This window comes from Burkholderia diffusa (assembly GCF_001718315.1).
Classification (GTDB): Bacteria; Pseudomonadota; Gammaproteobacteria; order Burkholderiales; family Burkholderiaceae; genus Burkholderia; species Burkholderia diffusa_B.
Genome location: NZ_CP013364.1, coordinates 627,484 through 858,169 on the forward strand (window position 1 = coordinate 627,484; position 230,686 = coordinate 858,169).

Annotated in this window: 188 protein-coding genes, 2 tRNA genes, 3 rRNA genes and 3 pseudogenes; 107 read left to right on the forward strand and 89 right to left on the reverse strand. The window is 65.0% G+C overall.

The window, feature by feature from the left end:
- Window positions 1–99: 99 nt before the first annotated feature.
- The 8 genes from WI26_RS29460 to WI26_RS29490 form a co-directional block, all read right to left on the reverse strand.
- The gene (locus tag WI26_RS29460) at window positions 100–1,176 is read right to left on the reverse strand and encodes a sugar transferase (protein ID WP_059510579.1); all 1,077 of its coding nucleotides are present in this window, start codon (window positions 1,174–1,176) and stop codon (window positions 100–102) included.
- Window positions 1,177–2,019: 843 nt separating this feature from the next.
- Window positions 2,020–3,087: a helix-turn-helix domain-containing protein gene (locus WI26_RS29465; RefSeq protein ID WP_236849369.1), complete on the reverse strand. Its 1,068-nt coding sequence runs from the start codon at window positions 3,085–3,087 to the stop codon at window positions 2,020–2,022.
- Window positions 3,088–4,127: 1,040 nt separating this feature from the next.
- Window positions 4,128–5,246 carry a pyrroloquinoline quinone biosynthesis protein PqqE gene (pqqE, locus tag WI26_RS29470; RefSeq protein WP_059510669.1) on the reverse strand — a complete coding sequence of 373 codons (1,119 nt, stop codon included), beginning with the start codon at window positions 5,244–5,246 and terminating at the stop codon, window positions 4,128–4,130.
- Window positions 5,247–5,253: 7 nt separating this feature from the next.
- Window positions 5,254–5,535, reverse strand: a complete 282-nt coding sequence (gene pqqD / locus WI26_RS29475) for a pyrroloquinoline quinone biosynthesis peptide chaperone PqqD (protein WP_069228178.1) — start codon at window positions 5,533–5,535, stop codon at window positions 5,254–5,256.
- Entirely contained in the window at window positions 5,532–6,251 is a 720-nt protein-coding gene (pqqC, locus tag WI26_RS29480) for a pyrroloquinoline-quinone synthase PqqC (protein WP_069228179.1), read from the reverse strand. Before pqqC ends, pqqD begins: the two co-directional genes overlap by 4 nt.
- A 2-nt stretch (window positions 6,252–6,253) precedes the next feature.
- The gene (gene pqqB, locus WI26_RS29485) at window positions 6,254–7,177 is read right to left on the reverse strand and encodes a pyrroloquinoline quinone biosynthesis protein PqqB (protein ID WP_069228180.1); all 924 of its coding nucleotides are present in this window, start codon (window positions 7,175–7,177) and stop codon (window positions 6,254–6,256) included.
- Between the two features lie 64 nt (window positions 7,178–7,241).
- Window positions 7,242–7,316, reverse strand: coding sequence for a pyrroloquinoline quinone precursor peptide PqqA (pqqA, locus tag WI26_RS31990; protein WP_006410019.1), 75 nt, complete (start codon window positions 7,314–7,316; stop codon window positions 7,242–7,244).
- Between the two features lie 291 nt (window positions 7,317–7,607).
- Entirely contained in the window at window positions 7,608–9,608 is a 2,001-nt protein-coding gene (locus WI26_RS29490; RefSeq protein ID WP_069228181.1) for a sigma-54-dependent Fis family transcriptional regulator, read from the reverse strand.
- Window positions 9,609–9,946: 338 nt separating this feature from the next.
- Between WI26_RS29490 and WI26_RS29495 the strand changes: the two genes are divergently transcribed.
- Window positions 9,947–10,942, forward strand: coding sequence for an alpha/beta fold hydrolase (locus WI26_RS29495; protein WP_069228182.1), 996 nt, complete (start codon window positions 9,947–9,949; stop codon window positions 10,940–10,942).
- Here WI26_RS29495 and WI26_RS29500 read toward each other — a convergent pair.
- The 4 genes from WI26_RS29500 to WI26_RS33215 form a co-directional block, all read right to left on the reverse strand.
- The gene (locus WI26_RS29500; RefSeq protein ID WP_069228183.1) at window positions 10,927–13,224 is read right to left on the reverse strand and encodes a TonB-dependent receptor; all 2,298 of its coding nucleotides are present in this window, start codon (window positions 13,222–13,224) and stop codon (window positions 10,927–10,929) included. The genes WI26_RS29495 and WI26_RS29500 overlap by 16 nt on opposite strands.
- 89 nt (window positions 13,225–13,313) lie before the next feature.
- Window positions 13,314–13,742: an ExbD/TolR family protein gene (locus WI26_RS29505; protein ID WP_069228184.1), complete on the reverse strand. Its 429-nt coding sequence runs from the start codon at window positions 13,740–13,742 to the stop codon at window positions 13,314–13,316.
- Entirely contained in the window at window positions 13,739–14,458 is a 720-nt protein-coding gene (locus WI26_RS29510; RefSeq protein ID WP_167359279.1) for a MotA/TolQ/ExbB proton channel family protein, read from the reverse strand. Before WI26_RS29510 ends, WI26_RS29505 begins: the two co-directional genes overlap by 4 nt.
- Before the next feature lie 10 nt (window positions 14,459–14,468).
- Complete coding sequence (locus WI26_RS33215) at window positions 14,469–14,804, reverse strand: energy transducer TonB (RefSeq protein WP_236849370.1); 336 nt, start codon at window positions 14,802–14,804, stop codon at window positions 14,469–14,471.
- A gap of 129 nt (window positions 14,805–14,933) precedes the next feature.
- On the opposite strand from WI26_RS33215, the gene WI26_RS33220 reads away from it, so the two are divergent.
- The 8 genes from WI26_RS33220 to proP all read left to right on the forward strand — a co-directional run bounded on the left by WI26_RS33220 (window position 14,934) and on the right by proP (window position 26,630).
- Window positions 14,934–15,335, forward strand: a complete 402-nt coding sequence (locus WI26_RS33220; protein ID WP_236849371.1) for a hypothetical protein — start codon at window positions 14,934–14,936, stop codon at window positions 15,333–15,335.
- A gap of 451 nt (window positions 15,336–15,786) precedes the next feature.
- A complete protein-coding gene (locus WI26_RS29525; protein WP_059510568.1) occupies window positions 15,787–17,514 on the forward strand; it encodes a methanol/ethanol family PQQ-dependent dehydrogenase in 1,728 nt (575 codons plus the stop codon).
- Between the two features lie 82 nt (window positions 17,515–17,596).
- A complete protein-coding gene (locus WI26_RS29530; RefSeq protein WP_059543113.1) occupies window positions 17,597–18,856 on the forward strand; it encodes a c-type cytochrome in 1,260 nt (419 codons plus the stop codon).
- A 75-nt stretch (window positions 18,857–18,931) separates the two neighbouring features.
- Window positions 18,932–19,249 (forward strand): high-potential iron-sulfur protein, encoded by a 318-nt coding sequence (locus WI26_RS29535; RefSeq protein WP_059510566.1) that lies wholly within the window; start codon window positions 18,932–18,934, stop codon window positions 19,247–19,249.
- Window positions 19,233–21,119, forward strand: a complete 1,887-nt coding sequence (locus WI26_RS29540; RefSeq protein WP_208604163.1) for a sigma-70 family RNA polymerase sigma factor — start codon at window positions 19,233–19,235, stop codon at window positions 21,117–21,119. The genes WI26_RS29535 and WI26_RS29540 overlap by 17 nt, the downstream gene beginning before the upstream one ends.
- Before the next feature lie 263 nt (window positions 21,120–21,382).
- Window positions 21,383–23,377, forward strand: coding sequence for an acetate--CoA ligase (gene acs, locus WI26_RS29545; RefSeq protein ID WP_069228188.1), 1,995 nt, complete (start codon window positions 21,383–21,385; stop codon window positions 23,375–23,377).
- A gap of 226 nt (window positions 23,378–23,603) precedes the next feature.
- Window positions 23,604–24,671 carry a porin gene (locus WI26_RS29550; protein WP_059509212.1) on the forward strand — a complete coding sequence of 356 codons (1,068 nt, stop codon included), beginning with the start codon at window positions 23,604–23,606 and terminating at the stop codon, window positions 24,669–24,671.
- Between the two features lie 489 nt (window positions 24,672–25,160).
- Window positions 25,161–26,630 (forward strand): glycine betaine/L-proline transporter ProP, encoded by a 1,470-nt coding sequence (gene proP / locus WI26_RS29555; protein WP_060189240.1) that lies wholly within the window; start codon window positions 25,161–25,163, stop codon window positions 26,628–26,630.
- Window positions 26,631–26,717: 87 nt separating this feature from the next.
- Here proP and WI26_RS29560 read toward each other — a convergent pair whose 3' ends face one another.
- The 4 genes from WI26_RS29560 to WI26_RS29575 form a co-directional block, all read right to left on the reverse strand.
- Window positions 26,718–27,542: an alpha/beta fold hydrolase gene (locus WI26_RS29560; protein WP_059540304.1), complete on the reverse strand. Its 825-nt coding sequence runs from the start codon at window positions 27,540–27,542 to the stop codon at window positions 26,718–26,720.
- A gap of 358 nt (window positions 27,543–27,900) precedes the next feature.
- Complete coding sequence (locus tag WI26_RS29565) at window positions 27,901–29,253, reverse strand: TRAP transporter large permease (RefSeq protein WP_069228189.1); 1,353 nt, start codon at window positions 29,251–29,253, stop codon at window positions 27,901–27,903.
- A gap of 4 nt (window positions 29,254–29,257) precedes the next feature.
- The gene (locus tag WI26_RS29570) at window positions 29,258–29,836 is read right to left on the reverse strand and encodes a TRAP transporter small permease (protein WP_069228190.1); all 579 of its coding nucleotides are present in this window, start codon (window positions 29,834–29,836) and stop codon (window positions 29,258–29,260) included.
- Complete coding sequence (locus WI26_RS29575) at window positions 29,833–30,819, reverse strand: TRAP transporter substrate-binding protein (RefSeq protein ID WP_059509217.1); 987 nt, start codon at window positions 30,817–30,819, stop codon at window positions 29,833–29,835. The genes WI26_RS29570 and WI26_RS29575 overlap by 4 nt, the downstream gene beginning before the upstream one ends.
- 581 nt (window positions 30,820–31,400) lie before the next feature.
- Here WI26_RS29575 and WI26_RS29580 point away from each other — a divergent pair.
- The gene (locus WI26_RS29580) at window positions 31,401–33,551 is read left to right on the forward strand and encodes a glycoside hydrolase family 28 protein (RefSeq protein WP_069228191.1); all 2,151 of its coding nucleotides are present in this window, start codon (window positions 31,401–31,403) and stop codon (window positions 33,549–33,551) included.
- Between the two features lie 177 nt (window positions 33,552–33,728).
- Window positions 33,729–33,923, forward strand: coding sequence for a hypothetical protein (locus tag WI26_RS29585; protein WP_069228192.1), 195 nt, complete (start codon window positions 33,729–33,731; stop codon window positions 33,921–33,923).
- Between the two features lie 124 nt (window positions 33,924–34,047).
- Here the strand turns inward: WI26_RS29585 and WI26_RS29590 are convergent, their stop codons facing one another.
- Window positions 34,048–34,728 carry a GntR family transcriptional regulator gene (locus tag WI26_RS29590; RefSeq protein ID WP_059509219.1) on the reverse strand — a complete coding sequence of 227 codons (681 nt, stop codon included), beginning with the start codon at window positions 34,726–34,728 and terminating at the stop codon, window positions 34,048–34,050.
- Between the two features lie 290 nt (window positions 34,729–35,018).
- Complete coding sequence (locus tag WI26_RS29595; RefSeq protein WP_060189243.1) at window positions 35,019–35,402, reverse strand: hypothetical protein; 384 nt, start codon at window positions 35,400–35,402, stop codon at window positions 35,019–35,021.
- Window positions 35,403–35,715: 313 nt separating this feature from the next.
- Here WI26_RS29595 and WI26_RS29600 point away from each other — a divergent pair, with 313 nt between their 5' ends.
- Window positions 35,716–36,639: a recombination-associated protein RdgC gene (locus WI26_RS29600; RefSeq protein ID WP_059509221.1), complete on the forward strand. Its 924-nt coding sequence runs from the start codon at window positions 35,716–35,718 to the stop codon at window positions 36,637–36,639.
- Between the two features lie 45 nt (window positions 36,640–36,684).
- Window positions 36,685–36,864, forward strand: a complete 180-nt coding sequence (locus tag WI26_RS32535; protein ID WP_155768852.1) for a hypothetical protein — start codon at window positions 36,685–36,687, stop codon at window positions 36,862–36,864.
- A 164-nt stretch (window positions 36,865–37,028) separates the two neighbouring features.
- Here the strand turns inward: WI26_RS32535 and abaF are convergent, their stop codons facing one another.
- Window positions 37,029–38,408, reverse strand: a complete 1,380-nt coding sequence (gene abaF / locus WI26_RS29605) for a fosfomycin efflux MFS transporter AbaF (RefSeq protein WP_069228193.1) — start codon at window positions 38,406–38,408, stop codon at window positions 37,029–37,031.
- Window positions 38,409–38,997: 589 nt separating this feature from the next.
- On the opposite strand from abaF, the gene WI26_RS29610 reads away from it, so the two are divergent.
- Window positions 38,998–39,939, forward strand: coding sequence for a dihydrodipicolinate synthase family protein (locus WI26_RS29610; protein ID WP_059509223.1), 942 nt, complete (start codon window positions 38,998–39,000; stop codon window positions 39,937–39,939).
- Between the two features lie 179 nt (window positions 39,940–40,118).
- Here the strand turns inward: WI26_RS29610 and WI26_RS29615 are convergent, their stop codons facing one another.
- Window positions 40,119–40,373, reverse strand: a complete 255-nt coding sequence (locus WI26_RS29615; RefSeq protein ID WP_059540300.1) for a hypothetical protein — start codon at window positions 40,371–40,373, stop codon at window positions 40,119–40,121.
- 454 nt (window positions 40,374–40,827) lie between these two features.
- The gene (locus WI26_RS29620) at window positions 40,828–41,526 is read right to left on the reverse strand and encodes a TetR/AcrR family transcriptional regulator (protein WP_069228194.1); all 699 of its coding nucleotides are present in this window, start codon (window positions 41,524–41,526) and stop codon (window positions 40,828–40,830) included.
- A gap of 52 nt (window positions 41,527–41,578) precedes the next feature.
- Here WI26_RS29620 and shc point away from each other — a divergent pair, with 52 nt between their 5' ends.
- Window positions 41,579–43,633, forward strand: a complete 2,055-nt coding sequence (shc, locus tag WI26_RS29625; RefSeq protein WP_069228195.1) for a squalene--hopene cyclase — start codon at window positions 41,579–41,581, stop codon at window positions 43,631–43,633.
- A 174-nt stretch (window positions 43,634–43,807) separates the two neighbouring features.
- Here shc and ampC read toward each other — a convergent pair whose 3' ends face one another.
- The 3 genes from ampC to WI26_RS29640 form a co-directional block, all read right to left on the reverse strand.
- Window positions 43,808–44,977 (reverse strand): class C beta-lactamase, encoded by a 1,170-nt coding sequence (ampC, locus tag WI26_RS29630; protein WP_069228196.1) that lies wholly within the window; start codon window positions 44,975–44,977, stop codon window positions 43,808–43,810.
- A gap of 183 nt (window positions 44,978–45,160) precedes the next feature.
- Entirely contained in the window at window positions 45,161–45,973 is an 813-nt protein-coding gene (locus WI26_RS29635; protein ID WP_069228197.1) for an alpha/beta fold hydrolase, read from the reverse strand.
- A gap of 105 nt (window positions 45,974–46,078) precedes the next feature.
- Window positions 46,079–46,513, reverse strand: a complete 435-nt coding sequence (locus tag WI26_RS29640; protein WP_069228198.1) for a hypothetical protein — start codon at window positions 46,511–46,513, stop codon at window positions 46,079–46,081.
- 399 nt (window positions 46,514–46,912) lie between these two features.
- Here WI26_RS29640 and WI26_RS33285 point away from each other — a divergent pair, with 399 nt between their 5' ends.
- From WI26_RS33285 to WI26_RS29660, 4 genes are all read left to right on the forward strand, one after another.
- A complete protein-coding gene (locus WI26_RS33285; RefSeq protein ID WP_006750603.1) occupies window positions 46,913–47,047 on the forward strand; it encodes a hypothetical protein in 135 nt (44 codons plus the stop codon).
- Window positions 47,048–47,139: 92 nt separating this feature from the next.
- Complete coding sequence (locus WI26_RS29650; RefSeq protein ID WP_069228200.1) at window positions 47,140–47,832, forward strand: pentapeptide repeat-containing protein; 693 nt, start codon at window positions 47,140–47,142, stop codon at window positions 47,830–47,832.
- Window positions 47,833–48,229: 397 nt separating this feature from the next.
- Entirely contained in the window at window positions 48,230–48,451 is a 222-nt protein-coding gene (locus WI26_RS29655; RefSeq protein WP_081053219.1) for a hypothetical protein, read from the forward strand.
- A gap of 233 nt (window positions 48,452–48,684) precedes the next feature.
- Window positions 48,685–49,803: a polyamine ABC transporter substrate-binding protein gene (locus tag WI26_RS29660; protein ID WP_059540293.1), complete on the forward strand. Its 1,119-nt coding sequence runs from the start codon at window positions 48,685–48,687 to the stop codon at window positions 49,801–49,803.
- Window positions 49,804–49,977: 174 nt separating this feature from the next.
- Here the strand turns inward: WI26_RS29660 and WI26_RS29665 are convergent, their stop codons facing one another.
- The 8 genes from WI26_RS29665 to WI26_RS29700 form a co-directional block, all read right to left on the reverse strand.
- Window positions 49,978–51,195, reverse strand: a complete 1,218-nt coding sequence (locus WI26_RS29665) for a porin (RefSeq protein WP_069228201.1) — start codon at window positions 51,193–51,195, stop codon at window positions 49,978–49,980.
- Between the two features lie 70 nt (window positions 51,196–51,265).
- Window positions 51,266–53,074 (reverse strand): tannase/feruloyl esterase family alpha/beta hydrolase, encoded by a 1,809-nt coding sequence (locus tag WI26_RS29670; RefSeq protein ID WP_155768853.1) that lies wholly within the window; start codon window positions 53,072–53,074, stop codon window positions 51,266–51,268.
- Window positions 53,075–53,271: 197 nt separating this feature from the next.
- The gene (locus tag WI26_RS29675; RefSeq protein ID WP_069228369.1) at window positions 53,272–53,979 is read right to left on the reverse strand and encodes a substrate-binding domain-containing protein; all 708 of its coding nucleotides are present in this window, start codon (window positions 53,977–53,979) and stop codon (window positions 53,272–53,274) included.
- 14 nt (window positions 53,980–53,993) lie between these two features.
- Window positions 53,994–54,677: a 4-carboxy-4-hydroxy-2-oxoadipate aldolase/oxaloacetate decarboxylase gene (ligK, locus tag WI26_RS29680; RefSeq protein ID WP_069228203.1), complete on the reverse strand. Its 684-nt coding sequence runs from the start codon at window positions 54,675–54,677 to the stop codon at window positions 53,994–53,996.
- A 2-nt stretch (window positions 54,678–54,679) separates the two neighbouring features.
- Window positions 54,680–55,705 (reverse strand): amidohydrolase family protein, encoded by a 1,026-nt coding sequence (locus WI26_RS29685; RefSeq protein WP_069228204.1) that lies wholly within the window; start codon window positions 55,703–55,705, stop codon window positions 54,680–54,682.
- 73 nt (window positions 55,706–55,778) lie between these two features.
- Window positions 55,779–57,128, reverse strand: coding sequence for an MFS transporter (locus WI26_RS29690; RefSeq protein ID WP_069228370.1), 1,350 nt, complete (start codon window positions 57,126–57,128; stop codon window positions 55,779–55,781).
- A 124-nt stretch (window positions 57,129–57,252) separates the two neighbouring features.
- Complete coding sequence (locus WI26_RS29695) at window positions 57,253–58,557, reverse strand: gallate dioxygenase (protein ID WP_069228205.1); 1,305 nt, start codon at window positions 58,555–58,557, stop codon at window positions 57,253–57,255.
- A gap of 74 nt (window positions 58,558–58,631) precedes the next feature.
- Window positions 58,632–59,174, reverse strand: coding sequence for a hypothetical protein (locus tag WI26_RS29700; RefSeq protein ID WP_155623993.1), 543 nt, complete (start codon window positions 59,172–59,174; stop codon window positions 58,632–58,634).
- Window positions 59,175–59,647: 473 nt separating this feature from the next.
- Between WI26_RS29700 and WI26_RS29705 the strand changes: the two genes are divergently transcribed.
- Both WI26_RS29705 and WI26_RS29710 read left to right on the forward strand, forming a co-directional pair.
- A complete protein-coding gene (locus WI26_RS29705; protein ID WP_069228206.1) occupies window positions 59,648–60,907 on the forward strand; it encodes a LysR family transcriptional regulator in 1,260 nt (419 codons plus the stop codon).
- A gap of 158 nt (window positions 60,908–61,065) precedes the next feature.
- Complete coding sequence (locus tag WI26_RS29710) at window positions 61,066–61,983, forward strand: NAD(P)-dependent oxidoreductase (protein WP_069228207.1); 918 nt, start codon at window positions 61,066–61,068, stop codon at window positions 61,981–61,983.
- 18 nt (window positions 61,984–62,001) lie between these two features.
- Here the strand turns inward: WI26_RS29710 and WI26_RS29715 are convergent, their stop codons facing one another.
- The 8 genes from WI26_RS29715 to WI26_RS29745 form a co-directional block, all read right to left on the reverse strand.
- Entirely contained in the window at window positions 62,002–62,568 is a 567-nt protein-coding gene (locus WI26_RS29715) for a DNA-binding protein (protein WP_069228208.1), read from the reverse strand.
- Window positions 62,569–62,646: 78 nt separating this feature from the next.
- Window positions 62,647–63,894, reverse strand: coding sequence for an MFS transporter (locus WI26_RS29720; RefSeq protein WP_059509240.1), 1,248 nt, complete (start codon window positions 63,892–63,894; stop codon window positions 62,647–62,649).
- Window positions 63,895–64,163: 269 nt separating this feature from the next.
- A complete protein-coding gene (locus WI26_RS29725; protein WP_059509241.1) occupies window positions 64,164–64,493 on the reverse strand; it encodes an H-NS family nucleoid-associated regulatory protein in 330 nt (109 codons plus the stop codon).
- A 363-nt stretch (window positions 64,494–64,856) separates the two neighbouring features.
- Window positions 64,857–65,018, reverse strand: a complete 162-nt coding sequence (locus WI26_RS32545) for a hypothetical protein (RefSeq protein ID WP_155768854.1) — start codon at window positions 65,016–65,018, stop codon at window positions 64,857–64,859.
- A gap of 78 nt (window positions 65,019–65,096) precedes the next feature.
- Window positions 65,097–66,041 (reverse strand): dTDP-4-dehydrorhamnose reductase family protein, encoded by a 945-nt coding sequence (locus WI26_RS29730; RefSeq protein WP_069228209.1) that lies wholly within the window; start codon window positions 66,039–66,041, stop codon window positions 65,097–65,099.
- 162 nt (window positions 66,042–66,203) lie between these two features.
- Window positions 66,204–66,617, reverse strand: coding sequence for a DoxX family protein (locus WI26_RS29735; protein WP_059509244.1), 414 nt, complete (start codon window positions 66,615–66,617; stop codon window positions 66,204–66,206).
- A gap of 316 nt (window positions 66,618–66,933) precedes the next feature.
- Window positions 66,934–67,905 (reverse strand): lysozyme inhibitor LprI family protein, encoded by a 972-nt coding sequence (locus tag WI26_RS29740; protein WP_420480796.1) that lies wholly within the window; start codon window positions 67,903–67,905, stop codon window positions 66,934–66,936.
- 469 nt (window positions 67,906–68,374) lie between these two features.
- Entirely contained in the window at window positions 68,375–69,259 is an 885-nt protein-coding gene (locus WI26_RS29745; RefSeq protein WP_059540284.1) for a LysR family transcriptional regulator, read from the reverse strand.
- Between the two features lie 127 nt (window positions 69,260–69,386).
- On the opposite strand from WI26_RS29745, the gene WI26_RS29750 reads away from it, so the two are divergent.
- Both WI26_RS29750 and wrbA read left to right on the forward strand, forming a co-directional pair.
- Window positions 69,387–70,112, forward strand: a complete 726-nt coding sequence (locus tag WI26_RS29750) for a pirin family protein (RefSeq protein ID WP_069228210.1) — start codon at window positions 69,387–69,389, stop codon at window positions 70,110–70,112.
- A gap of 61 nt (window positions 70,113–70,173) precedes the next feature.
- Entirely contained in the window at window positions 70,174–70,776 is a 603-nt protein-coding gene (gene wrbA / locus WI26_RS29755; RefSeq protein WP_069228211.1) for an NAD(P)H:quinone oxidoreductase, read from the forward strand.
- Window positions 70,777–70,858: 82 nt separating this feature from the next.
- Here the strand turns inward: wrbA and WI26_RS29760 are convergent, their stop codons facing one another.
- From WI26_RS29760 to WI26_RS29770, 3 genes are all read right to left on the reverse strand, one after another.
- Window positions 70,859–71,176 carry a hypothetical protein gene (locus WI26_RS29760; protein ID WP_059509248.1) on the reverse strand — a complete coding sequence of 106 codons (318 nt, stop codon included), beginning with the start codon at window positions 71,174–71,176 and terminating at the stop codon, window positions 70,859–70,861.
- A gap of 243 nt (window positions 71,177–71,419) precedes the next feature.
- A complete protein-coding gene (locus tag WI26_RS29765; protein ID WP_069228212.1) occupies window positions 71,420–72,154 on the reverse strand; it encodes an LrgB family protein in 735 nt (244 codons plus the stop codon).
- Entirely contained in the window at window positions 72,151–72,522 is a 372-nt protein-coding gene (locus WI26_RS29770; RefSeq protein ID WP_069228372.1) for a CidA/LrgA family protein, read from the reverse strand. The genes WI26_RS29765 and WI26_RS29770 overlap by 4 nt, the downstream gene beginning before the upstream one ends.
- 354 nt (window positions 72,523–72,876) lie before the next feature.
- On the opposite strand from WI26_RS29770, the gene WI26_RS29775 reads away from it, so the two are divergent.
- Window positions 72,877–74,730: an ABC transporter ATP-binding protein gene (locus WI26_RS29775; RefSeq protein WP_069228213.1), complete on the forward strand. Its 1,854-nt coding sequence runs from the start codon at window positions 72,877–72,879 to the stop codon at window positions 74,728–74,730.
- A 199-nt stretch (window positions 74,731–74,929) separates the two neighbouring features.
- A complete protein-coding gene (locus WI26_RS29780) occupies window positions 74,930–76,102 on the forward strand; it encodes a porin (protein WP_060189257.1) in 1,173 nt (390 codons plus the stop codon).
- A gap of 73 nt (window positions 76,103–76,175) precedes the next feature.
- Here the strand turns inward: WI26_RS29780 and WI26_RS29785 are convergent, their stop codons facing one another.
- The 4 genes from WI26_RS29785 to WI26_RS29800 form a co-directional block, all read right to left on the reverse strand.
- Window positions 76,176–76,649: a hypothetical protein gene (locus WI26_RS29785; RefSeq protein ID WP_069228373.1), complete on the reverse strand. Its 474-nt coding sequence runs from the start codon at window positions 76,647–76,649 to the stop codon at window positions 76,176–76,178.
- Window positions 76,650–76,802: 153 nt separating this feature from the next.
- Window positions 76,803–77,270: a hypothetical protein gene (locus WI26_RS29790; RefSeq protein WP_059915641.1), complete on the reverse strand. Its 468-nt coding sequence runs from the start codon at window positions 77,268–77,270 to the stop codon at window positions 76,803–76,805.
- A 36-nt stretch (window positions 77,271–77,306) separates the two neighbouring features.
- Window positions 77,307–77,966: a hypothetical protein gene (locus WI26_RS29795; RefSeq protein WP_060189259.1), complete on the reverse strand. Its 660-nt coding sequence runs from the start codon at window positions 77,964–77,966 to the stop codon at window positions 77,307–77,309.
- A 166-nt stretch (window positions 77,967–78,132) separates the two neighbouring features.
- Window positions 78,133–79,089 (reverse strand): LysR substrate-binding domain-containing protein, encoded by a 957-nt coding sequence (locus WI26_RS29800; protein WP_069228214.1) that lies wholly within the window; start codon window positions 79,087–79,089, stop codon window positions 78,133–78,135.
- Between the two features lie 57 nt (window positions 79,090–79,146).
- Between WI26_RS29800 and WI26_RS29805 the strand changes: the two genes are divergently transcribed.
- From WI26_RS29805 to WI26_RS29815, 3 genes are all read left to right on the forward strand, one after another.
- On the forward strand, window positions 79,147–80,049 hold the full coding sequence (locus WI26_RS29805) for a DMT family transporter (RefSeq protein ID WP_059915640.1): 903 nt from the start codon (window positions 79,147–79,149) through the stop codon (window positions 80,047–80,049).
- 599 nt (window positions 80,050–80,648) lie between these two features.
- Window positions 80,649–81,803: a branched-chain amino acid ABC transporter substrate-binding protein gene (locus WI26_RS29810; RefSeq protein WP_059536583.1), complete on the forward strand. Its 1,155-nt coding sequence runs from the start codon at window positions 80,649–80,651 to the stop codon at window positions 81,801–81,803.
- An 88-nt stretch (window positions 81,804–81,891) separates the two neighbouring features.
- Window positions 81,892–82,194 (forward strand): hypothetical protein, encoded by a 303-nt coding sequence (locus tag WI26_RS29815; protein ID WP_059509270.1) that lies wholly within the window; start codon window positions 81,892–81,894, stop codon window positions 82,192–82,194.
- A 99-nt stretch (window positions 82,195–82,293) separates the two neighbouring features.
- Here the strand turns inward: WI26_RS29815 and WI26_RS29820 are convergent, their stop codons facing one another.
- A complete protein-coding gene (locus tag WI26_RS29820) occupies window positions 82,294–85,347 on the reverse strand; it encodes an FAD-binding and (Fe-S)-binding domain-containing protein (protein ID WP_069228215.1) in 3,054 nt (1,017 codons plus the stop codon).
- A gap of 153 nt (window positions 85,348–85,500) precedes the next feature.
- Here WI26_RS29820 and WI26_RS29825 point away from each other — a divergent pair, with 153 nt between their 5' ends.
- Entirely contained in the window at window positions 85,501–86,391 is an 891-nt protein-coding gene (locus WI26_RS29825; RefSeq protein WP_059509274.1) for a LysR substrate-binding domain-containing protein, read from the forward strand.
- 24 nt (window positions 86,392–86,415) lie between these two features.
- Here the strand turns inward: WI26_RS29825 and WI26_RS29830 are convergent, their stop codons facing one another.
- A complete protein-coding gene (locus tag WI26_RS29830) occupies window positions 86,416–87,264 on the reverse strand; it encodes a LysR substrate-binding domain-containing protein (protein WP_069228216.1) in 849 nt (282 codons plus the stop codon).
- A gap of 106 nt (window positions 87,265–87,370) precedes the next feature.
- Here WI26_RS29830 and WI26_RS29835 point away from each other — a divergent pair, with 106 nt between their 5' ends.
- Window positions 87,371–88,018: a LysE family translocator gene (locus WI26_RS29835; RefSeq protein WP_059595674.1), complete on the forward strand. Its 648-nt coding sequence runs from the start codon at window positions 87,371–87,373 to the stop codon at window positions 88,016–88,018.
- Window positions 88,019–88,179: 161 nt separating this feature from the next.
- Here the strand turns inward: WI26_RS29835 and sfnG are convergent, their stop codons facing one another.
- The gene (gene sfnG, locus WI26_RS29840) at window positions 88,180–89,283 is read right to left on the reverse strand and encodes a dimethylsulfone monooxygenase SfnG (RefSeq protein WP_059536574.1); all 1,104 of its coding nucleotides are present in this window, start codon (window positions 89,281–89,283) and stop codon (window positions 88,180–88,182) included.
- A 36-nt stretch (window positions 89,284–89,319) separates the two neighbouring features.
- Window positions 89,320–89,472 (reverse strand): annotated as a pseudogene (locus tag WI26_RS33370) (FMN reductase); the annotation flags it as partial.
- Window positions 89,473–90,036: 564 nt separating this feature from the next.
- Here WI26_RS33370 and WI26_RS29850 point away from each other — a divergent pair.
- Complete coding sequence (locus WI26_RS29850) at window positions 90,037–91,167, forward strand: sigma-54 interaction domain-containing protein (protein WP_069228218.1); 1,131 nt, start codon at window positions 90,037–90,039, stop codon at window positions 91,165–91,167.
- A gap of 168 nt (window positions 91,168–91,335) precedes the next feature.
- Here WI26_RS29850 and WI26_RS29855 read toward each other — a convergent pair whose 3' ends face one another.
- Window positions 91,336–92,532, reverse strand: coding sequence for a collagen-like triple helix repeat-containing protein (locus WI26_RS29855; RefSeq protein WP_069228219.1), 1,197 nt, complete (start codon window positions 92,530–92,532; stop codon window positions 91,336–91,338).
- A gap of 338 nt (window positions 92,533–92,870) precedes the next feature.
- Between WI26_RS29855 and WI26_RS29860 the strand changes: the two genes are divergently transcribed.
- Window positions 92,871–94,580, forward strand: a complete 1,710-nt coding sequence (locus WI26_RS29860) for a dihydroxyacetone kinase family protein (RefSeq protein ID WP_060189267.1) — start codon at window positions 92,871–92,873, stop codon at window positions 94,578–94,580.
- A 9-nt stretch (window positions 94,581–94,589) separates the two neighbouring features.
- Here WI26_RS29860 and WI26_RS29865 read toward each other — a convergent pair whose 3' ends face one another.
- Entirely contained in the window at window positions 94,590–94,877 is a 288-nt protein-coding gene (locus tag WI26_RS29865; protein ID WP_069228220.1) for a DUF1330 domain-containing protein, read from the reverse strand.
- 263 nt (window positions 94,878–95,140) lie between these two features.
- Between WI26_RS29865 and WI26_RS29870 the strand changes: the two genes are divergently transcribed.
- The gene (locus WI26_RS29870; protein WP_069228221.1) at window positions 95,141–96,526 is read left to right on the forward strand and encodes an MFS transporter; all 1,386 of its coding nucleotides are present in this window, start codon (window positions 95,141–95,143) and stop codon (window positions 96,524–96,526) included.
- A gap of 297 nt (window positions 96,527–96,823) precedes the next feature.
- The gene (locus WI26_RS29875) at window positions 96,824–97,756 is read left to right on the forward strand and encodes an MBL fold metallo-hydrolase (RefSeq protein WP_069228222.1); all 933 of its coding nucleotides are present in this window, start codon (window positions 96,824–96,826) and stop codon (window positions 97,754–97,756) included.
- Between the two features lie 204 nt (window positions 97,757–97,960).
- Here the strand turns inward: WI26_RS29875 and WI26_RS29880 are convergent, their stop codons facing one another.
- From WI26_RS29880 to WI26_RS29915, 8 genes are all read right to left on the reverse strand, one after another.
- Window positions 97,961–99,355, reverse strand: a complete 1,395-nt coding sequence (locus WI26_RS29880; RefSeq protein ID WP_069228223.1) for an aspartate aminotransferase family protein — start codon at window positions 99,353–99,355, stop codon at window positions 97,961–97,963.
- A 19-nt stretch (window positions 99,356–99,374) separates the two neighbouring features.
- A complete protein-coding gene (locus WI26_RS29885) occupies window positions 99,375–100,853 on the reverse strand; it encodes an NAD-dependent succinate-semialdehyde dehydrogenase (RefSeq protein WP_069228224.1) in 1,479 nt (492 codons plus the stop codon).
- Between the two features lie 123 nt (window positions 100,854–100,976).
- Window positions 100,977–101,447 (reverse strand): Lrp/AsnC family transcriptional regulator, encoded by a 471-nt coding sequence (locus WI26_RS29890; protein WP_069228225.1) that lies wholly within the window; start codon window positions 101,445–101,447, stop codon window positions 100,977–100,979.
- A gap of 14 nt (window positions 101,448–101,461) precedes the next feature.
- Window positions 101,462–102,487: a N(2)-acetyl-L-2,4-diaminobutanoate deacetylase DoeB gene (gene doeB / locus WI26_RS29895; protein WP_059536555.1), complete on the reverse strand. Its 1,026-nt coding sequence runs from the start codon at window positions 102,485–102,487 to the stop codon at window positions 101,462–101,464.
- 4 nt (window positions 102,488–102,491) lie between these two features.
- Entirely contained in the window at window positions 102,492–103,700 is a 1,209-nt protein-coding gene (doeA, locus tag WI26_RS29900) for an ectoine hydrolase DoeA (protein ID WP_069228226.1), read from the reverse strand.
- A 10-nt stretch (window positions 103,701–103,710) separates the two neighbouring features.
- Entirely contained in the window at window positions 103,711–104,715 is a 1,005-nt protein-coding gene (locus WI26_RS29905; protein WP_069228227.1) for a cyclodeaminase, read from the reverse strand.
- A gap of 1 nt (window position 104,716) precedes the next feature.
- Window positions 104,717–105,688, reverse strand: a complete 972-nt coding sequence (gene eutB, locus WI26_RS29910; protein ID WP_069228228.1) for a hydroxyectoine utilization dehydratase EutB — start codon at window positions 105,686–105,688, stop codon at window positions 104,717–104,719.
- A 108-nt stretch (window positions 105,689–105,796) separates the two neighbouring features.
- Complete coding sequence (locus tag WI26_RS29915) at window positions 105,797–107,209, reverse strand: PLP-dependent aminotransferase family protein (RefSeq protein ID WP_069228229.1); 1,413 nt, start codon at window positions 107,207–107,209, stop codon at window positions 105,797–105,799.
- Window positions 107,210–107,610: 401 nt separating this feature from the next.
- Here WI26_RS29915 and WI26_RS29920 point away from each other — a divergent pair, with 401 nt between their 5' ends.
- The 8 genes from WI26_RS29920 to WI26_RS29955 all read left to right on the forward strand — a co-directional run bounded on the left by WI26_RS29920 (window position 107,611) and on the right by WI26_RS29955 (window position 114,723).
- A complete protein-coding gene (locus WI26_RS29920; protein ID WP_059509306.1) occupies window positions 107,611–108,090 on the forward strand; it encodes a MarR family winged helix-turn-helix transcriptional regulator in 480 nt (159 codons plus the stop codon).
- A complete protein-coding gene (locus WI26_RS29925; RefSeq protein WP_069228230.1) occupies window positions 108,087–110,237 on the forward strand; it encodes an FUSC family protein in 2,151 nt (716 codons plus the stop codon). Before WI26_RS29920 ends, WI26_RS29925 begins: the two co-directional genes overlap by 4 nt.
- Window positions 110,238–110,271: 34 nt before the next feature.
- Window positions 110,272–110,484: a DUF1656 domain-containing protein gene (locus tag WI26_RS29930; protein WP_069228231.1), complete on the forward strand. Its 213-nt coding sequence runs from the start codon at window positions 110,272–110,274 to the stop codon at window positions 110,482–110,484.
- A 2-nt stretch (window positions 110,485–110,486) separates the two neighbouring features.
- Window positions 110,487–111,458, forward strand: coding sequence for an HlyD family secretion protein (locus WI26_RS29935; protein WP_060323116.1), 972 nt, complete (start codon window positions 110,487–110,489; stop codon window positions 111,456–111,458).
- The gene (locus tag WI26_RS29940; protein ID WP_069228232.1) at window positions 111,455–112,954 is read left to right on the forward strand and encodes an efflux transporter outer membrane subunit; all 1,500 of its coding nucleotides are present in this window, start codon (window positions 111,455–111,457) and stop codon (window positions 112,952–112,954) included. The genes WI26_RS29935 and WI26_RS29940 overlap by 4 nt, the downstream gene beginning before the upstream one ends.
- A 181-nt stretch (window positions 112,955–113,135) precedes the next feature.
- Complete coding sequence (locus WI26_RS29945) at window positions 113,136–113,561, forward strand: TOBE domain-containing protein (protein ID WP_060323122.1); 426 nt, start codon at window positions 113,136–113,138, stop codon at window positions 113,559–113,561.
- 87 nt (window positions 113,562–113,648) lie between these two features.
- Window positions 113,649–114,242 carry a nitrogen fixation protein NifQ gene (locus WI26_RS29950; RefSeq protein WP_069228374.1) on the forward strand — a complete coding sequence of 198 codons (594 nt, stop codon included), beginning with the start codon at window positions 113,649–113,651 and terminating at the stop codon, window positions 114,240–114,242.
- 115 nt (window positions 114,243–114,357) lie between these two features.
- A complete protein-coding gene (locus WI26_RS29955; protein ID WP_069228233.1) occupies window positions 114,358–114,723 on the forward strand; it encodes a bleomycin resistance protein in 366 nt (121 codons plus the stop codon).
- An 88-nt stretch (window positions 114,724–114,811) separates the two neighbouring features.
- Here the strand turns inward: WI26_RS29955 and WI26_RS29960 are convergent, their stop codons facing one another.
- From WI26_RS29960 to WI26_RS29975, 4 genes are all read right to left on the reverse strand, one after another.
- Window positions 114,812–115,873 (reverse strand): DMT family transporter, encoded by a 1,062-nt coding sequence (locus WI26_RS29960; protein ID WP_069228234.1) that lies wholly within the window; start codon window positions 115,871–115,873, stop codon window positions 114,812–114,814.
- Between the two features lie 690 nt (window positions 115,874–116,563).
- Entirely contained in the window at window positions 116,564–117,223 is a 660-nt protein-coding gene (locus WI26_RS29965; protein WP_069228235.1) for a ProQ/FinO family protein, read from the reverse strand.
- Between the two features lie 730 nt (window positions 117,224–117,953).
- A complete protein-coding gene (locus WI26_RS29970; protein WP_059536526.1) occupies window positions 117,954–118,445 on the reverse strand; it encodes a flavodoxin family protein in 492 nt (163 codons plus the stop codon).
- Window positions 118,446–118,638: 193 nt separating this feature from the next.
- Entirely contained in the window at window positions 118,639–119,292 is a 654-nt protein-coding gene (locus tag WI26_RS29975) for a TetR/AcrR family transcriptional regulator (RefSeq protein WP_059536523.1), read from the reverse strand.
- An 83-nt stretch (window positions 119,293–119,375) separates the two neighbouring features.
- On the opposite strand from WI26_RS29975, the gene WI26_RS29980 reads away from it, so the two are divergent.
- From WI26_RS29980 to WI26_RS29990, 3 genes are all read left to right on the forward strand, one after another.
- Complete coding sequence (locus tag WI26_RS29980; RefSeq protein ID WP_069228236.1) at window positions 119,376–120,503, forward strand: MBL fold metallo-hydrolase; 1,128 nt, start codon at window positions 119,376–119,378, stop codon at window positions 120,501–120,503.
- Between the two features lie 1,784 nt (window positions 120,504–122,287).
- Complete coding sequence (locus WI26_RS29985) at window positions 122,288–122,983, forward strand: ParA family protein (protein WP_006759638.1); 696 nt, start codon at window positions 122,288–122,290, stop codon at window positions 122,981–122,983.
- Window positions 122,976–124,004 carry a ParB/RepB/Spo0J family partition protein gene (locus tag WI26_RS29990; RefSeq protein ID WP_069228237.1) on the forward strand — a complete coding sequence of 343 codons (1,029 nt, stop codon included), beginning with the start codon at window positions 122,976–122,978 and terminating at the stop codon, window positions 124,002–124,004. The genes WI26_RS29985 and WI26_RS29990 overlap by 8 nt, the downstream gene beginning before the upstream one ends.
- 94 nt (window positions 124,005–124,098) lie before the next feature.
- Here WI26_RS29990 and WI26_RS29995 read toward each other — a convergent pair whose 3' ends face one another.
- A complete protein-coding gene (locus WI26_RS29995) occupies window positions 124,099–125,415 on the reverse strand; it encodes a replication initiation protein (protein ID WP_059536518.1) in 1,317 nt (438 codons plus the stop codon).
- 2,554 nt (window positions 125,416–127,969) lie between these two features.
- Between WI26_RS29995 and WI26_RS30005 the strand changes: the two genes are divergently transcribed.
- Complete coding sequence (locus WI26_RS30005; RefSeq protein WP_059509331.1) at window positions 127,970–128,296, forward strand: hypothetical protein; 327 nt, start codon at window positions 127,970–127,972, stop codon at window positions 128,294–128,296.
- A gap of 365 nt (window positions 128,297–128,661) precedes the next feature.
- On the opposite strand, the gene gcvA is transcribed toward WI26_RS30005, so the two are convergent.
- Window positions 128,662–129,564 (reverse strand): transcriptional regulator GcvA, encoded by a 903-nt coding sequence (gene gcvA, locus WI26_RS30010; protein WP_069228239.1) that lies wholly within the window; start codon window positions 129,562–129,564, stop codon window positions 128,662–128,664.
- Between the two features lie 140 nt (window positions 129,565–129,704).
- Between gcvA and WI26_RS30015 the strand changes: the two genes are divergently transcribed.
- Together WI26_RS30015 and WI26_RS30020 are read left to right on the forward strand one after the other, a co-directional pair.
- Window positions 129,705–130,994, forward strand: a complete 1,290-nt coding sequence (locus WI26_RS30015; RefSeq protein WP_069228240.1) for an adenylosuccinate synthase — start codon at window positions 129,705–129,707, stop codon at window positions 130,992–130,994.
- Between the two features lie 223 nt (window positions 130,995–131,217).
- Entirely contained in the window at window positions 131,218–132,159 is a 942-nt protein-coding gene (locus WI26_RS30020) for a LysR family transcriptional regulator (protein WP_059509373.1), read from the forward strand.
- 317 nt (window positions 132,160–132,476) lie between these two features.
- Here the strand turns inward: WI26_RS30020 and WI26_RS30025 are convergent, their stop codons facing one another.
- A complete protein-coding gene (locus WI26_RS30025) occupies window positions 132,477–133,190 on the reverse strand; it encodes a dienelactone hydrolase family protein (protein WP_069228241.1) in 714 nt (237 codons plus the stop codon).
- A gap of 307 nt (window positions 133,191–133,497) precedes the next feature.
- Window positions 133,498–133,809, reverse strand: a complete 312-nt coding sequence (locus WI26_RS30030; protein ID WP_069228242.1) for a DUF4148 domain-containing protein — start codon at window positions 133,807–133,809, stop codon at window positions 133,498–133,500.
- 378 nt (window positions 133,810–134,187) lie between these two features.
- Here WI26_RS30030 and parS point away from each other — a divergent pair, with 378 nt between their 5' ends.
- The 9 genes from parS (at window position 134,188) to WI26_RS30075 (ending at window position 145,454) form a co-directional block, all read left to right on the forward strand.
- On the forward strand, window positions 134,188–134,643 hold the full coding sequence (parS, locus tag WI26_RS30035; RefSeq protein ID WP_059509341.1) for an antitoxin Xre/MbcA/ParS toxin-binding domain-containing protein: 456 nt from the start codon (window positions 134,188–134,190) through the stop codon (window positions 134,641–134,643).
- The gene (locus tag WI26_RS30040; protein ID WP_060323144.1) at window positions 134,640–135,119 is read left to right on the forward strand and encodes an RES family NAD+ phosphorylase; all 480 of its coding nucleotides are present in this window, start codon (window positions 134,640–134,642) and stop codon (window positions 135,117–135,119) included. Before parS ends, WI26_RS30040 begins: the two co-directional genes overlap by 4 nt.
- 393 nt (window positions 135,120–135,512) lie before the next feature.
- Window positions 135,513–137,504, forward strand: coding sequence for a gamma-glutamyltransferase family protein (locus WI26_RS30045; RefSeq protein WP_069228243.1), 1,992 nt, complete (start codon window positions 135,513–135,515; stop codon window positions 137,502–137,504).
- Window positions 137,505–137,675: 171 nt separating this feature from the next.
- Entirely contained in the window at window positions 137,676–138,020 is a 345-nt protein-coding gene (locus WI26_RS30050) for a hypothetical protein (RefSeq protein WP_059595702.1), read from the forward strand.
- Between the two features lie 247 nt (window positions 138,021–138,267).
- A complete protein-coding gene (locus WI26_RS30055) occupies window positions 138,268–138,807 on the forward strand; it encodes a hypothetical protein (RefSeq protein ID WP_069228244.1) in 540 nt (179 codons plus the stop codon).
- Between the two features lie 562 nt (window positions 138,808–139,369).
- Window positions 139,370–140,620: a metallophosphoesterase family protein gene (locus tag WI26_RS30060; protein ID WP_059536505.1), complete on the forward strand. Its 1,251-nt coding sequence runs from the start codon at window positions 139,370–139,372 to the stop codon at window positions 140,618–140,620.
- 3 nt (window positions 140,621–140,623) lie between these two features.
- A complete protein-coding gene (locus WI26_RS30065) occupies window positions 140,624–144,094 on the forward strand; it encodes an ATP-binding protein (protein WP_069228245.1) in 3,471 nt (1,156 codons plus the stop codon).
- A 121-nt stretch (window positions 144,095–144,215) separates the two neighbouring features.
- Window positions 144,216–144,740: an HD domain-containing protein gene (locus WI26_RS30070; RefSeq protein ID WP_059505901.1), complete on the forward strand. Its 525-nt coding sequence runs from the start codon at window positions 144,216–144,218 to the stop codon at window positions 144,738–144,740.
- Window positions 144,741–144,749: 9 nt separating this feature from the next.
- Window positions 144,750–145,454 (forward strand): DUF429 domain-containing protein, encoded by a 705-nt coding sequence (locus WI26_RS30075; protein WP_059536500.1) that lies wholly within the window; start codon window positions 144,750–144,752, stop codon window positions 145,452–145,454.
- A gap of 159 nt (window positions 145,455–145,613) precedes the next feature.
- Here the strand turns inward: WI26_RS30075 and WI26_RS30080 are convergent, their stop codons facing one another.
- Window positions 145,614–146,051, reverse strand: a complete 438-nt coding sequence (locus WI26_RS30080; RefSeq protein ID WP_059536497.1) for a hypothetical protein — start codon at window positions 146,049–146,051, stop codon at window positions 145,614–145,616.
- A gap of 708 nt (window positions 146,052–146,759) precedes the next feature.
- Between WI26_RS30080 and WI26_RS30085 the strand changes: the two genes are divergently transcribed.
- The 5 genes from WI26_RS30085 (at window position 146,760) to rrf (ending at window position 151,991) form a co-directional block, all read left to right on the forward strand.
- A 16S ribosomal RNA gene (locus tag WI26_RS30085) occupies window positions 146,760–148,292 on the forward strand.
- 62 nt (window positions 148,293–148,354) lie between these two features.
- Window positions 148,355–148,431, forward strand: a tRNA-Ile gene (locus WI26_RS30090).
- 38 nt (window positions 148,432–148,469) lie between these two features.
- A tRNA-Ala gene (locus WI26_RS30095) sits at window positions 148,470–148,545 on the forward strand.
- Window positions 148,546–148,839: 294 nt separating this feature from the next.
- A 23S ribosomal RNA gene (locus WI26_RS30100) occupies window positions 148,840–151,721 on the forward strand.
- A 157-nt stretch (window positions 151,722–151,878) separates the two neighbouring features.
- Window positions 151,879–151,991: ribosomal RNA gene (gene rrf, locus WI26_RS30105) — 5S ribosomal RNA — on the forward strand.
- Together the 16S, 23S and 5S rRNA genes with 2 tRNA genes alongside form the textbook arrangement of a ribosomal RNA operon.
- A gap of 286 nt (window positions 151,992–152,277) precedes the next feature.
- Here the strand turns inward: rrf and WI26_RS30110 are convergent.
- From WI26_RS30110 to WI26_RS30120, 3 genes are all read right to left on the reverse strand, one after another.
- On the reverse strand, window positions 152,278–152,649 hold the full coding sequence (locus WI26_RS30110; protein ID WP_069228246.1) for a nuclear transport factor 2 family protein: 372 nt from the start codon (window positions 152,647–152,649) through the stop codon (window positions 152,278–152,280).
- A gap of 100 nt (window positions 152,650–152,749) precedes the next feature.
- Window positions 152,750–153,349, reverse strand: a complete 600-nt coding sequence (locus WI26_RS30115; RefSeq protein WP_069228247.1) for a hypothetical protein — start codon at window positions 153,347–153,349, stop codon at window positions 152,750–152,752.
- A 347-nt stretch (window positions 153,350–153,696) separates the two neighbouring features.
- Window positions 153,697–154,701 carry an AraC family transcriptional regulator gene (locus WI26_RS30120; RefSeq protein ID WP_069228248.1) on the reverse strand — a complete coding sequence of 335 codons (1,005 nt, stop codon included), beginning with the start codon at window positions 154,699–154,701 and terminating at the stop codon, window positions 153,697–153,699.
- A gap of 135 nt (window positions 154,702–154,836) precedes the next feature.
- On the opposite strand from WI26_RS30120, the gene WI26_RS30125 reads away from it, so the two are divergent.
- Genes WI26_RS30125 through WI26_RS30135 form a run of 3 tightly spaced genes read left to right on the forward strand, consistent with a single transcriptional unit; the run spans window position 154,837 to window position 158,507 of the window.
- On the forward strand, window positions 154,837–156,510 hold the full coding sequence (locus WI26_RS30125) for an acyl-CoA synthetase (protein WP_069228249.1): 1,674 nt from the start codon (window positions 154,837–154,839) through the stop codon (window positions 156,508–156,510).
- Between the two features lie 20 nt (window positions 156,511–156,530).
- Window positions 156,531–157,298, forward strand: coding sequence for a 3-hydroxyacyl-CoA dehydrogenase (locus tag WI26_RS30130; protein WP_069228250.1), 768 nt, complete (start codon window positions 156,531–156,533; stop codon window positions 157,296–157,298).
- Between the two features lie 18 nt (window positions 157,299–157,316).
- The gene (locus tag WI26_RS30135) at window positions 157,317–158,507 is read left to right on the forward strand and encodes an acetyl-CoA C-acetyltransferase (protein WP_069228251.1); all 1,191 of its coding nucleotides are present in this window, start codon (window positions 157,317–157,319) and stop codon (window positions 158,505–158,507) included.
- 114 nt (window positions 158,508–158,621) lie between these two features.
- On the opposite strand, the gene WI26_RS30140 is transcribed toward WI26_RS30135, so the two are convergent.
- A complete protein-coding gene (locus WI26_RS30140) occupies window positions 158,622–159,314 on the reverse strand; it encodes a TetR/AcrR family transcriptional regulator (protein WP_069228252.1) in 693 nt (230 codons plus the stop codon).
- Between the two features lie 362 nt (window positions 159,315–159,676).
- Between WI26_RS30140 and WI26_RS30145 the strand changes: the two genes are divergently transcribed.
- The 8 genes from WI26_RS30145 to WI26_RS30180 all read left to right on the forward strand — a co-directional run bounded on the left by WI26_RS30145 (window position 159,677) and on the right by WI26_RS30180 (window position 170,409).
- A complete protein-coding gene (locus WI26_RS30145) occupies window positions 159,677–160,957 on the forward strand; it encodes a Zn-dependent hydrolase (protein ID WP_069228253.1) in 1,281 nt (426 codons plus the stop codon).
- 130 nt (window positions 160,958–161,087) lie between these two features.
- Window positions 161,088–162,425 carry an NAD(P)-dependent oxidoreductase gene (locus tag WI26_RS30150; RefSeq protein ID WP_069228254.1) on the forward strand — a complete coding sequence of 446 codons (1,338 nt, stop codon included), beginning with the start codon at window positions 161,088–161,090 and terminating at the stop codon, window positions 162,423–162,425.
- A gap of 90 nt (window positions 162,426–162,515) precedes the next feature.
- Window positions 162,516–163,823, forward strand: coding sequence for an NAD-dependent dihydropyrimidine dehydrogenase subunit PreA (gene preA / locus WI26_RS30155; protein ID WP_069228375.1), 1,308 nt, complete (start codon window positions 162,516–162,518; stop codon window positions 163,821–163,823).
- A gap of 99 nt (window positions 163,824–163,922) precedes the next feature.
- On the forward strand, window positions 163,923–165,431 hold the full coding sequence (locus WI26_RS30160) for an NCS1 family nucleobase:cation symporter-1 (protein WP_069228255.1): 1,509 nt from the start codon (window positions 163,923–163,925) through the stop codon (window positions 165,429–165,431).
- A gap of 46 nt (window positions 165,432–165,477) precedes the next feature.
- Entirely contained in the window at window positions 165,478–166,935 is a 1,458-nt protein-coding gene (gene hydA / locus WI26_RS30165; protein WP_069228256.1) for a dihydropyrimidinase, read from the forward strand.
- Between the two features lie 345 nt (window positions 166,936–167,280).
- Window positions 167,281–168,555: a NupC/NupG family nucleoside CNT transporter gene (locus tag WI26_RS30170; protein ID WP_069228257.1), complete on the forward strand. Its 1,275-nt coding sequence runs from the start codon at window positions 167,281–167,283 to the stop codon at window positions 168,553–168,555.
- A gap of 20 nt (window positions 168,556–168,575) precedes the next feature.
- Window positions 168,576–169,892 (forward strand): thymidine phosphorylase, encoded by a 1,317-nt coding sequence (deoA, locus tag WI26_RS30175; RefSeq protein ID WP_069228258.1) that lies wholly within the window; start codon window positions 168,576–168,578, stop codon window positions 169,890–169,892.
- 127 nt (window positions 169,893–170,019) lie between these two features.
- A complete protein-coding gene (locus WI26_RS30180; protein WP_059450114.1) occupies window positions 170,020–170,409 on the forward strand; it encodes a cytidine deaminase in 390 nt (129 codons plus the stop codon).
- A 27-nt stretch (window positions 170,410–170,436) separates the two neighbouring features.
- On the opposite strand, the gene WI26_RS30185 is transcribed toward WI26_RS30180, so the two are convergent.
- The 4 genes from WI26_RS30185 to msrB all read right to left on the reverse strand — a co-directional run bounded on the left by WI26_RS30185 (window position 170,437) and on the right by msrB (window position 175,047).
- Window positions 170,437–171,552 (reverse strand): aromatic ring-hydroxylating oxygenase subunit alpha, encoded by a 1,116-nt coding sequence (locus WI26_RS30185; protein ID WP_069228259.1) that lies wholly within the window; start codon window positions 171,550–171,552, stop codon window positions 170,437–170,439.
- 242 nt (window positions 171,553–171,794) lie between these two features.
- A complete protein-coding gene (msrA, locus tag WI26_RS30195; protein WP_069228261.1) occupies window positions 171,795–172,538 on the reverse strand; it encodes a peptide-methionine (S)-S-oxide reductase MsrA in 744 nt (247 codons plus the stop codon).
- A 60-nt stretch (window positions 172,539–172,598) separates the two neighbouring features.
- A complete protein-coding gene (locus WI26_RS30200; protein WP_069228262.1) occupies window positions 172,599–174,479 on the reverse strand; it encodes a cytochrome c biogenesis protein DipZ in 1,881 nt (626 codons plus the stop codon).
- 34 nt (window positions 174,480–174,513) lie between these two features.
- Entirely contained in the window at window positions 174,514–175,047 is a 534-nt protein-coding gene (gene msrB, locus WI26_RS30205; RefSeq protein WP_069228376.1) for a peptide-methionine (R)-S-oxide reductase MsrB, read from the reverse strand.
- Window positions 175,048–175,547: 500 nt separating this feature from the next.
- Between msrB and WI26_RS30210 the strand changes: the two are divergent.
- Together WI26_RS30210 and WI26_RS33230 are read left to right on the forward strand one after the other, a co-directional pair.
- Window positions 175,548–176,579 (forward strand): annotated as a pseudogene (locus WI26_RS30210) (PDDEXK nuclease domain-containing protein).
- A gap of 352 nt (window positions 176,580–176,931) precedes the next feature.
- Window positions 176,932–177,048: an FRG domain-containing protein gene (locus WI26_RS33230; protein WP_236849373.1), complete on the forward strand. Its 117-nt coding sequence runs from the start codon at window positions 176,932–176,934 to the stop codon at window positions 177,046–177,048.
- Between the two features lie 58 nt (window positions 177,049–177,106).
- Here WI26_RS33230 and WI26_RS30215 read toward each other — a convergent pair whose 3' ends face one another.
- Complete coding sequence (locus tag WI26_RS30215; protein WP_069228264.1) at window positions 177,107–177,904, reverse strand: DNA-binding transcriptional regulator; 798 nt, start codon at window positions 177,902–177,904, stop codon at window positions 177,107–177,109.
- A gap of 244 nt (window positions 177,905–178,148) precedes the next feature.
- Between WI26_RS30215 and WI26_RS30220 the strand changes: the two genes are divergently transcribed.
- From WI26_RS30220 to WI26_RS30250, 7 genes are all read left to right on the forward strand, one after another.
- Complete coding sequence (locus WI26_RS30220) at window positions 178,149–179,990, forward strand: bifunctional 3-(3-hydroxy-phenyl)propionate/3-hydroxycinnamic acid hydroxylase (protein WP_069228265.1); 1,842 nt, start codon at window positions 178,149–178,151, stop codon at window positions 179,988–179,990.
- Between the two features lies 1 nt (window position 179,991).
- A complete protein-coding gene (locus WI26_RS30225) occupies window positions 179,992–180,972 on the forward strand; it encodes a 3-carboxyethylcatechol 2,3-dioxygenase (RefSeq protein ID WP_069228266.1) in 981 nt (326 codons plus the stop codon).
- A 4-nt stretch (window positions 180,973–180,976) separates the two neighbouring features.
- Complete coding sequence (locus WI26_RS30230) at window positions 180,977–181,756, forward strand: fumarylacetoacetate hydrolase family protein (RefSeq protein WP_069228267.1); 780 nt, start codon at window positions 180,977–180,979, stop codon at window positions 181,754–181,756.
- Window positions 181,757–181,764: 8 nt separating this feature from the next.
- Window positions 181,765–182,712 carry an acetaldehyde dehydrogenase (acetylating) gene (locus WI26_RS30235; RefSeq protein ID WP_069228268.1) on the forward strand — a complete coding sequence of 316 codons (948 nt, stop codon included), beginning with the start codon at window positions 181,765–181,767 and terminating at the stop codon, window positions 182,710–182,712.
- Between the two features lie 12 nt (window positions 182,713–182,724).
- Complete coding sequence (gene dmpG, locus WI26_RS30240) at window positions 182,725–183,738, forward strand: 4-hydroxy-2-oxovalerate aldolase (RefSeq protein WP_069228269.1); 1,014 nt, start codon at window positions 182,725–182,727, stop codon at window positions 183,736–183,738.
- Window positions 183,739–183,845: 107 nt separating this feature from the next.
- On the forward strand, window positions 183,846–185,072 hold the full coding sequence (gene mhpT / locus WI26_RS30245; RefSeq protein WP_069228270.1) for a 3-(3-hydroxy-phenyl)propionate transporter MhpT: 1,227 nt from the start codon (window positions 183,846–183,848) through the stop codon (window positions 185,070–185,072).
- A 106-nt stretch (window positions 185,073–185,178) separates the two neighbouring features.
- Window positions 185,179–186,048 carry an alpha/beta fold hydrolase gene (locus WI26_RS30250; protein WP_069228271.1) on the forward strand — a complete coding sequence of 290 codons (870 nt, stop codon included), beginning with the start codon at window positions 185,179–185,181 and terminating at the stop codon, window positions 186,046–186,048.
- 102 nt (window positions 186,049–186,150) lie between these two features.
- Here the strand turns inward: WI26_RS30250 and hcaR are convergent, their stop codons facing one another.
- Window positions 186,151–187,044: a DNA-binding transcriptional regulator HcaR gene (gene hcaR / locus WI26_RS30255; RefSeq protein ID WP_069228272.1), complete on the reverse strand. Its 894-nt coding sequence runs from the start codon at window positions 187,042–187,044 to the stop codon at window positions 186,151–186,153.
- Between the two features lie 124 nt (window positions 187,045–187,168).
- Here hcaR and hcaE point away from each other — a divergent pair, with 124 nt between their 5' ends.
- The 8 genes from hcaE (at window position 187,169) to WI26_RS30295 (ending at window position 195,838) form a co-directional block, all read left to right on the forward strand.
- Entirely contained in the window at window positions 187,169–188,524 is a 1,356-nt protein-coding gene (hcaE, locus tag WI26_RS30260; RefSeq protein WP_069228273.1) for a 3-phenylpropionate/cinnamic acid dioxygenase subunit alpha, read from the forward strand.
- Complete coding sequence (gene hcaF / locus WI26_RS30265; protein ID WP_208604153.1) at window positions 188,521–189,063, forward strand: 3-phenylpropionate/cinnamic acid dioxygenase subunit beta; 543 nt, start codon at window positions 188,521–188,523, stop codon at window positions 189,061–189,063. The genes hcaE and hcaF overlap by 4 nt, the downstream gene beginning before the upstream one ends.
- Before the next feature lie 2 nt (window positions 189,064–189,065).
- Window positions 189,066–189,386: a 3-phenylpropionate/cinnamic acid dioxygenase ferredoxin subunit gene (gene hcaC / locus WI26_RS30270; protein ID WP_069228275.1), complete on the forward strand. Its 321-nt coding sequence runs from the start codon at window positions 189,066–189,068 to the stop codon at window positions 189,384–189,386.
- On the forward strand, window positions 189,383–190,192 hold the full coding sequence (hcaB, locus tag WI26_RS30275) for a 3-phenylpropionate-dihydrodiol/cinnamic acid-dihydrodiol dehydrogenase (RefSeq protein WP_069228276.1): 810 nt from the start codon (window positions 189,383–189,385) through the stop codon (window positions 190,190–190,192). Before hcaC ends, hcaB begins: the two co-directional genes overlap by 4 nt.
- On the forward strand, window positions 190,189–191,424 hold the full coding sequence (gene hcaD, locus WI26_RS30280) for a 3-phenylpropionate/cinnamic acid dioxygenase ferredoxin--NAD(+) reductase subunit (RefSeq protein WP_069228277.1): 1,236 nt from the start codon (window positions 190,189–190,191) through the stop codon (window positions 191,422–191,424). Before hcaB ends, hcaD begins: the two co-directional genes overlap by 4 nt.
- A 685-nt stretch (window positions 191,425–192,109) precedes the next feature.
- On the forward strand, window positions 192,110–193,549 hold the full coding sequence (locus WI26_RS30285; RefSeq protein ID WP_069228278.1) for an APC family permease: 1,440 nt from the start codon (window positions 192,110–192,112) through the stop codon (window positions 193,547–193,549).
- Between the two features lie 23 nt (window positions 193,550–193,572).
- A complete protein-coding gene (locus tag WI26_RS30290) occupies window positions 193,573–194,274 on the forward strand; it encodes a helix-turn-helix transcriptional regulator (protein ID WP_167359280.1) in 702 nt (233 codons plus the stop codon).
- A 331-nt stretch (window positions 194,275–194,605) separates the two neighbouring features.
- A complete protein-coding gene (locus WI26_RS30295; RefSeq protein ID WP_069228280.1) occupies window positions 194,606–195,838 on the forward strand; it encodes a porin in 1,233 nt (410 codons plus the stop codon).
- Between the two features lie 69 nt (window positions 195,839–195,907).
- On the opposite strand, the gene WI26_RS30300 is transcribed toward WI26_RS30295, so the two are convergent.
- The 5 genes from WI26_RS30300 to WI26_RS30320 form a co-directional block, all read right to left on the reverse strand.
- Complete coding sequence (locus tag WI26_RS30300) at window positions 195,908–197,395, reverse strand: aldehyde dehydrogenase family protein (RefSeq protein WP_069228281.1); 1,488 nt, start codon at window positions 197,393–197,395, stop codon at window positions 195,908–195,910.
- A gap of 53 nt (window positions 197,396–197,448) precedes the next feature.
- A complete protein-coding gene (locus WI26_RS30305) occupies window positions 197,449–197,817 on the reverse strand; it encodes a cupin domain-containing protein (RefSeq protein WP_069228282.1) in 369 nt (122 codons plus the stop codon).
- A gap of 34 nt (window positions 197,818–197,851) precedes the next feature.
- On the reverse strand, window positions 197,852–199,153 hold the full coding sequence (locus WI26_RS30310; protein ID WP_069228283.1) for an NAD(P)/FAD-dependent oxidoreductase: 1,302 nt from the start codon (window positions 199,151–199,153) through the stop codon (window positions 197,852–197,854).
- A gap of 79 nt (window positions 199,154–199,232) precedes the next feature.
- A complete protein-coding gene (locus tag WI26_RS30315) occupies window positions 199,233–200,051 on the reverse strand; it encodes a molybdenum cofactor biosynthesis F family protein (RefSeq protein ID WP_069228284.1) in 819 nt (272 codons plus the stop codon).
- 872 nt (window positions 200,052–200,923) lie between these two features.
- Window positions 200,924–202,050, reverse strand: a protein-coding gene (locus WI26_RS30320; RefSeq protein ID WP_155768721.1) for an IS3 family transposase whose coding sequence is annotated in 2 segments (ribosomal slippage) — window positions 200,924–201,810 and window positions 201,810–202,050 — 1,128 coding nt in all. Because the reading frame shifts where the segments join, the coding sequence is not laid out codon by codon here.
- A 349-nt stretch (window positions 202,051–202,399) separates the two neighbouring features.
- Here WI26_RS30320 and WI26_RS30330 point away from each other — a divergent pair.
- From WI26_RS30330 to WI26_RS30350, 5 genes are all read left to right on the forward strand, one after another.
- On the forward strand, window positions 202,400–205,090 hold the full coding sequence (locus tag WI26_RS30330) for a type VI secretion system Vgr family protein (protein WP_069228285.1): 2,691 nt from the start codon (window positions 202,400–202,402) through the stop codon (window positions 205,088–205,090).
- 33 nt (window positions 205,091–205,123) lie between these two features.
- Window positions 205,124–205,417 carry a hypothetical protein gene (locus WI26_RS30335; protein WP_069228286.1) on the forward strand — a complete coding sequence of 98 codons (294 nt, stop codon included), beginning with the start codon at window positions 205,124–205,126 and terminating at the stop codon, window positions 205,415–205,417.
- A gap of 33 nt (window positions 205,418–205,450) precedes the next feature.
- Window positions 205,451–207,397 (forward strand): esterase/lipase family protein, encoded by a 1,947-nt coding sequence (locus WI26_RS30340; RefSeq protein WP_069228287.1) that lies wholly within the window; start codon window positions 205,451–205,453, stop codon window positions 207,395–207,397.
- A 77-nt stretch (window positions 207,398–207,474) separates the two neighbouring features.
- Window positions 207,475–208,434 carry a T6SS immunity protein Tli4 family protein gene (locus WI26_RS30345; RefSeq protein WP_208604154.1) on the forward strand — a complete coding sequence of 320 codons (960 nt, stop codon included), beginning with the start codon at window positions 207,475–207,477 and terminating at the stop codon, window positions 208,432–208,434.
- A gap of 12 nt (window positions 208,435–208,446) precedes the next feature.
- Window positions 208,447–208,734, forward strand: coding sequence for a PAAR domain-containing protein (locus WI26_RS30350; protein ID WP_069228289.1), 288 nt, complete (start codon window positions 208,447–208,449; stop codon window positions 208,732–208,734).
- A gap of 204 nt (window positions 208,735–208,938) precedes the next feature.
- On the opposite strand, the pseudogene WI26_RS32020 reads toward WI26_RS30350, so the two are convergent.
- Window positions 208,939–209,052, reverse strand: a pseudogene (locus WI26_RS32020) (DUF4400 domain-containing protein); the annotation flags it as partial.
- A gap of 134 nt (window positions 209,053–209,186) precedes the next feature.
- Here WI26_RS32020 and WI26_RS30355 point away from each other — a divergent pair.
- Both WI26_RS30355 and WI26_RS30365 read left to right on the forward strand, forming a co-directional pair.
- The gene (locus tag WI26_RS30355; protein WP_069228290.1) at window positions 209,187–209,567 is read left to right on the forward strand and encodes a hypothetical protein; all 381 of its coding nucleotides are present in this window, start codon (window positions 209,187–209,189) and stop codon (window positions 209,565–209,567) included.
- A 617-nt stretch (window positions 209,568–210,184) separates the two neighbouring features.
- A complete protein-coding gene (locus WI26_RS30365) occupies window positions 210,185–210,406 on the forward strand; it encodes a hypothetical protein (RefSeq protein WP_069228292.1) in 222 nt (73 codons plus the stop codon).
- Window positions 210,407–210,774: 368 nt separating this feature from the next.
- Here WI26_RS30365 and WI26_RS33490 read toward each other — a convergent pair whose 3' ends face one another.
- Both WI26_RS33490 and WI26_RS30370 read right to left on the reverse strand, forming a co-directional pair.
- Window positions 210,775–211,536, reverse strand: a complete 762-nt coding sequence (locus WI26_RS33490; protein ID WP_081334408.1) for a DUF3592 domain-containing protein — start codon at window positions 211,534–211,536, stop codon at window positions 210,775–210,777.
- 1,071 nt (window positions 211,537–212,607) lie between these two features.
- Entirely contained in the window at window positions 212,608–213,348 is a 741-nt protein-coding gene (locus tag WI26_RS30370; RefSeq protein WP_059539122.1) for a FadR/GntR family transcriptional regulator, read from the reverse strand.
- Window positions 213,349–213,581: 233 nt separating this feature from the next.
- Between WI26_RS30370 and WI26_RS30375 the strand changes: the two genes are divergently transcribed.
- The 9 genes from WI26_RS30375 (at window position 213,582) to thrS (ending at window position 225,002) form a co-directional block, all read left to right on the forward strand.
- Window positions 213,582–215,126, forward strand: a complete 1,545-nt coding sequence (locus WI26_RS30375; protein ID WP_069228293.1) for a sugar ABC transporter ATP-binding protein — start codon at window positions 213,582–213,584, stop codon at window positions 215,124–215,126.
- Window positions 215,119–216,150 carry an ABC transporter permease gene (locus WI26_RS30380; RefSeq protein WP_069228294.1) on the forward strand — a complete coding sequence of 344 codons (1,032 nt, stop codon included), beginning with the start codon at window positions 215,119–215,121 and terminating at the stop codon, window positions 216,148–216,150. The genes WI26_RS30375 and WI26_RS30380 overlap by 8 nt, the downstream gene beginning before the upstream one ends.
- Window positions 216,151–216,192: 42 nt before the next feature.
- Window positions 216,193–217,140, forward strand: coding sequence for an ABC transporter substrate-binding protein (locus WI26_RS30385; protein WP_059539125.1), 948 nt, complete (start codon window positions 216,193–216,195; stop codon window positions 217,138–217,140).
- 36 nt (window positions 217,141–217,176) lie between these two features.
- Window positions 217,177–218,193: an aldo/keto reductase gene (locus WI26_RS30390; protein ID WP_069228295.1), complete on the forward strand. Its 1,017-nt coding sequence runs from the start codon at window positions 217,177–217,179 to the stop codon at window positions 218,191–218,193.
- Complete coding sequence (locus tag WI26_RS30395; protein WP_069228296.1) at window positions 218,190–219,065, forward strand: amidohydrolase family protein; 876 nt, start codon at window positions 218,190–218,192, stop codon at window positions 219,063–219,065. The genes WI26_RS30390 and WI26_RS30395 overlap by 4 nt, the downstream gene beginning before the upstream one ends.
- 22 nt (window positions 219,066–219,087) lie before the next feature.
- Complete coding sequence (locus tag WI26_RS30400) at window positions 219,088–220,098, forward strand: zinc-binding alcohol dehydrogenase family protein (RefSeq protein ID WP_069228297.1); 1,011 nt, start codon at window positions 219,088–219,090, stop codon at window positions 220,096–220,098.
- Window positions 220,099–220,129: 31 nt separating this feature from the next.
- A complete protein-coding gene (locus WI26_RS30405; RefSeq protein ID WP_069228298.1) occupies window positions 220,130–221,293 on the forward strand; it encodes a D-mannonate oxidoreductase in 1,164 nt (387 codons plus the stop codon).
- The gene (locus tag WI26_RS30410) at window positions 221,290–222,813 is read left to right on the forward strand and encodes a UxaA family hydrolase (protein ID WP_069228299.1); all 1,524 of its coding nucleotides are present in this window, start codon (window positions 221,290–221,292) and stop codon (window positions 222,811–222,813) included. The genes WI26_RS30405 and WI26_RS30410 overlap by 4 nt, the downstream gene beginning before the upstream one ends.
- A 980-nt stretch (window positions 222,814–223,793) precedes the next feature.
- Complete coding sequence (gene thrS / locus WI26_RS30420) at window positions 223,794–225,002, forward strand: threonine--tRNA ligase (RefSeq protein WP_081334409.1); 1,209 nt, start codon at window positions 223,794–223,796, stop codon at window positions 225,000–225,002.
- Window positions 225,003–226,133: 1,131 nt separating this feature from the next.
- Here the strand turns inward: thrS and WI26_RS30425 are convergent.
- The gene (locus WI26_RS30425; protein WP_069228302.1) at window positions 226,134–229,121 is read right to left on the reverse strand and encodes a M48 family metallopeptidase; all 2,988 of its coding nucleotides are present in this window, start codon (window positions 229,119–229,121) and stop codon (window positions 226,134–226,136) included.
- Window positions 229,122–229,485: 364 nt separating this feature from the next.
- Here WI26_RS30425 and WI26_RS30430 point away from each other — a divergent pair, with 364 nt between their 5' ends.
- Window positions 229,486–230,205, forward strand: a complete 720-nt coding sequence (locus WI26_RS30430) for a hypothetical protein (RefSeq protein WP_155768856.1) — start codon at window positions 229,486–229,488, stop codon at window positions 230,203–230,205.
- Window positions 230,206–230,686 lie beyond the last annotated feature (481 nt).

Genomic DNA, 230,686 nt, shown 5'->3' on the forward strand with positions numbered 1-230,686 from the left:
GTACAGCACCCCTGTCGAGACCGGACATGCCTTCCACCACTGCTTGCTGCCGAACTCCCACGCGCACGTCCGTTGCGACGGATGTGCGCGCGGCAGCGGCTAATACGCACCCGACCCGCGCACCACCACGTTGATCGTGCGGAACAAGATGCCGATGTCGCGGCGCAGCGACCATTCGCGCACGTAGGACACGTCGAGCGACACACGCGTCGAATAGTCGGTGTCGTTGCGGCCGCTGACTTGCCAGAGGCCGGTCATGCCGGGTTTCGCCATCAGGTAGTAGCGCACGTCGTCGCCGTAGCGTTCGAGCTCGGCCTCGACGATCGGGCGCGGCCCGACCAGGCTCATGTCGCCCTTCAGCACGTTCAGCAGCTGCGGCAGTTCGTCGAGACTCGTCTTGCGAAGCAGACGGCCGATCGGCGTGATGCGAACGTCGTTCTTCAGCTTGAATTCGCGATCCCATTCCGCGCGCGCGTCGGCGTCGCGTTCCAGCAGCGCCTTGAGCACCGCGTCGGCATTCGTCACCATTGAGCGGAACTTCAGGCACTTGAACCGGCGGCCGTTGCGGCCGACGCGCTCGTGCCCGAAGATCGCCGGGCCGCCATCGCGCCGCACCGTCCATGCAATGCCCAGCAATACCGGCGCCAGCATGACGAGCAGCAGCGACGCGCCAACCAGGTCGAAGCCGCGCTTGACCATCCGCTTGATGCGCCCGACCGTCCGGAGGCCGATCTCGCGCTGGCCGCGCAGGTCCGCATGCGTGATGGCTGCCGCACGGACCTGCTCGCCCGCGCGCTCGATCATTCCGAAGATCGCGAGCGTCAGCGCGCGGAACGCGATCAGGCCGATTCCGCTCGCGAGCGTCCAGTACACGAACCACTCGCTCGACAGCACGTGCGCACGGTGCAGCACGTAAAGCAGCGCAGTGCTCATGCCTTGCACGACGATCCATGCGAGCACCGTGCGGCCGAGCACATGCAGCGCCGATCGCGTGCGCGCGGCCTCATAGATGCCGCAGGCGGGAAACACCGACAACGCCAGCGCGGCGGCGAAGGCGACGAGCGCACCGTCGAACAGGGTCCCGCGCGCACCGCCGGTGGCGCCGATCAGCGCGGGAATGAACGCGCCCAGCACGATCAGCCCGATATCGGTCGCTCGATTGATCAACGAATTCATTGATATGAACTCCTAATTCATCATCCAACATCCGTTCGCGGTGCAGTGGTGCATCACGCCTGCCACGCATGTCGTCCGGGGCGTATGCCCGCTCTCGCCGGTGGGCATGCCGCGACTCCGGCGCATCACGATCCGGCCTGATGCGATGCGCTCGTCACGCGGCACGCTCGTTGCGATACCGTTGCTTCAACGTTTCCGCAGCGCATCATATTCGTCGCGGTTCGCGCTTTTATCGCTTGCGTCCGAATTCGCCTTGTTGATGGCGGAACAAATCAAGGCCGATTAACAGAGCGAATTATTCGACGCATTTCACGAATTAAACGATGCATTTTCCATGCACGAATAACCGGCATGCGCGACGGTTCATGTTCGAATTTCAATCACGCGAGTGACTGTTCGATTCATGTCGATTTTCCATTCACCGCATCGGCCATTTCCGCCGCACCGGATAGCGAAATGCATTGCCAGGCGCCACCGCAACCTGAAAGAAAGCACTGCCCGCTTGAGGCCGGACAGTGCTCGCTCGACGAATAAAAAGGCCTGCACGGTGCGCTCGCGCGACACGGCAGGCAAAATTCCGAGGAGTGCCGGGGTGCCGCCTCCTCGAAAGGCCAGTCGATAACTTAATCAGTCGAAATACGTTTTGATCGGCCCGTGTCGGACGGCGCCACGATTGTGGCCGAATCCGCCTTCGCAGCATGGAGACCGGTTTATATCCAGTATTTTTCGCACACGAATAACGTCACTGTCATTCGGGCGAAACATGAATATCCGGAAATTGATTGGAATTCCCCAATGCAATCCCACCGGTTGACGGCATACGGTGAAATGCGATCGCCCGGACTAGGACGGCGCGCCGCTCATCCAGTCGCCGAGATCCGATGCATAGAGCATGTCCGTCGACGCATCGCCGCCTTTTCGTGCGGCCGCCCGATATTCGGTCGGCGAAGTCTGCAAGTGCTGGCGAAACAGTTTCGCCATCCGGTCGCCGCTGCCCAGGCCGGTGCGTCTCGCAACCTTGTCGGCCGGAAGATCGGTTTCGATCAACATGCGACATGCCTTCTCGAGGCGAATTCTCAACACGAACTCGGTGGGCGTGACGCCGATTTCGTTCTTGAAACGCCGCAGGAAATTGCGCTCGCTCATCGCGGCCGCCTGCGCCGCGTCGGCAATCGAAATCCGGTTCTCGCTGTTCACGCGTAAATGATGCGCGGCCATCCGGATCAGCGTGCTGGCGCGCGCGACCCGCGCGCCGAACAGCACGTCGGTCAGCTTGCGGTTCGCGCCGGACACCATGCACATCACGATCTCCTGCGCGATTTCGTAGCCCAGGTCCACACGGACGATCGACAACGCCTCGGAGAACGGTCCGTCGTCCTCGTCGTCGGCTGGCTCGCTGTCTTCGCGTCCGGCCGACGACGCGCCGCCGCCGTCCACCGCCTGCGCGGCGTTCTCCACGTCCTTCTGCGGAAGATGAATCTGCGTCAGCAATTTGCGGCCGCCATGGCTGCCGCGAACGACGCGTGCGCGCTGGTGCGCATGCCTGAGCCAGGCGATCAATTGCTCGTCCAGCGCGTTGATCCCGCCTTGACCGCTCAACACGAACATCGCGTGCACCGTGCTGGCTTCGAGCGTGCGGGCCGCCTCCGTCCAGATGCCGACGCCCGACGACGAGCGAACCGCGCCGCCATGCACGGAATACAGCCGCAATTCGTAACGATCGACGAATGCGCCATCGCCACGTCCGAGTTGATTTGCGAGTTCGAAAACGGCGGCGAGCTTGCCCATCTGCATGATGGAGAAACCCTCGAGCAACAGTACGATTACGCTTGCTCGTTGATGCCCGTCGCCGGCGCTTCTACCACGATTCACGCTTAACCCCGTCGATGAATGATCCGACACTGTTTGCATCTTTTCGGCCCTTTGACAATTTCTTACATTTCTTCTTTTCTGCGCCGCATCATAGCGGGCGACCTTCGCCCGCCGATTTGTCAATGTCTGTTTTCGCCGTGTTGTTGTCGGAATCAATCAAGCCAGTGGTATGGCACCATTTATTGAGGTTCGTCATATCCGACACGAATACATTCAGACAATTCCGTGGGTAATTGACGTGCGTCAACATTCCGGAATTGGAATCGGGATAATGCGAACGGACTATCCCCAATGAATAAGGAGAGCCGGAACAGACGGCGGGGCAGTATCGCGACGACAATGTGCGGACACTGTTCGGATTCGTTTCAATCGTGCATGTTCAGATGCCGCTCGGGTTCGAGTGAAGCCGGCCGGTCGACGGAGCGCGCGGCAACACGCGCGGGCGTATCGCCGGGCCCGGGATCCGGGCCACCACTCCGATCAATCGTTTATTCCGACGGAATGTTTTGCGTCCGAAGCCGGAACCACCGGCTTTAAACGCCAAGCGTGCGGCAGTCGGACGAATTGCGCGAGGTCGGGCCGAAGATCACTGAATGAGTGATCGGTCATGCCGCGTTGGCATCGTACACGCTTCGATTTCTCGCAAACGGCCAATACGGGAATTTCATCGAACGTTAATGAAAATCCGGCCGATGTGTCGTGTCGCGTCGACATTGAAATACCGATGTCATCGTTCGAACCTTCCGATACATCGGCGCGCAAACGTTGTCAGCGAAACGGATTTACCCATGAATAATACATGGGATTACTTAAATTACCTGAAATTACTCGAGACTCGTATGCAAGCCGAATTCATCGTCATTTATCGAACTCGCCGGCACGCATTCGTCGCGGGAGATCGAGTCCGGCATGCGCCGAGCAGATGCGCATCCGGAACGAGTCGTTTTCATGACCGTGGTGTTTCGGTCGAACGGAGAAAGCGGCGTTTGGGCAGTCGCGCGCGGCGCGGCGCCCGATTCACCGCGCACGCATGAAACGGTCGTTTTAATCGAGGGTTTCAATACCGTGACATGTGCGGCTCAACGCGCGATCGAATTCGCGGCACTGCGAAAGACCAGCGGACGCTCATCCCGCCGCTCCGCCCGTCGCGCGAACTGCACGGCCTGCTCGACCTGGCCGTGATGCGCGGACTTCGCGCAGACCGGGTCGGCCTGCGCCGGATCGCCGGTCAGCATGTATGCCTGGCAGCGGCACCCGCCATGATCCGCATGGCGCTCGTCACAGGTGCGGCACGGGTCGCGCATCCAGCCGTCACCGCGAAACGCGTTGAACGCGTCGCTTTCGTACCAGATGTCCTTCAACGACCGGTCGCGCACATTCGGCAGATCGAGGCCGGGCAACCCGCGCGCGGCATGGCACGGCAGCGCGGTGCCGTCCGGTGCGACACCGAGGAACACCGAGCCCCACCCGTTCATGCAGGCCTTCGGCCGCTGCTCGAAGTAGTCGGGCACGACGAACAGGATCTTGCACCGTTCGCCGACGAGCTTGCGGTAGCGGTTGACCGTTTCCTCCGCTTCGCGCAGCTGTTCGACAGTCGGCATCAGCTGGTCCCGATTCAGCATCGCCCAGCCGTAATACTGCGTGTTGGCGAGTTCGAGAAAATCCGCGCCAAGGTCGAGCGCCATCTCGATGATCTGTCCGACGTGCGGCAGGTTGTACCGATGCAGCACGCAATTCAGCACCATCGGATAGCCGTGCGACTTGATCAGCCGCCCGACGCCGCGCTTGAGATCGAAGGTGCGCGTGCTGGTCAGGAAGTCGTTCAGCTCACGCGTCGAATCCTGCAGCGACAGCTGAATATGATCAAGCCCGGCCGCCTTGAGCCGGTCGATGCGTGCGGCATTCAGCCCCACGCCCGACGTGATCAGGTTGGTGTAGAAGCCCAGCGACCGCGCATGCTCGACCAGCATCTCCAGGTCGTCTCGCTGCAGCGGTTCGCCGCCTGAAAAGCCGATTTGCGCGGCGCCAAGCGCGCGCGCGTCGCTGATCACCGTGCGCCATGCGTCGGTATCGAGCTCCGCGCCGTGCGTCGCGAAATCGACCGGGTTGTAGCAGAACGCGCAGTGCAGCGGGCAGCGGTATGTGAGCTCGGCGAGCAGCCACAGCGGCGTGGACGGCCGGTTCGGAGGAGGGGTCATGTCCATGTCAGTCGAGCCAGCCGCGCAGTCGCGCATGATCGAGGAAGCGATAGACGTCCGACGCGAGGTCCGACGTCCTGAACAGCCGCTCGAGTTCGTCGATGATGTCGTCGAGCTCGCGCGTGCCGTCGCAGCGCGCGAGGATCTCGCCCGCGCTCGGGTTGAGCCGGACCATGCCCTCCGGATACAGGAGCACGTACGCATCCTGGGCCGGCTCCCACTGCAGGCGGTACATGCCCCTCAGCGAGGGGCGCAGCGGCACGCCGCTGACGGCGTCGTTGGAGTTCATGCGGGATACGCCTTTTCAATCGCATCGAGAATCGACCACAGCACATCCAGCTTGAACGACAGGATGTCGAGCGCGCGCCGTTGCGCGTCCGGTGTCGTGAAATGGCTCAGCGTCACTGCAAGCCCGTGCTCGACGTCGCGCTGCGCGAGCGGCACGCGGCTGCGGAAATACTGCAGCCCGTCCGCCTCGATCCACGGATAGTGAGACGGCCAGCCCGCGAGCCGGTCGAGGTGGATCTGCGGCGCGAACATCTCGGTCAGCGACGAGCACACGGCCTCCTGCCACGGCGCGTGCCGCGCGAAATTGACGTAGGCATCCACCGCAAACCGCACGCCTGGCAGTACGTGCGCGAGCGACCACAACGCGTCGCGCTCGATGCCGACCGCCTCCCCGAGCCGCGCCCATGCCTCGATCCCGCCTTCCTGGCCGCCGTGGCCGTCGTGGTCGAGAATCCGCTCGACCCACAACCGGCGCGTGTCGCGGTCGGGGCAATTGGACAAGATCGCCGCATCCTTGAGCGGAATGCTGATCTGATAGTAGAAGCGGTTCGCGACCCAGCCGCGAATCTGCGCCGGCGAGCACGCGCCGGCGTTCAGACGCCGGTTGAATGGATGGTGAATGTGATAGCGCGATTCGAGCGCGCGCAGGCGCGCCTCGAACTCCTGCGCACTCCAGGGCGTCGCGTGCAGCGCCGTGGCGGGAATCGGTGCGTTCATGGTCAGACCTCGAATTGCATGCCGTCGTGGGCGACCTCGATGCCTTGCTCGTGCAATTGCGCACGCTGCGCGGAACCGGGGTCGAGAATCGGATTCGTGTTGTTGATGTGCGTGAGGACCTTGCGCGTACGCGCCGGCAACAGCCGAAGCCGCTCGATCATGCCCGGCCGCGCCGCGTCGCCGCACTGCGCCAGATGCCCCATGTCGGCCGCATGCTTCGACGACAGGCCGAAATCGATCATCTCCGTGCCGGTCCAGAACGTGCCGTCCACCAGCACGAGGTCGGCGTCGCGCATCGCGGCGCGCACGCCGTCGTCGACATCGGCGAGCCCAGGCGCATAGAACGCCCGCCGGCCACTCGTCGTGTCGTCTATCAGGAGTGCGATGTTGTCGCCCGGCACACTCGCCTCCCGGCGCGGCGAATAAGGCGGCGGCTTGCTGTCGACCGGCACGGCGGTAAAGCGGATGCCGCCGGCGCCCGGTATCGCGAACGGTTCGCCCGGCGCGATCGGGTGAACGTCGACGCCGCAGTAGTGGCCGAGCAGCGGCACGAGCGGCAGCCCGGTCGACAGATCGTCGAGCACCGGCGCGCTCGCATACAGCGGCAGCGGCGACGTGCGCTCGCGCAGCATCAACAGGCCCGTCACGTGGTCGATCTGCGCGTCGCACAGCACGACGGCAACGATCGCGCTGTCGCGGATCGCGCGAGCCGGCTGCAGATCGGGGGCGGCGCGCAGTTGCGCGAGGATGTCCGGCGACGCGTTCACCAGCACCCAGTCGACGCCGTCGCCGCTGACCGCGATCGACGATTGCGTGCGCGGCACGATCCCGTCGGTGCCGGCTCGCGCGCGACGGCAGTTGCCGCAGTTGCAGTTCCATTGCGGCAACCCGCCGCCGGCGCCCGAGCCGAGTATCTTGATCTTCATCTGCGTGTGCTCCCGGTGCCGCCCGCATCGTGTCCGTCGATGCGGGCGGCACTGCGCGCGTCGATCAGCGGTTGGCGATGTACATCGTGATTTCGAAACCGAAACGCAGGTCGGTATAAGCCGGGGTGGTCCATTGCATGATGTGTCTCCTTGTTGAGTGGGTAGTCGAAAAAACCGCATCGATCGAGCGGCCGATATTCATTCAGCAAGGAGCGTGCCGGCGCGGGACTTGCGGCGCACGCAGGCGTGCGAAGGCATGCGGCAGCCGCCGGATGGTCACGGCACCGCCATTCTTACAGTTAGCAAACGATAAGATTTCAGAAACCGTCGGGCGACGGTTCACGTCGTGCACGGCCGATCGAGCAAGTGTTGAATCCTTGAACACCGGGTGTTGCAACCTGACACACCGGTGTGACAGTCGCGGCTTGCGTCAGCGTTCGTCCGGCTCCAGTGCGTCCGGTCCGGCGGCCGGCATCTTGCGGTAGATCGTGTTGCGCGACACGCCGAGCGCGCGCGCCGCGGCCGACACGTTGCCGCCATGACGTGCGAGCGCGGCCGCGATCGCGGACGCGGCCACGTCCTGCAGCCGCGCGTCACCGGCCGGGAACACGGGCATCTCCGATGCGAGCGGCGGCGTACAAACCGCCTGCGCCGTCGGGCCGCCGTCGCGCCGCACATCGTCGAAAAAATCGTCCGGCAAATGTTCGCAGCGGATCTCGCAGTCGTCGTCGACCATCGCGGCCGCCGTGCGCAGCAGGTTCGCGAGCTGCCGGAAGTTGCCGGGCCACGCGCAGCGCTCGAACAGCGCCATCACGTCGGGCGCGACGCTCAGCGGCCGGCGCCCGGGCCCCGAGAGCGTCTCCCGCTGCAGCATCTTCTGAACGACCACCGCGAGGTCCGTGCGGTCGCGCAGCGGCGGCAGGCGTACGACGAGGCCGTTGAGCCGGTAGTACAGGTCCTCGCGAAAGCGGTTCTGCGCGATCATGTCGCGCAGATCGCGGTGCGTCGCACAGATGATCGCGATGTCGACGCCGATCGCCTTCGTCGAGCCGAGCGGGTTGACGATGCGCTCCTGAAGCACGCGCAGCAGCCGCACCTGTAGCGGATACGGCATGTCGCCGATTTCGTCGAGAAACAGCGTGCCGCCGTTGGCCTGCAGCAGCTTGCCGGTCGCGCCCTTGCGGCGCGCGCCGGTAAACGCGCCCTCCTCATAGCCGAACAGCTCGGATTCGATCAGCGTCTCCGGAATCGACGCGCAGTTGACCGCGACGAACGGCCCGTCGCGGCGTGGCGAGTCGTTGTGAATCGCCTGCGCGAGCAGTTCCTTGCCGGTTCCGGTCTCGCCGGTGATCAGCACCGGAATGTCCTTGCCGATCACCTTGCGGACCTTCGCGATCACCGCCGCCACCTGCGGATCGCCGGTGTCGAGATAGCTGAGCCGCGACAGGCTCGCCGTGCCCTGCGCCGCGGGCGGTCGCGCGGCAGGCGCGGCGCCGTCGTGCACTTCGGCGGGCCGGCTGCCCTCGGCGCGCAACGCGCGCCGGAATTGCACGCGCGCGCAGACGACCGCGCCGTTGCCGAGGTTCAGCGACACGTGCGGCTCGGTGCTCGCGCGCATCCGGTCGATCAGCTGCGCGCTCGTCACGTCGAACAGCGACGCGAGCGTATGCGCGCGCAATGCGGCGAGCGGCATCCCGAGCTGGAATTGCGCGCTGCGATTGGCCGACAGGAAGCGGCCGTCGGCCGTGAACGCGACGATCCCTTCCATCAACGTGCCGAGGAATTCCGGGCGGCCGTGAAACGACACCTGCAGCGTCTCCTGGAACGTCGTCGTGAACAGGTGGTTCTCGATCATCTGCACCGACATCTTCGCGAGCGCCATCGTGTGCTGGTGATAGCTGCGATGGTCGCCCGTCACGTCGAGCACGCCGATCGCGTCGCCGTACGGGTCGAGGATCGGCACGCTCGAGCACGTCAGGAAATGGTTCGCGGCCAGGAAGTGCTGGTCGCCGTGCACGACCATCGGGCACAGCTCCGCGAGCGCGGTGCCGATCGCGTTGGTGCCCTGCCGGTTCTCCGCCCAGTTCGCGCCGGGGCGCAGCGCGACCCGTTCCGCGCGCCGCAGGAAGTCGTCGTCGCCGATCGAATGCAGGATCAGCCCTTCCGCATCCGTCAGCACGATCATGCTCTGCGTATTGACGATCTGTTCGTGCAGCGTCTCCATCACCGGCATCGCATGCACGCACAGCACGCGGTTCTGCTCACGCTTGAGCGCAAGCGCGGCGCCGGACAGCAGGTCGTAGTCGGGACGTGCCGACGCCTGCAGGCCGAACGTCTCGGACCGCTCATGGGACTTCTGGATCGTCGGCGTCGGCCAGCCGGGCGCATGCGTGGCCCGTGCGTTGGCCGTCGGATGAACGTCATCGCGCATTGTCTCCTCCGGGGATCCTTCCGGTCGGTGCCGGACTTTGTTCTGGATCAAGCAAACTTCGGGCCACAGTGTCGGCAGTGCTTGCGTCGGACGCCAAACATCGTCACGCGGCGCAAACTGAAATCGAAATGAAAGCTACGCCAATCGCATGCCGTGCAGGCGGCGTGACGCGCCAGGGACGTAATATCGCGATTCCGCAAGCCGCCGCTACCCGGTCGATCCCGATCGTGTTCGCTGGCGCGATTCTGGCTTTGATGCAGGTCAAGCCCCGGCCGGTTCCCGGGTTCCACCTGATCCGCCGCTACGGCGTTGACCCGTCACTCTCTTTCCGACACGACATGACGCAGCGACCGCTCCACTCCGCTTCCACGTCCCGCCCCGCGTTGTCCCGCGACGCCTGCCGGATCGCATGGACCGACTCCGGCAACCCGCACGGCGACCCGGTCGTCGTGCTGCACGGCGGGCCCGGCAGCGGGAGCCGGCCAGCGGTGCTCGGCCTGTTCGACCTGACGCGCATGCGCATCGTGCTGGTCGACCAGCGCGGCGCCGGCGCATCGACACCGCGCGGCGGCCTGCGTCACAACAACACGATGCGTCTGGTCGGCGACCTGGACGCGTTACGCGTGCGGCTCGGCATCGCGCGCTGGTGCGTCGTCGGCGGATCGTGGGGTGCGGCGCTCGCGCTCGCCTATGCGGGACGACATCCGTCGCGCGTGACGGGCGTCGTGCTGCGCGGGCTGTTCCTGACTTCGTCGCGCGAAGTGCGCGGCCTGTTCGTCGGCGCGCGCGCACGAGCGCCGCGGGCCTGGCAGCGGCTGACGGCCGCCGCCGGCACCGCGCGCGCCGATCGCCTGATCGCCTGCTGCGCGCGGCGTCTCCAGCCGGGCGCCGGTGCGGCGCGGCAACGCGCGGTCGCGCTCGCATGGAGCGCGTATGAGGATGCGATCCTGACGGGGCGGCCGGCGCGCGCCGCGCGACCGACGCAACCCGTCGTCGACCGGCTGATCGACAAATACCGGATCCAGGCGCACTACCTGCAACGCAACTGCTGGCTCGGCGAGCGCCGGTTGCTGGCGCTTGCGCGGCAGCTCGCGCAAGCCGGCGTGCCGTTGCATGCCGTGCACGGCACGCGCGACCGCGTGTGCCCGGTCGGCAACGTCGACCGGCTCGGGCGCGCAGTCCCGGCGGCAAGCGTCGAACGCGTGCCGGCCGGGCACCTCGCCAGCGACGATGCGCTCGCACGTGGCATCGCTCGCGCGGTGCGCGCGATGCTCCCCGTCACGGCGGGAGACGCACCGCGACACATCGAGCCGCCCGTTCAGTCCCACGCATAGCGGGCGCCGACCCACGCACCGCGCGGCGCGCCCGGCCCGACGAACTGCTCGTTGACGGGGTTGAGCCCGTCGAACGAATGATTCGGACCGTTGAAGAAGTTCCGGCCGAGCATCCCGAAGCTCGCGTAGCGCTTGTCGAGCAGGTTGGTAACCGACGCGAACAATTGCAGGCGCCTCGTCACCTGCCAGGTCGTGTCGAGGTCGATCAGCACATAGCCGGGCACCTTGCCGTTCATGGCCTGGTTGTTCTCGTCGCCGCGCGCGAACACGCCGCTGCGATACGTGATGTTGGCGCCGACGTTCCACGTCCGCGTCGCCGCATAGTCGAGCCGCAGCTTCACGGTGCTCGACGGAATCCCGGGAATGCGATCGCCGGAGCGGACGGCAATGTTGCCGTGCGCATCCGCGCTCGAATTGCTCGCGCTGCTTTCGGTCCACGTCGAGCGGTAGGTCGCGTCAACATAGCTGTAGCTGACGCCGATCCCGACCGGGCCCAACCGCGTATGGCCCGCGAGTTCGAAGCCTTGCCGGCGCGTCCTGCCGACGTTCTGGAAATAGCCGAGCGTGCTCGCGCCGCCGTTGCTGCTGATGAACTGAATGTCGTCGTCGAGCGTCGTGCTGTAGACGGCCGCGCTCCACGTCGTCGCCGGATCGGCCCGGCCGCGCGCGCCGAGCTCGATCGTCTTCGCGATCACCGGCTTCAGCGCCGGGTCGGCAAGAAAGTCGTTGGGCAGCGAACACGGCGCCGCTGGATCGGCGCATGCGAGCTCGATTGCGGTTGGAGATCGCATTCCTTCGTTGTACGTTGCATACGCGGTGAAGCCGGGCACCGGGTTCCACGTGATGCCGACGGCCGGATTGAACCGCGAGAACGTATGACGCGCGGTGAGCAACGGCTGCAGCCCGCTCGCGTCCTCGATCGCCGCCCGCGACCAGTTGTAGCGCCCGGCCAGCGTCAGCGACCATTGCCGCGTCAGCGCCAGCGTGTCGTCGAAGTAGACGCCGTAGTTGCCGTTGCGCGTCTTCGCGCGCGTCTTCCGAGTGAAGTCGCCGATGCCGACCGTCGCGCGCGTATCCGTGAAGATCGCATCCTGCGACGACTGCTCGAAGCCAGAGTTCGCGAGATCGGCGGACGCGCCCACGACGAACTGGTTGTCCAGGCCCGCGAGCTTGCCGAGCAGCGTCAGTTGCAGGTTCGCGCCGTAGCTGTCGGTCGTGATCACCGAACGGTCGTTGGTCGCCTGCACGGTGTCGGTGGCGCCGCTGCCGTCCACGCTGCCGAAATCGTCGTTCACGTTGCTGCTGGTGTTGGTGTTGCGGTAATGCCGGTAATAGACGTTGCCGCTGAGCTGCACGTGATCGCCGAACGAATGGTCGCCCGACACGGTGACATACGCGGCGCTGTTGCGATTCAGGTCGGGATAGGTATAGGCCTGCGCGCGATTGTCGAGAAATGACCGCGGAATCGTCTGCGAGCCTTGCAGCGCATTGTCGGCGCCCCCGGCCGAGATCGACAGCGTCGTATCGGCGTCGTTGTAGCGCAGCTTGCCGAATCCCTGCCGCACGCGGCTCGCATTGTGATCGGCCCAGCCGTTGTCGTTCGCGACGTTGCCCGTCACGTAGTAGTCGAGGTTGCCGCCGATGCGCCCGCCCTGCTCGAGCTGCACGGTCTTGCGCCCCCAAGAGCCGATCGACACCTGTGCGGCGCCGCCCGGGCTCGTCCTGCCGTTCTTCGTCGTGATCGCGAGCGCGCCGCCGAGCGTGTTGAGCCCGTAGGTCGGATTCGAGCCGGGGATCAACTGCATCGTGTCGATCGCCGCCTGAGGGATGAGATCCCAGTTCACGACGTCGCCGAACGGCTCGTTCACGCGCACGCCATCGACGAATACCGACAGCCCCTGCGGCGTGCCGACGACCGGCGATGCGGTGAAGCCGCGGTAGTTCACGTCCGTCTGGTACGGGTTGCCCTGCGCCTCGTTGATATCGACGCTCGACACGTTCTTCTCGAAGTACTCGGTCAGTACGCTGCCGTGCTGACGCGCGACGTCCTCGCCGCGAATCGTCTGGACGTTGGCCGGCACGCGCGACAGCGGGGTGCCGATCCCGAGCAGCGGCGTCGTGCCGACGACGACGATCGGTGCGAGCGTCGGTGCGTCGACGTAGCCTGCCGGTTCGGCCTGCGCCCATGCCGGCGTCAGCGAGCCGAGCATGCCGCCAAAGCACAACGTGACGCCCGCGCGCCGGGCAACGAAGCGGCGCTTCGCCCCATCCGTCTCCTTCATCTCCACGTCTCCTCTTTTCTTGTCGTAGCGTCGTTATATCGTCGTCCATACCGATACATCGGCGACCGTTTCAGCTTGCGTCGATCGCCTTATCGCGCCGTACCGGCATCGCCGTCTGCCGTCGCGATTGCGACGTGCGCGACATGCGCGCGTCCGATCGACGCGATCACGCCGGCCACGGTGCCGAACGACTCGTTGCGGTCAGCGTGCAGGCTGACGCTCGTCTGCGGGTCGCGCGCGACGCGGCGCGCCAGCACGGCCTCGACCTCGGCCGGCATGGCCGGCGCGCCATCGATACGGATCGCGCCGTGCGCGTCGACGGTCACGGCGACGGTCGATGCACGCGAGTCGCGCGCCTGGGCGGCTACCTTCGGCAAGTCGATACGGATCGCATGCGTCATCAGCGGCGCGGCGACCATGAAGATCACCAGCAACACGAGGACGACGTCGACGAGCGGCGTCACGTTGATCTCGCCGAGCGGCTCGCCCACGTCGGCTTCGTGTTCATCCGTATTCATACGGCCGCCTGACGCACGGCGCCTGGGGTGCTCGCAGACGAAAGCGCGGCATGCAGCGGCGGGTCGATCGTGAACCGCCGCTGCTCGGCCAGCGCGATCAGGTCCTGGCCGAACTCGTCGAGCCCGGCCGTCACCATCTTTTGCCGGCGCAGGAACAGGTTGTAAGCCAGCACGGCCGGAATCGCGACGCCGATGCCGATCCCGGTCGCGACCAGCGCCTGGCCGATTGGCCCCGCGATCGCTTCGATGCCGTTCGCGGCCGACGCCGTCATCGACTGCAACGTGTGGACAATGCCGAACACGGTGCCAAACAGCCCGACGAACGGTGCGACGTTCGCGATCGACGCGAGCACGGCAAGCCCGCGCTCGAGCGAGCGCTGCGTGCGCCGGATCTCGCGCGCGAGCGTGCGTTCGAGCAAATCGCGGCGATCCCACGTGATCAGCGTGGCCGGTACGTCCGGCGCGACCGCGTCGAGATCGCGCAATGCAACGCACACCGCGCGCTGCAGGCGCGCGTTCAGGCTGCCGGCCACATCGTCGTCCGCCGGCATCGACAGCCCCGCATGATCGCCGCGTCGCGCGGCAAAGCGGCGGTTGCCTAGCGCGACGCGCGCATACAACAGCGTCTTGAAGACGATCAGCGTCCAGGTGAGCGCCGACAGCATCGCGAGGAGCGCAAACGTGCCGATGACCGCGTAATGGATGTAATCTGACATGACGGATTCCTTAGTTTCCGATTTTGAACACGACAGGCACCCTGACCCAGCCATCGATCGCTTCCGTGCCGCGCTTCGCCGGCACGAAGCGCCAGTCCGTGACCGCAGCGACGGCCGCATCGTCGAGCGCGTCGTGTCCGCTGCTCGCCGACAACAGCACCTGGTCGGGCCGGCCGTTCGCGAGCACATGCACGTTCAGGAGCGTGGTGCCTTCCCAGCCGCGCCGCTGCGCGACGTCCGGGTAATCGGGCGCGGGGTTGCGCAGGTAGGTCGCCGCGAAGCGCGGCGCGGACACGGGTTCGGGTGCCGCCGAGGACTGCGCAACCTGCGTCGCACGCGCGGACACCGTCGCGGTATCCGCCGCTGCATTTGCAGCGGCAGGCTGAGCCGGTTCCCGCTCCGGCACGGTTCGCCGACGTTCACCGTCCGGCTGCGCCGTGGCAATTGCGCCAGCGGGCTTGCGCGAAGGACCTGCATGATCGACCTGACGCATTGCGACCGCCCTTGGCTGAGCCTCTCGATGCACGGCTGCTTCTCGGCTCGAATGCGAAGGCATATGCTCGGGAGGAACCTGTTTCGCGACATCCCGCCAACGATGCACGCCGGGTTCCGCCACTCGCCCGAATTCGCTTGCGTCTACCTCGACGGCCAGCGCGCGAGGCAGCGGCGGGCCTCCATCGAGTCCCCACGCATGCCACAAGGCGACCACGATGGCCGCATGGACGGCAAATACCGTCAGCGCGACGGCTCCCAGCGGCTCGCGTGCGCGCGCGGCCTGCCGCATCTCGATCGTCGCCGCGCACGCGCCGCCCGGCGCGATGCCGTATGCGAGCGCGACTACGCGGCGGCGCGCACACTTGCGAGCGGCATCGGATGAAATCTGGGCATGCATGGCGGTCTCTCGCTGCGCGGAATCGTTCCGTCGAACGGCAAGAAGCATGCCGATACGTGTAACGCCCGGCCGGCCGCCGATCGAAGCCGCCACGCATCGATACGCGACCGCGCACCTGTTTCACTTCGCGCCACCCATGTTGCGCCTGTGTCAATTTGGATCAGCGACGCAACGCCTTCGCTCGCGCACCGCACTGTCATCTTTCGCAACACTGCGCCCGCGGCTGTCCCCGAACGCAACACATGCGGATCATCCGCGCGCTGCCCGCGCACGTCGCCACAGTGCATGCAATCGACCGCTCCGCCTTGCGCGACAAGGCGCGCGTGTCAATGGCATGCGATTTGCGTGACTGGCTGCGCACTGGACCCGGATCCCCACCCTGCCGGCCCGGCCATGTGTTGGCCGCGGTGCGACCACAATGACTCAGGAGACAACCATGAAAAAACTCTCGGCTTCGACGAGCCGACTGGCAACCATCGGAATCGCGGCGGCTGCAGCGATCGCCTTGAATCCCGGCCTGGTGGACGCAGCCGCGGATTATCCGGCCGTCACGTATCAGCGGCTCACGGATGCGCAACGCGATCCGGGCTGGCTCACCTACTACCGCACGTACAACGGCCAGGCGCATTCGCCGCTCAAGCAGATCGACGCGTCGAACGTGAAGCAGCTCACGCAGGCGTGGAGCTACAAGTTTCCGGCCGAGCTGAAGCAGGGCTTCGAAGCCACGCCGATCGTCAACGGCCGGTATCTGTTCGTCACCACGCCGAAGGACAACGTGTACGCGTTCGACGCGGCCACCGGCGCGCAACTGTGGAAATACGAGCCCAAGCTCGGCGCGGAATCGTTCAAGACGGCCTGCTGCGATGTCGTGAACCGCGGCGTCGCGCTGTACGGCAAGAACGTCTACGTTGCGATGCTGAGCGGCGAGGTGGCCGCGCTCGACGCGCAGACGGGCGCGCTCGTGTGGAAGAAGCAGATGTTCGAACCGGGGCTGGGCTACGCATTCTCGCTCGCCCCGCTCGCGCTCGACGGCGCGATCGTGGTCGGCAGTTCGGGCGGCGAATACGGCGCACGCGGCTTCATCGCGGCGCTCAGCCCGAACGACGGCACGCTGCTGTGGAAGCGCTTCACGATCCCCGGCCAGGGCGAGAAGCACGCCGATACCTGGCCCGACGGCATGCAGGCGCACGGCGGCGCGCCGGCCTGGCTGACCGGCACCTACGACGCGGCGACGCGCACGCTGTACTGGGGCGTCGGCAACCCGGGGCCGTGGCTCGCGGACCTGCGCCCGGGCGACAACCTGTACTCCGATTCACTGCTCGCGCTGGATCCGAAGAACGGCGACCTCAAATGGCACTACCAGTACACGAAGCACGACACCTGGGACTATGACGGCGTCAACACGCCGGTGCTCGCGACGATCAAGTACAAGGGCAAGGAGCACGACGCGATCATCCACGCGGACCGCAACGGCTACTTCCATGCGATCGATCGCGACACCGGCAAGCTGATCTATGCGGAGCCGTTCGTGAAGGCGACGTCGGTGACCGGCTACACGGAAGACGGCGCGCCGATCCAGGATCCCGCGAAGTATCCGAAGGTCGGCACGACGATCGACACGTGCCCGAGCTTCCTCGGCGGCAAGAACTGGTGGTCGGTGTCGTACGACCCCGTCCGCCATCTCGCGATCGTGCCGTCGCTGCATGCGTGCATGAGCCTGTCGGGCAAGTCGGTCAACTACATGGAAGGGCTGCCGTATCTCGGCGAAGGTTTCGAGATCAAGCCCGAGCCGGGCAGCGAAGGCTACGGCGAGCTCCAGGCAATCGACGTGAACACCGGCAAGAAGGTATGGAGCCACTGGAGCAAGCTGCCGTGGAACGGCGGCGTCGCGACGACCGCGAGCGGCCTCGCGTTCAGCGGCTCGCTCGACGGCCACCTGTACGCGTTCGACGTCACCACCGGCAAGGTTCTGTGGGAGAGCCCGAAGCTCGCGAGCGGGATCATCGCGCAACCGTCCGTCTTTGAAGTGGACGGCAAGGAGTACGTAGCGGTGCTCGCCGGCTACGGCGGTGCGAATCCGATCTGGGGCGGCCCGATGGCCAAGGCGGCGGACGACGTGCCGCGCGGCGGCACGCTGTACGTATTCGCCCTTGACCGCGGCTGATCGTCAGCCGGCGCAATCGCATTGCGCCCGCGCCGCCGGCGCGGGCGCCCTCTCCTTCTCCATTTCAACCGGGCGTACGATCATGAACCTCCGACTTTCCCGCCTCGCCGTGGCCTGTGCGCTCGCGGCAGGCACGGCGCTGACACCGGCGCTCTCCACGGCCGCGACGGCAGTGCGCGTGTGCTCGCTGCCGGGCACGCCGACGGCCGCGCTCGACAAGGCCGTCGCCCGCGACGCATTCCGCACGGCCGGCATCGCCGCGAACTTCTCCGGGCACGACGCGGGCGGCAGCGACGACGACGGCGTGTCCGCCCACGAGCTCGCCAACCTCCTCGAACACGACTGCGACGTGCTCGCCGGCTTTCCGCGCTCGGCCATCGCCGATGCATCCGATACGAAGCTGCTGTTCTCGCAAGGCTACCTGCGCTCGGGCTACGTGAGCGTCACGCGTCGCGATGCCGGCGCGCCGGCCACGGACCGCGAAATCGTCGCGGCGACCTATGCAAGCCCCGCGCAATTGATCGCGGTTCAGCAGAAGAACGCGCGCTTCGATCTCGAGAACACGTCCGAGCAAACGGTCGACGCGGTCGCGCGCGGCCGCGCGCATCGCGCGATCGTCTGGTATCCGGCAGTCGTCGCGTATCAGGCCGCGCATCCGAAACAGGCGTTCCGCATCGGCGCGACATCGTCGCCGTATGCGGAATGGCAGCTCACGTTCGCGTTCGCACCGCGCTCGGCCGAGTTGCAGCAACGTATCGACGCGGCACTTACGCAGATGAAGAACAACGGCCGGCTCGCCGCGCTGACCCGCAAGTGGGCGTTGCCCGGCAGCGCGCTCGAAGCGCACGAGTCGCGCATGCCATCCCGTTTCCTCGATGGCGCGACGGCGAGCGCAGGCCGCGCGCCCGGTAACTTGCTGCGCGCGCGCAACGTGCCCGCCGGCGGCGGGTTCATCCGCGTCGGCGCGAGCACCGGCGACGCCGCGCCGTCCTTCGACGCGAGCCAGGTCGCCCACGGCAAGGAGATCTACGGCAATGCGTGCGCAAAGTGCCACGGCGCCGATCTCGAAGGCAACACCGCGCCCGCGTTGAGCGGCCCGTCGTTCGCGCCGCTGTCGCATTCGCACCTGACGATCGGTGGCGTGTTCGGCTACATGGCCACCAACATGCCGGCGGACCAGCCGGGCAAGCTGAAGGACGACGAATACGCGGACCTGATGGCCTTCCTGCTCGCGTCGAACGGCTATGCCGCCAGCAAGAGCAAGCTGACGGCCGATACCGCGCACGCGTCGACCGCGCCGCTCGTCGCCGGTCCCGCCGCGCACAAGGACGCGAGCCAGTAACACCGGGCAAGCGGCTTCGCCGCGCGATGCGGGCCGCGCCCTTCCCCGCGATTTCATCTTCGACAGGAAACGACCGTGACGTACCCCACCTCCCGCAGAACCTTCATCATCAACGCCATCGGCCTGTGCGCGACGCTCGCCGCCGCCCGCACGGCATGCGCGGCGCCGCCGCTCGTCGACGAGAACGACCCCGCCGCGAAAACGCTCGGGTATCGCGCGCACGCGTCCAGCGTCGACGCCGCGCAGTTCCCGAAATACCAGGCCGGCCAGCGCTGTGCAAATTGCCGCTTCTATAAGGGCGAAGCGGCGGATACCGCCGGCACGTGCCCGATGTTCGCCGGCAAGCTGGTCGCGGCGGACGGCTGGTGCAACGTGTATGCGAAGCGCGCGTGACGCGTCGCGCGACGGGCTGCCGGCACGGCGCGCACCGGCGCCCGCTGCCGGCAGCGACGACGGCGCGCCGCCGCACGCCGTCGCGCATCTGCACGCGCTGATCGCGACCGGCCTGTCGCGCGGCTTCGTCACGCGCGCCGACATCATCGACGCGCTGCCCGACGACGATGCGAACGAAAGCGACATCGACGCGGCCGCCGCCGTGCTCGCCGAACTCGGCATCGCGGTGTCCGAGCGCGCCGATACCGCGAGCGGCTGGACGCTCGACCGTTACTTCCGGCCCGCGCCGCCGGCACGCGCATGGGTCGACGGCGACGGCACGCTCGCCGCGGCCGACCTGCTCGCCCCGCGCACGACCGACCCGGTCCGGCTGTACCTGCGCGAGATGGGTACGACACCGCTCCTCACCCGCGACGAGGAATTCGCGTACGCGCAGCGCATCGAGCGCGGCCGCGCGGCGTCGGTCGCGGTGCTGTGCGGCGATCCCGATGCGCTCGACGTGCTCGTGTCGATACGCACCGAAATCGCCGAATGCCGGACCGCCGCATCCACCTATGTGCTCTTTCTGGCCGACAACCCGCGCGACGATCGACCGTCCAACCACGCCGATGCAGGCGCCCCCCATGCCTCCGCCAGCGAGGCCGGGGGTGACGACGAGGCGCCCTTGGAGAATTCGGCCTGGCGCGATGCGGTATTGGCACGACTCGCTCGCATCGACGCGATCGCGGACAACCTCCGGGCCGCGCTGGCATCCGGCCGCGTCGCGTCTGCCGCGTATCGCACGCACGTACGCGACGCCGCGGCGCTGCTCGGTACGCTGTGCCTGTCCGCCCGCGCGCTCGAACGGATGAGCGAACCGTTGCGCAGCCGCGCACGCCGGCATCGCGCGCTGCGAGGCCGGCTGGCGCGGTTGTTGGCCGACGTGGGCGTCCCGCCGTCGTTCGCGCAGACGGACCACGACGATCACGCAGACTGGCTCGCGTCGTGCATTGCCGCGCATCCGGCCTGCGGGCCGACGCTGATGCGACGCGCGGCCGAATTCATCGATGCACGCGTCGCGATCGTGCGCGACGCCCCGGCATCGGAATTGCCGCCCGGCGCGACCGCGTTGCTCGATGCCCGGCTCGGCGCGATCGAACGCGCGATGCAGCCGGCAAAAGCGGGCTTGTTCGACGCGAACCTGCGGCTCGTCGTGTCGATCGCGAAGCGCTATCCCGATCGCGGCCTGCCGTTCGCGGACCTGATCCAGGAAGGCAACATCGGCCTGTTGAAGGCCATCGAGCGCTACGACTACCGCCGCGGCTTCCGGTTCTCGACCTACGCGACCTGGTGGATCCGGCAGGCGATCACGCACGCGCTCGCCGACCTCGGCCGCACGATCCGCGTGCCGACGCATACGGTCGACGCGCTGAACAAGCTGACGAGGCTCGCGCGCGAGCATCGGCAACGCGCGGGCACGGCCGCGACGCCGGCCGAACTGGCCGTCCACATGGGCGAGCCCGTCGACAAGGTGCGCGACCTGCTGGCGATCGTGAAGGAACCGGTGTCGGCAGACCTGCCGGTTTCGCCGGAAGGCGACATGACGTTCGCCGACGTCGCGCCGGACCTGTCGTCGCCGTCACCCGAGGACGCCGCCGGCGCCATGCAGTTGCGCAGCACGATCGCCGCCGCGATCGACAGGCTGCCGCCGCGCGAGGCGATGGTGCTCCGGCTGCGCTACGGGCTGCATGCCGACGAAGGCTGCTCGCTGCGCGACATCGGCCGCCAGATGAACCTGTCGGCGGAACGCGTGCGGCAGATCGAGGCGTCGGCGCTCACGCGCCTTCGTGCGTCCGACGCGCTCGACGTGCTCCGCTCGTTCATCGCATAGCGCTGCGCATGGCGCACGACACGAACGCGGTGCGTCGCGTGCGTGTGCCGTGCGCCGTGTTGACGCTTGCAACACCGGTTGCTGCATTTCGACGCAACGCTCAAGCTGGCGAGCGTGGCCCGCGCCCCATCCTCATTGATCTGCAATGCAGATCAATCGCCAAGAACCGCATAACAACGCACATGCACGCCGTTCCGGCCGCATAACCGCGCATTTGGCATGCAAGTTGCGTTTCAACGGTCATGCCACACCCGACGATTTTCATGGAGACCATCTTGACTGCCCTCGTATCGATCCTGCAGGAGCGCCGAATCTTCGAACCGACGGCCGACACGCGCGAGCGTGCGACCATTTCCGGCATGCCGGCCTACCGCGCGCTGGCCGCCGAGGCCGAGCAGGATTACGAAGGCTTCTGGGCGCGTCTCGCGCGCGAGGGCCTGACCTGGCACAAGCCGTTCACCAAGGTGCTCGACGAGAGCAATGCGCCGTTCTACAAGTGGTTCGACGACGGCGAGCTCAACGCGTCGTACAACTGCCTCGACCGTCACGTCGAAGCCGGCAACGGCGAACGCGGCGCGATCATCTTCGAGGCCGACGACGGCACCGTCACCCGCGTCACCTACGCCGATCTCCTCGCGCGCGTCTCGCGCTTCGCGAATGCGCTGAAGAAACGCGGCATCGGCAAGGGCGATCGCGTCGTCATCTACATTCCGATGTCGATCGAGGGCATCGTCGCGATGCAGGCCTGCGCACGCATCGGCGCCACGCACTCGGTCGTGTTCGGCGGCTTCTCCGCGAAGTCGCTCAACGAGCGGCTCGTCGACGTCGGCGCGGTCGCGCTCATCACCGCCGACGAGCAGGCGCGCGGCGGCAAGACGCTGCCGCTCAAGAGCATCGCCGACGAGGCGCTCGCGATGGGCGGCTGCGAGGCCGTGAAGAGCGTGATCGTCTATCGCCGCACCGGCGGCAAGATCGACTGGCACGCCGGGCGCGACCTGTGGATGCACGAGATCGCCGACGGCGAGTCCGACACGTGCGCACCGGAATGGGTCGGCGCCGAGCATCCGCTGTTCATCCTCTATACGTCGGGCTCGACCGGCAAGCCCAAGGGCGTGCAGCACAGCACCGGCGGTTACCTGCTGTGGGCCGCGCAGACGATGAAGTGGACCTTCGACTGGAAGCCCGCCGACGTGTTCTGGTGTACCGCCGACATCGGCTGGGTCACCGGCCACACGTACATCACCTACGGCCCGCTCGCGTGCGGCGGCACGCAGGTCGTGTTCGAAGGCGTGCCGACGTATCCGGATGCCGGCCGCTTCTGGAAGATGATCGACGCTCACAAGGTCACGGTGTTCTACACCGCGCCGACCGCGATCCGCTCGCTGATCAAGGCCGCCGAGGCCGACGACCACGTCCACCCGAAGAGCTACGACCTGTCGAGCCTGCGCATCATCGGCACGGTCGGCGAACCGATCAATCCGGAAGCGTGGATGTGGTACCACAAGCACGTCGGCCAGGAGCGCTGCCCGATCGTCGACACGTGGTGGCAGACCGAAACCGGCGGCCACATGATCACGCCGCTGCCGGGCGCGACGCCGACGGTGCCGGGTTCGTGCACGCTGCCGCTGCCGGGCATCATGGCCGCGGTGGTCGACGAAACGGGCCAGGACGTGCCGAACGGGCAAGGCGGCATTCTCGTCGTCAAGCGTCCGTGGCCGGCGATGATCCGCACGATCTGGGGCGACCCGGAGCGCTTCAGGAAGAGCTATTACCCCGAAGAACTCGGCGGCCGGCTGTACCTGGCCGGCGACGGCACGGTGCGCGACAAGGACACCGGCTACTTCACGATCATGGGCCGCATCGACGACGTGCTGAACGTGTCGGGCCACCGGCTCGGGACGATGGAGATCGAGTCGGCGCTGGTGTCGCACGAGCTGGTTGCGGAAGCGGCGGTGGTTGGCCGCCCGGACGACACGACGGGCGAGGCGGTGGTCGCGTTCGTGGTGCTCAAGCGTTCGCGTCCGGAGGGCGAGGAAGCGGCGGCGCTGGCGAAGACGCTGCGCGACTGGGTGGGCAAGCAGATCGGTCCGATCGCGAAGCCGAAGGACATCCGCTTCGGCGACAACCTGCCGAAGACGCGCTCGGGCAAGATCATGCGGCGCCTGCTGCGCTCGCTCGCGAAGGGCGAGGCGATCACGCAGGACACGTCCACGCTCGAGAACCCCGCGATCCTCGAGCAACTCGGCCAGTCACTCTGAATGACGGGGCCGGCGTCGGTCGGCCTCACACGAACTCTTCGACGCACGCGCGTTCCGGCGCCCATCCCCGCCACGAACGCGTCGCACGCGGCCGACACCCGGCCGCGCACGTGCGTTGCGCCGCGCCCCATCCTGCGCATGCGGCTCGCGCACCGGACACCGCTTCGCGGACGTCCGGCGCATCCCCGTTCAATGCATCGACGTACAACAACACTGGAGACACTCAATGAAAAGCAGAATCGTGATCGGTTGCGCCGCGCTGGCGGGCGCGATGGTCGGCGGCAGCGCCTTCGCGCAAAGCAGCGTGACGCTGTACGGCAACCTCGACGCCGCATTGCTGTATACGAGCAAGACGCTCGACGCCGCCACTGGCACGAACGCCGGTCATCAGTTCGCAATGACCGACACCGGCATGACGCCGACGACGTTCGGAATGACCGGCACCGAGGATCTCGGTGGCGGCCTCAAGGCGAAATTCCAGCTCGAAAGCGGCTTTGCCGTCACCAACGGCGCGTTCGCCCATTCGAACGGCAACTTCTTCGGCCGTCAGGCGTGGGTCGGGCTCGATGGCGGCTTCGGCACGGTCAAGGCCGGCGTGCAGTACTCGCCATTCCTGCTCGCGATCTTCGATTCGGATCCGCGCAGCTTCTCGCACTTCGGCAGCGGGCTGATCAACTACGTCGATAACGTGCTGGTGACGGGCCTGTTCAACCCGAACGCCGTGTCGTACACAAGCCCGACGATCGCCGGCCTCACCGGCAGCGCGATGTTCGCGTTCGGCGGCAAGGCGGGCGATTTCCAGGCCGGCCGCCAGTATTCGGCGAGCCTCAAGTACGAACATGAGGGCTTCATGATCGACGCCGCGTTCTACGACGGCAACGACGGCACCAATCCGACGCCGACGCCCAGCACAGTCGCGTTCGTCGGTCGCACGATCGGCGCCGCGTACCGGTTCGGCCCCGTCACCGCGAAGGCGTCGTTCACGAGCTACAAGGTCGGCGGATCGTTCAGCAACAACGTGTATGGCGGCGGCCTCGATTACCAGGCGACGCCGGCCGTCGACCTGAACGGCGGCGTCTGGTTCACCAGCGATCGCAACGACACGGCCAATCACTCGCTGCTCGCGGCCGTCGGCACGACCTACAGCCTGTCGAAAGCGACCGCGCTGTACGCGCAGGTCGCGATGGTCAACAACCACGGTGCGATGAATACCGGGCTCGGGATCAACAACGCGCTTTACGCAGTCACCGGCACGACCGTCGGCGCGAACGTCGGGATCCGCCACATGTTCTGATGCATCGGTGGCGATTCCGATGCCGAATCGCCACCGCGCTGTATTCGTAGTCCGAATTACCCAGCGCCGGTTTCGGTTCGCAAAGACGCGTTCCGATTCGGCGCGATCGCCATCGCGCGCGACTCCGTTCCCGATGCATGGCCCGTCCCGTTCCCGCACGATCCGCGACGTGCCGCATGCACGCTCACGGCAAGATCGACATCCGGTATAGACCGCCATCGGCGCGGCGCGGACCGCCGCGTGCCGAACTGCCCGTTACCTGGAGTTGGCCGGCCGCACCATCCGTGTCGTTTACGACCGGTTTCCGGGCGCATGACCGATAGTCGGCGTTTCCCGTTTCTCTACACTGCTTCACACCAGCACATACCTGCCGGATGTCGCATGACGTGCGTCGCATCACCGACATCACGGCGATCCCGAGACAACCGCCTTCGTCCCCGACGGTTCCGCATCCGCTCGGCCAGCCGAAGGCCCCTCCAGGAGCGTTCATTGAGTTCATCGCAAGCGCACCCCGCGAAAGCCCGGTCTTCGCGCAAGGCCCTCAAGCTGGACGACATCACGATCGTCGACCCTGCCGTCCTGAAGCGTGCGGTCGGAGCCATGGCGTTCGGCAATGCGATGGAATGGTTCGACTTCGGCGTCTACAGCTATATCGCCGTCACGCTCGGCAAGGTGTTCTTCCCGTCCGGCAGCCCGTCCGCGCAGCTGCTCGCGACCTTCGGCACGTTCGCCGCCGCATTCCTCGTGCGCCCGCTCGGCGGCATGGTGTTCGGCCCGCTCGGCGACCGCATCGGCCGCCAGCGCGTGCTCGCCGCCACCATGATCATGATGGCCGTCGGCACCTTCGCGATCGGCCTGATCCCCAGCTACACGTCGATCGGCATCATGGCGCCGATACTGCTGCTGGTCGCCCGCCTCGTGCAGGGCTTCTCGACCGGCGGTGAATATGGCGGCGCCGCCACCTTCATCGCCGAGTTCTCGACCGACAAGCGCCGCGGCTTCATGGGCAGCTTCCTCGAGTTCGGCACGCTGATCGGCTACACGCTCGGCGCGGCCACCGTCGCGATACTCACGGCAACGCTGTCGCAGGACGCACTGCTGTCGTGGGGCTGGCGCGTGCCGTTCTTCATCGCCGGTCCGCTGGGTCTCGTCGGCTTGTACGTGCGACTCAAGCTCGAGGAGACGCCCGCGTTCAAGAAGGAAGCCGAAGCGCGCGAAGCAGACGAGCGGGCCCGCCCGAAGCAGTCTTTCGGCACGCTGCTCGTCGAACAGTGGAAGCCGCTGCTCCAGTGCGTCGGCCTCGTGCTGATCTTCAACGTGACCGATTACATGGCGCTGTCGTATCTGCCCAACTACCTGTCGGCGACGCTGCACTTCAACGAAACGCACGGCCTGTTCATGGTGCTGCTCGTGATGGTGCTCATGATGCCGATGACGCTTTACGCAGGGCATCTGTCGGACCGGCTCGGCCGCAAGCCGGTGATGATGTTCGGCTGCGTCGGCCTGCTCGTGCTGTCGGTGCCCGCGCTGCTGCTGATCCGCACCGGCGGGATGCTGCCGGTGTTCGGCGGGATGCTGATCTACGGCACGCTGCTGTCGACCTTCACCGGCGTGATGCCGTCGGCGCTGCCCGCGCTGTTCCCCACGCGAATCCGCTACGGCGCGCTCGCGATCGGCTTCAACGTGTCGGTATCGCTGTTCGGTGGTACGACGCCGCTCGTCACCGCTTGGCTCGTCGATCGCACCGGCGACCTGATGATGCCCGCCTACTACCTGATGGGTGCGTCGTTCATCGGCATCGTGTCGGTGCTCGCGCTGCGCGAAACCGCACGCCGGCCGCTGCCCGGCTCCGCGCCGTGCGTCGCGAGCCGTGCGGAAGCGCAGGACCTGATTCGCCGCGGCGTGAACGACGGGCGCGTGCGCGACCGCACGTTCACGCCGGTCGGCGAACGCGCGTAATCCAGTCAGGCAGCAATGCAGTAACGCACGTCGTTGCGTCGTCACGCGACACCGCGCGGCACCCGCCGCCGGCATCGCGCGTGGCGTTCAGCCCGCCGCGAGCTGCTGTTCGTCGAACCAGTCGAGCAGCGTTCGGGTGACGAAAGCGGGATTCTCCAGGTTCGAGATATGGCCGGCGTCCGGCACCAGCGCGTGACGGCAGCCGATCACGCTCGCCATCTTCGCCGTCTCGGACGGCGGGCGCGCCATGTCGCCCGCCCCGCACATCAGCAGCGTGCGCCCGGCATCCAGTTCAGCGAGCGCGGCGAGCGTATCCGGCCGCCCGAAGATCAACCGGCCGAGCGGGACGATCGACTGCCGCAGCCGGTCGGCCGGAAGGTTCGCGAGCGCGGCGCGAAAGGCAGTCGGCACCGGGTCCGCGAGGTTCACGTCCGGCCGGAAGAACAGCGGCACGATCGCATCGAGCAGCGGCGGCGCGATACAACCGGCGGCGGCGATCGCATCGAGCATCCCGAAGTAGCGCAGCCGCGTCGCATCGGGTTCGGCCTCCAGCGACGCATCCATCAACACGAGCGAGCGCACGCGCTCCGGCTCGCGCAACGCGAGCCGCGCGCCCCACATCCCGCCGACGCTCAGCCCCACGATCGCGCAGCGTTCGATTTCCAGCGCATCGAGCAAGGCGCTTGCGTGCGCGGCGAGGTCGTCGAGCGTCTCGCTGCCGTCCGGCAGCGGGCCCGACGCGCCATGTCCCCACAGGTCCGGCACGATCACGCGATAGCGGGTCGATAACGCGTCGATCTGCGGCGCCCACATTGCCGAGTCCCACAAGTAACTGTGGCCCAGGAGCACCGGAAAGCCGGTGCCGCGATCCTGGTAATGCAGGGTGTTGCCATGAACGATGTGTGCGGGCATGTCGTCTCCGGATGTCAATGTGATCGGCGGCGGCCCCAAAAGGGGCGCCGCGATTCCCGGCGTTCTGCGATGAACGCGAAGCGGCGAATCATCGCACAGCTTGCCGCCGTTGCGTGTGACTGCCGTCGCGCTTCCGCCGTGCGAGCGGAACGACGTCGAATACCGGGATGTCGCGGCTGTGGCTGTTGGAGACGTACGCCTACGTCGCTCCGTGGGCGAGCAATGTGGCGGGCCGCGATGGCGCACGCCATGCCATATTCATGTTGATGTGAATTTGCCGTGCGTGAAGCGACGGTTGACGTGATCGCGGCGCCGGACAACTTGCGTCATCCGGCGCCGCGACAAGCGAAACGCGCGCTCAGAACACCGCGTGCCCGCTGATGAGGCTCGGCAGCCAGGTGGAGAAGAACGGCATGTACGTGACGATGTTGATCGCACTGAAGATCGCGAGGTAGTACGGCCACGCCATCTTCGTCGTCTCGCCGATCGATACGTTGCCGATCGCGCAGCCGACGAACTGCACCGAGCCGATCGGCGGGTGAACGAGGCCGAGCGAGCAGTTCAGCAGCAGCATGATCCCGAACTGCACCGGCCCGACGCCGCATGCCATCGCGATCGGCAGGAACAGCGGCGTCGTGATCAGGATGTGCGCGGCCATGTCGACGAACGTGCCGAGGAAAACCTGGATGATGTTGATGTACAGCAGCATCAGCCAGGGCGCGGCAGTCGACTGCTTCAGCAGCCCCTCGATCGCATCCGGAATCTCCAGGTACGACATCTGGAAGCGCAGCATGTTCGACACGGCGATCAACAGCAACACGACGCCCGTCGTGCGCGCCGCATGCGACAGCGCGCGGCGCAGCTTCTCGACAGTCAGCGTGCGGTACACGATCGCGGTCAGCGCGAGCGAATACACGACGGCGATCGCGGCCGCTTCGGTTGCAGTGGCGATCCCCTTCGCGACGCACACGAGGATGATCGCGATCACCATCAGGCCCGGCACCGCGCCGACGAAGCTGCGCAACACCGCATACCAGCCCGGGAACACCGGCAGCGCCGACGAACCATCTTCACGGCGCGGATAGCCGTGACGCACGGCCTGCCAGTACGCGGCGGCGAGCACGAAGCCCATCACCCACAGCACCGGCAGCAGGCCGGAGAACAGCAGGTCGCCGATCGACACGCCGCTCACCTGCTGGCCGTGCAGCATCCCGGTGATGCCCTGCGCGGCGAATGCGTAGATGATCATGTTGGTCGACGTCGGCATCAGCGCGCCGGCGAGCGACGCGTGGGTCGTCACGTTGACCGCGTAGGCAGCGCTGTAGCCTTCGCGCTTCATCAACGGAATCACCACGCCGCCCATCGCGGACGTATCGGCGGTCGGCGAACCCGATACACCGCCGAACAGCGTGCACGCGACGACGTTGGCCATCCCGAGGCCGCCGCGGAAGTGGCCGACGGTCGCCTGCGCGAAACGCAGGATCCGGTCCGCGATGCCGCCGTGCAGCATCAGCTCGCCGGAGAAGATGAAGAACGGCACCGCGAGGAACGAGAATGCGTTCATCCCCGAGATCATCGACTGCATCGCGGTCGCGATCGGCAGCCCTTCGACCATGTAGGTCAGCACGCAGGCGATCCCGAGCGCGAACGAAACGGGCACGCCGAGCACGAGGAAAATCAGAAAGCTGATGGACAGAATCGCGAGTTCCATGGCGTTATTGGCCCGACGAAGAACGACGAAGCGCGAGCAAGTGCTCGAGCGAGAAGAGGATGATGGCGATCGCCGCCGGAATCGTGATCAGGTAGCGCACGCCTTCGGGCAGCCCGATGATCGGAATGCGGTCGCCCATCGTCTCGGCGGCCATGCTGCCGCAGCCGACCATGATCGCGATCGCGAACGCGATCAGGCTCGCATGCTGGATCGCGATCACCACGTTGCGCGCGCCCGGCGACAGGCGCCGCACGAGCGAGTCGAGGCCGATGTGGCCACCGTCGCGCACCTTCATCGCCGCGCCGAACATCGCGATCACGATCACCAGCAGCAGCGCGATCGGCTCGACGAAATCGGGCGCGTTCTCGAACACGTAACGCATCACGACCGCGTAGAACACCAGCACGGTGAGCGCCGCGAGGCACAGCGACGCAACCACGGCCAGCGCGCGGAACAGCAGGTCGTTCACACAACGCAGGCGCGGCGCCGCCGCGCGCGGCCGGCACGGTGCCGCGCCATCGGCGGCAGCCGCATCCGGCGAGCCCACGGCCGCCGCGCCGTTCAGGGAAGTGCGACGGGTCACTTGGTGGCCTCGATCTCGTCGACGATCTGCTTCATCTGCGGCGTCTTCTCGTACTTGGTCCACAGCGGCTGCATCGCCTTCACGAAGGCCGCGCGATCGATCTGCGCAGCCGGCAGGATCTTCGCGCCGCCCTTCGTCACCGCCTGCTGCGCCGATGCCTCGCGCGCGGTCCACAGCTTCTGGTAGTACGGCACCGAATCGGCCGCGGCCTTCTTGATCGCGGCCTGTTCCTGCGGCGACAGCGTGTCCCAGATCTTCTTCGAGAACACCAGCACTTCCGGCGTCATCGCGTGCTGCGTCTCCGAGTAGTCGGGCGCCACCTCGAAGTGCTTGGTTTCCTCGTACGACGGCAGGTTGTTTTCCGCCGCGTCGACGAGGCCCGTCTTCAGGCCCGTGTAGACCTCGGCGAACGGCATCGGCGTCGGCGTGCCGCCCATCGCCTTGATCTCGTCGACCATCAGATCGGACGGTTGCACGCGCACCTTCAGCCCTTTCATGTCGGCCGGCGTGCGCACCGGGCGCTTCGCGTAAATCGAGCGCGCGCCACTCTCGTAGAACGTCAGCGCGATCATCCCCTTCGCCGCGAACGCGTCGAGGATCTTCTGGCCGGCCGGGCCGTACATCGCCTTGCGGAAATGGTCGACGTCGCGGAACAGGAACGGGAACGACGGAATCAGCGACTCCGGCACGATCTCGTTGAACGACGCGCCGTTCACGCGCGCCATGTCGATCGCGCCGATCCGCACCTGGTCGACCGTGTCCTTCTCGGAGCCGAGCGCGCTGTTGCCGAACACCTTGATCGAGTCCTTGCCGCCCGTCAGCTTCGACAGCTCATCGCCCATGTACTTGACCGCCATGTTGGTCGGGAAGCTGTCGCCGTGCACGTCCGCCGAGCGGAACACGCGGGCCTGCGCGGACACCGCGAAGCCGGCCATCAGCGCGACGGCCAGTGCGGTACGGGAGCGGGTGAATCGGTGCTTCATCGTCAGTCTCCTTGCTGGTTGCTCGTAATCTGGCGGCGATCCGGTCGGCATCCGCACGCATCGGGGCACGGCCGCCGCGGAATCGCAGTCATACGTTGTATGACGTGTCGGAGCGAATGTACGTCGGTTAATCGTTTAACTCACTCGGTGCATACCCCTATAAGCACGACTACATTGGGCTGAGGGGCAGCTAAAGGGAAAAGCCTTCTCCGTTTAGCACATTGTCGGCGAAACGTTTTCCGCCAACCCGCCCGCATTTGAATCGGCACGATGTTGCGCCGTTTTCCCGATGCCGGACGCCATCTTTCGTTTCCATTTCCATCGTTATAGGATGACTGACCACGAAATACCGCGGTCCCGGGGCGCCACAAGCGTACGCCGGCCCGACCGCATGCGCAGCCCGACCGCGCCCGCAACGCCTTTTGCGCCAACCCGAGCCGGAAGCTCCCGCGCCGCCGTTTTCCCGATTGCCGGCAGGACCTGCTCGCGGCACGTTCACGCCGCGCGGTCGCGCGCCTGCCGAACGCCCCGATACCAACCCGGCATCGTCCGCAGGCGATGCCACATCAGGAGATACCGTCATGACAACCCGACTTTCCGGGCCGCACGCACGCCCGCGCGTGCTCGGTCTGTTCGCAGCGCTCGTCGCGACCGCCGCCGCGCTGAGCGCGTGCGGCGGCGGCGATTCGAGCACCGCCAGCAGCGCGGCCGCCACCTCGCCACCCGCCGCCGTGTTCCAGGTCGGCACGACCACCGTCGACGCCGCGTTGCCGGCCGAGCCGGCCCTGCCCGCCGATACGCAGGTCTGCAGCACGCTCGAAGCCGCCAATACGCTCGTGAGCCGCCCCGACGGCTCGCTGCCGCCGGAGGCCGATCCGTCGATCGCAGGCGTCGGCAAGGCGGTGTCGAGTGCGACGGCGAACCCCGATCAGGCGCGCATCCAGGCCGCGCTCGACGCATGCGGCGCCATGGTGGACGCCGAGGTCGGCGCCACGATCGCGGCCGCCGACGCATCGGCCACCGCCGCGCAGAAGACGGCGGCCGTGCCGAACGTGAACATCGCCGGTGCGTCCGGCGAGGAGCTGGCCAAGCCCAAGTACCGCGCGAGCAAGTTCGCGGTGCGACTCGTCGTCAACCAGACGGGCGGCGGCAACAGCTTCATCAGCGGGCCGCTGACGTTGCCGTCCGGCGTGACGCTATGGATCGACAAGGGTGTGACGCTGTACGCATCGCGCGACGTGAAGGCGTATGCGCCGAACGTCGCCGGGCCGTATTGCGGAAACACGGCCGTCAGCGCAACGAAGGCCGGCAGTTCGTCGAACTGCCTCGCGCTGATCACCGGCACGAATCTCGTGAATTCGGCCGTGGTCGGCGACGGCAGAATCGACGGGCGCGGCTACGCGGAACTCGTGACGTCCGACGCGAAATACCCGCTGATGAAAGTCGACCTCACCTGCTCGAACACCTACGCGGCATACAGGAGCGGCACGGTCGCGCCGGACGGCACCGCATGCGACGACGGCGGCACCGTCGTGGATTCGAAGTCGACCGTGCGCAACATGACGTGGTGGGATCTCGCGTATCTCGGCAACATGGTGCAGAACGGCACGACCGGCTTCGGCTCGCAGTCGAATTTCCGATTGATGGTGTTCAACTACGCGAAGAACCTGACGCTGTACCGCATCACGCTGAACAACAGCCCGAATTTCCACGTGGTGCCGAGCGGCGTCGACGGGCTGACGATCTGGAACGTGAAGGTGCAGACGCCGACACTCGCCGCGTTCGCGAACCCGGCCGGCAACGGCAACCCGCTGTACAACGGGCAGACGTTCAACGCGGACAACGTGAAGAACACCGACGCATTCGATCCGGGCTCCGCATCGAAACCGACCTCGACGACGCTGTCGACCGGCAGCACGACGACGTCGACCAGTGCGATTTCGTTCGACGGGTATCTGAAGAACTTCGTGTTCGCGTACAACTACGTGAGCACCGGTGACGATGACATCGCGCTGAAGGGCAGCAACAATCCGTCGCCCGCGGGCTCGGGCCTGTTCGGCATCGACGGCAATCGCGACGTGCGTTCGGATCGCAAATGGGGCGTCGCGATCGCGCACAACCACATCTACTGGGGGCACGGAATCTCGATCGGCAGCGAGACCAACGGCGGCGTGACGAATGTTCAGGTGTACGACAATGCGTTCTGGGATTCGGAGGAAGGCTTGCGGATCAAGTCCGACTATGCGCGCGGCGGCGAGGTGAGCAACATCCGCTATTCGAACATCTGCATCCGCGACGCGAAGAACGCGCTGCTGTTCACGCCGTATTACAGCACCAAGGCCGTGCCGGCGAGCGGGCCGCTGTATCCGAACTTCCACGACATCTCGCTCGCCAACGTCATGATCTTGGGCGCGGCCGGCGTGAAGCTGCAGGGGTTCGAAGCGAATACCGGCGGGTATGGCGAGCCGGCGTTCCCGCTCGTGATGTCGCTGACCGACGTGGTGGCCGACACGCCCGACGCCATCTCGACGATCGCATCCGATGCGAACCTCACGCTGCGCAACGTGAACCTGCCGGTGTTCGCATCGACCGCGAACCGCGTCGTCGTGAACGGCCAGGCGACGCTCAATGCGCGTCCGGCCAACGTGGTCGACTGCAGCAAGGCGTTCGTCGACTTCCCCGGCATCGACCAGTCGAACCCGTTCGGCTCGACGTGGGCGCCGTCGTTGTAACGACGATGCGATGACGACGATTCCATCGCGTCATCAGGGGAATCGCGTCATCGTGGCCGGTGCGCCGCGTCGTTGCGCGCTTCCGGCGTGCGGGTCGGCGCCTGCAAGCATGCAGGCGCAGCGGGCACGCGCGATGCGTGCTCGCGGCGACGTCGGACATGCGAAAGGAGGTATGTGATGCAGACGACCAGAACGTCGGCAGGGCCGAATCAGGACACGCCGCTGAATCCGGGCGACGAAGGGCCGCCCGATGCGCCGGGCGTGGGCGAGGACCTGTGCAGCGTGTGTCGCGGCACGGGCATGATCGAAGGACAGCCGTGCATGGTGTGCGGCGGGACGGGCAAGGTGCTGCAGGGAATCGGCGGCGGATAGGCGACCGACACGCATGCAGGCCGGTTGCCGCGATGCCCGGACGGGCGGTGCCGCGCATGCGACGCGCCTCGGCGTCGGAATCTGCTGCAACGTGGCGTGCGCAGCGTCCTGGACGGACGCGCCCTCAACGACCGAGGCGTCGATCCCGCAGGAACGCGTTCAACTCGCCGCCCGCATGCTCGATATGTCGCTTGAGCAGCGATGCCGCGTTGCGCGCATCGCCCTTGCGGCACAACGCGACCAGTTCGGCGTGTTCGGATTCGGCCACGTCGCGCGCGGCCTCGGACAGCGACAGCTGCACGCGCGTGTAGCGGTCGGTCTGCTGCAGCAGCGACGCGACGATCGCCGCCGTCTTCGGCTGGTCGGCGCGCGACAGCAGCAGATGATGCAGTTCGGTGTTCAGTTCGCCCCAGCGCCCTGACTGGCTCGCATGCAGCACTTCGCTGTATTCCTCGAGGATCGCATCGAGCCGCGCGAAATCCTCGGCGGTCAGCTTCGGAATCGACTTCTTCAGCAGCACGGGTTCCAGCAGCGCGCGCAGTTCGAATAGTTCCGTGATGTCTTCCGGGGATAGTTCCGAGACGATGGCCCCCTTGTGGGGCAGGATCTTGACGAGCCCTTCGCTCTCGAGTTGCACGAGCGCTTCGCGCAGCGGGATCCGACTGATGCCGAGCTCGGTCGCCAGCGCATCCTGGCGAAGCTGATAGCCGTCGACATACTCCCCTGTCAGGATACGGCGGCGCAATTCGTTCGCTGCGGCTTCGGCGCGCGTGGCGTAGACAAGAGCAGGGCGTTTCTCGTTCATGTTGCGGTTCGGACTGGGGGAAGGCGGTCAGGCAAATGCCGGCGCGGCAGCGGATATTGCATATTTTCTACAATATTAGCAGAGCGCCCGTGCCGCCGGAGCGGCCGCCGCACGGGCCTTCACGCTGCCGCGCCGTTCGTTCCCGCTGCCAAAAAACGGGGCGTTCGTGGATTTTTGCGGATGTCGCTTCCCGGCCCATTGCTGCCAGCAAGTCGTTGTACCTCCGAGGCCGGGATCCGAAAGCTCGCCGTCCCTTCACCGATCGGTTGAGCCCCAATGGCAAGCACGGGTCAGAGATCTCCGCGCACTTCACCGGTTCCCAGCGCGGTCCGCTGCCGGTTGACCTCCGCCCAAAGCTCATCGCTGTCGTCATTGCGCAGCACGACCATGGTGTCCAGTTGATCGTCGGTCACGCCGAAGTATTCCAGGATTTCCCCGCGAACCGCATCGACGAATTGTGCGTACTCCGGGGTTGCCTGGGCCTGCGCGTGCAGGGCATCGTATGCTGCATCGTCCGCGCCGCCACCGTGCTCGTCGATGTAGCGCGAAATCCACTGGTCGCGTTCGTGGTCGTAATCGGCCTCGGCGCGCATCGCCTGGACAGCCGTGTAGAAATCCAATTGGGCAAACGCGGCGATCGCCGCCGTCGTCGCCTCGTCGAATGTAGTCGTCATACCATTTCTCATGTTGGTCATCGCGCATCATCGCACGGGTCGCACCCGGGCAGGCGCCGCGAATTCGCACGGTGCACGCATCGCCTGACGCCGACGTTCGGCTCGTGCACTCTCGCGCTTGTTCAATGGCCGTGTCGGCATCCCGGGCCGCTGCCCCGCAAGTGTGTCACCTTGTCGTCGTTGACGGGAACGATCGTTCCGTTCAGCAGGCGAAGCCGACGTCCGAGTGTCCGCGCAGCCACGGGATCGTTCGACTGCTCCTGACCGGCAAACGTCACCGTCATATAGAATGATGCGCTTTGCCCGCACGCCTATGTGGTTCAAGAATCTTCAGCTTCATCGTCTTCCGGCACCGTGGGCCGTTACCCCCGATCAGATGGAAGAATGGCTGGCGCCCCACGCGTTTCAGCCGGGCTCCAGCGTCGAAATGCAGCGCGTCGGATGGGCGTCGCCGCGTGACGACGGCGCGCTCGTGTATTCGATCAACCGGCAGATGCTGCTGACGTTTCGCGCCGAAAAGAAGCTGCTGCCGGCCTCCGTCGTCAATCAGGTGACCAAGGCCCGGGCGCTTGAAGTCGAAGAGCAGCAGGGCTTCAAGGTCGGACGAAAACAGCTGCGCGAACTCAAGGAACAGGTTACCGACGAACTGCTGCCGCGCGCGTTCAGCATTCGCCGCGATACCCGCGTGTGGATCGATACGGTGAACGGCTGGCTCGTCATCGATGCGGCTGCACAGGCTCTTGCCGACGACGTTCGCGGGCTGCTCGTGAAATCGATCCACCCATTGCCGCTCGCCGGCGTTCAGGTGGCGCTCTCGCCGGTTGCCGCGATGACGGATTGGCTGCTGTCCGGCGACGCGCCAGGCGGATTCACCGTGGACCAGGACGCCGAGTTGCGCTCGAGCGGCGAAGGGGGTGCCACGGTGCGATACGTCGGCCACGCGCTGGAAGCGAACGACATGCGCCGCCACATCGAGGCCGGCAAACAATGCATGCGCCTCGCAATGACCTGGAATGACCGAATCTCCTTCGTGCTGACACCGTCGCTGACGATCAAGCGCGTCACGCCGCTCGACGTGATCAAGGAAGCGACGGATCCCACCGCGCAGAACGACGACGAACGCTTCGACTCGGACGTCACGCTGATGACGGGCGAACTGGGGCGGATGTTGACCGATCTTGTCGATATCCTGGGTGGCGATCGGCACGACGCGATTCATCAAGCGGCAGCAGCCTGAACCGTGCCTGCTTTCGACGATCCCTCCCTGCGGCGGTGAGGCTTCATGCTGACGCGACATGTCGAGCAGGACCGTCGCCGCTTCGGCGCGGGTCGCGGGCGCTCGGCCGCGATCCGTAGGAGATCGGTGCAATTCCTGAAAGCGGCCGCGATCGTCCAGGAGACCGGGCAATTCGTACGAGGCGTGCGTCATTTGCCTCCCATCAAGGTCGACAGCAATCCTTAAGAATTGGTTTGGTTGCTACCGATCTCGCGGATGCGGTCGACTCACCGCTCACGCCCGAACACCGATCGTCTTCCCCTCGCTCCCCCGAAAATCCGCGACGAACCGGAAAAAAGCCACCCTCGCGGGTGGCTTCCGTGCATTCAATCAGGCTTTGGTCGCATACGTCATGCGCGGACCCGCCGGCTCGCCTCCGCATCGACGTCGCGCAGCGACTTGCCGCGCGTTTCCTTCGCGAGGCCCACGCATACGATCGAGATCGCCGCCGCCGCGACCAGATACAGCGCGATCGGCGTCGACGAATGGTAGCGCTCGAGCAGCGACAGCCCGATCAACGGCGCGAGCGAGCCGGCCATCAGCGGCGCGACCTGATAGCACAGCGACAGCGCGGTATAGCGCACGTTGGTCGGGAACATCTCGGTCATTAGCGCGGAATACGGCGAGTAGGTCATCGATTCGATGAACAGGCCGAGCACGATCGCGGCCATGATGATCCAGTCGTTGCCGGTATCCATCATCGGGAACGCGACGAAACCCCAGCCGGCGGTCAGCATCGCGCCGGTCAGGTACACGGGCTTGCGGCCGACGAGGTCGGACATCAGCCCCATCAACGGGATGAAGAAGAAGTGAATCGCGTTGCCGGCGAACATCAGCTTCAGGATCCGCGTGGTATCGAAGCCGACGACCAGCTTCAGGTAGGTCAACGAGAACGTGACGACCATGTAGTACAGAATGTTCTCGGCAAAGCGCGCGCCGATACCGATCAGCACCTGCCGCCAGTGGTACTTCAGCACGTGCCCCACGCCGAGCTGCTTTTCCTGCGTCCGCGCCCGGCGCGCCTGCGCTTCCTTGAAGATCGGCGCATCGTCGACCTTGCGCCGAATCCAGAAACCGATCAGCACGACCACCGCCGAGAACCAGAACGCCGCACGCCAGCCCCACGACAGGAAGTCTGCCTCGGACAGCGAGCTCGACAGCACCAGCAGGATGATCGTCGCGACCAGGTTGCCGGCCGGCACGCCAGCTTGCGGCCAGCTGGCCCAGTAGCCGCGGCGGTTGTCCGGGCTGTGCTCGCTGACCAGCAGGATCGCACCGCCCCACTCGCCGCCGAACGCGAAGCCCTGGATCAGGCGCAGCGACACCAGCAGCACCGGCGCCCAGTAGCCGATCGCATCGAAGGTCGGCAGGCAGCCCATCAGGAACGTCGTGATGCCGACCACGATCAGGCTGACCTGCAGCAGATACTTGCGGCCGAACTTGTCGCCGTAGTAGCCGAACACCAGCCCGCCGATCGGGCGCGCGGCGAATCCCACCGCATACAGCGCGAACGCCGCGAGCAGGCCATCGATCGGATTGCCCGTCTTCTTGAAGAAGTGCGTGCCGAACACCAGCGCCGACGCCGTTCCATACAGGAAGAACTCGTACCACTCCGCCACCGACCCGACCATCGACGCCGCGACGACCCGTTTCAATTCCCGTTTCGACGCCGTGTCCTGCACGGCCGCCGCACCACCAGGCGAGACTGCCTCGCCGACCTGACTTGTCATCTCCGTATCTCCTCTCGTTGTCTTCCATTTCCCTTGACGGACCGGTTCGCGAGTAAGCCCGCCGAAAGATTTTATACAATATCCAATACACAATCTACGCAATCTCAAAAATGCTTTCGGTAAGAATGCGACACATCGGCATGCGGCCACAGGTCGTCCCGAACGCTAGCGGAGGAAGGGATTTGGTCAGATGAAAACGCGACGGCAACGGTTTGCACAACGCTTGTCCGGCTGCGCGGGCCATCGGAGGGAGCCGCGATACGCACCGCACCGACTTCGCCGGGATCGTTCGCCATCGTCGCCAGAGGCCATCGCAGAGCGGTGCGCCGGCCGCCACGACGTGCCGGAACAACGACCTTCGTCACGCCCTTTTTTATTTTATATTGTATAAAATATGCGAACTGGCTAGAATGCACTCGTCGATTGGCTGACTCTCGGGCGAAACCGGAGGCAACGTTTCGGCACCGAGGCAGACAAGAGGTGGCCAGCCGCCGTCCGATCGCGTGAAGCACCGACGAGATGGCGAGCGAGCGTACCGCCCACGTTGCCAGCGATGGCAGTTGACCCTATCTGAATGTGAGGAAACGAGATGAGCGACAACATTTTTACCGGCACCATTCCGGCCCTGATGACGCCGTGCACCGCTGACCGTCAGCCGGATTTCGACGCGCTGGTGAAGAAGGGCAAGGAACTGGTGGCGCTCGGCATGCGCGCTGTGGTGTACTGCGGCTCGATGGGTGATTGGCCGCTGCTGACCGAAGCGCAGCGCCAGGAAGGCGTCGCACGCCTGGTCGAAGCCGGCGTCCCGACGATCGTCGGCACCGGCGCGGTGAACTCGAAGGAAGCCGTGTCGCACGCCGCACATGCCGCGAAGGTGGGCGCGCACGGCCTGATGGTGATCCCGCGCGTGCTGTCGCGCGGCGCATCGCCGGCCGCACAAAAGGCGCACTTCGCCGCGATCCTGAACGCCGCGCCGAACCTGCCGGCCGTGATCTACAACAGCCCGTACTACGGCTTCGCGACCCGCGCCGACCTGTTCTTCGAACTGCGCCGCCAGCACCCGAACCTGATCGGCTTCAAGGAATTCGGCGGCGCCGCCGACATGCGTTACGCAGCCGAGAACATCACGTCGCAGGACGACAGCGTGACGCTGATGGCCGGCGTCGACACGCAAGTCTTCCACGGCTTCGTGAACTGCGGCGCGGCGGGCGCGATCACCGGCATCGGCAACGCGCTGCCGCGCGAAGTGCTGCAACTGGTCGACCTGTGCAAGAAGGCCGCACAAGGCGATGCAGTCGCCCGCGTGCGCGCGAAGGAGCTGGAAGCGGCGCTGGCCGTGCTGTCTTCGTTCGACGAAGGCTGCGATCTCGTCCTGTTCTACAAGTATCTGATGGTGCTGAACGGCGACAAGGAATACACGCTGCACTTCAACGAAACCGACGCTCTGAGTGACGCCCAACGCAATTACGCGGAAGCGCAGTACACGCTGTTCCGCAACTGGTACGCGAACTGGTCGAAGAGCATCGCGTAAGCGCGCTCGCACGATGCCGTGCGGTACGCGGCCGTGATACGGCTGCGTGATGGAAAGGGGAAGCCACGGATCGCTCCGTGGCTTTTTTCTCGTCTATGGCCCGTCCTGAAGCAGCATGCGGGCGCATATTCCGACATCAGCGTGACAGCGTTCGGCATCGCCGCGCCGAGGTCGGGCGGTCAGGGCTTCACCGTCGTCGGCCGCGGCTCCATCCCGTCGATCTTCGCGAGCAGGCCATTGCCGAGTTCCGTCACGTGACGCGGCATGCCGGGGATCGCCAACAGCGCTTCGATTCTCCCGCGCCAGTAACTCGGACGGCTCACGCGCATTGCACACGGCATCGTCACATCGCCGCGATCGGCATCGGTTTCGAGCAGCGCAACCATTCTCTCGATATGAGAGAGCTCGCGCTCCACATAGTCTCTCGTCAGCATCTGATCGATACTCCCGCGCAACACAGCCCTGGCCTGTCGTCACTGCCGCGTCGCCGCATGGCCTTTTCGCGGGACCGGTCGTACTCGCTTCCCGTCACGGTACCCGCGCCCTGTGTCAGAACGCCATCGATCCACGCAATGATTTCATTCATATCATCGGATCATTGCCGCGCAATCTTCACGTCCGCGTCGGTCGCATCCGCACCCCGATTCTCCATCGACGATCGCAGATGCTCCCCTTGCGACGGCATCCCCAATATTGAGGATGCCTGCTGGAATCGGCCGCACCGCATCCGCGCGATGCGGCGCGTGCGGCAACCAGGGAATGAAAAGATCTATCGCGCGTTCACGCGTGCTGATCGACACCGTTCGCGACAAGATCAAGGCGATCGTCGCAAGGACGACCGCGAGAATGAGCGCCCGTCTCGTCGCGCTGTGCGGCAACCGAACCCATTCAGCAACCTCGGCCGCGCACGCCCTTGCCTGCCGGCGGCTCGCCCGCGCTCATCCGGTCCAGTTGCCGGACAATCTCCGCGCGCAACTCGGCCGAAATCTCCACGCTGTCGAGTAACTCGGAGATCCATAGCCCGTCGGCCGCGAGCCGGCAGATCATCAGCGTCGCCGCCTGCTCGAGCGGCACCGGATCCGGTCGTGTCCACTCGCGCATCGGCACCGACCAGCGCGCGCGCGTCTCCTGCTCGGTGATCATCGACGCAACCAATACGCGCAGCACGTCGGTGCTCGCCGCCGGCTGCGCGGTGTCGAGCACCGCATGCAGATACGCGCGCGCCGCCGCGCCGTTGCCATGCGCATCGGCCGCCCGATGCGCGGCCATCTGCGATGCGAAACGCTCGGTCGCCTGCTCGAACAGTGCATCGAGCAAGCCCTGCTTGTTCGCGAAGTGATACTGCAGCGCGCCTTTCGTCACGCCCGCGCGTTCGGCAACCGCGTCGAGCGTCAACGCGGCCACGCCGTGATGTGTCGCGATCTCGGACGCGGCATCCAGCAGTTGCGCGCGCACCTGTTCCGGCGCTTTTTTCCGCCGCACACCGGCGAGGGGTGCTGCTTCGTGTGGTTCCGGTGCGCCACCCGGCCCGGCAGCGTCGGGTGGCGTGGCGGTGTCGCGCGAAGCGGATTCGGAGCGTTTTTTCATGGGGGCGATGTTAGCACTCGCGGTCTCGATATAAACATTCCGTCTGGATGGTATGATCCGCCGCATGAATAAATCCGCCCCCTCCCACTGGTCCGCGCTCGACACCGCGATCGCCCGCGGACGCGACGCGCTGATGCGTCTTCAGCAGCCTGACGGCAGTTGGTGCTTCGAACTGGAGTCCGACGCGACGATCACCGCGGAATACATTCTGATGATGCATTTCATGGACAAGATCGACGACGCGCGCCAGGCGCGGATGGCGCGCTACCTGCGCGCGATCCAGCGGCTGGACACGCACGGCGGGTGGGATCTGTACGTCGACGGCGAGCCGGACGTTTCGTGCAGCGTGAAGGCGTACTTCGCGCTGAAGGCCGCCGGCGACAGCGAGCACGCGCCGCACATGGTCCGCGCGCGCGACGCGATCCTGAAGCTCGGTGGCGCGGCCCGCGCGAATGTGTTCACGCGCATCCTGCTCGCGACGTTCGGCCAGGTGCCGTGGCGCGCGACGCCGTTCATGCCGATCGAATTCGTGCTGTTCCCGAAGTGGGTGCCGATCTCGATGTACAAGGTCGCGTACTGGGCGCGCACGACGATGGTGCCGCTGCTCGTGCTGTGCTCGCTGAAAGCGCGTGCGCGCAATCCGCGCAACATCGCGATTCCCGAACTGTTCGTCACGCCGCCCGATCAGGAACGCCAGTACTTCCCGCCCGCGCGCGGGATGCGCCGCGCGTTCCTCGCGCTCGACCGCGTGGTGCGCCATGTCGAGCCGCTGCTGCCGAAACGCCTGCGGCAGCGCGCGATCCGGCATGCGGAAGCATGGTGCGCGGAGCGCATGAATGGCGAGGACGGCCTCGGCGGGATCTTTCCGCCGATCGTGTACAGCTACCAGATGATGGACATGCTTGGTTATCCTGACGATCATCCGCTGCGCCGCGACTGCGAGAACGCGCTCGAGAAGCTGCTGGTCACGCGGCCCGACGGCAGCGTCTACTGCCAGCCGTGCCTGTCGCCGGTATGGGACACCGCATGGAGCACGATGGCGCTCGAACAGGCACGCGGCGTGGCTGGGCCGGAAGCCGGCACATCGCCGAGTGCGCTGAATGAACTCGACGCGCGCATCACGCGCGCATACGACTGGCTCGCCGAGCGCCAGGTGAACGACCTGCGCGGCGACTGGATCGAGAACGCGCCCGCCGACACGCAACCGGGCGGCTGGGCGTTCCAGTACGCGAACCCGTACTACCCCGACATCGACGACAGCGCAGTCGTCACCGCGATGCTGGACCGCCGCGGGCGCACGCATCGCAACGCGGACGGCTCGCATCCGTATGCGGCGCGCGTTGCACGCGCGCTCGACTGGATGCGCGGGCTGCAATCGCGCAACGGCGGCTTCGCGGCCTTCGACGCCGACTGCGATCGCATGTACCTGAACGCGATCCCGTTCGCCGATCACGGCGCGTTGCTCGATCCGCCGACCGAGGACGTGTCGGGTCGCGTGCTGCTGTGCTTCGGCGTCACGAACCGCGCGGACGACCACGCATCGCTCGCGCGCGCGATCGGCTACGTGAAACGCACGCAACAACCCGACGGCAGCTGGTGGGGCCGCTGGGGCACGAACTACCTGTACGGCACGTGGAGCGTACTGGCCGGGCTCGCGCTCGCGGGCGAGGATCCGTCGCAGCCGTACATCGCCCGCGCGCTCGCTTGGCTGCGCGCGCGTCAGCACGCGGACGGCGGCTGGGGCGAAACGAACGACAGCTACATCGACCCGGCGCTCGCCGGCACCAATGCGGGTGAGAGCACGTCGAACTGCACCGCGTGGGCACTGCTCGCGCAGATGGCGTTCGGCGACTGCGAATCCGACTCGGTGAAACGCGGCATCGCGTATCTGCAGTCGGTGCAGCACGAAGACGGCTTCTGGTGGCACCGGTCGCACAATGCGCCAGGCTTTCCGCGCATCTTCTACCTGAAGTATCACGGCTATACCGCGTACTTCCCGCTGTGGGCGCTCGCGCGGTATCGACGTCTGGCCGGTGCGTCTTTGGCCAGCGACGCCAGCCGGTCCTGCGAGCCCGCTTCCCGCACATCGGACGCCGCGCTCGCCTGAGCATGTGCTGCGTGCCCGAGCACCCGCTCGGGCCGCAACGCGCCGGTACGCGTCATGACGTCCGCCGCGATCGTGATTGAATCGGTCTTCCTTCCCGCTCGTTCGTCGCGCGGCTCGCTCATCGACACTGCCCGCCGATCGTCAGCAATTCCACGCGGGCCGGCACGACGCACATTACGGCTTGCTGTGCAGCGACTCGACGATCCGGTACGCGGTCTTCACGCGATCCTCGATCGGGAAGCTGCGGTTCGCGAGCATCACGATCGCGATTCGCTTCGCGGGAACGAACGCGACATAGGTGCTGAAACCGTTGGTCGACCCCGTCTTGTTGATCCACGTGTCCGGGCGCGGCGCCAGCGGCGGCTCGAGTTCAGTCGCAGGCGTCGCGTTGTAGAGCATCGGTGGCGCATTCCCGGCGAGCAGCGTCGGCAATGCGACTGGATACGGATACTGCTCCCAGATCAGGTCCTGCGTGAACGGGCCCGCCCGGAAATAGCCGGTGTGCGTGCGTTGGAGCGCGCGCTGCAGCCTCGGCGACGTTTCCACGAGCCCCATGTTCGCCTGCACGAAGCGCAGCAGATCGGCTGCCGTCGTCCGGACGCCGTACGCCGGCTGCCAGAGCATGCCGCCCGTCATCCGGATCGGCTTGCCGTCCTGCGTATAACCCTGCGCGTAGTCGGCCTGGCGGGCGACGGGCACGTCGATGTAGGTATGCGTCATCCCGAGCGCGGGAAACAGCCGCCGTTCCATCAGCACCGCGAAGTCTTCATGCATCGCCTTCGCGGTGAGAAAACCGAGCATCCCGATCGCAACGTTCGAATACGTGCGATGCGTGCCCGGCGCGTATGCGGGCCGCCATGCGTCGAGATAACGCATCAGGTCCGCATCGTCGCGGATGCTGTTGGGCACCTGCAGCGGCATTCCGCCGGGCGTATGCGTGCCCAGATTGAGCAGCGTGACGGCACCGAACGGCTTGCCCTGCAGCGCGGGCAGGTACTTTCCGGCCGGGTCCGTGAGCGACAGCTCGCCGCCTTCCTGTGCGTCCGCCGCCAGCGTCGCGGTCAGCGTCTTGCTGACGGAGCCGATCTCGAATAGCGTGTCGCCGGTCACGGGCGCGCCGGTTTGCATCGACATCACGCCGTAGTCGAACACATAGGGCTTGCCGTCGGCAACGACGCCGATCGCCATGCCGGGAATGGCGAACTGCTTCATCAGCGGCGCAACGTGGCGGGTCACTGCGTCGTGAATCTCGTCCTGCGTGGCGGCGGCCGCGCGACCGGCCGTGGCGGCGGCGCACGCGGCGACGAACAGGGTCGCGGCGATGCGGATCGCATTGAATCGCATGAGTGCGGTTCCTTCGATTTGTGATGGTTGCATGAACAACAGATCGGGCCGCACCGCGCGAGTGTGCGGCAGCCGGCCTGTCGAAGCAGGACTATCCGCCGCCGGCTGATTGCGAACAATCGATGAAATTTTGCGCGAGCCTAAAGAAAATCTTATGCGGCGCGTGAACCGGCCATGCGGACGTCAGTCCGGCAACCGGTCAAGAAACGCCAGCATCGCGGCGTTGAAGCGCGCCGGCCGCTGCAACGGCGCGAAGTGGCTCACGCCCGGCAGGATCGTCAGCGTCGCGCCCGGAATCGTGTGTGCGAGATACGCCGCATGCTCGGGGCGGATGAACTCGTCGTACTCGCCCTGCACGATCGCGACCGGCACGCCGATCGCCGCCAGGTCGGCGGCGCTGTAATCCGGTTGCGTGCGCATCATTTCGCTGACGGCCTCGACGAACGCATCGAACTGGCCCGGCGTCGCGGACAGCCGCGCGTAGTCCTTGCGGTGCCGCGCGAAGCAGCGGTCGATCAGCGGGCTCGGCACCATCTCCTTCGTGCCGCCCGGATCCATGTTGCACGCGAAGAAGAACACGCCGGCCGCACGCTCCGGCGCGCGGGCGGCCAGCACGAGCGATACGCACGCGCCGTCGCTCCAGCCGACGAAGCGTGCGCGCCCGATGCGCAGCGCATCGAGCACCGCGAGCACGTCGCAGGCCATACGTTCGTAGGAATAAGGGCGATCGTCGCGCGTGCTGCGGCCGTGCCCACGGCTGTCGATGACGATCGCGCGGTAGCCCGCCGCGAGCAGCGCCGGCACCTGGTTGCCCCAGTTGCCGCCATGGCCGAGACCGCCGTGCAGCAGCACGACTGGCGGGCCATGGCCGAACGACGCGTGCCAGATGCGCGCGCCGTCGTGATCCAGCCATCCTTCGGTGTCGGCCGCCGGCAGCGGCGTGCCGCCATGCGCGTCGAAGCGGACGAGATCATCGTCAACGAATTCCGCATTCATCGCTCTGCCGTCCTTTCAAGGGAGACGAGCTTCGAATTGTAATGCGCGCGATAGCGTGCGGCGACGCGTCCGCGCTGCGGCGCGCAACGATGCGGCGTCGTGCCGTCAGGCCTGCGTCGACACCAGCCCGCCGGACGTCGAGCCGCCCGACTTCTGGATCGCCTGCGCAAGCTGCGCGATCGCCGTCGACAGCGCGGCGGAGATCGTGCTGGCTTCCGCGCTCAGCGTCTGCTGCTCGATCGCCGCGGCCGGATCGTTCTTTGCGCGCTGCGCGGCGGCCGCCATTTGCTGCTGCAACTGCGCGAGCTGCTTCTGCAGACGCTCGATGAGTTGCTTGAGCTGCTTGACCGCGGGATCCTCGGCCGACGATCCCGACGCGCCCAACGTCTGGCCCGCGCCGCCGGCCGGCGTGGCACCGCTCGCCGACGACGACGCGGTGGACGCCGCCGTCGATGCGGCACCGGCGCCGGAAGCGTCGGCAGTCGCGTTGCCGGCGGTGGCCGGCGAAGTCTGCGGGGCGAAAGAAAGATCGATCTGCATCGTGTCGGTCCGTAATGGGTGTGCAACGCGGATAGGTTGAACAGGGGCTACCTTGCAACCGGTTTACGGCATTCGTCAGATAAAACTTTAACCTTGCCCTCGAAAGTGTCTTGAAGCGGCGCCTGCGCCGCGGCTGCCGTACGCGCGCTGTCGATGGTCGCGAAGGGGCCAGATTAGCCGACCGTCGACGCTGGTAAAATCGCCCGCTGGCCTGCCGCTGCGGCACAGCCGCCGCTTCCGGCACGGCCTCGCGGGCGATCCCGCGCAGGTGCCCGCCCTGTCGGGCCCGATACGCGATGCCCTCCGGCGCCTTCGGTGCGCGGCCCGCGCCCGCATCGACATGACGACGCGCCGACTTCGGCACGCACGCCCTTCATCACGCATTTCGAGGAACTCACGATGGCCCGCATCGGCGCCTTCTGCCTGACCACGTGGCTCGCGGCCGCGATTCTCTATTTCGGCCAGCATTCGGTCGCGATGATTGCGCTCAGCGGCGTAGTCGTGTTCGGCGGATTCGACCTGCTGCGTCCGTAACGACGACGGCCCGTGCGGCCGACATTCGAGCACAACTCGGCCGATCCCGTCTGATACCGGCCACGCCCCTTTCAACTCACACTGGATTCCCCATGGCACCTTGCGGCGTTTCCGTCTCCGGCCGGACGCTCGATCGCACCGAGCTCCTGGTTCTCGTCGAAGGCTCGCCGGCGCCGATTCGTCTCGAAGACTGCGATCTCGAAGGCGCGGACCTGTCGCGGCTCGATTTGCGCGGCCTGCGATTCGAGCGATGCGCGCTCGCGGAAGCGTCGTTCGTCGGCGCGACGCTCGCGCAAACCGCGTGGATCCGTTGCCGTGCGCGCCAGGCGAGCTTCGCGTCGGCCGATCTCGAGGACGCGCAGTTTCAGTCCTGCGATCTCAACAACACGAGCTGGCGCCGCAGCAAGCTCAGCTCCGCGCACTTCGACGAATGCCGGCTCACCGGCGCCGACTTCGAGGAATGCAAGTCGCTCGGCATCGAGTTCTCGAACACGCTGCTGGTGGGCGCGAGCCTGCGCCGTTTCTCGTTCCGGAAGACGCGACTCGTCGCGCTCGATTTCTCGGACGCCGATCTCGCCGGCACGGACTTTCGCGACGCCGTGTTCGAAGGCGGCAGCCTGCGCAACGCGCATCTGAACGACGTCCGGTTCGATGGCGCCGACCTGCGCGACGTGGACCTCGGCGGCACGCCGAAGCTGCTCGCGTCGGGCGTGCTGCGCGGCGCGACCATCTCGTATGACCAAGCCGCGACGCTGATCGAGAATCTGGGAATCCGGGTCGCTTGACGACTGCGTGCGCATTTCTTCGCGTCGCGGCCGATATTCCCGACTTCGGTCGCGTACCGCGCGTATCGCACATGCCGTCGGCAATCTGTCGAATATTCTCATCACGTCAGCGACATTCCGACCGACACAGGCCGCGCACGCCCATGCTCGCACATTCGCCGACTGAACCCATCGGCACTCGAATCACTAGGGAAAATCCGGAGACATCCTTACAGCGATTTACCTGATGATTCACAAGAACGCCATGTTTCGGTGATTTCGCTTTGCAGCATGCTTTCGTTTTGCTTCAGCGCATCGATGCCACCACCTGGCAGCCGCGACGATCGAAGCATGAAACGACAAGCGCCCGCGAGTCGCCAGGTGTTCAATACTTTCAACAACCCGGTCGAGAGTAATCGTGAGAATCCGTGGCCCGCTGGTGCGGTGGAGACGAGGCGATGCGCGCAACGTGCGCGTCGCGATCTCGTCCGCCGACGACAGTGACCGCCGGCAGAGTCCTCGCCTGCATCTGTCGATCTATACCATCCTGTCCCGCCGTTCCGTCCGCCGTCACAACGCCGTCGCCGCACGCGCGTTCGTCGCGATCCACACCGACGACGTGGCGTCGCTCCTGCCTTAGCGCGTCCACTCCATTCCGTTCGACCTGCGCATCGTGTCGCGTGGCTCGCGACAGGATTGGTTCGCGCTTCGTGTCCGCGCGATTCGCTTCGCAGCCCAAATGAACTCCCGATGGTCATGCACAGTCGACGCTCGTTTCGAGCGCCGTCCGGTTCCACACGTCCGTCCCCTGAAACCCGGCGCGACGACTCGCCAACCGCCGAGCGCCGCGTCCCCCGATACGGAAAACACGTCATGCCACTCCGCACCTTTCGCCGCGCCATCGCAACCGCCGCCATGATCTCCGTCGCGGGCATTGCCGCGTTCGGCACCATGCACGCCCGGGCAGCCGGCGAACTGAACATCTACAACTGGTCCGACTACATCGCGCCGGACACGATTCCGAATTTCCAGAAGCAGACCGGCCTGCACGTGCGCTACGACAACTACGACAGCGACGACACGCTGCAGGCAAAGCTGCTGTCGGGCAACTCCGGCTACGACATCGTCGTGCCGACGTCGAACTACATGGCCAAGCAGATCCAGGCGAACGTCTACCAGCCACTGGACAAGACGAAGCTGCCGAACCTGTCGCACCTCGACCCGCTGTTGATGAAGATGGTCGCCGACGCCGATCCCGGCAACCAGTACGGCGTGCCGTGGGCGTACGGCACCGACGGCGTCGGCTACAACGTGCAGGCAGTGAAGAAGGCGCTCGGCGACAAGGCGCCAGTCGACAGCTGGGCGCTGGTATTCGACCCGGCCAACATGGCGAAGCTGAAGAGTTGCGGCGTCTCGTTCCTGGATCAGGCGGTCGACGTGTTCGCCGCGACGCTGCAGTACATGGGCAAGGACCCGAACAGCACGAATCCGGCCGATTACCGCGCCGCATATGAAGTGCTCAAGAAGGTGCGCCCGTACATCACGCAGTTCAATTCGTCGGGTTACATCAACGATCTCGCGAACAACGACCTGTGCGTGTCGTTCGGCTATTCCGGTGACGTCGGCATCGCGCATCGCCGGGCGGCGGAAGCGAAGCGTCCCTATGAGATTCGCTTCGCGAATCCGAAGGAAGGCGGGCTGCTGTGGTTCGACATGATGGTGATCCCGAAGGATGCACCGAACCGCGACGCCGCGCTGAAGTGGATCAACTACCTGCAGGACCCGAAGGTCAACGCGGGGATCACCAACGCGGTGTTCTACCCGACCGCGAACAAGGCCGCTCGCCAGTTCGTGAAACCCGCGATCGCACGCGATCCGTCGGTCTATCCGGCCGACGAGGTACTGAGCAAGATGACGCTGCTCAAGCCGATGCCGCCCGAGATTCGCAGGCTCCAGAACCGGTTGTGGGCACAACTGAAAACCGGACGCTGAGGTGGCGGCTCGGATCGGACAACGGAACGACGAGCGCGGCTTATCCGAGCGGACCGTTGCCGGGCCGCTCGCAACCGCCGTGCACGGGCGAACACGCGTCCGCTCTGAACGCCGGTGACGGCGGCCATACGTGCCGCACCGGCGTATGGCCGCCCGGCCTGCATGTTGCACCACTCAGAACCGGTGAATGATCCCCGCACCGAACGCGAACTGATTGCCGGTCGACGACGGTGCGGAGTTGAAGCCGTCACCCAATGTCGCCGTCGCGTCGACGATGCTGCCCGCGCCGCTCGTGCCAAGCGTTTTGCCCTTCGCATGCTGATACGCTTCGAGCAGGTAAAGCCCCGTACGCTTCGACAGCGAGTAGTATTGCGACAGGTTGAACTGGTGATACTGCGCGCTGTCGGTGATGCCGTTCGCCTCGGTCGCGCGCGTGTACGCATAGCCCGCGCCGAAATCCCACACCGCCGACGGCTTCCAGTGCAGCACCGCGCCGACCGTGTTGAAGATCGCGGTATTGAAGAACTTCGATGCCGAGCCCGGGATGTATTCGGTGTTGGTATAGGTGGCCGTCGCATCCCACGCGTCACTGAACCGGTAGCTGAGGCCCACCGCGAACCGCTGCTGCGCCTTCGCGGTCTGGTAACCGTTCGTGAGCGCCGACACGCCGATCTGTGAACCGCCGTTCGACGTCGTCGAACTCGCGCCCCACGTGCCGCCTGCCGTGTTCGAGCTGTTCACGCGCTCGAACGCGATGCCGACGCCGAGCGGACCGGCCGCATACTGGATGCCGGTCGCCCAGGTCGAACCGGCGTTCGTGCTCCCGGCCACGCCGCCGAGCGAATACGAACCGCTCAGCGTCAGGCCGTACCATTTCGGCGACGTGTACTCGAGCGTGTTGTTCGCGCGGTAGATCGTGTCGAGCCCGTCGACGTCGCCCGGGTGCGCGCCGTAGTAGCCGGTGATCCACGTGGTCGGGCTGAACGGCGACATCGTCTGGTAATACGACGCGTATTGCCGGCCCGCGGTCAGCGTACCGTAAGTCGCGTTCGTCAGCCCGACCCACGCCTGCCGCCCAAACATCGCATCGGTGTACTGCGTGGCCCCCGTGCCCGAGTTGAAACCCGATTCGAGCGTGAAGATCGCCTTCGTGCCGCCACCGAGGTCTTCCGCGCCCTTGAGGCCGAAACGGCTGCCGGCCCATACACCCTGGTTCATCCTGACGACGGACTTGCCACCGCTCGTCGAGCCGAGCGTCGTCGCATTGCTCTGGTAGCCGATCCCGTTGTCGACGATTCCGTACAGCGTGACGCTGCTCTGCGCGAACGCCGGCGCGACGGCCGCCATCGCGGTACCGAACGTCAGCGCCACGCGTAATGCCTGCTTGTTCATCAATCAGTCTCCTTCCTTGCCTCATTGAGTGGTTAATGTGTTGTCGTGGTGGCGGCCTGCCGTCGTCGGATCAAGGACGATATGCACGCCAGCCGTTACCGCCCTTGCAAACGAGTTGCGAACCCTGGATCTGGCACTGCGCCTCGTACCCCGGCGAGTACAGCCATTCGCCAGCCCAGTGCAGGTCGACGTACGGGTCGGCATTCGGCGTATCGGCGACGAAACTGGCCGCATCGTCGGTGCTGCCGCTACCCGTGTAGCGTGCGGTGGCCGGATACGGGAACACAGGGCGCGTGCGCGTCGTGTTGCCGTTCGCGTCGACGATCGACGCGACGATCCTGCCTGGCGTCGCGTCCGTCTCGGTCCATGCCATCAGCGGCGAGAGGATGTCGAACACGTTCGGCCCCTGTCCGCCGCCGCAGTGCGCGACACCCGGGAACAGATAGAAGCGCGCGAAGCGATCGACCTTCGCATCGCCCATGTAGCGCTTCATCGCCTCGTAGTATTCGATGCTCGAACGCGGCGAGATGTGCTGATCCTCCAGACCGTGCCACAGCAGCAGCTTGCCGCCACGGCCCGCGAAGCGGCTCAGGTCCGGGTCGGTCGCGGCCAGGTAGTTCGACACCGGCACCGTCTTCGCGAATGCGTCGAGCGTGAACTTCAGGTCGCCGATCGCCGCCGACGGGTACGACGCGTTGTAGTAGTCGAGATAGCGGAGGAACGGCAGCACGAAGCTGATCGTGCCGCTCTGCGCGGTGGCGGTCGCCGGGACGAACAAGGTCCAGTTCAGCTCCGACCCCCACTCGCGCGATACGAAAGGTTCGAGACGCGTGCCGTTCGCCGCCGTCGCGCCGTCATGAATCCGGCGCACCACGTCTGCTTCCTGCGGCGTCAGGCAGGTCGCGCTCGATTGCCCCTGTGCACAGACGATCGTTGCGGGATCGAAATGGCACGCACGCGGATTGTCGATCACGCCATCGACCACGCCGTCCAGACCGTCGCATGCCTTCAGCACGGCCGCGTGCAACATCGGCAGCTTGCCGGCGAGCAGGATCGCGTTGCCCGTCTTCGGGTCGGTGTTGACCGCGTTCGGCCATGCATGATGGAACGTGTTCTGCACGATCAGATCGTTGGCGGGGGCGCCGGCCGCAATGCCATCGAAGTCGTCGGGGAAGCGCTGCGCCTCCATCAGCGCCTCGCGGCCGCCGTCCGAGCAGCCGTCGAAGTACGCGTAGCGCGCGGGCCGCGCATAGAACTTGCCGATGATCGCCTTTGCCACCTGCGCGGTCGCGTGTTCGGCGCGGTACGCGAAGTCGAGCTTCGCCTTCGGGTCGAGCGCCCACGAGCCGTCGTTGCCGCCTTCATGGCCCATGTCGGTCGCGGCCATCGCGATCGTCCCGTTCGTCACCGGCACGCAGGTCGACGCCATCGGCGCATTGACGGACAGGTTCCCGCACAAACCGCCGCAGCCTGTCTGCAGATAGCGCTGCGTCCAGCCTTGCGTTGGCAACTGCAATTCAAACAGCGACGCACCCGGGCCGATCGTGCCTTTCACGTCGCAGACGGACGCGGGCAGCGTATTGTTTCCGACGACCGTGCCGGCCGGCAGCAGCACCGCCGACGTGATCGTAACGGTACCGTCGGTCACGCCGCTCAGGTCGAGTGCCGCGACCGACGGGCACGACATCGCGGGCATCACCGCCGGAAGATTCGCAAGACCGCCGGTGCTCGCGGCATTTGCCGCGTTTGGCCAGCCGGTCAGCACCGCGCACAGCCACACGACGCCGATCGCCAGCATCCTGGTCAGCACGTCGCGCCTGACGCGCGCCGCGCCATGCCATGCGCGCACCATCCACCCTGCCCTGCAGTTCGTCTGCATGCCTGTCTCCTGTCCTTGTTCGATATGCCGCTCGTCCCGGAACGGACGATTTGGCGACGTTGCGTCGGTCTTTCGATTCATCGGGCGAAGCGGTGCGCCCGTCATTGCATCATCAGCATAACTAAGCTCAAGGCCTGCCCCGTTGCGAAGAAGGCCGAATCCCATCTGATCCGTTTATCGACTTCGCCCGTCCCGCGTTATGCAGGTGCCATCCCGTACTGACTCTTGACGCAATCGGCCTGCGGGGACGCGAGATACGCGAGGAACCGGGCGGCGGCCGCGCGATCGGACGCGGTGCCGCATATTGCCGCAGCGAACACTGTCACCGCCTGAACCTCATCCGGCAGCGCACCGGCGACATCGATGCCCGGCGCATGCATCAGCTCGCTCAACTGCTGAAAGCCGAGCTCGACGTCGCCGTCCGCGATCAACTGGCCGACCGGCACGCCCGGCGGCGCCTGCACGATACGCGGCGCAATCGCGTCGGCGATGCCCCAGCGCACGAACAGGCGAGTCAGGTGCATGCCGCTCGGCCCCGTCGAGTAACCGATCCGGCCGGCCCTCAGGATCGCATCGCGCAACGCAGCCTCGGTGCCGATCTCCGGCCGCGTCGCGCCGCTCGCCACCGCGACCGCGATGCCAGAGCGCGCAACGTTCACGCGGCTGCCGGCATCGACATGTCCGTCCGCCGCCAACTGCTCGATCGCATCGGACGCGAGCACGACGAAATCGAACGGCTCGCCGTTCCGCACCCGCCGCGCGGCATCGACGCCGCCGATCGACGTGATCGACACGCGCGCCCCCGTTTCGTGCTCGTAAAGGGCAGCGAGCCTCGCCAGCAGCGGCCGCGTGGCCATCGACGAAATACCCGTGACGGTCGCCACAGCGCCGGACGCCTGTACCATCGTCGCCGCCTGCATCAGTCGATGTAGCGCAGGCCAGCCTGACGCAGCGGCTCGCGCATGTCGTACATGTCGAGACCCAGCACGCCGGACGCGAGCTTCGCACGTTTCGCCGCTTCGTTCGCCTCGCGTGCGACGGCCTTCTCGAGCACGTTCGCCGCACGCGCGGCCGGCACGACGACCACGCCGTCGTCGTCCGCGACGATCACGTCGCCTGGGTTGACGAGCGAACCCGCGCATACGACCGGTACGTTCACGGATCCGAGCGTCGCCTTGATCGTGCCTTTCGCCGAAATCGCCTTGCTCCAGACCGGGAACTGCATCGCCTCGAGCACCGCGACGTCGCGCACGCCGGCATCGATGATCAATGCGTGCGCGCCGCGCGCCTTGAAGCTCGTTGCGAGCAGGTCGCCGAAATAGCCGTCGGTGCAATCCGCGGTAATCGCCGCGACGACCACGTCGCCAGGCCGGATCTGTTCGGCGGCAACGTGCATCATCCAGTTGTCGCCCGGGTGCAGCAGCACCGTGACCGCCGTGCCGGACGCATGGGCGCGCGGATAGATCGGCCGCATGTACGGCTTCAGCAGCCCCGTGCGGCCCATCGCCTCGTGCACCGTCGCCGAGCCGAGCGCGCCGAGCCGTGCGGCGACGTCCTGGTCCGCGCGATGGATGGTGCGGTACACCACGCCGAGTTCAGTCATGATCAAAGCCCCTTCGCTTTCAGTTGCGCATCCAGGCGCGGATACACGCGCCGGGCATTGCCTTCGTAGATCTTGTGCCGCGCGTCGGCGTCGAGCGACGACGCCTCGATGTATCGCTTCGTGTCGTCGTAGTAGTGACCCGTCTCGGGATCGATGCCGCGCACCGCGCCGATCATCTCGCTCGCGAACAGGATGTTGTCGACCGGAATCACGCCGGTCAGCAGATCGATGCCGGGCTGGTGATACACGCATGTGTCGAAGAACACGTTGTTCAGCAGGTGGTCCTTCAGCAGCGGCTTCTTCAGCTCCTGCGCGAGCCCGCGAAAGCGTCCCCAGTGATACGGCACCGCGCCGCCGCCATGCGGAATCACGAAGCGCAGCGTCGGGAAATCACGGAACAGATCGGAGGTCAGGCACTGCATGAAGGCCGTGGTGTCGGCATTCAGGTAGTGCGCGCCCGTTGTGTGGAAGCACGCGTTACAGCTCGTGCTCACGTGAATCATCGCGGGAATGTCGTACTCGACCATCTTTTCGTAGATCGGGTACCAGTAGCGGTCCGACAGCGGCGGGCTCGTCCAGCGACCGCCGGACGGGTCGGGATTCAGGTTGACCGCGACGTTGCCGTATTCCTCGACGCAGCGCGCGAGTTCCGGAATGCACGTCGCGACATCGACGCCCGGGCTCTGCGGCAGCATCGCGGCCGGCACGAAATGATCGGGAAAGAGCCGATGCACGCGATGGCACAGCTCGTTGCACACGGCTGCCCATGTGCTCGATACCTGGAAATCGCCAATGTGATGGGCCATGAAGCTCGCGCGCGGGCTGAAAATCGTCAGGTCGAGGCCGCGCTCGCGCATCAGCCGCAGCTGGTTGTGCTCGATCGATTCGCGCAGTTCGTCGTCGCCGATGTTCAGCTCGGCGACCTTCGGCTGCTCGGACGGACTGCCGAGCGCCGCGACCTGGCGATTGCGCCACGCTTCCAGCGCCTTCGGCGCGGTGGTGTAGTGACCATGAATGTCGATGATCATTGATGCTCCTGCGTTTGATGATGTGTCCGGCACCCTGCCGACGACCGCGCCGGACGGCGGTGCGCAACGTGGGTCAGTGCGCCGGGTTTTCGAGTTCCTGCGGTTCGGGCGCGGCCGTGTGCTGCGTCGTCATGATCGCGATCGCGGCCAGCGTGGCCGGCACCGCGAGCATCGACAGGATCGCGTCGAACTTCCAGCCGAAGCCGAGCAGCGCGCCGCCGATTGCCGAGCCGAAGATGCTGCCGAAGCGGCCCATCCCGAGCATCCAGCTCACACCGGTTGCGCGCGCAACGGTCGGATAGCGTCCCGGCGCATACGCGTTCAGCCCCGTCTGCGCGCCGCTCATGCAGAAGCCGGCCGCGAACACCAGCAGCGCGAGCGACGACGACAGCGCGCCAGCCCACGCGAGCACGGCCACGCACAGCCCGCCGCCGAGATATGCGGCGCCGATCACCGGCGCCGGCCGCACGCGGTCCATCAGCCAGCCCACGCCGATCGCGCCGATCGTGCCACCGATCTGGAACATCGCGGTCACGTTCGCGGCCGTGCTGACGGACAGGCCCGCGTCCTTGATCAGCGTCGGCAGCCAGCCGGTCAGCAGGTAGATCACCAGCAAGCCCATGAAGTAGGTGATCCACAATGACAGCGTGACGCGGCCATAGCCTTGCGAGAACAGTACGCCGATCGGCTTGCGCGTCGGCAGCGGCGGCTCGTTCGACACGAACGTCTCGTTGCCGCTGAATTGCCCGCCGCACACGCGGTTCAGCAACGCGCCGATGCGTTGCGACGGCGCGCCGCGCACGGCCAGCAGCCGCGCCGATTCGGGCAGCAGCCAAAGCTGAAGCGGAATCAGCAGCAGCGGCAGCGCGCCGCCGAACAGCAGCACGGAGCGCCAGCCGTGCAGCGGAATCAGCCAGCCGGCGACGAAACCGATCAGCGCCGAGCCGAGGTTGAAGCCGGTAAACATCACGGTGATCATCAGCGCGCGCATCCGCTGCGGTGCGTACTCCGACAACAACGTCGTCGTGTTCGGCATCGCCGCGCCCAGACCGATGCCGGTCAGCAGCCGAAGCATCGCCATCTGGAACGGCGAGTGAGCGTGCGCAGTCAAGATCGTGAACACGCCGAACAGGAACACCGACGCGATCAGCACGCGCTTGCGCCCGAACCGGTCGGCGCTCGGGCCGGCCAGCAGCGCGCCGATCACGAGACCGATCGGCGCCGCGCTCATCACGAGACCGAATTCAGGCCGCGAGATCGCCCAGTCGCGAATCACCGAAGGCGCAACGAACCCCATGATCGCGACGTCCATCCCGTCGGCGATCACGACGAGGCAGCACAGCACGACCAGCAACCACTGGTAGCGCGACACCGGCCTCTCGTCGATGAATGCCTTGATGTCGATTGTCTGTCCACTGTCCATCATGACTCTCCTGTCTCCTTGTCGACGATCGGTTTATCGATTCGTCATCCTATTTATATAGCCTGATGCGATGCCGAACTTCCGGCCACGAAGGCGCCGTGATCCCGCGCGCCTTCGTCATGCGTCAGGAGTTGTGCGGCTTGTCCGCGTCGTCCCAGCCCAGGGGCCCGGCGCTCTTGCCGGCCACCGAATACAGCGCACCCGGCGCGTTGCGCGTGCGCTGGAACGCCTCCAGCGATTCGCCGCGCATCGCCGCGTAGATATGCAGGTTCGATACGCCCGTCACCGCACCGAGCTTCTCCAGCAGGAAGAAGATCACGCCGTAGCGCAGCAGACCGAGCCAGTCGCGTCGGCGGATCAGGTCGCGCTCCGCCGTGTCGAGGCCCGCAGCTTCGAAACTCGCGTCGGGGTCGCTCAGGAACTGCGCGCGATGCGCGGGCTCGATCATCCTGTGCAGATAGTCGTTGATCCGGTACGCGCGGACCGCGCGCTCGATCGTGAACGGGTAGGTGCCCTGCAGTTGCTCGACGCCGGCGAGCTCCGCCGCCATCCGTTGTCGATGGCGTTCGGCCGCCGCCTCATCAACGTCGGTGTCGGCCGGCTCGTAGACAGCCGTTGCAATGCCCGTCATCGACGGCAGGTAGTAGCTGCGGTGGCGGCACACGACGCCGGCCGGCAACGCACCGCGCATCGTGAGCCACATCACGACCTCGGCGCCTTCGAAGCCGCCGAGCGTCGCATATTCGCCGAGCGGCATCCCGGCCAGGCGCTCCGGGTCGTCCTGAAGCAGATCGAGAAAGCGCGCATCCCATTCGGGGTTGTTGAAACCGGAACGCTCGCCGTGCACCTGATGCGACAGTCCGCCGGTCGCGACGATCGCAACGCGCAGGTCCTCCGGATAGCTCTCGATGGCGCGCCTCAGTGCCTGCCCGAGCCGATAGAAGCGGCGCGCGGACGGCACCGGCAACTGCAGCACGCCCATTTGCAGCGGCACGAGCTGCACCGGCCAGTCGGGACGATGCGGGCACAGCACCGACAGCGGCGAGAAACAGCCGTGGTCGAGCGGCTTGTTCTGGAAGAACGACATGTCGAACTCGTCGGCCATCAGCGACTGGCCGATATGCGCGGCCAGCATCGGGTGACCGGCGATCGGCGGCAGGTCTCGCGCGCCACCGCCTTCGTCCGCCGGATGCCACTGCGGCCCGACGCCGAGCGCGAACGCCGAATAGTGATCGAAGAAGAACGACGTCACGTGATCGTTGTAGATGAACAGCAGCACGTCGGGTCGTTTTTCGGCGAGCCACGCGCTCAGCGGCGCGAAGTTCTCGAAGATCGGCGCCCAGACGGGATCGTCGTGCTTGTTCTTGTCGAACGCGAACCCGATCGTGGGAGTGTGGGAGGCCGCGATGCCTCCGATGATCCGTGCCATGCCAATGCTCCTTCGTGATGCTCGAATGCGGTCCGGCCTCGCGGTCCGCCCCTGATGAATGCGTGCGCGTACGCTTACGAGGCGCGGCCGTACGGCTGCGGCGCGAGACAGCGCTTGACGACCAGCGCGAGCGGCACGGCGAAGACGAAATGCGACATGAACCCGCCGATGATCACGTTCGGGTCGAAATAGTTCGGGTGATTGCTCGACGCGATCATGATCAGCGCGTGCATCACGATCCACGCGACGATCGCGAAGAACAGCGCGACGAACGTCGCCTCGAAGCCGCGCCGGCGAAACCACGGCCAGATCGCTGCGAACACGATGCCCCACGACAATGCGAACGCGAAGTGGATCGCGGTGCCGATGAAGTACGCGCCGATGCCCAGCGCATCCTGTGCGGCCTTGCCGAACACGAGCCCCGTCGCGTTGCGCGGAATGCCGGCGAGCGGCATCAGGTGCTGCGCGCCGACCCAGACGAGCGCCTCGTAGACCCAGATCAGCACCGCCCCCGCGAGGCCGCCGCGAATCCCCGCGCGTACCGTGTCGGCAAACGTCGTGCTGTCCTGCGCTGCCTGCGCCGTTCCGCGTGCTCCGATGATGTGCTGCTGTCCCATTGCGCTGCCTCGTTCGTGAATGCGGGCGCCGCGCTTCGCGCAACCCCCTTTGTGATCGGACGAACAATGAATCAGATGGCGGCCCGATGCGCCGGCAACCGCGTGCTTGCAGTCACTGGAACCGAAATTACTCATTCGGCAGTGGTGCGAGACAGTCAGGGTAAACCCTTTAATTGCAGCGAAACGGCATATCCAACACGCTTTCAGCCAGCATGCGAACAGCGCCGCCGATGTCTGGAACGCCCGCCGGGCATGGCGCTCGCGGATGGAGACGCGCTGGATCGCTGATCGGGACCCGTTGCCCGTCGATTCACGATCGATAAATAAAACAGATATCTGGATAAGCACGACGCAAGCTCTGCCGCCGCCGTTCCGGTAAAGTCGATCAACCCGCTTCGCCGCTGGCGCGGCCCGCGCGGATGCACGCAAGTCATGCGCGATCGCCGCCGCGGCGCACACCGCCCGACCGACTCATGGACAACACCGAACTCCCGAACCTCGCCTGCCTGTATGCGGCGCAGCGCGTTGCCGAAACCGGCAGCGTAAGCCGCGCCGCCGCCACGCTGTTTCGCGCGCAATCGGCGGTCACGCGCGCGGTGCAGGAACTCGAAACGTCCCTCGGCGAATCGCTGTTCGATCGCAAGCCATCGGGCATGCTCGCGACGCCGGTCGGGCGCGCGGTGCTGAAACGCGGTGAGCGCGTGTTCGCCGAACTCGGCGCGCTCGCGAGCTGGTGTGCGCTGCGCCAGTCGCGCCGCCGCGCATCGGCCGAAGGCGGCCTGCCCGCGTATCTGCTCAACACGCGGCGGCTCCAGCTGTTCTCGACGCTTGCGCGGCATCGGCACATGCCCAGCGCCGCGCGCGCGCTCGGCGTCACGCAGCCGGCCGTCAGCAGCGCGATCCGGATTCTCGAAAACGGCGCGGGTTTCGCGCTGTTCCATCGTCATCCGCGCGGCCTGCTGCTCACGACCGACGGCGAGGCGTTTCTGCTTCATGTGCGGCGCGCGCTGAACGAATTGCGGCACGTCGCCGACGACGTCGCCGCGCTGCACGGCAGCATCCAGGGTATCGTGACCGTCGGTGCGCTGCCGCTCGGCCGCACGCTGATCCTGCCCGAAGCGGTGGCGCGTGTCGTCACGCGATTTCCCAAGGTGCGCGTGATCACCGACGAAAGCGCATACGAGGCGCTCGTCGCCGGCGTGCGCGCGGGCGACATCGACTTCATCCTCGGTGCGTTGCGCGCGAGCGATCCGGCGAGCGACCTCGAGAACGAGCGGTTGATGTCCGAGAACCTCGTCGTGCTCGCGCGGCACGATCACCCGCTCGCTGGCGCGCGCGACCTCCGGCTCGCGAGCCTCGCCGGCGCGCAATGGATCCTGCCGCGCAGCCATTCGCCCGCGCGCGGCCTGTTCGAATCGCTGTTCCGGCGCATGAAGCTCAAGCCGCCGATGCCGACCGTCGAGAGTGCCGACCTCGCAGTGATTCGCGGCCTGCTGCTGCATAGCGACATGCTCGCGGTGCTGTCCGCGCAGCAACTGCGCTACGAATGCGACGCCGGGCTGCTGGCCGTCTTCGACGTGCCGATGCGCGAAACGACCCGCGACATCGGACTGATGACGCGCACCGGCAGCCCACCGTCGCCGGCCGCGCGCGCGTTGATCGACGCGATACGCATCGTCGCGACCGAGGTCGCGCGTACACCGCACACCGCCGCTGCGGCCGTCGCGCGATAAGTAAAGCGCATGGCGCCTGCGCCCGATTCGCATCGCACCGGTCGCATCCGTTGCCCCACAATGCAATCAATACACGGCGCCGTGTGCGACCGATGCGCGTAGCCGCCATAAGGCATTGCGATACCGCCCGCGCATCACACATCCGAGGAGCGACACGCATGATCGACCCGGCAATTTCCTTCATTGGTTTCGGCGAAGCCGGTGGCCTGCTCGGCGGCGCGCTGGCCGCCCGCGCCGTGCGCGTGACGATGTACGACCGGCAACTCGACGATGCACGGTCGGCGCCCGCGATGCGCGACAAGGCCGCGCGCCTGCACGTCGAAGCCGCGTCTTCGCTCGTCGCCGCGATCCGCGACGCGCGCTGGATCGTGTCGGCCGTCACGGCATCGTCCGACGCGGAAGTCGCGGCGGCGGTCGCCACGCACATCCGCCCCGGACAGACCTTCGTCGACATCAACTCGGTATCGCCCGCGCTGAAGCAGCATGGCCAGCGGCTGATCGAAGCCGCCGGCGGCCGCTACGTCGAAGCGGCGGTGATGGCGCCCGTACCGCCGCACGGCCTGGCCGTGCCGATGCTGCTGGCCGGCCCGGCGGCCGAAGCGGTCTCGCTCGAGCTGAACGCGCTCGGCTTCGATGCGCAGGCCGTATCGACCCGCGTCGGCGTGGCGTCGGCGGCCAAGATGTGCCGCAGCGTGATGATCAAGGGGATCGAGGCGCTGACTGTGGAATGCCTTGGCGCCGCACGCGCATACGGCGCCGACGCACTCGTGCTCGCGTCGCTGCGGCAGACCTTCGACACGTTCGCGACGTTGCCCGACCTGCCCGGCTACCTGATCGGCCGCGTCGCCGAGCATGGCCGCCGGCGCGCGGCGGAGATGCGCGAAGTGTGCGACACGTTGCGAGAAGGCGGCGTCGCGCCGGAGATGAGCGACGCATGCGCACGCGTGCAGGATGGATTCATCGACAGGATGGCCGCCCGCGGGCTCGACTACCACGCGCTGCTGCCGTTCGACTGGCAGCAGGTACTCGACCGGCTCGATGACCGGTTGCCGTCGGCACCGGCCTCCGGCGACTGACGCGCGATCGCGACCGCCCTATCGCTGCGCCCGCTCCACGTGCGGCAACGCCGCCGCGAACGCTGCGTCGATGAACCGTATCACGTCGTCGAGCGACGAAGTGCAGGTCGCGCCCGCGGCAAGTTCCCGAAACGCGCCGTCCGGCCCGAGGCAGATGAGCGGCTTGCGCCAGCGCCGCGCGAGCGCGATCTCCTCGGCCGTTCCGTGCCCGCCGGGCAGCGCGACGATCAGGTCGCTGCTCAGCACGTTCACGTAGTTGCGGTTGATGGTGTGCGGATCGGCGCCCGGTTCGCGGCGCGGCAGCGGCGTGAGGATCGGTATCTCGACGAACGGATGCGGATAGCCGTCGAGCGGCACGAAGCCCGCGTGCGGATCGGCCCGCGTCGGCACGATGCCGATCGACCGGCCGGCCCGTCCCGGCACGCCGGCGAACGCACGCGCGACCGCCAGCATCACGCCCTGGCCGCCGCCCGTCAGCAGGTTGAAGCCTGCCTGCGCGAGCCATGCGCCGAGCGGCTCGGAAAACGCGAGCCATGGCTCCTTGCCCGAGCCCATCACGCCGATCGTTCGGTTGTTGAGTTGCATCTTGAATTCCGGTGATGAATTCGAATTGAACCGCGACGTGGCGCCGAGTCGCGATACCCGGCGCCACGCCGCGCATCGTCATTCGAGTTCGACGCCCTTGAGTTCCGGGATCAGGAACAGCGTCGCGACCATGTCGAGCACGTAGAGTCCGGCGAGCAGCGCGATCGCCGTCTGGAACGAGTAGTGCGCGGCGAGCGCGCCTACGGCCACCGGCCCGAAACCGCCGACCGCGCGGCCGATGTTCCACAGCACGTTCTGGGCGGTCGCGCGCGCTGCGGTCGGATAGCCTTCGGACATCAGTGTGCCGTAGCCGCCGACCATCCCGTTGACGAACATCCCCATCAACGCGCCGGCCCACAGCATCGTCGTCGGGTCCGACAGGCGCGCATACGCGATGACCGTCACGACCGAACCGAGCTGGTACAGCAGGAACGTCGGCTTGCGGCCGATGCGATCGGCGAGCTGCCCGAACGTCCAGACGCCGATCATCATCCCGACGACAGTCGCCGCCGTCCACAGCCCCGACTTCGTCAGCGAGAAGCCCATCTGCTTCGACAGGAAGGTCGGCAGCCAGATCATGATCCCGTAGTAGCCGAAGTTCTGGACCGAGCACAGGATCACGATGCCGAGACTCGTACGCGCGGTGCGAGCATCGGCGGCGAGCATCCGGAACGCGTTGGCCTGCGGCTGCGCCGCGCGCTGCACGAAGACTTCCGGCTCGTGCAGCCGGTTGCGCAGCACCCACGCGAGCAGCGCGGGCAGCACGCCGACCACGAACATCCCGCGCCAGCCGATATGGAGCAGCAGCAGCGGCGTCAGCAGCGCGGCCAGCAGCACGCCGGCCTGCCAGCCGAGCGCGACGTAGCACGACACGCGCGCCCGCTTGCTCGCCGGCCACGCTTCGGCCGCGAGCGCCATGCCGATTCCGAATTCGCCGCCGAGGCCCACGCCCGCGATGGTCCGATACACGAGCAGATCCCGGAAGCCCTGCGCAAACGCGCACAGGCCGGTGAAGACCGCAAACAGCATGATCGTCCAGGTCAGCACGCGCACGCGGCCGTAACGGTCGCTCAGGGCACCGAACAGAATGCCGCCCGCGACGGCGCCGATCAGTGTCCACGTGACGAGCGCGCCGCCCTGCCCGGGCGTCAGCTGCAATGCCGCCGTGATCGCCGGCAGCATGAAGCCGAGGATGAGCAGATCGAAGCCGTCCATTGCGTAGCCGATCGCCGAGCCGGCCAGCGCCTTCCATGCGTACGCCCCGACCTGCTCGCCGCGCGGCGCCGCCGGATCGCCGAGCGCCGAAGATTTCATGTTTGCTGCCATGGTGTCCTGCCGGAAATGTCCGGGCGACATTCTAAAGCCTGGACCCGCGCATGACGGGCCGGCGGACGCGCGCACGCGGAAAGCGCCGCGCTGCCCGCTTCCGGGAATGGAAGCAGGCGGCGCAGGTAATGAATTTGAAAGATGCGGAAGCCGGCGATCCCGCAATCAGGCGGGACACCGAAAGGACGCGATGAAGCGGGTATTGCGAGGCCGGCGTCACCGCCGGCGCGGATCGAACGACACCGGAGCGGTGCCGATGCGGTGCAGCCTCAGCCCTGATCGTCGCCGGGCCACCAGGTCTTGGCTCCGCGGTCGACGAGCAGCGTATCGAGATCCTTGCCTTCGAGCCATTTGGGTCGCGGGCCACGGCCCGACCACGAGCGGCCGGTCGTCGGATCGTAGTACTTGGCAGGCGCCTTGCGTTTTCGCTGGACGATGTAGCCGAGGGCGCTCAGCACTTCCTGCTGCGAGATGCCCAACAGCTCGACCTGCTCCTTGAACGCCGCGAGTGCGGCTTGCTTCTCCTTCTGCTTGGCTTCCGACAGCTTGATATTCAGGTCCCGAAGTTGTGCTTCGAGTTCCTGCAGGGCCTGGGTCATGTATTCATCCTCTTTGGGCATGTTTTTATTCAAAAAACCTCCGATGGCCGAACCTATCATGAAGTTCCGCCAATCTGTGTTGCGACATGTGAATCGTTTGCCTGGACCTGTAAGGCTTTCGAAGTGTGCCGAACGCGACGCCATCGTCGAAAACCGCACGGCATCGGCACGCAACACGTGACGCGCCGCGTTCGAGCGCGCGGCGAGCCGTCGGCGGCGACCTCCTCGCCACCTTGCGCCGCATCGCACAAGCGCGGCATCGCGCGAATGATAGCAGTGCGCATCCGTCATGTTCGAGCACTTTTGCGGTCCGGCGCAAACTTGCCTTCGCCAGCCGGCGAACGTCGACGCCGGTGCGGCGGTTTACGTGCCGAAGCTGCAACCCTCCCACGCGATCCGCACGAACGGCGCATGCAGCTTCGCGCCTCCCGCAGCGGTCAGCACGCTCTCGATATGGACGACGTAACGTTCCGCTTCGCCGTGCAACGCGGCCAGGATGCGGTTGGCCTGGCCGGAAACGGGCAAGCACGCAGCCGCGCGCTGGATCGCATCCGAGACGAAGACGCATCGCGGTGGACCGTCTCTCGTGATCTTGCGAATGCATCAGAGCAGCGGCGGCGCGTCGCGCAGCACGGCTTGCAGCCCGGTCGCGAACGGCGTCGCATGATCGATCCCGAGTGCGCGCACGCGCGACGCATCGAGGTGGCAATCGTACGGACGCGGCGTCGCATCGGCCGGCGTGTCGATCCGCGCGAGCGCCGCATCAATGCCGAGCGCGGCAGCGATCCGTTGCGCGATGTCGTACTTCGTCATCGGCTCCTCGCCCGACCAATGACGGATGCCCGTGACGGGCGAGCCCGCGAGATGGCGCAGCGTCAGGTCCCGGATGACCGCCGCGACGTCGGGCGTGTAGGTCGGATAGCGGATCGCCCACGCGTCCATCCCGACCGCGTCCGCAGCCGGTCGCGCGGACGCGACGATCGCCGGCACAAGGCTCGTGACGGCCGACTCGCGCCAGTCGACGATTGGCCCGTACAGCAACGGCAGGCGCAGCACGCAGGCAAGCGGCGACGCGGCGAGCAACGCGGCCTCGCCTTCCAGCTTGGTGCGGCCGTAGATGTTCAACGGGTTCGGCGTTGCGTCCTCGCGGTACGGCGCCGCGTTGCCGTCGAACACGTAGTCGGTGGAGATGCCGAGCGTCCACGCGCCGTAGCGCGCGGCGAGCGCGCCGATGCGGGCCGGTGCGTCGACGTTGATCGCGCGCGCAGCCGCCGGGTCGCGTTCGCAGACGTCCGGGCGACGTTCGGCGGCGCAGATGATCACGGCGGCCGGCCGGCAGGTTGCGAAGAGGTGTTCGAGCGCCGGCTGATCGAGCGCGTCGAGTCGAGCGACGTTTTCCAGCGGCAGCGCGAGGCGCCGCGCGACCGCGGTGTCCGGGTTGCGGATCGTTCCGATCGTCGTCAGCGACGATTCGCGGGACAGCGATGCGGCGACCGCGCGGCCGAGCAGGCCGGACGCGCCGATGAGAAGGATGGTCGGATGCGACACGGTAGCCAACGATGAAAGGGGATAAGGGCCCCCAATCTATACGAGAACATGCGGTCGATGTCGATTTCGCTCGCACGTCGACGACGTGCGCGTGATGAAAACAAGCCCGGTGCGCGATTGCGCGCACCGGGCCCGTCGAGCGGCGCGAAGCGTCGCGCTCGCTTACTTCCGGTCGAACGAATAGCGCCCCGGCCCGCTCACCGCGAGCAACAGCAGCCCGCCGATGATGCTGATGTTCTTGTAGAAGTTGATCATCGCGAGATACTGGTCCATGCCCTGCAGCGCCCAGTAGCGATGCCCGATCAACGCGGTCGCGAGCGTATAGACCGCGAACACCAGCGCGAGCGGACGCGTATAGAACCCGACCGCGATCAGCGCGCCGCCGACCAGTTCGACCGCGACCGCGATCACCGCTGACAGCTCCGGCGACGGTGCGCCCGTCGACGCCATGTACGCGACCGTGCCTGAGAAGCCGCTCAACTTCTGCCAGCCGAACAGCACGAACAGGATCATCATCAACACGCGAGCCGCCAGCAGCAGCTCGTCCTTCTTCGACTCCAGCGAAACGTAACGCATAGCAATCACCTTGATTTGACGGTTTGACGCATTCGGTGCCGACGTCCGCCGCAACGGCGAACCCACGGATCGGCACCGAACCCTCCTCGCGCGATCGAACCGCGGGCCGGCCGGCCCGCTGCCGAAGAATCCGTCCCGTCGCGCCATCGTGGCGCTGCGGTGCGGTTCTGGCGAAGCACGGGTGCAGTCTACTGTCCCGCCGCAAATCATCAATCCGTCAAAACAAGATTGGCTGTCTCAATTGAGTGGACAATTGTCACGTAACAAATGCGTCATGGGCGGCCGCGCACATCTGCCGGCACACCGGTCTGGTGGATTACATCATGTCGATCGGCAGTGTCTTGTCGAGATTGTCGTGCCATGCGCGGATGGTTTTCGGCACGGTCTTTTTCCATGCCGGCGCGCTCGTGTAATAGCGCATCCGCACCTTGTCGTGAGCGTCGAACACGAGCAGACCGATCCACAGATCGGTGCCCCGACGCATCACGATCGCGGCGTTCGTCGTCGCGATGCCGCGTACCCAGTACGACTTCACGCCGGCATTCAGACCGTCGAGATCCTGCTCGTCCGCGCTGGAGTTGACCGTGTCGACGAGCGTCTGATAATCGGCGCCGAGCAGCTTGTGTGCGATCGCGTTCTGCCGCGCATCGGGCAGCACCTTCAAGGTCACGAGATCTGCAGCCTGACTCGCCTGCGCCTTCGACGCCGTCACGTAGTCGCCCGAATACACGACGCCCGCACCCGCGCCGCAATCGGCATCGCCGCCCTGCTGCGCGACCTGCACGCGCCCGCCCTTGCGGCTGAAATCGAGCCGGCATCGATCCTGGCGAAACGTGCCGCTATCGCCGTGCAGTTCGATATCGCCGCTGAGACCGCCGGTATTCGCGCCGTTGTTGCCGCTCAGTTCGAAGTGAAGGCGCGGTGCCGTGCCGCTGAACGTCAGCACGCCGCCGAACGACGGGTTCGCGCTGTCGCGATACCACGTCTGCTGCCAGCGATCGATCGCAAGCGACATGCCGTTCAGGTTCGCGAGCCGCTCGCGATAGCGGTCGCCGAGGCACGATGCATCGTTGCCACAGCGATCGCGCTGCTTGAGCCATTTCAGCTGCGCGGCCTTCAGCGCGGCCGTATCGCCACCTTTCGCGAGCGCCTTCTTCCACGCCGCCGCCAGTTCGCCGTCGAGCGACGACAGCCCGGCGTCCGCACAGATCGTCTTCTCGCTCGGCGACGCGGCTTTCGCGCAATCGAAGCCGGCGGCATGCGCGGCCATCGGCGAAATCGTAAGCATTGCAAACATCATGACGGATCGCAGGTCCGCGCTCCGAGCATGCCGGCCGCGACGCGCGGTTTGCCCTTGCTCGCGCACGCGAGCATTCGATCGGTTCTTCATTGTCATTGGACTGGACTCGTCGTGGATGGCCGCGAGTAGAAACTGCGGGCCCGATGCGGTTCGAGGTAAAAACGCCCGGCACGGCATGCGGTGCCGGCCGTCGCCCCCGGCGAAGCCTAGCGCGAATGCGCGCCGCCGATCAATCGTCACGCAGCACCGGGCACGAGCGAATCGAAAGCCATGCGATACCGGCACACGAGCGCCGAAACGAAACCATCGCCACGCTCGATGCACTGCCCGCATGCCAGCCGCCGACGCGCTCACGCCGCTCGCCATGCCGCTCGACGAAAGCCGTCGCGACTTCCACCGCGCGTGCGACGTCTCCTTCATCGCATCAAAAGAACGCCACCCACGCACGCCGCGCCCGCTATCCCCGCGCGCCCAACCGCTCCGCCAGAAACCCGATGAACGTGCGCAGCGTGACGAACCCTTCACGGTGCTGCGGAAACACCGCGTTCAGCGTGATCGGCGACGGCGCATACGCATCGAGCACTGGCACGAGCGCGCCGCTGTCGAGCGCCGCGCCGACGATGAAATGCGGCAGCAGCGCGATGCCGAGCCCTGCGATCGCCGCGTCGCGCACGACTTCGCCGTTGTTCGCGACGAGCGGCCCCTGCACGTCGAACGTGCGCGCCGCGCCGTCGACCCGGAATTCCCAGCCCACACGCCGCTCGCGCCCGTACATCAGGCACGTATGGCCGGCGAGGTCGGCCGGTGTCGCGGGCGCGCCCTGTCGCTTCAGATACGCGGGGCTCGCGCACGCGATCATTTCCCAGGCGGCCAGCGGCCGCGCGATCAGCGTCGAATCCTCGAGCGTGCCGATCCGCAGCACGAGATCGAAGCCCTCGCCGATCAGGTCGACACGCCGGTCGGTCAGGTCGACGTTGAGCCGTACGGCCGGATGCGCGGACAGGAATTCGGCGATCAGCGGCGACACGTGCGTGATCCCGAACGACAGCGGCGCGCTGATCTTCAGCGAGCCGTGGAGCTCGGTGCTGCGCACCGACATCGCCTGCTCGGCGTCGGCGACCTCGGCGAGGATCCGCTGCGCGCGCGCATAGAACTCCTGCCCCGATTCCGTGACCGCGAGATTGCGCGTATTGCGATGCAGCAAACGTACGCCGAGCGCCGCCTCGAGCGCCATCGTGCGCCGGCTCACGAACTGCTTGGAGAGCATCAGTTGATCGGCCGCCGCCGTGAAGCTGCCCGCATCGACGGTCGCGACGAAGATCCTCAGGTCGTTGAATTCCATATTGTCCACCTCAGAGTGACAGTCATTATCTCCACAGCCATTTATTTGTCAAATCGATTGACCTAAGATTCATCTCAACGAACGGCCGAACCCACTTCCGAGGTCCGGCGATTTCCAGGAAAAAATCATGATCGAGACTCGTGCAGCAGACCAACGTGGCCGTGCCGAGCATGGCTGGCTCAGCTCCCGTCACACGTTTTCTTTCGCGAACTACTACGATCCAAAGCAGGTCGGCTTTTCCGACCTGCTGGTGATCAACGACGACCGCGTCGCGCCGGGCCGCGGCTTCGGCACGCACCCGCACCGCGACATGGAAATCCTGTCGTACGTGCTCGATGGCGCGCTGGAGCACAAGGATTCGATGGGCACCGGTTCGGTGATCGTGCCGGGTGACGTCCAGTTGATGAGCGCGGGTACGGGTGTGCGTCACAGCGAGTTCAACCACTCGCACGAGACGCCCGTTCACTTCCTGCAGATCTGGATCGGGCCGGCCGAGAAGGGCGCCGAGCCGCGCTATCAGCAGACGAATATCTCGGCAGACGACAAGCGCGGCAAGCTCACGCCGATCGTGTCGCCCGACGGTAACGGCGGTTCGCTGAAGATCCGCCAGGACACGCGGATCTACGCGGGCCTGTTCGACGGCGACGAACGCGCCACGCTCGAACTCGCACCGGATCGCTTCGCCTACGTGCATGTCGCACGCGGCAGCGTGACGGTCAACGGCGTGACGCTCGGCGAAGGCGACGGTGCACGTATCCGCGACGAGCAGGCGCTCACGTTCGCGGACGGCAAGGATGCCGAAGTGCTGGTATTCGACCTGCGTCCGGTCGAAGTGACGGCCGAGTGGGCATGACGCCCGTTCGGAACATCGGGCCCCACTGAAGGCGGGGCCTTCTTAATCGGAGATTCGCAACATGGCCAAGGTACTCGTTCTCTACTACTCGTCCTACGGGCACATCGAAACGATGGCGCAGCACGTCGCGGAAGGCGCGAAATCGGTGTCCGGCGTCGAGGTCACGCTCAAGCGCGTGCCTGAAACCATTCCCGTCGACCAGGCGAAGGCGATCGGCATCAAGGTCGACCAGGCCGCACCCGTCGCCACCGTGGACGAACTCGCGGGTTACGATGCGATCATCTTCGGCACACCGACCCGCTTCGGCAACATGGCCGGCCAGATGCGCACGTTCCTCGACCAGACCGGCGGCCTGTGGATGAAGGGTGCGCTCGTCGGAAAGATCGGCAGCGTGTTCGCGTCGACCGGCACGCAGCACGGCGGCCAGGAAACGACCATCACGTCGTTCCACACGACGCTGCTGCACCACGGGATGGTGATCGTGGGCGTGCCCTATGCGTGCAGCGGACTCGTCAACATGAACGAAATCACGGGCGGCACGCCGTACGGCGCGACCACGCTCGCGGGCGCGGACGGCAGCCGTCAGCCGAGCGCGAACGAACTCGACATCGCGCGCTACCAGGGCAAGCACGTCGCGGAACTCGCCGCGAAGCTCGCGTCGTAATGCGCGTGCCGCCTGCGCGGCACATGAGAACGCACGGCGCCGGTCGACCCGGCGCCGTTTTGCGTCGCGCGAGCGCCGGCCGTTACTGGCTCGATGCCGGCGCGGCCGGAGCGGGTGCGGGCGCCGCCTTCGTCGCGGGCGCCTTTTCCACCGCGTTCTGCGGATAGTTGCTCTGATCGTTGGTCAGCCGATAGCCGGTGCCCGTGCCGATCGCCTTCAGGTCCTTCGCGTGGCGCGCGCGGGCCGCCTTGCGGGCTGCCTTCTTCTGCGCCTTGTCGAGTTGCTTCTGCGTCGGTGCGGACGCCGGATCCTGCGCGTATGCCGCCGGCGCGGCGGTCAACAGCAGACCGAACGACGCCGTTACTGCCACTGCCACCGAAACCACGCGAGACTTCGTCATGGCCGGATCTCCTTGTCGATTGTTGGTTGTGGATCGAACGCCGGCGCGCACGCGACGGATGTCGGCGTGCGACCACGGCGCCGACGCAACGTTAGCCGATCGCTGCACAAATGTCCGTGCCGGTTCCTGAATTCTCCTGATAACGGCAACGATACATGTGCGGCAGACGCCCGGCCAGACGGCGCGGTCCATGCGCCATCAGGGAAACCGATAGCATCGCGCATGGCCGGCACCCGGCGCCGCTCAGATCCAGCGCGACAGCACCGGCAGCAGGACCGGCACGACAAATGCGGTCAGCACGCCATTCAGTCCCATCCCGAGGCCCGCGAACGCGCCGGCCTCCTCGCTCACCTGGAACGCGCGCGCGGTGCCGATCCCGTGCGACGCGACACCGAGCGCGAAACCGCGCACCGCCGGCTCGTCGATGCGCAGCGCGTTCAGGATCGCGCGGGCGCACACGGCGCCGAAAATCCCGGTCGAAATCACCAGCACGGCAGTCAGCGACGGAATCCCGCCGATCTCCTGCGCGACGGCCATCGCGATCGGCGTGGTCGCGGATTTCGGCGCGAGGGACGCGATCGTCTGGTGCGACGCGCCGAACAGCGCGGCGATCCCGACCGCGGACACGATCGCGGTCAGCGAGCCCGCGAGCAGCCCGACGAGCAGCGGCACTGCGGCGCGCCGCAGCTTCGACCACTGGCGGTACAGCGGCAGCGCCAGCGCGACGGTCGCCGGGCCGAGCAGGAAGTGAACGAACTGCGCGCCTTCGAAATACGTCGGATACGGCGTGCGCGTGATCGTCAACAGCACGACGATCAGCGCGACCGCGATCAGCACCGGATTCGCGAGCGGGTTGAAGCGCGCGCGTGCATAGACGGCCTGTGCGATCAGGTACGCGATCAATGTGATCGTCAGGCCGAGCAGCGGCGTGGCGGCGAGGTAGACCCAGATCGCGCCGAGTTTCGGGAAGGCCGTCATCGCGTGCCCTCCGCCGTGCCGTCCGCGCGCCGCTGGCGCCGCAGCAGTGCACGCGTGACGAGTGCGGTCACGGCGATCGCGAGCGACGTGCTCACCGCCAGCGCGACGACGACCGCGAGCGCATCGCCGCGCACGCGGTCGGCCGACACCATGATGCCGACACCGGCCGGCACGAACAGCAGCGACAGATGGCGCAGCAGCTCGAGCGCCGTCGGCTCGATCGCGTCGGCCATCTGCGGGCGCAGCATCACGAAGCCGAACAGCAGCAGCATGCCGATCACGGGGCCCGGCACCGGCAGGCCGAACAGATAGGACACCCCTTCCCCGAGACACTGGAAGGTCAGCAAGACCGCGAACGCCTGCAGCATGAAGCGCTTCTCCCGAACGTGGCCGCGCGATCGGGCAGGCGCGCGGCCGATGAGCCGGCGGCGTGCCGCGCCGGCGTGGACGATACGCGCGATCGTATCAACAAAGGCAGCCGGGCGGGCCATCGGCGCGGTGCGCGACCGTGGGCAACCGCCCAGCAGCCGGATCGAATCGATGCGACACTTGCCGCCGAACGATGCGAAAACGACGCACGCGTCGCGCATGCGGAGGCACCGCATACGCTCGGCGCGATCGAGTCATGGATTCGTTCGCAACGAATGCGCGCCGCACGGCGCGCGTGAAACACGCATGACCGGCCGGGCCACCTGCCCGCGCCGCATCAAGGAGAGGGTTCAATGTTTTCGTGGTTTGAACGGCGCCTGCCGACATTCCCGCTCGAGGATCCCGTCACGCCGCCGAAGGGATTCTTCTCGTTCGTCTGGGCGTGCACGAAAGGCGCGCGCGGCTGGATCCTGCTGATCGCGCTGACGTCGGCCGCGCTCGCGGCATACGAGGCGGCGCTGTTCGCGATGATGGGGCGCGTGGTCGACTGGCTGTCGTCGGCCACGCCGGCCGACTTCGGCGTCCGCCACTTCGGCACGCTTGCCGGTTTCGCGGCGATCCTCGCGGGCAGCGCATTGCTGATCGCACTGCATACGATGATCAAGCATCAGGTGCTCGCGATCAACTTCCCGATGCGGCTGCGATGGCTGTTTCACCGGCTGATGCTCGACCAGAGCCTGTCGTTCTACGCGAACGAGTTCGCGGGCCGCGTGACGACCAAGATCATGCAGACCGCACTTGCCGTGCGGGACGCGCTGTTCATGTCCGTCGACGTCGTGATCGGCGTCGGCGCGTACCTGATCGGCATCCTCGCGCTCGCGGCGAGCTTCGACTGGCGGCTGATGATTCCGCTCGCGCTGTGGGCGCTCGGCTACGGCGCGGCGTGTGCGTATTTCGTGCCGCGCCTGGGTGCGGTCGGCAGCCGGCAGGCCGACGCACGCGCGTTGATGACGGGCCGCATCACCGACGCCTATTCGAACATCACGACCGTGAAGCTGTTCTCGCACACGCGCCGGGAAGCCGACCACGCGCGGCGCGCGATGGAAGCGTTCAAGGTGACCGGCGATGCGCAGATGCGGCTCGTCGGCGCGTTCGAGGTCGTCAACCATCTGCTGTCGACGCTGCTGCTGGTCGGCTCGACCGGCGTCGCGCTTTATCTGTGGCTGCACGGCGCGGCGAGCGCGGGCGTGGTCGCGGCCGTGATCGCGATGGCGCTGCGCCTGTCGAGCTATTCGCACTGGATCATGTGGGAGATGACTGAGCTGTTCGAGAATGTCGGCACGATCCAGGACGGCATCAACACGCTGACGAAAGTGCGCAGCGTGGTCGACGCCCCCGATGCGAAGACGCTCACCGTGCAGCACGGCGGCATCGTGTTCGACAACGTGCGCTTCGCGCACGAGGACAACGACACGCCTGTGTTCGACGGGCTGAACCTGACGATCCGGCCCGGCGAGCGAATCGGCCTCATCGGCCGCTCGGGCGCCGGCAAGTCGACACTCGTGAACCTGCTGCTGCGCTTCTACGACGTGGATGGCGGTGCGATCCGGATCGACGGGCAGGACATCGCGCACGTGACGCAGGACAGCCTGCGCGCGGCGATCGGGATGGTCACGCAAGATACGTCGCTGCTGCACCGGACGATGCGCGAGAACATCCTGTACGGCCGTCCCGACGCGACCGAGCACGAAATGCACGACGCGGCCGTGCGCGCTGAAGCGTCCGACTTCATCGAGCGGCTGCGCGACCGGCATGGGCGCGGCGGCTACGACGTCGAGGTCGGCGAGCGCGGCGTGAAGCTGTCGGGTGGCCAGCGACAGCGCGTGGCAATTGCGCGCGTGATGCTCAAGGACGCACCGATCCTCGTGCTTGATGAAGCCACCAGCGCGCTCGACTCCGAAGTCGAAGTCGCGATTCAGCGCAGCCTCGACACCCTGATGCGCGGCAAGACGGTGATCGCGATCGCGCACCGGCTGTCGACGATCGCAGCGATGGACCGGCTGATCGTGCTCGACGAAGGGCGCATCGTCGAGGAAGGCACGCACCTGCAGCTGCTTCAGGCTGGCGGCATTTATGCGGCGCTGTGGGCGCACCAGAGTGGCGGGTTTCTCGGCGAGACGGCGGATGCCGAGGGCGCGGCGCAGTAAGACACGCCAACGCGTCGGGCATTCGTCACTCGCGTGGATGCCCGGTGTCGCGCGTCGTCGAACCTGTTGCACGCACAACGATACGGCGACACGCCGCGCGCCTCATAACGATTCGACAATTTATTGGTTCCCTCGACGATGCGCCACCCGTATCGTTCACCGACTCGTCAGACCTATCGACCAACGGGGGAATCCAACAATGAAACGAATCCGGTCATTCGCACTGCTCGCTCTTCCGGCCTCGCTCTACGCCGTTGGCGCGCACGCACAAAGCAGCGTCACGCTGTACGGCATCGCCGATGCGGGCATCGCTTACGTGCACAACGTGCAGAACGCCAACGGCAGCAATGCGTCGAACCTCGTCAGGTTCAGCAGCGGCAACCTGTCGGGCAGCCGCTGGGGGCTGCGCGGCATCGAGGATCTCGGCAGCGGGTTGTCCGCACTGTTCCAGCTCGAGAACGGCTTCAACATCGGCACCGGCGCACTCGGCCAGGGCGGACGCGAATTCGGCCGCAAGGCGATCGTGGGCCTCGCGAGCAACACCTACGGCACCGTGACGCTCGGCCGCCAGTACGATCCGGTCGTCGATCTCGTGCAGGGCCTCACCGAGGACAACTACTTCGGCGGCGTGTTCTCGACGCCGGGCGACCTGGACAACTACGACAACAGCCTGCGCGTCAGCAATTCGGTGAAGTACACGAGTCCGCTGATCTCCGGCTTCCAGTTCGCCGCGCTGTACGGCTTCGGCGGCGTCGCAGGCGCGACCGGCAGCGGCCGCACCTACAGCTTCGGCCTGAGCTACGCGAACGGACCGCTGTCGCTCGGCGCCGGCTACTTCTTCGCCAATGGCGGCTCCACGGTCGCAGGCGGTGTGCGCACGTGGTCGAGCAGCTCGGACACACTGTTCAACACCGTGATCAACCAGGGCTTCTCGAGCGCGAAGTCGATCCAGATCGTGCGCGTGGCCGGCCAGTATGTGGCGGGGCCGGCGACCTTCGGCCTCGCTTATTCGAACACGCAGTACGGCGCGGACACGCTGTCGGCCTTCACGCAGAACGCGAAGTTCAACAACGGCTCGGCGTTCTTCAACTGGCAGTTCTCGCCGGCGCTGCGCGCAGGCGTCGGCTACAACTACACGTCGCTCACGGGCCCCACTTCCGCGCACTACAACCAGGTGAACCTCGGCGCGGACTACGCATTGTCGAAGCGTACCGATCTGTATGCGCTGTTCGGCTACCAGAAGGCGAGCGGCAAGACGCTGAACGCGAGCGGCGCGATCGTGAAGGCCGCGGCATCCGTCGGCTCGTATGGCGTGAACTCGGGTACCGATACACAGGAACTCGCGATCGTCGGCATCCGCCACAAGTTCTGACGGCGCGCCGTCCCGTCGCAATGAGCGGCACACGCACGCCGTGGTGTGCGTGTGTCGCGCGGTGCGCATCGGCTCAATGTCGTCGCATTCCGCCGAAGCCGTGCTCCCCGCCGACGAAGGTCGGGCCATGGTGAAAGCCGGTGCCCATCGGCACGCCGACTCGCCCACGCATGCCGCCGTCGAAGTGACCGAAGTGGTCGAAGTGGTCGAAGTGATGGCGATGATGGAAACGGTCGATGAAAACGAAACCGACGCCCGCGCCGACGAACACCGCCGGCCCCCAGTACCACGGGTCGGCGTAAGGATAGGCGGTGTCCGGATACCACACGATGCTGCCGTCCTGGCTTTGCATCATCTGCCAGGTGCCGTCGCTTTGCCGACACGCGCGCCCGACGATCTGCTGCTCCGTGCCGTCGATTTCCGCTTGCACGACGACCGCACGGCAACGGGCGCCTTCGTCCAGCGTGTCGTCGTACGTTTGCGCAAGCACGCATACTGAACAGCCGAGACAGGCGACGCCCATCCCTGCCCGAAACAAGTTGCACATGATCGGCTCCTGCATGACTGTCCCGACCAGTCGACCTTGGCGTCACGATCAACGCCCGGCTTCGTACACGGTCACCCGACCATTAGACGATGTAGCGTGCCGGATTATTCTAGGGGTCGGGGTACGAATGCGCGACGCGGGAACCGCCGACGATCACGCGCCATGCGAGCGCCGGACGATGCAGTAGACGCCCGCCGCAACGACACCGAAGCTCACGTGCGCAACCAGCGTGATCACGCCGCGCGCCGCAACGAACCACGGGAAAATCGCGGTGAATGCGTGCAGGTTGATGCCGTAGAGAACGAGCCCGAACGCGCCGCCCGCGAGCAGCGCGGCGCCGGGCGACAGGTCACGGACCAGCTTCGCCAGCATGACCGTATAGGCAAGCGACAGCGCCGCATGCACAACCGTCGCCACGCCCATGACCGCCGGATCGAAGCCCGTGGACGCACCGAGCACGGATCGCCCCATCACGAGGGCGGCCGTCAGGCGCGCATCGCGAAGCAGGTTGTGAAAGGCGTCTTCTCCGGCGATCGGCCAGAGCAGCAGCTCGATGGCCGTCGAGCCGAACGCTGCGCCGAATGCCGCCCAGAGAATCGGGACCAGACCGGTCTGCTTCAAGCGCCACCCTCCGCGATGCCCGTCCGCCGTGCGGACTTACAAAGGACGCTCGCAGTCCGTCCAGTACGCGAACGGATCGCGATGCTTCGGGTAGTGCTCGTCGAGCCATTTCAGCAACGTCGCACGCGCGTTGTCCAGGTCGGCCTTCGACGACGACGTCGTCAGCTCGTGCACTTCGACGGACTTTTCCCGATCCATCACGTAGCAGTTCCAGTCGGGGCCGTCGAGATCCGGATCGTCCGACGCCTTCGACGACTTGCGCCAGCCGACTCCCTTGCGCGCATCGATGTAGTAGCGCGGATGCACTTTCAGATACGACATCTCGCCGCCCTGCAGGCTGCTTTCCGCGCGCAGCACGTCGCGCTCGTCGACGATCTGCGTGACTTCCGGCAGCCGGCGCGAGCGCCAGCCGGCCGGCAGCGTCGCCGTCGCCCGCACGGCGTCGTACGGTCCCCAGGTGAGGCCCCAGGCTTCGGCCATGCGCTTCATGAACGCATCCGCGCCCGGATAGCCGCGCAGCTGGATTCTCGTCGACAACGTGACTTCGACGCGGCCGTCGGCGCCGGCGGGGTCGCCTGCCGCTTCGAACGGATTGCCCGGACGCGACGCGCGCTGCTGCGCATCCGCGGGCGCCATGCCCGAAAACAGCTGGTCGAGCGCCGCACGCGCTTTCGACGACTTGTCTGGTCTATTCATTACTCACTCTCTCCCTCTGCATCCGCACGTCTGCAAAAACTGTCGATTCTCGTTCATCTTCGGGTCTCGCGGTTTTCCGCGGTCGCATTGTCGACGATCCAGTGGCCGCGGTCGAGCACCAGCGGCGCCGGCGCACGTTGTGTCGCGGGTTCCGACGCTGCCGCCCCTACCCCAGCGCCGCCCGCATCCGCTCCATCAGCGCGAGCACTTCCGGGCGATTCTCGCCCTTCGCATGCACGAAGTGATACCTCAGCAGCGACTCGACTTCATGCCGGCTCACGCGCACGAGCGCGCTGCGCCTGAGATACGCGTCCGCTAGCGGCATCCGCGCCAGTGCCACGCCGAGCCCCGCTTCGGCGGCCGCGAGCACCAGGTTGTAGTCCTCGAAGCGGCGATCCTGCGCGCGCGGCTTGAACGCAATGCCGAGCGCGTCGAACCACGTACGCCAGCCGGTCACGTCGGAGTCGTGCAAGAGCGGCACCTCGAGCAGCGCGGCGTCGCCGTTTCGACGGCGCAGCGCGGCCAGCTGCGCGGCGAGTCGCGGATGCGCGACCGGGTAAAGCGTCTCCGGCATGAACTCGCGGGTCTCGAGCTGACGCCAGTTGCCGCGCCCGTACCGGATCGACAGATCCGCTTCACCGGCGGCGATGTCCACGTTGCGAAGCTCGATGCCGAGCTCGATGCGCAACGCGGGCGCCTCGTTCTCGAGCGCATGCTGGCGCTCGAGCAGCCAGAGCTGCGCGAACGCCGGCACCACGCTCATCCTGACCAGTCGCGGCGTGCGCGGCGTACGCCACTGATCGGCCGCGCCATCGATGATCGCGAACGCCTGTTCGATCCGGCCGACGAAGCGCTGGCCGTCCGGCGTCAGCCGCACACCGCGCGCATGACGTTCGAACAACGCCATGCCCAGCCAGTTCTCGACGGCCGCCACGCGTCGGCTGATCGCGCCATGCGTGACGCCGGAGGCGTCGGCGGCCGCCAGAAAGGAACCCTGGCGCGCCACCGTGCAGACCGTCTCAAGGCTGGCAAGCGGCGGCCGCGGGGCAGGTGCCGGCGTGACGGCCGGCAGCGCGTTCGCAACGCGCCGCCGCACGCGCATCGAGCTGTGAGCCATATTCATACCCGCGTGTTGATCTGTGCGCTAGCTTAACATCTGACCACGCCGCACCATTGCCGCATGAACACACTTTCCCCTCCGTCGTCGCGCGGCGCGCGACTGCCGCTCGTCGCGGCCGGCGCGGTGGCATTCACGATCGTCTCGTGGGCCTCCGCTTTTCCGTTCATCCGGATCGGCCTGCAAGGGCTGGCCCCGCTGCAGCTCGCGGCCGCACGCTTCGCGACCGCGGCCGTGCTCGTGATCGCATGGCTCGCGTGGCGACGGCCGAACATCCCGGCCAAAGGCGACGCGTTGCGCTTTCTCGTCTGCGGCTTGCTCGGCATCGCGTTCTACAACGCGCTGCTCAATACCGGCGAGCAGACTGTATCGGCCGGCGCGGCGAGCTTCATCGTCAACACGCTGCCGATCTTCACGGCGCTGTTGGCCGCGATATTTCTGCGCGAACGCTTCAATCGCTGGGGATGGCTCGGCTCACTGGTCAGCCTGGCCGGCATCGCCGTGATCGCGCACGGACAGCCAGGCGGTCTCGTCCTCGGCTCAGGGAGCACGCTGATTCTCGGCGCCGCACTGTGTTCTGCCAGCTATTTCGTGTTGCAGCGGCGGCTGATTCCCGTGTACGGCGCGCTGCCCTGCGCCGCGTATACGTTGCTGGCCGGTGCGCTGCTGCTCACGCCATGGTTGCCCGGCGCGCTCGTGTCGCTCGGCGGCGGCGCTTCGCGCGACACCGCGCTCGCCGTCCTGGTGCTCGGCGTCTTTCCCGCCGCGCTGGGCTATGCGACGTGGACCTTCGCGCTCGGCTACTTCGGCGCGGCGCGCGCCGCCAATTTCCTGTACCTGACACCGGCTGTCGCGACTGCGCTGTCGATGGCGCTGACCGGCGAGCGCCCCGGCATCGAGACGGTGTGCGGCGGCCTGCTGGCAATTGCCGGCGTGATATTCGTGGCCCTGCGCGGACGGACATAGGAGGCGCGCGGTTTCGCCGGACGGCGACACTTGCTCGAAGAACGACTCGACGCGGTTTGGCCAGGCGGGCCCCGTCCACTGCGAAACGGGGACGCACATGCAGTTTCGACACCTCGCGCCAATTCACCGATGCCGGCGGACTTGACCGTTAGTTGCATCAAACGAATGGCAGCTTCGCCGCGACGTAATGACGAAAGTGTGCAGACAAACCGACCGAACAGTTCTCGATTGATTGCATCGCACTGTCCATGGTCAGCGGTGGCGGCCCGGTCGAATAATCAGAGCAATCGACGGTTCGGAACGGCCACATCCGCGCGAAAAGACCGCGCAGTCGCATCACATTTGCGCAAGGCTGGGCAATTCGCGGAAGCGGGCGCAAACGGGTTCGGATATATTCATACCAATTGCATGTCGTCAGACGAAATCGCCCGCTCGCTCGGACTCGGCCAGGCGCCGACGTTGTGCGTCGGCCTCGACAACCGGCGACATGCAAGCCGAACCCGTCACGGGTCACGGAGACTCGTCCGGCACGCCGACGCCTCACGAGGGCGCGCGGCGCACCGGGCGGCAATAGAAATATCAATCAACGGAGATGGCAGATGGAACGAAGCATTGTCGGCATGCGCTGCAAACCCCTGATGACCGTCGCGCTGGCCGCCGCCGCATTTGCGGCCGCGTCGGGCGCGATGGCCGACCAGGTAGTGAAGATCGGCAGCGTCGAACCGACGACGGGTGGCATTTCGCACCTCGGCAAGGACAACGAGAACGGCGCACGCCTCGCGGTCGAGGAAATCAATGCGAAGGGCCTGACGATCGGCGGCAAGAAGATCACGCTGCAGCTCGACGCGCAGGATGATGCGGCCGACCCGCGCCAGGCCACGCAGGTTGCGCAGAAGCTCGTCGACGACAAGGTCGTCGCCGTCATCGGCCACCTGAACTCGGGCACGTCGATCCCGGCGTCGAAGATCTACAGCGACGCGGGCATCGTGCAGATCTCGCCGTCGGCCACGAACCCGACTTACACGCAGCAGGGCTTCAAGACCACGTATCGCGTGGTCGCCACCGATGCGCAGCAAGGCCCGGCACTCGCGAGTTACGCGCAGTCGAAGGGCGTGAAGAGCGTGGCGGTGATCGACGATTCGACCGCTTACGGCCAGGGTCTCGCGAACGAATTCGAGAAGAAGGCGAAGGCGCTCGGCCTGAAGGTGCTGTCGCACGACGCGACCAACGACAAGGCCGTCGACTTCCGCGCGATTCTGACCAAGGTCAAGGGCGAGAATCCGGACGCCATCATGTACGGCGGCATGGACGCCACCGGCGGCCCGCTCGCGAAGCAGGCGAAGCAGCTCGGCCTGCGCGCGAAGATCCTGTCCGGCGACGGCGTGTGCACCGACTCGCTGGCCGAGCTGGCCGGCCCGGCAGCCGACAACGTGCTGTGCTCGCAGGCCGGCGCGGCGCTCGAGAAGATGCCGGGCGGCGCGGCGTTCCTCGCCAAGTACCAGAAGCGCTTCAACCAGGGCATCAAGTTCGATGCGCCGTTCGCGTACGACGCGGTCTACATCGCGGTCGACGCCATGAAGCGCGCGAACTCGACGGACCCGGCGAAGATCCTCGCGGCGATGCCGTCGACGAAGTACGAAGGCGTGATTGGCACGACGACGTTCGACGCGAAGGGCGACCTGACGCACGGGATCATCTCGATCTACGGCTACAAGAGCGGCAAGAAGACCTTCCTCGACCAGGTGAAGATGTAACGCCCCACGACGCCGGCACGACGGGAACGCCATCCGTCGGCGCCGGCGCCGCGCGGTGCCGATTCAAGTTTTGCGGAGATGAAGCGACATGTGTGCAATGGCGTATGCGGAATTTCAACAGGAGTTGAAGAAAGCGCAGTTGACGGCGCGAGAATTCGCCCGTTTGATCCGGATGAACGAAAGTTCCATCACGAACTATTCGAGCAAGGGCACCGTCCCTTCCCACCTCGCGGTCATCGCGACGCTGATCGGCGCGCTGGCCGCGCACGAGATCGATTTCCGGCACGTCATCGGTAAAACGGGCATCGAGCCGAAACGGCCGCGCGGCGTCGGCGCGTTTCCTGCGGCGCGCAAGCCGCGCGTGCGCAAGACCGCGAAAGCCGGTTCCTGAGCCGCGGCGGGCGTTGGCCCAGGCACCGCACGTGCCGTTCGATCCGGCACGCGCTCGATCCCGCCACGCGCGCTGCCACGCCACACTCCCAGCCGCCCGTCACCTCGCCGCACGTACGTGATCGAGCAGCGCCTGCAGCGGATGACGCACCTGACGCGCGGACATGCGCTTCACCTGGCTGCGGCACGAATACCCGGTGGCCAGTGCTTCACCCTCCGCTTCCGGCGCATCGACATGCGCGGCCCACGATTGCGCGTAGATCGTCCGTGACGTCTGCAGGTTGCGCGACTCGTGCCCGTAAGTCCCCGACATCCCGCAACACCCGGTCGCCTGCACCTTCAACCGCAGCCCGCGCCGCGCGAATACCTGGACCCATTGCTTGCCGCTATCCGCCGCGTTGGTTTTCTCCGTGCAGTGCAGCAGCAACCGGTACGGCGCCACCGCCTCATCCGCCGCCCCATCCGCTTCCGGCAACGCCTGCAGCAACCACTCCTGCGGCAGCGCGACCTTCGGCACATCGGCGAGCCCCGTCACCTTCAGGTATTCCTGCCGATACGTCAGCGTCATCGCCGGATCGAGCCCGACGAGCGCAACACCCGAGCGCGCGAGCGCGGCCAGTTGCGTCGCGTTGCGAATCGCCGCTTGCTCGAACGCGCGAAGGAAACCCTGCACGTGCAGCGCCTTGCCGTTCGGCGCAAGCGGCGCGAGCCACACCTGGAAGCCCACGCGCGCGGCCAGCTCGATCAGCGTCGCCAGTTGCTCGGTGTCGAAATAGCGCGTGAACGTGTCCTGCACGATCACGACGCTGCGCGCGCGCTGCGCATCGCTCAATTCGGCAAGCGCGCGCGCGTCGGCCGGCCGCACGTTCCACTGCCGGATCACGGCCGCGAGGTCGAAGCGGCTCAGGAGCGGGCTGTCGACCATGCCGACGTGCCGCTCGAGCAGCGTGCGTACCCAACCGGCGCGCATCAGGCCGTTGTACAGCGCGGGCACGCGCGCCATCCACGGCATCGTGAATTCGAGCGAGCCGATCAGATAGTCGCGCAGCGGCCGCAGGTAGCGCTGGTGATAGAGCTCGAGAAAGCGCGATCGGAACTCGGGCACGTTGACCTTGACCGGGCATTGCCCCGCACACGACTTGCACGCGAGGCAGCCGGCCATCGCGTCGTACACCTCGTGCGAGAAATCGGCTTCGCCGTCGCGCGCGGCGCGGCTGTTGCGCCAGCGGGTCAAGAGGCCACGCACGAACGGCTGCCGCGCGCGCGCCGCCGCGACGACGTCGATGCCCGCCTGTCCTTGCAGACGCAACCATTCGCGCATCAGCGACGCGCGCCCCTTCGGCGACTGCACGCGTTCGCGCGTCGCCTTCCACGACGGGCACATCGCGTCGTCCGGATCGAAGTTGTAGCACGCGCCGTTGCCGTTGCAGTGCATCGCCGTGCCGTAGCTCTGCCATACGCGCTCGTCGATCTGCCGGTCATGCTCGCCGCGCGTCGGCACTTCGTCGACCTTCAGCAGCCGCAGCGTGTTGTCCGGCGGCGTCGCGATCTTGCCCGGGTTGAACTGGTTGTGCGGATCGAACGCGGCCTTCAGCTGCTGCAGCGACGGATATAACTCGCCGAAAAACGCCGGCGCATATTCGGAGCGCACGCCCTTGCCGTGTTCGCCCCATAACAGGCCACCATGCCGCTGCGTGAGTTCGGCCACCGCGTCCGACACCGGCCGCACCAGCGCGGCCTGCTTCGGATCCTTCATGTCGAGCGCCGGGCGCACGTGCAGCACGCCTGCGTCGACATGGCCGAACATCCCGTACTGCAGCCCGTGGCCGTCGAGCAGCGCGCGGAATTCGGCGATGTATGCGGCGAGATTTTCGGGCGGCACCGCGGTGTCCTCGACGAACGGTTGCGGACGCGCCTCGCCCTGCACGTTGCCGAGCAGCCCGACCGCGCGCTTGCGCATCGCGTACACGCGCTTCACCGCATCGTCGCCGGTCGCGAGCGTGTGGCCCAGCCGCTCGACGCTCGTGTCGGTGCGCAAATGCTCGACGAACGCACGCACCCGTGCATCGACGTCGTCGGCATCGTCGCCGCTGAATTCGATCAGGTTGATGCCGAGCGTCGGACGCGCGTCGTCCTGCGGGAAATACTCGGCCACGCTGCTCCACACGAAATCCTTCATCGCGAGCATCAGCACCTTCGAGTCGACCGTCTCGATCGACAGCGGCTTGAGTTCGAGCAGCGCACGCGCATCGCGCAGCGCGTCCATGAAGCCGGCGTAGCGCACATTGACGAGCACCGAATACTTCGGGATCGGCAGCACGTTCAGCTTCGCCTCGACGACGAAGCCGAGCGAGCCTTCAGCGCCGCACAGCACGCTGTTCAGGTTGAAGCGGCCGTCCGCCTCGCGCAGGTGCGCGAGATCGTATCCGGTCAGGCAGCGATTGAGCTTCGGAAACTTCGCGTCGATCAGACCTGCCTTCTCGTCGATGATGCCGCGCGCGGTGCGATAGACCTTCCCGACACGGTCCTGCCGCGCACAGCGGCGTTCCAGTTCGTCGTCCGCAAGCGCGTCGCTGTGCAGCTGCTCGCCGCCCATCAGCACGAAGTCGAGCGCGAGCACGTGGTCGCGTGTCTTGCCGTACGTGCAGCTGCCCTGCCCGCTCGCGTCGGTGTTGATCATCCCGCCGACCGTCGCGCGGTTCGACGTCGACAGCTCGGGCGCGAAAAAGAGCCCGTGCGGCTTCAGCGCGGCGTTGAGCTGGTCCTTGACGACGCCCGCCTGCACGCGCACCCAGCGCTCGTCCGCGTTGATTTCCAGGATCCGGTTCATGTTGCGCGACAGATCCACGACCACGCCGTCGGTCAGCGACTGCCCGTTGGTGCCCGTGCCGCCGCCGCGCGCCGCCACCGCGACGTCGCGGTGCGCGGGCTCGGCGAGCAGTCGCGCGAGCAGCCGCACGTCGTCCGCATGCGCGGGGCAGATCACCGCCTGAGGCAAGCGCTGGTAGATCGAGTTGTCGGTCGCGTGCACGGTCCGGTTCGCATGGTCCGCGCGGATTTCGCCTGCGAATCCTGCCGCCTGCAGGGCGGCGAGAAAGTCGCGGTAACGGGCCTCGGGCGGGCTGACGGGACGGGGCAACGGAGTGATCGACATGGGATGAAAGCGCAGTGTGGGTGGAGCCGGTGCTCGGCCTCGCGCGGAAACATGAGTTTTGAGCAAGATTCCATGCGAGCCGGAAATCCAGTATCTTGCGGATCAATGCAATAAACAAACGAATTCTTCCCCGGCAACACTTGCATAAAACTCATGAATTACCGTCGTCTGACTCCGTCCATGTCGTTGCTGTTGGTGTTCGAGGCCGCAGCGCGCCACGAAAGCTATACGCGCGCGGCCGACGAGTTGTCGCTGAGCCAAAGCGCGATCAGCCGGCAGGTCCAGACGCTCGAGGATCAGCTCGGCGTGTCGCTGTTCCGGCGTGAGGGCCGCTCCGTAAAGCTGACGGAAGTCGGGCGCCGCTACTTCGTCGAGCTGAGCGGCGCGCTCGGGCGCATTCGCGGCGCGACGCTGCAAGCGATGTCGCATCAGGCCGGCGCCGGCACGCTGCGGCTCGCGACCCTGCCGACCTTCGGCTCGAAATGGCTGCTGCCGCACTTGCACGATTTCTATGCCGCGCATCCGGGCGTGACCGTGCACCTGCATTCGCGGATCGGCGGCATCGACTTCCATACCGACGACCTCGACGCGGCCATCACCGTCGGCGCGGGCGACTGGCCCGGCCTGCACGCGCACCGGCTGTACAACGAGTTCCTGATCGCGATCGCGAGCCCCGACACGGCCGGGCGCCGCAAGGCCGGCCCGCGCGCGCCGGCGTGGGCAGTGGGGCAGACGCTGCTGGGTGTGACGAGCAATCAGCACGCGTGGGCCGAATGGTTCTCGCGTTTCGGGCTCGATCATCGCGAGATGCGGATCGGCCCCAGTTTCGAGCTGACGTCGCACCTGATCCAGGCCGTGCGGGCCGGGATGGGGATCGGCCTCGTGCCGAAGGTGCTGGTGGAGGACGAGCTGAGCCGCAACGAACTCGTGTCGATCGGCGACGCGATCACCAGCCAGCGCAGCTACTACCTCGTGTATCCACCGGAAAACGACACGCTGCCGTCGCTGGTGGCGTTTCGGGAATGGCTGCTGAAATCGTGCTGACGTGCGAGCGGATGGACGGCGCGATCACGCGCGCCATTCGTTGAGGATCTGTTCGGCGAGGTAATCGCAAGGCGGTCGCGCCGACTGCGCGCTGCGCGCCAGCACGACCTCGAGCGCATCGAGCGGCGGCAGTCCTTCGTTCTGCGACAGCTGGAGGAGATGCGCGGGAATGCTGCAGCGCGCGAGCGGCGCGACCGCAAGTCCGGCCTCGACCATGCTGACCAGTCCGAGGAAGCTCGGGCTTTCGTACGACATCCGGAACGGAATCTTCTGCCGGTTCAGCGCCTTGATCGCGTGATCGCGCGCCATGCTGCCGTGCGTGAAGAGCGCGACCGGCAACGGGCGCTCTTCCCACACGTTGCGCGTGGGCGAGCCCGTCCACACGATCGGTTCGAGCCGCACCAGCTCGCCGGTCACGCCCTTGATGCGCGTAAGGCATGCGAGGTCGATGGAGTTGTCCTTCAGCATCGGCACGAGCGCGCTGCTCGGCTGGCCGATCACGCGCACTTCCACGCGCGGATGCATCGCGGCGAACTTGCCGAGCACCTGCGGCAGCAGCGACGAGATGTAGTCGTCCGGCACGCCGATCGTCACGCGCCCACGGATCTCCGGGCGCACGACCGACGCCCACACCTCGTCGCGCATCGCCAGCATCCGGCGGCCGTATTCGGCGAGCGTGCGACCGTCGTCGGTTGCCGTCACATTGCGCGTGTCGCGAATGAACAGCGGTTTGCCGAGCGCATCCTCCAGCGCCTTGATCTGCATGCTCACCGCGGACGGCGACCGGTGCACCGCTTGCGCGCCCTGCGCGAACGATCCGGACTCCGTCACGGCCACCACCATCGCCAGCACATCGAGATCGAGCTTTTTCATGTTATTTAGAAAATCTGATCAATCGATTCAGTTTATCCCGTTTTACTGTCCACCTCCATCGCTGGACAATGAATGCCATCGACATTCATCGCGGGAAGCAGCAACCATGCATACCTCCGGCTCGCTCTACGGGTTCCTGGTCATCGGTGGCATGCTCGCGATCACGCCGGGGCCGAACATGGTCTACGTGATGTCGCGCTCGATCGCGCAGGGGCGCACCGCCGGCCTGATTTCGCTGGCGGGCGTGATGGTGGGCTATCTGTTCTACATGTTCGGCGCCGCGTTTGGAATCACGACACTGTTCCTGAGCGTGCCGTACGCGGGCGCCGCGCTCGGCGTCGTGGGGGCCGCGTATCTGCTCTATCTCGCGTGGCAGGCCGTCCGGCCCGGCGGCCGTTCGCCGTTCGAGGTGAAGACGCTGCCGAACGAGCAGCCGCTGCGCCTGCTCGCGATGGGCGCGACGACCAGCGTGCTGAATCCGAAGCTCGCGATGCTGTTCGTGTCGCTGCTGCCGCAGTTCATCGATTACCGGCAAGGCAGCGTGTTCGGCCAGTCGCTCTTTCTCGGTTCATTGCTGATCGCGGCGTTCGCATCGGCGAACGGGCTGGTCGCGATCTGCTCGAGCGGCATCGCACAATTCCTGCATGGGCGGCCCGCGCTACTGCTTGCGCAGCGCTGGGCGATGGGGGCGGTGCTTGGCGGCCTCGGCGTTCAGATGCTCGTCGAGACGTCGAGAACGGCGGGTGTGGCGTGACGCGCACGGCAGGTCGCGGCTCCGATGAGGTGGTAGCACCGGCCCGCGCCGCTCTGCGTGAGGCGGCGATCCTCGATGGCCGGCAGCACGCAGCGCCGGCCGTGACGTTCACGCGATCGCGCGGCCGTTCATGATCGCAACCGTTCGCACACCCGCGCGCATCACGCGGCGACCGCCTGCCGCCGCGCTTCGAGTTCACGCACGAGCGGCAACACGCGCTTGCCGAAGTACTCGACTTCCTCGATGAAATGCAGGAACCCGGCGAGCACGAGATCGACGCCGACCGCCTTCAGCGCGACGATCCGCTCGGCGATCTGTTGCGGCGTGCCGATCAGGTTCGTGCGGAAGCCGTCGTTGTACTGCACGAGATCTTCGAACGTGGATTTCGCCCAGTTGCCTTCGCCTTCCGGTGACGCCTTGCCGGCCTCCTTCACCGCATCGCCGAATGCATGCACGGCTTCGACGTGCGCGTGCCGGACGATGTCGTCGAGCACGGCTCGCGCCTCTTCCTCGGTGTCGCGCGCGATCACGAACGCGTTGACGCCGATCCGCACGCGATGGTTATTCGCGGCAGCCTTCACGCGGATGTCGTCGATCTGAGCCTTCAGGTTCTCCGGCGTATTGCCGTTCGTGAAGTACCAGTCCGACACGCTTGCCGCGTTATCGCGCGCCGCGCGCGAACTGCCGCCCTGGAAGATCTCCGGATGCGGTTTCTGCACGGGTTTCGGGCTCAGCGTGTAGTCGTTGAAGCGGTAGAAGTCGCCCTTGAAAGTGAAGTTGTCCTGCGTCCAGATGCCTTTCAGCGCCTGGATGAACTCCTTCGAGCGCCGATAGCGTTCGTCGTGCTCGAGCCACGGCTCGCCGATCGCTGTGAATTCGCCCTTGAACCAGCCGCTGACGACGTTGATCGCGATGCGTCCGTTAGAAACATGATCGATCGTCGCGAGCTGCTTTGCGACCACGGCCGGATGCCACGGCCCCGGCAGGATCGCCGCCAGCACCTTCAGTTTCGTCGTCGCGTGCAGCAGCGCCTGGCTGAACGAGACCGACTCGTGCTGGTATTCGGCGCCGTAGCCGGCCGTGAAGCGGATCTGGCTCAGCGCGTAGTCGAAGCCGGCCGCCTCGGCCGTGCGCGCGAGCTTCTGGTTGTACTCGAGGCTCCAGTCGGTACGCTGCTCGATCGTGCTGACGACAAGGCCGCCGCTGACGTTTGGCACCCAGTACGCGAATTTGACACCGTCGGTTGAAGGTTCGTGAATGCTCATGAAGGATCCTGATCGAAGGGGAAGACGAAAGACGGGTTACGCGGCCACGACAGCAAGCGTGACCGGACGCGGTGGCGGCACCGCCCGGTCCACCGCGAGCGCGATGCATGTGCGCAGCGCGGGGCTCGCGATTTCATAGCGGTCGACATCGCTCTCGGCTGCGCATACGCCGATCGGCAGCGTGCGAGATGGCCGTTGCCGGCCACCCGACAGGGCGACCACGTTGAGGGCGTTGCGCATGCCATGCGTTGCCGTTGTCGAACTGCGCGTTGCCGCGCCGATGTCGTGTCGGATTCGCAAGGAGCGTGCCATTGACGACGGATGCGCGATCGCACGGATCATCTGCATCACGAAGTTTCCGTCGATCGCCCATCGGGCATGGCTTACACGGTCAAATAACCCGTCAGGAAAAGTGTTTCTCCAATCACATCGCATCGATATTCCACGGGGCGATGAACCGACGGAGACAGCGTTGCTGATGCCCTGCTGCTCAATCAGCAGTTTCGCGTTCCCCGAACGCTGGATCGCTGTGATCGGACACCGTTGCATCGAACGCGATGACGCCGAATCCGCTGTCGCGGCAGCGCGCGTCCCCGCCGTTTCATCCTGCGCAGCAATCCGGCTTTCGTTATCAGAAATCGATGTTTCCCGTGCGGCGCAAAACACTGAACACTCTGCTGATCAGGCAGCCACCGGACCGCGACGCCATTCAACGCTGGTTCAAACCGTTCGATCGACTCACGCCTTATCGCCATGACCTCCCTGTTTGCAACGCCGCGTCCGGTCCATCCTCGTGTCGTCACCGCGCAGTCGTCGGACGAAGCGCGCGGCGCGCCCGTTCTCGCGTTCCCCACGCACCATGCGTCGCCCCGCGCCCGCGCGCCCGTGTTCGCCGATCCGCGTTCGCTCGCGCTGCTCGAGCGCGTGCGGCTCGTCGCGCCGAGCGACGCGAACGTGCTGATCGTCGGCGAGACAGGCACCGGAAAGGAATTGATCGCGCGCCACGTGCACGACGCCAGCCATCGCGGCGGCGGCCCGTTCGTCGCCGTGAACTGCGGCGCACTCTCCGACACGCTCGTCGACAGCGAACTGTTCGGTCACGAGAAAGGGGCATTCACGGGCGCGCTCGGCACGAAGCCCGGCTGGTTCGAGGCCGCGAACGGCGGCACGCTGTTTCTCGACGAGATCGGCGACCTGCCGCCATCGATGCAAGTCAAGCTGCTGCGCGTGCTGCAGGAGCGCGAGGTCGTGCGACTCGGCTCGCGCACGGGCATCCCGATCGACGTGCGCGTGGTGGCCGCGACGAACGTCGACCTGCAGCAGGCCGTGGTGGACGGACGGTTTCGCGGCGACCTGTTCTACCGGCTCAACGTCGTGCAGCTCGACGTGCCGCCGTTGCGCGAGCGGCCACGCGACATCCTGCCGCTCGCGCGCCACTTCTTCGACGAATACCGCAGCCGCCTCGGCCATGGGCCGCGCAGCATCGATCCGCGCGCGGCGCGCTCGCTCGAAGCGCATTCATGGCCCGGCAATATCCGCGAACTGGAGAACGTGATCCATCACGCGCTGCTGGTGAGCCGCCATGATGTGTTGCAGGACGCCGAGCTGAACCTGTCGTCGTCATGCGTGCCGGCCGTGGTTGCCGGCGCGCGGGAAACGGCGGGCTGCCGCGTGCCCGCTCAGGAAGCGCTCGAACTCGCACTGTGCGCGCTGTTCGATGAGCCGCACGAGAACCTGTTCGAACGCATCGAGAACACCGTGATGCGGGTCGCGTTCGACTTCAGTCACCGCAACCAGGTTCAGGCCGCGCGCCTGCTCGGCATCAGCCGGAACGTGCTGCGTGCGCGGCTGATTCGCGCGAAGGCGATCGCGGCGGTCAAATAAGAAACGCGATCGCGCGGCTGCAAGCGGTGCCGCGCATCGGCGAGGCGGGTGGTGGTCGCTTCGGCTCGTCGCAATTCATCGACGGCATGAACGGACGATGCCGATGCGCTGCTCGCCTGCGCGACGGCAAGCGGCGCGTCGCCGAGCCGCTTGCAGTACGGTACGCCGTTATTTCCCGACGCCGCCCGTTACGCCGCCCAGCAACGACGTAACGGGCGTGAGCGGGTTCGCCGAGGAACCGGCGCCGCCCGCCGCGCCAGCGAGCGTGCCGGTAACCGTCGACACGAGGTTCGTCACCGGCCCGAGCGGACTCGCAGCACCGGCACCGGTCGTGCCGCCGAGCGCACCGGTCAACGACCCGAGCGGCGTCGAGCCGAGCCCCGGCAGCACGCCGCCGAGCGGGCCGGACGTGCTCGAGCCACCCGACGGGCCGTTCTGCACGGTGGCGACGGAAGCACCCGCGAGGCTCACGATCAGCCCGGGAATCGGCGCGACGCCGTTCGGGCCGTTGTAGTTGACCAGTCCACCGGCGTTCGTGACGGTATTGCCGAGCGCGCCGACGAGCGCCCCCACCGATCCGACGGCCGGTTGTGACGAGACGGACCCCATCCGCGAGCCCGTTGTCGCCAGCGCGGTGCCGACCTGCCCGAGCAGACCGGCCACCGGCTGACCGAGGCCCGTGGTCGCGCCGATCTGCTGCGTTGCCTGACCGGCCGTGATGACGAGCGGCGTGACGACCGAACTAAGCGGCTGCGTGACCTGTTGGACGGCGCCCGACGCCAGCGTCGCGCCGACCGTGTTGCCTGCCGCGCCGAGTCCGCCGGCCACGGTGTCGAGCACCGCGCCGACGGGTGTCGTCACCGGCGCGAGCGGCGCCAGCGGCCCCGAGCCGAGCGCGCGGATGGTCTGCGCGAGGCCCGTGACCGGAATTGCCGTCGTGCCGACAACTTCGCCAAGGCCGGCGACCGTCGTACCAACCGGGTTGGACGTCGAACCAGTCTTGCCAAGCCCGTCGCTGAGCGCATCGGCCGCGGCGCGCGAGATCGTGCTGATGCTCGAGATCGTATCGCCTGCGCTGCGCGTCACGGTATTCCCGAGTACCGGCAACGACATCGCACTGACAGTCGAGCCGACGCCGACCGCGAGCGCGCCGGCGGTGCTCACGACGCCGCGCGTGCCGGGGGTGCCGCTGGTGCCCCAGCCGCCGTCCGATGTGTTGCTGCCGGGCGTATTGCCGGCACTGGTTGCGCCGCTGGTGCTCGCGGCTGCGTTCGCCGGCGCGGCAACGTCGGTGCCGCCACAGGCGGTCAGCATGCCGGCGGCGGCGAGCAACGCCGCGGACGTGACAATGCGGGTTCGATACATGGTGGTCTCCTCGCGGCCCGGGCGATGGAATGTTCGATTGAGGACCGCAGGAGAAACAGCATTTTCCATGCCATCGGCACTAGGCGAATACGCCTTTCCGCCGCAACGCCAGCATCCGCGCGCTCGCGCAGGCGCCTGCCCGCGATCGCGATCGATACGTTTCGGCCCCCAAGCGGCTCTGTTTTCGTTACATTCGTGCTACGAATGCCCGGATGTAACGTAACGCCGGCCGCGCGGCGCGCCGCTTTCCGGCGCGCGGCCCACCATCCACAGTACGAAGCCCGGCGGCACCGCATGCGAGCCGCCGGGCTTCGTCCCATCGTCAGGAACCCGCTGCCATGAAAAAGCTCGTGAACCACCCGTCCGACGTCGTGCGCGAAATGCTCGAAGGCATCGCGCGGCAGTCGCCGCATGTCGCGATCCTCGGCGACGAGCAGGTGCTCGTGCGCCAGCCGCTGCCCGAGCCATCACAGCGCCCCGTCGCGATCCTGTCCGGCGGCGGCAGCGGTCACGAGCCCGCGCACGGCGGCTATGTCGGCGAAGGGATGCTGAGCGCGGCCGTCTGCGGCGAAGTGTTCACGTCGCCGCCGACCGATGCAGTACTCGCCGCGATCCGCGCGTGCGCCGGCCCGAACGGCGCGCTGCTCGTCGTGAAGAACTACACAGGCGACCGCCTCAATTTCGGGCTGGCCGCCGAACTCGCGCGCGCCGAGGGCATTCCGGTGGAAACCGTGATCGTCGCCGACGACGTGTCGCTGCGCGGCCGCGTCGAGCGCGGGCAGCGACGCGGGATCGCGGGCACCGTGCTGATCCACAAGCTGGCCGGCGCGGCCGCGGCGCGCGGGTTGCCGCTCGCCCGCGTCGCGGGAATCGCGCGCGACGCAGCCGCCGAACTCGGCACGATGGGCGTCGCGCTCGACGGCTGCACGATTCCCGGCGCCGACAAGTCCGGGTTCAGCCTCGCCGATCACGAGATCGAGCTCGGCCTCGGCATCCACGGCGAGAAAGGCGTCGAACGCACCGCGCCGCTGCCGGCAGACGCGCTCGTCGAGACGCTGCTGTCGAGCATCGTCGCGGACCTGGTGCTCGATCGCGGCGAACGCGTCGCACTGTTCGTCAACGGTCTCGGCGCGACGCCGGACATGGAACTGGCGATCGTGCTGCGCGCCGCGTACGACAACCTGAGCCGGCGCGGCATCATCGTCGCGCGTGCGTGGGCCGGCACGTTCCTTTCGGCGCTGGACATGCCCGGCTGCTCAATCTCGCTGCTGCGGCTGAACGACGAACGCGCCGCGCTGCTGGATGCGCCGACGCAGGCGCGCGCGTGGCCCGGTGGCGGCGCGGTCAACACGCGGATCCAGGTGGCCGCCGCAGCCGTGCCCGACCAGCCGCTGCCGCCGCTCGATGCGGCCGGCCGCGCGTGGGCGGCGCGCCTGCGGCCGGCGCTGCACGCGGTCGCGCAAGCGTTGATCGACAACGAAGCGACGCTGACGGAACTCGACACGGCCGCCGGCGACGGCGATCTGGGCGCGAGCATGCATCGCGCCGCGCAGGCGATCCTCGCGTTGCCCGAGGCCGCGTACGGCACGCCGGCCGGCGCGCTCGCGGCGCTGGGCACCGCGTTGCGCCGCGCGATCGCGGGCAGTTCGGGACCGTTCTATGCGACCGCGCTGCTGCGCGCATCGCGGCGCCTCGCCGATGCCGCGGATACCGCCGCACCGTCGGCGCGCGACTGGGCTGCGGCGTTGCGCAGTGCGGTGGATGCGATCTCCGAACTGGGCGGCGCGCGCGCCGGCGACCGGACGATGCTCGATGCACTGGTGCCGGCCGCCGATGCGTTCGATCGCGCGCTCGATCATGAGCGCGACCCGGCTGGCGCATGGGCGCAAGCCGTCGAGGCGGCGGAACACGGCGCGCAACGAACGGCCGGCATGACGCCGCGCGCCGGACGTGCGAGCTATCTCGGCGAACGCGCGATCGGCACGCCCGATGGTGGCGCGGCGGCGGTCGCGTACTGGCTGCGCGCGTTACTGCCACACATTCGGTAACGGCCCCGCTCAGACGCCCTCGACCAGCACCGCGCGATAGCGCGCGCCGTTGAACCGGTGCTGGACGACCTTCCGGTATTCGGGGCCGTGATACCACGCGTGCGCGGCCTCTTTCGACGGGAACTCGACGATCACGACGCCTTCCGGGCCTTCACCCTCGAGGATTTCCTGCGGCCCATATGCTGCAAGCACCTTCACTGGATGGTCGGCAAGGGTCGCACCGACCTGGCTCGAATAGATGTCGAGCTCATGCTGGTCCTGCGTGCTTTCCCGTGTGAAAACGATGTAGGTTGCCACGATGCGTGCTCCTGATGAATTGTGAAAACGGGGACGCCACGCGCTGCCCGGCCTAATGAATTCTGCGTGGCAGCGCGCAGCTTACAGCCGTTCGCCGACCGGTGCCTCGGCGACGGGGGCGGTGGTCCGCTGGCCACCCTTCGGCGGCACGGGAAAACCCCGATCCCCACATCGTCCTATGACATCGGGCCTCGGTAATTGGCGGGATTACTTTGATCCTCGTCGGCGCCCGCCCGGGCGCATGCTGATAGCGAGGATCCCTCATGCGATACGTGCCATCGTGGACTTCCGTTTCCCCCGCCACGTCCGTTCCGGACGAGACGGCTTCCCGCGGCGACGAGCCGCACTGCCTGCCTCGGGTCGCGATTGCGGCCGCCGCCCTCGGCAATGCAACCGAATGGTTCGATTACGGCATTTACGCGTACGGACTCGCGTACATCTCGGCCGCACTATTTCCCGGCAACACGGCCAGCGCGACGCTGTTCGCACTCGGCACCTTCGCGATCTCGTTCCTGATCCGCCCGCTCGGCGGCCTGTTCTGGGGCCCGCTCGGCGACCGCCTCGGCCGCAAACGCGTGCTCGCGCTGACCGTCCTCACGATGTCGGGCGCGACCCTGCTCGTCGGCGTGCTGCCGAGCTACGCGAGTGCCGGCTGGCTCGCACCGGCCGCGCTGATCGTGCTGCGCATGGTGCAGGGTTTCTCGACCGGCGGCGAATACGGCGGCGCGGCGACCTTCATCGCCGAATACGCACCGGATTCACGACGTGGCCTCTGCGGCAGCTTCCTCGAATTCGCGACGCTCGCCGGATTCTCGCTCGGCGCGCTGCTGATGCTCGGGTTCGCGCTGCTGCTCGGCGACACCGCGATGCATGCGTGGGGCTGGCGCCTGCCGTTCCTCGTCGCGGCGCCGCTCGGACTGATCGGCTTCTATCTGCGTTCCCGCCTCGAGGAAACGCCGGTGTTCCGCGAACTCGAGGAGCAGGCGCATCGGCGCGAGCAGAGTACCGCCGCCACGGCGCTGCCGATCGGTCAGCTGCTCGTCCGCTACGCGCGGCCGCTGCTTCTGCTCGGCGGGCTCGTCGTCGCGCTGAACGTCGTCAACTACGTGCTGCTCGCGTACATGCCGACCTACATGCACAAGGAACTCGGCGTCAGCGAGAACATGTCGTTGCTGATTCCGCTGATCGGCATGCTCGCGATGATGGTGCTGCTGCCGTTCGCCGGCTGGCTGTCGGATCGCGTCGGCCGCAAGGCGATGTGGTGGATCTCGCTCGTCGGGCTGTTCGTCGCGGCCGTGCCGATGTTCACGTTGATGACGCATGGCGTGTTCGGCGCATTCGTCGGCTTCGCGGTGCTGGGCCTGCTGTACGTGCCGCAGCTCGCGACGATCTCCGCGATGTTCCCGGCGATGTTCCCGACCCACGTGCGGTATGCCGGCATGGCGATCGCGTACAACGTGTCGACATCGCTGTTCGGCGGCACCGCGCCGATCGTCAACGACTGGCTGATCGGCAAGACCGGCAACGCGCTGATTCCCGCGTATTACATGATGGCGGCCTGTGCGATCGGGCTGGTGGCGTTGTCGGGTGTGATCGAGACGCGCGGGTGCTCGCTGCGCGGCGAGACGGTGCCGGGACAACCGGGCTGACGCGTGTCGGGGCGACGTTCGTCGCCCCATAAACGGCAACCCTTGCATCGCCCGCGGTCCGGCAACGGACCGCGGGCGATGTGCATTTCGGCGCCATGAACCCGCCGGCGGATTGGTGTCGCGAGGACAACACGATGTTCGCAGGCGCGGTGCTTCAGGCGTTCGTCGAGCGTCCCTACAATCGCCGACATGCTCGATCGGCATGCAAGCGACACGGAAAACGCGTCATGCTCGATCGCGCGCGATCCGCGCTGTGCAGCGCGGAAGACCCCCACTCGATGAAGAGGACGATTCAACATGAACGGACCAATCCGAAACGTGCGACCGGTAACGACCCGCCTGGGCAAGGAAGCGGCTGGTGAACTCGTTCCATCCCGCTACGCGGTGCGCATCGGCGACGTCGACGTCGTGCTGATCAGCGACGGCGTTCTGCCGCTGCCGACTTCCACGATGTCCACCAACGTGAGCGAAGCGGACCGCAACGAATGGTTCGACGGACGGTTCCTGCAACGCGACATGTTCGACTGGGCGCTGAATATCGCGCTCGTGCGCAGCGCCGATCGCCTGATCCTGATCGACTCCGGCGTGGGCGACGGCTTCGAATACTTCACGCGCGCGGGGCGGTCGGTGATGCGTCTCGAATCCGCGGGGATAGACCTCGCCGCGATCACCGACATCGTGATCACCCACATGCACATGGATCACGTCGGCGGGCTGAACGTCGACGGCGTCAAGGCCCGGCTGAGCCCCGACGTGCGCATTCACGTGTCGGCCGCGGAACTGGCGTTCTGGAAAAATCCGGACTTCAGCAAGACCGTGATGCCGGAAACCGTCCCGCCCGCGCTACGCAAGGCAGCGGCGCGATTCGTTGAGCTGTATCGCGAGCACATCGTACCGTTCGACCACACCGTGGAAGTTGCGGCCGGCGTGTCGGCGCGCGTGACCGGTGGTCATACACCGGGACACTGCGTGGTCGATATCGCATCGGACGGCGAACGACTGACGTTCTCGGGCGACGCGATCTTCGAAGTGAACTTCGACCATCCTGATTGGCAAAACGGCTTCGAGCACGATCCGCAGGCGGCTACCAACGTCCGGATCGCACTGTTCAACGAAGCCGTCGAAACCGGCGCGATGCTGGCTGCCGCGCATGTCGCGTTCCCGTCGATAGGCCACATTGCGAGGGACGGAGACGGATTCCGCTTCGTCCCTGTCGTGTGGGACTACTGAGTGATGTGTGAAACGCAGCGGGCGCCATGCGGACCGTACTGATGAGGTTAGTTGGATCGCCATCGTTCTCGCAGCAATGGTGGTGCCTCGTAGCACGGAACACCGCTTTCGGGAGTGGCCACCCGTGAAACAAAAAACGCCGCCGCACTTCCGTGCGACGGCGTCACTTCGCGCGCTTGCGCGCGGATCTGAACCGCCGGAAACTCAGGCGACGCTCGACAGATTGCGCTCCGCGACCTCGTCCACCGCTTCCTTCACGATCCCGACGATCTCGTCGGCTTCCACCCGCGTCATCACCAGCGGCGGCGCAAAACCCAGAATATCGCCGTGCGGCATCGCGCGCGCGATCACCCCGCGCTGCAGCGCCGCGGCCGATACCTGCGCGCCGATCTTCAGCGCCGGATCGAACGGCGTGCGTGCGTCCTTGTCGGCCATGAACTCGAGCGCCGCCAGCATCCCGACACTGCGGACCTCACCGACGAGCGGATGCGCGCCGAACGCGTCACGCAGCTTCGCGCCAAAATACGCGCCCACTTCGGCAGCGTTGCCGACCAGGTTCTCGCGTTCGAGAATCGCCAGGTTCGCGAGTGCGGCGGCCGCGCATACCGGGTGACCCGAATACGTCCAGCCGTGCCCCATCGGCCCATGCTCCTGCGAGCCGCGCGCAATTACGTCCCACACCTTCTCGCCGACGATCACGCCCGACAGCGGCGCATACGCACTCGTCAGCCCCTTTGCGACCGTGATGAGGTCAGGGGCGATCCCGAAGTGCTGCGCGCCCATCTTCGAGCCCAGGCGCCCGAATCCGCAGACCACTTCATCCGAGATCAGCAGGATGTCGTGCTTGCGCAGCACGGCCTGGATCGCAGGCCAGTAGCCGGCCGGCGGCTCGATGATGCCGCCCGTGCCCATCACCGGTTCCGCGATGAACGCGGCAATCGTATCGGCGCCTTCGCGCGCGATCAGCTTCTCGAGTTCCTCGACGCAGTGCGCGACGAACTGCGCTTCGCTCATTCCAGCCGGTGCCTTGCGATACCAGTGCGGACACACCGTGTGCTTCACGCGATCGATCGGCAGGTCGAAATGCTGGTGGAAGCTCGGCAGGCCCGTGAGGCTGCCCGTCACGATGCCCGAGCCGTGATAGCCGCGCTCGCGCGAGATGATCTTCTTCTTGTTGGGGCGGCCGAGCACGTTGTTGTAGTACCAGACGATCTTGATCTGCGTCTCGTTGGCGTCGGAACCCGACATCCCGTAGTAGACCTTCTTCATCCCCGCCGGCGCCCAGTCGATGATGCGCGACGACAGCTCGATGATCGCGTCCGACGAGTGGCCGACATACGTGTGGTAGTACGCAAGCTGCTTCGCCTGCTCGTGCATCGCGTCGGCGACTTCGGTGCGGCCATAGCCGATGTTCACGCAGTAGAGGCCGGCAAACGCGTCGATATAGCGCTTGCCCTGGTGATCTTCGATGCGAATGCCTTGCGCGCCGCGCACGATCTTGCCGGGCAGCGCACCGGTCTCGTGGTCGTATGCATGCGTCGACGGGTGCATGAAGTGGGCGCGGTCCTCGCGCAGCAGTGCGTCGATCGATTGTTTCATGATGGCTCCTTTGAATGGGTCAGGCCGTCGCCGCGACGGGCAGGCCGAGATTGCCGAGGCAGAAGTACTTGGTTTCGGTGAACGGTTCGAACCCTTCGGCGCCGCCTTCGCGCCCGAGGCCCGACGCCTTCATTCCGCCGAACGGGATCGGCGCACCGGTGAATTTCACGCCGTTGACCGACACCATCGCGAAGTCGAGCCGCCGCACGAGCTGGAAGATCGTGTCGATGCGTGTCGAGCAAACGTAGGCGGCGAGGCCGTACTCGGTGTCGTTGGCCTTGTCGACCACTTCGTCGAGCGTGTCGAACGCGCACACCGCCGAGATCGGCGCGAAGTTCTCGTCGTCGTACACGCGCATGCCGGGTGCGGCGTCCGCGATCACGGTCGGTTCGTAGAACCAGCCGCCGAGCGCGTGCGGCCGACCGCCCGCGACGATGCGGGCTCCGCGCGCGCGCGCGTCGTCCACGCGTGCCGCCGTCGCGTCGAACGCGGCCTGGTGCATCAGCGGACCGACATCGACGTCCGGCTCGAACGCGGGGCCGGTCTTCAGTTCACGCACCGCGTTCGCGTAGCACCTGACGAATGCGTCATAGAGCCGGCGCGCGACGAAGATCCGGTTCGCCGCGCAGCAGTCCTGGCCGGAAGTCTGGAACTTCGCGCCGACGGCGATCCGCACCGCCTGTTCGAGATCCGCGTCCTCGGTCACGATGAACGGCGCATTGCCGCCCAGTTCGAGCGCAACCTTGCGAATGCCGGCCTTCGCGGCGGTTTCGGTGACGAGCCGCCCGACACGCGTCGATCCGGTGAAGCTCACCGCACGCACACGCGCGTCGCCGACGAGCGTTTCCATCGCCATCTGCGGTTCGCCGAGCACGACGTTGAACACGCCGGCCGGGAACCCGGCCTCGTCGGCAAGCTGCGCGAGCGCGAGCGCCGAAAACGGCGTCTCGTGCGCGGGCTTCACCACCACCGTGCAGCCCACCGCGATCGCGGCCGCCGCCTTGCGCGTGATCATCGCCGCCGGGAAATTCCACGGCGTGATCAGCACCGCGACACCGACCGGCTCCATCACCGTGCCGAGATGCGCGCCGTCGATGTGCGTCGGAATCGTGCGGCCCGCGACGCGCTTCGCCTCGTTCGCGAACCATTCGACGAAGCTCGCCGCATAGCGGATCTCTCCGCGCGATTCGGCGAGCGGCTTGCCCTGCTCGAGCGACAGCAGCGCGGCGAGATCGTCGAGATGCCGCAGGATCAGCGCATGCCAGCGCAGCAGCGCCGCGCTACGCACGTCTTGCGGCGTCCAGCGCCACGTGTCGAACGCACGCTGCGCGGCGTCGACGGCAGCGACGATCTGTGTGCGCTCGAGCATCGGCACATGGCCGATCACGGCCTGATCGGCGGGGTTCACGACGGCGACCGTCGCGGCACTGTCGCTGTGGATCCAGCGACCGTCGACATAGCACGTCGACTTGAACAGAACGGGGTGTCCGGGCAACATCCTGCGTCTCCTCGTTTGGGTGGGCACGAGCTTCATTCTGTCGTGCCGGCGGGCGCGGAAATTTCGGTTTCGGCGCCCGCTTCTTGCGTTTTTTTCCGTATTGCCGCGCGTTCGCGCGAAGTTTCAGAGCCAGTCCGGCGCGCCACCGGATTCGCACTTCACGACTTTCGTCACGATGTACGTGAAGTAGCGCTCGATGCCGAGATCCTCCATCAGCAACGTGTCGATGAAGCGCTGGTAGTGATCGATGTCGTGCGCGATCACGTGCAGCACGTAGTCGACGCCGCCGCCGGTCGCATAGCACTGCGCGACTTCGGGCGCCGCGCTCACGCGCTCCTCGAAGCGCCGCATGTCGGGCGCGGTATGACGCGACAGCGTTACCTCGACGACGATGCGACTGCCTGAGAACGTGCCGATCCAGTCGACGTCCGCGCGATAGCCGCGGATCACGCCGCTTTCCTCGAGCTTGCGCACGCGCTCCCACGCGGGCGAGATCGACAGGTTCACGGCCTCCGCGAGCTTCGACTTCGTGATGCGCCCGTCGCGCTCGAGGATGCGCAGGATCGCCAGGTCGTATCGGTCGAGCTTGATCACGGTGCTGTGCGTCCTTATACGGACACCGGAATATTTCGCTCGACGATGTCGGCAACCACCGCGATCGTGTCGCCGGCCTGAACGATGCCCGGGAAGTGGCGGGCCGCGAGCAACCCGCGCCGCCGCGCGACGTATTCGACCGGCGCGACGCCCGTTCGGTCGATGTCATGCACGCGCGCGAGCACGTCGCCGGCATTCACCTCGCTGCCGAGATCGCGGCACATCTCGAGCAGCCCGCGATGCTCGCTGGTCGTGAAGCACGAACCGTCCGGCATGTCGAGCAGCGTCGTCGTGCGCGGCGCGGTGCCCTCGATCACGTCCTTCGCGATCACACCGGCATGCGCGAGAAATCCATACACGCCACGTTCGGCAATCGCGACGCTCGCGGCCGTCGACGATCCGCCGCCACCCAGCTCGGTCGACACGAACACCTTGCCGGCCGCCTCGGCCGCGGTGTCGAAGAGCCCGACGCTGTCGAGCTCCAGCATGCGCATCGAGTAAGGCGCGCCGAACGCGCGCATCGCGCGCTCGCAGCGTGCTTGCTGGTCGCGGTCGTCCAGCACGTGGATCGCAGCGAATGGCACGAAGTCGAGCGTGCGACCGCCCGCGTGAATGTCGAGCACGTGCGTCGCGAGCGGCAGCAGATGACGCTGGAAGTAATCGGCGATCTTCTCGGTGACGGTGCCGTCCGGACGCCCTGGAAAGCTGCGGTTGAGATTGCCCGCATCGATCGGCGACGTGCGGCAGCCGGCGCGAAACGCCGGGTAGTTCATGAACGGTACGACGATCACGCGACCGGTCACGTCGGCCGCCTTCAGCGAACCGGCGAGCTTCGACAGCGCGACGGGTCCTTCGTATTCGTCGCCGTGATTGCCACCGGTGAGCAATACCGTCGGCCCGTCGCCTCGCTTCACGACGGTCACCGGAATCATGATCGCGCCCCACGCGGAATCGTCGCGCGAGTAAGGCAGCTTCAGAAAGCCATGCTGTTCGCCGTCCGCGTCGAAGTCGACGGTCGGCGTGATGGGAGAAGCACGCATCGTTCTACTCCTTCACGAACAGCTTGCGCGGCACGTTGCAAAACGTCTCCACGCCGGTTTCGGTGATCAGGATGCTTTCGGTGATCTCCAGCCCCCAGTCGTCGAGCCACAGCCCGGGCATGAAATGGAACGTCATGCCGGGTTCGAGCACCGTGCGATCGCCCGGGCGCAGGCTCATCGTGCGCTCGCCCCAGTCCGGCGGGTAGCTCGCGCCGATCGGGTAGCCGCAGCGGCTGTCCTTGTCGATGCCCGCGCGGCGCAGCACCGCGAAAAATGCATTCGCGATGTCCTCGCATACGTTGCCGGGCTTCGCGGCCGCGAGTCCCGCCTCGATCCCCTCGACCACCGCGCGTTCGCCTTCGATGAAGTGGGCGGGCGGCTTGCCGAGATAGACGGTGCGCGACAGCGGGCAGTGATAGCGGCGGTAGCAGCCGGCGATCTCGAAAAACGTGCCCGCGCCGCGCGCGAACACCGAGTCGTCCCAGGTCAGGTGCGGCGCGGCCGCGTCGGCGCCGGTCGGCAGCAGCGGCACGATCGCCGGATAGTCGCCACCGAAGCCGTCCGCGCCGCCGATCCCGGTCGCATAGATCTGCGCGACGAGATCGCTCTTCTTCATGCCCGGCTCGATGGTGTCGACGATGTGCGCATGCATGCGCTCGACGATCCGCGCGGCGACGCGCATGTACTCGATCTCGCGCGGCGATTTCACCGCACGCTGCCAGTTCACGAGCGCCGTCGCATCGACCCAGCGCGCCGCCGGCAGATGCTTCTGAAGCGACGCGTACGCCGCTGCGCTGAAGTAGTAGTTGTCTAGCTCGACGCCGATGCGCAGCGTGCTCCAGCCGCGCGCGGCGATCACCTCGGTCGACAGGTAGTCCATCGGGTGACGGGCCGTCGACTGCACGTAGTGATCCAGATAGCCGACGATGCTGTCATGCGACATGAACACGGTGCGCTTCGCGCCGTTCGCGTCCTGGCCGCGGCCGTACCAGACCGGCTCGCCGTCCATCGGCAGCAGCACGCACTGATGCACGTAGAACGACCAGCCGTCATAGCCGGTAAGCCAGGCCATGTTGGTCGGGTCGGTAACGATCAGCAGGTCGATGCCGGCCCGCTGCATCGCCGCGCGCGTCTTCGCGATGCGCGCGGCATACTCGCTGCGCTCGAACGCGAGACGCGGCCCGGCTTCGTGGGTTTCTATGACTGCGGACATCTGTCTCCTCTCAAGTCGTGAGGTCGTTGTGAAAAATCGTGCCCACCTCTGCCGCGCGGGCGCGCTGCAGCGCGAGCACGGCAATAGCGGTGTCCTGTGCACCTGTGCCGGTCAGATCGCAGATCGTGATGTCGTCGCGATGAGTACGGCCATCGCGCAACCCGACAACCACTTCGCCGAGTTCCGGAAACACCGCGTCGGCCGCGACCGCTCCGGCGGCGATCGCGTGCGCGAGTTCGCCGGCCACGCGGGTCTGCTGCAACCGGTCGCAGAAGTAGCGCGCCGCACCGAACACCGACGGCGCAAGTTCGGTCTTGTAGTCGGCATCCGAGCCCATCGCGGTCACGTGCAGCCCCGGATGCAGATCCTCGGCGTGCACGAGCGCCTCACGGCTCGGAGTCGTCGTCACCGCTATGTCCGCGTCGGCGAGCGCCGCATGCACCGAACGCGCGACAACCGCGTCGATTCCGTGCGCGGCACGCACGTCGGCCGCGAAGCGCGCCGCTCGCTCGGCGTCGCGCGCCCAGACGGTCACGTGCGTGATGTCGCGCACAAGCCTTAATGCATCGAGCTGCAGCCGCGCCTGTTCGCCCGCGCCAATGATCGCCGCGCGTCGCGCATCGGCGCGCGCGAGCCGGCGCGCGGCCACCGCGCCGGCCGCGGCGGTGCGCACGGCCGTCAGGTAGCCGTTGTCGAGCAACACGGCTTCGGTGAGGCCGGTGCGCGCGGACAGCACGAGCATTAGCCCGTTCAGGCTCGGCAACCCGAGCGACGGGTTGTCGAAGAAGCCGGGACTCACCTTGATCGCAAAGCTGTCGAAGCTCGGCAGGTACGCCGTCTTCACGTCGACTTCACCGTGCCGCGCCGGCAACGCGAGATTGAGGATCGGCGGCATGACGACTGCGTCGGTCGCGAGCGACACGAATGCGGCCTCGACCTGGTCGATCGCGGCCAGATCGAGCGGGACCAGTGCGCGCAGTTGCGCCTGCCCGAGCAGCATGACGGGATGGGCCATGTCAGTTCTCCGAAACGAGCCGGCGATGCACGGCCATGTCGATGTTCGCACCGCTGACGATCACGACGATCGGACCGCCGCGATCGCGACGCGCGATCCGTTCGTCCAGCAATGCGGCCATGCCGACCGCACCCGCGCCTTCCACGACCAGACGCTCTTCGCGGTACGCATGCATGACGCCGCGCGCGATCGCCGGCTCGTCGAGCAGCACGACGCCGTCGGCGAGTGCGCGCGTCATGTCGAACGTATAACGGTTGTCCAGACCGATGCCACCGCCGAGCGAATCGGCGAGCGTCGGCTGTTCATCGATGTCGATCGGTCGTCCGGCCGCGAGACTCGCGTGCATCGCGGCACCGCGCGCCATCGACACGCCGATCACCTCGATCGCGGGCCGGATCGCCTTCGCGGCAAACGCAACGCCGCTGAACAACCCGCCGCCGGACAGCGGCACGACGAGCGTGCACGTATCGGGCAGCGCTTCGAGAATCTCGACGCCGATCGTCGCCTGCCCCGCGATGATGCGCGGGTCGTCGAACGGCGGCACGTACGCGTAGCCTTCATCGCGCACGAGGCGCCGCGCCTCGGCCTGCGCGTCGTCCTGGCTGTCGCCGGCGATCACGACCCGCGCACCGAGCGCGGCAACCGCGTCGACCTTGTTCGCCGGCACGAGCGACGACATGCAGACCGCGGCCTCGATACCGAACGTGCGTGCCGCATGGGCGACCGCGCGGCCGTGGTTTCCGGTCGATGCGGTGACGACGCGCGTCACGCGCCGTGCCGCGAGCTCGGCGAGCGCGTTGGTCGCGCCGCGCAGCTTGAAGCTGCCGGTCGGCTGCAGCGTTTCGAGTTTCAGATGAACGGAGGCGCCGGTCCGCGCGGACAACGCGGCGGACGCGACAAGCGGCGTAACGCACGCGTGCCCGGCGATGCGTCGGCGCGCGCGGTAGACGTCGGACAGCGACAGGAAGGACATGAATCGCACGCCTCATCATTGATGTAGTGCGATCCAGTCTAATGTTCCAAATTGCGCTTTCGAATGTCCTGATACATTGTGCGTCGCTGGCACGACGCCCGCTTCGCTTCAGTGAAAATCGTGCACGTGCGGATACTGCTCGAACACGCCCGCGATCGTCGCCAGCGCAGCGTTGCATGCAGCATCCGTCGTCTCCGCACCGATGCACACACGCACCGCGTTCGGCCGCTCGGTGCCGCCGACGAGGAACGGATCGGGCGACGTCACCGCGATCTTGCGGGCGCGCAATTCGCGCACGAGCCGGTCAGCCTGCCAGTAGTCGGGCACGCGCAACCACGCCGACAGCGCATTCGGATGCGCACCCAGCACATAGGGGCCGAGCGCGGCCTTCACCATGTCCTGACGCACCGCGAGCCGTTGCCGCTGCAGTTCGACGAGCCGCCGCGCGGTGCCGTCTGCGATCCAGCGCGTCGCGATCTCCGCGATCGGTGACGTCGCCATCCAGCTGCTCACGCGCAGCACGCTCTCGACACGCAGCGCGAGCCGCCTCGGCATCGCGAGATAGCCGGTGCGCAGCCCGGTCAGCACCGATTTCGTCATGCTCGTGCAGTAGAAGCCGAGGTCGGGAATCAGGCTCGCGATCGGCGTGGCCGTCTTCGCGGGCAGTGGGCCGTATACGTCGTCCTCGATCACGTACACGCCATAGCGCGACGCAATGCGCGCAATCGACTTGCGGCGCGAATCGGACATCATCGATACGGTCGGGTTATTGAGGGTCGGCGTGCAAACGAGCGCACTGATCCGCTCGCCGTCGCACATTTCCTCGAAATGTTCGGGACGGATCCCGTGTTCGTCCATCTCGAGCCCCTTCAGCGTAAACCCGAGCACGTTCGCGGAGCCAATTACGCCGTGGTCGGTCAGGCTCTCGCACAGCACGGTGTCGCCCGGCCCGACGATCGACGCGAGCGCGAGGAAGATGCCGTGCGCGGCACCGTTCGTGATCAGCAGCGATTCGGGATGAACCGGCAGATTGAGTGACGCGAGCCATGCGGCGCCGGCCTCGCGATGCGCATCGAGGCCCGCGATCGGACGGAACGAGCGAATCCAGGGCTGGTCGTCGGCATCGGCCAGCGCCGCGCAGACGGCCCGCCACGCGGCATCGTGCTCCGGCGTGTGGACGATGCGCGCGATCGAGAAGTCGACCAGCTCGCGCTCGGCCGTGTCGAGAATGTAGTTCGACATCGATTCGGTCACGCGCGCGGCCACGAAGCTGCCGCGCCCGACTTCGCAGCGGATCAGGCCCTGTCTCTCGAGTTCCTTGTACGCATTGGTGACGGTCTGCACGCTGACGCCAAGGCTCGACGCCACGTCGCGCTGCGGCGCGAGCCGCGCGCCCGGTGCGAGGGCGCCGCTTTCGATGTCGGCGGCGATCGCCTTCACGAGCCGCTTGTATTTCGACTCGATGCCGTGCACCGTGCCGATCGCGTCGTGCCAACGCGCCGATACCTCGGTCCGTCCCATCTCGATGTCTCCGTCGTAGCTTCCACATGGTCGCTCAGAAAGACACCCGGAAATTATTGTCCTAGTGCAATCGCGTGCTGAACCAGGACGATGCGGCACGCGTGGTGCAATCCGATCGGGCGGCATGGCCGGTACGCGATCATGCAGGGCCGCATATTTCTTACAACACCCCTACATTCCGGGGCTGATCGCCGGGCCGCCACGTGTCATCGTCGCGTCCGAACCCGATCGCACGCGATATATAAGGAGGCGTCGCACGCCCGCAACCGGGCAGCTTGACCAGCCCGCGACCCGCCGCCTAAATTGCTCGTTGCGGGTCGGCGCCCCGGCGCGTGACGTGACACGCGGGTGACAAAAACGATAGTTTGCTATCGAATGTTTTTGCCCCTATCATCTCGCCCATGACCAACCTGCACGACCTCCGCCTCGCCGTCAGCAGCCTGCTGGTGCTCACCGCGCGCAAATGGCGCCGCACGAGCGACGCCGTGCTGACCGCGTACAACGTGTCCGAAGCCTGCGCGACGCCGTTGCTGATTGCCGGCCGCCTCGGCGAAGGCGTGCGCCAGGGCACGCTCGCCGAGCACGTGGGTATCGAGGGACCGTCGCTCGTGCGCCTGCTCGACCAGCTGTGCGCCGCGGGCCTCGCTCGCCGCGACGAAGATCCGCACGACCGCCGCGCAAAAACGATCTCGTTGACGGCCGCCGGCCGCGCGGTCACCGCGAAGATGGAAGAAGACCTGCGCGTGCTGCGCGCCCAGGTGCTCAAGGGCGTCACGCGCGCCGATCTCGAAGCGACGCTGCGCGTGCTGAACGCATTCAACGCGGCCGATGCGCAGCATCCGGCATCGCGTCCGCCTCACTCCGCCGGTTCAGCGTCATGACCTATCCGAGCCTTCGTGATTGGCTGTTCTCGGGCAAGACGTTCGCCGCGTCGATGCTGGCGCTGTACCTCGGCCTGTACTTCCAGCTGCCGCGCCCTTACTGGGCGATGGCGAGTGTCTATATCGTATCGAACCCGTTCGTCGGCGCGACGCGCTCGAAGGCGCTGTATCGCGCGCTCGGCACCGCGCTCGGCGCGGCAGCGGCGATCCTGTTCGTGCCGCCGTTCGTCGAAACGCCGTTCCTGTTCAGCATCATCGTTGCAACGTGGTGCGGCACGCTGCTCTACCTCGCGATCTCCGACCGCACCGCGCGCAGCTATGTCTTCATGCTTGCCGGCTATACGATGCCGCTGGTCGCGCTGCCTACGGTGGCCGATCCGTCGACGATCTTCGACGTCGCGATCGCGCGGACCGAGGAAATCGTGCTCGGCATCGTGTGCGCGAGCGTGGTCGGCAGCGCCGTATTCCCGAACCGGCTTGCGCCGACGCTGATCGAGCGCACCGACGCATGGTTCAAGGACGCAGCGTTCTATGGCCGCGAGACGCTGTCGGGACGCATCGCTGGCAAGGCGCTGTCGGCGTGCCGGCAACGCCTCGCCGCAACCATCACCGGCCTTGAATTCCTGCTGAGCCAGCTGAGCTACGACCATGCGCACCCGCGCGTGCTCGCCCGTGCGCAGGCGCTCGCAGGTCGCATGCAGTTGTTCCTGCCGCTGATGTCGTCGCTCGCCGATCCGCTGATCGCGCTGATGCGCGACCTGCACGTGCGACCCCCGGCACTCGACGCGCTGCTCGCCGACGCGGCAAAGTGGTTCGACGCGCCGTTGCCGGCCGTGAAGGCCGGCATCGACGGCGACGTGGCCCACGATCCGGTCGCAGACAATCTGCGTGAGCGCATCGCGTCGCTGCAGCCGTCCGACGGCGCGCTCGCGAGCTGGGACGGCGCGCTGCTGTCGAACGCGCTTTGGCGGCTGCATCAGGTCATCGACATCTGGCAGGACTGCCGCTCGCTGCGCGCGCTGATCGCGAACGAGTCGGGCATCTGGCAGCCGCGTTACCGGCATTGGCGTCTCGGCGGCACGGAACGCTTCTTCGATCGCGGGATGATGCTGTTCTCGACGCTGACCGTCGTGCTCGCGATCATGTTCGCGTGCTGGCTGTGGATCTCGTCGGGCTGGCACGACGGTGCCGCGGCCGTCACGCTCGTGGCCGTGTCGTGCAGCTTCTTCGCCGCGCTCGACGAACCGGCACCGCTGGTGTTCAAGTTCTTCCTGTCGACGGCTGCGAGCGTCGTGTTCGCCGGGCTGTACCTGTTCGTCGTTCTGCCGCACGTGCACGACTTCCCGATGCTCGTGCTGATGTTCGCGGGGCCGTTCATCCTGATCGGCACGCTGCTGCCACGCCCGCAGTTCAACATGGTGACGATGCTCGTCGCGGTGAACACCGCCACCTTCATCAGCATCCAGAGCGCGTACGACGCCGATTTCTTCGTGTTCCTGAACAGCAATCTCGCGGGCGTCGCCGGGCTGCTGTTCGCGTACGTGTGGACGCGCGCGACGCGTCCGTTCGGCGCGGAACTTGCAGTGCGGCGCCTGCTGCGCTCGGGCTGGGAGGACGTCGCGCGCTCCGCGTCGACGCAGCCGCTCGACGACCAGCGCAACCACGCATCGCGCATGCTCGATCGCGTCACGCAACTGCTGCCGCGCCTCGGCGCGTCGGACGACCACCGCCACCCGTCGATCGAGAGCTTCCGCGACCTGCGCATCGCGCTGAATGCGCTCGACCTGCACCGCTCGCGCCGCAAGCTGACGGGCGACGTACCCGACGCGATCGACCGCGTGCTGGCCGGCGTCACCGAGCACTACACGCGCTGCGCGGCCGCCAATGCGCGACAGCCTGCACCACCGGCGTTGCTCGCATCGATCGACGATGCGCTGCAACGCGTGGCCGGCCGCAACCTGCCCGGCGCGTCCGCCACATCGGCGGACGACGGCACGGCGCACGCCGCTCCGACTGCGCCTGCCACACCCGCGACACACCGCCGGCTGCGCGATACGCTGCACGCGCTCGTCGGTCTGCGCCTGTCGCTGTACCCGGCCGCGTCCGCGCAGCCGCCGCATGCCGCACCGGATGGAGCGCGCGCATGATCCCGCTACCCAACCTGTCTTTCCGACCGCGACCATGATCGGCGAAATCGACATCTTCGGCGTATTCGTGCCGGCTCCGCTCGTGCTGATGCTGATCGCCTACCTGATCAACACCGTCGTGCGCGCGCTGCTCGAACGCGTCGGCTTTTACCGCCTCGTCTGGCATCGTTCGATCTTCGACCTCGGCATCTATGTGTTCGTGCTTGCCGCCGTCGTCATCGTGTCTCACCATCTCGTGGCTAGCTAACCGTGAAAAAAACCTGGCTCTCGGCAGGGCAGATCCTGCTCACCCTGATCGTCGTCGTCGTGGCCGCCCTCGTCCTGTGGCGGATCATCAACTACTACATGTTCTCGCCGTGGACGCGCGACGGCCACGTGCGCGCCGACGTGATCCAGGTGGCGCCCGACGTGTCGGGGCTCATCACCGCCGTGCAGGTCGCCGACAACCAGGAGGTGAAGCGCGGCCAGGTGCTGTTCGTGATCGATCAGGCCCGCTACACGCTCGCGGAACGGCTGGCCGAAGCCACGCTCGCGCAGCGCCGCGCGACGCTCGCTCAGGCGAAGCGCGAATATGCGCGCAACCTGCAGCTCGGCAACCTGGTCGCCAGCGAGCAGGTCGAGGAAAGCCGCACGCGCGTCGAGCAGGGCGAAGCCGCCGCCGCCGATGCACAGGTGTCGCTCGACACCGCGAAGCTCAATCTGCAGCGCACGACGATCGTGAGCCCCGTCGACGGCTACCTGAACGACCGCGCTCCGCGCGTCGGCGAATACGTGCCGGCTGGCCGCGCAGTGCTGTCGGTCGTCGATCGCAACTCGTTCCGCGTGGACGGCTACTTCGAGGAAACCAAGCTGCGCGGCATCCATATCGGCCAGCCGGTCGACATCGTCGTGATGGGCGAGCCGCATCCGCTGCGCGGCCATGTCCAGAGCATCGTCGCCGCGATCGAGGATCGCGACCGCACGCAGGGCGCGAACCTGCTGCCGAACGTGAACCCCGCATTCAGCTGGGTCCGGCTCGCGCAACGCGTGCCTGTGCGCGTCGTGCTCGACGAGGTGCCCGACGACTTCCGGATGATTGCCGGCCGCACCGCGACCGTCGCGGTGCGCACCGACACGCGCCGCGACGACAATGTGAAGCCGGTTGCCGGTGCTTCCGGAGCAGCCGTGCCGCCTGCGGCATCCGCGCCCGCAGCCGTCAGCGCGACGGGAGCATCGCAATGAAGCGGCATGGCCTGCGCCTCGCGGCGGCACTCGCGCCGCTCGCGCTCGCACTCGGTGCGTGCAAGTCCGTCGGCCCCGACTACAAGCTGCCGCAGCAGGCGTACGTGAATGCGCCGCTCGCGAACCACGCGTTCGATGACGCGAACGGCACGCTCGTATCGCGCAATGCGGTGCCCGGCAACTGGTGGCAGCTGTACGACGATCCCGTGCTCGACGAACTCGTGCGCAGCGCGCTGAAATCGAACACCGACCTGCGCGTCGCGGCCGCCAACCTCGCACGTTCGCGCGCGGCGCTGCAAGTCGCGAACGAACAGGGCGGCTTCTCCGGCAGCGCGGAAGCAGCCGTGCAGCGCGCGCAGGAATCGGCCGAGCAATATCTGCTCGAAAACAAGCTGCCGGTCGTGAACGAAGGTACGGTCGGCATCAGTGTGTCGTACGAACTCGATCTGTTCGGCAAGCTGCGGCGCGGCGTCGAAGCCGCGCGCGCGGACAGCGAAGCCGTGCAAGCGGCCGCCGACCTCGCACGCATCACCGTCGTCGCGGACGTCGTGCGTGCGTACGTCGAATCGTGCTCCGCCGGCGACGAACTCGCGATCGCGAAGCAATCGCTCGCGCTGCAGCAGCAACGCGTGAAGCTGTCGCAGCGCCTGCGCGATGCGGGACGCGGCAACCAGACCGACGTCACGCGCGGCGTCACGCAGGTGCGCACGCTCGCGGCAGACATCCCGCGCTTCGAAGGCCGCCGCAAGATCGCGCAATACCAGCTCGCCGCGCTGCTCGCGCGTTCGCCCGCCGACCTGCCGAAGGCGGTTGCCGAATGCGAACGCCTGCCGAAGCTGCGCCAGCCGATTCCGATCGGAGACGGTGCCGCGCTGCTGCGCCGCCGTCCCGACGTTCGTGAAGCCGAGCGTCAGCTCGCCGCGGCGACCGCGCGGATCGGCGTCGCGACCGCCGCGCTTTATCCGTCGATCAGCATCGGCGCGTCCGCCGGTTCGGTCGGCGTCGCCGCCGACCTGTTCTCGTCCACCACGAATCGCTGGTCGTTTGGACCACTGATCAGCTGGTCGTTCCCGGTCAATGGCCAGCGCGCGCGCGTGCGTGAAGCGGAGGCGGCGACCGGTGGCGCGCTCGCGCACTTCGACGGCGTCGTGCTGAACGCGCTGCGCGAAACGCAGTCGAGCCTCGCGACCTATGCGGCCGACGTGCAGCGCACCGATGCGCTGCGCACGGCCTACGAATCGGCGCGCAGTTCCGCTGACGAAACGCACCGGCTCTATACGGCCGGCCGCGAGTCGTTCATTTCGGATCTCGATGCGACGCGCACGCTGACGAGCGTGCGTGCGCAGGTCGCTGCGGCCGAAGGTCAGGTCGCGGCCGACCAGGTGAAGCTGTTCCTCGCGCTCGGCGGGGGATGGGAAAGCGATGCAAAGGCCGCTGCGGCGCAGCAGACGACGACAGCCGGCGCGCCGGCTGCTGCGTCGACGGCTGCAAAGTAAGCGCGCCCCAGGGCGGCGCGGCGTGCACGACGCGCCTGCCGTCGTGCGGCATCGTGCGTCGTTTCGCATGTCCGGTATGTCGATGCCGACGTCGCGCTTCATCTGCATTGCCGGTAAACTCGTCCGCGGTGTCCGTCATTCGCTGGCCACGCGCCGGCGGCCCATTTCCCGGAGAGTCATCATGCGAACCAGCGCCCGTAATCAATTCGCCGGCCAGATCAGCGCCGTCAAGCCCGGCGCCGTCAACGACGAAATCACGCTGCGTACCCCCGACGGCCTCGACATCGTCGCCGTGATCACGCACGGCAGCGCCGCATCGCTCGGTCTCGCGGCCGGCACCAAGGCATTCGCGCTCATCAAGGCATCGTCGGTGATCGTGATGGTCGACGTCGACAGCAGCAAGGTGTCGGCCCGCAACTGCGTCGCGGGCACCGTGTCGTCGATTGCGAAGGGCGCGGTCAATTCGGAGGTCGTGGTCAAGGCTGCGGGCGGTGCGGAAATCGTCGCGATCGTCACCAACGACAGCGTCGATCATCTCGGCCTCGCGAGCGGCAAGCCCGCGTCTGCGATCTTCAAGGCGTCGAGCGTGATCATCGGCGTCGAGTGATCGGCTGACCGTGCAATTGATCGCAATGGCGCCCCATCGTTCGCCGCGCCCGCGAACAGGGTGCAACGCTGCGTGCACACGCGCACGATGACGTCCGCGCTGGAGCATGCGCGTCAACGCATGTTTCAATCGCTGCTGTCCGGGGCGTACGACACCGACTCCCCGGATGCACGCCTGTTCGGCGCACTGGTTGCTGCACGCGCATGCCGCAACGAACTTGCGCTGCTCGGCCTGTCTTCCGTACGGTTGAGCGGCCTGCTTGCCCGCCGGTTTCCGCACTTGCGTTCCACCGATGCCGCCGCGCTCGTATCGGCCGCCGCCATCGCGCCGCCGCCGGCCGCGCACGCGCAGTTCGTCGCGACACTGCACGCGCTGCTGATGCGGGATGCGCATCCCACCGTCGCACACGACGATGCTGACTGCGTCGCGACAATCATTGCGCATGCGTGCCTGCGCCCCGATCACCTGTGGCGCGATCTGGGCCTCGACGGACGCGACGCGGTCTCCGCGATGCTCGATCGCTATTTCCCCGCGCTCGCTGCACGCAATACCGCGCAGTTACGCTGGAAGAAATTCCTCGCGCAGGAAGTAGCCGCATCGCTCGGGCAGCCGCCTGGGCCCGCGCCTGGATGTCCCGGGTGCGAGGATTTCGGTTTCTGCTTTCCCCGGGCACGATATTGACGACGGCGGCCTGCGCGGCTTGCCGGCGCGCATCGTTTGACCGATCATGCGCGACATCTGTCCATGCGCTGTCCACGCCTTCATTCAATCGCAAGCGTTCACCGGAGAGACAACCGTGGCTGACGTCGCGAGTCCCAATCTGCCGTCGCGTGATTTCGAAACCACGTCGCTGTTCTACTCGAAACTCGGCTTCGTCGAAACGTGGCGCGACGATGGCTGGATGATCCTGCGACGCGGCGACCTGCTGCTGGAATTCTTTCCGCATCCCGGTCTCGACCCGGCCACGAGCTGGTTCAGTTGCTGTTTTCGGCTCGCCGATGTCGTCGCATTTTTCGACGAGGTGCTCGCGGCCGGCATTCCGGAGCAGACGACCGGTTGGCCGCGCGCGCATCGGCCTAAACGGGAGGCATGGGGTGGCAGCGTCGGCGCGCTGATCGACCCGGACGGCTCGTTGATTCGCTTGATTCAGACGGACAACTGAATCGACCCGTGTCGATGGGTGCGGTGGGTACGAAACAACACCCCATAAACGGATACCTTGCGATGCATATTGCGCATGCCATCAACGGTCAATGACGATGGCGGTGGTGAATGTCCGGGAAATGTGCGTGACTGTGCGTGATCGGCAGATGAACGTGAGGATGCGTGTGCGGCTCGTCGCCGTCATACGGAAAATCGTGCGTGTGCTGATGATGTTCATCGTGCCGGTGCCGGTGCGTATGCTCGAGCCGTTCATGCGCGTGCTCGTGTTCGTGCCGTTCGCGCACGTGCAGCCAGATGCCGAGCGCCATCAGCGCGGCAGCGATCCAGAACGTGACGGACGGCAACGCCGGCCAGATCAGCAACGACAGCACGACGCCGAACAGCGGCGCCACCGAAAAATACGCGCCGGTGCGCGCACTGCCGAGGTGACGCAGCGCGACGACGAACAACACGAGACTGATCCCATAGCCGCCGAGGCCGGTCAGCATCGCGGCGACAGCGGCGGGACCGGCGGGCAGCGCCGCGCCGGTCGCGAGTGCGATACCGATGTTCACCGGCCCGGCGACCAGGCCTTTCGCGCACGCGATGACCATCGCATCGTTCGCGGCAACCTTGCGGGTCAGGTTGTTGTCGATTGCCCAGCACAGGCATGCGCCGGCAATCAGCAACGCGCCGCCCGGCATGCCCGTGCGCCCCGGGATCCACGACAGCAGCGTGCCGCCAGCGACGATCGCGACCATGCCGAGAAACACCTGGAGATCCACGTTCTCGCGAAACACGACCCACGCGATGACCGCCGTCAGCACGCCTTCGAGATTGAGCAGCAGCGCACTCGTCGCAGCCGGTGTGCTCGACAGTCCGAGCATCAGCAGCGCCGGACCCGCGACGCCGCCGGCCGCGATCGCGCCAGCGAGCCACGGCAGGTCCGCGCGTCGCAGCGGCGCGGCGTCCTCGGCCGGCAAGCGGCGGCGGCGCAACCGGCGCAGCAGGATCCCGATACCGAGACCGATCCCGCTGCCGAGATAGAACAGGCCGGCGACCATGAACGGCGACATCGCGCCGATCAGCACCTTGGCCAGCGGCGTCGCGGCGCCGAACAGCGCAGCGGCGGTGAGCGCGACGAGAATCGCGGAGTGTCTCGGGTTCATGATGCGGTCTTTGCGTAGGGCGTTGTGCGTGCAGAATCGGCAGCCATCGCGTGATGCGGTGGTGCGTACGGTTTGCCGGTGCCTCTCGATTTCGGTGAATGTCGGGGCGAGTTGCGCTGGCTTTCAGGTACCTGTCGCGTCATGCGCTGCCGGCAATGTACCGGTCCGACGATTCGTGCTGGGCAGATTATCGCGCGTGTGTCATTGGCCGCCAACCAACGTGGCCGTCGTGGGCGTGAATCCGGGTTCCATCTGCAATCCAATTACATTAGGAAAACGAATCATCATGCCGGTATGTGACCGGATGGACGCGGGCCGCCTACACGATGACACACGCGTCGGCCGTCCGCTCTCAAGATCGATGCGCAGCCGCACGCGATGCCCATCCATTCAACATTCGCCGGAGCGCGGCGCGACCGCGAATTGATCGATGCATGCCGCCCCTGGCAGATATCCCGTCGCCACGCTCGCCTGGTGTGACAAATACCTTGCATACAAGGCAGCCGCCGACACGCTTTCGTTGTCGGTTCGATTGGCAGTTCGATGCTGATTGCGTGAGGCCGACTGGCTGTGCCGCCAGCGGAGGCAGTCCCGACCTGCCCTCGGGGCAGATCGGTCTGTTATGTGATGTGCTGCATGCGCGATGCAGCCAGGCCGTCGCCACGCGGTCGCGCGGCGACACGTCGCGTGTTACTCGCTCGCGGCCGTTTGCTGCTCGGGCTGCGGTGCTGCGTCGGCCGGTACGTCTGCGGTCGCCGGCTGCGACGCGGCGGCGTCGGCTTGCGCTTGCGCCTTCGGCTGTTGCTGTGCGCCCTTCGCCGCTTGCGCTCCGCCCTTGTTGCCCGGACGGCGCGATTTCAGCCGGCGCGCACGCGCCGCGTCGTCGTGCGTCACGCGCCCCGCTTCGTTGCCTTGCAGATCGACCCGCACCGCGTCTTCGACGAGACACGACCAGTAACGATTGCCGCGGCACCACGTTGACATCGCCTCGCGCAGCTCGGCCTCGCTCAGGCCGACGGCTTGCGCCTCGCGAGCGAGGTCGTCCCAGATACCGACTTTCAGCGGCACCTTCGGGGCCGGATTTTTCGGGAACGCGCGCGGGAAGCGGCGCTGCAGTTTGCCGATCGCGACGATAACCGGATCGACCGGCGTCAACGGCTTCGCCGAAGCGGATTTCGCGCCGGACGACGCTTTGGCCCCGGCACCCGATTTGGCCCCGCGAGCGGGCCGGTCGCCGGACTTCGGCTTCGCGCCTGCGTCCGGTTGCGTAGCCGGTCGCTTCGCGTTGCGCTCCTGCTTGGCCTTTGCTGCGAGCTGCGCCCGCAATTCGGCAAGTTGTTCAAAACCCATAATTCAATCCACCAGGAATATAAGGCGTGGTTCGTGCAGCCATTCCGCACATCGGCGTTCGCCGCATCGCCTGCGGCTCATCTGCCACCGACGCGGATCATTGCGGGGCCGCATCGCCACCACCACTGTTTCAGGCACCCGGCCACGATGCCGGACAAAGGCAGGAGTGGAAGTATACCGGTACGCGCGGCCATCGGTTGACTCAGCGGTTCGCATTTGACGGATCCGAGGCAAAGGCCATGCGTCCGCGCGGTCGTGCAGCGCATTATGGCGGCGTTTTCGCGGTGGATCGACCCTCGCGTTACGTAGTGTCGTTAACGGTACTTTCGGGTTCGGTGCACCGATCGCGCGACTCATCGGTTATTCCACACTACGAAATGGCGCCCAATGGTATGGATAACGAAAACGCCGATACCTGGGGTTCGCATCTCCGAGGGATCGGGCTGTTGCATACAATTCGCGTGGCGTCGCGGGTTTCCTCAATCGCTGCCGGCATTCTTTTCTATTAGTTGCGTCCGCATCTATCGTCGATTGTGCGGCGGCGTCGGTGCGCCAGCGTGGCGCCGGTTTTCGCCGCTGTCGCAGACCGCGATGCGATTCGCGTGAGCGACGGCTCACGAAAAGTAGGGGTCTTGTGAATTCAGTGCAATCGGGCGCTGCACACCAGGCGCCGCGCTCCGGTCGTTGCACGCGGCCGCGGCTACGCTTCTGCCGGCTCGATCACCGGCAGTCAGAACACGCCAAGCGCCAAACCCGCAGCGAGACCCGCACCGACCTCCGCGCACCGTGCGAGATCCTCGCTGCCAATCGTCTTCGGCGCGAGGATCCGCTCCGGTGTTTGCGCATGGGTGCAGACAATCAGGCCCGGCACCACATTTCTGAGCCGCCATCCGGTCGCGATTCTGTCAATCTGGCGCAGCGCGCTCTGTCCGTCGCTGCCAGCACAGATCATCGCCGCATACGGGCGACCGTTCACGCGATCGAGCGCAGCGTAGTAACAGCGATCGAAGAAGTCCTTCATCAGCCCCGACATCGCAGCGAGATTTTCCGGCGTAGCAAACAGGTAGGCGTCGGCAGCGAGCACGTCGTCCGCGCTGGTCGCATTCGCGCGCTGCAACCTGACGTCGACGCCGGGTTGCTCGCGCGCGGCATCCGCGGCCGCTTCGGCCATCTGCTGCGTGCCTCCGGTCATCGTGTGATAGACGATCAACAGCGTCTTCATCAATTTTTGCTCGCGTTCGGTTTCATTTGCCCCTTTCACATGCGTCGGTCCGCCTCAATCCAGCTACGTCCACGTGTGTACCAGTGCCTGCATTCGCCGGTTGTCGAATGGCGCTTTTCTCGAGGCGATGGATGAGGCTTGCCTTGCGGATATCGACACGACTGTTTCGCTTCGCGCCTCACACGACGCGCGGTCAGTCCTGCCCGGTACGAGTCACATCGGTGTGGTTCGCGCGCGCGTAGTACGCAAGAAACATGTCGGCGGCCGTTTCCGCGACCTTCTGCTGTTCGTGTGCGCCGAGCGGCGGCTGGCCCATCGTCACTTGCGGCCAGAACGCGAACGCCTTCACGAGCCCGTGCAGTTGATGCGCGGCAAACTCGGGATCGGTCACCGACAACCGGCCAGCCGCCGCGGCCGCACGAATCCAGATTGTCAGGTCTTCTTCACGCTCGCCCATGCGTTCGACCATATCTCGCGCGCGTTCCGGCGAGTGGATAACCGCACCAATCGCAACGCGGGCGAGGGCAAGAAACGCTTCGTCGTTCAGCAACCGCAATTTGCGGCCCAGCAGCGCGAGAAGCTGGTCGCGCAGCGGCACGTCGGCACGATAAGCCGGTGCGCTGGCGGTCAGCGTCGCGTCCCACAATTGATGCAGGATCGCCGCGAACAATGCTTCCTTGCTCGCGAAGTGGTTGTAGACGGTGCGCTTCGACACGTCCGCGCGCGCGGCGATGCGATCCATGCTGGTCGCGTCATAGCCGGCCGCAAGGAATTCCTCGATCGCCGCGGCTAGTATTGCCGCACGCTTTCGATCGGTCAGCCGTTGAGGAGAAGTGCTCGTATCCATCAAAAAATTTTACACCCGTCAGTTTACTTTTCCCAGAGATAAACTACACTGATCGGTGTACTTTATTTTCCGGACGAATCGACATGGCTTCGCCTCTCGTATTTCTTCATCGCGTATTGGGTTTCGCCGCTGCCAGGCGTGGTCGAACGCTGTCCGGCGAGTCGCCGCAGCACAACGGCGTGCGCTTCAGCAACGTTGCTCCGCGACCGGCCGAAGGCTTCGGCAAAACGTTCAGCATTGCATGGAACATGCTGATCAACAAACCACGCGACACGGTTCCGACAAGCGCATTGCCCATCGATTCACTGACTCGCGAACAACTCGACGCAGCCCCGGATCGCAGCCTGTATCGGCTAGGGCATTCCACGCTGCTACTGAAACTGCGCGGCGAATTCTGGCTGACCGATCCTGTATTTGCCGAACGTGCATCGCCGTTTCGGCGCATCGGCCCAAAGCGCTTCCATGCGCCACCGATTACGCTTGAACACCTCCCGCCGTTGCGCGGCGTAATCCTGTCGCACGATCATTACGATCACCTCGACCGTGACACGGTGCTCGCGCTTGCAGCAACGACTAGCGTGTTCGTCACGACATTGGGCGTTGGCGACCGCCTGATCGAATGGGGTATCGAAGCAAAAAAGGTGCGCCAGCTCGACTGGTGGCAAAGTGTCGACGTCGATGGTCTGACACTGACCGCGACGCCGGCACAGCACTTCTCCGGACGCAGCTTGTTTGATGGCAACAGCACGCTGTGGGCGTCATGGGTCATCGTCGACGACGATCTGCGGGTGTTCTTCAGCGGCGACACCGGCTACTTCGATGGTTTCCGCACAATCGGCGAACGGCTTGGGCCCTTCGACGTGACACTGATCGAGACCGGGGCATACGACCCGCAATGGCCCTACGTGCACATGCAACCGGAAGAAACCGTGCAAGCGCACATCGACCTGCGCGGTCGCACGCTGATGCCGATTCACAACGGCACGTTCGATCTCGCGATGCACCATTGGCAAGAACCGTTCGAGCGCGTCACCGCGTTGGCAATGGTACGCGGCATTGAGCTGTCGACGCCCAGGATGGGCGAGCGGCTCGATCTGGATGCGCCGCATCGCGGTGAACGCTGGTGGCGAACGGTCGATGAGCCGGCAAAGGCTCCGGCGACGAAGTGGCGTCGGTGGCAGCAGATGTGCACATCGCAGGCGACGAAGTAGGTCCGCTGGCCGCGGCGGTCTCCGGCCGGAAACGTCGCGGCAGCGAATTTTCGTCGTGCTGTGTGGCTTCGTCACGGACTCTTGGGTCGATCGTGGGCGACGACGATCGATCGCGCTCCCGGCAGCAAACATCCGTCAGAGACCGAGCTATATATGACCGACCCAATTGTGACGATGCACTCGCCCTCTTGACGCAAAATCTCCAGGTTGCTGCCTCATCCGCACCGCGATAAACACAGGCCAAGCCTATCCGAAGCGATCATCGAGGCAGTCTACAGAATCCGGCTTAGCTCAACGTTGCCTTGGAGCGCGTCGCAAACTCAAGATTGACCAGGCCTCGCTTCGATTCCTCCCATTGCCTGCAGACTTGTAATCCGGCGCCGTCGACGCTGCGCGTTGTCACGTGACAACTAGCGATGAAGAACTCGCCACATCTATTGAATCCTTGCTAGCCTGTTCCGCGCGGGGTATTGATCTCAAACAGATCAATCGAACTACAGTCGATCCGATGGATCGTATTATTTATCACACAACACGTGTTGATTGATACATTATCGCGCCAACCGTGATTATCTAACCCAAGCAGCGCGCGCCAGATTCATGTGCCCCCATTTTGCCTGTTGCTCGCGCTTGTTTTGCGTGAAACAGCATGAAGAAAGTGCCGCAACCCTTTGCCAGGTAAGGGTTTCGGGACCATTACCCTTTTTGAAGAATTGTTTCACGCCCGACAGATTTGCGCCGTCTTGCATCGCCAACGCGTGCATGAAGTCGCGTCCAGCCAATCAAGAACGCGTGACGCGATGCCAGTGCTCTCTACGTCGGATCAACGGGGGCACAACAAGATTCAATTCTGCCCCCGCCCGCCTCACCGCCGTTGCCCCGAGCCCGTTGATCTGTTCCGTTTATTAGGGCCATATCAATCCCTCGGTTGGCCGGCCGGTGGAGATTGAAAGCATGCGTCGCTCCGGAGCCTCGAGAGAAGACCTCGATCGGCTCGGCCAGCATAGATCACACATATATCCCCGCTCGTCCGGCAAATCCTCTTACGCCGTCACTGAAGATTTCTCGGCAGCATCAAGCTGATCATTCCAGCATCAAGCCGAAGTGGTTGTCACGTGACAACAAACCGATGGTCTACACATCAGTGATCCGGCCCAATTGGCCCCGATTCACTCATATATCGAACGGACTTCTTCGCATTCGCAAACTACTATCGTGACTGCGTTGAGCTTGAGGATATGCGTCTAGGATCGCCGCCAGGCAGGTTGTCACGTAACAACCCGCATCAGTTGCAGTCGCAGCGCAAGCACCATCCGCCATATCTGGACGCAAGTCGATGTAATGAGGGGCGACGAAGAAGAAATCGCGGATATCGCGATCGCGCGTCGAGTCTGCTTGCTTCCCGTCCACAAGCGTTTGATGTCTTGGCTAGTCAAGTCAATTTGTCACGTGACAACTCGAATCCTGACACCGCTCCGGATCACAAGCCGATCGCCAAACTGCGTCGAGATTACCAACGATAGCGACATCAGATCTAGGAACCACTGTCATGAACTCGGGTCCTGCGACGCTGACGTCCTCAACACTTCCATTAGCACCTTACGTCGAGTGCCATGCCGTAATTTTGTTTACATCACTTTTGAATCAAAGTACTTAACTAGCCATTTGACCTGCTTGTCACGTGACAACAACATCTATAGAAAAATTTCTCTTCCCGTCTAACACTTTTCTGGACTTTTCCACAATAACTGCATATATTACGCAAAACTCCTTGGAGAGATTTAATGGCTTTCAAGATCGCCGTCAGTAATCAAAAAGGTGGTACTGGAAAGACCACCATTTCCGTCAATATCGCTGCGGCCTTCGAGGCGGGCGGCAACAAAGTTGCTTTGATCGATGCCGACCCCCAAGGCACATCGGTCAGATGGGTGACGAGCGGCGAAAACACGCTTCCGATGACAGTCCTGTCGTTAGCCCCCGCCGGTCGCGGTATCGGCGGCGAAATCAAGAAGCAGGATGCAAATTTCGACGTGATCGTCGTCGATTGCCCCGGCAACCTCGAAGACCCCCGCATTGCGTCCGTGCTCGAAGTCGCCGATTTCTGCCTCGTGCCGCTGTCGCCGTCGCCGGCCGATCTGTACAGCACCGTCGCGATGATTCGGATGATCGAGTCAATGCGGGCCGTTCGTAACCCGAATTTGTCTTCCGCGCTGATGCTAAATAGCGTCAATGGAAAAACTAAAATGCGAGAAGAAATTTTAAAAATTCTAAGGGCTGAAGAAATAGGGGAGCATCTGCTCGACAGCCAGATTGCGCAGCGCGAGGTGTACCGACAGACGTTCGCCCTTGGCACCACGATTCATCATCACAATCGATACCTGAAGGGGCTAAAAGAAGCCCGCGCGGAAATCGAGAGGCTGGTCACCGAAATGGCCCAATACATCGCGTCGACGCGCGCTACCGGAGCCGCTCATGGCTAAGGACACATCGAAAGAGAAGAAGCCGACTGGCAACCTGCATCTCGCAGCCGGCTTGCTGCGCGGGCTCGCGCAGGAAAACGCGGCGCTGGAAACGCGCCTGCCCGAGCCGGCGCCCGCACCGAATCTGGCGGTCGAGGCCCCGACCGCTACCACGATCGTTGCCACGCCCGCCGACGCGCTCGATCTCGGCGCCCCGCAGAAAGTTGCCGTCAAGGACTGCATCCCGAACCCGTTCAACCCGCGCGTGTTCTATTCCGAGTCGAGCCTGCACGAGCTCGCACTGACGCTGAAGCGGGAAGGGCAGATCGAACCGATCAAGGTCACGCGTCTCCCGGAATTTCCCGGCAAGCTCGTCGTGATCGACGGACAACGCCGCTTGCGCGCGACGAGCATCAACGGCGACGAAACCATCAATGCGACGTTTCGCACGGACCACACCCCCGAGCAGCTCTACACGATCGCGTATCGCGCCAACCATGACCACGAACGCCAGACCATCTTCGATGATGCGGTGGCGTGGAAACGTCTCCTCGACGAAAAGGTCTTTCCCGACCAGAACACGCTCGCGGAGAAGATCGGCAAGGACAAGGCATCAATCAGCAAGACACTGTCGCTGAATGCACTACCGAACACGCTGCTCGAACGGATGGCCAGCGCGAACGATGTGGTCGGGCTGCAAGCCGCGTACTTCCTGAAACTGATTTTCGAGCGCCTCGGCGAACCGGCGGCCGACCGTCTGCTCACGGCGGTGATCGACCGGAAAAAGTCGGTGCGCGACCTCGAGAATTTCCTGCGCGCGCAGAGCGACGGCAACAAGAAGGCCGGGCGTACACGTTACAGCGTTCGCCACGATTTCGCGCTCGAATCACGCGCGATCGGTCAGTTGAAGACTTATCCGGACGGGCGTCTGGATCTGCAACTGAAGGGGGTCGATGCGTCCCATCAGGAAGCGCTTGCCGACCGGCTCAAGACCGTGATCGACGCATACGTCGCTGAACTGGCGGTAGCGGCGCAAAAGTAAAAGAAGGCACCCAAAGCAAAGCCTCGCACCTGCATGGCTCCGCGCGGCCGGACGAAATCCGGTACACGGCGCACGCGAGGCTGCGAGGCCTTGATCAGTTGGTCGCGAGGCTGCTTTTCAGCAGGAATTCCAGCAAGTCGTCCGAGGTCGGTTCGCCCCAGGTATCGAGCGCCAACCACCGGAAGAAGCTGGTTTGCGCCAGCTTGCTCGCCTTCTTCTTCGGCGACAGCGTGAGGTCCTTCGAACCGGCCACCGTTTCGTTGTAACGCTCGAGCAGCCTGGTCTGGTCGTCGATCTCCAGCTCGCGGAAATACGCGCCGGCTTCGTCGACCTTTGCGGCCAGATATTTGTCGCGAATCTGTTCCTGCTTGCTCTGCGCGGATTCCTTTGCCGGCGCGGCCGCTTCGGTCCCCTGCCCGTCGGCCAGCGTATAGCCATGCGTCAGCGCCTTACGGAAATATGCGGCCACGTTGTCGACCGGCGCTGCGTTCTTCTTCGTAGTCCGATTGAGCGTATAGGCAATTGCTGCCTTGATGCGCTGCACACCATACTGCGTGATCAACCGGCGCGCTTCCGAACGCGGGATGCCGAACTTGGCGACTTCGTCGACGAGTGCTTCGTTCTTGACGTCGCCTTCCTCGACCGTATCCGCGCTCTGCTTGCGCGTTACCTTGAACTGGACAGCCTCCACGCTGCGACCTGACTTGTGTTCGATCAGCTCGAGCGTATGGTCGGAAACTTCGTTCACCTCCTGAATGCACGGCACCAGGACTTTGCTCTTGAAGAGCTTGTACTCCTTGTACGACTGCGACGCTTTGTCCTGACCGAGAATGAGATCGCGGAATTTCGGCAGCGGAATCTTTGCCGTGATGCCGATCCCCTCGTAGCGCACCGTATTTTCCCAAAGGGCAAGCGAGTGCGAGCGCCGAAACTCGCGCGCGATCCGCATATCGATGAGCGCGTAGATTTCCGGATTGAGCAGTTCGCTGCGAATCTGGTCGGAGAAGCTGTACTTCAGCACCGATTGCTCGAGCTCGGCGCCGGCGAGCAAGCCCGACGCCTTCCACACTGTCGAGCGGTCCGCGGCAAGGTAGTCCCAGTTGACGACGGTACTGATCAGCGAGTTGACAGTGTCCTTCACATACTTCGTGTTGTTGCTGTTCAACCCGCTCTCATGTGACAGCGCGGCGATCGAGATCGAGAAACTCGTCCGGCCCGGCTCGAACGCTTCCTGACGAAGGGCGTTCTTGATCAGTGAGCTGAACATCTTGCGCTGCTGCAGACCGATCTTTCCGGACTTTGGAGCGATATGAATCGCCTGGACCGCCTTGCGCAGCAGATCGGGCGGTTCGGGCGTCTGAAATAGCGAAACCTGCTTGTCGGAGCCTTTGATTGCGGGCTTGCGCGGCATCGTGATGTCCGGAGAAGGTGACCGTGTTGATGGCGGACTTTATACCTTTTCAAGCCGTCGAGCAACGACCCGTTCTCCAGTATCACTTTCAATAGTGCCGCTAACATAGCGATTCAAAAGGAAAAATTCCATTTTCACGATTTGTGCGACACCCCATATCCATATACCTTTTCGCCAAGAACCACTCCCAGATCCGGCTACCTGTGTGGCCTGACGCCAGAGGCCGGCATGGGAATTGCCTTACTGAAGGTACCCATTCATGGGAAATAATCCAGGGCAACTGGATTGACGAATCCGGTTCGTGGTGCCCTGCAACACGGTCTGCATTCCCCCATAACACGCTACCTTTGGAATATCCCATGAATGGGTACCTATTCAGATCCGCCAGCTCGGCGTCTTGCCTCCATCGGTATCTCCAAGACGAAAGCATCTCCTATAAATGGCTACCTCATGATTCCCCCACAGAAGGTGACCTTTCCGCCGCCCTGATCCTGTTTATGGGACCCTGGATCCTAAGGGATGAGCAGAACGAGATCATTCTGCCCAAGCTGTCGCCCATAAACGGCTACCTGAAATCCATCCCATAACTGGCAACCCCACATGAAATGCTGTGCCCGGCACCGTAGATGATTCAGCAAGAAGGCACCATAAATGGGTACCAATAGCTTCCCCCATAGAAGGCTACCTGACGCGTTTTTGGGCGAAAATCCCATAGCAGGCTACGTGTTCCCCATATCCACATCCCCCATTTCCCACAGCTCGGTACCGGATTCCCCAAATCCACAGACCTGAAACCCCATATTCATCCGCCTGTGCCCCCATAAATGGGTACCGAACACCTGGCAAACCGTTGCCAGACAAGGCTGTGAGCCGTCTAAAAGTAGTTAAAGAAGTAAACGTTGTTTATCAAAGATGTAAACACACGTGTGCCTGTGCAGAAAAACACCCCCCATAAACCGCTACCCATGCGTACGGAAAAGGCTTGTAAGCACAGCAATCCAGACGCCTCGCCTGTTCGAACCCCCCATTTCTGCCTTATTTTTCAAGCGTTCCAAGCCTGGCAAGGCATTTCCTGATGGTGAGTACCCACTAACAAGCTCTCAAACGTAGAAACTTATGGGAGGAAATCCTCGTTTTCGGGGCATAGGTTCCCACCTATGGGAGTGAAAGACATCCCCAACGGCATGTTCCTCGTCCGGGATTTCCCGTAGATGGGCGACAGCCGCGCCCGACAGCGGGGTCCGCAGGTTTCCGTCAATGCAGTGAGAAATCGCCGAAATTCATTCTCGAGCCGTTTTTTTGGCATCTGTGCCACCGTTTCCATGGAGAACTCTTCGGTTGTCACATATTGATCTGTCGGGCACTTTCCAGCCGATGGCCCGTCCACCGACGGAGCCGGCTGGCTCTTGCACCGCTCATTCCGCGTCGCGGTTTTCTACCTTTGGCCCAGGATCGGAATTGGCAACGTATTCCGAGGCTCGACCGGAATCACATCACTGTGCCGCGCGAGATGCCGACTATGGGCACTCGATCGTAACAATCCTGGCGAGCCGACCCGAACGTGAGGCTGCGCTATCGGCATGACTCAGTCTCACAGGATCCGCACTCGAATCCCGAAAATTCTCACCGTAGGAAGCGGCCTTTTCCTGTAAAAGCTCACCTACAAGGCGTCTGCCGGACTAACAAACCGTGAGGCGACGCCTCTACCCCGATGCTGTCACCGAACGGAAAAGCTGTGGGGCATACACGCGGCGCCGAACACATCGCCGTTCTCGTCAGGCTGAAGACTGTGCGCGACGTCGGTGCGAAACCAAGCGCGACGCACTCGCACCGGCGACCGAAGGCGTCATGCCCGAGCGCAATCGTGAACGAATGTCGATCGAAGCGTTCACCTTGAGAGGCGGAAGTCGTCGTTACCCGTAGACGTCATCTCCCACAACCGGCGACGAATAGAACTGAACAGGTGACCATGAGTGCGGCGATCGGTTACCCGAACGTTCGACTCGCATCGTGCCGACGCGCGGCGGAACGCGGCAGGCTCGGTACGAATGAATCGTGGTCGTTTATGGGAGCAACCGCCGTTCGGGCGGCAGCAAGTCGCAACATGGTGCACAGGTCCGCGATCCCGCCGCATGTCCCGCTCATGAGACAACGATCGCGTTGCGTGAGCAGCAATTTCCATGGATGAAACAGTCGGCGTTGTGCGAGGGTGGGAAATACCTAGATCGATTGAATCTTCATCGGCAATCTGCACAGTATCGGTGGAACGATCCGCTTCGTCACACCGTTGCCGCGGTCGTGCATGTTGCGTGGCTGCCGAGCACGATGCATCGTCGTGGCGCCAACGAAAAGCGGAGCGGGCGGCGCGCGGGACACATGACGATAGGACACTCCCATACATGTATCCCCGCGACGGTACGCACGATGGCGCCACATTTCTTGCAACACGGTTATGATGCAAAGGCCCTGACCGCGACATGAAGACTGGTCAGGGGCAGGGGCGGTATCTCGATGTGCTTTCACTCCGTGACCAATCAGAAAAGAGAGTTCAGCGATGCGAATCCAGATCAGAAAACTGACGCTGGCTGCTACGGCAGCAGCGTTCCTCTTCGGCTCGGCCGCTCCGGTGTTCGCGCAGACCGACGCCAGCGCACCGGCCGCATCCGCCGCATCGGATGCGAAAGCCGCGAAGCGTGAAGCACGCAAGGCAGCGCGAGCAAAACGCAAAGCCGAACACAAGGCAGCGCGTGCAAAGAACAACGCCGAGCTGAAGAAACTCGAAGACGCTGGCTACAAGCCGGCAGCCAACGATCCGAACTATCCGCAGAATCTGCAGAACGCTCAGAAGAAGGCGGGCGAAGCCGCTGGCGCAAGCCAATAAGCATTCCGCCAAGACAAGCCCCGGCGCGAGCCGGGGTTTGTCGTTTGTGCTGCTGAAACGCGATGCGCGGCCAGTCACCATGCAGATGTGACATCCGGGCCAATTGATTCGGCATCCTTTGTTTATAGAAGAGATGAATGCCATCTCGATCCGTCGAATCTTCCTGCTCGCCGTGAACGACACACACCATCCTGCTTGTTCATTTTCAGAGGAATCCTACGGAATGCAGCAGATCGATGGATGAATCACAAAACGAAAATCGATCATGCACGAGCGATAAGGCTTCGCGCAAGCGCACAGGAAATTCGCATCAATCGAGCGGCTGCACATAGTGCAACGACCTGGTCGCCGACCTCCCGATTCGGTCAGCGCCGCCCGTCCGCCGCAGCGTTCCCCGTCGCTTTCAGCCAGTCCTTGAATGCCCGCACGGCCTCGTCTTCCGCGCGCGCAGCCGCCACGTAAGTGAAATAGCGCCACGGCGGCAATGCCGGTTCGCTGAACGGCTGCACGAGCCGGCCTTCGGCGATGTCGTCCGCGACGAGCGCGATCGGCCCCATCGCGACGCCGAGGCCGTCCAGCGCGCCTTGCAGCGTCAGATAGAAATGTTCGAGCGTGAGCGAATGCTGCGGTACCAGGTTCGCATGCCCCGCAGCCGTGAGCCACTCGGGCCACATGCCGGGATAGGTGGCCGCATGCAGCAGCGTGAAGCCGGCGAGATCGGCCGGCGTACGCAACGGCCGGCCCTCGAGCAGCTTCGGCGCGCATACGGGCAGCCGGATTTCCGACAAGAATTCCTCCGCAACATATCCATCGATTGCCTGCGGGCCGCCGCGGACGATCAGGTCGACTTTGTCGCGCAACTTCTCGATCGGGTCGTTCGATGTCGACAGCCGCACCTCGATTGCCGGATGCGCAACCTGGAACGACGACAGCTTCGGCACGAGCCAGCGCAGCGAAAACGTCGCGGGGGCGCTGACGCGCAGCACGCGCTGCTGCCCCTGGCCGAAATGCTGCGCGGTGGCGAGCGCGATTCGGTCGAACGATGCACCGACCTCGGCGAGGTACAGGCGGCCGGCATCGGTCAGTTCGACGCGCCGGTTGTGCCGCTCGAACAGCGCTCGGCCGAGCCATGCTTCCAGTTGCTGAACATGCCGGCTGATCGCGCCATGCGTGACGCACAGCTCGTCGGCGGCGAGCGTGAAACTGCCGAGGCGGGCCGCGGCTTCGAACGCGCGCAGCGAATTCAACGGAGGGAGTCGTCGGGCCATGCATCACTTCGCGTGAAATTTACTCACGCGAGCACTCAGTTTTAATCGTTTGATCGGGTGATCCTGCTCCGCCAATATGGCACACAAACGGCCGACGCGGCCGAAATAGATGTCTGAATTTCTCACATGGAGGATGGAGCATGCCGAACGTGGTGGTGGTGGGCGCCCAATGGGGTGACGAAGGCAAGGGGCGCGTCGTGGACTGGCTGGCGGCGCAGGCCGATCTCGTCGCACGCTACAACGGCGGCCACAACGCGGGCCATACGCTGGTCGTCGGCGACAAGACGTACAAGCTCGCACTGCTGCCGAGCGGCATCGTGCGTGGCAAGCGTGGCGTGATCGGCAACGGCGTGGCGCTCGATCCGGAAGCGTTGCTGGCCGAGATCGGGCGGATGGCCGAGCTCGGGTTGTCGGTGACGCCGGATAATCTGTCGATCGCCGAGAATGCCACGCTGGTCCTGCCGATTCACCGTGCGATCGACCGGGCGCAGGAGCGTCTGCGTCGCGAACCCATCGGCACCACGCTGCGCGGGATCGGGCCAGCTTACGAGGACAAGGTCGGGCGCCGCGGGTTGCGGGTCGCCGATCTGGCGGAGCCGGGCCAGCTTGCCGACAAGCTCGATGTGCTGGTCGATCATCACAATGCATGGTTCCGCGGCCTGGGGCTCGAGCCGTGCTCGCGCGATGCGATGCTGGCAATGCTGCTCGACATCGCACCGAAGATTTTGCCGTTCGTGCGTCCCGTATGGGCTGACCTCAACGACGCGAACGACCGCGGCGAGCGCATTCTGTTCGAGGGCTCGCAGGCCGTGATGCTCGATATCGACTGGGGCACTTATCCGTTCGTTACGTCGTCGGGCACCGTTGCGTCGGCCGCGGCGGCCGGCACGGGCCTCGGCGCGTCGAAACTCGGCCACGTGCTGGGCGTGACGAAGGCGTACGCGACGCGCGTCGGCGGCGGACCGTTCCTCACCGAACTGACCGACGCCACTGGCGAAACGCTGCGCGCACGCGGGCAGGAGTTCGGCGTCAACACGGGTCGGCCGCGCCGCTGCGGATGGCTCGATGCCGCGCAGTTGCGGCAGGCAGTCCGGATCTCCGGCATCGATTCTCTCGCGCTTACCAAGCTCGACGTGCTCGACGGTGTCAGGTCGATCGCGCTGTGCGTTGGCTACGACCTTGACGGCGCACGCGTCGAGCATCTGCCCGCGAGCCTCGATGCGCAGGCGCGCGCAACGCCCGTCTACGAAACGTTCGGCGGGTGGGACGGCACCGTGAAGGGGGTACGCGAGCGCGCGGCGTTGCCGCGCGACGCTCAGGATTTCATCGCGCGTATCGAAGCGATCGCGGGTGTGCCCGTGTCGATGATCACGACCGGCGCCGAGCGCGACGACACGATTGTGCTGAGCAACCCCTTCGACCCGTTCTGAGTGCGACGCGGCACGCGCGATGAGTGTCCGGCAGACCGCGTCGGTTCGGAGCCGGTCGTCCTTCGGCATGGGGTATCGCAATGGGCGATCGCTCGCCGATGTGGCGTACGGCAAACTGGACATGCCTGCACCGCTGCGGTACTGTTCCGCACAATTCGCGCCAGACCGGAACGTGCCGGGGCGGGCGCCGCTGCAAGGCGATTTCAATCCCGGGGACATGTCGATGGACACGTTACAGATGATGCGCATTTTCGTCCGGGTGGCGGAGGAGGGCAGCTTCACGAGCGCGGCCCAGCGCCTGGACATCACCACCGCCTACGCATCGCGTTCGGTCGCGCAACTCGAAACGCACCTGCGCACCCGTCTCCTCAACCGGAGCACGCGCCGCATCGCATTAACCGATGCTGGACAGCGCTATCTCGACCGCTGCCAGCGCATCCTCGGCTATATCGACGAAGCGGAAGCCGAGGCGGCCGACGCGCAGGCGAAGCCGTCGGGTCGCCTGCATGTGCATGCGACGACCAGTTTTGGCCAGGCCTACCTGGTGCCTGCGGTGGTGCGATACCGGGAACGCTATCCGTCGGTAGCCGTCGAGCTCACGCTGTCGCAGCATGTACCCGACATCATCGACGAAGGCTACGACGTGTCGCTGCAACTGAGCACGACGGAGCTGCCGGACTCGGGGCTGGTGTCGCAGCGGCTCGGCGATGTGCATAGCGTGCTGTGTGCGTCCCCGGCATACCTGAAGGCGCGCGGCACGCCGCGCACCGTGCGCGATCTCGAATCGCATGCGTGCCTTCAGATCGTCACGCCGATCTTTCCACGCGACCGGTGGCATCTCGACGGCCCCGACGGTCGCGAGACCTTCGAACTGCCACTGCCGGATTTTCAGGTCAATATCGCCGATGCGCTCGGCGCCGCATTGCGCGCCGGCCTCGGAATCGGCTCATTGCCGATGTCGACCGCGGTGCCCGCCCTGGCGAGCGGTGCGCTGGTTCGCGTGTTGCCCGAGTACCGGCTGCAGAAGCTGACGGTCTACACGCTGTACGCATCGCGCCAGTACCTCGACGCAAAGATCCGCACGTTCGTGGATTTCCTGCGTGAATGCGTGCCTGAAATGCTGTCCGCCGACGAGGCGGCGCTGCGCGGCTCCTGCGAGCCCTGAGCGAAGGCCGGACAACGAATGCCGGGCCGAATGACTCGGCACTCGCAACGTAGCCCGTGAATCGACGTTTGGCCATGCCAGATATTTTGCACACCGAAGTTGATGACGAGGGTGCAGCGGAGTTTTCGAGACTGGGGGTATTCCAGAGCTGCCCGTGGCACTCCCATTCCCTCGTGCGCGCTTTGGTGTCGAACCCGTGACGCGCGAGACGGCCGCATCACGAATTCATTCCGCAAAACGACAACGCCACGGCTGCAAGTCCGTGGCGTTTCGCTTCATGCATCGCTGCCGGGCAGCGGTGGGGGGTCGCTGCGATATTACTGCTGCTTGTCCCAGAGCGTGCGTCCGAAGAACGTGAGCGTGCGATCCCACGCGATCTGCGACCACACCGGATCGAACTGCGTGCCGCCGATGCGGCCCGGGCCGACGGCCGTTTCGTTCGCGAACGCGTGATGCGCGAGATAGCGGTGGAATTCGATGTCGACCTTTGCGTCGGTCAGCTTCTTGTCCAGCGCATCGACCTGGTCGATTGCGAAGAACGCATCCTGCGTGCCCCAGTGTCCCATCAGCGGCACCTTGATCTTTGAAGGATCGAGGTAGTCGAGCGGGGGGAAGCCGTACCAGGTGACGCCGGCGTCCGCATCGGCGAACTGCAGGGACAGCAGCGTGAGAGCGCCGCCCATGCAGAAGCCGGTGATTGCCACGCGCGACGCGTGTGTCTTCAGGTATTGCACCGCGCCGGGAATGTCCTGTGATGCCGCGTCGCCGAAATCGAGGCCTGTCATCAGGTGGTGCGCTTCTTCCTCCTCCACCGTCGCCTTGCCGCGATACAGGTCGGGCACGAGCGCGAAGTAGCCGCAGCGCGCGAGACGGTCGGCAACGCCGCGGATCTGGTCATTCAGGCCCCACCATTCCTGAATGACGACGACCGCGGGCGCACCCTCGGTCTTTTCCGGCGTGGCGAGGTAGCCCTGCAGTTCCTGGCCGTCCGGACGGCGAAACGTGATCATGGAACCGGATGTTTGAGACATGAAACCGCTCCTTTTCGAAAAATGCGATGAGTGCGGCATCGGGTCGGCCAGCGAGTGCGGTATGCCCGGTGAGTCGAGGCTTCGCTCGTGCTCGCTTCGGCCGGCGCCGACCACGCGGCCATTCTATGCGCAAACGCCGGCGGTCCGCGTGAACGTCGCGTTGGCCGAACCGCCCCCACGCATCGGTCGGGCTTCGTGCAGCGCGCATGTCGTGTGTACCGAAAGCGAAACACCCCGCCCCGATGAACGGGAGCGGGGTGTTTCGTCGATAGCGGGCGTATCGCGTGTTGCGCCGCGTTTGGCGGCCTTATTGACCGAAATAGACCGAGTCGCGAGCGTTCTGCTTGACCGCGATTGCGCGGCCGGTACGCACGCCGGCTGCGGCCTGCGTGCCGTAACCCGTCGAGTCGCCGTTCGTCACGCGTGCCTGCGCGGTCTGCAGCGCATTCGGATAGTGGGCGTCGGACACTTCCGGCTTGTACCCGGCCTGTTCGAGCTGGACGAGTTCGGCGCGGACTTGAGCGCGCGTCAGTTGGTCCGACGGATTCGCCTGAGCGAATGCGCCAAGAGATGCGGACAGGGCAGCGGCAGCGGCGACTGCGTGGATGAACGATTTCATGGTGACCTCCGGTTTTCGTCGATTTCGCGCTTCGCGTGTTGCGTTGAGCGGTTGATTGCATCGTAGCGATCGCGATACCAGTCGGAAATACGCGTTCCAGCGAATGATTATTGCAACTGGGTAAACGATTAAGAGGATTTCGTCTGATGATTATTGGCATGGCTGATGTGGTGGTCACGGGTTGCAGTTGGCGCTATTCGTGAGAAAAATTGTTACGTGACAACTTCATGTCGTCACGCGTGACGGCGCGGGCTGCGAGGCAGGACAGCCGGTTTCGCCGACACACGCAGCCACCCGCCATCGGGAAGGGCAACTACGGAGTTCACCTGGCGTCGGCAAAACGCCTATAATAATTGGGCAAATTGCCGGAGAAGATCCATGAGCACGATCGCATTCCATCCGTCGGGCGCCGCACACCCGCGTCAGGCCGAGTTCACGATCCTCGAGCAGCTGCTCGCGATTCGCGTGCGCTCGGGGGCCGATCTCGCCGAGCTGGCGAGCGCGCGTGTCGACGTTGCGGTGATCGATCGGCTGTCAGAACGCGGCCTGAAGTCGGACGAACTCGCGTTCATCATCCCCCGACGCACACTGAGCCATCGTCGCCAGGCGCACGAGCGCCTGTCGCCGGAGGAGTCCGACAAGGCGATCCGGCTGGCACGCATCGTCGCGCAGGCGACGGCCACGTTCGGCGACCAGGACAAGGCGATGGCGTGGCTGCGCAACGGGCTCCAGCGCTTCGGCGGACGCACGTCGCTCGACATGTCGAGTACCGAGCATGGCGCGCGACTCGTCGAAGAAGCCCTCACGCAGATCGACGAGGGGTACTTCGCTTGACGACGCTGTGGCGGATCAGCAATTACGCGGACCTGAAAGGCGTCGGCGGATTGCGGGCCGGTGGGCGCTGGCATTTTGCCGGGCAGCCCGTCGTCTATCTCGCCGAGCATCCGGCGCTTGCACTGCTCGAGACGCTCGTTCACTTCGAAATCGCCACCGTTGCGCAATTGCCGAGCGGATACCAGTTGCTTCGCATCGAGGTGCCTGAATCGGTGGACGTTGCCGAGATCGCGGATGGCGATGCGCCGGCCGACTGGCGAGAGAACGTCGACTGGACCCGCAGCGCCGGCACCGAGTGGCTGCACACACAGCCGAGTGCCTTGCTGCGCGTCCCGAGCGTCGTCGTGCCGCACGCGCACAACTTCCTGTTGAATCCGCTGCATCCTGCCGCATCCGACATCCGCATCGCGGAAGTCATTCAGTCGCCGTACGACAGCCGGATTCTGCGGCTGGTCCAGTCGAACGAGCGCGAATAGGACTGGCCGCACGCGGATGCGTGCACAACACCGATCAGCATGCGCGCGCGGTCTGCACCCGCATCGGGCGCCAGCGTCCGCCGGATTTGCGTAACCGTTCATGAGCTGGCGACGCCACGCATTGCGCCGATATCGGCATGCGGATGTCGGCCAACTGGCGGCGCGCATAGGCGTTGCGGTGTTGCGCAGCACGCGCGGACCCAGGTCGATTGCGTGAAAGCCGATCGCGAGCGGTTCGACGACGTTGCATGCACGACGTGCTGGTCACGCCACCCCATTCCGTTCTTGCGCAAAAAAATCCGTTCGTGGGACTATCGATCGGGCTGCCTGCCCGTCGAGGGAGGCAGGCAGCATGGCGAGCATCGCAACGGCCTACAAGAATCTCGAGAGAAAATGAGCAGAACCGCGATTGTCCCCGCATACGCGTTCGCATTCGTCGCAGCCGTCCTGATGACGGCGTGCGGCAGTGACGACATCGAAAACAACACAGTCGCCACGTCGTCGCCTGTATCCGACGCGAGCTGCCTCGCGATCGACAGCAGTGGCTCGACGGTCGTCGTGGGCTCGAACCAGCCGGGCGATCCGTCGCTGCCGGAAGCCTCGTCGGGTTATCGCACAGGCATGAAACCCGTCTATGCGAAGACGTACCTGGTGGCGACCTCGAACGCTTATGCCAGTGCGGCCGGCTGCGCGGTGCTGAAGCGGGGCGGTACGGCCGCCGACGCGGCAGTCGCCGTGCAGGCCGTGCTCGGCTTGACGGTGCCCGAGGCGACCGGGCTCGGTTCGGGCGGCGTGCTGCTCTACTACGATGCGCGCGGCAAGACGTTGCAGGCATACGACGGACGGGAAACGGCGCCGGCCGCGGCAACCGGGAACTACCTGCGCTATGTCGACGACCAGACCGACCAGTCGGCACCTCAACCGAACGCGCGCGCAAGCGGGCGTTCGATCGGCACGATCGGCGTGCCGCGGCTCATCGAGGCGTTGCAGCAGGATCACGGCAAGCTGCAGTGGCAGGGGTTGTTCGGCGACGCGATCACGCTCGCGACCAACGGCTTTCCGATCGGTGGCCGGCTGGCCGATGCCATCGCGTTGAATGCGGCGAACCTGAAGCGCGACCCCGAGGCCGCCGCGTATTTCCTGAACGCCGACGGCACGCCGAAGACGCTCGGCACCGTGCTGAAGAACCCGGCTTACGCGCATACGCTGACGCTGATGGCGCAGTCCGGCGCGAATGTGCTGTACACCGGGCAGATCGCACAGGACATCGTCGCGAAGATCGCGACGACGCGGGGCGCCGACGGCTCGACGATCACGCCCGGCAAGACGACCATCGCCGATCTGGCCGCGTACCAGGCGAAGCGCCGCGAACCCGTGTGCACGACCTATCGGAACTATTGGGTATGCGGGATGCCGCCGCCGTCGTCGGGCGGTATCGCGGTCGCGTCGGCGCTCGGCATTCTCGAGAACTTCGACCTGACGCCGCTGAAGCCGACGGCGATCGATCTCGAAGGCGGCAAGCCGACCGTCGCCGGCGTGCATCTGATCACCGAAGCCGAGCGCCTCGCGTATGCCGATCGCGACAAGTACGTGGCCGATACGGATTTCGTGCCGCTGCCAGGTGGCACGTGGGACACGTTGCTGAACAAGCCATACCTGAAGTCGCGTGCCGCATTGATCGACACGAGCCGCAGCATGGGCACCGCGCAGCCCGGCAATCTCGGCGCGGTGCCGCTCGGCGTCGACACGACGCTGATCGAGCACGGCACCAACCAGTTCACGATCGTCGATGGCGATGGCAACGTGCTGAGCGCGACGACGACCGTCGAGTCGAGCATGGGCTCGTTCCATATGACCCACGGTTTTCTGCTGAACAACCAGCTGACCGATTTCTCGGCGAACCCGGTCGACAGCGCCGGCAACCCGGTGGCGAACCGCGTGCAGCCGGGCAAGCGGCCGCGCAGCTCGATGGCGCCGACAATTGTGTTCGGCAGGGCCGCGGACGGCTCGCGTGGCGATTTCGTGATGGCCACCGGTTCGCCGGGCGGCGGGACGATTCCGCAATACGTGGTGAAGACGCTCATCGGCGCGCTCGACTGGCGGCTCGATGCGCAGCAGTCGGCGGGGCTTGTCGACTTCGGCGCGAGCAACAGCCCGACGACGAACGTCGGCGGCGAGCATCCGAACGTCGATGCGTCGAACAACGGCGCGAACGATCCGCTGATCGCGGGGCTCGTCGCGCTCGGGCACAAGGTATCGACGTCCGCGCAGGCGAGCGGTATCAACACCGTGATGCGCGTGACGGTCGGCCAGTCGCCCGCGCTGCAGGGCGGTACCGATCCGCGGCGCGAAGGTGCCGTGCTGGGTGACACGTTCAGGCCGTGAGCGGGCGGCATCCGAGTATGACGTGCGGCTCGGGTCTGTCGATCGCGGCGGATACAGCGCTGCGCGTGACCGACATGAACCATGAAGCGACTCGTGATCGCAACGATCGACGAACAGAACGGCCACGCATCGTGGCAAGGGGCCGCCGTGACGAACGCGCATCTGCTTGAAATGGACGCCATCCTGTCGGGGCCGGGATTTTTCGATTTCCTCGGCGACGTCGATTGCGATCGCGCGCTGACCAGCCGCGAAGCGGAGCCGTTCGACATCTGCTGGATGACGGCATTCGACGAAATCGACGGCGATCCGGGGGCCGCGCTCGATAAGGCGGCAGTGGACGCACTCAGGGAAAAGGCGTTCAGGCTGGCGTTCCGGGCATCGGGGAATGCCGACATCGCGGCATGCGTGTCCGACGACATCGAGCTGATCGCGAGAAGCCGGTTGTCTGGCTGCACCGACGGCTGGCCGACCCGCGTTCTTTGGGATGCCTACAGGAATGGCCGCTTTCCGTGCTAGCCGATACTTCGTGCCCGGTGCGCCGATGCATGTCATCGAGCGACGCCAATCACGCGCCGCGCGCGATGATTGTCAAACAGTGTGAGTCAATCGTCAGCATTTGCAACTGAAGTAACAGTCCCTGCAATTCGATGGTTTTGGACGTTGGCGCGGCTACATTAGCTCCACCTGCCGCACGTCGCGGCGAGGCATGCGACCAGCCGCACGAAGGCGGCTCGCAGCAACAACGTCTTTGGGGAGAATGACCATGAACAAGATTCGCACGATTCTGCTTGGTGCCGCGCTGACGGCAATCGCATCGGCTGCTTTCGCACAAACGGCACAGACGGGCGCACAAGGCTCCGCCGGCGTCGGTGCACAAGTCCAGACGCCGCTGCTCGGCGGTGGCGTGGGCGTGCAGGCAGGTGCAGGCGCGAATGCAGCGGGCTCGGGTTCGGGCGCAGGCAACCTCGTCGGCGGTGCGCTGAACGGCGTGGGCAAGACGGTGGGCGGCGTCGGCTCGGCAGCGGGCAACGCGGTCGGTGGCGCAACGCAGGCAGTCGGCTCGGCCGCCGGCTCGGCGAAGGATGCCGCAGCATCGGCCGTGCACGCGACGAAGTCGCACGTGAAGCATGTCGCGAACTCCGCAAAGAGCCGCGCGCAGGGCGCGGTGTCGACGGCCGGTGATGTCGCCGGTGGCGCGAAGGCAAAGGCCGGCGAAGCGCTCGAGGGCGCGACGAACGCGGTGCAGGGCGGCGCATCGGTCGGCGTGAAGGGTTCGGCGTCGGCACAAGGCGGCGCGCTGTAAGCGACACGCAGTCTGCCAAGGCCCGGCCCGCTTCGATGCGGGCCGGGCTTTTTTCATTGGGCCCGCCGCGCATCGTGGTGGTCGCGTTGGTGTGCCGTGGATCGCAACAGGCGGTCCGCACGCCCTCTGCCGTTGCTTGCCCGCCACGCTTGAATAGCGCGACTCCCGGTCGCCGGCCCGCCCTCGGGCAGCGCAGGTCCATTCGGGCAAGCATGTCCGATCGGCATCGTGACGACAGACGATTTCAACGTGTCGCCCCAGTTTGCCCGGTGTGATCCGATAATATTCCGAGGCATCGCGATTCCCGTGTTTCGAGTCGCATATTCGTCGCGGCTGCGCGATAACGCGCAGATCGAGAGCACCGGGTCGCGCGCATTCCCGAGGCCCGGTTTCAGGTACCATCCCGACCCGCTGGCGAGGGTGGCATCATCGGCCGGACGATGTTTCATCGTCGCGATGCAACGGCGATGTTCCGGTTCGTACCTCGCGGCCGCGTTGCGCCGCTCGACAGCGCACAATGCTTGTCGACATCGTCCCTTCGTCCTGAAACAGAGGAATCTTCGTGAAGTTCATCCACGCGGCAGACATTCATCTTGATAGCCCGTTGCACGGCCTGAGCGCGTATCCCGACGCACCGGCCTCGCAGTTGCGCAACGCATCGCGCGAGGCACTGCGACAGCTCGTGGATCGGGCGATCGAAGAGGAGGTCGCGTTCCTCGTGATCGCCGGCGACCTGTACGACGGCGACTGGAAGGACCACAACACCGGCATTTTTTTCGGTCAGCAAATGGGCCGCCTGCGCAAGGCCGGCATTCGCGCATTCGTGCTCGGCGGCAATCACGATGCCGAAAGCGAGATGACGAAGAAGTTGACCTTGCCCGACAACGTCACCGTGTTCGGCCATCGCAAGCCGGAAACCCATCTGTTGCCGGAATTCGACGTCGCGCTGCACGGGCAGAGTTTCAAGGACAAGGCCGTTGTCGACAATCTCGCGATCGGCTATCCGGATCCGGTGCCGGGCCATTACAACATCGGCGTACTGCACACCGCGCTAGAAGGCTATGCAGCGCATGCGAACTATGCGCCGTGCACGCTGGCGGAACTGCACGCGAAGGGCTACGACTACTGGGCGCTCGGCCACGTGCACGAGTTCCAGCAATGGTCGGGACCATCGACCGTGGTGTTTCCCGGCAACCTGCAGGGTCGCCATATCCGCGAGACGGGCCGCCGCGGCGCGGTGCTCGTGACGGTCGAGCAGGGGCACACGCAGGTCGAGCGCCTGTACCTCGACGTGCTGCGCTGGGAAGCCTTGTCGGTCGACGCGGCCGATTGCCTCACGGTCGCCGACCTGTCGAGAAAAATCGGCCAGTCGCTGGAAGCGCTGTTGAGCGTCGACGGTCACGTGCCGCGAGCGGTGCGCGTGACGGTCACGGGGCGCACGCCTGCGCACGGACTCTTCTTCGGCCGTGCGCCGCAATTGCGCGCCGAGGTGCTGAACCAGATCGGCATCATCGGCAACGAACGGCTGTGGCTGGAGAAGGTCCGTCTCGCGACGTCCGCGGCTGAGCAGCCACACGGCGAGAGCGAGCAACTCGAGGCGCTGGAGGATCTGAAGCAGATCCTGGCCGACGCCGCGCACGATCCGGATTTTCTCGCGCTGCTCGAACGCGACCTGAAGCCGTTCGTCGGCAAGGTGCGCAGCGACGTGAAGGAAGAGGTGCCGCTGCTGACGATGGCGCGCGCTGGCGAACTCACGGCGCTGGTCGAGCAGGTCGGTCCCGCGTTGCTCGCGCGGCTGGCGAGGGGGGAATAAGCGATGCGCATCAGCCAGCTCGATCTGATCAAGTACGGCAAGTTCACCGACGAGACGCTGCGCTTTCCGTCGGCCGGACACGATTTCCATGTGATCGTGGGGCCCAACGAGGCAGGCAAGTCGACGATCCGGACGGCCGTGTCGGAACTGCTGTTCGGGATGAAACTGCAAACGCCGCTCGACTTCCTGCATGCGACGCCCGACCTGCGGATCGGCGGCGTGCTCGAGGGGAGCACCGGCGCGCTCGCATTTCATCGCGCCCGCGGGCGCAGTCCGTTGCGTACGCCCGCCGACGACAAGCTGCCGGACGACTACCTCACGGCCGTGCTCGACGGCGCGACGCGCGAGTTCTTCGAGCAGATGTTCGGGCTCGATCATGGGCGGCTCGTCGATGGCGGCCGGAGCATTCTCGACGCGTCCGACAAGCTCGGCCAGGTGCTGTTCGAATCGGCGGCGGGTGTCGGCACGCTCGGGCCCGTGCGCGAGGAGCTCGAAGCGCGCGCGGGCGAGCTGTGGGCGCCGCGACGCAGCGGCAGCGCGTTCGCGCAGGCCGAGACGTCGTTCAACGAAGCGGTGGGCGAACTGAAGGCCGTCCAGGTGCGTACACGCGACTGGGTCGATCGCAAGGAGGCGCGCGACGCGGTCGAGCAGGAGATCGGGCACGCGCGTGTGGAGCAACGCCGCCTCGAAGCGCTGCGCTCGAAGCTCGAGCGTGTGCGGCGGTTGGCGCCCTACCTGAAGGAACTGACGATCAAGGAAGCCGCACTTGCCGAACTGGGCACAGTCGTCGAGCTTCCGCCGACCGCGTATGCCGACTTGCTGAAAGCGCAAGGCGATCTCGCGGCGGAACAGAAGGTACTCGAGGAGCGACGTGCCGACTTGCTCGCGAAACGGCAGGCACGCGATGCGATCGATCCGGATACCGAAGCGTTGGCGCTCGAAGGCGACATCGAGGCGCTCGACCGGTTACGCAGTGCATGCATGAATCATGCTCAGGATCTGCTGTTGCTCGGCGCGGATGTGGAGCGACATCTGTCCGCCGCGGCTTCCGCCGCAGCGCAGCTCGGCTGGCCCACCGACGAGGCGTCGCTGCGCGCTGCATTGCCGACCGCGCTGTCGCTGAAGACGGTCGCGAACCTGTTGCGCGATCATGGCGCGCTGCATCAGGCGCTGGCCGGCGCGCGTGAATCGCTCGACGAACGCACTCAGGAACTCGCACAGGCGCAGGAACAGCTGGCGCGTCTGTCTACCGTCGATGTGCCGGAAGTGCTTCGTGCCGCGCTCGCCGATGCGCAGGGCTTTCGCGGCAGCGGCCAGCGCGAACTGATGCTCGAGCGCGACATTGCCGCTGCCGAGCGCACGCTCGCCGACGCGCTCGATGCGCTCGGCCAGTGGCGCAAGCCGGTCGACGCGCTGCGTGTGCTCGACGTACCCTCGGCCGCGCGGCTCGGTGCGCTGCTCAACGAAGCAAGCGAGCGCGCGAGTGCGGCGGCCGCCGCACGCGATGCACGGGACGGCGCGCAGGAGGAATACGAGCGGCTCGAACTGCAGGAGAAGCATTTCGCGGAGACCCACAAGGTCGTTACGACCGCGGAGGTGCTGGCGGCGCGCGCGCGTCGCGACGGCGCGTGGGGCGACATTCGCAACGGCACGGTCGATCTGGCAACGGGCGCGCAGGCCGTCGACGATGCGATTCGCCTCGCCGACGAACTCGTCGACGCACAGCTCGGCGCCACGCAAGCGGCGGCGACGCTGCAATCACTGCGTCAACAGGTCGAATCCGCGCGTGCCGTGTTGATGCGCCGGCAGGCGGTCATGGACGAGCGCGAACGCGAGCTCGCCGTGCATCGCGACGCGTGGTCCGAACTGGCGACGACGGCCGGTGTACCCGGCATGCCGCTGGCGGCGATGGGCGACTGGCTTGCGAAGCGCGATGCGGTGTTTGCCGTGCAGTCCGAACTTGACCGCCTGCGCCGCGAATTAGCGACGATCCGCGATGCCCGCGCCGGCGCGGAAGCCGCGTTGCGTTCTGCGCTGCGCCTGGTCTCGCGCGGTGGCGACGCCGATGGGTTGGCGGCACTCATCGCGATGGCCGAGACGTTCGTGCAGTCGGCGGAGAAGACGCTTGCGCAGAAGGACAGCCTCGAGGACCGCGCGCGCGAAGCCGAACGCGGATGCGCGACGGCCCGTTCGCGCGCCGGCCAGGCCCAGGCCGTCTACGATGCGTGGCAAGCGCAATGGCGGGACGCGCTCGCCGACGCGAAGCTGCCCGCGAACGCGGTGACGCTGGCTGCGGCGGAAGGGGCGCTCGGGCTCGCGAACGCGGTGACCGACGAACTGGCCGACGCCGATGCGCCGCGCAACCGGATTGCCGCGATTCGTGCCGAGCTGGCTGCGCTCGAGGCCGGAGCACGGCGGCTGGCCGAGGCGCTCGAACCCGAATGGCTGGCGAGCGGCGACTGGCTGGAGGTCGCGCGCCGGTTGACGATGCGCGTGGCGGCCGCACGGGAAGCCGCTCGCGCGATCGCTCGTGCCGACGACGCGGTGCGTCAGGCCGACGGCAAGGTCGCTGATGCGGCCGCCGCGGTGGCGGGCGCGGACGCACGCATTCAGCCGTTGCTGCAACTGGCCGGCGTCGCGTCGATCGACGCTGCGCTGCCGCTGGCCGAGCGATCGGATCGGCAGCGCCAGCTCCGGCAGGCCATCGACGCCGCGAAGGAGGCGCTGGTGCGCGACGGCGACGGGTTGTCCCAGCCGGCCATCGAGGCCGAGGTCGCCGAACAGAACATCGCCGACGTGCCCGCGCACCTCGAAGCGGTGAAGCAATCGCTCGACGACGTCGGCAAACGTCTGAACGCACTCGCGCAGCAACAGGTCGTCGCCCAGCAGGCGTTCGGCGCGATCGACGGTCAGGCGAACGCAGCCGTGGCCGAGGCGAAGCGGCAGGAAGCGCTGGCGGCAATGGGCGATGCGGCCGAACAGTATCTGGAGGCAGCGACCGCGAGCCGCCTGCTGAAGTGGGCGACCGATCGCTATCGCGATCAGAAGCAGGGGCCGATGCTGCGCCGCGCGGGCGAGATTTTCGCGGGGCTGACGCTCGGCGAATTCGCGCGGCTGACCGTCGACACTGAGCGAACGCCGCCCGCGTTGTACGCGCGTCGCACGAAGGGCACGTCGGTCGAGGTCGCCGGCCTGAGCGAAGGGACGCGCGATCAGTTGTTCCTCGCACTGCGAATCGCGGCACTCGAGCTGCAGCTCGCCAGCAGGACCGCGCTGCCGTTCGTTGCCGACGATCTGTTCATCAATTTCGACGATGCGCGCGCGAAGGCGGGACTCGAGGCGCTGCGCGATCTGTCGACGCGGACCCAGGTGTTGTTCCTGACGCACCACGATCACCTGCTGCCGCTTGTGCGCGACGTGTTCGGCGCGCAGGTCAACGTGGTCGGGCTGCAGCGCGAGGCGGCCGGCGCATGACGCCGGACGGCCCGAAGTTCCGATATGTGGGAATGGTCATCGCGTACAGGTAGTATGTGCGGTTCCGAAACGCACGCGTCCGGTTCAACCGGTCGCGGGTCCGGCCACACGAGGGATCAACATGAACAAGTTGGTAGCTGCCATCGCGTTCGCGGCGGACAAGCATCGCAATCAGCGGCGCAAGGACGACGAGGCATCGCCGTACATCAACCATCCGATCGCGCTGGCCGCCGTACTGGCCAACGAAGCCGGCATCGAGGACGAGCGCGTGATCGTCGCGGCGGTGTTGCACGACACGATCGAGGACACCGAGACCACCGAGCAGGAACTGCTGCGGCTGTTCGGCAAGGACATCGCGGACATCGTGATGGAAGTCACCGACGACAAGTCGTTGCCGAAGGACGAGCGCAAGCGCCTGCAGGTCGAGCATGCGGCGACCATCAGCCGGCGCGCGAAGCTCGTGAAGCTCGCCGACAAGATCTGCAACCTGCGCGACATTGCGCGGCATCCGCCCGCGGACTGGCCGCTCGAGCGCAAGCAGGCGTACTTCGACTGGGCGAAGTCGGTCGTCGACCGGATGCGCGGCGTGCATCCGGGCCTGGAGGGAATCTTCGATGCCGCGTACGACGCGCGGCCGGCGGACTGACGCGCAGCCATGCAGGCGGCCCGATCTCGATCCGTCGCCCGGTCGTTGCCCGCGGTGGCGGGCGTCGACGTGGGCGGCGACAGGAAGCAATGCGATCTCGTGATCTTGCGCGGCTCGACGATCGTCTGCCGCGAGGAGCGGATCGCGCCTGAAGCGCTGCCTTCGCTGTGTATCGAGCATGACGTGGTGGCCGTCGGCGTCGACGCGCCGAGCCTGTGGTGGACGGGAAGCGGACGCCGGGCTGCCGAGCAGGCGCTTGCGCGTGAACGAATCTCGTGTTTCCCGACGCCGTCGCGCGAGCAGGCCGTGGCCAGCACATCGGGCTTCTTCGACTGGATGTTCATGGGAGAGCGCGTCTACCGCGCGCTGGCCGACGCTTATCCGCTGCTGACCGGCGCGCGCTATGTCGGCGGGCGCGTGAGCTTCGAGACTTATCCGTACGCGATTACCTGCGCGATGCTTGGCAAGGCGATCGCGTCGGCGAAGCAGAAACGCAACCAGCGCCGGCAATTGCTGACCAAGCTCGGGATCGACGTGTCGACATTGCGCTCAGTCGATGCGCGCGACGCGACGCTGTGTGCATTGACCGCGCAATACGTGATCGACGGAAACGCGCACGCGTATGGCGATGCGGAAGGCGGGTATATCCGTGTGCCGATCGTCGGCGAAACGATTAGTCTCGATGTGCTTCAGTCAGAGGCCGCGGCTGACTGATATCCGTGAACCTGTGACAGAAAGGTGAGCTTTTTCGGGAGGCGCATCGGGCAGTCGACATCGAGGTGTCGAGCAGTGACAGCCGGTCGGCATGGGCGGAGCCGGTGGCGTGCGCGACATGTATGCAGTCGAGGCACCGTACGCTTCCCGGCTGAATGATCAGTCTTCGAGAATGGACTTCGGCACGCTGGAGAGATCGCAGGCAGCCGCCTGTTCGAAATAGCCCTGCGCATCGTCGATCATCACGACCGCGACGTCGATCAGTTCGTCGAGTCGCTGCAGCAGCGATTCGCGCCACTCGATGTCTTCGTCGCGCTCGGGCGTCTTGTCGAGTTGCTCGATGATCGAATCGGCCGTTTGCAGGAACGGGATCGCCTGTTGATAATTTTCGATTGAGACCATTGCTGCGTTACGCGCGCCCACGAGCCGTTCACGATGCTCGTCCGCCAGTTCCGACTCGCCGCTGATGCGCGGCAGGACATCCGAGATGTGTTGCAGGAGCGGTGGAACCTGTTCCTCGAGCATGTCGGCGCGCTCGCGCAGCGCGGCGTATTCATCGCGGAGATCGGCGTCGCCGGATTGAGTGGTGGTATCCATCGTCGTGTATGAGTACGTTGTTCGATCGCGGCATGATACTCGACGGCGTGCGAGCCCTTGTTCGTGCGCAGGCCGATGCCTGGCGCCGGGCAAATGCGCAGCGCGGTCGAACAGAGGGCGTATTCGATTCCTATTTGGGATGGGAGGAAAGACGGGCTCGCGTCGGATTCATCGTGGGCTCCTCACGCCGCATGAGGTAGGTAGTGCGTCAAACCCGAAGCCCCCGTGCGCGGCAGCGCACGGGGGCTTTTTCAAAATATTTTCACAAAGGGGTTGCGGAGACGGGGGCGGGTGCATAGAATCACGCCTCTTTCGCGCTAACGGCAACGCGGCGCGAGGGAAGAAGGGAAGCGGTGCGATGGGTTGGCTGTAGAGCGCCCCGGCGCACACGAAGTTGAACCCCGGTCGTCGCAACGAAGCAGTTAAAAAGTTGTTGACGAACCGAAAAAGACGGTTCATAATCTCGCTTCTCTGCTGCTGAAAACGCAGCGCTGCTGAGAAACTTCAGGTTTCTCGCAGAAATGCTCTTTAAAAATTAACAGCCGATAAGTGTGGGCGCTTGATGGCCGCGAGCTGATCCTCGGATCAGATAGCGAAAGTATCAAGAGTCTCACACTAAAGTAAGTCAGGTTTATGAAGTGATTCATATACCTGTCAGCTTTGAGTGAGCGACCGGTTCTTAACCGAACCGAAAACAGTAACAGGTTTAAACTGAAGAGTTTGATCCTGGCTCAGATTGAACGCTGGCGGCATGCCTTACACATGCAAGTCGAACGGCAGCACGGGTGCTTGCACCTGGTGGCGAGTGGCGAACGGGTGAGTAATACATCGGAACATGTCCTGTAGTGGGGGATAGCCCGGCGAAAGCCGGATTAATACCGCATACGATCCACGGATGAAAGCGGGGGACCTTCGGGCCTCGCGCTATAGGGTTGGCCGATGGCTGATTAGCTAGTTGGTGGGGTAAAGGCCTACCAAGGCGACGATCAGTAGCTGGTCTGAGAGGACGACCAGCCACACTGGGACTGAGACACGGCCCAGACTCCTACGGGAGGCAGCAGTGGGGAATTTTGGACAATGGGCGAAAGCCTGATCCAGCAATGCCGCGTGTGTGAAGAAGGCCTTCGGGTTGTAAAGCACTTTTGTCCGGAAAGAAATCCTTGGTCCTAATATGGCCGGGGGATGACGGTACCGGAAGAATAAGCACCGGCTAACTACGTGCCAGCAGCCGCGGTAATACGTAGGGTGCAAGCGTTAATCGGAATTACTGGGCGTAAAGCGTGCGCAGGCGGTTTGCTAAGACCGATGTGAAATCCCCGGGCTCAACCTGGGAACTGCATTGGTGACTGGCAGGCTAGAGTATGGCAGAGGGGGGTAGAATTCCACGTGTAGCAGTGAAATGCGTAGAGATGTGGAGGAATACCGATGGCGAAGGCAGCCCCCTGGGCCAATACTGACGCTCATGCACGAAAGCGTGGGGAGCAAACAGGATTAGATACCCTGGTAGTCCACGCCCTAAACGATGTCAACTAGTTGTTGGGGATTCATTTCCTTAGTAACGTAGCTAACGCGTGAAGTTGACCGCCTGGGGAGTACGGTCGCAAGATTAAAACTCAAAGGAATTGACGGGGACCCGCACAAGCGGTGGATGATGTGGATTAATTCGATGCAACGCGAAAAACCTTACCTACCCTTGACATGGTCGGAATCCTGCTGAGAGGCGGGAGTGCTCGAAAGAGAACCGGCGCACAGGTGCTGCATGGCTGTCGTCAGCTCGTGTCGTGAGATGTTGGGTTAAGTCCCGCAACGAGCGCAACCCTTGTCCTTAGTTGCTACGCAAGAGCACTCTAAGGAGACTGCCGGTGACAAACCGGAGGAAGGTGGGGATGACGTCAAGTCCTCATGGCCCTTATGGGTAGGGCTTCACACGTCATACAATGGTCGGAACAGAGGGTTGCCAACCCGCGAGGGGGAGCTAATCCCAGAAAACCGATCGTAGTCCGGATTGCACTCTGCAACTCGAGTGCATGAAGCTGGAATCGCTAGTAATCGCGGATCAGCATGCCGCGGTGAATACGTTCCCGGGTCTTGTACACACCGCCCGTCACACCATGGGAGTGGGTTTTACCAGAAGTGGCTAGTCTAACCGCAAGGAGGACGGTCACCACGGTAGGATTCATGACTGGGGTGAAGTCGTAACAAGGTAGCCGTATCGGAAGGTGCGGCTGGATCACCTCCTTTCCAGAGCTTCTCGCAAAGTTGAGCGCTCACGCTTATCGGCTGTAATTTAAAGACAGACTCAGGGGTCTGTAGCTCAGTCGGTTAGAGCACCGTCTTGATAAGGCGGGGGTCGTTGGTTCGAATCCAACCAGACCCACCATTGTCTGGCGGTAGAACACCTGAGGCATCTGTACTCATGGGGGCATAGCTCAGCTGGGAGAGCACCTGCTTTGCAAGCAGGGGGTCGTCGGTTCGATCCCGTCTGCCTCCACCAATCACCAACGCTAAGGGCTTGGTTCAGACACTGAACCGAGAATTTTGCATTGGCGATTGAGCCAGTCAGAGTGATATGAGTAACACCATATCGGCTGTCGTTCTTTAACAATCTGGAAGAAGTAAGTAATTTGGATAGCGGAAGCGTCTTTGAGATGGACGTGGAAACTATCCGGGTTGTGATTGTATCGATGTATCTCAAGATGATTCGAACTTCATGTTCGGCTCAATTGGAATACGGCACAACGCGAGAACTCAACCTGTAACGACTGTCGATGAGACAGACTCGTTATAGGGTCAAGCGAACAAGTGCATGTGGTGGATGCCTTGGCGATCACAGGCGATGAAGGACGCGGTAGCCTGCGAAAAGCTACGGGGAGCTGGCAAACAAGCTTTGATCCGTAGATGTCCGAATGGGGAAACCCACTCCTTTTGGAGTATCCATGGCTGAATACATAGGCCATGTGAAGCGAACGCGGTGAACTGAAACATCTAAGTAACCGCAGGAAAAGAAATCAACCGAGATTCCCAAAGTAGTGGCGAGCGAAATGGGATGAGCCTTGCACTCTTTATTTGTATTGTTAGCCGAACGCTCTGGAAAGTGCGGCCATAGCAGGTGATAGCCCTGTAGGCGAAAACAGTATGAAAGAACTAGGTGTGCGACAAGTAGGGCGGGACACGTGAAATCCTGTCTGAAGATGGGGGGACCATCCTCCAAGGCTAAATACTCGTGATCGACCGATAGTGAACCAGTACCGTGAGGGAAAGGCGAAAAGAACCCCGGGAGGGGAGTGAAATAGATCCTGAAACCGCATGCATACAAACAGTCGGAGCCTCGTAAGGGGTGACGGCGTACCTTTTGTATAATGGGTCAGCGACTTACGTTCAGTAGCAAGCTTAACCGTATAGGGCAGGCGTAGCGAAAGCGAGTCCGAATAGGGCGTTCAGTTGCTGGGCGTAGACCCGAAACCAGGTGATCTATCCATGGCCAGGATGAAGGTGCGGTAACACGTACTGGAGGTCCGAACCCACTAACGTTGAAAAGTTAGGGGATGAGCTGTGGATAGGGGTGAAAGGCTAAACAAACCTGGAAATAGCTGGTTCTCTCCGAAAACTATTTAGGTAGTGCCTCGTGTCTCACCTTCGGGGGTAGAGCACTGTCATGGTTGGGGGGTCTATTGCAGATTACCCCGCCATAGCAAACTCCGAATACCGAAGAGTGCAATCACGGGAGACAGACATCGGGTGCTAACGTCCGGTGTCAAGAGGGAAACAACCCAGACCGCCAGCTAAGGTCCCCAAATATAGCTAAGTGGGAAACGAAGTGGGAAGGCTAAAACAGTCAGGAGGTTGGCTTAGAAGCAGCCACCCTTTAAAGAAAGCGTAATAGCTCACTGATCGAGTCGTCCTGCGCGGAAGATGTAACGGGGCTAAGCTATATACCGAAGCTGCGGATGCGTGCTTAGCACGCATGGTAGGAGAGCGTTCCGTAAGCCTGCGAAGGTGCCTTGTAAAGGGTGCTGGAGGTATCGGAAGTGCGAATGCTGACATGAGTAGCGATAAAGGGGGTGAAAGGCCCCCTCGCCGTAAGCCCAAGGTTTCCTACGCAACGTTCATCGGCGTAGGGTGAGTCGGCCCCTAAGGCGAGGCAGAAATGCGTAGCTGATGGGAAGCAGGTCAATATTCCTGCACCATTGTTAGATGCGATGGGGGGACGGATCGCGGAAGGTTGTCCGGGTGTTGGAAGTCCCGGTCGCTGCATTGGAGAAGGCGCTTAGGCAAATCCGGGCGCGTAATTCAAGGGTGTGGCGCGAGCTCCCTCGGGAGCGAAGCAATTGGAAGTGGTTCCAAGAAAAGCCTCTAAGCTTCAGTCTAACGATGACCGTACCGCAAACCGACACAGGTGGGCGAGATGAGTATTCTAAGGCGCTTGAGAGAACTCGGGAGAAGGAACTCGGCAAATTGGTACCGTAACTTCGGGATAAGGTACGCCCTTGTAGCTTGACTGGCCTGCGCCAGGAGGGTGAAGGGGTTGCAATAAACTGGTGGCTGCGACTGTTTAATAAAAACACAGCACTCTGCAAACACGAAAGTGGACGTATAGGGTGTGACGCCTGCCCGGTGCCGGAAGATTAAATGATGGGGTGCAAGCTCTTGATTGAAGTCCCGGTAAACGGCGGCCGTAACTATAACGGTCCTAAGGTAGCGAAATTCCTTGTCGGGTAAGTTCCGACCTGCACGAATGGCGTAACGATGGCCACACTGTCTCCTCCCGAGACTCAGCGAAGTTGAAGTGTTTGTGATGATGCAATCTACCCGCGGCTAGACGGAAAGACCCCATGAACCTTTACTGTAGCTTTGCATTGGACTTTGAACCGATCTGTGTAGGATAGGTGGGAGGCTATGAAACCGGAACGCTAGTTTCGGTGGAGCCGTCCTTGAAATACCACCCTGGTTTGTTTGAGGTTCTAACCTTGGCCCGTGATCCGGGTCGGGGACAGTGCATGGTAGGCAGTTTGACTGGGGCGGTCTCCTCCCAAAGCGTAACGGAGGAGTACGAAGGTACGCTAGGTACGGTCGGAAATCGTGCTGATAGTGCAATGGCATAAGCGTGCTTAACTGCGAGACCGACAAGTCGAGCAGGTGCGAAAGCAGGTCATAGTGATCCGGTGGTTCTGTATGGAAGGGCCATCGCTCAACGGATAAAAGGTACTCTGGGGATAACAGGCTGATACCGCCCAAGAGTTCATATCGACGGCGGTGTTTGGCACCTCGATGTCGGCTCATCTCATCCTGGGGCTGTAGCCGGTCCCAAGGGTATGGCTGTTCGCCATTTAAAGAGGTACGTGAGCTGGGTTTAAAACGTCGTGAGACAGTTTGGTCCCTATCTGCCGTGGGCGTTGGATATTTGAAGGGGGCTGCTCCTAGTACGAGAGGACCGGAGTGGACGAACCTCTGGTGTACCGGTTGTCACGCCAGTGGCATCGCCGGGTAGCTATGTTCGGAAGAGATAACCGCTGAAAGCATCTAAGCGGGAAACTCGCCTTAAGATGAGATATCCCTGGGGACTAGATCCCCTTGAAGGGTCGTTCGAGACCAGGACGTTGATAGGTCGGGTGTGTAAGCGCAGTAATGCGTTCAGCTAACCGATACTAATTGCCCGTAAGGCTTGATCCTATAACAAGTCTGCCTTGTAGATCGGCGCCGTGCGACAGCACCGGCCGCCAGATCCAGAGCGACAAGTTGGATTCTCGTGTGTGATACACACAACTCAAAATTACTGCTTCTTCCAAGATTGGTTCTGTTGGCCACGCCAGCAGGACAACCCTCTTTGCCTGATGACCATAGCGAGTCGGTCCCACCCCTTCCCATCCCGAACAGGACCGTGAAACGACTCTACGCCGATGATAGTGCGGATTCCCGTGTGAAAGTAGGTAATCGTCAGGCTCCCTAAAGCCAGAAACCCCCGCCCGTACAGGCGGGGGTTTTTGCATTTGGGCTCCGGAAATCCAGAACCTGATCACCATCCCTTCCGCGAGGTAATCGCGCGATCTTTCTGTTGCGTTCAGCGTTCGCACAGCCGCACGCGCTGCACGGACCCTAAATCCACGGCGCCTCTCCTCCGCCATTGTTTGGCGACGGTCGCCATGTGCCGAGCCTCGTCGGTGCGCGATAGTGTCGGTATCGACTCACCTTGAAATCCTGCAGTTTGTCTTCGCCGACACGTCGTAGTTCAACCGATCTGTGATGCATGTCCTGCAACGACACGCCAGTCGCTACCCGATCGGCGCCACAGGCGCGTATAGGCGAATATGCCGCCGAATGCGGTGCCGCCGAAACGACCCGCAAGCTTCGCCTTTGTCGTGGTGAGGATCATCTCTCCGATCGTCTTTGCCTGAATCTCCTGGATATCGAGTGTGTCGAGACGCAGCGTTTTCGCGCGATGCGCGGACAGATCGTCATATTTCGAAATGATCAGTCCGCTCGGGATGGTGAAGACCAGGTGGTCATCCAGCAACGTGTCGAGTGCGTCGACGTCGTTGCTGAGCATCGCCGCCCGCAGTGCGGCTTCATACGGTTCGATGACTGCACGAACTGCATCCATATCGGGGCCTCGCATCGTTCGAAGGAGCCGCTTCTCATGCGCGACCGGCAAGCGGGCTGTGGCGCCCTCGCATTCCGGCATCAAAGCTGCTCGATAGAGACTACTCCGGTTTCGACAGCGCACGACGTCGAACCATCATCACCAAGCAAATGCCGATCGACGCGACGATGTTGGCCGCAGGATAGAACGCGGCTGCGACATTCCAGGTGCTCAGTGCCAGCAGGGCCAGCGCGTACTTGAGCACGCACAGCGCGAAATAGGTGAGACTCTCGCTCCATGGGTCGCGAAGCGTTTTGCGTACGGTCGGACCCAGGCCGGCAAGCTCGATCAACGTGACCAGGCAGATCGATATCGTCGGGTCGTCGGTCAGCATCCAGAGCGGAATCGCCGATAGCGCGGCACACAGGAAGAACCAGTCGACGCGGGTCCAGCCGCGCTCGCCTCGAAACACGCTCGCGACGAAAGTCAGAAAGCAAGTGAGCGCGATCGCTGCCGTGCACCAAGCAGACGCTCCGGCGCCCGCAACGAACTGGCCGGCGGCCGCGATCGCCGTGGCGACCGACCAGACGAACCACGTGAACAGGTGCGGCCGAACGCTGCGCCGGTAGATCGCGAGCGTGTACGGAATGGCTGCCAGCAGCGACACGGCAGATCCGACGACACCCAGCACGGAAGCGGTATCCTGGCCGATAGTCACCATCAACGTGGTCTTGTTCGCATGGGCAGGTCAGTATGTGGTCAGGCGGCGCAACGCGCAACGTGCGCGCCGGCATGCGGCACGGTTCGATTCTGCGGCGTGTCGTTGCCGAAGCCGGACGCGATCGGACGCCAAATTGCAGAGGGATTGCATGCTCGCGGCCGAATCGATCGCCTGGTACCGAATGCGCACAATCGCCTCTTGAAGCAAAGGAGAACGGTTCGTCCAGAACTTCCTTTGAAGGCCAACGACTTGAGAAACCGCAGGACTGCTGAAATTCATCGCGATCATGCACGTTGACCTCATCCGTTAGCGTGCTCGCATCTGGCGAAGCATGCCCGCGCCGAAATTCAATGGTCCGCCTGCGCCGCATTGACATCCCGCCGAAATGCGCCCGGGCTCGTCCCCGTCCATTTCCGGAATGCGCGATGAAACGCGCTGGGCTCGGTAAAACCGAGTTCCGCCGCGATTTCCGCGACGCTGAGCGTGTGCCCGCGCAACAGCGACTGGGCCAGCGCACCGCGCAGCTCGTCCTTGATCGACGCGAAGCTCTGCCCCTCGCTGCGCAGGCGCCGCCGCAGCGTCGCGGGCGTCGTGCCGAGGCGCACGGCCAGCGTGTCGAAGTCCGGCCATTCGGCGGCCGGCTGCGCCTTCAGATGCGCACGCGTCTTCGCCACCCAGCCGGTGTCGTGCCGATAGCGCACGAGCAGGTTGCCGGGTGCGCCGCGCAGGAAGGTTTTCAGTGCCTGCGCGGAGCGGATCGTCGGCAGCGCGAGGTACGCGGCGTTGAACGCGAGCCGGCTGTCCGGGCGGTCGAAATGGACGGGCACACCGAAGAACTGGTGGTAGTCGCTGCGCTGATCGGGGCTCGGGCACGCGAAATCGATGCGCTGTAACGGAATGCGCCGGCCGATGAGCCAGCAGGCTACGCCAAGCAGGATCAGCCAGAACGTCCGGTAAGCGAACGCCGAATACGGTGCGCCTGCTTGCGTGAGGACGATCTGCGCCTGGCCGTCGGCGACCACGAGCTCACCGCGCGGTTCGTCGAGCACCACGCGCAGAAACTGCAGCGCACGCCGCAGCGCCTTCTCGAGCGTGCCCGCGTGTAGCACGGCATGGCACAGCAGCGTGAAGCTGCCGCGCCGCATCGGGCGGGCCGCCAGCCCGAAGAATTCGTCGTCGATCGCGTTGGCGATCGCCAGCCACAGGCGACCGTACTGCTGTGGTGTGACGGGTTCGCGCACGGCGGCCGGCAGGCCGGCAATGCGCAGGACGGGCCCGGTCGGAATCCGCTGCCGGCGCAGGCTCTCGAGCGCATCTTCGACGAAATCCGGCGAGATCATCTGCGGCCCCATTTTTTCATGCCCTCCAGACATGGCAAAAGCGATCACGATTCTAGATTCTGTTTGTCATTGATTGCAATGTGACGGCTGTCTACCATCATCGATATACCCCGGTTCGCCGGCGGGCATAACGAACAGGAGACACGCATGCGTGATGGAGCAACCGCCCGGGTGGCGCCGGCCTACGCCGACGCCGTGGCCGGCTTTCGTATCGAGACCGCCGCCGCAAAGCTGCACGGCGACCTGGAGCAGGGCCTGAACGCCTGCGTCGAATGTTGCGACCGGCATGCGGCGGCGAACCCGGACGCGATCGCACTCGACTGGATCGACGTCGGCGGCCAGCATCGCAGCTTCACGTTCGCGCAGATGCAGGCGCTGTCGGCGCGGGTCGCGAACCTGCTGGTTGAGCAGGGCGTGAAGCCGGGCGACGTGGTGGCCGGCCTGTTGCCGCGCACGCCCGAACTTGTCGCGACGATCCTCGGCACGTGGCGCGCGGGCGCCGTCTATCAGCCGCTCTTCACCGCGTTCGGCCCGAAGGCGATCGAGCACCGATTGCGCATGAGCGACGCGCGGCTGGTCGTTACCAACGTCGCGAATCGCGCGAAGCTCGACGAGATCACCGATTGCCCGCAGGTTGCGATGGTGCGCGAGTCGGGCGACGCACTGCCGGCGCGCGACATCGATTTCCGCACGGTACTCGACGCGCAGTCCGAAGTATTCGAACCGGTCCCGCGCAAGGGCACGGACCTGTTCATGATGATGTCGACGTCGGGCACGACGGGTTTGCCGAAGGGCGTGCCGGTGCCGTTGCGTGCGCTGCTCGCCTTCGGTGCGTACATGCGCGACGCGGTGGATCTGCGCGCCAGCGACCGCTTCTGGAACATCGCCGATCCGGGCTGGGCTTACGGCCTGTATTACGCGATCACGGGCCCGCTGCTGCTCGGCCATGCGACGACGCTGTACGAGGGTGGCTTCACGGTCGACAGCACCTATGACGTGATCGAACGGCTCGGCATCACGAGCCTGGCCGGCTCACCAACCGCGTACCGGATGCTGATGGCGGCCGGCACCGAAGCGGCCGCGCGTCTGAAAGGACAACTGCGGGTCGTCAGCAGCGCGGGTGAACCGCTGAATCCGGAAGTTGTGCGCTGGTTCCACGCGGCGCTCGGCGCGCCGATCTACGATCACTACGGCCAGACCGAACTCGGGATGGTCGTGAACAATCATCACGGGCTCACGCACGTTGTCCATGCCGGTTCGGCGGGCCTCGCGATGCCCGGCTATCGCGTCGCGGTGCTCGACGAAGCCGGGCGCGAACTCGGCCCCGGCGAGCCAGGCATCCTCGCGATCGACATCGCGCGCTCGCCGCTGCTGTGGTTCGACGGTTACTGGCAGCAAGACACGCCGGCGATCGCGGGCGGGTATTACCGGACCGGCGACAACGTCGAACTCGAGCCGGACGGTACCGTGAGCTTCATCGGCCGCGCGGACGACGTGATCACGTCTTCCGGCTATCGGATCGGTCCGTTCGACGTGGAAAGTGCGCTGATCGAGCATCCTGCCGTTAGCGAGGCTGCCGTGATCGGCGTGCCGGACCCGGAGCGCACGGAAATCGTCAAGGCGTTCGTCGTGCTATCGAAAGGCTTTGACGGTACACCGGCGCTGGCCGACGAACTGAGCCAGCACGTGAAGCGGCGACTGTCGGCGCACGCCTATCCTCGCGCGATCGACTTCGTCGACGCGCTGCCGAAAACCCCGAGCGGCAAGATCCAGCGCTTCGTGCTGCGCAAGCTGGAAGCCGAGAAGACCGCTCAATCCTGAATACTGAATACGGACTGCGAATGATTATCAAGGATCGCGTTTTTCTGATTACGGGCGCCGGTTCGGGCCTCGGCGCGGCGGTAGCGCGCATGGTGGTCGCCGAAGGCGGCAACGCCGTGCTGCTGGACGTCAATGAAGACGCCGGCACGCGCCTCGCGCATGAGCTTGGCGCGGCTACGCGCTTCGTGAGGACCGACGTGACGAGCGAAGCTGACGGGCAGGCCGCCGTTGCCGCCGCGCGCGACGCGTTCGGCCGCATCGATGCGCTCGTGAACTGCGCGGGCGTCGCGCCGGGCGAGAAGGTCGTCGGCCGCGAAGGCCCGCATTCGCTCGATCGCTTCGCACGTGCGGTGTCGATCAATCTGGTCGGCACGTTCAACATGATTCGGCTGGCGGCGGAAGCGATGTCGAAGCAGGACGCCGACGCGGAAGGCGAGCGCGGCGTGATCGTCAACACCGCGTCGGTCGCGGCGTTCGACGGACAGATCGGGCAGGCCGCGTATGCGGCATCGAAGAGCGGCGTGGTGGGCATGACGCTGCCGATCGCGCGCGAGCTCGCGCGATTCGGCATTCGCGTGGTGACGATCGCGCCGGGCATCTTCGCGACGCCGATGATGGCCGGCATGCCGCAGGACGTGCAGGACGCGCTCGGCAAGAGCGTACCGTTCCCGCCGCGGCTCGGCCGCCCCGAGGAATTCGCGGCGCTGGTGCGCCACATCGCCGAGAATACGATGCTGAACGGCGAAGTCATCCGTCTCGATGGCGCGCTGCGCATGGCACCGCGCTGACACTGGAGGAATGCAATCATGACGACACAGGATCCGATCGTAATCGTCGGCGCGGCGCGCACGCCGATGGGTGGTTTTCAGGGTGACCTGGGCGGGGCCAGCGCGAGCGAGCTCGGCGCGGTGGCGATTCGCGCCGCGCTCGAACGCGCTAATGTACCGGCCGAGCGCATCGATGAAATCGTGTTCGGCTGCGTGCTGCCGGCCGGGCAGGGTCAGGCGCCGGCGCGGCAGGCCGCGCTGAAGGCGGGCTTGCCGTTGGCCGCCGGCGCGACCACGGTCAACAAGATGTGCGGCTCGGGGATGAAGGCCGCGATGTTCGCGCACGACCTGCTGCTGGCCGGATCGGCCGACGTGGCGGTCGCGGGCGGGATGGAGAGCATGACGAATGCACCGTACCTGCTGCCGAAGGCGCGCGCCGGGATGCGCATGGGGCATGGCCAAGTGCTCGACCACATGTTCCTCGACGGGCTCGAGGATGCGTATGACAAGGGCCGGCTGATGGGCACGTTCGCGGAGGATTGCGCGCAGGCCTACCAGTTCACGCGCGAGGAGCAGGACGCGTTCGCGATTGCATCGCTGACGCGCGCGCAACGCGCGATCGCGGAAGGGCGCTTCGTATCGGAGATCGCGCCGGTGACCGTGAAGGCCGGCAAGACGGAAGCCATCGTGTCGATCGACGAGCAGCCGGGCAAGGCGAAGCTCGACAAGATTCCGACGCTCAAGCCGGCGTTTCGCGAAGGCGGCACGGTGACGGCGGCCAATTCGTCGTCGATTTCGGACGGCGCGGCCGCGCTCGTGATGATGCGTCGCTCGGAAGCGGACCGGCTCGGCCTCGCGCCGAAGGCTGTGATCGTCGGGCACTCGACCTACGCGAACAAGCCGGGTCTGTTCGCGACGGCGCCGATCGGCGCGATCCGCAAGCTGACGGAGAAAACCGGCTGGAACTTGCGCGACGTCGACCTGTTCGAGCTCAACGAAGCCTTCGCGGTGGTGGCGATGGCCGCGATGCGCGATCTCGACCTGCCGCACGACAAGGTCAACGTGCACGGCGGTGCATGCGCACTCGGCCATCCGATCGGTGCATCGGGCGCACGCGTGATGGTGACGCTGCTGGCCGCGCTCGAAGCATACGGGCTGAAGCGCGGCGTTGCGTCGCTGTGCATTGGCGGCGGCGAGGCGACGGCGATCGCGATCGAGCGCGTCGCGTGACGCGAGCACTTTGACGCATCACGCGCGAGACGGCACGCACGCCGTCTCGCGACGCGGGCGGCGGGGCTTCGCGGCCGTCGCCCATTTTCACTTTCCTGGGCGCGCGCGATCGCGTTATGCGTTCGCCTCAGGCGACACCGCACCGCACGCGCGAATCACGAGTTGCACGACCTGCTCGGTCTTCTCGGCGAACGCCTTTTGCGTGAACGCGCGCTTGCCGCTCAGCGCGCGGATCTGCGCATCGAAATCCGCATAGTGCTGAGTGGTCGCCCAGATCAGGTACATCAACGCGTGCGCATCGATCGGCGCGAGCAGCCCGCGCGCGATCCAGCCTTCGATTACCTTCACGCGCGTGTCGAACCAGGGCTTCACGCGTTCCGACAGGATGTCCTGCATGTGTGCGGCACCATGGATGATCTCGTTGGCCCACACCTTCGAGCCGAGCGGGCGCCGTCGCGACAGATCCATCTTCGCGCGCACGTAGCCGCCAATCGCCTCGACCGGATCGTCGCCGGCCTCGAACGAGCCGGCCGCGCGGTGCCAGTCTTCGAACAAGTCGTCGAGCACGCGACGGTACAGCGCCAGCTTCGTCGGGAAGTAGTAATGCAGGTTAGCTTTCGGCAGGCCCGCACGTTCGGCGATCATTGCGGTGCTCGCGCCATCGAGCCCGCGCTCCGCGAATACGGCTTCCGCACAGGCCAGCAGATGCGCTTCGTTGGACTCACGGATGTGCGCCTTGCGTCGCCGCAAAGGCATGTTGGTTTCGTCGTCGCTGGTGGCTTCGGCGGCCGCTTCGTCATGTCTCATCGTCACCCTCGCGCGGCTTGCATGCCGCGTTGCGCTTCATTCTAGCCGCTGGTTCGCCTCGAACGCACGTGCCCGCCGACATCGGCGCGCGCGATGCTGCGATGCGGTGGCACGTTTCTCGCTCGCCCGGTTCACGCAAGAAAGACATTGCGCTGGGCATTTTGATCGTCTAAAACCTGTCCAATCGGACAGGATTTGACGATCGACGGAATGCAGTGCCGGCAATCCGCCGATCGATCGGACGAATCACGCGAACGATGCGCGCCCGCACCTCGCAGGTGCGGATTTGCCCCGACAGCGGCAATGCGCGCACCGGCAGCGACCGGAATGACGGCATGACCGACCCCACAGGAGCGATACGAATGGACGCAGTATCGGAAACAGCGAAGCGGGCAGCATTCGATACGTCGATCAAGGTCGACGGCAGGCGGTTGTGGGACAGCCTGATGGAGGTGGCGAAGATCGGCGCGACGCCGAAGGGCGGCGTCTGCCGCCTCGCGCTGACCGATCTCGACAAGGCCGGACGCGACTTGATCGTCGGCTGGGCGAAAGCCGCCGGTTGCACGGTGACGGTCGATACGATGGGCAACGTGTTCATGCGCCGCGCGGGCCGCGTGGCGGACGCGGCGCCGGTCGTCACTGGCTCGCACGCGGATTCGCAGCCCACGGGCGGCCGCTTCGACGGCATCTACGGCGTGCTGGGTGGCCTCGAAGTGATTCGCAGTCTGAACGATCACGGCATTGAGACCGAACACCCGGTCGAGGTCGTGATCTGGACCAATGAGGAAGGCTCGCGCTTCGCGCCGGCGATGGTCGCGTCGGGTGTGTTCGCGGGCGTGTTTCCGCTCGAGTACGGGCTGTCGCGCAAGGACGTCGACGGCAAGACGATCGGCGAGGAACTCGCGCGTATCGGCTACGCGGGCGACGTGCCCTGTGGTGGCCGCAAGCTGCATGCGGCGTTCGAGCTGCATATCGAGCAGGGGCCGATTCTCGAGGCGGAGTGCAAGACGATCGGTGTCGTGACTGATGCGCAGGGGCAGCGCTGGTACGAGATCACGTTCACCGGCCAGGAAGCGCATGCGGGGCCGACGCCAATGCCGCGCCGCCGCGACGCGCTGCTCGGCGCATCGCGCGTGGTCGATCTCGTGAACCGGATCGGTCTGGATCACGCGCCGTTCGGTTGCGCGACGGTCGGGATGATGCAGGTTCACCCGAACTCGCGCAATGTGATTCCGGGCCGTGTGTTCTTCACCGTCGATTTTCGTCACCCGGACGACGCCGTGCTCGCGAAGATGGACGCCGCGCTGCGCGACGGCGTCGCGCGCATCGCGGGCGAGATCGGGCTCGAAACCGAGCTCGAGCAGATTTTCTACTACAAGCCCGTCGCGTTCGATCCGGCGTGCGTGGCGGCCGTGCGTGGCGCGGCCGATCGCTTCGGCTATTCGCATCGCGACATCGTGTCGGGTGCGGGGCATGACGCATGTTACCTGGCACAGGTTGCGCCGACATCGATGGTGTTCGTACCCTGTGTCGACGGCATCAGTCACAACGAGATCGAGGACGCGACGCCTGCGTGGATCGAGGCCGGCGCGAACGTGCTGCTGCACGCGATGCTGTCGCGCGCATGCGAGCCTGCTTCGTGATGGATCGGGTATAGCGCGGCCGGCACGCCGCGCATCGTGTAAACGTAGCACTCCTGATGCATGACCGCCCCGACTGCGCATTCGCAGGCGGCGGGGACGGCTTTGTCTCCACTCAGTCGAAGGAACGCGTATGACCACCAAGCCAACCGGCGATATCGCCGCGCATCGCCTGTCGTCCACGCAACTCTCGTGCGAATTCGCCGATATCGCGCCGCTGCTCGATCCGACTGCCGCCGCGGCCGCAGCCAGCCGCTGCCACTACTGCTACGACGCGCCGTGCGTGCAGGCCTGCCCGACGCAGATCGACATCCCGAGCTTTATCCGCAAGATCGGCAACGGCAACCTGAAGGGCGCCGCGACCGACATCCTGTCCGCGAATCCGCTCGGCGGGATGTGCGCACGCGTGTGTCCGACCGAGATCCTGTGCGAAGGCGCGTGCGTGCGCAATCACCAGGACGCGCAGCCGGTCGCGATCGGTGCGCTGCAGCGGCACGCGACCGACTGGGCGATGGCGAGCGGCGCTGTGCGATTCACGCGCGCGCCCGACACGGGGCGGCATGTCGCGGTGGTCGGCGCGGGGCCGGCCGGCCTCGCCTGCGCACACCGGCTCGCGCTCGCCGGGCACCGCGTCACGCTGTTCGATGCGCGGCCGAAGGCGGGCGGCTTGAACGAATACGGGATCGCTGCGTACAAGACGGTCGACGATTTCGCGCAACGCGAAGTCGAGTGGCTGCTGTCGGTCGGCGGTATCGCGCTGGAAACGGGTGTCGCGCTCGGCCGCGACGTGACGCTCGACGCGCTGCGCGAACGGCATGACGCGGTGTTTCTCGCGATGGGCCTGGGCGGCGTGCGCACGCTCGCGATCGACGGCGAGCAATTGACCGGCGTGATGGCCGCAGTCGACTTCATCGAGCAGGTGCGGCAGGCCGATGCGCTGGAGAACGTGCCGGTCGGGCGGCGGGTGGTCGTGATCGGCGGCGGCAACACGGCGATCGACGCATCGGTGCAAAGCCGCAAGCTCGGCGCGGAGCGCGTGACGATGGTGTACCGCCGTGGCGTGGACGCGATGAGCGCCACCTGGGCCGAACGCGAGTTCGCGCAAAAGAGCGGAGTCACGCTCATCACGCACGCGAAACCGGTGCGCATCGCCGGCGCGAACGGACACGTGACGGGCGTTGAATTCGAGACCGTGTCGAGCGAGCGTTTCATCGTCGACGCGGACATGGTGCTGAAGGCGATCGGTCAGACGCTGGCGCCGGAGGGTGTCCCGGGCGCACTGCTGACGGCCGACGGTACGCGCATCGTGGTCGACGCGGACGGACGCACTGCATTGCCCGACGTATGGGCCGGCGGCGATTGCGCGGCGACGGACGGCATCGACCTCACGGTGCAGGCCGTGCAGGACGGCAAGCGTGCGGCGGCGGCGATCGACGCGGCGCTCGCGCAGCGCGCCGCCAAGGCCGCGTGAGCGCGGGATACGCAAAGGCATCGCGCGCATCGCATGCATGGCGCGCGCCACCTGGATCACGATAAACGCCCCATTTTCACGGAGCCGAACATGGCCGACCTTCGCTGCACAATCGCAGGCATCACTTCGCCGAATCCGTTCTGGCTGGCCTCCGCACCGCCGACCGACAAGGCGTACAACGTCAATCGCGCGTTCGAGGCGGGCTGGGGCGGCGTCGTCTGGAAGACGCTCGGGCTGGATCCGCACGTCGTCAACGTCAGCTCGCGCTACGGCGCGGTGCAGTGGAACGGCCAGCGGATCGCCGGGCTGAACAACATCGAGCTGATCACCGACCGCCCGCTCGACGTGAACCTGAAGGAAATCACGCAGGTGAAGCGCGACTGGCCCGACCGCGCGCTGATCGTGTCGCTGATGGTGCCGTGCAACGAGCGCGACTGGAAATGGATTCTGCCGCTCGTCGAGGATACGGGCGCCGATGCAGTCGAGCTGAACTTCGGTTGCCCGCACGGGATGAGCGAACGCGGAATGGGCGCGGCCGTCGGGCAGGTGCCGGAATACGTCGAGATGGTCACGCGCTGGGTCAAGGAAGGCACGAAGCTGCCGTGCCTCGTGAAGCTCACGCCGAACATCAGCGACATCCGGATGGGATCGCGCGCCGCCTACAAGGGCGGCGCGGACGGCGTGTCGCTGATCAACACGATCAACTCGATCGTCGCGGTGGATCTCGACCAGATGGCGCCGATGCCGACCGTCGACGGCAAGGGAACGCACGGCGGATACTGCGGGCCGGCGGTCAAGCCGATCGCGCTGAACATGGTCGCAGAGATCGCGCGCGACCCGGAAACGCCGAACCTGCCGATCTCGGGCATCGGCGGAATTTCGTCGTGGCGCGACGCGGCCGAGTTTATCGTGCTCGGCGCCGGAAGCGTGCAGGTGTGCACCGCCGCGATGCATTACGGATTCCGGATCGTATCGGATCTCGCCGACGGGCTGTCGAACTGGATGGACGAGAAGGGCTACGCAACGCTCGACGACGTGCGCGGGCGCGCGGTGCCGAACGTGACCGACTGGAAATACCTGAACCTGAAGTACGACATCAAGGCGCGCATCGACCAGGACCGCTGCATCCAGTGCGGATTGTGCCATATCGCGTGCGAGGACACGTCGCATCAGGCGATCATGGCCGAGAAGGACGGCGTGAGGCACTTCGAGGTGGTGGATGCGGAGTGCGTCGGGTGCAATCTTTGCATGCATGTGTGTCCGGTCGAGCAATGCATCACGATGGAGCGGGTCGACGCGGGCGACTATGCGAACTGGACCACGCACCCGAACAACCCGGCGCGTGCCGACGCCGGCGCGAGCCCGGCGGAACCCGCGAAGCACGCGAAGGCCGCCTGACCGGCGGTCGGCGGCGCGGGATCGCTCGCGCTGCTGCTTGTGTCCTGTCCTGCCGGCATCTCGCGATGCCGGTACTGACGTTTACGTGGAGCGCGTTCGATGAAACCAGCAGCGATTCCCGCCGATCCTGACAGCGCCGCGGCGCCGGGCGGCAGCCTGTACAACGATGACCTCGCACCGACGACGGCGGCGCAGCGCACATGGCGCTGGTATCACTTCGCGGCGCTGTGGGTCGGGATGGTGATGAACATCGCGTCGTACATGCTCGCGGCGGGGCTGATCCAGGAAGGCATGTCGCCGTGGCAGGCGGTGCTGACGGTGTTGCTCGGGAACCTGATCGTGCTCGTGCCGATGCTGCTGATCGGCCATGCGGGCGCGAAGCACGGGATTCCGTATGCGGTGCTCGTGCGCGCGTCGTTCGGCACGCAGGGCGCGAAGCTACCCGCGCTGCTGCGCGCGATCGTCGCATGCGGTTGGTACGGGATCCAAAGCTGGCTCGGCGGCAGCGCGATCTACACGTTGCTGAACATTCTGACCGGCAACGCATTGCACGGCCCCTTGCTGCCGCTCGTCGGCATTTCGTTAGGGCAGCTCGCGTGCTTTCTCGTGTTCTGGGCGCTGCAGCTGTACTTCATCTGGCACGGCACCGATTCGATCCGCTGGCTCGAGAGCTGGTCCGCGCCGATCAAGGTCGTGATGTGCATCGCGCTCGTGTGGTGGGCGACGTCGCAGGCGGGCGGCTTCGGCACGATGCTGTCGGCGCCTTCGCAGTTCGTTGCGGGCGGCAATAAGGCCGGGCTCTTCTGGGCGACGTTCTGGCCGGGCCTGACCGCGATGGTCGGCTTCTGGGCAACGCTCGCGCTGAACATTCCCGACTTCACGCGCTTCGCGCATTCGCAGCGCGACCAGGTGATCGGGCAGTCGATCGGGCTGCCGCTGCCGATGGCGCTGCTGTCGGTGGTGTCGGTCGTGGTGACGTCGGCCACCGTCGTGATCTACGGCAACGCGATCTGGGATCCGATCGATCTGACGAGCCGGATGACCGGCATCGGCGTCGGCATCGCGCTCGTGATCCTCACGCTCGACACGATGTGCTGCAATCTTGCGGCGAACCTGGTCGGTCCTGCTTACGATTTCTCGAGCCTGTGGCCGAAGGCGATCTCGTACCGCACGGGCGGGCTGATCACCGCGACGCTCGCGATCGTGATGATGCCGTGGAAGATCCTCGCGACGACGGACGGCTACATCTTCACCTGGCTCGTCGGCTACTCGGCGCTGCTCGGGCCGGTCGCGGGCATCCTGATGGTCGACTACTTTCTGATTCGCGGCACGCGGCTCGACACGCGCGCGCTGTTCGACGAGCGCGGCGACTTCAGCTACGCACGCGGCTGGAACCCGGCCGCGCTGGTCGCGCTCGCGATCGGCGTGCTGCCGAACCTGCCCGGCTTCCTGCATACCGCGTTTCCGGCGTCGTTCCCGAACGTGCCGGCGTTCTTCAACACGCTCTATACGTATGCGTGGTTCGTCGGGCTCGTGCTGGCGTCCGGCGTGTACGGTACCTGGATGAAGTGGCGCGCCGGACAGCGCGCGCAGATCGCGAGCGCATGATGCGCGAGCGCATGCGGCACCCGACAGTCAACGAGGAGGTAAGCAAATGGCAATCCTGATTCGCGGCGGCACCGTGATCGATGCGGACCGCACCTATCGCGCGGACGTACTGTGTGCCGACCCGCAGGACGGCGGCACGATCCTGCAGATCGCGGAGACGATCGACGCGCCGGCCGCCGCGACGGTGGTCGACGCGCACGACCAGTACGTGATGCCGGGCGGCATCGATCCGCATACGCACATGGAACTGCCGTTCATGGGCACGACGGCGAGCGACGATTTTTATTCGGGCACGGCCGCCGGGCTGTCGGGCGGCACGACCAGCATCATCGACTTCGTGATTCCGAGCCCGAAGCAGCCGCTGATGGACGCATTTCGCGAGTGGCGCGGATGGGCAGAGAAGGCTGCGGCCGACTACGGCTTCCACGTGGCCGTCACGTGGTGGGACGATTCGGTGCACCGCGACATGGGCACGCTCGTGCGCGAGCACGGCGTATCGAGCTTCAAGCACTTCATGGCGTACAAGAACGCGATCATGGCCGACGACGAGGTCCTCGTGAACAGCTTCTCGCGGTCGCTCGAACTCGGCGCGCTGCCGACGGTGCATGCGGAGAACGGCGAACTCGTGTTCCGGCTGCAGCAGGCGCTGCTCGCGCGCGGGATGACTGGGCCGGAGGCGCATCCGTTGTCGCGACCGCCGGAGGTGGAGGGCGAGGCCGCGAACCGTGCGATCCGCATCGCGCAGGTGCTCGGCGTGCCCGTGTATATCGTGCACGTGTCAGCGAAGGACGCGGTCGATGCAATCACGCGCGCGCGCAGCGAAGGGCTGCGCGTGTTCGGCGAGGTGCTGCCGGGGCATCTGGTGATCGACGAGTCGGTGTATCGCGACCCGGACTGGACGCGCGCAGCCGCGCACGTGATGAGCCCGCCGTTCCGCTCGGCCGAGCATCGCGAGGCGCTGTGGCGCGGGCTGCAGGCGGGGCAGCTGCATACGACGGCGACCGATCATTGCGTGTTTTGTGCATCGCAGAAGGCAATGGGCCGCGAGGACTTCACGAAGATCCCGAACGGCTGCGGTGGCGTCGAGGATCGCATGTCGGTGCTTTGGCATCACGGCGTGAATCATGGCCGCATCACACCGAACGAATTCGTGCGGATCACGTCGACGAACGCCGCGCAGATCTTCAACCTGTATCCGCGCAAGGGAGCGGTGCAAGTCGGCGCCGATGCCGATCTGGTCGTGTGGGACCCGGCGGCAACGAAAACGATCTCGGTGAAGACCCATCACCAGCAGGTCGACTTCAACGTGTTCGAAGGGATGACGGTGCAGGGCGTCGCGACGCATACGCTGACGCGCGGCGCGCTCGCGTGGGCCGACGGTGAGCTGCGTGCGGTGCGCGGAGCGGGCCGCTATCTGAAGCGGCCGCCCGCAGCCGGCTATTACGAAGCCGCGCGCATCGCGAACCGGCTGCGTGAGCCGCATCCGGTCGAACGCGCGGGCTGAACAGCGTACTTCGTCAGTTGCGCGGGGCGTGTCCGTTCGCACGGCCCGCCCCGCGCGTTCAAGCGGCCGGTCACGTGCATCGCCGGCCCCTGCTTCTTCTCGACCCCGCGTCGATTCGCTCAATATATGGGACGAATCGAGCATCGTCGCGTCCGTGCGATTTTCAGGTACATAGAACAACTGAGCAAATATGCGACGCAAGTGAAACTACACGGAGCATGCCATTTTGTTTGCATTGTCGTCGTGCATGACGGCGAGTAATATCCACCGACGGCGTGACACGGGCGAGCCGGGCCGGGCCGCCTGCCGAGCAGTCCAATAAACATAGAGAGCAAGGAGTACGAGGTGGATATTCTGCGCAGTCTCCTGGGCATGCTGTTCCTGCTGCTGGTGGCCTATCTGCTGTCGAACAATCGGCGCGCGGTGAGCGGCCGGACCCTGATCGCCGCGCTGCTCACGCAGTTCGCGATCGGCGCGCTGGTGCTGTTCGTGCCGTCAGGCCGCGCGGCGCTGGCGGCTGCCGCGAACGGTGTCAATCGCGTGCTCGACATGGGCAATCACGGCATCGCGTTTGTATTTGGGGGGCTGGTGGACGCCCGGATGTTCCAGTTGTTCGGCGACGGCGGGTTCGTATTCGGCCTGCGCGTGCTGCCGATGATCATCTTCGTCACTGCGCTGATCTCGGTGCTGTACTACGTCGGCGTGATGAAGTGGATCGTCGCGATCCTTGGCGCGGGGCTCGCGAAAGTGCTCGGCGTGAGCCGCATCGAGGCGTGCTCGGCCGTCGCAACGATCTTTCTCGGGCAGAGCGAAATGCCCGCGCTCGTGAAGCCGTTCGTGCGGCACATGACGGGCGCCGAGATCTTTACGGTGATGGCAAGCGGCATGGCATCGGTCGCGGGCTCGGTGCTGGTCGGCTACGCCGGTCTAGGCGTGAAGATGGAGTACCTGCTTGCCGCCTCGTTCATGGCGGTGCCGGGCGGGCTGCTGTTCGGCAAGCTGCTGTTCCCGACCGTGGAGCCGAGCCGCGTCGTGGTCGACGGGCTCGATTTCGACGACAAGCGGGCTGCCAACGTGATCGAGGCGGCAGCGTCAGGCGCGTCGGTTGGGCTGCGGATCGCGATCAACGTCGGCGCGATGCTGATCGCGTTCGTGGGGCTCATCGCGCTGATGAACCTCATCGTCGGCGGCGTGGCCGCGTTCGCCGGCTTTCCGCGGGTGACGCTGCTGGGCATCATCGGCCACCTGTTCGCGCCGCTCGCGTGGATCATCGGTGTGCCGTGGCACGACGCCGCGCTGGCCGGCAACTTCATCGGCGAGAAGCTGATCTTCAACGAGTTCGTCGCGTACGGCGACCTGTCGCCGTATCTGAAGGGCGGCGAGCACGTCGCGGCGGCCGGCCTGCAGGTGCTCGACCCGAAGACGCTCGCGATCGTGTCGTTCGCGCTGTGCGGCTTCGCGAACTTTTCGTCGATCGCCATTCTCGCGGGCGGCTTCAGCGCGGTCGCGCCCGAGCGCCGCTCGGAAGTCGCGCGGCACGGCTTGCGTGCGCTCACGGCCGCGACGCTGTCGAACCTGATGAGCGCGGCGATCGCCGGCCTGTTCTTTTCGCTGCACTGAGCGATCGAGGAGACGCAACGATGTTTTTGCCGCAGGAATTCATTCGCCGCAAGCGCGACCGGCAGCCGCTCGATCAAGACGAGATTGCCGCGTTCGTGCGCGGTGTGACCGACGGCAGCGTGACCGAGGGCCAGGTGGCGGCGTTCGCGATGGCCGTGTATTTCAACGACCTGAGCACCGATGAGCGCGTCGCGTTGACGCTCGCGCAGCGCGATTCCGGCGATGTGCTGGACTGGCACGCGCTTGATCTCGGCGGACCGGTGATCGACAAGCATTCGACGGGCGGCGTCGGCGATGTCGTGTCGTTGATGCTCGGGCCGATGGTGGCCGCATGCGGCGGCTATGTGCCGATGATCTCGGGGCGCGGGCTGGGCCATACCGGCGGCACGCTCGACAAGCTCGGCGCGATCCCCGGCTACGACGTGACACCGGACACAGACACGTTTCGCCGCACGGTGCGCGACATCGGCGTCGCGATCATCGGGCAGACCGCGCGGCTCGCGCCGGCCGACAAGCGCATCTATGCGATTCGCGATGTGACGGCGACCGTCGAGTCGGTCGCGATGATTACCGCGTCGATCCTGTCGAAGAAGCTCGCGGCGGGGCTCGACGGGCTCGTGATGGACGTCAAGGTCGGCTCGGGCGCGTTCATGCCGACTGCCGGGAAATCGGCGGAGCTGGCACGCAGCATCGTCGACGTCGGCAACGGCGCGGGCATGAAGACGACCGCGATCCTGACCGACATGAACCAGTCGCTCGCGCCGTGCGCGGGCAATGCGCTCGAGGTGGCCTGCGCGATCGACTACCTGACGGGCAAGTCGCGACCGGCGCGCCTGCATGACGTCACGATGGCGTTGTCTGCGCAGTTGCTCGTGACCGGCGGGCTGACGCGCGATGTCGCCCAGGCGCGCACGATGTTGCTGCAGGCGCTCGATTCGGGCGCCGCGGCGGAACGCTTCGCGAGAATGGTGGCGGCGCTCGGCGGCCCGGCGGACCTGATCGAAGCGCCCGCACGTCATCTTGCCCGGGCCGATGTGATCGTGCCGGTTCCGTCGCCCGCGAGCGGTGTGGTGCAGCGGGTCGATTGCCGCGCGCTCGGGCTCGCGGTCGTCGCGCTCGGCGGCGGCCGCACGCGCGCCGACGATGCGATCGACTACCGTGTCGGCTTGACGGCGCTCGCGGAGATCGGCCAGCGTGTCGAAGCCGGCCAGCCGCTCGGCTACGTGCATGCCCGCGGCGAAGCGTTCGCCGCACGTGCGGTGGAGGAAGTGCGGCAAAGCTACGTGCTGGGCGAGACGGGCGACGCGCCGCCGACCATCTACGAGCAGATTGGCTGACCGGGCGCCGATACCGGCACGGCGGAACGTGCGGATATCGGCGCCAGCTTCACATGACGGGAGTATCGTGCCGGCCGGGGCGCGTCGTGTCGATGCATCCCGGCACACCACTGGAGGCGCCATCGAGATGGAACGAGACGAGCTGATCGAACAGGCCAGGGCGGCGCGCGAGCGCGCGTATGCGCCGTATTCGCGCTTCAAGGTTGGCGCTGCGCTGGAGGCGCGCGACGGAACGGTTTTTCACGGCTGCAACGTCGAGAACGCGTCCTACGGACTGTGCAATTGCGCGGAACGCACGGCGATGTTCGCGGCGATTGCCGCCGGCTATCGTCCGGGCGACTTCGCGCGGCTCGCGGTGATCGGCGACACGGACGGCCCGATCGCGCCGTGCGGCGCGTGCCGTCAGGTGATCATCGAGATAGGCATGCCCGACATCGAAGTGATCCTGGCCAATCTGAAAGGGGCCGTCGAGGTTACGACGGCCCGCGCGTTGTTGCCGGGCGCGTTCAGCCTGTAACGCACTCGCCGCGGCACGCCGCGCGCATTACGCGTCGTCGCGCGCGTCGCGGATCGGGATCACGGTTCGCGCGCCGCACTGGCGCAGCAGATCGCGCAGTTCGTTGATGACCGGAAACACCTCATGGTTCCAGTCGGCGCCCTGCCGATCGTGCGCTTCCTGCTCGCGCTCGACGATCCAGCGATCCTCGCGGAAGATCCGTTCGGTGAACCAGACGAGCAGCGGCCACGCGAGATCGAGCGCGAACGGAATGCCGGGCTTGTGGATGGACAGCAGTCCGAACGTGCGGTTGGTGCGCTGTTGCGCATCGAGCGGCACGTAGACGATCCACAGGTCCATCACGAGGGTGCCTTCGCTCGAGCGGATCTGCAGCGTCTGGTACGGGTAGCCTGTGCGCACCGTCATCACGCTCTTGTCGGCCTGGTCGCCGGGCTTCTTGCTCGAGCCGAACACGAGCGCCTCGCCGACCGGCTGCTTGCCTTCCATGCGCACGAACGTGTAATCGACCTCGACCCAATCGTCGCCGCGGCGCCGGCCGACCGAGCGCGCCCGCATCTGCCCCATCTGCTTGCGATGCAGGAACTGATGGTTCATGTCCATCAGGTTCTCGTGCATGAACGAGTAGTGGCACTTGACCTCGCGGCCGAAGCGGCGCGTCTTGAATGCACGGTCGTCTGCCGATTCGAGCGCGGGGAACGGGCGTTCGTCGGCGAGCGTCGCGTCGCCGGGGAACACGAAGATCAGCCCGTGCGCCTCGCGGCACGGATACGCGCGCACGCCGTTGGGCAGACGCTCGCGGCCGAGATAGGGCACGTCGACGCAGCGGCCGCTATCGCACGCGTAGGTCCATCCGTGGTAGCAGCAGCGCAGCGTTTCGCCGCTCACGACGCCCGCATGCAGCGGGACCTGGCGGTGCGCGCAACGATCTTCGAGCGCATGCACGGCGCCGGATTCGGTGCGCACGAGCACGATCGGATCGCCGGCGAAGCGCACGCCGAGCGTCTTGCCGCGCTTCAGTTCGCGCGACCATGCAAGCGGATACCAGTGATCGGGATGGATGGGCACGCGGCGCAGGTCGCGCACGACCGCGCTGGTGGACGGTTCTTCGAGGGCGCTGCTGTCAGACAAAGGCACTGCGCGCATGCGTGACGCCTCCTGGCTGGACGGAAGATCCGGACGCCGCGACAAGCGGCGTGGCTTGGGAGAAGTCTACGCGAAGTTGCACCGCATGGCGGACGCGATGCGGGTTTGCACCGGCACGGCGAGCGCGGTTTGTTTGATGCGGCGCAATCCGGGGCGCGGGCGGCACGTGTGGCATGCGAGGCCGCCCGGCTGCGGTCTCGGCCGTGCGGCGGGCCGCATCCCGCCACGCGGCCGGTTGCCGGTCACGAGCGGGCGTCGCGCCACAGCACCGGGTCTGTGCGGTACAGCGCGGGAAAGTAGTGTTTCAGCCCGGCAACCTTCGGCAGGTCGTTGAACGCGATGTACGGCGCGTCGGGATGAAGTTCGAGGTAGTTCTGGTGATAGGCCTCGGCCGGGTAGAACCCCTTGTAGTCCTCGATACGCGTGACGACCGGCGCCGGAAACACGTGCGCGGTGCCGAGCTGCGCGATGTACGCGGTCGCGATCGCGCGTTGCCGCGCGGTGGTCGGGAAGATCGCGGACCGGTACTGCGACCCTTCGTCGGGGCCCTGCCGGTTGAGTTCGGTCGGATCGTGGGCGACCGAGAAGAACACCTGCAGCAGCCGGCCGTAGGTAATCTGCGTCGGATCGTAGACGATGCGTACCGATTCCGCATGCCCCGTCAGCCCGGACCCGACGAGTGCATAGTGCGCGGTCTCGGACGCGCCGCCCGCATAACCGGCCGTGACCTGCTTCACGCCCTTCACGTGCTCGAACACGCCCTGCACGCCCCAGAAGCAGCCGCCGGCAAGCACGGCCGTCTCGTCGTGCAATGCGCCGGGCGTTTCGTCGAGTGTCGGCGCGGGCACGGTGCGCATCGGCTCGGCGGAGTTGACGATGCGCTGGTAGCCGAACACGGCGGCGGCCGCGACGGCAAGCGCGCCGATGCGGCGCAGCATTGCCGTGCGCCGTCGCGGCATGGTAGCGCGGGTGGGTGTCGGGTTCATCGTTGGCTCCTTCGGAATGCGTTTGGGAAGACGGCGGTCGGGTGTCGGCCTGGCAGGCGTTCAACCGAATGTGAATGCGTACGCATCGACACCCGGATCGAGGAACTCGATCGCGAAGGTGCGATCGGCGATCGCGCCGGGCTGACGGACGAGCTGGTACAGGCGCTGCCCGGTGACCGTGCCGTAGCCCTGCGCATCGACGTCGGCGCCGTGTGCGGCACCGGGCCCCGCGCCGTCGAGCGTCACGCGAAAGCGCACCGGCTTGCCGTCTGCGCCCGGGCCGAGCACGAGATGCAGGTCACGTGCGTGGAAGCGGTAGACGATCCGGCCTGACGGTGCGGCGAGCGACGCGCGCTCGGCGCCGACTCGCCACGAGCCGGCGAGGCCCCAGTCGTTCAGGCCGGGATGCGCGGGCGCGTCGTAGCGGTGTGCCGTGTCGCGCACGACGCCGCCGGGCGACGTGAAGTCGTTCGCGCGCGCATAGCCGACATAGGTTTCCGGCGAGCGCACGTCGGCGCTATCGGCCGCCGCGAGCGCGCCTTGCGCGGGCGCGCCGGCGAGCCCGAGCGGCACGTTCAATGCTTCCGGGTGGCCGGCTTCGGCGAGCAGCGACTGGATCGCGCGTTCCGACTGCGCGTATTCGCCTTCGCCGAAGTGATGGCGGCGCACGCGTCCCTGCGCGTCGACAAAGTAGTGCGCGGGCCAGTATTCGTTGCTGAACGCGCGCCAGATCGTGTAGTGGTTGTCGATCGCGACCGGGAAGTCAATGCCAAGGTCGTGCACGGCCTTCTTCACGTTGCCGATGTCGCGCTCGAACGCGAACTCCGGTGCATGCACGCCGATCACGACGAGGCCGTATGGCGCGTACTTGCGTGCCCAGGCAGTCGTATATGGGAGCGTGCGCAGACAGTTGATGCACGAATACGTCCAGAAGTCGACGAGCACGACCTTGCCGCGCAGGCCGGCCGCGGTCAGCGGCGGCGAGTTCAGCCACTGCACGGCGCCGTCGAGCGACGGCAGTGTGCCTTCGACCGGCAGCGCGGCCGGTGCCGGTTTCGCAGGTGAGACGTCCGCCGCGCGCATCATCGCGCCGCCGGGGTGCGCGGCATCGACCGTTGCGGCCATCATCGCGCCGCCCGGACCGGTCGCGGTGCGGCCTGCCGAGCCGTCCGCCGGAGCGCCCGTTGCGGACATCGCCGTCGGCGAGCCGCTCGAGTGGCCGCCGAGCCGTTCGACGAGCTTCGTCTCGAGACCACCCGTCGTAACGGTCGACAACTGCGCAAGCGCCCCCGTATCGAGGCCGAGCGCGATCGCGCCGACGCCGGCCAGCAGCGCTGCGCCGATCCCGCGCTTGATCCATTCGCCGGCGCCGAGCGAGCGCTTCATCGCGGCGAACACCTTGCCGCCGATCACGAGCGCGACGCCGAGCGACGTCGCGGCGCCGGCCGCATACGCGGCCAGCAGCAGTGTCGTGCCGACGCTCGCGCCGCGCAGCGCGGCGCCGGTCAGCACGAGCCCGAGGATCGGACCCGCACACGGTGCCCACAGCAGGCCGGTGGCGACGCCGAGCAGCAGCGACGACAGCGGGCCGGCCGGGCGGCCGTCGCGCTGCGCGAGACCGGTGAGCCGGTTGCCTGCGGCGACGAGCGGGCGCGTCAGGTGTTCGGCGAGGCGCGGCATCAGCAGCGTCAGGCCGAACAGCGCGAGCAGCACGATGGCGGCCCAGCGACCGGCCTGGTTGGCTTGCGCGACCCAGCCTCCGCCGACGGCGGCAAGCGTCGCGACGACGGCGAACGTGAGCGCCATCCCGGCCAGCAGCGGCAGGCCGGTGCGCATGAACGGCTGGTCGGCGCGCGCGAACACGAACGGCAGCACGGGCAGGATGCACGGGCTCAGGATCGTGAGCACGCCGCCGAGATAGGCAAGGACGATGAGCAGCATGGTGCGTCTCCAGTCGGTCGGGAGTGGGGCCGGATCAGGCGGCGGCCGGGTGGAAGGCGAGCGCGAGGCCGTTCATGCAATAGCGCAGGCCGGTGGGCGGCGGGCCGTCGTCGAACACGTGGCCGAGATGGCCGCCGCACCGGCGGCAGTGCACTTCGGTGCGGACCATCCCGAACGACGTGTCGGCGTCGGTCGCCACCGCGTGGTCGAGCGGTTTCCAGAAGCTCGGCCAGCCGGTGTGGCTGTCGAACTTGGTGGCCGACGAGAACAGCGCGAGGCCGCAGCCCGCACACGCGAACGTGCCTGTGCGATGTTCGTCGTTCAGCGCGCTGCTGTACGGCCGCTCGGTGCCGGCGTCGCGAAGGATCGCGTACTGGGCGGGTGTGAGCCGGCGATGCCATTCGGCGTCGCTGAGGGTGACTTCAAAAGGGGCGGCTGTTTGCGGAGTGGCAGGCGATGCGGCGAACGCGCGGCCAATCAGTGCGCGCCGGCCGACGGACGACAGGGTCGCGAGCGCGGCGAGGCCGGTGGCGCCGGCGAACAGCAGCAGATGTCTGCGGGTGGGCATGATGGGCTCCTGAAAACATGCGCCCATCGTAGACAGCGGCCGGTGTCGAAGTCCTCACGGAAAGTTAAATGAATTGTGATGATTGGCCGAGTGGTGCGCGCGCGAGGCACCGTGTCCGAGGGGCATTGAGCGACCCCGCCGCGGCGATCGAAAAAGCGCTGCCGCCACCGTCACGGCGCCCCTGTATTTCTGGCGCGGGCAACGACGTGCCGGTGGGCGGGTTCATTGGGCATTGCGTCACACGCGGGCCTGGAGGTTCTTCGATCCGGGCCGGGCGACTGGAGGGTGGCTTCTTTTCTGGCGACGCAGAAGTTCAATTGCGAGCACCCACATTTAGTGCGGTGTGTGGGCGAAGGCTTCGGCGGGAAGATGGCTGGATTCTCTCCGCGGTGCGGAGAGAATTGGGTGAGCGCCCAGCAGGGTTCCGCTGTCGCTGAGATTCCGGTAACGTGGCCACTACTGGCGCGCGCCGGCCCGCCGATTCCCCCATTCCCAGCAAGATGACCGAACTCGTCCCCGCATCCCTCTTGACCGACATCCGCCGCATGATTGATTCGGCGCGCGCCCAGGCGGCCGCGGCCGTCAACGCGGAACTGGCCCTGCTTTATTGGCAAGTTGGTCGTCGCATCTGAGATGATGTGCTGGGCGGGGAGCGCGCGGGCTACGGACAACAAATCCTCCCCGCGCTCGCACGACAACTGAGAGCTGAGTACGACCGGGGTTGGAGCGAGCAGCAATTGCGCCACTGCTTCCGCGCGGCCGAGATGTTTCCCGATGAACCAATTCTCTCCGCACTGCGGAGAGAATTGAGCTGGACCCATCTGAAGATGTTGATGTACGTCGACGACTCGCTCAAGCGCGACTTCTATATTGAACTCTGTCGCGTGGAGCGCTGGTCGTCGCGGCAGTTGCAGGAGCGGATGCAGTCGATGCTGTTCGAGCGCAGTGCGCTGTCGCGGCAACCCGACGAAGTGATTCGGCGCGAAGTGACGCACCTCCGCGACGCGCAGCAGATGACGCCTGACCTCGTGCTGAAAGATCCGTACATCCTCGACTTTCTCGGCCTCAACGATCACTACCTCGAGCGCGATCTCGAAGATGCGATCCTGCGCGAGATGGAACAGTTTCTCCTGGAACTCGGTGCCGGCTTTACATTCGTCGCGCGCCAGAAGCGGCTGCTGATCGACGACGACTTTTATTTCGACCTGTTGTTCTACAACCGGAAGCTCAAACGCCTTGTCGCGATCGAACTGAAGCTCGGTTCCTTCAAGGCCGAGGACAAGAGTCAGATGGAGCTCTACTTGCGCTGGCTCGCGAAGCACGGGCAGGAGCCGGATGAGGCGCCGCCGATCGGCATCATCCTGTGTGCTGGCAAAAAACAAGAACAAATCGAATTGCTCGGGCTCGGCAAAGGTGGTATTCATGTCGCCGAGTACCTCACGGTGCTCCCGCCACGCGAGATGCTACAGGCGAAGCTGCACCAATCGATTGCGGCAGCACGTGCCCGTCTTGATGATCTAGGCGAGTCGTAATGATCGGCCGATCCATCCTTTTTGTCGACGCAGCCGGACCTATGCTGACCGAACCAACATCAAAAACCGGACCGCTCAGTATCTCGGCGAAGCGGATGACCTCGCGACCTTCCTGCAATACGTAGACCGATGGGTTTCGGGAACGCCTGACCTCGGCTCCAACATCCATCTGTTTCGCGGACAGAGGAGCGAGAACTGGCTTCTCAAGCCCGGCATTGCACGACACGTGCGCACGACGCCGATCACCGTGGCGCGCATGCTGGCCGAGTTCAAGCAGCGAGCGATTCCTTATCTGGAGTCGACCCCCGACCTCGCCGAAGTCGACTGGCTGGCGATCGTGTAGCACCACGCGATGCCGACGCGACTGCTCGACTTGTCTGGCAGTGCGCTTGCAGCGCTGTGGTTTGCGATCAAGCAGCCTTCCGACGAGCCCGCGGAGGGGCAGGTGCCTCCTGCTGCAGCTGTGTAGATGCTGGCCTGCGATGAGGCGGACGTGATTTCGGACGAAGAACGCCAGGAAGCGCCAATCACTCCGGGGCTGTTCGGCCTTCCAGGCAGGCGACAATCTCCCGCGCCGAGCGCTGCAGTTCGGGCACGAATCGCCGGATCGCTTCGGCCGACGTGATCGCCTTCGACAGGTAGATCACGTTCAGGCTGCCGAGCACGTGACCATGCGCGGCAATTGCCACCGCAACCGCGCCGATCTTCTTCTGCGCGCCCCAGTCGCTCGCATTGAGTCCAAACCCGTCCACGCGCGTCTGACGAATCAGGTTCACGATGTACGCATCGTCGTGCGCGAGGCGGCGTTGTTCGTCGTCGTCGGCATTCGTGCGCAGCAACGCGAGGATGTCCTCGCGTTCCGCATCGGGGCAGGCCGCGAAATACGCGCGACCGGCTGCGGTCAACAGCATCGGCAGCCTGCGTCCGACCATCGACCTGTGAAATGACAACGGGCTGAAACGGTGGGTGGTCTCGCGGATGATCATTGCATCGCCATCGGGCGTCGTCAGGTCCGACGGCCATACGACGCGCTGTGTCAGCCGCGCCATCACCGGTGGCGCGACAGTCGAAATCCACTCGTCATCCGTAAAGCCTTCGCTCAACGCGCGCACACCCAGCGTCAGCCGGAAGCTGTCGTCGGACGGGCTACGCCGCACGCAGCCCTCGTCGACGAGGGTCTCCAGCAACCGCCGCACGGTGGTCCGGTGCAGCCCGGTGGCCTCGCTGATCTGCTGGCTCGTCGCCCGGCCGTGCTCCATCGCATTGAGCGCGCGCAGCACCTGTAGTCCGCGTGCCAGCCCCCGCACGCTGGTGTATTTCGACACAATAAAGTCCTTATTAATCAATGATGTGCATCAGGTGCACGTTCTGCTCAAATTGTTGAGGCGAACGATTGCGCTCCTTAGACTTTGTTCGAAACCGGATGCCCGGGCGGCGAGGAAGGCCCGGTGGATGGCGTCGGCGAAGACCCGTTCATCGTAGCAGAGCCCGATTTGCCCCAGTGGCCGGCCGGAAGGTGGAGACGCGCGGCGGCCGCATGCCGCGCCCGACAGAAAACAGGAGACAGAGATGCCCGCCCAACACGTGGCTGCGCCCGCGTCGGCCAGCCCCCACGTCATCGCGACCGATGTCGCGATCATCGGCGCCGGTCCGGTCGGCCTGATGATCGCGAACCTGCTGGGCCAGCAAGGCGTCGGCACGATCATCATCGAGAAACTCGACCAGATCATCGACTACCCGCGCGCGATCGGCCTCGACGACGAGGCACTGCGAGTGTTCCAGACAGTCGGCCTCGCCGACGCGCTGCTGCCGCATACGACCCCCGATCACTGGATGCGCTTCGTCACCGGCAGCGGTCATTGCTTCGCATCGATCGAGCCGCGCACCGACGAGTTCGGCTGGTCGCGCCGCAACGCCTTCATCCAGCCGCTCGCGGACCGCGTGCTGTACGACGGCCTGAAGCGCTTCCCGCACGTCGACGTGCGGTTCGGGCACAGCGTCGATACGTTCGCGCAGGACCGCGACGGCGTGACGATCGACATCGTCGACGCACACGGCGCGAAGCAGACCGTGCGCGCTGCGTACCTGGTCGGAGCCGATGGCGGCAACAGTTTCGTGCGGCGCACGCTGAACGTACCGTTCGAAGGCCGCACGAAACCGAACCAGTGGATCGTCGTCGATGTGCGCAATGACCCGCTCGGCTCGCCGCACGTGTACCTGCACTGCGATGCGGAGCGGCCTTACGTGTCGGCCGCGCTGCCGCACGGGATCCGCCGCTTCGAGTTCATGGTGATGCCCGGCGAGACCGAGGAACAACTGTCGCGACCGGAAAACCTGGCCGCGCTGATTCGCAAGGTGGTTGCCGATCCGGACAAGGTCGACTACATCCGCAAGCGCGTGTACACGCACAACGCGCGGCTCGCGCGCCGTTTCGACATAGGCCGCGTGCTGCTCGCGGGCGATGCCGCGCACATCATGCCTGTCTGGCAGGGACAGGGCTACAACAGCGGGATTCGCGACGCGAGCAATCTCGGCTGGAAGCTCGCGATGGTCGCGAAGGGGCTGGCCCGTCCGGAGCTGCTCGCGAGCTATACGCTGGAGCGGCGTGACCATGCGCGTTCGATGATTCACCTGTCGGAAGTGGCCGGCGACATCTTTGCTCCGACGACGCGCGTCGGCCGCTTCGTGCGCGACGGCTTCGTCCGCGCGCTCAGCGCGGTGCCGGCCGCGAAGCGCTATTTTGTCGAGATGCGCTTCAAGCCGATGCCGCGCTACGAGGCCGGCGTCGTGATGCTGCCGCAACGTACGCGCAACGGCGGCATGCTCGCGCGGCTGCTCGAACGCGCGGGCGGCAGCGCGCCGGGCCGGCTGCTCGGCCTGATGAGCCAGAAGCGTAGTTCGTGGTTCGGCCAGCTCGTCTACGGCCGCGACGCGTTCGGCGAGTCGCCGGTCGGGCGGATGTTCATCCAGCCGCGCGTGCGTACTGCCGACGGCCGCACGGTGCGGCTCGACGATGCGATCGGTAACCGCTTCGCGGTGATAGGCTGGGGCAGCGATCCGACCTTCGGCCTCACCGACGCGGCGCGCGCGGTGTGGGAGCGGCTCGGTGCATGCTTCGTGCTCGCGAAGCCGGACGTGCAGCTCGACTATGCGGCCGACGTGCCCGACGGCGTGATCGCGATCGGCGACACCACCGGCCGCCTGAAGGACTGGTTTAGCCGGATCCCGCAGTCGGTCGTGGTGCTGCGGCCGGACCGTTTCGTCGCGGGCGTATGCGCGCCGCAGGAAGTGTCCGATGCGATCGTCGAACTTTCGTCGCTGTTGCACCTGACCGATAGCGTGCCGAACGTGCCGTCGGCGCGGGCCGATGCGGTCGCGCATGGGCCGAGCGCACAGCCGGCGGGAGCGTGACATGCCGATCCTGCTCGAATGTCTGTCCCATACACCGCTGCACGGCTATTTCGATCCGGCGCCGGACGTGGTTGCCGAAGTCGAACGCGTGCAGGCCGCGGCCCGCGTGCGCGTCGAAGCGTTCGATCCCGAATGCATCGTGCTGTTCGCGCCGGATCATTACAACGGCTTCTTCTACGACCTGATGCCGCCGTTCTGCATCGGCATCGCTGCAGAATCGGTCGGCGACTACCGAAGCCTCGCGGGCCCGCTGAACGTGCCGGCCGCGCTCGCGCGCGAGATGGCCGAGGCCGTGCTCGACAGCGACGTCGACGTGGCGGTGTCGTACCGGATGCAGATCGATCACGGTTTCGCTCAAGCGCTCGAAGTGCTGACGGGCGGTCTCGACCGCTATCCGGTGATTCCCGTGTTCCTGAATTCGGTCGCGGCGCCGATGGCAACGCTGCGCCGCGCACGCCTGCTCGGTGACGCGATCGGCCGCTTCATCGCGCGCACCGGCAAGCGCGTGCTCGTGATCGGGTCGGGCGGCATCTCGCACGAGCCGCCCGTGCCGGAACTCGCGACCGCGAGCCCCGAGATGGCCGAGCGGTTGATTGCCGGTCGCAATCCGGACGCCGATGCGCGCGCCGCGCGCCAAGCGCGCACGGTCGCCGCCGCACGCGCATTCGCAGCCGGCGACAGCTCGCTGCACGCGCTCAATCCCGAATGGGACCAGGCGTTTCTAGACGTGCTCGAACGTGGCGAACTGAAGGCCGTCGACGGGATGACCAACGAAGCGATCACCCGCGACGGCGGCAAGTCCGCGCACGAGATCCGCGCGTGGGTTGCCGCGTTCGCCGCGCTGGCGGCCGCTGGCCCATATCACGCGGTGCGGGATTTCTACCGCCCGATTCCCGAATGGATCGCGGGCTTCGCCGCGATGCACGGCTGGTCTGCGGGGGATACCCCGCCGCGATCGAATCGTCCAAATGAAAAGGAATGACGACATGCTGACGCAACAACAGATCGACGCGCTGGCTGCACGCCTGCGCGACGCCGAACGGGAATGCGCGCCGATCGATCCGCTGCGCGCGGAAATCGGCGAGCAGAACGCGGAAGACGCGTACGCGATCCAGCAGGCGAACGCCGCGCTGCGGCGCGAACGCGTGGTCGGACGCAAGATCGGCCTGACCTCGGTCGCGGTGCAGCAACAGCTCGGCGTCGACCAGCCGGATTTCGGCACACTGTTCGTATCGATGGCCTATGGCGACGCCGAACCGATGCGTCTGTCGCAGCTGATCCAGCCGAAGGTCGAAGCCGAAATCGCGCTCGTGCTCGAACACGATCTCGTGCACGAGAAGCACACGTTCGCCGAACTGCAGCGCGCGACCGCCTATGCACTCGCGGCGATCGAAGTGGTCGACAGCCGCATCAAGGACTGGAACATCCGCTTCGTTGACACCGTCGCGGATAACGCGTCGAGCGCGCTGTTCGTGCTCGGCAGCCGGCCCGTGCTGTTGAAGGACATCGATCTCCGGAGCTGTGAGATGACACTCGGGTCGGACGGCGAAGTGCTGTCGCGCGGCAGCGGCGCCGCATGCCTCGGCAATCCGCTGAACGCGGCCGCATGGCTCGCCGACCGCATGGTGCAGCTCGGCACGCCGCTGCGCGCGGGCGACGTGATCCTGACCGGCGCGCTCGGGCCAATGGTCGCGGTCAAGCAACCCGGCACGTTCACCGCGCGGATCGCCGGCCTCGGCAGCGTGTGCGCCACCTTCATCGATTGAGGAATTCCATGAGCGTTCAGAAACTCAAGGCCGCGATCATCGGTTCGGGCAACATCGGCACCGACCTGATGATCAAGATCATGCGGCATGCGAAGCATCTCGAAGTCGCGGCGATGGTCGGCATCGATCCGTCCTCCGACGGTCTCTCGCGCGCGGCGCGCCTCGGCGTCGCGACGACGCACGAAGGCGTCGAAGGCCTCACGCGGTTGCCGGTGTTCGACGATATCGACTTCGTGTTCGATGCCACGTCGGCCGGCGCGCACGTGAAGAACGACGCGTACCTGCGCGCGCTGAAGCCCGGCATCCGCTGCATCGACCTGACGCCCGCGGCGATCGGCCCGTACTGCGTACCGGTCGTCAACCTCGACGCGCATCTCGATGCGCCGAACGTGAACATGGTCACCTGCGGCGGGCAGGCGACGATTCCGATGGTCGCTGCCGTGTCGCGCGTCGCGAAGGCTCACTACGCGGAGATCGTCGCGTCGATCAGCAGCAAGTCGGCCGGGCCCGGCACACGCGCGAACATCGACGAATTCACCGAGACGACGTCGAAGGCGATCGAGGTGGTCGGCGGCGCCGCGCATGGCAAGGCGATCATCATCCTGAACCCGGCCGAGCCGCCGGTGATGATGCGTGACACCGTGTATGTGCTGTCCGAGCCAGCCGATCGCGAGCAGATCGCCGCGTCGGTCGAAGAGATGGCGCGCGCGGTACAGGCCTACGTGCCCGGCTACCGGCTGAAGCAGGCCGTGCAGTTCGACGAGATTCCCGTTTCCGCGCCGCTGAACATCCCGGGCCTCGGCCGCGTGAGCGGGCTGAAGACGTCGATCTTCGTCGAGGTCGAAGGCGCCGCGCATTACCTGCCTGCCTATGCCGGCAACCTCGACATCATGACGTCCGCCGCGCTCGCGACCGCCGAGCGCATGGCGCAGTCGCTGCAACGCGTGAGCGCGTAAGGAAGCTTCCCGATGAGCAAGAAACTCTATATCTCCGACGTCACGCTGCGCGACGGCAGCCACGCGATCCGGCATCAGTACTCCATCCAAAACGTGCAGGACATCGCGCGTGCGCTGGACCACGCGCAGGTCGACAGCATCGAAGTTGCGCACGGCGATGGCCTGCAAGGGTCGAGCTTCAACTACGGCTTCGGCGCGCACAGCGATCTCGAATGGATCGCGGCGGTGGCGGACGTCGTCGAGCACGCGAAGATCGCGACGCTGCTGCTGCCCGGAATCGGCACGATCCACGACCTGAAGGCCGCCTACGACGCCGGCGCGCGCGTCGTGCGCGTCGCGACGCACTGCACGGAAGCGGACATCTCGAAGCAGCACATCGAATACGCGCGCGAGCTCGGCATGGACACGGTCGGCTTCCTGATGATGAGCCACATGACGACGCCGGAAAACCTGGCCGTCGAGGCGAAGAAGATGGAAAGCTACGGCGCGACCTGCATCTACGTCGTCGATTCGGGTGGCGCGCTGAACATGAACGACGTGCGCGACCGCTTCCGCGCGATCAAGGCCGTGCTGAATCCTGACACGCAGACGGGTATCCATGCGCACCACAACCTGAGCCTGGGCGTCGCGAACTCGATCGTCGCCGTCGAGGAAGGCTGCGACCGGATCGATGCGAGTCTCGCCGGCATGGGGGCGGGCGCCGGCAACGCGCCGCTCGAAGTGTTCATCGCGGCGGCCGAGCGGATGGGCTGGAACCACGGCACGAACCTGTACACGCTGATGGATGCTGCGGACGACATCGTGCGCCCGCTGCAGGATCGCCCGGTGCGCGTGGATCGCGAGACGCTCGCGCTCGGCTATGCGGGCGTGTATTCGAGCTTCCTGCGCCACTCGGAAGAGGCAGCGAAGAAATACGACCTGAAGACGGTCGACATCCTCGTCGAGCTCGGCAGGCGCCGGATGGTCGGCGGGCAGGAGGACATGATCGTCGACGTCGCGCTCGACCTGAAGCGCGCGCACGGCTGACATCGCGAAGGGCTGCAGCAGCCGCGCCGTTGGTTTGCTTTCGGCGACCGCCGCGCCTTCATCGACATCGCCGCAAAGAGCGATACACATTACATCGGAGACTTTTCATGAACACGTCGGAACACGGCCGCGCTGGCGGCGCACGCACGATCGGCTTATGCCTGCTCGTCGCATTGCTTGAAGGACTGGACCTGCAATCGGCCGGCATCGCCGCACCGCGCATGGCGCATGAATTCGCGCTCGGCGCAGCCCAGATGGGCTGGGCGTTCGGGATCGGTGCGCTCGGGCTGCTGCCCGGCGCGGCGCTCGGCGGACGGCTTGCAGATCGCCTTGGCCGCAAGCGCGTGCTGATGCTGGCGGTCGCGCTGTTCGGCGTGTTCTCGCTGGCGACCACCCATGTGTGGAACTTCGAGAGCCTGCTTGCCGCACGCTTCCTGACCGGCCTCGGTCTCGGCGCCGCGATGCCGAACCTGATCGCGCTGTGTTCGGAAGCGGTGGCGCCGCAACGGCGCAGCACGGCGGTCGGCGCGATGTACTGCGGGATGCCGTTTGGTGCGGCGCTCGGCGCGGCGATCGGCGTTGTCAGCACCGATCCGGCAGGCTGGCGGCACGTGTTCTACGTCGGCGGGATCGGGCCGCTGCTGGTATTGCCGCTACTCGCTTGGTGGCTGAACGAGTCGGCGCAGTTCGCCGCGACGCGCACGTCGGCGACGCCGGAGGACGCGAGCATGGCGCACGCGTTGTGGGGAGATGGCCGCGCGTTGACGACCGCGGCGCTCTGGGCGAGTTATCTCGGCACCCTCGTCGTGCTGTATTTCCTGATGAACTGGCTGCCGTCGATGGTGATGACGCGTGGCCTCACGCATGCGCAGTCGAGTTTCGTTCAGGTGATGTTCAACGTCGGTGGCGGAGTCGGTGCGGTCGGCATCGCGAGCCTGATGGACCGTATTGGCCGGCGTCGCACGGTGATCGGCATGTATGTCGGCATCGCATGCGCGCTCGCGATGCTGACCGGCGCGAGGGATGCGGCGTGGCTCGCTGGCGGCGCGCTGCTGTGCGGGATGTTCCTGGTCGGCGGGCAGTCGGTGCTGTATGCGCTCGCAAGCGCGATCTATCCGACGCGCATGCGCGGCACGGGTGTCGGCGCGGCGGTCGCCGTCGGTCGGCTCGGCTCGATCCTCGGGCCGTTCGTCGCCGGGCAGCTACTCGCGCTCGGCGAGAGCACGACGATGCTGATGGCGTCGAGCATTCCGCTCGTCGTGGTCGCGGCGCTGTCGGCGTTGACGGTGGTCGCGCGCGATCGCGCAGGCGCGCGGGTGCTGGTGGCCGAGTAGGGAGGGTATTTCAGGGACGAGGCGGGCACGCCCGCTTCGCACTTTCCAGTCGCGGATGTGCAAGCGCGCATTCGCGTGATCGACGCATGAACAAACGAGGTTCAACATGACGCAGCAAAGACGAACATTGACGGAAGACAGCACGAGCCGGTTCGTGCAGGTGAAGGTCGGCGAGCATGACTTGAAGCTGCATTACAACGACGTGGGGCAGGGCCGCGAAACGGTCGTGATGCTGCACGGTTCCGGGCCCGGCGCGAGCGGATGGGCGAATTTCCACCGTAATGTCGACGCGTTCGTCGATGCCGGCTACCGCGTCGTGCTGCTCGACTGCCCGGGCTGGAGCAAGAGCGACACGATTGTCAACACGGGATCGCGCTCCGAGTTGAACGCGTTCGCACTCAAAGCGCTGCTCGATGCGCTCGACATCGAACGCGTGCACATCGTCGGCAACTCGATGGGCGGCCATAGCGCGGTCGCGTTTGCGCTACTGTATCCGCGGCAGGTCGGCAAGCTGGTGCTGATGGGCGGCGGCACCGGTGGCCCAAGCCAGTTCGTGCCGATGCCGACCGAAGGCATCAAGCTGCTGCAGAAGGTGTATCGCGAGCCGACGCTCGAGAACCTGAAGCAAATGCTGAACATTTTCGTGTACGACGCCAGCAGCCTGACCGACGAGTTGATGCAGGCCCGCCTCGCGAACATCCTCGCGCGCCGCGATCATCTCGAGAATTTCGTGAAGAGCGTTGCCGCGAATCCGAAGCAGTTCACCGACTACGGCCCGCGCCTCGGCGAGATTTCGGCGCCGGCGCTCGTGATCTGGGGCCGCGACGACCGCTTCGTGCCCGTCGATATCGGCCTGCGTCTGGTGTGGGGGATGCAGAATGCCGAACTGCACGTGTTCGGCCGGTGCGGCCACTGGGCGCAGTGGGAGCACGCGGAGAAGTTCAACCGGATGGTGCTCGAGTTCCTCGGCGAATGACGCGCCCGTATCCGGTGTGACGGTCGCGCGTGACCGCCGGGCCGCTCCGTGTGCTGCAAAGGGCGGCAAGCGGCGCGTCTTTCGCACGTGCGCATGCCGCGTTCAGCCGTGACGCCGGAATGGCGCGCGGCGCATCAGATCGATCAACGCGTCGAGCTCCGGCGAATGCGGTTCGGTGCGCGTGACCATCAGCAGGTCGATATCGGGTGTGGGCGGTGCAAGCGGGCGGCAGCACATCGATTCGCCCGCGAGGGCCTCGACGTACGCGGGCAGCAACGCGACGCCGAGCCCCATGCCGACGAGGTTCAGGTTCAACAGGATGTTCGTAGCGACCTGCACGGTGTCGGGCTCGATTCGATGATCGGCGAAATACCGCCCGACGATGTCGTGGAGCTGGCCCGCATACGCCGGGTTGGTCTGGATGAACGGCTGGCCGTCGAGCATCGCCGGTTCGACCTGCGCGTACGTGGCGAGCGGGTGGACGGCCGGCATCAGCACGACGAGCGGTTCCGTCAGCACGACTTCGGCATGCAGGCCCGGCGCGTGCAGGGGCCGGCGCATGAATGCGATGTCGATGTCGCCGCGCAGCAGCGCGTCTTCCTGTTCCATCGTCGGCAGGCTGCGCAATTCGACGTGCACGCCGGGAAACTGCATCCGCAGCTTCGGCAGGATCGCCGGAAAGATCGCGACCTCCGCTGCGGGCACAAATCCGATCTTCACCGTCAGCGCTTGCTGGCGGCCCGCCTGCCTGGCACGTTCGACCGCGCGATCCGCTTGCGCGAGCACGAGCCTCGCTTCCGTGAGAAATACGCGGCCCGCCTCCGTCAGTTCTACTTTGCGCTTCGAGCGTTCGAGCAGTTGCGTGCCGATCTCGTCTTCGAGATCGCGTATCTGCTGGCTCAGCGACGGCTGCGCGGTATGCAGTCGTTGCGCGGCCCGCGTGAAGTTCAGCTCGTCGGCGACGGCCACGAAATAGCGCAAGTGTCGGAGTTCCATTCGGCAGTCATCGTCAAAACGTCTAACGGCAAACAAACAAACTATTTCACAACGGATGCACGGCCGACGATCATCGTCACGAGCCTGTCCGTATGGAACGGATGGTGCCACGGAGGAGACGCAAATGACAGAGAAGCTTGATATCGACGCGCTCGTCGACGCGAAAAACGGCCGCGTGACGTCGTCGATCTACACCGACCCGGCGATCTACGCGCTGGAGCTCGAACGCATTTTCGGCCGCTGCTGGCTGTTCCTCGCGCACATCAGTCAGATCCCGAATGCCGGCGATTTCTTCAACACGTACATGGGCGAGGATCCGGTTGTCGTCGTACGGCAGAAGGACGGCTCGGTGAAGGCATTCCTCAATCAATGCCGGCATCGGTCGATGCGCGTGAGCTTCGCCGACTCCGGCAACACGCGTTCGTTCACGTGCCCGTATCACGGCTGGTCGTACGGCACGGACGGCGCGCTGATCGACGTACCGCTCGAGGAGCGAGCCTTTCCGCATGGTCTCTGCAAGCAGCATCTCGGGCTGCAGGAGGTGACGCGCATCGCGATCCACAAGGGGCTCATCTTCGGCAACTGGGATGCTGAAGCACCGGATCTCGACACGTATATGGGCGACATTGCGTGGTACCTCGACGGCGTGCTCGATCGCCGTGCGGGCGGCACCGAGATCATCGGCGGCGTGCACAAGTGGGTGATCGATTGCAACTGGAAATTCCCGGCCGAGCAATTCGCGAGCGACCAGTATCACGCGCTGTTTTCGCACGCGTCGGCGGTCGAGGTGCTGGGCGCGAAGGCGGCCGGCGACGACAAGGCGCTCGGCGCGGGACAAACCGCGCGCCCGGTGTGGGAGACCGCGAAAGACGCGCTGCAGTATGGCCAGGCCGGCCATGGCAGCGGCTTTTTCTTCACCGAGCAGCCGGACGCGAACGTGTGGGTCGACGGCGAAGTGTCGCAATACTTCCGCGATACGTACGACGAAGCGAAGGCGCGCCTCGGCGAAGTGCGCGCGCGGCGGCTGGCGGGCCACAACAACCTGTTTCCGACGATGTCCTGGCTGAACGGCACCGCGACGCTGCGTGTGTGGCATCCGCGCGGCCCGAACCAGGTCGAGGTATGGGCGTTCTGCATCGCCGACAAGGACGCGTCCGACGAAGTGAAGGCAGCGTTCGAGCGCAGCGCGACACGTGCGTTCGGTCCGGCCGGCTTTCTCGAGCAGGACGATTCGGAGAACTGGGTCGAGGTACAGAAGGTGCTGCGCGGCAGCCGCGCGCGCAAGACGCGCCTCTGCATGGAAATGGGACTCGGCGGCGAACGCGTGCGCGGCGACGGGATCCCCGGCATCACGAACTACATCTTCTCGGAGACTGCGGCGCGCGCAATGTATCGCCGCTGGGCCGACCTGCTGCTGTCGGAGAACTGGGAAGAGGTCGAGCGACGCACCCGCGAATACGAACAGGAGCTGATGAAATGAACGGAATGGCGACGATCGAACATGCGCCGGCGACGGTGGAACTGCATCACGACATCACGCAATTCCTGTATCGCGAGGCCGAATACCTCGACGCGTGGCGCTTTCGCGACTGGCTCGCACTGCTGGCCGACGACGTGCGGTATACGATGCGCACGACCGTCAATGCGCAGACGCGCGACCGCCGAAAAGGCGTTCAGCCGCCGACGACGTGGATCTTCAACGACACGAAGGCGCAGCTCGAACGCCGGATCGCGCGGCTCGAGACCGGCATGGCATGGGCCGAGGAGCCGCCGTCGCGCACGCGCCACCTGATCACGAACGTGCGGATCGAGCCGGCCGGCGAGCCGGGCGAATTCGACGTGCAGATCAACTATCTGCTGTACCGATCGCAGAAGGAGCGCGACGAGACGTTCTACGTCGGCGCGCGGCGCGATCGCGTGCGCCGTACGGGCAGCGTCGCCGGCTGGCAGGTATGCCGCCGCGAGATCATGCTCGACCAGGCAGTGTTGTCTTCCCATAACCTGAGTGTGCTTTTCTGATCATGGCTCGAATTCTCGTAGGCCCCGTCGATGCTCTTGCCGACGGCGCGGCGACCAAGGTGGCCGGCGCGCATGGCGCGATCGCAGTGTTTCATGTCCAAGGTGCGTTCTATGCAATGTCGGACCGGTGCAGCCACGGCAATGCGTCGATGTCGGACGGCTATGTCGAGGACGACGCGACCGTCGAATGTCCGCTGCATGCCGCGCGCTTTTGCCTGAAAACCGGCGCGGCGCTGTGCCAGCCTGCGACGGAAGCGCTGCGGACGTTCCCGGTCGTCGTCGACGCAGGTTCGCTTTATGTCGACGAACCGGAGGCGATGTGAGCTGGCTCCAGGATGAAGTCGCACTCGTTACCGGCGGCGGTTCGGGTCTCGGGCTCGCACTCGTCGAACGTTTTCTGTCGGAAGGAGCGCACGTAGGCGTGCTCGAACGTTCGGCCGAAAAGGTGGACGCGTTGCGCGCCAGATTCGGCTCCGACGTCGAGGTCGTGCAGGGCGACGTGCGCGCTTATGATGACAACCGCCGTGCGGTCGAGTCGACTATCGCACGCTTCGGCAAGCTCGACACGTTCATCGGCAATGCAGCGCTGTGGGATCATGGCGCGAGCCTGCTCGACCTTTCGCCCGAGCGGCTCGACGCAGGCTTCGATGAACTGTTCGCAGTCAACGTCAAGGGCTATCTGCTCGGCGCGAAGGCGGCGGCCGCCGCGCTCGTCGCTTCGCAGGGCAGCATGATATTCACGCTGTCGAACGCGGCGTTCTACCCTGGCGGCGGCGGACCACTGTACACGGCGAGCAAGCACGCGGTGAGCGGAGTCATTCGCCAGCTCGCGTACGAGCTTGCACCGCGCGTACGCGTAAACGGCGTCGCGCCGTGCGGAATGGCAAGCGACCTGCGCGGGCCCGCGGCACTGGGACAATCGGGGCAGGCGATCATGGATTCGCGCACGCCGGAAGCGATCGCTAGCATCCTGCCGCTGCAGTTTTTCCCGGCGCCGGCCGATTTCACCGGGCCGTTCGTGCTGCTCGCGTCGCGCGAGAACAACCGGACGTTGTCCGGCGTGCTGATCCAGGCCGATGCCGGGCTCGGTATTCGCGGTATCCGGCACGTGTCGGGAGGGGCGCGATGACGAGGAACGATTGCGTGATCGTCGGCGCGGGGCAGGCCGGCACGACCGCGGCAATGGAATTGCGACGACGGGGGTTCGACGGACGCATCGTGCTGATCGGCGACGAGCGGCATCTTCCGTACGAGCGGCCGCCGCTGTCGAAGGACGTGCTCGTGAAGCCCGGCGCGGCACACGTCACGATGTTTCCTTCATCGTTCTACGATGAGCAACGGATCGAATTGCGACTCGGTACGCGCGTCGTGGCCATCGATCCCGGTCGGCACGCGGTGACGCTCGCCGACGATACGACGCTTGAATTCGGTCGACTTTTGCTGGCAACCGGCGCGCGCGCACGTCGACTGCCGATGCTCGATCGACTCGGTGACGGCGTCTACACGTTGCGGACCCTGGATGATGCGCGTGCGCTCACGTGCACGTTACGCGCGGGGCGGCGGCTGTTGATTGTTGGCGGCGGCGTGATAGGGATGGAGCTTGCATCCAGTGCCGTGGAACTGGGCGTTCACGCGACGGTCATCGAACAGGCGCACGACGTGATGGAACGATGTGCTCCATCGATCGTGCGCCAGCATTTGCGCGCTTTGCATGTCTCGCGTGGTGTCGACGTGCTGACCGGACGCCGGGTCGTCCGTGCCGCACGCGATTCGGGCGACTTCGTGCTTGCGCTCGACGACGATACCGAATTGCGTGGCGACGCGATTGTCTACGGGATCGGTGTTGAACCGGACGTCGCGCTGGCACGCGCGGCGGGCCTGCGCACCGACGGGGCTATTCTCGTCGACGCTGCGTGCCGGACGTCGCATCCGGATGTATTCGCGGCAGGTGACAGCGTCGCCCAGCAATACGGACCAGGCGAGCCCGCCGTGCGGGGTGAGACCTGGGACAACGCGAACCGACAAGCCGCTTGCGCGGCCGCCGCAATGCTCGGCATGTCGCACGACGCGTCGCACGTACCATGGTTCTGGACCGACCAATGTGGCGTGAACGTGCAGTTCGCGGGCGATGTCGCGGCGGAGGCATGGGTCGTGCGCGGCAATCTCGCCGCGTCCTCTTGCGTGCTTTTCGGCTTGCGCGACGGCGTCGTAACAGGAGGAGTGACGCTTAACCGTGGGCAGGATATGCGCAGCGTGCGCACGCTGATCAAGCGGTGCGCAAGGATAGGACCGAACCTGCTGCGGGATCCTGCCCAAGACTTGCGCGCATTGGCCAAAGTATCTGAACTTAGCGGAGCATAGGCTGTTGAAATGCTCGGAGACTGCTAATCGCGGGCTTCGCGCAGGCGTATCCGCAGGCCCCATTTCGACATCGTGGGCATAGTATGGCGTGGCGGCACGGCGAAAGGTCGATCGGCCGGACGGTCACGTTGCTTGCGGAATTCCTCGCGGGTCGTGTAGAAGTCCGAATTTGCCAGCTGCATATTGTCAGCCGTAGCCCTGCGGTGTGCTGTGGTGGACTGGCGTGCGGTCCTGAGCGTCGGCTGGCACTTACTACTCTGTTTGTGTTCAGATTCTTGTCAGCTGCCCGTTCTGGGCGACTTTTTCATCAGATCATTGACTGGCAGGGCCGAGCGGTGCTTACGCCAGATTCCCGACAGGCGTGCTCGTCCCGGGCGGTCCCGTGAACCTATCGGTGACGCCGCTTGCGCTCCCTCGTAAAGTCGTCCGCAATCGTCACTGGCGCAAGCGGGGACGGCGGCGATCGCGCGCATGGCTCGCACATCAGGTGTAATAGGCACCGCGTGCGCTCGAAGCTCCGAGTGAATCCCGACCACTCCTTTTCCATGGCTTCCGGCGAAAGTGATGTATGGAAATTGAAAGACAAAATCAACCGAACGGTTGATTGTGCGCGGTGATTTGGCTTTGAAGAATGGTCTTCATCCGACCTCGCAGAGAAGGTCGTGAATTCAGGAGACAGTCGAAAATGAAGGGAGACGTCCAAAGCAAGCCTGCGCTCAGGAAAAACGCGCTCGGCATGTTGTCGATAGTATTTCTGGTCATTGCGACCAATGGCCCGTTGACCGCGCTTGTCGGCGTGATACCGGTGAGCATCACTCTTGGCAACGGGATTGGCGTGCCCGGCACATTCGTATTCGCTGGCCTGATTTATCTGCTTTTCAGTGTCGGGTACGCCGCGATGAGCCGTTACGTGAAAAATGCCGGGGCGTTCTATGCCTACATCGCGACGGGTCTTGGCCGGCCTGCGGGCGTAGGGGGCGCGTTTCTCGCGCTGCTGGCCTACAACGCGATGCAACTCGCTTGCTATGCGCTGGTCGGTTTCTTCATCAGTCAGTCGCTGGAAGCCCATTTTGCAGTGCATGTGCCATGGTGGGCCTCGGCTGCAGCCGTGGTGCTCATCGTGCACTACTTTGGCTACCGCAACGTTGAATTCAGCGGCAAATTCCTCTGTCTGCTCATGGGATGCGAAATCGCCATCATCGTGATCTTCGATGCTGCAGTTGTCGGCCATGGGGGGCCCCAGGGATTCTCGCTGAGTTCGTTCACCCCGTCGTCAGTGTTCACCGCAGGGTTCGGCCCGTCCCTGGTGTTCGTCGTCGGCTCGTACATGGGTTTCGAGACCACGGCGATCTACGCTGAAGAGGCGCGGGATCCAGTTCGCAGTATTCCGCGCGCAACGTACATGGCAATCACCGTCATCATGTGCCTGTACGCCGTCTCGGTATGGATGATCATTACCGCCTATGGTCCATCCGACGCGATCGTGCAGGCCGGCAAGGATCCGGGCAACATGTGGTTCGCGATGACCGGAAAGCTGGTAGGCGGCTGGGCGGCCGATGCAATGGGCGTGCTGATGATCACGAGCCTGCTCGCCGCATTGATCAGCTTTCACAATACGATTTCCCGTTACTTCTTCTCGCTTGCTCGGGAGGGCGTGATCTGGCCAGTCCTGGCGCGTACCCATGCAACTCAGCAAACGCCTTATGTCGCCAGCGCGGTGCAGACGGCTTGTGCGCTGGTGGTACTAACGGTTTGTGCCGTGAAAAACGTCGATCCGCTGCTGGGCGTGCTTCCCTGGTCGAGCGTCGTGGCCTCTGTCGGCATCGTCGCGGTTCAGGGTTTCGCATCATTGGCCGTGGTGGGATTTTTCTGGAAGAATAGCCGTGGCGTGTCGATCTGGCAGCGTCTCGTGGCACCAGCGCTCGCGTCGCTGGGTCTGTTTTTCTGTCTGTGGCAAATATTTGCGCATATCGACCTGCTCAGCGGCAGCGATTCGATCGTCGCGCGTGTGGTGCCGTTCGCGACCCTGGCGGTTGCGATCGTCGGTGCCGCGTTTGCGATGTGGCTCAGGTCGGCTCGCCCGGCGCTGTACGCTAATCTGGGGCGTTTATTGAGCGAGGTGTAGTTGAAATGCACGAGTGCGAGTGGATGAAAGCGGGGCGGCGGAATCAGTTCTCGGCGGACTCGCGCTTTGCGGAAGAGACCCTTCACTTCGTGGCGCGGACGACCGGAGTCAAGACGGCGGCGTTCTATCTCGTTGACGACAACACCGGATACTGCGATTTCCAGCGCCACGAAGTGTCCGAGACGTTCCATCGCCAATACGAAACCGGAATGTGCAAGTACGACCCATTCGAGATTCATCGGGTCGCCCTGTCGGACTTGCGCAGTGCGATGCTGACGCAGCGCGTCGGTCACGGTCCGGAGGATCAGCACTACGTTCGATTCCTCCGCGCACATGGTTATACCGATGTCGTGGAGTTGTTGTTTCGGAGCGAACGACGCGTGGTTGGCGGCATGTCGCTGCTGCTTCAGGAGTGCGATGACGATGCGGCCATCCTGTCTGCAGTCGATGCGATGCAGCCGTACATCGAGTTCAATCTTTGCCGGGCTCGCACTCGTGGTACGCCGGCTCTCAAGCGGGAGGCTGCGCAACGCTTCCTGCTGTCGTCGCGTGAAATCGATGTGGTCGACCTGATGATGCGGGGGAACACCAACAACGATATCGCGTCGAGTCTCAATATCAGCGTGGCGACAGTCAAGACTCACGTACTGAAGATCTTCCACAAGGTCGGTGTGTCGAATCGCTCGACACTCGTATCCAAATTGTCCGAGTACGGTTTCCATTGATTTTCTCTGCTGCGGCCGTGCCGCCGGCAGCAGCATGCCACTCATCGGTTTCTGCGTTCCATCGTTCCCCTGAGTTTGATCAGCATTCCGCTTCCGCGGTCTTCTCTGCGCCATTCCCCTTAAGTGTTTACCCGCTCAGGTCGCGAAATCAACCAAACGGTTGATGTCGGCGTAGTGGACCGGTGCACGACAATCGAGTCGGCAGGACGATTACCCGTTCCGCCGATTCGGCGGCTGGCCGCGAGATAGTGCGGCTAATCCGGAAAGTCAGACAGGCGGGGCCGGCAATAGGCTGCCAGGCACGCGTCAAAAAAGCTAAGGATAACTACTGATGAAAGCATGTCTTTTCGATCTGGCGTGTCGCGGAGGTAAGGGCGGTGCGATCGCGGTGGCAGCGATGTTTGCCTGCGGCAGTTCTCATGCACAAAGCAGCGTTACGCTATACGGTGTAATCGACACCGGCATCACGTACGTCAACAACCAGCAACAATCGGTGGCAGGCGGCGTCGCCGGAAGGCGCGCGTGGAGTATGACGAGCGGGAATGTTGCGCCTACCACGCTGGGTCTCAAGGGCACCGAAAGCCTCGGAGGGGGATACAACGCGGTCTTCGACCTGAGGAACTATTTCCTCTCGAATAATGGTGCGCTATTCGAGCAGAATGCACTGTTCGACGCGACTGCCATCGTCGGGATCCAGTCGGATCGATGGGGTACGCTTACGTTGGGGCGGCAGTTCGACTCGTACACCGATGCGTTGGCGCCGTTCGCGGTCAGCAACACTTGGGCGGGGCCTGCCGGCGCGCATTTCGGCGACATCGACAATCTCAATGCCGCCTTCAACGTCAACAATGCCGTGAAATACCTGAGCCCGAGCTTTTCCGGTCTATCGTTTGGCGGTACGTTCAGCTTCGGCAACCGGGCGGGTGCATTCGCGACAAACCGCGCGTGGGGGTTGGCGATCAACTATTCGAACGGTCCATTCGCGGCCGCGGCCGGTTATCTGTCGATGCGCAATCCGCTGACCGCCGGGTTGCGCGGAGATTCCGCGTACATCGGCGAACTGAGTTGTGGGCAAAGTCCGTCGAGTTACTGCGGGATGCACGACAGCGACGAACTGCGCACGTTTGGGGCGGGCGCCAGCTACGCGTTCGAGAAGCTGACCCTGTCGGCAACGGTCACGCAGGCGACGCTGCTGGGCAGCCGCTACCTGACGGCGATTGCCGGGCCGGTCAGCGATATCCGATTCGACACTGCCGAAGCCAGCGCACTTTATAACGTGACGCCGGCGCTGCAAGCAGGAATCGCATATAGCTACACGCTCGCGAAGATATCGGCCACCGATTCGCGGACCGACATTCACAAGGTGAGCGTAGGCAGCATCTACAACCTGTCCAAGCGAACAGCGCTGTACGCGACGGTGAACTATGAAAAGATGGCCGGCGACGGTTTGGGTATCGACCCGCTGAGCGGCGCGATGCGAAACTACGCACAGCTGGCCTATGTGGGTAGCGCAAATGCCTCGTCGCAGGTGGCCGTATCGGTCGGAATCAAGCACACGTTCTGATCGCGGCACGAATGCAAAGGGCCGGCGCCTCGCCGCGCCGGCCCTCGGATGCGCGATATTTGGTGCTTGTCAGTGCCGAATCATGACCGACTTCAGTTCCGTGTAATCGTCGATGAATGCCGAGCCGAACTCGCGGCCGATGCCCGATGCCTTGACGCCGCCAAAGGGCAGCGCAGGATCGAGGAACGTGTGCATGTTGACCCACACGGTACCGGCTTCGATTCGGGGAATCAGGTTCATCGCCTTGCCGAGATCGTTGGTCCACAGGCTCGCCGCCAGCCCGTACGGTGTGTCGTTGAACAGGTCCACGAGCTCTGCCTCGTCGTCATAGGCCAGGAATGTCGCGATCGGGCCGAAGGTTTCCTCGCTGAGCATCTTCGCGTGGCGATCTTTGACGAGGACTGCGGTCGGCGTCACGAAGTAGCCAGCGCGCGCGAGCGGCTGGCCGCCGAACGCGATCGTGCCGCCTTCACTGCGTGCCAGATCGAAGAAGCCGACGATCTTGTCGAAGTGGGCGCGGTTCGAGAGCGGACCGAACTGGGTGTGCTCGTCCATCGGATCGCCGATCTGGAGACCTGCCAGCGCACTCTTGAGTTTTTCGAGCACCTCGCCGAGACGCGAGCGATGCACGAAGAAACGCTCGCCGGCGGCACATACTTGCCCCTGGTGAACGAAGCCCGACTCGAGGATGCCGGCCACGGTCTTGTCGGCATCGACGTCCTTCAAAAATCCGACGGCATTCTTGCCTCCGAGTTCGAGCGTCGTGCGCGTGAGCTTGGCGTCCATCGCACTGCGGCCGACTGCAATGCCGGTCGGCACTGAACCGGTAAAGCTGACCTTGGCCGTGCCTTCATGATCGATCAGCCAGCGTCCGGGATTGCCGCCGCCGCTGACGACGTTGAACGCGCCGGCCGGCGCACCGGCTTCGGTAGCCAGTTCGGCGACGCGCAGTAGCGTCAACGGCGTGAACTGGCTGGGCTTGATGATCACGGTGCAGCCGGTCGCCAGCGCGGACGCGAATTTCCAGACTGCAATCAGGATCGAGAAGTTCCACGGCACGATGCCTACCACCACACCCACCGGCTCGCGCCGAGTGAATGCGCTGTATCGCTCGCCGTTGAACGACGGCAGCGAGGGCGTGATGGTTTCGCCGTGAATGCGCGTGGCGGCGCCGGCATAATGCTTGAGAAAACCGATGGCTTGGTCGACTTCGAACGCGCGCGAAATCTGGATGATCTTTCCCGACTGCAGGGTTTCGATTTGTGCGAGTTCCTCGCGATGCTTCTCGAATAGATCGGCCAGCCGCAGCAGTACATTCGCCCGCTCGGCCGGGGTAGTCCGTCCCCATGCGCCGTCGAACGCGGTGCGGCTCGACGCCACCGCCGCATTGACGTCGTCACGCGTCGCGTCGGCAACATCGGCGATTGCCTGTTCATTCGACGGGTTCACGACTGCAATGCGGTCACCTCGACTTTCGACGGCGCGACCGTGGATGTAGTGGCCGTGAGGGCGGGAAAGAAAGGCCGTGACTTCCGGCAGGATTGAAATCGCTGTCATGGGGAATCCATCAAAAAAATGGACGTTGAAGGATGCGAAGAACCGGCGTGTCGTCAGGAAAACAGCAGGAAATGCTTCGTGTAGCCGTCGGTCAGTACTTCCCAGATAGTCGATGTGCCCTTCGTGACGAACCATGAGTCGCCGGCCTTGAAGTGTCGGGTCTCGCCCGTCGATTCATCGGTGATGCGCACTTCGCCATGCATGATCGTCGCCTGCTCCGAGAACGGGTAGACGAGGCGGTATTTGCCCTTTCCGGTGCCGAAGTAGCCTGCATTGACGGGATCCGTGAAGGTGCCGTAGGTACTGTGTGCGTACGCTTGCACGTCGCCGCCTTCGAGAATTTCGCCTCCGAGGGCCGTCAGACTGCCGAGCGGAGCGAGTTCGGCGATGGTTTTGCCTTGCTGGAGAGGAATCATGGACATGGTGTATTCCTGAATGGGAAGGTTCGAATGACGCTCAACGGCGCCCGTGGAAATAGCCGGACGTCTGATGGGCGAGCTTGCCGAGGCTGACCAGCAGCGCGCGGAAATGATCCTTGCCGGGGATCGAGGCATGGCTGATCGAGCTCAGCAGGCGGTAGCGCTCGGAGCCGCCCATGATCCCTTCCGCCAGGATCTTGCAGAGCAGTTGGCTCGGCGTGACGCCGAAACCGGAGTAGCCCTGTACGTAGAAGACATTCGGGCGGTCGACGAGTGTGCCGAGTTGCGGAAAGAGTTTCAGGCCGCAGGGCAGGGGGCCGCCCCATGCCATGTCGATCCTGACGTCGGTCAGGTACGGGAAGATCTGCAGCATGCGAGCCCGGCAGAACGCATACAGGTCGCTTGGCATGTATTCGAGCAACTGATGCGCGGTGCCGAACATCAGCCGGTTGTCATTGGTGACACGGAAATAATCGATGACGGGCCGGATATCGCTGTACGCACCACGGATCGGGCTGATTTGCTCGATCAGCGCGGCCGGCAACGGTTCGGTAACCGAATTGAACGCCCATACGTCGAGGGTCTTTCGATGCAGTTCGGGCTCGATGCGGTTGTTGAAGCCGTCCACGGCCCATACCAGTTGCTTCGCCCGAATGCTGCCCTTCGCCGTTCGGACATGGATGCGATCGCCATAGGTGACTTGCAGAGCGGGACTGTGCTCAAAAATACGCACACCGTATCGTTCCGATACTACATGTGCTTCGCCCAACAACAGGTTGAGTGAATGAACGTGGCCGCAGCCATTATGCAGGAGTGCTGCATGATAGACGTCCGAGCCAATGATTTGCTTCACTTCGCCGCCTTCAAGGTAGCGGATTTCGTGCGGCGATCCCAGTGACGTGAATTCGGCTTGCCATTGCTGCAGCGTGCGTGCCTGGCGCGCATTGAAGGCCAGATAACCATAACCGCTGCGAATGTCCGCCTGGATGTCGTATCTCTCGATACGCTCGCGCATGATCTGCGGCCCCAGCTCGTTGAGTGCGAAGATCGCCTTCAGGCCGTCTTCGCCTACGTCCCTCTTGATACCGTCCAGGTCGTGCCCGACTCCGACCATGACGTGGCCGCCGTTGCGGCCGGAGCCTCCGTATCCGAGATGGCGGGCTTCCAGTACGATCGTATTCGTGAGCCCGTGCTCGGCGAGTTCGAGCGCCGTGTGGATACCCGAGAACCCGCCGCCGATGATGACCACGTCGGTTTCCAGATCGGCTTCTAGCGACGGGAAGCTCAATGCATACTTGGCGGTTGCCGTGTAGTAGGTCGCGGTTTCGTCTACATGCATGGTATGGGTGGTTTGCTTTACGTTACCGGGCGCTTGAACCGGTTCGTTGATTCGCGAGGATGCGCCGCCGGCTTGGGTCTCACTCCGCGAACGTGGTCGGGTATGTCGTATCGTTGAGGACGGTCGCTTTCGAGCCGAACGTCAGGTGGACCATCCGTTTGGGCTTCGGATCCCAGCAGAAGAACCGGCCTGTGGAACGCATGCGCTGCAGATCGATCACGACGATCGATTCCACCGGCATGATGGTTTCTGTCCAGAACAGGATGTAGAGGTCCGGCGCGACATCGAAGTAGGCGCATTTCTCGACGTCAGCCACTCCAACTTCGGCGCCGTTGACGCAATGCCAGGCCATCACTTCTCGGCCGAAATAGACGTGTTCGTACCAGTCGTCCGAGCTGTAGCGATAGAGCACGCGCTTGCCGACGAGTGACGAGGACTGGCGAATCGGTGCGTCGCCGGGTTTTCCATCGACGGTCGCGGTCTGGTACGCGGTGGTGGTGCGTTTCTCGCCGTTCCGATCGACGAAGCCCGAGACGGCGGCGAAGAGGTTGCCGCTTTCGAGTTTCCAGACGAGGGTCACGCTTTCGTCGAACCCGTCCTTGAAGAACTCGACGAACACGACGCCCGGGCGGATTTCCATGGCTTCGTACGAGTGCGTGCCGCTCGCCCCCGCGCCTTCTCCTTCGAGCAGCTTCCACGAGAGCGTGTTTTCATCAAGAAAGTGGTGCTCGATGAGCCAACCATTGTCGAAGCGAAATACCTCGCGTACACCCGCCAGCACGGACGTGCGCGGATACTTGTGCTCCGCGAAACCGTCTGCCATTTGCTCGAGCGTCGGCCAGTCGTCGACGGGGACGAACTGATGGTTCTCGATCGCCTGGGTAATGCTGTAGTTCATGCGGCCTCCTTGAAGCAGGAATCGCTGCATCAGCCTGTTCGATTGCACAATCGATCCCGCTACGGGAAATGAATATTGGGCGGCGCGCGACCAGGGAAGGAGCGACGGGTGCTTCGAATCATGTTGTCGAATAGGATCGAGCCGATTCTAGGTAACCTTGGAAATGGATTGAATCAACCAAAAGGATGATTTTTTCGACGAGAGAGCGGGAAGAGAAGTTGAAGCGGGACTGACGGGGCGAGTGGCCCGCTGTCTCGGGTATGTCGCCAAGGCTGGCAACAGGCGATGCAGGGAATCCGGGTTCGATGTCGGGGCAGAGCCGGACCGGACCGTCGAACGATGAATGCGGCGCGACGTTCCGTTTATGGCGGTTCACAGTGACTGTAGGCGTTCATTATTAGCGCTAGCCGTGTTCAGAAACGTTGCTAGCGGAAATTCTCGAAGAAGCCTCGGCGAACAGGGGCTTTTTGAAGCTTTCTGGCGGCTGCTTAGCCGTTGCGTTTCTGCAACAGAAACTTGGCCAATGTTCACTAACGTTGCTAGCACGTTGCACGTGTTCATTAATACTGCTAGCGCACGTGTCGCGTGGATTGATAGGAATCCATATGACGTCGATCGAAGAGCGGGCCGCTCGAGCAGCGAAGATTGCGTCCGTGCTTCGACCGCTTGGCAACGGCGTGCTTTCCCGACAGCAGGCTGAACGAGCAGCACAGCTATTAGGCGTTCACTGCACCACCGTATATCGCGTGCGTCGACGTTTCCTCGCAGATCCGGTCGCCAGCACATTAGAGCCAAGGCAGCCGGGTAGGGCGACCGGGGGCAGACTGGACGCCGCCGTCGAATGCGTCATCGACGATGACCTGCCCCCGGTTTTAGTCCGAACTGCAGTTAGAGTCCGAAGTTAAAAACTGCTGCTTCGCGTCGTGCGCCCGGGCGAACTGCGCAGGCGTCAGATAGCCGAGCGAACTATGAGGCCGCTCGGTGTTGTACTCGATACGCCATTCCTCAATCAGCCGCTTGGCGTGGCGCATTGAGACGAACCAGTGCTCGTTCAGGCATTCGTCGCGGAAGCGACCGTTGAAGCTCTCGATATAGGCATTCTCCACCGGCTTGCCAGGCCTGATGAACGACAGCGTGACACCGGCTTCGTAGGCCCATGCATCCAGCACCTTACCAGCGAACTCCGGCCCGTTGTCGACCGTGATGGATGCGGGTAAGCCTCGCATCTCCTTGAGCCGCTCGAGCACTTGCTGAACGCGTAGGCCCGGCAATGAAGTATCGACCTCGATGGCCAAGCACTCGCGCGTGTAGTCGTCGACCACGTTCAGGCATCGAAACCGCCGACCATAGGCCAGCCCGTCAGAAACGAAGTCCATCGACCAGCTCTGATTCGGGCCTGTTGGTAACGGTAGCGGCGTGCGCTCGACAGCCGCAATACGCTTGCGTCGCCGCTTGCGCACACTCAGTCCCGCCTTGGTGTACAGGCGCCAGATACGCTTGTGATTGACGAAGTAGCCATCCCGCTGCAACAGCACGTGAATCCGGCGATAGCCGTAGCGGCGCTTCTGCGCGGCGATGGCCATCATCCGGCCAGTCAGCACTTCGTCGTCAACTCGGCGGCGTGATTCGTAATAGAACAGAGAGCGCGAAATCCCTACCAGCCCGCAGGCCCGGGTAACACCCATGGCACGTTCGGTCATCAATATCCGGACCGCTTCGCGCTTGGCCTGCGGGCTTGCTACTTTCGAGCCAGCAAGTCCTTCAGCGCGGCGTTGTCGAGCATCGATTCGGCCAACAGACGCTTGAGCTTACTATTCTCCTGCTCCAGTTCCTTCAGGCGCTGCGCTTCGGAGACCGTCATCCCGCCGAACTTCGCTTTCCAGTTGTAGTAGGTCGCTTCCGAGATGCCGTACTTGCGACACAGCTCCGCCGGCTTCAGGCCAGCCTCGGCTTCCTTCAAGATACCGATGATCTGTTCTTCGGTGAATCGCTTTTTCATTGCCGTTCCTCTCTGGAACGGACTCTACACCGTCACCGTACTAAACGCGGGGAGCAGGTCACCCATCCTCGCCGTGCGGCTTGATCCCAAGATGTCAGCCCAAGAACGATGGTTGCTCGACAGCGCGTTGGCCCCAGGGTCTCGTTCCCGCCTAGGATCGCCGTTATTCGAGTGATCTCCCGAATCCACACTGCGTGAGTGATCCGGCCTGTCCGTAGCCACTTAATCAGGCCCTTAATATTGGCGGACGTCCCAGTCAATCCATATTTTTTGCAATTCCTCATAATCGTCTGAGGGTTTTCACCGTAAAATCGCGCGAGCAGTAAAAAATAATCGACTGAGAGGCGGTATGGGCGCGAGCGACATAATCGGTGTAATGGCCGGTGGATTATCTCAGCAGGACCGTCTTCTAAAACTGGACACGCCGGCAGGCCAGAATGTCCTGCTGCCGCATCGCGTGACTGGACGTTCAAGGATCGGTCGCGACTATCTCTTCCTGCTCGATTGCGTTTCCACGTCCAGCGACGTTCAACTCAAAACGCTGATTTCCCAAACGGTGACCCTCTGGATTCAGCAGGCCGATGGTTCCTACCGCCCGCATCACGGCTACGTGCACATGGCCCGCCGGCTGGGAGCGGACGGCGGTCTCACCAGCTATCAGCTCGGTTTTTCCTCGTGGATGCACTTTCTGAAGTTCCGTCGCGACCAACGGCATTGGCAGGACAAGACCGCGGAAGAAATCATTGCAGACGTATTCAATGAGCATCCGCAGGCGAAGGGCATGTACCGCTTTGCGCTCTCGAAGCCGTTGCCATCCCGTTCCTATTGTCGGCAGGACGAGGCCGATTGGAACTTCGTGCACCGGCTCCTGGAGTCGGAAGGTCTGTACGGGGTCTGGCAACAGCCCGCCGATGGTAAATCGCATACGCTGGTGATCACCGATCGCCTCGACACGCTCGAACCGCTGTCGCCGGCCACCGTTGAGTTCTATCGTGCGGGCATCCATAGCGAGGCTGACGCACTGACCCACTGGGCGGGGACCCGGACACTGCAATCCGTGTTGTTGTCGACGCGCACCTTCGACTACAAGAGTCCTTCGACGCCCTTCAATCCGAAGGCGACATCGGTGCCGACGATGGCGAACCAGGGCGCGTTGCCCGCGCAAGCGGAAGTCTATGAGTACACCGGTGGCTATACGTATCCGGAGCAGGATCGAGGCGACCATCTGTCGAAGATCCGGATGGAGGAGTGGGAGTCGCAGGCCAAGCGCTTTCATGGCATCGGTGGCCTGCGTGCCGTGGATGCGGGTCGGCGCTTCACGCTGACCGGACATCCGGAGCACGATCAGGACGCGGCGAGCCAGAACGAATTCGCGAGCATCGAGGTGGAGTGGACCATCGAGAACAACCTGCCGCTCTCCGGACATGAAACGAGCTTCCCCCACAGTCTGAGTCATGCGCTGGAGCAGGCACGTGCCCACGATCCTGCCCAGATGTTCGGGGTGAGTCATGCTGACGGATCGACGGGGTTTTACCGGATCGCCATCGAGGCGCAGCGCACGATCGTGCCGTACCGCAGTCCGTTCGACCATCGCAAGCCCGAGGCGAAGCTGGAATCGGCGATCGTGGCAGGTCCGAAAGGCCAGGAATGCTATACCGATGAACTGAATCGCGTGAAGGTGCTATTCATCTGGGATCGGCACAACGAAGGCGATGAGCGCGCGTCGTGCTGGGTACGGGTCGCGCAGTCCGACACCGGCGAGGGCTATGGCAGCGTGCACATGCCGCGCGCAGGAGAGGAGCTCCTGATCGGCCATATCGGCAACGATATCGACCGCCCGATCGCGCTGCATCGCGTCTACAACGGCGCCACGAAACCGCAGTGGCATTCGAATGGCCTGCTATCCGGCTATCAGTCCCGGGAGTATGGCGGCGGTGGCGGCTACAACCAGCAGGTCATGGACGATTCGACCGGCCAGCCGCGGATGCGAGTGATGAGTAGCCACGGCATGAGCGGCCTGCATCTCGGTTACCAGATCGTCCAGAACGGCAATACCCGGGGCGCTTATGTGGGTAGTGGCTTCACGCTACGTACCGACAACGCCGGCGCGGTTCATGCGGGCGAGGGGCTGTACTTCAGCACCCATTCCACCAGCGTCGACGGGCAGCCGCTCGATACCAGTCAGCCACGCGAGATTCTGGCGCGCGCCGATCTGCTGGTCGAGTCGCTGTCCTCCGCCAGTGCGACGGCCAGGGGTGAGGATCTGAAGCCCGGACGCGAGGCCCTCGCCGCGTTCGCGAAGGCGACCCAGCACAGCAAGGCAGGCGTTTCCAACGGCGGCAGTACGGCCGGCGGCGGGACCGGCAATGCGAACGCTTTCGCGAAGCCTGTCATGCTCGGTTCGAGCCAGGAAAGCATGGGCCTGACCACGCGCGCGTCGGCGCAGCTGGTGGCCGACGAGCACCTCAATCTGGTGAGCGGCAAGGACACCTACTGGGCGGTCGGTAAATCGCTGGTGGCGGGCGTCGCGGAAAAAATCAGTATCTTCGTCCAGCGCGCTGGCATGAAGCTGATCGCCGGAAAAGGCGCGGTCGACATCCAGGCCCTCAGCGACCAGCTGCGCCTGCTTTCCGAATTCGCTATGACGCTGAAGAGCAACAACGGCAGCATCGTGATCGACGCCAAGACCGAACTGATGCTCAAGTGCGGTGGCTCGTACATCCGGATTACCGCCGATGGCATCGAGGACGGCACCCGCGGTGCGCGTACCGTCAAGTCGGCAGCGTTCAGCCGGCAGGGACCCAGTTCGGTGGCCGAGCATATGAACAGCCTCCCGAAGCCGGCGTTCAACGACAAGTACGTACTGCGTGATCGCATCACGGGCGATCCGCTCAAGAACCATCCCTACGAGATCGTTCGTGGCGATGGCACCCGCCTGAGCGGCATCACCGACGAGCTGGGCCATACGACCGAGCAGAAGAACAACGACATCGAAACCGTGATGATCCGTGCGTTGCGACCCAGCGCCAACAAGGCGTAGGCGGTTTCACAGAACCACGATGAGGGAACATCCATGAACGAAAATCAGCCTGACCGGGCCGGTGCGCCGGGCCAAGGCCCCGGTGATGACGAGGCCGCACGGGACGTCGTCCATGCGGCAAAGCCGGCCTTCAACGACCGGTACCTGCTGCGCGATCGCGTCACCGGCAATCCGCTCACACATCATCCGTACGAGATCGTTCGTGGCGACGGCACGCGCGTGAGCGGCGTCACCAACGCGCTGGGCTACACGAGCGTGCAGGCGAGCGACGACGATGGTGAAACCGTGATGGTCCGTGCGCTGCGATCGGGCAAGCACCCGGCCTAGGCGCCTTCACGGAACCTCTTTAAGCGAGCATCCATGAGTGAAAATCAACCGGACCGCCCGGACGCACCGGGCCCGGGTTCCGGCGACGACGAGTCCGAACAGCAAGTCGTTCGCCTGGGATCGCACACCGACGAGAGCGGCGACTCGTATGCCCACGCCACCTTGACGCCGGCCGACGATACCCGCGCCAAGGAGACATTGCACGATTTGCGTCCCATCATCCCGGTGATCTTTATCCCCGGCGTCATGGGTTCGCCCGTGGTGGCCAGGGAGAGCGGCGAGGAGGTCTTCTCCGCGCCGAACCTGGACACGCTCGGTGCGAAGCTTGGCGGATTGCTGTCGGTCCTTTTTGGCTGGTTTCAAAGCGCATCGACGCGCGAGACCCGTTTCGATCCGCTCAACGTTTCGGCCACGCCGCTGGGACCCGTCAATGTGGGCGATGGCAAGACGATCACAGAGAAGGAGGCGCGTCGGCGCGGCTGGGGCTCGGTGTATCGGACCGGCTATCAACCCGTGCTGCTGTGGCTCGAGCAACAGCTGAACAACCCCAAGCTGTGCGGCACGCTGCACGGAGCTTGGTGCGAGCCCGATCCCCAGGGCGAGACGTGGACACTACATCCAGTGCTTGGCACGGCGCCCACACAATACGGTGCATACGGGAAAGGCGAGGCGATTACCGAGAATTCCCCGGAGTTCGAGCGTTTCATCAAGTTCCGCTATCGCGTCTACGCGATCGGCTACAACTGGCTGCAGTCGAACGACGATTCGGGGCGCGACATCGTCAGCGGTCTGGACTGTCCCGACCCGCAGACCAAGAAGAAGACGCGGCTGATGGGGATTACCGAAATCTGCAAGGAGAACGATACGGGCAAGGCCATCATCCTGACCCATTCGATGGGTGGCCTGGTGGCTCGCTTCGCCGTCGTGAACCATCACGCGGAAGACTTGATTCACGGGGTCTTTCACGGTGCGCAACCGGCCACCGGGGCGCCGCTGGCGGCCAAGCGTTACAAGACGGGCGGCGGTCCCGAAGGGGGCCTGAACGGGTTCATTAACGGCAGCCTGCTCGGGCGCGACGCGGACGAGTTCGTCGCGGTGATGGCGAATGCGCCGGGGCCGATGGAGCTGACGCCGATGCCGGACTATCATAACGGCGCGGCATGGTGGATTTTCGCTCGACCTGACGGAACAGTGCTGATGCAGTTCCCGGAGAATGGTGACGCCTACAACGAGCTGTATCTCAATGCCAACTGGTACGGTTTGTTGCCGCAGGAAGACCAACTTGATCCGGCCGGTCTGGTGAAAAAGCGGCTGGGCAAGGACGCGACTGGCGCCCATGTCCTGATCGACCATTATCAGGCCACGTTGAAGCAGACGGTCATCCGGCAGAGCCAGTTGAAGAACCAGTACCATGGCAAGACGTATGTGGCGTATGGCAATGGGGGATTGGATACACGATCGCCCGCGTCCGGCACGGCGACCGAGGCCACCAGCAAGGACAAGCCCACCGTCGAACAGGGCGAACCGACGAAGAACCTGTTGGCTTGGGGCAATGCAATCTGGACGGGCGACGTGCCGGCCGATGTGCAGCCTGCCGAGCTCCGCGCCGCCAAGCTGCTGCACGATTCGGGCAAGGGCGAACTCCGCGTGCTGCTACAGCAACGCAACCTGAGTGTCACGTTCACGATGCAGAAGACCAACAAGGTCCCCGACGTGAGCGCCACGACGGACTGGGATCGCGTGGCGGACAAGACCGGCATCATTCGCGGAGATGGCACCGTGCCGGCGTGGTCGGCGGACGCGCAGGCGCGTGGCCTGAAGCTGGATGTGCCGGGCGATCCGGCCAAGGGCGTGCAGATGGCGTTTGTGCAGGCCGGATATGAGCACATGAAGAGTTACGCGCACCCCTGGACACGCTGGGCGCTTCTCTACAGCGTGGTGCAGATCGTGAAGGATATCGATGTGCCGGGAGGGGCGTGATGGCACGTTTCATTCGCACACTCTTTTTGCTGGCGGGTCTGTGTGCCTGCTCTCTAGCGTTTTCCGTGGAACCGACGATGAACAATCCTTTGCTGTCCAAAGCACGTCCGTGGTGCATCGGCCGACTTGTGTTCGACCGGCCCGTATCGAGCGAGATCTCAAATGAGAATTACAAGTACCGCGGGGAAAAGCTCGTCACGACCCATAATGTGCCGGTGGAGACCTACGACGCCAAGGTCGCGGCGCGGGAGAAGGAACTGCGCACGAAGCAGCGCGTGAATCCCGTCAATCTGGAGGAAAAGACGGGGCATGCGTGGCTGGAGAAGGCGTTTTCTCCAGTGCCGCACTCGCGGGTTTTCATCTTCAACAATGCGGTGGCAAAGGCGGCGGCCTTACCGTTCGATACCGAAGGTTATCTGTTCGCGAACCGTACGCTCGTCCATACGACGGGCATGATCGGCGCGGATGTCCTGGAGCGGGCCGAGAGCATCTATAACGACACGTATCGCCGCATCAAGGTGCGCGATAACTGGAGCGTGCCGACCGAATCGGGCTTCTGCTTTGATGGCGGCATCGTCACCGGTTCGTCGACCTACACGGAAGAGGTCAGCCAGTCGTTCGCGTTGATGCCGGGCCGGCCAGCGCTGCTGGTGATCAAGTTGCGCGACGCGGTGGATGGGGATCAGGCCCAGCCGCTGACCAGCAGCCTGTCCGCGTTGCGCGCGAAACTCGATCGCATGCCCGGCAGCTATCGTATCCTGCGGCAGGGCAAGCGCACGGTGGCTGGCATGGACGCCGAGGAAGTGCTGTTTGCGCTGAAAGACGGCGATGTCACGGTGTATCGCTTCTACCTGCTCGCGCCGGGGAATCCCGCGACGGTGGCGCAGCCGCATACCTCGGTCGAATTGCTGCTGGGCGCGCCGGCGCGTGATGACCTGCCGCCGGACCAGGCCACCTCGCCGGTCGACGAAGCGGGGGCACTGCAGACGTGGGACACGCTGGTGAACAGCCTGCGCGCGCGACCAGGTGCGGCCTGAGCGGGGTGAACGATGCGCCGCTACGATATTGTGAAAGGCGACCTGACGACGGTCGGCGGGGTCGTGCAGGGCGGCGACGCGCACGACCTGATCGGTGGCCGCGAGCAGGCGTACGAGACTGATCCGGTCTGGTGTCCCGTCTGCAAGACCATGGGACATATCCAGTGCGATGGGTCGCGCGTTTCCACGACGGGTCCCGACGGACGGCAAGCGGCACTGAGCGATGATCTGTGTGTCTGCCGGTGCACGCCGCCGCCGCGCCTGGTGCCGTCGCAGCAAACGTCCTATGTGGATGTGTAGCCCCGCGGTGGTTGGCCGACGCCGAGGGTCGGTGCGGTTCTTTTCAGAGAGGATCACGGAATGATCAGGACGTGGATGGGGATGATTTTACTGCTGGCGAGTGTCGTGGCCCTGTCGGGCTGCCAGTCGCTGTGGGATTGCATGCAGGCACTGGGCGGCGGTTGTCATTGAGGTCGCGCCGGCCCCTGTGGATCGGCGGGACGCCTAGAGATACTTTTTGAAGCTGCCGGCGGTGATATCCATGGCGAGCCCGAGTAAGGCCGCGGCCGGCAGCAACACCAGCAAGGGACTGAGACTGATCGGCAGAGCGAGATAGGTAGCTCCCCGGCCAGTTTGAGACGTTCGACGTCGTCCCCTGAATCGATGACAATGACGCCTGTTCGGCAACTCACATCATCGCCGGATTGACATAAGAGCGAACGAATCTCCCCGATCATAGTCCTGCATAAAGCATGTTGAATCACGCTTCCGTGATGACTGTTCGCGTCGTCTTCACCTTGTGTGCGAGCCTCGCCACAACGTACTCGCTGGCTGAAGTGGACTGCGCGAAACTCGGCAAGTCCACCGGAGGCCCTGACGACAATTTCAGGCCGCCGGTTATGGCAACGGTAATCGGGACTGGACGCGCCTATTTCCATTCTGCGCCCGAGTCAAAGTGCATAAACAAGCGCCTGTTCATCATTCCGGGCGACAACGTGACGGTCTACAAGCCATACAAGAACTGGTACCAGGTCATGTATGTCAACAACAAAACTGGCGAGGATTTCGAGGGCTGGATCGAGGATCGGCACCTGCGGCTCGGAGGTACGGTGGGCGGCGACGGCGATCAATGATCGAGTCTCTAAATCTCGCGATTCGCATGAGTCGAGATACGGCCAGAAGCGGTCGACCGACAACGACGTCTGGATCGACGACAATTTGATGTCGCTCTCTTGTAGAAGCTTTTAGGAACCACTACGTGAGTCGCCCAATCCGACCGCCTGACTTGCTGGTGATGTTCATGCTGACCGCGCTTACACACGAGGGCACGGTAAAGCACGTCCGGACTGGCTATCGTCCGATCTACAAAATCCGGCCGGACTATTGGTCGTCAGCCCATCACGAGTTCGCGGAGGGACGCAGCGTGGTGACATGTGAGCAGTGCTTGGCCGAGGTCTGGCTTGTTACACCAGAGGCCTATCCACATACGCTTTGGACCGGTCGTATACTGGACGTTGCCGAGGGGGCACGACTCATCGGTCGGGCCGAGATCATACAGGTGTTAAACCCGTTGCTTGTGATGGATAGCAGCGCGTCGTAACGATCTCGCGCCAGCCTTAGACCTTAAATGCATGGCCGTATCGTTTGGCACGAGCCTGTTTGCGGCTAGAAGCGGTCGTTGGAAATTTGTCACAAATGGCGTTCTTCACTGCATGTGTTTCACATCACATTTGGTCTTTTGAAGGCAGACATGGATGCACTAGCCAAGGCACTGGTACTCGCCATTAGGTACATCGATCAGCGGAGCAACTTGCACACTGAGGACGAAGACGTGAACGCACTTGAGGAGATCGCATCTGCACTTGCACTTGCAGTCGCATCGACAGCAGAGCGCAATGCCTTTGCTAGGGTCGCAACGTCGCTTGGCTTCCCTGACCTAGCCGAGCAGTTCGGCCTAGATTCACTGCAATGAATGCCTTTCAAAATACTAAGAGCTCCTTTGGGCCCACGTTGAGGCTGCGTGGTTCAGTCCAGCATTAGACAACGTCTCTCGGTGACCAGCGTCCACTTTTGAGAATTCCCACTGATCGCTTCGGGTCGGTAACGGCCCGTCCACAAAAGCGCGGGCGTAAGTTTTAGCGTGGCTTTGTGTGCCGGGTCCTGTCAGATAATGCGCAGGTATGAGCGCCGCCGCGAGTCGGGTCGCCGCATTAGTACCCGTCCAGCGACATCTCGAGCATTGTCCTCGGGAGAGGAGCGCAATCTGAGGAAACCTTAGGCGCGATAACAGGCAGAGCGTTTATATAACTTTAAATCCGTTTTTTAAGATATCGCAATCCTTTACGCCTCACCATTCCCGATTGAGGATGAGGCACGATAAAAAAGAAACGCTGAAGTTCCGAATGTAATGACGGGCAGAATCGTGGCGACTAGCATCGCGATCCAATCGACAGCGGTCCACGTCCGTCGATCTAGTACGGAGCGTTGCGGGGCGAAGGGATCATAATAGACCCTCACTTCTGCTCCAGCTGGCCTCTGGCTTGCGATCGCGTTCGCGTCATTTCTCGTGGGGAAGTCGACCAGCGCAAACCGTCCCTTCAAATCTCTACTTCCTGACGTGTAGGAATTGCCACCGACAATATACGAGTAAGACCAAACCGGGTGCCAGTAAATACGACCAGCTTTGGATGTGGCAGGCTCGACGTGCGCTGTTAGTACCTTTCCGTTCGCCGAAGGCCAATTCTGCTGCGCGCGCAGGGCATAAGCAAAATCAAGTGCACTATATAGTGGTCGCATTGAGAAACAGCCCGCTATTAGTAAGGCAACAGCGGTCAATCTCATATTTGTGGCCGTTGACTTTCGCTTGTGGGTTTCCGGTTGGGAGCCTGTGGCAGGCGGTTCAATATGTCGATATGTTTCGCTTTTTATTTTACCTTTACTCTTGATGGAATGGATCCAGATCAGTGCGAATGCCAGAACCATTCCAGTCTCGAAAACCACCGTCATTTCTGTGGACCAATGTTCCAATCTCGCCAGTCGATGGATTGAAAAAATAACAATCGAGAAAACGAGTAAAGCACGAAGGAAGCGCCCGTTATACATAGATCCCCCGTTTGAGCTACATAAATTCTCTGCCTACACGCGTGACTTGGCGTAGTATCGCTTACCCTATCATGGCATCATGGATGTCGGATCTTAAAACTCCGACATTGTGTCGTGGCGCGGTTGACGATTCTTCTGAGGCTATGATCCCAGTGGACTCGGATATGAAGATGTATCCGCAACTATTCACGCTCCCTGTTTAGGGGGGCGCCACAATCAATATTCGAATTATTGTTACCGTGCCGATGATGATTGCAATCATTGTCAACAATGGAATGAATATTGTTTTTCTTCTCTCTCCTTTTGCGTTAACTGTAGCGAAGTTGTATATACTCGGATATGATTTTTTTACTCGAAATGGAATGGCAAACATCGCGACAAGCGTCAAGGCAAAGCATACGTCTCGCCAATGGGCCATTTGGGTCGATATTGGTGCTCGACCGTGACCGTAAAATGCGCAAACGTAGTAGAAAAACAAAACCGCAGAGACTAATGCGGCGTCCATCAAATGCAAGGCAATTTTCTTCACGATGCTACCCCCGCCAAGCTTTGATTGTTGCGTTTGGTGGCAATTAGATGCAATGGCAGCGGAGTTTTCAAGGAATCGTTAACCCCATTGCATTTCACACACGTCAATCCGAAAGAGTTGTAAACTTTCGCGCGGCGTTTGCCCATCTGAAGCGAATGGCTGCTTTGTAGAAAGGCGGCTGTCCGCTCCGGGTCGTTTGGAGTCGTTCGCGTCGCCCGGGAACCGCCATTCGCGGTCGCGTGCCACCGCTGACGCCGGGAAGAACGTGCCCGGAAGATAGTGGAACTTATCACCGCGGCATACCAGCGGCCAATCTAGAGAGTTGAACAGCACGTCATGACCACGTGACCCCGAACCAGATTTCACTGGACCGCCCGGCCGCGACTTAGAGGACTATGCGGGCGATCGTGGCTCAGCCACTACCGACACGTTTCGGCGAAAAGCAGAACTTCGCGGTAATCACGCGCTGGGCCGCGTTCTGAGTCACAACGGCCGTTTATCCGCTCGCCGCGAAGGGCCTTCTTCCGCCGCTGACGCGAACTTTACTCGCCCTCGGCTTGCGGTGTTTGCAGGGGGCATGCCAAATCCGTGTCGGTTTTCAGCCCGCCTTCGATCCATCTCGCTTCGGATGCGCGCAGATGCGCGCGAATGGCGGTCTGCGCGGCGATCGGGTCGCCGGCCTGCAGCGCCTGAAGGACGTTCTCATGCTCCAGCACGGCGGCCGTCCATGTCTGCGGATTCTCCGCGTGGCCGCGCATGGCCGCCGCGATCGGGTCGTGTCGGCTGTCGAACAGCTCGCCGACGAAGCGCGCGAGTACCGAATTGCCGGCGGCTTCCGCGATCAGCATGTGGAACTGCCGGTCGGCTTCGACAGGCGATTTGCCGGCTTCCGCGAGCCGCTTCATGCGCTGCACCGTGCGGCGCAGGCGATCGAGCATCGCGGCCGTCATTCGCGCGGCGGCGAGTGCGGCGACGCTGCCTTCGATCACCGCGCGCGCCTGCATCAGCTCCGACGGGCTGTCGCCAAGCGTGACCATCTGGCCGACATCATCGGCCGCCGTATCGCGGACATAGACGCCGGAACCCATCCGGATCTCGATCTGGCCGCCAATTTCCAGCGCGATCAGCGCCTCGCGCAGCGACGGGCGCGATACGCCGAGCGTGAGTGCCAGTTCGCGCTCGGGCGGCAGGCGCTCGCCAATCGCGAATTCGCCCTGGCGAATCAGCGCGACGATCTGGGCCGCGACAGATTGGTAAAGCCGCTTTGGTTCTGTCGATTTCATCCGATGAGTAAAAGTCGAGGCGTGGTCGATGCGCGCGTGTGTCACGGAGTCTATCACGCCCGCCATGGGCGGCCTTCCGGCAGCAGGCTCCGTCGGGCCTCCGGGTTTTTATCATTGGTAAGATAGGATGGATATATATAAATTGGCTTGACCAAACGTGCCGGGATTGATGTAATTCATCGAAATTGGACTGACCACGTGGCATCGAGGTCGGCCCGCTCCAAGGAGACGCAATGGCAATGTCCAGCAAACCGCCGGTTCAGGCCGCGCAGGCCGATACCGACCAGGAGATCCTGCGCCTGGAAGGAATACGCAAGCGCTTTCCGGGCGTGCTGGCGCTGGACGGGATTCGGATCGATCTCCGACGCGGCGAGGTGCACGCGATATGCGGCGAAAACGGGGCGGGCAAATCCACGTTGATGAAGATCATCAGCGGACAGTATCTGCCCGACGAGGGCGTCGTTCACTATCGCGGCGCGCCGGTGCGATTCGGTTCGGCATCCGAAGCGCAGGCGGCCGGCATCTCGATCATTCACCAGGAGCTCAATCTCGTGCCGCACCTGAGCGTGGCGGAGAACCTGTTCCTCGCACGCGAGCCGCGGCGCGGCCCGTTCGTCGACACGAAACGCATGAACGCCGATGCGGCGCGCTGCATCGCGCGAATTGGCCTGAACGTCGCGCCAACCACGAAGGTCGGTGTGCTGTCGATCGCGCAGCAGCAAATGGTCGAAATCGCGAAGGCGCTGTCGCACGATGCGCGCGTGCTGATCATGGACGAGCCCACGTCCTCGCTGACGGAAGCGGAAACGGCGCAGCTCTTTCGCATCATCGAGGAGCTGCGTGCCGACGGTGTGGCGATTCTGTATATCTCGCACCGGCTCGACGAAATGGCGCAGATCGTCGATCGCGTGACCGTGCTGCGCGACGGACGCTACATCTCGACGGACGTGTTCGCCGACGTGAGCATCGACGAGATCGTCGCGCGCATGGTCGGACGTACGCTCGACGACGCCTATCCATCACGTCAATCGGTGCCGACGGACGAAGTGCTGCTCGACGTTCGGGAACTGCGCCGGGACGGCGTGTTCGGGCCGGTGTCGTTCGCGCTGCGCCGCGGCGAGATCCTCGGTTTCGCGGGATTGATGGGCGCCGGGCGAACCGAGATCGCACGCGCGATCTTCGGCGCGGATCGCCCCGACGGCGGCACGATCGCGTTGCAGGGTCGGCCCGTGACGATCCGCTCGCCGCGCGAGGCGATCCGGCACGGCATCGCTTATCTGTCGGAGGACCGCAAGAAGGAAGGGCTCGCGCTGTCGATGCCCGTCGCGGCGAACCTCACGCTCACGCACGTGCGCGGCGTCGCATCGCGCTTCGGGTTCCTGCGCTTCGACGACGAACTGGACGTGGCGCGCCGCTACGTGCAGGAACTCGCGATTCGCACGCCGTCCGTGCACCAGCGTGTGCGCAACCTGTCCGGCGGCAACCAGCAGAAGGTCGTCATCGGCAAATGGCTGTACCGCGGCTCGAAGATCCTGTTCTTCGACGAACCGACGCGCGGCATCGACGTCGGCGCGAAATTTGCGATCTACGGGCTGATGGACCGGCTCGCCGCGGACGGCGTCGGCGTGGTGCTGATCAGTTCGGAATTGCCGGAGCTGATTGGCATGACCGATCGGATCGCCGTTTTTCACGAAGGTCGAATGACCGTATTGCTCGACACGAAACACACCAGTCAGGAGGAGATCATGCACTACGCGTCGGGGCGTTCCCATGCTTGAAATGACATCCGATCGAAGCCAGGCCGACGAGCGATCGGCGCGACAGCGGCGGCGCGACCTGATCCAGAAGTTCGCGGCGCTGGGTAGCCTCGTCGTGCTCGTGTTCGCGTTCTCGATATCGAGCGCGGCGTTCTTTTCGGTCGACAACCTGATGACCGTCGGCCTGCAGGTGACCTCCATTGCGTATCTGGGCGTGGCCGCCACCTGCGTCATCATCACGGGCGGCATCGATCTGTCGGTCGGCTCGGTGCTGGCGCTGGCCGGCGTGTGCGCCGCGCTGCTGGTCAAGGCCGGCGTGCCGGTGCCCGCCGCCATGGCGGCCGGCATCCTGGTCGGCGCGCTGTGCGGGCTCGTCAACGGCATCTGCGTGACGCAGATGGGCCTTCCGCCATTCATCGCGACGCTCGGCATGATGCTCGTCGCGCGCGGCATCGCGCTCCAGATCACGGGCGCACGCCCGGTATCGGATCTCGGCGACGCGTTCGGCGCGCTCGGCAACGGCGCGCTGCTGCGGATCTCGCACATCGGGGCTGACGGGTTCCCCGACACGACGTTTCCCGGCATTCCGTACCCGGTCGTGATCATGGTCGTGCTGTTCGTCGTGGTGTCCGTCCTGCTGTCGAGAACGTCGCTCGGCCGTCATATCTACGCGGTCGGGTCGAATGCGGAGGCGGCGCGGCTGTCGGGCGTGAACGTACAAGGCGTGAAGCTGTTCACCTATGTATTGTCCGGCGCGCTCGCGGGCGTCACCGGCTGCGTGCTGATGTCGCGGCTGGTCACCGGGCAGCCGAACGAAGGCGTGATGTACGAGCTCGACGCGATCGCCAGCTCGGTCATCGGCGGCACATCGCTGATGGGCGGCGTCGGCACGATTTCCGGCACGGCGATCGGCGCGTTCGTGATCGGCGTGCTGCGCAACGGCCTGAACATGAACGGCGTGTCGAGCTTCATCCAGCAGATCATCATCGGCGTCGTAATTCTGGGCACGGTCTGGATCGATCAGTTGCGCAATCGCCGGCCCTGACCGGCAGCAAGCAGTCCCTACCAACGAGAAGCGGAGCGAGACATGAAAAAATCCATCCTGCTGGCGGCATCGGCGTGCGTGTTCGCGGTGTGCAACAGCGGTGCGTATGCGGCGGGCGGCGAGATCGCCGTGATCGTCAAGACGGTCAATTCGAACTACTGGCAGAACGTGCAGAAGGGCGCGAAGGCGGCACTCGACGGCGTCAAGGGCTACACGATGACGTTCCAGGGCCCGGCGGCCGAGTCCGACATCAGCGGGCAGGTCAACATGGTCGACAACGCGGTCACGCGTCACGTGGCGGGCATCGTGCTCGCGCCGTCCGATCCCGATGCGCTCGTGCCCGCGATCAAGAAGGCGTGGGAAGCGCACATCCCGGTCGTGCTGATCGACTCGGCCATCTCGGATGCCGGCAAGCCATACTTCCAGGCGTTCCTGTCGACCGACAACGAGAAGGCCGGGGCGCTGTGCGCGAAGGCGCTGATCGACCGCGTCGGGCAGTCGGGCAAGATCGCGATCATGTCGTACGTACCGGGCGCGGGGTCCGAGATCAGCCGCGTCGGTGGATTCCGCAAGTACATCGAGAGCCATTCGAAGCTGCAGATCGTCGGCCCGTACTACTCGCAATCGCAAATGGCGACCGCGCTGAACCAGACGACCGACGTGCTGTCGTCCAACCCCGACCTGAAGGGCATCTTCGGCGCGAACGAGCCGACCGCGGTCGGCATGGGGCGGGCGCTGAAACAGTCGGGCAAAGCGGGCAAGGTGGTGGCGATCGGCTTCGACGGCAACGAGGACCTGCAGGGCTTCGTGCGCGACGGCACAGTGCAGGCGATCGCCGTGCAAGGTTCGTGGCAGATGGGGAATCAGGGCGTGCGCACGGCGCTCGACGTCATCGAGCGCAAGCCCGCGCCGAAGGTGATCGATACCGGCGTCGTGATGGTCGACAAGCAGAACCTCGATTCGCAGGCCGCGAAGAACGTTCTGTACTGATCATCCGTGTCATTTTCCCGCATCCAGTCACACCTCATGAACGCAAACGATACGCGCATCTTGCCGCGCAGCGGGTTGACGGTGTCCGTGCTCGGCCTCGGCTGCTCGCAGCTCGGCGGCCTTTATCGGTCGATGTCGGCCGCCGACGCGGCCGCGCTTGTCGATGCCGCGTGGGCGGCCGGCCTCCGCTACTTCGATACTGCTCCGTATTACGGCTACACGCTGTCGGAGCGGCGCGCGGGAACGGGGCTCGCCCCGCGAGAGCGCGGTGCCTTCACGCTCAGCACGAAGGTTGGGCGGCTGATGCGCGCCGACCCGAGCGTGCGACCGGGCGACGACGGCTGGGCCGAGCCGCTGCCGTTCAGGCCGGTCTACGACTACAGCTACGACGGCATCATGCGCTCGCACGAGGACAGCCGGCAACGGCTCGGGCTCGCGCGGATCGACATGCTGTACGTGCACGACATCGGCGCGATGACGCACGGCGATCGTCACGCGTACTACTGGGAACAGTTGACTCGTGGCGGCGGGTTTCGTGCGCTGGATGCGCTGCGTTCCAGCGGCGAGATCGTCGCGTTCGGTCTCGGCGTGAACGAATGGGAAGTCGCCGCCGATGCGCTGAACGAAACGGCACTCGACGCGGTGCTGCTGGCCGGCCGCTACACGTTGCTCGAACAGATGGCGCTCGAGCCGCTGCTCGACGTGTGCGCCCGTGAAGGGACGGCTATCGTGATCGGCGGCGTGTTCAACTCCGGCCTGCTCGTCGGCAACGGCAAGTTCAACTATGCGGACGCGAGCGCCGACGTGATCGACAAGGCGGCTCGGCTCGGTGCGCTGTGCAACCGCTTCGACGTGCCGCTTCCGGCCGCTGCATTGCAGTTTCCATTCGGCCATCCGGCCGTCGTGTCGTGCGTGATCGGCGCGCGCAGCGTGGCCCAGCTGAAGCAGAACATCGAATGGTTCGAGCGCCCGTTGCCTGCCGGACTGTGGGCTGAACTGCGCGATGAAGGTCTGATCGACGCGCACGCGCCAGTTCCGGGAGCACGCGCATGACAGCGCGCATCGACGCCCATCAGCACTACTGGCGAATCGGCGCGCGGGCCGGCTGCTGGCCACCGGCCGAACTCGATGCGATTCACCGGGATTTCGGCCCCGCCGATCTGGCGCCGCTGCTCGATGCGGCGCGCATCGATACCACCGTACTCGTGCAATCGCTGCCGAGCGAAGCTGACACGCGCTTTCTGCTCGATGTCGCGGCCGCAACGCCAACAGTCGGCGCCGTGGTCGGCTGGGTCGACATGAAGGCTGACGACGCAGTGGCACGGATCGCGGCATTCGCGTCCGCACCCAAGGCGCGCGGCTTGCGACCGATGCTGCAGGATCTGCCCGACGACGCATGGATCGACGATCCGCGGCTGGATCGCGCGGTCGCGGCGATGCTCGAGCATGCGTTGGGTTTTGACGCGCTGGTGATGCCGCGCCATCTCGATGCGTTGCATGCGTTCGCGCGACGCCATCCGCGCCTGCCGATCGTGATCGACCACGGTGCGAAGCCGGACATCGAACGGGGTGAACTTCAGCCGTGGCTGTCGTCGATGAGCAGACTCGCGAGCCTGCCGAACCTTCATTGCAAGTTGTCCGGTCTCTGGACGGAGGCCGGGCCTTCGGCCGGCCCGGACACGGTGCGAGCGCGCACGCGGCCGTACATACAAGCGCTGGCCGAGCTGTTCGGGCCGACCCGCTTGATGTGGGGCAGCGACTGGCCGGTCCTGCGGCTGGCATCGGCGTGCGGTGACTACGGCGAATGGCTGGCCGCGTGCGAGGAAGATTGCGCGCAGTGGCTCGGTGCGGCGGCGCTGGCCGGCGTGTTCGGCGGCAATGCGCGCGACTTCTACCGGATCGACACAGCACGCCACGACGAATGAACCAGAACGAAAGGAACCCGACATGCTCAGCGTGATTTGCGAATCCCCTGGCGTGCTGCGTGTGCAGCAGCGCGAGCTGCCCGCCCGCGGCAGCGGCGAAGTGCTGTTGCGCGTGCAACGCGTCGGTATTTGCGGCACCGACCTGCACATCTTCACCGGCAACCAGCCGTACCTCGAATATCCGCGCGTGATGGGTCACGAGCTTTCCGCGATCGTTGTCGAGGCCGAGCCGGAGTCGCGGCTCGGCCCGGGCGACGCGGTGTATGTGATGCCGTATCTGTCGTGCGGACACTGCATCGCATGTCGTCACGGCAACACGAACTGCTGCGTCAACATCAAGGTGCTCGGCGTGCATCGCGACGGTGCGCTCGCCGAATACCTGAGCGTGCCCGCGCAGTTCGTCCACAAGGCCGACGGCATTTCGCTCGACCAGGCGGCGATGCTGGAATTCCTCGCGATCGGCGCGCACGCGGTGCGGCGTGCGGACGTCCGCGCCGGGCAGCGTGCGCTGATTGTCGGCGCCGGGCCGATCGGCATGGCCGCGATGATCTTCGCGCGGCTGCGCGGCGCCGACGTCACGTGCCTCGACACGCGTGCGGATCGCCTGGCGTTCTGCCGGCAGCATCTGACGGTCGATGCGACGGTGGAGGTGGGAGCGGACGACGCGGCGCGTCTCGCGGAGTTGACGAACGGCGAGTATTTCGATGCGGTGTTCGATGCGACGGGAAACCTCGATGCGATGAATCGCGGCTTCGAGTTCGTCGCGCACGGCGGCAAATACACGTTGATCTCGATCGTGCGCGGGCACGTCGCCTTTTCGGATCCTGAGTTCCACAAACGGGAGACGACGTTGCTCGCGAGCCGCAATGCCACGGCCGAAGATTTCGAGACGGTGCTCGACGCGATGCGCGCGGCGCGCATTCCGGACCGCGCGCTGAACACGCACAGGATGCGGCTCGAGGATGTGCCCGATGCATTTCCGCGTCTGCTGGAGGCGGGACAGACCGTCGTGAAGGCACTCGTCGAATGCTGATCGAGCACAGTCGACGCGCGGAGCGCACGCCATGACGCCACCGATCCTCCAGTTCGGCACGAGCCGCTTCCTGCTGGCGCACGTCGACCTGTTCGTGTCGCAGGCACTCGACGAGGGCAGTGCGATGGGCGGCATCGGGATCGTCCAGACCACCGGCAATCCGGCCAGTCGCGCCCGGATCGACGCGCTCCGGGCAAACGGCCGCTATCCGGTGCGCATCCGGGGGCGCGACCGCGGCGTCATCGTGGACGAAGTCGTCGAATGCCGCGCCGTGCAGCGCGCGTGGGATGCCGAAACCGACTGGGCCGAGATTCGCCGCGCCGTGATCGAGACGGTGCGCGTCATCGTGTCGAACACCGGCGACGCGGGCTATCGTGCGGACCCGCGCGACGCCGCGGAGCTGCTCGCCGAAACGGCGCAGGCACCGCACGGTTTTCCGGCGAAGCTGCTCGTGCTGCTGTACGCACGCTGGCAGGCGCGGCCCGACGATGGCGTGTCCATTCTGCCGTGCGAGCTGATCGCGAACAACGGCGACACGCTGCGCGATATCGTGCTGGACCTGGCGCACGGGTGGCGGATGCCCGACTCGTTCGCCGACTATCTGCGCGAGCGTTGCATCTGGGTCAACTCGCTCGTCGATCGCATCGTTTCCGAGCCGATCAATCCGGTCGGCGCGGTTGCGGAGCCCTACGCACTATGGGCGATCGAACGCCGCGCAGGCATCGCGCTGCCTTGCCGGCACGCGCAGATCGTCGTGACCGACGATCTGCGCAGTCACGAGCGGCTGAAGCTGTTTTTTCTCAACCTCGGGCACAGCTGGCTCGCTGAACAGTGGCTGTCGGCAGGGCGGCCCGATTCGGAAACGGTGCGGGACGCGATGAACGACACGCGGCTGCGCGACGGTCTCGAAGCGGTGTGGCGCGATGAAGTCGCACCGGTCTTCGCGGCGCTCGGTTTGCGCGAAACGGCCGAGCGCTATGTCGACAGCGTGCGCGAGCGCTTTCTCAATCCGTATCTTGCACATCGTCTGGCCGACATCGCGATCAACCATCGAGAGAAGGTCGCGCGGCGGATCGAGCCGCTGCTCGCACTCGCGGATTCGCTGGCGGTGCCGGCCGAACAACCGTGCTTACGGCACATCGCTGCCCGCCATGGCAGCGCGGCCGACGCAACGACAGGGAGAATCGCATCGTGAATCAACCGACAGTCGTCATCCTTCACCGCGACGACAACGTCGCGGTCGCGCTCGACGCGCTTGAACCGGGCGGGTCGATCGACGTGAATGGCACGCCGCTGCGCGCCGCGGCGGCGGTGCCGGCCGGCCACAAGATCGCCACGGCCGCGATTGCACGCGGGGCGGCGATCGTCAAATGCGGGCAGTCGATCGGCATCGCGCTGCGCGACATCGTTGCCGGCGAGCACGTGCACGTGCACAACGTCGGGATGCCCGAGCGGCATGCGCTCGACGACGGGCCTGCCGGTTCGGTGCACGACGCACCGCCGGATCGGCTCGATACCTTCGACGGATTCGTGCGGCCCGACGGCAGTGTGGGAACGCGCAACTACATTGGCGTGATCGCGAGCGTCAACTGTTCGGCGAGCGTGTGTCATGCCATCGCCGATGCGTACCGGCATGGCGCACTCGATGCGTTCGGCCATGTCGACGGCGTCGTCGCGATCACTCATCAGAGCGGATGCGGGATGTCGGCCACGGGGGACGGGATCGAGCTGCTGCGGCGCACGCTCGTCGGGTACGCACGCAACCCGAATTTCGCCGGCGTGCTGTTCGTCGGCCTCGGGTGCGAAGTCAATCAGGTGCGGACGCTCGCGGCGAAGTTGGGCGCATCCGCGTCGGGCACCGTTCGCACGCTGGTCATTCAGGACGAGAGCGGTGTGCGCGAATCCGTCGCGCGCGGTGTGTCGATTGTCCGCGAGCTGCTGGAGGCGGCCGAAGGCGCGCGGCGCAGCGCCGTGCCGGCGTCGCGGCTGACGGTCGGCCTGCAATGCGGCGGCTCCGACGGCTACTCGGGGATCACGGCGAATCCCGTGCTGGGCGCGGCGGTCGATCTGCTGGTACGCAACGGCGGCACGGCGATTCTGTCCGAGACGCCCGAGATCTACGGTGCGGAGCATCTGCTGGTCGCTCGCGCGGCCTCACGAGACGTGGCCGGGCGGTTGCTCGGCAGGCTGCAATGGTGGGAGCGCTATGTCGCCGACAACGGCGGTGAAATGAACAACAACCCGTCACCCGGCAATATCGCCGGCGGTATCACGACGATTCTCGAGAAGTCGCTCGGCGCGGTGTCGAAGGGCGGCCGATCGGCGCTTCGCGCGGTCTACGACTATGCCGAACCGGTGCGGCAGTCAGGCCTCGTGTTCATGGATACGCCCGGTTACGACCCGGTGTCGGCCACCGGACAGATCGCCGGCGGCGCGAACCTCGTGTGCTTCACCACGGGACGCGGCTCGGTGTTCGGCTCGAAGCCGGTGCCCACGATCAAGATCGCGACGACGACCGGCTTGTTCGAGCGGATGCGATCGGACATGGACTTCGACAGCGGCGGCATCCTCGCCGGTTCGCTGACCGTCGACGAAGCGGGCGCGCTGCTGTTTCGGCTGATGCTCGACGTCGCGTCCGGACGAACATCCCGAAGCGAGGAGAACGGCATCGGCGAGCGCGAGTTCGTGCCGTGGCAGCGCGGCGCGATCATGTGACGCGGGGCGAGCCGGCGTACCCGACGTGCCGACAGTGTCGTCGGCACGCCCGCGATTGCCCGATCGCGGGACGCATCGGAAAGCAGAACCGCTTTACGGGCGAGCGCGCCCGCCCGAGCCTGCGCAGACGTCCGGAGTGACGGCCGAGTCCGGCTGCCGGGATTGTCGTTGTCGCGATGGCCGGCGACGTAGCGATCACCGGGCGTTCGGCCCGATACCGCGAGCGGCGAGGTTGGCATACAGCGCGCGCATGGAGAAGTCGGACATGACTCGTCCAGCCAACTCCGCCGCTCACCATATCGTTGCCGATACTTCGAATCAAGCTGCACCTGCGCGTGCGATTCTAAGAAAATCAGGTATTGACGTTGACACCGAACAATAGGATTTCGCAACTCTCGGAGACTGATCAGGGCATGTCACGGATGGTTTCGCCTTCACGAGAGTGACCCTGGCCTGTCTCATTTAGAAGTGGAGAATTCCGGCATGACGTTGTCATCGAGACCAGGAGGTCATGCCGTGAGAACAGCAAGTCCATCGAAGAACAGATCACCTATGCGTTGAAGCAGGCCGACGCCGTGGGCGCGTCGACCAAGAGTGAATTTACTGCATCAGCGGCGTCCACCAGATAGATCAGTCGGCCTTCCGTGAATGAATTGTATGGATTGCAATACCCGATTTCGGCAATTCGTTACGAAATCCTTTCGTTGGGTTTTCTTATTGAGAATGATTATGAAGAGATCGAGGGTGCCGAATTATATTCAAATGTCTTATTGACAGACGTTAACGAAGTGACTAGATTCGTCACATGAGCGCACTTTTCGTCACGACGACCACGACCACCACCACGACCGCCAACGGCGGGCCGGGGGGAGGTTGCACGTCGTAAGTCGGTGCCTCAAACGATCCCCAAGCCCCGCCGGAAACGGACGGGGCTTTTTTAATGCTCCGTCCGACCGGTACCAACGTCAACGGAGAACATGATGGACGATTTCGACCACCGGGTACTCGGCAACAAACTCGACCTGTTTCATCAGCAGGATGAAAGTCCGGGTGCCATCTTCTGGCATCCGCGCGGCATGGTTCTTTATCGGGTCGTCGAGGAATATATCCGCGTCCGGATGCGACAGGCCGGCTTTGCGGAAGTGCGGACTCCTCAAATCGTCTCCCGCAGTCTTTGGGAGGAGAGCGGCCACTGGGAGAAGTTCGGGCGAAACATGTTTTCGCTCGAGAACGACGGCAATCCGTACTGCCTCAAACCAATGAGTTGCCCGTGTCATGTGCAGATCTTCAAGAAAGGCTCGCGCTCGTACCGTGATCTCCCGCTGCGATATTCGGAGTTCGGCATGGTCCATCGAGCCGAGCCTTCGGGCGCGCTGCATGGCCTCATGCGCGCCCGTGCGTTCACGCAGGACGACGCCCATGTGCTTTGCATGCCGGATCAGGTCGAGGTCGAAGTCGCACGATTCTGCATATTGCTGAAGGCGATCTACGCGGACTTCGGGTTCGCTGAATTCGATGTGGCGTTGTCGACGCGGCCAGCGGTTCGGGCCGGCGACGATGCAGTGTGGGATCGTGCGGAGGCGATGCTCGCGTCCGCTGCACGAGCGGCCGGCCTGGATTTCGAGATCCAGAGCGGAGAAGGCGCGTTCTATGGCCCGAAGCTCGAATTTCATCTGCTCGACCGCCAGGGTCGGAAGTGGCAATGCGGAACGATCCAACTCGACTTCGTATTGCCCGAGCGGCTCGGTGCCGCGTATGTCGGAGAGGACGGCGCGAAGGTGACGCCAGTCATGTTGCATCACGCGGTGTTGGGGAGCCTCGAACGGTTCATCGGCATTCTTCTCGAGCACTATCAGGGATGGTTGCCGACGTGGCTCGCGCCGGACCAGGTCGTCGTTGCGAACATCGGACAGGAAGAGCGCGCATTTGCCGATGACACGGCGTTCGCCTTCGAAGACATCGGCTGCCGCGTGCTGCGGGATTTCCGTGCCGAGCGTCTGCCGCGCAAGATCTTCGATGCGAGGGAACTGGCTGCGCCGATCGTCGCGGTGGCTGGTCGGAGGGAGGCGCTGGCCGGCGAGGTGTCGTTGCGCATGCGGGACGGAGAGCAGCACGTGCTGACGATCAACGACGCGCTCGCGTACCTGAAGCAACATGCACGCGTCCCGTCCGCGACGCGGGTGTTCTGATCTGACGGCAGGGCCGCTTCCGGCGATCACGGGCGGATAGAGGGCGCTTTGCAGATAGATCGAATCGATCCATATCAATATTTTAATAAGCAATTCTAAAAAATTATGAGAGAGGCCAGAGAACGAGCAATTCAATGGGCTGAAAATTGTTGCGGGTCTGGGCCGTGTCGGCGCAGCGGGAATGGTACAGATCGGGAATACGGACAACGCTATGTCACGCTAAAGTTTTCATGGCGTGAAGCCCACCAGTTTTCATTGGGCCGGAGAGGTATCACGGGACGAAGGCCGTACGTGGCAATTGCATGCGGACGTGTTTGCCGAACGTGTTGCGGATTGACCGTGACACCGCCGATCGTTTGCTTTCTGCTCAGGCCGGCTCAAGCCTCAGAAAGCAACTATCGGGATTTCGGCCTCGCCGGGTGCGCAGCGCCACAGACTTTCCGCTTTCAGGTCCGCAGACAACGGCGGCGAGCCGATGGGTCTGAAGAAATTGCCGATCAAATTGATACTCGCGACAAAGAAACCCAGCGACGTAACGCCGTCTCGCGGCTTCCTCGGAGAGTTCATCGTCGTGGTCGACCTCGAAGTCTTGCCCGGGCTTAACCGATCTTGTTTCTAGATCGGAAGGACTGTGGACAAAATCGCGTTCGCAATGACGTTCGCGTCTAGCTGATGCCATGACGGATTAGGTTTGTCTATCGTTCAATTCGACGACGTTGCGATCGGCCGGTCCTCGCAGACAAGTATGCGAGCTGGCCGTCAAATCTGATTGGTTCCTGAGCGCGAGTGCTCAGAGATGTGACGGCGGATGGGAGCGAACCTTCGCTACTGGATGGAACGGTGATTTGGATGTCTGAATGGACGCTCCGGCGAATGACGGGTTGAATCCGCATCTGAAATGCGCCGCACGGTTCGCAAGATGGGGACCGGCAGAAACGGGTCGCAAAGCGCCGTTTGCATCTCGTCGGAGCGGCCATTCGGTATCGGACATGGTCGCTTGCGGACCTCGAAAATGGCGTGATAGCGAGATAATGCCTTTATCCCGGTACCTGCGAAAACTACAAAGGAATGCTTTACTTTAGAACTTCGCTGAGCGACCCATACGACAGATGCCAGAATGCCGCGCGTGGGCTATTTCGCTTGCTCGTCCTCTGTCACGACGCCTTTGCCTGGCAGGCCTGCCGTCGCCGTCTGCTTGATTCGCATCGCGGCCGCGTCGGCCGGAAAATGCGCAAGTCGTGCGGCCAGTGCCTGATCGAAGCCGGGCATCGCTCTCGCGAGATCCAGCCAATCCGGCAGGTACGGCGAATCCGACGTATCGTATCGCACATGGGACAGCACCATCGCGACCGCTGCGGCCCTGTCGCCCGCGTAGCGAACCAGCGTCTCCGGTGCGGCAACGTTGCCTGCGTCCAACACGGTGCGCGTAGCACCTGCATCCTTCGTGCGAATGCTGGCCGGCGGGAGGGCAAAGACATACTCGGCCGAAGCGGCCTGCCATCGGCGTGGCGCGAGCCATTGCGGCGGCGGTGCCGATGTCGCGCCGTAGACGGCTGTCCACAGGTGTAGCGGCGCAGCGCCGGCCACGGTATAGACGAACCGCGCGTGTCGATAGCCGAGCGGGGCGTCGAACGATTCGATCGGCTCGCCATCGAGTGCGGTGCTGACGATGCGGATGTCGCGGCCGCCGTGAACAACCACATTGACGGATGCGCCCGGCTGCAGCACGACGCGCTGTCCGTCCACCGTCGTGGACACGCTGCGCGCCAGCCCGTTGTAGACCGAGACGGTGACGCGGCCCTGCGTCCAGCCGAACACAAGCGCGGAACCCACGATCCCGAGTGCGACAGCCGCACGCGCCAGACCGGGAAGCACACCGTTGGCAGTACTGAAGCGCTCGCGGAAGGTCGGCTTGTCGACACGCAACATACGTTCCGTGCCGACGACCAGCGTGTCGTAGGCGGACGGCACAGATGGCGCTGGATGGGGGGCGTCCATCGCGGGTGCGCGGGAGTCGGCGTGGGCGGCAGCGACGACCGCTTCGGCGCGCAGGAGCTCGTCGAGTGACGCGCGACGCAACTCAGACAAGTGACCGGCGACATGCTGGACCCAGCCGCTGCCGGCGCGCAACCAGCCATCTATGTTGCTTCGCACGGGATCGTCGAGCGCGAATCGCCCTAGCGCGTCGGGCCACGTGTCGACGTGGAGTGCGGCCAGCACGGGTGCGCCCGGGCGTACGTCTTGCGCATTCCGGAAGACCTGCACCAGCACTCGCTGCAGTTGCTCCGCCGCGCGGATGATATGACCGACGCCGTTCTCGGTGATCGACCCGCCTGCCGCAGCCCGGTGCTGCCGCAACAGTAGATGCGCGTGGGCGTCGCGCACGTTGGCTTCTGCATGCTCGGCATAGTGAACGATGCTCAGCAATCCTTCGAGATAGGCGCGCCATGCCGGTGACACGGTGTCTGCGGCGGCCAGATGGGCGCTGCGCACCGCTTTCAGCACCGCTTGCAGGCCACCCCGGACCGCGGCTCGCTCGGCATCGACCGCATCGATCGCGTCGGGCAACTCGGCGCGCCGCAGCACTTTGCCGCGGTGGCGGATGATGCCGTCACTGGCTTGATAGTGTCCGTCGTGCAGCGAGCGCAGCAGTGCATGCTCGCGATCGAGCTTGCGTAACCGCTCTAGGCCCTCGCTGATGGCGGCAGGGTACAGCGCGTCGAATTCGAGCGGCCCAGTGAGCGTTGCTGGTTCCGTCAACGACTGCGGGGACCGCGCGTGCCGTGCAGCCGGGAAACTCATATAGATGCCCCGATATTCCGGCCTCAGGTGTTCCTGAGTGAAATGTTCGTCCAGCTGCCGCACCGAAACGTCGGGGTCAACCGTCGCGTGCCCGGTGTCGCCGATCAGCACGGCTGTCACGCGCTCGCGCAGGTTGCGCGCCTCGTCGAACAGCACCCACGCGCTGCGCTCGTCGGTCGGCGCGGCGAGATAGGTGCGCTTGGCGTTTTCTTCCCGTTCGTGATTTTGCGGGTGCGTGGCCCACATGCGGGGCGGCTGCGCGATCTCCCGATCGAATACGCGGAAGGTCGCGGCACCGTCCACAGGCGCCTGCGGGCGTCGGCCGTAGGCCGGATCGTTGTAGATGCGGCCGAGTCGATCGGCAAAAGCCTGGTGGATGACGAATGCATCGCACGGCGGACGAGCGTTGCCCACTTCACTGCGCAGGAAGCCCAATGTGCGATCCCATGCGTCGTCGGCGATCTGCAGCCGGTGCAGCGCGTGTACGATGGCGTCGCTGCCGCTCACCGACACTGCGACCAGATCGGCTTGCATTTCCATTTCCCGCGACAGCGCGCGCTGTGCGAGGACAACGAGGCGGAACGCCGTATCGATGATCGACCGCAATGCCCAGACAGCGAGACTGAGCAGCCAGCCGATCCACGAGATGCGCACGTCGAGATTCGACAGACGGTGCAGGAAGCGATCGAGCAGGTCGCGCTGCGCGACGATGTGGACGGCGATCTGCTGCGCTGTATAGACCCATCGACCCAGCGCCATCGACCGCTGCGCAAAATGTCCGAACTCATGTGCGCACACCGCCTTGAATTCGCTGAGATTGAGCATGTTGACGAGCGCGAGCCCGATCTCCAGATGCTTGTGCGACGATCGAATCAGGTTCAGCAGCGACAGGTCGTAGAAGACGGCCGCATTGACCCGAGCGCTGACGAACACCTTGTGCGGGCGCGGTGCGGCGGCCTCGTCGGCGATACGGTCGAGAAAGGCGAACAGGCGCGGCTGCTGCGCGCGCGTCAATTCAAGGCGATCCGCACGAATGTCTTTCCCGACGAAGAAGAGCGCCTTGGCCAGGAACACCGCGAGGAAAAGGCTGCCGCCGCATGCGAGCCATTCGGGTAGCCCGGCCGACTCGCTGTCCAGCGCCAGTCGCAACGCCCCGGTGGCGGCCAGGAACGCGAACCAGGCGGTCAGCGCGAGATACAGCAGAATGAACAGCACCAGGGCGACCACGGCCAGCCACGCGTTGCGGCGATACGAGGCGGTCGGGCGCGTCAGTTCGGCCGGCACGTCACGCGGTCCGGCAGGGTAAATGGTTTCCATCGTGCTATCGACCCATGAACGTGCGAAGCGCGTTTCTTGCGCGATTAGGACATCGGAATGTGACAGTTTCGATCATGCAGACAGACCGCTTTCTGAATTCGTCCCACTACCGACAGCGGGATGAAAACCAGATGAAAGATCGAGTCCGGCATGCGTTGCCTATTCGAAACACCGGATCGACAAATCACCACCCGCCGGAAAAAAGATGAGGCAGAATAGGCCGCCATTTCATTTCGGATTGTCAAACAAAAATCAGCATGCGGGGTGCACCCGCGGTTCGGGGGATGTCATGTTCGTTTTCTGGGGCCGAAAGTTAGTCTATCGTAAGCATGGCTATGTAGCGGACTTCTGTCCGATTTGCCGAATGCCACGAACGTTCGAATTGCAGCGGGTCGGCTCTGCCGGTCACCTCTACAACATTTCGGTAGGCGAAGGGCGGCTGGTCGGATATCAGCGAAGTTGCCAGACTTGCCGAACCCCGGTCAAGAGCGAACTTTCCGCCTATGCGAGCGTGTCGCCGAAGCCCGCGCCATTGCCGGAACTCACCGCACAAACCTACCCGAATTTGGCGACCGCGTGGCGTGACCGGCTTGCGCTGGAGGAGCGGGTCCGCACCGCGCTGCCGTCGCTGAAGCCAGACGAACGCGAGACCTTGATCCGCGATCCGTTCGTAGTGCTATCGACCAAGGTGGAGCGGTATTTCGCGTCGAGCCGGATCAATTGGCGAGACATTCTTGCGATACTGGTCGCATTCGCCGTCGCGATCGTCGGGTCCGTGGCGGTCGGCATGATCGCCCCGGATGCGATGAACTACGGCATCTATTTTTTCATCGCGCTAGGCGTGCTGATCGTCGTCAGGCAAATCAAGGCGACGGGGCGCCGATATATGGTCAAGCACATTGTCCCGCCCCTCGCGTCCGCACTTGCGCCGTTGCAGCCAACTCGGGAGGAGATCGATTCAGTGTTTCGCGAGCTGCGTCTTTCGCAGCCGCGGATGGCGCGCAAGCTGCCGATAGAGGCGTTGCTCTCGAGTCTGGTGGGCAAGCATGCTCCTGTGCCGAGTGATGCGGACGCCGTACGCTGAGTCGCACGTCCTCAGCGGGCAAGCCCGAGTACCGTCGATCACCCGGGGCGCGCCCCACCTTTCGACCGCAACCGTGCTGCAATGCAAGGATGTCAACTTGAGGTACCCGCCGCACAAGGTACTCGGCATGTGTGTTGACGATTTTATCGACGAATTCACCGAAATGATGTTTCGACTTGGTCTATGTTCGAATTAAATTCGTCAATTCGCGTCGCGTACTCCGAGGCTAGACCGTAGGGGATGAATTTAGACGTTATTCCGCGCGATGCGGGTGCCCATGCCAACGTACTCCGATCGAAAGCCTCGAGCGGCAGAATTGCGTATCCGCCGTGAGCGGCGTCTCGATCTCATCTCGTGTTGCTCGCTCTTGCTGATGCCGCCATATGCCCGCGCTTCGTTGATGATTTTTTGATTGGTGCGGCTATAAAAGAGCATCCATTGCGAATTTGCGTTAGCAAACCTTTTGCTTAATCGAAAATTT

Excerpts from the sequence above, each read along its gene's own strand:
- WI26_RS29460 (WP_059510579.1), bottom strand. The coding sequence starts at position 1,176 with ATGAATTCGTTGATCAATCGAGCGACCGATATCGGGCTGATCGTGCTG.
- WI26_RS29465 (WP_236849369.1), bottom strand. The coding sequence starts at position 3,087 with ATGCAAACAGTGTCGGATCATTCATCGACGGGGTTAAGCGTGAATCGT.
- pqqE (WP_059510669.1), bottom strand. The coding sequence starts at position 5,246 with ATGACCCCTCCTCCGAACCGGCCGTCCACGCCGCTGTGGCTGCTCGCC.
- pqqD (WP_069228178.1), bottom strand. The coding sequence starts at position 5,535 with ATGAACTCCAACGACGCCGTCAGCGGCGTGCCGCTGCGCCCCTCGCTG.
- pqqC (WP_069228179.1), bottom strand. The coding sequence starts at position 6,251 with ATGAACGCACCGATTCCCGCCACGGCGCTGCACGCGACGCCCTGGAGT.
- pqqB (WP_069228180.1), bottom strand. The coding sequence starts at position 7,177 with ATGAAGATCAAGATACTCGGCTCGGGCGCCGGCGGCGGGTTGCCGCAA.
- WI26_RS29490 (WP_069228181.1), bottom strand. The coding sequence starts at position 9,608 with ATGCGCGATGACGTTCATCCGACGGCCAACGCACGGGCCACGCATGCG.
- WI26_RS29495 (WP_069228182.1), top strand. The coding sequence starts at position 9,947 with ATGACGCAGCGACCGCTCCACTCCGCTTCCACGTCCCGCCCCGCGTTG.
- WI26_RS29500 (WP_069228183.1), bottom strand. The coding sequence starts at position 13,224 with ATGAAGGAGACGGATGGGGCGAAGCGCCGCTTCGTTGCCCGGCGCGCG.
- WI26_RS29505 (WP_069228184.1), bottom strand. The coding sequence starts at position 13,742 with ATGAATACGGATGAACACGAAGCCGACGTGGGCGAGCCGCTCGGCGAG.
- WI26_RS29510 (WP_167359279.1), bottom strand. The coding sequence starts at position 14,458 with ATGTCAGATTACATCCATTACGCGGTCATCGGCACGTTTGCGCTCCTC.
- WI26_RS33220 (WP_236849371.1), top strand. The coding sequence starts at position 14,934 with ATGATCGACCTGACGCATTGCGACCGCCCTTGGCTGAGCCTCTCGATG.
- WI26_RS29525 (WP_059510568.1), top strand. The coding sequence starts at position 15,787 with ATGAAAAAACTCTCGGCTTCGACGAGCCGACTGGCAACCATCGGAATC.
- WI26_RS29530 (WP_059543113.1), top strand. The coding sequence starts at position 17,597 with ATGAACCTCCGACTTTCCCGCCTCGCCGTGGCCTGTGCGCTCGCGGCA.
- WI26_RS29540 (WP_208604163.1), top strand. The coding sequence starts at position 19,233 with ATGCGAAGCGCGCGTGACGCGTCGCGCGACGGGCTGCCGGCACGGCGC.
- acs (WP_069228188.1), top strand. The coding sequence starts at position 21,383 with ATGGAGACCATCTTGACTGCCCTCGTATCGATCCTGCAGGAGCGCCGA.
- WI26_RS29550 (WP_059509212.1), top strand. The coding sequence starts at position 23,604 with ATGAAAAGCAGAATCGTGATCGGTTGCGCCGCGCTGGCGGGCGCGATG.
- WI26_RS29560 (WP_059540304.1), bottom strand. The coding sequence starts at position 27,542 with ATGCCCGCACACATCGTTCATGGCAACACCCTGCATTACCAGGATCGC.
- WI26_RS29565 (WP_069228189.1), bottom strand. The coding sequence starts at position 29,253 with ATGGAACTCGCGATTCTGTCCATCAGCTTTCTGATTTTCCTCGTGCTC.
- WI26_RS29575 (WP_059509217.1), bottom strand. The coding sequence starts at position 30,819 with ATGAAGCACCGATTCACCCGCTCCCGTACCGCACTGGCCGTCGCGCTG.
- WI26_RS29580 (WP_069228191.1), top strand. The coding sequence starts at position 31,401 with ATGACAACCCGACTTTCCGGGCCGCACGCACGCCCGCGCGTGCTCGGT.
- WI26_RS29585 (WP_069228192.1), top strand. The coding sequence starts at position 33,729 with ATGCAGACGACCAGAACGTCGGCAGGGCCGAATCAGGACACGCCGCTG.
- WI26_RS29590 (WP_059509219.1), bottom strand. The coding sequence starts at position 34,728 with ATGAACGAGAAACGCCCTGCTCTTGTCTACGCCACGCGCGCCGAAGCC.
- WI26_RS29595 (WP_060189243.1), bottom strand. The coding sequence starts at position 35,402 with ATGACGACTACATTCGACGAGGCGACGACGGCGGCGATCGCCGCGTTT.
- WI26_RS29600 (WP_059509221.1), top strand. The coding sequence starts at position 35,716 with ATGTGGTTCAAGAATCTTCAGCTTCATCGTCTTCCGGCACCGTGGGCC.
- WI26_RS32535 (WP_155768852.1), top strand. The coding sequence starts at position 36,685 with ATGCTGACGCGACATGTCGAGCAGGACCGTCGCCGCTTCGGCGCGGGT.
- abaF (WP_069228193.1), bottom strand. The coding sequence starts at position 38,408 with ATGACAAGTCAGGTCGGCGAGGCAGTCTCGCCTGGTGGTGCGGCGGCC.
- WI26_RS29610 (WP_059509223.1), top strand. The coding sequence starts at position 38,998 with ATGAGCGACAACATTTTTACCGGCACCATTCCGGCCCTGATGACGCCG.
- WI26_RS29615 (WP_059540300.1), bottom strand. The coding sequence starts at position 40,373 with ATGCTGACGAGAGACTATGTGGAGCGCGAGCTCTCTCATATCGAGAGA.
- WI26_RS29620 (WP_069228194.1), bottom strand. The coding sequence starts at position 41,526 with ATGAAAAAACGCTCCGAATCCGCTTCGCGCGACACCGCCACGCCACCC.
- shc (WP_069228195.1), top strand. The coding sequence starts at position 41,579 with ATGATCCGCCGCATGAATAAATCCGCCCCCTCCCACTGGTCCGCGCTC.
- ampC (WP_069228196.1), bottom strand. The coding sequence starts at position 44,977 with ATGCGATTCAATGCGATCCGCATCGCCGCGACCCTGTTCGTCGCCGCG.
- WI26_RS29635 (WP_069228197.1), bottom strand. The coding sequence starts at position 45,973 with ATGAATGCGGAATTCGTTGACGATGATCTCGTCCGCTTCGACGCGCAT.
- WI26_RS29640 (WP_069228198.1), bottom strand. The coding sequence starts at position 46,513 with ATGCAGATCGATCTTTCTTTCGCCCCGCAGACTTCGCCGGCCACCGCC.
- WI26_RS33285 (WP_006750603.1), top strand. The coding sequence starts at position 46,913 with ATGGCCCGCATCGGCGCCTTCTGCCTGACCACGTGGCTCGCGGCCGCG.
- WI26_RS29650 (WP_069228200.1), top strand. The coding sequence starts at position 47,140 with ATGGCACCTTGCGGCGTTTCCGTCTCCGGCCGGACGCTCGATCGCACC.
- WI26_RS29660 (WP_059540293.1), top strand. The coding sequence starts at position 48,685 with ATGCCACTCCGCACCTTTCGCCGCGCCATCGCAACCGCCGCCATGATC.
- WI26_RS29665 (WP_069228201.1), bottom strand. The coding sequence starts at position 51,195 with ATGAACAAGCAGGCATTACGCGTGGCGCTGACGTTCGGTACCGCGATG.
- WI26_RS29670 (WP_155768853.1), bottom strand. The coding sequence starts at position 53,074 with ATGCAGACGAACTGCAGGGCAGGGTGGATGGTGCGCGCATGGCATGGC.
- WI26_RS29675 (WP_069228369.1), bottom strand. The coding sequence starts at position 53,979 with ATGGTACAGGCGTCCGGCGCTGTGGCGACCGTCACGGGTATTTCGTCG.
- ligK (WP_069228203.1), bottom strand. The coding sequence starts at position 54,677 with ATGACTGAACTCGGCGTGGTGTACCGCACCATCCATCGCGCGGACCAG.
- WI26_RS29685 (WP_069228204.1), bottom strand. The coding sequence starts at position 55,705 with ATGATCATCGACATTCATGGTCACTACACCACCGCGCCGAAGGCGCTG.
- WI26_RS29690 (WP_069228370.1), bottom strand. The coding sequence starts at position 57,128 with ATGGACAGTGGACAGACAATCGACATCAAGGCATTCATCGACGAGAGG.
- WI26_RS29695 (WP_069228205.1), bottom strand. The coding sequence starts at position 58,557 with ATGGCACGGATCATCGGAGGCATCGCGGCCTCCCACACTCCCACGATC.
- WI26_RS29700 (WP_155623993.1), bottom strand. The coding sequence starts at position 59,174 with ATGGGACAGCAGCACATCATCGGAGCACGCGGAACGGCGCAGGCAGCG.
- WI26_RS29705 (WP_069228206.1), top strand. The coding sequence starts at position 59,648 with ATGGACAACACCGAACTCCCGAACCTCGCCTGCCTGTATGCGGCGCAG.
- WI26_RS29710 (WP_069228207.1), top strand. The coding sequence starts at position 61,066 with ATGATCGACCCGGCAATTTCCTTCATTGGTTTCGGCGAAGCCGGTGGC.
- WI26_RS29715 (WP_069228208.1), bottom strand. The coding sequence starts at position 62,568 with ATGCAACTCAACAACCGAACGATCGGCGTGATGGGCTCGGGCAAGGAG.
- WI26_RS29720 (WP_059509240.1), bottom strand. The coding sequence starts at position 63,894 with ATGGCAGCAAACATGAAATCTTCGGCGCTCGGCGATCCGGCGGCGCCG.
- WI26_RS29725 (WP_059509241.1), bottom strand. The coding sequence starts at position 64,493 with ATGACCCAGGCCCTGCAGGAACTCGAAGCACAACTTCGGGACCTGAAT.
- WI26_RS29735 (WP_059509244.1), bottom strand. The coding sequence starts at position 66,617 with ATGCGTTACGTTTCGCTGGAGTCGAAGAAGGACGAGCTGCTGCTGGCG.
- WI26_RS29740 (WP_420480796.1), bottom strand. The coding sequence starts at position 67,905 with ATGCTTACGATTTCGCCGATGGCCGCGCATGCCGCCGGCTTCGATTGC.
- WI26_RS29745 (WP_059540284.1), bottom strand. The coding sequence starts at position 69,259 with ATGGAATTCAACGACCTGAGGATCTTCGTCGCGACCGTCGATGCGGGC.
- WI26_RS29750 (WP_069228210.1), top strand. The coding sequence starts at position 69,387 with ATGATCGAGACTCGTGCAGCAGACCAACGTGGCCGTGCCGAGCATGGC.
- wrbA (WP_069228211.1), top strand. The coding sequence starts at position 70,174 with ATGGCCAAGGTACTCGTTCTCTACTACTCGTCCTACGGGCACATCGAA.
- WI26_RS29760 (WP_059509248.1), bottom strand. The coding sequence starts at position 71,176 with ATGACGAAGTCTCGCGTGGTTTCGGTGGCAGTGGCAGTAACGGCGTCG.
- WI26_RS29765 (WP_069228212.1), bottom strand. The coding sequence starts at position 72,154 with ATGACGGCCTTCCCGAAACTCGGCGCGATCTGGGTCTACCTCGCCGCC.
- WI26_RS29770 (WP_069228372.1), bottom strand. The coding sequence starts at position 72,522 with ATGCTGCAGGCGTTCGCGGTCTTGCTGACCTTCCAGTGTCTCGGGGAA.
- WI26_RS29775 (WP_069228213.1), top strand. The coding sequence starts at position 72,877 with ATGTTTTCGTGGTTTGAACGGCGCCTGCCGACATTCCCGCTCGAGGAT.
- WI26_RS29780 (WP_060189257.1), top strand. The coding sequence starts at position 74,930 with ATGAAACGAATCCGGTCATTCGCACTGCTCGCTCTTCCGGCCTCGCTC.
- WI26_RS29785 (WP_069228373.1), bottom strand. The coding sequence starts at position 76,649 with ATGTGCAACTTGTTTCGGGCAGGGATGGGCGTCGCCTGTCTCGGCTGT.
- WI26_RS29795 (WP_060189259.1), bottom strand. The coding sequence starts at position 77,966 with ATGAATAGACCAGACAAGTCGTCGAAAGCGCGTGCGGCGCTCGACCAG.
- WI26_RS29800 (WP_069228214.1), bottom strand. The coding sequence starts at position 79,089 with ATGAATATGGCTCACAGCTCGATGCGCGTGCGGCGGCGCGTTGCGAAC.
- WI26_RS29805 (WP_059915640.1), top strand. The coding sequence starts at position 79,147 with ATGAACACACTTTCCCCTCCGTCGTCGCGCGGCGCGCGACTGCCGCTC.
- WI26_RS29810 (WP_059536583.1), top strand. The coding sequence starts at position 80,649 with ATGGAACGAAGCATTGTCGGCATGCGCTGCAAACCCCTGATGACCGTC.
- WI26_RS29815 (WP_059509270.1), top strand. The coding sequence starts at position 81,892 with ATGTGTGCAATGGCGTATGCGGAATTTCAACAGGAGTTGAAGAAAGCG.
- WI26_RS29820 (WP_069228215.1), bottom strand. The coding sequence starts at position 85,347 with ATGTCGATCACTCCGTTGCCCCGTCCCGTCAGCCCGCCCGAGGCCCGT.
- WI26_RS29825 (WP_059509274.1), top strand. The coding sequence starts at position 85,501 with ATGAATTACCGTCGTCTGACTCCGTCCATGTCGTTGCTGTTGGTGTTC.
- WI26_RS29830 (WP_069228216.1), bottom strand. The coding sequence starts at position 87,264 with ATGAAAAAGCTCGATCTCGATGTGCTGGCGATGGTGGTGGCCGTGACG.
- WI26_RS29835 (WP_059595674.1), top strand. The coding sequence starts at position 87,371 with ATGCATACCTCCGGCTCGCTCTACGGGTTCCTGGTCATCGGTGGCATG.
- sfnG (WP_059536574.1), bottom strand. The coding sequence starts at position 89,283 with ATGAGCATTCACGAACCTTCAACCGACGGTGTCAAATTCGCGTACTGG.
- WI26_RS29850 (WP_069228218.1), top strand. The coding sequence starts at position 90,037 with ATGACCTCCCTGTTTGCAACGCCGCGTCCGGTCCATCCTCGTGTCGTC.
- WI26_RS29855 (WP_069228219.1), bottom strand. The coding sequence starts at position 92,532 with ATGTATCGAACCCGCATTGTCACGTCCGCGGCGTTGCTCGCCGCCGCC.
- WI26_RS29860 (WP_060189267.1), top strand. The coding sequence starts at position 92,871 with ATGAAAAAGCTCGTGAACCACCCGTCCGACGTCGTGCGCGAAATGCTC.
- WI26_RS29870 (WP_069228221.1), top strand. The coding sequence starts at position 95,141 with ATGCGATACGTGCCATCGTGGACTTCCGTTTCCCCCGCCACGTCCGTT.
- WI26_RS29875 (WP_069228222.1), top strand. The coding sequence starts at position 96,824 with ATGAACGGACCAATCCGAAACGTGCGACCGGTAACGACCCGCCTGGGC.
- WI26_RS29880 (WP_069228223.1), bottom strand. The coding sequence starts at position 99,355 with ATGAAACAATCGATCGACGCACTGCTGCGCGAGGACCGCGCCCACTTC.
- WI26_RS29885 (WP_069228224.1), bottom strand. The coding sequence starts at position 100,853 with ATGTTGCCCGGACACCCCGTTCTGTTCAAGTCGACGTGCTATGTCGAC.
- doeB (WP_059536555.1), bottom strand. The coding sequence starts at position 102,487 with ATGCGTGCTTCTCCCATCACGCCGACCGTCGACTTCGACGCGGACGGC.
- doeA (WP_069228226.1), bottom strand. The coding sequence starts at position 103,700 with ATGTCCGCAGTCATAGAAACCCACGAAGCCGGGCCGCGTCTCGCGTTC.
- WI26_RS29905 (WP_069228227.1), bottom strand. The coding sequence starts at position 104,715 with ATGGCCCATCCCGTCATGCTGCTCGGGCAGGCGCAACTGCGCGCACTG.
- eutB (WP_069228228.1), bottom strand. The coding sequence starts at position 105,688 with ATGTCCTTCCTGTCGCTGTCCGACGTCTACCGCGCGCGCCGACGCATC.
- WI26_RS29915 (WP_069228229.1), bottom strand. The coding sequence starts at position 107,209 with ATGGGACGGACCGAGGTATCGGCGCGTTGGCACGACGCGATCGGCACG.
- WI26_RS29920 (WP_059509306.1), top strand. The coding sequence starts at position 107,611 with ATGACCAACCTGCACGACCTCCGCCTCGCCGTCAGCAGCCTGCTGGTG.
- WI26_RS29925 (WP_069228230.1), top strand. The coding sequence starts at position 108,087 with ATGACCTATCCGAGCCTTCGTGATTGGCTGTTCTCGGGCAAGACGTTC.
- WI26_RS29930 (WP_069228231.1), top strand. The coding sequence starts at position 110,272 with ATGATCGGCGAAATCGACATCTTCGGCGTATTCGTGCCGGCTCCGCTC.
- WI26_RS29940 (WP_069228232.1), top strand. The coding sequence starts at position 111,455 with ATGAAGCGGCATGGCCTGCGCCTCGCGGCGGCACTCGCGCCGCTCGCG.
- WI26_RS29945 (WP_060323122.1), top strand. The coding sequence starts at position 113,136 with ATGCGAACCAGCGCCCGTAATCAATTCGCCGGCCAGATCAGCGCCGTC.
- WI26_RS29950 (WP_069228374.1), top strand. The coding sequence starts at position 113,649 with ATGACGTCCGCGCTGGAGCATGCGCGTCAACGCATGTTTCAATCGCTG.
- WI26_RS29960 (WP_069228234.1), bottom strand. The coding sequence starts at position 115,873 with ATGAACCCGAGACACTCCGCGATTCTCGTCGCGCTCACCGCCGCTGCG.
- WI26_RS29965 (WP_069228235.1), bottom strand. The coding sequence starts at position 117,223 with ATGGGTTTTGAACAACTTGCCGAATTGCGGGCGCAGCTCGCAGCAAAG.
- WI26_RS29970 (WP_059536526.1), bottom strand. The coding sequence starts at position 118,445 with ATGAAGACGCTGTTGATCGTCTATCACACGATGACCGGAGGCACGCAG.
- WI26_RS29975 (WP_059536523.1), bottom strand. The coding sequence starts at position 119,292 with ATGGATACGAGCACTTCTCCTCAACGGCTGACCGATCGAAAGCGTGCG.
- WI26_RS29980 (WP_069228236.1), top strand. The coding sequence starts at position 119,376 with ATGGCTTCGCCTCTCGTATTTCTTCATCGCGTATTGGGTTTCGCCGCT.
- WI26_RS29985 (WP_006759638.1), top strand. The coding sequence starts at position 122,288 with ATGGCTTTCAAGATCGCCGTCAGTAATCAAAAAGGTGGTACTGGAAAG.
- WI26_RS29990 (WP_069228237.1), top strand. The coding sequence starts at position 122,976 with ATGGCTAAGGACACATCGAAAGAGAAGAAGCCGACTGGCAACCTGCAT.
- WI26_RS29995 (WP_059536518.1), bottom strand. The coding sequence starts at position 125,415 with ATGCCGCGCAAGCCCGCAATCAAAGGCTCCGACAAGCAGGTTTCGCTA.
- WI26_RS30005 (WP_059509331.1), top strand. The coding sequence starts at position 127,970 with ATGCGAATCCAGATCAGAAAACTGACGCTGGCTGCTACGGCAGCAGCG.
- gcvA (WP_069228239.1), bottom strand. The coding sequence starts at position 129,564 with ATGGCCCGACGACTCCCTCCGTTGAATTCGCTGCGCGCGTTCGAAGCC.
- WI26_RS30015 (WP_069228240.1), top strand. The coding sequence starts at position 129,705 with ATGCCGAACGTGGTGGTGGTGGGCGCCCAATGGGGTGACGAAGGCAAG.
- WI26_RS30020 (WP_059509373.1), top strand. The coding sequence starts at position 131,218 with ATGGACACGTTACAGATGATGCGCATTTTCGTCCGGGTGGCGGAGGAG.
- WI26_RS30025 (WP_069228241.1), bottom strand. The coding sequence starts at position 133,190 with ATGTCTCAAACATCCGGTTCCATGATCACGTTTCGCCGTCCGGACGGC.
- WI26_RS30030 (WP_069228242.1), bottom strand. The coding sequence starts at position 133,809 with ATGAAATCGTTCATCCACGCAGTCGCCGCTGCCGCTGCCCTGTCCGCA.
- parS (WP_059509341.1), top strand. The coding sequence starts at position 134,188 with ATGAGCACGATCGCATTCCATCCGTCGGGCGCCGCACACCCGCGTCAG.
- WI26_RS30045 (WP_069228243.1), top strand. The coding sequence starts at position 135,513 with ATGAGCAGAACCGCGATTGTCCCCGCATACGCGTTCGCATTCGTCGCA.
- WI26_RS30050 (WP_059595702.1), top strand. The coding sequence starts at position 137,676 with ATGGACGCCATCCTGTCGGGGCCGGGATTTTTCGATTTCCTCGGCGAC.
- WI26_RS30055 (WP_069228244.1), top strand. The coding sequence starts at position 138,268 with ATGAACAAGATTCGCACGATTCTGCTTGGTGCCGCGCTGACGGCAATC.
- WI26_RS30065 (WP_069228245.1), top strand. The coding sequence starts at position 140,624 with ATGCGCATCAGCCAGCTCGATCTGATCAAGTACGGCAAGTTCACCGAC.
- WI26_RS30070 (WP_059505901.1), top strand. The coding sequence starts at position 144,216 with ATGAACAAGTTGGTAGCTGCCATCGCGTTCGCGGCGGACAAGCATCGC.
- WI26_RS30075 (WP_059536500.1), top strand. The coding sequence starts at position 144,750 with ATGCAGGCGGCCCGATCTCGATCCGTCGCCCGGTCGTTGCCCGCGGTG.
- WI26_RS30080 (WP_059536497.1), bottom strand. The coding sequence starts at position 146,051 with ATGGATACCACCACTCAATCCGGCGACGCCGATCTCCGCGATGAATAC.
- WI26_RS30110 (WP_069228246.1), bottom strand. The coding sequence starts at position 152,649 with ATGGATGCAGTTCGTGCAGTCATCGAACCGTATGAAGCCGCACTGCGG.
- WI26_RS30115 (WP_069228247.1), bottom strand. The coding sequence starts at position 153,349 with ATGGTGACTATCGGCCAGGATACCGCTTCCGTGCTGGGTGTCGTCGGA.
- WI26_RS30120 (WP_069228248.1), bottom strand. The coding sequence starts at position 154,701 with ATGGGGCCGCAGATGATCTCGCCGGATTTCGTCGAAGATGCGCTCGAG.
- WI26_RS30125 (WP_069228249.1), top strand. The coding sequence starts at position 154,837 with ATGCGTGATGGAGCAACCGCCCGGGTGGCGCCGGCCTACGCCGACGCC.
- WI26_RS30130 (WP_069228250.1), top strand. The coding sequence starts at position 156,531 with ATGATTATCAAGGATCGCGTTTTTCTGATTACGGGCGCCGGTTCGGGC.
- WI26_RS30135 (WP_069228251.1), top strand. The coding sequence starts at position 157,317 with ATGACGACACAGGATCCGATCGTAATCGTCGGCGCGGCGCGCACGCCG.
- WI26_RS30140 (WP_069228252.1), bottom strand. The coding sequence starts at position 159,314 with ATGAGACATGACGAAGCGGCCGCCGAAGCCACCAGCGACGACGAAACC.
- WI26_RS30145 (WP_069228253.1), top strand. The coding sequence starts at position 159,677 with ATGGACGCAGTATCGGAAACAGCGAAGCGGGCAGCATTCGATACGTCG.
- WI26_RS30150 (WP_069228254.1), top strand. The coding sequence starts at position 161,088 with ATGACCACCAAGCCAACCGGCGATATCGCCGCGCATCGCCTGTCGTCC.
- preA (WP_069228375.1), top strand. The coding sequence starts at position 162,516 with ATGGCCGACCTTCGCTGCACAATCGCAGGCATCACTTCGCCGAATCCG.
- WI26_RS30160 (WP_069228255.1), top strand. The coding sequence starts at position 163,923 with ATGAAACCAGCAGCGATTCCCGCCGATCCTGACAGCGCCGCGGCGCCG.
- hydA (WP_069228256.1), top strand. The coding sequence starts at position 165,478 with ATGGCAATCCTGATTCGCGGCGGCACCGTGATCGATGCGGACCGCACC.
- deoA (WP_069228258.1), top strand. The coding sequence starts at position 168,576 with ATGTTTTTGCCGCAGGAATTCATTCGCCGCAAGCGCGACCGGCAGCCG.
- WI26_RS30180 (WP_059450114.1), top strand. The coding sequence starts at position 170,020 with ATGGAACGAGACGAGCTGATCGAACAGGCCAGGGCGGCGCGCGAGCGC.
- WI26_RS30185 (WP_069228259.1), bottom strand. The coding sequence starts at position 171,552 with ATGCGCGCAGTGCCTTTGTCTGACAGCAGCGCCCTCGAAGAACCGTCC.
- msrA (WP_069228261.1), bottom strand. The coding sequence starts at position 172,538 with ATGAACCCGACACCCACCCGCGCTACCATGCCGCGACGGCGCACGGCA.
- WI26_RS30200 (WP_069228262.1), bottom strand. The coding sequence starts at position 174,479 with ATGCTGCTCATCGTCCTTGCCTATCTCGGCGGCGTGCTCACGATCCTG.
- msrB (WP_069228376.1), bottom strand. The coding sequence starts at position 175,047 with ATGCCCACCCGCAGACATCTGCTGCTGTTCGCCGGCGCCACCGGCCTC.
- WI26_RS33230 (WP_236849373.1), top strand. The coding sequence starts at position 176,932 with ATGCCGACGCGACTGCTCGACTTGTCTGGCAGTGCGCTTGCAGCGCTG.
- WI26_RS30220 (WP_069228265.1), top strand. The coding sequence starts at position 178,149 with ATGCCCGCCCAACACGTGGCTGCGCCCGCGTCGGCCAGCCCCCACGTC.
- WI26_RS30225 (WP_069228266.1), top strand. The coding sequence starts at position 179,992 with ATGCCGATCCTGCTCGAATGTCTGTCCCATACACCGCTGCACGGCTAT.
- WI26_RS30230 (WP_069228267.1), top strand. The coding sequence starts at position 180,977 with ATGCTGACGCAACAACAGATCGACGCGCTGGCTGCACGCCTGCGCGAC.
- WI26_RS30235 (WP_069228268.1), top strand. The coding sequence starts at position 181,765 with ATGAGCGTTCAGAAACTCAAGGCCGCGATCATCGGTTCGGGCAACATC.
- dmpG (WP_069228269.1), top strand. The coding sequence starts at position 182,725 with ATGAGCAAGAAACTCTATATCTCCGACGTCACGCTGCGCGACGGCAGC.
- mhpT (WP_069228270.1), top strand. The coding sequence starts at position 183,846 with ATGAACACGTCGGAACACGGCCGCGCTGGCGGCGCACGCACGATCGGC.
- WI26_RS30250 (WP_069228271.1), top strand. The coding sequence starts at position 185,179 with ATGACGCAGCAAAGACGAACATTGACGGAAGACAGCACGAGCCGGTTC.
- hcaR (WP_069228272.1), bottom strand. The coding sequence starts at position 187,044 with ATGGAACTCCGACACTTGCGCTATTTCGTGGCCGTCGCCGACGAGCTG.
- hcaE (WP_069228273.1), top strand. The coding sequence starts at position 187,169 with ATGACAGAGAAGCTTGATATCGACGCGCTCGTCGACGCGAAAAACGGC.
- hcaF (WP_208604153.1), top strand. The coding sequence starts at position 188,521 with ATGAACGGAATGGCGACGATCGAACATGCGCCGGCGACGGTGGAACTG.
- hcaC (WP_069228275.1), top strand. The coding sequence starts at position 189,066 with ATGGCTCGAATTCTCGTAGGCCCCGTCGATGCTCTTGCCGACGGCGCG.
- hcaD (WP_069228277.1), top strand. The coding sequence starts at position 190,189 with ATGACGAGGAACGATTGCGTGATCGTCGGCGCGGGGCAGGCCGGCACG.
- WI26_RS30285 (WP_069228278.1), top strand. The coding sequence starts at position 192,110 with ATGAAGGGAGACGTCCAAAGCAAGCCTGCGCTCAGGAAAAACGCGCTC.
- WI26_RS30290 (WP_167359280.1), top strand. The coding sequence starts at position 193,573 with ATGAAAGCGGGGCGGCGGAATCAGTTCTCGGCGGACTCGCGCTTTGCG.
- WI26_RS30295 (WP_069228280.1), top strand. The coding sequence starts at position 194,606 with ATGAAAGCATGTCTTTTCGATCTGGCGTGTCGCGGAGGTAAGGGCGGT.
- WI26_RS30300 (WP_069228281.1), bottom strand. The coding sequence starts at position 197,395 with ATGACAGCGATTTCAATCCTGCCGGAAGTCACGGCCTTTCTTTCCCGC.
- WI26_RS30305 (WP_069228282.1), bottom strand. The coding sequence starts at position 197,817 with ATGTCCATGATTCCTCTCCAGCAAGGCAAAACCATCGCCGAACTCGCT.
- WI26_RS30310 (WP_069228283.1), bottom strand. The coding sequence starts at position 199,153 with ATGCATGTAGACGAAACCGCGACCTACTACACGGCAACCGCCAAGTAT.
- WI26_RS30315 (WP_069228284.1), bottom strand. The coding sequence starts at position 200,051 with ATGAACTACAGCATTACCCAGGCGATCGAGAACCATCAGTTCGTCCCC.
- WI26_RS30330 (WP_069228285.1), top strand. The coding sequence starts at position 202,400 with ATGGGCGCGAGCGACATAATCGGTGTAATGGCCGGTGGATTATCTCAG.
- WI26_RS30335 (WP_069228286.1), top strand. The coding sequence starts at position 205,124 with ATGAACGAAAATCAGCCTGACCGGGCCGGTGCGCCGGGCCAAGGCCCC.
- WI26_RS30340 (WP_069228287.1), top strand. The coding sequence starts at position 205,451 with ATGAGTGAAAATCAACCGGACCGCCCGGACGCACCGGGCCCGGGTTCC.
- WI26_RS30345 (WP_208604154.1), top strand. The coding sequence starts at position 207,475 with ATGAACAATCCTTTGCTGTCCAAAGCACGTCCGTGGTGCATCGGCCGA.
- WI26_RS30350 (WP_069228289.1), top strand. The coding sequence starts at position 208,447 with ATGCGCCGCTACGATATTGTGAAAGGCGACCTGACGACGGTCGGCGGG.
- WI26_RS30355 (WP_069228290.1), top strand. The coding sequence starts at position 209,187 with ATGTTGAATCACGCTTCCGTGATGACTGTTCGCGTCGTCTTCACCTTG.
- WI26_RS30365 (WP_069228292.1), top strand. The coding sequence starts at position 210,185 with ATGGATGCACTAGCCAAGGCACTGGTACTCGCCATTAGGTACATCGAT.
- WI26_RS33490 (WP_081334408.1), bottom strand. The coding sequence starts at position 211,536 with ATGTATAACGGGCGCTTCCTTCGTGCTTTACTCGTTTTCTCGATTGTT.
- WI26_RS30370 (WP_059539122.1), bottom strand. The coding sequence starts at position 213,348 with ATGAAATCGACAGAACCAAAGCGGCTTTACCAATCTGTCGCGGCCCAG.
- WI26_RS30375 (WP_069228293.1), top strand. The coding sequence starts at position 213,582 with ATGGCAATGTCCAGCAAACCGCCGGTTCAGGCCGCGCAGGCCGATACC.
- WI26_RS30380 (WP_069228294.1), top strand. The coding sequence starts at position 215,119 with ATGCTTGAAATGACATCCGATCGAAGCCAGGCCGACGAGCGATCGGCG.
- WI26_RS30385 (WP_059539125.1), top strand. The coding sequence starts at position 216,193 with ATGAAAAAATCCATCCTGCTGGCGGCATCGGCGTGCGTGTTCGCGGTG.
- WI26_RS30390 (WP_069228295.1), top strand. The coding sequence starts at position 217,177 with ATGAACGCAAACGATACGCGCATCTTGCCGCGCAGCGGGTTGACGGTG.
- WI26_RS30395 (WP_069228296.1), top strand. The coding sequence starts at position 218,190 with ATGACAGCGCGCATCGACGCCCATCAGCACTACTGGCGAATCGGCGCG.
- WI26_RS30400 (WP_069228297.1), top strand. The coding sequence starts at position 219,088 with ATGCTCAGCGTGATTTGCGAATCCCCTGGCGTGCTGCGTGTGCAGCAG.
- WI26_RS30405 (WP_069228298.1), top strand. The coding sequence starts at position 220,130 with ATGACGCCACCGATCCTCCAGTTCGGCACGAGCCGCTTCCTGCTGGCG.
- thrS (WP_081334409.1), top strand. The coding sequence starts at position 223,794 with ATGGACGATTTCGACCACCGGGTACTCGGCAACAAACTCGACCTGTTT.
- WI26_RS30425 (WP_069228302.1), bottom strand. The coding sequence starts at position 229,121 with ATGGAAACCATTTACCCTGCCGGACCGCGTGACGTGCCGGCCGAACTG.
- WI26_RS30430 (WP_155768856.1), top strand. The coding sequence starts at position 229,486 with ATGCCACGAACGTTCGAATTGCAGCGGGTCGGCTCTGCCGGTCACCTC.